Annotated in this window: 189 protein-coding genes, 1 tRNA gene and 1 riboswitch (2 of these 191 running past the window's edge); of the genes, 105 read left to right on the top strand and 85 right to left on the bottom strand. The window is 43.5% G+C overall.

All coding sequences use genetic code 11. The features are described from left to right. Nucleotides 1-511, bottom strand: the 5' portion of a protein-coding gene (locus HUW51_RS15290) for a DUF6503 family protein (RefSeq protein ID WP_185270501.1). The gene continues 266 nt to the left of window position 1, outside the view; the window shows 511 of its 777 coding nt (coding positions 1-511); the start codon lies at nucleotides 509-511; its stop codon lies off the left edge, out of view. A gap of 185 nt (nucleotides 512-696) precedes the next feature. After that, a complete protein-coding gene (locus HUW51_RS15285) occupies nucleotides 697-2,010 on the bottom strand; it encodes a voltage-gated chloride channel family protein (protein WP_185270500.1) in 1,314 nt (437 codons plus the stop codon). A gap of 24 nt (nucleotides 2,011-2,034) precedes the next feature. Then, nucleotides 2,035-2,102, bottom strand: a riboswitch (Fluoride riboswitch). A gap of 195 nt (nucleotides 2,103-2,297) precedes the next feature. Between HUW51_RS15285 and HUW51_RS15280 the strand changes: the two genes are divergently transcribed. The 5 genes from HUW51_RS15280 to HUW51_RS15260 all read left to right on the top strand — a co-directional run bounded on the left by HUW51_RS15280 (nucleotide 2,298) and on the right by HUW51_RS15260 (nucleotide 8,754). Then, nucleotides 2,298-2,993, top strand: coding sequence for a uracil-DNA glycosylase family protein (locus HUW51_RS15280; RefSeq protein ID WP_185270499.1), 696 nt, complete (start codon nucleotides 2,298-2,300; stop codon nucleotides 2,991-2,993). A 200-nt stretch (nucleotides 2,994-3,193) separates the two neighbouring features. Then, nucleotides 3,194-3,646, top strand: coding sequence for a (2Fe-2S)-binding protein (locus tag HUW51_RS15275; RefSeq protein ID WP_185270498.1), 453 nt, complete (start codon nucleotides 3,194-3,196; stop codon nucleotides 3,644-3,646). Between the two features lie 11 nt (nucleotides 3,647-3,657). After that, complete coding sequence (locus HUW51_RS15270) at nucleotides 3,658-5,817, top strand: xanthine dehydrogenase family protein molybdopterin-binding subunit (RefSeq protein ID WP_228466667.1); 2,160 nt, start codon at nucleotides 3,658-3,660, stop codon at nucleotides 5,815-5,817. A gap of 288 nt (nucleotides 5,818-6,105) precedes the next feature. Beyond that, nucleotides 6,106-6,471: a BlaI/MecI/CopY family transcriptional regulator gene (locus tag HUW51_RS15265; protein WP_185270497.1), complete on the top strand. Its 366-nt coding sequence runs from the start codon at nucleotides 6,106-6,108 to the stop codon at nucleotides 6,469-6,471. 12 nt (nucleotides 6,472-6,483) lie between these two features. Next, nucleotides 6,484-8,754, top strand: a complete 2,271-nt coding sequence (locus tag HUW51_RS15260; RefSeq protein WP_185270496.1) for a M56 family metallopeptidase — start codon at nucleotides 6,484-6,486, stop codon at nucleotides 8,752-8,754. A gap of 829 nt (nucleotides 8,755-9,583) precedes the next feature. Here HUW51_RS15260 and HUW51_RS15255 read toward each other — a convergent pair. Next, the gene (locus HUW51_RS15255; RefSeq protein ID WP_185270495.1) at nucleotides 9,584-10,663 is read right to left on the bottom strand and encodes an alpha/beta hydrolase; all 1,080 of its coding nucleotides are present in this window, start codon (nucleotides 10,661-10,663) and stop codon (nucleotides 9,584-9,586) included. Between the two features lie 390 nt (nucleotides 10,664-11,053). Between HUW51_RS15255 and HUW51_RS15250 the strand changes: the two genes are divergently transcribed. The 3 genes from HUW51_RS15250 to HUW51_RS15240 all read left to right on the top strand — a co-directional run bounded on the left by HUW51_RS15250 (nucleotide 11,054) and on the right by HUW51_RS15240 (nucleotide 17,078). Then, nucleotides 11,054-12,304, top strand: coding sequence for a DUF5009 domain-containing protein (locus HUW51_RS15250; RefSeq protein ID WP_185270494.1), 1,251 nt, complete (start codon nucleotides 11,054-11,056; stop codon nucleotides 12,302-12,304). Between the two features lie 195 nt (nucleotides 12,305-12,499). After that, the gene (locus HUW51_RS15245; RefSeq protein WP_185270493.1) at nucleotides 12,500-14,011 is read left to right on the top strand and encodes an outer membrane protein assembly factor BamB family protein; all 1,512 of its coding nucleotides are present in this window, start codon (nucleotides 12,500-12,502) and stop codon (nucleotides 14,009-14,011) included. Nucleotides 14,012-14,459: 448 nt separating this feature from the next. Next, on the top strand, nucleotides 14,460-17,078 hold the full coding sequence (locus HUW51_RS15240; RefSeq protein ID WP_185270492.1) for a PQQ-dependent sugar dehydrogenase: 2,619 nt from the start codon (nucleotides 14,460-14,462) through the stop codon (nucleotides 17,076-17,078). A gap of 82 nt (nucleotides 17,079-17,160) precedes the next feature. Here the strand turns inward: HUW51_RS15240 and HUW51_RS15235 are convergent, their stop codons facing one another. Continuing rightward, nucleotides 17,161-18,540, bottom strand: coding sequence for a porin (locus HUW51_RS15235; protein WP_185270491.1), 1,380 nt, complete (start codon nucleotides 18,538-18,540; stop codon nucleotides 17,161-17,163). 198 nt (nucleotides 18,541-18,738) lie between these two features. Further along, on the bottom strand, nucleotides 18,739-19,083 hold the full coding sequence (locus HUW51_RS15230) for a hypothetical protein (protein WP_394353936.1): 345 nt from the start codon (nucleotides 19,081-19,083) through the stop codon (nucleotides 18,739-18,741). A gap of 364 nt (nucleotides 19,084-19,447) precedes the next feature. Between HUW51_RS15230 and HUW51_RS15225 the strand changes: the two genes are divergently transcribed. Continuing rightward, entirely contained in the window at nucleotides 19,448-23,002 is a 3,555-nt protein-coding gene (locus HUW51_RS15225; RefSeq protein WP_185270490.1) for an SIR2 family protein, read from the top strand. 370 nt (nucleotides 23,003-23,372) lie between these two features. Here the strand turns inward: HUW51_RS15225 and HUW51_RS15220 are convergent, their stop codons facing one another. After that, nucleotides 23,373-24,401, bottom strand: a complete 1,029-nt coding sequence (locus HUW51_RS15220; protein WP_185270489.1) for an aldose epimerase family protein — start codon at nucleotides 24,399-24,401, stop codon at nucleotides 23,373-23,375. A gap of 498 nt (nucleotides 24,402-24,899) precedes the next feature. Between HUW51_RS15220 and HUW51_RS15215 the strand changes: the two genes are divergently transcribed. Together HUW51_RS15215 and HUW51_RS15210 are read left to right on the top strand one after the other, a co-directional pair. After that, the gene (locus HUW51_RS15215; protein WP_185270488.1) at nucleotides 24,900-25,295 is read left to right on the top strand and encodes a Dabb family protein; all 396 of its coding nucleotides are present in this window, start codon (nucleotides 24,900-24,902) and stop codon (nucleotides 25,293-25,295) included. 163 nt (nucleotides 25,296-25,458) lie between these two features. Continuing rightward, on the top strand, nucleotides 25,459-26,007 hold the full coding sequence (locus HUW51_RS15210) for a VanZ family protein (RefSeq protein ID WP_185270487.1): 549 nt from the start codon (nucleotides 25,459-25,461) through the stop codon (nucleotides 26,005-26,007). A 706-nt stretch (nucleotides 26,008-26,713) separates the two neighbouring features. Here the strand turns inward: HUW51_RS15210 and HUW51_RS15205 are convergent. Both HUW51_RS15205 and HUW51_RS15200 read right to left on the bottom strand, forming a co-directional pair. Then, nucleotides 26,714-27,226, bottom strand: a complete 513-nt coding sequence (locus tag HUW51_RS15205) for a cupin domain-containing protein (RefSeq protein ID WP_317175605.1) — start codon at nucleotides 27,224-27,226, stop codon at nucleotides 26,714-26,716. A gap of 174 nt (nucleotides 27,227-27,400) precedes the next feature. Next, nucleotides 27,401-28,534, bottom strand: coding sequence for a sensor histidine kinase (locus HUW51_RS15200; RefSeq protein ID WP_185270486.1), 1,134 nt, complete (start codon nucleotides 28,532-28,534; stop codon nucleotides 27,401-27,403). A gap of 384 nt (nucleotides 28,535-28,918) precedes the next feature. Here HUW51_RS15200 and HUW51_RS15195 point away from each other — a divergent pair, with 384 nt between their 5' ends. Then, the gene (locus tag HUW51_RS15195; protein ID WP_185270485.1) at nucleotides 28,919-30,568 is read left to right on the top strand and encodes a DUF4980 domain-containing protein; all 1,650 of its coding nucleotides are present in this window, start codon (nucleotides 28,919-28,921) and stop codon (nucleotides 30,566-30,568) included. 271 nt (nucleotides 30,569-30,839) lie between these two features. Here HUW51_RS15195 and HUW51_RS15190 read toward each other — a convergent pair whose 3' ends face one another. Next, complete coding sequence (locus HUW51_RS15190) at nucleotides 30,840-32,648, bottom strand: chloride channel protein (RefSeq protein WP_185270484.1); 1,809 nt, start codon at nucleotides 32,646-32,648, stop codon at nucleotides 30,840-30,842. 744 nt (nucleotides 32,649-33,392) lie between these two features. Here HUW51_RS15190 and HUW51_RS15185 point away from each other — a divergent pair. After that, on the top strand, nucleotides 33,393-35,183 hold the full coding sequence (locus HUW51_RS15185) for a mechanosensitive ion channel family protein (RefSeq protein ID WP_185270483.1): 1,791 nt from the start codon (nucleotides 33,393-33,395) through the stop codon (nucleotides 35,181-35,183). A 503-nt stretch (nucleotides 35,184-35,686) separates the two neighbouring features. On the opposite strand, the gene HUW51_RS15180 is transcribed toward HUW51_RS15185, so the two are convergent. After that, complete coding sequence (locus HUW51_RS15180; protein WP_185270482.1) at nucleotides 35,687-36,448, bottom strand: ThuA domain-containing protein; 762 nt, start codon at nucleotides 36,446-36,448, stop codon at nucleotides 35,687-35,689. Between the two features lie 355 nt (nucleotides 36,449-36,803). Between HUW51_RS15180 and HUW51_RS15175 the strand changes: the two genes are divergently transcribed. The 4 genes from HUW51_RS15175 to HUW51_RS15160 all read left to right on the top strand — a co-directional run bounded on the left by HUW51_RS15175 (nucleotide 36,804) and on the right by HUW51_RS15160 (nucleotide 41,475). Further along, complete coding sequence (locus HUW51_RS15175; RefSeq protein ID WP_185270481.1) at nucleotides 36,804-37,661, top strand: DUF6515 family protein; 858 nt, start codon at nucleotides 36,804-36,806, stop codon at nucleotides 37,659-37,661. Nucleotides 37,662-38,134: 473 nt separating this feature from the next. Next, nucleotides 38,135-39,055: a DUF808 domain-containing protein gene (locus HUW51_RS15170; protein WP_185270480.1), complete on the top strand. Its 921-nt coding sequence runs from the start codon at nucleotides 38,135-38,137 to the stop codon at nucleotides 39,053-39,055. Nucleotides 39,056-39,359: 304 nt separating this feature from the next. Further along, on the top strand, nucleotides 39,360-40,304 hold the full coding sequence (locus HUW51_RS15165; RefSeq protein ID WP_185270479.1) for an N-acetylmuramoyl-L-alanine amidase: 945 nt from the start codon (nucleotides 39,360-39,362) through the stop codon (nucleotides 40,302-40,304). 187 nt (nucleotides 40,305-40,491) lie between these two features. Beyond that, nucleotides 40,492-41,475, top strand: coding sequence for a TIM barrel protein (locus HUW51_RS15160; RefSeq protein ID WP_185270478.1), 984 nt, complete (start codon nucleotides 40,492-40,494; stop codon nucleotides 41,473-41,475). A gap of 119 nt (nucleotides 41,476-41,594) precedes the next feature. Here the strand turns inward: HUW51_RS15160 and HUW51_RS15155 are convergent, their stop codons facing one another. Both HUW51_RS15155 and HUW51_RS15150 read right to left on the bottom strand, forming a co-directional pair. Beyond that, complete coding sequence (locus tag HUW51_RS15155; protein WP_185270477.1) at nucleotides 41,595-42,479, bottom strand: 3-keto-disaccharide hydrolase; 885 nt, start codon at nucleotides 42,477-42,479, stop codon at nucleotides 41,595-41,597. Nucleotides 42,480-42,733: 254 nt separating this feature from the next. Next, nucleotides 42,734-43,093: a winged helix-turn-helix transcriptional regulator gene (locus HUW51_RS15150; RefSeq protein WP_185270476.1), complete on the bottom strand. Its 360-nt coding sequence runs from the start codon at nucleotides 43,091-43,093 to the stop codon at nucleotides 42,734-42,736. Nucleotides 43,094-43,185: 92 nt separating this feature from the next. Here HUW51_RS15150 and HUW51_RS15145 point away from each other — a divergent pair, with 92 nt between their 5' ends. After that, entirely contained in the window at nucleotides 43,186-44,076 is an 891-nt protein-coding gene (locus HUW51_RS15145; RefSeq protein WP_185270475.1) for an NmrA family NAD(P)-binding protein, read from the top strand. A gap of 306 nt (nucleotides 44,077-44,382) precedes the next feature. On the opposite strand, the gene HUW51_RS15140 is transcribed toward HUW51_RS15145, so the two are convergent. Next, nucleotides 44,383-45,558 (bottom strand): glycoside hydrolase family 5 protein, encoded by a 1,176-nt coding sequence (locus HUW51_RS15140; RefSeq protein ID WP_185270474.1) that lies wholly within the window; start codon nucleotides 45,556-45,558, stop codon nucleotides 44,383-44,385. Nucleotides 45,559-45,951: 393 nt separating this feature from the next. On the opposite strand from HUW51_RS15140, the gene HUW51_RS15135 reads away from it, so the two are divergent. Together HUW51_RS15135 and HUW51_RS15130 are read left to right on the top strand one after the other, a co-directional pair. Then, on the top strand, nucleotides 45,952-46,443 hold the full coding sequence (locus tag HUW51_RS15135) for a VOC family protein (RefSeq protein ID WP_185270473.1): 492 nt from the start codon (nucleotides 45,952-45,954) through the stop codon (nucleotides 46,441-46,443). A gap of 41 nt (nucleotides 46,444-46,484) precedes the next feature. Beyond that, nucleotides 46,485-46,907 (top strand): iron chaperone, encoded by a 423-nt coding sequence (locus HUW51_RS15130; protein WP_185270472.1) that lies wholly within the window; start codon nucleotides 46,485-46,487, stop codon nucleotides 46,905-46,907. A gap of 131 nt (nucleotides 46,908-47,038) precedes the next feature. On the opposite strand, the gene HUW51_RS15125 is transcribed toward HUW51_RS15130, so the two are convergent. Next, complete coding sequence (locus tag HUW51_RS15125) at nucleotides 47,039-47,647, bottom strand: hypothetical protein (RefSeq protein WP_185270471.1); 609 nt, start codon at nucleotides 47,645-47,647, stop codon at nucleotides 47,039-47,041. A gap of 248 nt (nucleotides 47,648-47,895) precedes the next feature. Between HUW51_RS15125 and HUW51_RS15120 the strand changes: the two genes are divergently transcribed. Further along, nucleotides 47,896-48,771, top strand: coding sequence for an alpha/beta hydrolase (locus HUW51_RS15120; RefSeq protein WP_185270470.1), 876 nt, complete (start codon nucleotides 47,896-47,898; stop codon nucleotides 48,769-48,771). 134 nt (nucleotides 48,772-48,905) lie between these two features. On the opposite strand, the gene HUW51_RS15115 is transcribed toward HUW51_RS15120, so the two are convergent. The 4 genes from HUW51_RS15115 to HUW51_RS15100 form a co-directional block, all read right to left on the bottom strand. Next, nucleotides 48,906-49,466, bottom strand: a complete 561-nt coding sequence (locus HUW51_RS15115; protein WP_228466665.1) for a hypothetical protein — start codon at nucleotides 49,464-49,466, stop codon at nucleotides 48,906-48,908. Nucleotides 49,467-49,477: 11 nt separating this feature from the next. Beyond that, entirely contained in the window at nucleotides 49,478-50,632 is a 1,155-nt protein-coding gene (locus tag HUW51_RS15110; RefSeq protein ID WP_185270469.1) for a zinc-dependent alcohol dehydrogenase, read from the bottom strand. Nucleotides 50,633-51,373: 741 nt separating this feature from the next. Further along, on the bottom strand, nucleotides 51,374-52,456 hold the full coding sequence (locus tag HUW51_RS15105) for a Gfo/Idh/MocA family protein (RefSeq protein WP_185270468.1): 1,083 nt from the start codon (nucleotides 52,454-52,456) through the stop codon (nucleotides 51,374-51,376). A 139-nt stretch (nucleotides 52,457-52,595) separates the two neighbouring features. Continuing rightward, nucleotides 52,596-53,576, bottom strand: a complete 981-nt coding sequence (locus tag HUW51_RS15100; RefSeq protein WP_185270467.1) for a GlxA family transcriptional regulator — start codon at nucleotides 53,574-53,576, stop codon at nucleotides 52,596-52,598. A gap of 274 nt (nucleotides 53,577-53,850) precedes the next feature. Here HUW51_RS15100 and HUW51_RS15095 point away from each other — a divergent pair, with 274 nt between their 5' ends. From HUW51_RS15095 to HUW51_RS15065, 7 genes are all read left to right on the top strand, one after another. Then, nucleotides 53,851-54,294, top strand: coding sequence for an SRPBCC family protein (locus HUW51_RS15095; protein WP_185270466.1), 444 nt, complete (start codon nucleotides 53,851-53,853; stop codon nucleotides 54,292-54,294). A 166-nt stretch (nucleotides 54,295-54,460) separates the two neighbouring features. Further along, the gene (locus HUW51_RS15090) at nucleotides 54,461-55,003 is read left to right on the top strand and encodes an SRPBCC family protein (protein WP_228466663.1); all 543 of its coding nucleotides are present in this window, start codon (nucleotides 54,461-54,463) and stop codon (nucleotides 55,001-55,003) included. A gap of 241 nt (nucleotides 55,004-55,244) precedes the next feature. Further along, nucleotides 55,245-55,676 carry a VOC family protein gene (locus HUW51_RS15085; protein WP_185270465.1) on the top strand — a complete coding sequence of 144 codons (432 nt, stop codon included), beginning with the start codon at nucleotides 55,245-55,247 and terminating at the stop codon, nucleotides 55,674-55,676. A 405-nt stretch (nucleotides 55,677-56,081) separates the two neighbouring features. Further along, nucleotides 56,082-56,489 (top strand): DoxX family protein, encoded by a 408-nt coding sequence (locus tag HUW51_RS15080; protein ID WP_185270464.1) that lies wholly within the window; start codon nucleotides 56,082-56,084, stop codon nucleotides 56,487-56,489. A gap of 68 nt (nucleotides 56,490-56,557) precedes the next feature. Continuing rightward, a complete protein-coding gene (locus HUW51_RS15075; RefSeq protein ID WP_185270463.1) occupies nucleotides 56,558-56,782 on the top strand; it encodes a hypothetical protein in 225 nt (74 codons plus the stop codon). A gap of 34 nt (nucleotides 56,783-56,816) precedes the next feature. Next, the gene (locus HUW51_RS15070; protein ID WP_228466661.1) at nucleotides 56,817-57,224 is read left to right on the top strand and encodes a VOC family protein; all 408 of its coding nucleotides are present in this window, start codon (nucleotides 56,817-56,819) and stop codon (nucleotides 57,222-57,224) included. Nucleotides 57,225-57,263: 39 nt separating this feature from the next. Continuing rightward, nucleotides 57,264-58,208: a DinB family protein gene (locus tag HUW51_RS15065; RefSeq protein ID WP_185270461.1), complete on the top strand. Its 945-nt coding sequence runs from the start codon at nucleotides 57,264-57,266 to the stop codon at nucleotides 58,206-58,208. 210 nt (nucleotides 58,209-58,418) lie between these two features. Here the strand turns inward: HUW51_RS15065 and HUW51_RS15060 are convergent, their stop codons facing one another. After that, nucleotides 58,419-61,046 carry an MGH1-like glycoside hydrolase domain-containing protein gene (locus tag HUW51_RS15060; RefSeq protein WP_185270460.1) on the bottom strand — a complete coding sequence of 876 codons (2,628 nt, stop codon included), beginning with the start codon at nucleotides 61,044-61,046 and terminating at the stop codon, nucleotides 58,419-58,421. Between the two features lie 472 nt (nucleotides 61,047-61,518). On the opposite strand from HUW51_RS15060, the gene HUW51_RS15055 reads away from it, so the two are divergent. The 4 genes from HUW51_RS15055 (at nucleotide 61,519) to HUW51_RS15040 (ending at nucleotide 70,774) form a co-directional block, all read left to right on the top strand. Further along, complete coding sequence (locus HUW51_RS15055; RefSeq protein WP_185270459.1) at nucleotides 61,519-64,650, top strand: PKD domain-containing protein; 3,132 nt, start codon at nucleotides 61,519-61,521, stop codon at nucleotides 64,648-64,650. 281 nt (nucleotides 64,651-64,931) lie between these two features. Continuing rightward, the gene (locus tag HUW51_RS15050; RefSeq protein WP_185270458.1) at nucleotides 64,932-66,218 is read left to right on the top strand and encodes an MFS transporter; all 1,287 of its coding nucleotides are present in this window, start codon (nucleotides 64,932-64,934) and stop codon (nucleotides 66,216-66,218) included. A 151-nt stretch (nucleotides 66,219-66,369) separates the two neighbouring features. Then, the gene (locus HUW51_RS15045) at nucleotides 66,370-68,685 is read left to right on the top strand and encodes a DUF7133 domain-containing protein (RefSeq protein ID WP_185270457.1); all 2,316 of its coding nucleotides are present in this window, start codon (nucleotides 66,370-66,372) and stop codon (nucleotides 68,683-68,685) included. Nucleotides 68,686-69,220: 535 nt separating this feature from the next. Continuing rightward, on the top strand, nucleotides 69,221-70,774 hold the full coding sequence (locus tag HUW51_RS15040) for a CotH kinase family protein (RefSeq protein WP_185270456.1): 1,554 nt from the start codon (nucleotides 69,221-69,223) through the stop codon (nucleotides 70,772-70,774). Nucleotides 70,775-70,992: 218 nt separating this feature from the next. On the opposite strand, the gene HUW51_RS15035 is transcribed toward HUW51_RS15040, so the two are convergent. Then, on the bottom strand, nucleotides 70,993-71,931 hold the full coding sequence (locus HUW51_RS15035) for a dienelactone hydrolase family protein (RefSeq protein ID WP_185270455.1): 939 nt from the start codon (nucleotides 71,929-71,931) through the stop codon (nucleotides 70,993-70,995). Between the two features lie 330 nt (nucleotides 71,932-72,261). Between HUW51_RS15035 and HUW51_RS15030 the strand changes: the two genes are divergently transcribed. Both HUW51_RS15030 and HUW51_RS15025 read left to right on the top strand, forming a co-directional pair. Then, nucleotides 72,262-73,146, top strand: a complete 885-nt coding sequence (locus HUW51_RS15030; RefSeq protein WP_185270454.1) for a PIG-L deacetylase family protein — start codon at nucleotides 72,262-72,264, stop codon at nucleotides 73,144-73,146. A 168-nt stretch (nucleotides 73,147-73,314) separates the two neighbouring features. Beyond that, a complete protein-coding gene (locus HUW51_RS15025; protein WP_228466659.1) occupies nucleotides 73,315-74,556 on the top strand; it encodes a serine hydrolase in 1,242 nt (413 codons plus the stop codon). Between the two features lie 427 nt (nucleotides 74,557-74,983). Here HUW51_RS15025 and HUW51_RS24765 read toward each other — a convergent pair whose 3' ends face one another. Beyond that, nucleotides 74,984-75,115 carry a hypothetical protein gene (locus HUW51_RS24765; RefSeq protein ID WP_262891282.1) on the bottom strand — a complete coding sequence of 44 codons (132 nt, stop codon included), beginning with the start codon at nucleotides 75,113-75,115 and terminating at the stop codon, nucleotides 74,984-74,986. 202 nt (nucleotides 75,116-75,317) lie between these two features. Then, entirely contained in the window at nucleotides 75,318-77,198 is a 1,881-nt protein-coding gene (locus HUW51_RS15020) for a gamma-glutamyltransferase family protein (protein WP_185270452.1), read from the bottom strand. A 655-nt stretch (nucleotides 77,199-77,853) separates the two neighbouring features. Here HUW51_RS15020 and HUW51_RS15015 point away from each other — a divergent pair. After that, complete coding sequence (locus HUW51_RS15015) at nucleotides 77,854-78,534, top strand: hypothetical protein (RefSeq protein ID WP_185270451.1); 681 nt, start codon at nucleotides 77,854-77,856, stop codon at nucleotides 78,532-78,534. Between the two features lie 95 nt (nucleotides 78,535-78,629). Here HUW51_RS15015 and HUW51_RS15010 read toward each other — a convergent pair whose 3' ends face one another. Both HUW51_RS15010 and HUW51_RS15005 read right to left on the bottom strand, forming a co-directional pair. Then, nucleotides 78,630-78,911, bottom strand: coding sequence for a hypothetical protein (locus HUW51_RS15010; protein WP_185270450.1), 282 nt, complete (start codon nucleotides 78,909-78,911; stop codon nucleotides 78,630-78,632). A gap of 128 nt (nucleotides 78,912-79,039) precedes the next feature. Beyond that, nucleotides 79,040-79,402, bottom strand: coding sequence for a winged helix-turn-helix transcriptional regulator (locus HUW51_RS15005; protein WP_185270449.1), 363 nt, complete (start codon nucleotides 79,400-79,402; stop codon nucleotides 79,040-79,042). Between the two features lie 95 nt (nucleotides 79,403-79,497). Here HUW51_RS15005 and HUW51_RS15000 point away from each other — a divergent pair, with 95 nt between their 5' ends. After that, nucleotides 79,498-79,914 (top strand): DoxX family protein, encoded by a 417-nt coding sequence (locus tag HUW51_RS15000; protein WP_185270448.1) that lies wholly within the window; start codon nucleotides 79,498-79,500, stop codon nucleotides 79,912-79,914. A 108-nt stretch (nucleotides 79,915-80,022) separates the two neighbouring features. On the opposite strand, the gene HUW51_RS14995 is transcribed toward HUW51_RS15000, so the two are convergent. Then, nucleotides 80,023-80,361 carry a hypothetical protein gene (locus tag HUW51_RS14995; RefSeq protein ID WP_185270447.1) on the bottom strand — a complete coding sequence of 113 codons (339 nt, stop codon included), beginning with the start codon at nucleotides 80,359-80,361 and terminating at the stop codon, nucleotides 80,023-80,025. 72 nt (nucleotides 80,362-80,433) lie between these two features. Next, a complete protein-coding gene (locus HUW51_RS14990) occupies nucleotides 80,434-80,577 on the bottom strand; it encodes a hypothetical protein (RefSeq protein WP_185270446.1) in 144 nt (47 codons plus the stop codon). Nucleotides 80,578-80,969: 392 nt separating this feature from the next. Here HUW51_RS14990 and HUW51_RS14985 point away from each other — a divergent pair, with 392 nt between their 5' ends. Further along, the gene (locus tag HUW51_RS14985) at nucleotides 80,970-81,356 is read left to right on the top strand and encodes an ester cyclase (protein ID WP_185270445.1); all 387 of its coding nucleotides are present in this window, start codon (nucleotides 80,970-80,972) and stop codon (nucleotides 81,354-81,356) included. Between the two features lie 111 nt (nucleotides 81,357-81,467). Here the strand turns inward: HUW51_RS14985 and HUW51_RS14980 are convergent, their stop codons facing one another. Next, nucleotides 81,468-82,769, bottom strand: coding sequence for a DEAD/DEAH box helicase (locus tag HUW51_RS14980; RefSeq protein WP_185270444.1), 1,302 nt, complete (start codon nucleotides 82,767-82,769; stop codon nucleotides 81,468-81,470). A gap of 387 nt (nucleotides 82,770-83,156) precedes the next feature. Between HUW51_RS14980 and HUW51_RS14975 the strand changes: the two genes are divergently transcribed. Then, nucleotides 83,157-84,182: a ScyD/ScyE family protein gene (locus HUW51_RS14975; RefSeq protein ID WP_185270443.1), complete on the top strand. Its 1,026-nt coding sequence runs from the start codon at nucleotides 83,157-83,159 to the stop codon at nucleotides 84,180-84,182. Between the two features lie 269 nt (nucleotides 84,183-84,451). On the opposite strand, the gene HUW51_RS14970 is transcribed toward HUW51_RS14975, so the two are convergent. Together HUW51_RS14970 and HUW51_RS14965 are read right to left on the bottom strand one after the other, a co-directional pair. Further along, nucleotides 84,452-85,087, bottom strand: a complete 636-nt coding sequence (locus HUW51_RS14970; RefSeq protein ID WP_185270442.1) for a TVP38/TMEM64 family protein — start codon at nucleotides 85,085-85,087, stop codon at nucleotides 84,452-84,454. Nucleotides 85,088-85,444: 357 nt separating this feature from the next. After that, nucleotides 85,445-86,293 carry an SGNH/GDSL hydrolase family protein gene (locus tag HUW51_RS14965; RefSeq protein ID WP_185270441.1) on the bottom strand — a complete coding sequence of 283 codons (849 nt, stop codon included), beginning with the start codon at nucleotides 86,291-86,293 and terminating at the stop codon, nucleotides 85,445-85,447. 185 nt (nucleotides 86,294-86,478) lie between these two features. Between HUW51_RS14965 and HUW51_RS14960 the strand changes: the two genes are divergently transcribed. The 4 genes from HUW51_RS14960 (at nucleotide 86,479) to HUW51_RS14945 (ending at nucleotide 91,594) form a co-directional block, all read left to right on the top strand. Further along, entirely contained in the window at nucleotides 86,479-87,030 is a 552-nt protein-coding gene (locus tag HUW51_RS14960; RefSeq protein WP_317175604.1) for a pyridoxamine 5'-phosphate oxidase family protein, read from the top strand. A 188-nt stretch (nucleotides 87,031-87,218) separates the two neighbouring features. Beyond that, nucleotides 87,219-87,974, top strand: a complete 756-nt coding sequence (locus tag HUW51_RS14955) for a pseudouridine synthase (protein ID WP_185270440.1) — start codon at nucleotides 87,219-87,221, stop codon at nucleotides 87,972-87,974. Nucleotides 87,975-88,815: 841 nt separating this feature from the next. Then, complete coding sequence (locus tag HUW51_RS14950) at nucleotides 88,816-90,990, top strand: penicillin acylase family protein (protein WP_185270439.1); 2,175 nt, start codon at nucleotides 88,816-88,818, stop codon at nucleotides 90,988-90,990. Nucleotides 90,991-91,132: 142 nt separating this feature from the next. Further along, complete coding sequence (locus tag HUW51_RS14945; RefSeq protein WP_185270438.1) at nucleotides 91,133-91,594, top strand: pyridoxamine 5'-phosphate oxidase family protein; 462 nt, start codon at nucleotides 91,133-91,135, stop codon at nucleotides 91,592-91,594. Nucleotides 91,595-91,928: 334 nt separating this feature from the next. On the opposite strand, the gene HUW51_RS14940 is transcribed toward HUW51_RS14945, so the two are convergent. Both HUW51_RS14940 and HUW51_RS14935 read right to left on the bottom strand, forming a co-directional pair. After that, complete coding sequence (locus HUW51_RS14940; RefSeq protein WP_185270437.1) at nucleotides 91,929-93,140, bottom strand: glycosyltransferase; 1,212 nt, start codon at nucleotides 93,138-93,140, stop codon at nucleotides 91,929-91,931. Nucleotides 93,141-93,628: 488 nt separating this feature from the next. Further along, on the bottom strand, nucleotides 93,629-97,018 hold the full coding sequence (locus HUW51_RS14935) for a DEAD/DEAH box helicase (RefSeq protein ID WP_185270436.1): 3,390 nt from the start codon (nucleotides 97,016-97,018) through the stop codon (nucleotides 93,629-93,631). 686 nt (nucleotides 97,019-97,704) lie between these two features. Between HUW51_RS14935 and HUW51_RS14930 the strand changes: the two genes are divergently transcribed. Further along, nucleotides 97,705-98,160 (top strand): cold-shock protein, encoded by a 456-nt coding sequence (locus tag HUW51_RS14930; protein WP_185270435.1) that lies wholly within the window; start codon nucleotides 97,705-97,707, stop codon nucleotides 98,158-98,160. 338 nt (nucleotides 98,161-98,498) lie between these two features. Further along, nucleotides 98,499-99,050, top strand: coding sequence for an HNH endonuclease (locus HUW51_RS24600; protein WP_228466657.1), 552 nt, complete (start codon nucleotides 98,499-98,501; stop codon nucleotides 99,048-99,050). A gap of 35 nt (nucleotides 99,051-99,085) precedes the next feature. Here HUW51_RS24600 and HUW51_RS14920 read toward each other — a convergent pair whose 3' ends face one another. From HUW51_RS14920 to msrB, 3 genes are all read right to left on the bottom strand, one after another. Beyond that, nucleotides 99,086-99,844, bottom strand: coding sequence for an alpha/beta hydrolase (locus HUW51_RS14920; RefSeq protein WP_185270434.1), 759 nt, complete (start codon nucleotides 99,842-99,844; stop codon nucleotides 99,086-99,088). Between the two features lie 359 nt (nucleotides 99,845-100,203). Beyond that, a complete protein-coding gene (locus HUW51_RS14915) occupies nucleotides 100,204-101,715 on the bottom strand; it encodes a trypsin-like peptidase domain-containing protein (protein WP_185270433.1) in 1,512 nt (503 codons plus the stop codon). 626 nt (nucleotides 101,716-102,341) lie between these two features. Then, a complete protein-coding gene (gene msrB, locus HUW51_RS14910) occupies nucleotides 102,342-102,800 on the bottom strand; it encodes a peptide-methionine (R)-S-oxide reductase MsrB (RefSeq protein WP_185270432.1) in 459 nt (152 codons plus the stop codon). A 274-nt stretch (nucleotides 102,801-103,074) separates the two neighbouring features. On the opposite strand from msrB, the gene HUW51_RS14905 reads away from it, so the two are divergent. The 4 genes from HUW51_RS14905 to HUW51_RS14890 all read left to right on the top strand — a co-directional run bounded on the left by HUW51_RS14905 (nucleotide 103,075) and on the right by HUW51_RS14890 (nucleotide 107,192). Next, nucleotides 103,075-104,133, top strand: coding sequence for an AI-2E family transporter (locus tag HUW51_RS14905; protein WP_185270431.1), 1,059 nt, complete (start codon nucleotides 103,075-103,077; stop codon nucleotides 104,131-104,133). Further along, complete coding sequence (locus HUW51_RS14900; RefSeq protein ID WP_185270430.1) at nucleotides 104,130-104,828, top strand: hypothetical protein; 699 nt, start codon at nucleotides 104,130-104,132, stop codon at nucleotides 104,826-104,828. The genes HUW51_RS14905 and HUW51_RS14900 overlap by 4 nt, the downstream gene beginning before the upstream one ends. Nucleotides 104,829-104,936: 108 nt before the next feature. Continuing rightward, nucleotides 104,937-105,323 (top strand): DUF5655 domain-containing protein, encoded by a 387-nt coding sequence (locus HUW51_RS14895; protein ID WP_185270429.1) that lies wholly within the window; start codon nucleotides 104,937-104,939, stop codon nucleotides 105,321-105,323. Nucleotides 105,324-105,539: 216 nt separating this feature from the next. Then, the gene (locus HUW51_RS14890) at nucleotides 105,540-107,192 is read left to right on the top strand and encodes a carboxylesterase/lipase family protein (RefSeq protein ID WP_228466655.1); all 1,653 of its coding nucleotides are present in this window, start codon (nucleotides 105,540-105,542) and stop codon (nucleotides 107,190-107,192) included. Between the two features lie 209 nt (nucleotides 107,193-107,401). Here HUW51_RS14890 and HUW51_RS14885 read toward each other — a convergent pair whose 3' ends face one another. From HUW51_RS14885 to atpD, 3 genes are all read right to left on the bottom strand, one after another. Beyond that, on the bottom strand, nucleotides 107,402-108,016 hold the full coding sequence (locus HUW51_RS14885) for an START domain-containing protein (protein ID WP_185270428.1): 615 nt from the start codon (nucleotides 108,014-108,016) through the stop codon (nucleotides 107,402-107,404). Nucleotides 108,017-108,186: 170 nt separating this feature from the next. Beyond that, complete coding sequence (gene atpC, locus HUW51_RS14880; protein WP_185270427.1) at nucleotides 108,187-108,432, bottom strand: ATP synthase F1 subunit epsilon; 246 nt, start codon at nucleotides 108,430-108,432, stop codon at nucleotides 108,187-108,189. Between the two features lie 89 nt (nucleotides 108,433-108,521). Continuing rightward, complete coding sequence (atpD, locus tag HUW51_RS14875) at nucleotides 108,522-110,027, bottom strand: F0F1 ATP synthase subunit beta (RefSeq protein WP_185270426.1); 1,506 nt, start codon at nucleotides 110,025-110,027, stop codon at nucleotides 108,522-108,524. A 409-nt stretch (nucleotides 110,028-110,436) separates the two neighbouring features. On the opposite strand from atpD, the gene HUW51_RS14870 reads away from it, so the two are divergent. From HUW51_RS14870 to pth, 6 genes are all read left to right on the top strand, one after another. Beyond that, the gene (locus HUW51_RS14870) at nucleotides 110,437-111,018 is read left to right on the top strand and encodes a porin family protein (RefSeq protein WP_185270425.1); all 582 of its coding nucleotides are present in this window, start codon (nucleotides 110,437-110,439) and stop codon (nucleotides 111,016-111,018) included. Between the two features lie 147 nt (nucleotides 111,019-111,165). Then, nucleotides 111,166-113,391 carry a phosphoribosylformylglycinamidine synthase subunit PurL gene (gene purL / locus HUW51_RS14865; protein ID WP_185270424.1) on the top strand — a complete coding sequence of 742 codons (2,226 nt, stop codon included), beginning with the start codon at nucleotides 111,166-111,168 and terminating at the stop codon, nucleotides 113,389-113,391. Between the two features lie 84 nt (nucleotides 113,392-113,475). Beyond that, a tRNA-Gln gene (locus HUW51_RS14860) sits at nucleotides 113,476-113,548 on the top strand. Between the two features lie 173 nt (nucleotides 113,549-113,721). Further along, nucleotides 113,722-114,648: a ribose-phosphate pyrophosphokinase gene (locus tag HUW51_RS14855; protein WP_185270423.1), complete on the top strand. Its 927-nt coding sequence runs from the start codon at nucleotides 113,722-113,724 to the stop codon at nucleotides 114,646-114,648. Nucleotides 114,649-114,822: 174 nt separating this feature from the next. Continuing rightward, entirely contained in the window at nucleotides 114,823-115,392 is a 570-nt protein-coding gene (locus tag HUW51_RS14850; RefSeq protein ID WP_185270422.1) for a 50S ribosomal protein L25/general stress protein Ctc, read from the top strand. 211 nt (nucleotides 115,393-115,603) lie between these two features. Next, nucleotides 115,604-116,167, top strand: coding sequence for an aminoacyl-tRNA hydrolase (gene pth / locus HUW51_RS14845; protein ID WP_185270421.1), 564 nt, complete (start codon nucleotides 115,604-115,606; stop codon nucleotides 116,165-116,167). Between the two features lie 65 nt (nucleotides 116,168-116,232). Here pth and HUW51_RS14840 read toward each other — a convergent pair whose 3' ends face one another. Then, on the bottom strand, nucleotides 116,233-116,733 hold the full coding sequence (locus HUW51_RS14840) for a nuclear transport factor 2 family protein (RefSeq protein ID WP_228466652.1): 501 nt from the start codon (nucleotides 116,731-116,733) through the stop codon (nucleotides 116,233-116,235). Between the two features lie 301 nt (nucleotides 116,734-117,034). On the opposite strand from HUW51_RS14840, the gene HUW51_RS14835 reads away from it, so the two are divergent. Continuing rightward, nucleotides 117,035-117,481 carry a hypothetical protein gene (locus tag HUW51_RS14835; protein ID WP_185270419.1) on the top strand — a complete coding sequence of 149 codons (447 nt, stop codon included), beginning with the start codon at nucleotides 117,035-117,037 and terminating at the stop codon, nucleotides 117,479-117,481. A gap of 149 nt (nucleotides 117,482-117,630) precedes the next feature. Here HUW51_RS14835 and HUW51_RS14830 read toward each other — a convergent pair whose 3' ends face one another. From HUW51_RS14830 to pxpB, 4 genes are all read right to left on the bottom strand, one after another. After that, entirely contained in the window at nucleotides 117,631-118,827 is a 1,197-nt protein-coding gene (locus tag HUW51_RS14830; RefSeq protein ID WP_228466650.1) for an NRAMP family divalent metal transporter, read from the bottom strand. A 2-nt stretch (nucleotides 118,828-118,829) separates the two neighbouring features. Beyond that, nucleotides 118,830-119,600: a LamB/YcsF family protein gene (locus tag HUW51_RS14825; protein ID WP_185270418.1), complete on the bottom strand. Its 771-nt coding sequence runs from the start codon at nucleotides 119,598-119,600 to the stop codon at nucleotides 118,830-118,832. 161 nt (nucleotides 119,601-119,761) lie between these two features. Beyond that, nucleotides 119,762-120,769, bottom strand: coding sequence for a 5-oxoprolinase subunit C family protein (locus HUW51_RS14820; RefSeq protein ID WP_185270417.1), 1,008 nt, complete (start codon nucleotides 120,767-120,769; stop codon nucleotides 119,762-119,764). Further along, nucleotides 120,759-121,505, bottom strand: coding sequence for a 5-oxoprolinase subunit PxpB (pxpB, locus tag HUW51_RS14815; protein WP_185270416.1), 747 nt, complete (start codon nucleotides 121,503-121,505; stop codon nucleotides 120,759-120,761). The genes HUW51_RS14820 and pxpB overlap by 11 nt, the downstream gene beginning before the upstream one ends. A 186-nt stretch (nucleotides 121,506-121,691) precedes the next feature. Between pxpB and HUW51_RS14810 the strand changes: the two genes are divergently transcribed. Further along, a complete protein-coding gene (locus HUW51_RS14810; protein WP_185270415.1) occupies nucleotides 121,692-124,280 on the top strand; it encodes a M1 family aminopeptidase in 2,589 nt (862 codons plus the stop codon). Between the two features lie 702 nt (nucleotides 124,281-124,982). Here HUW51_RS14810 and HUW51_RS14805 read toward each other — a convergent pair. Further along, nucleotides 124,983-125,846, bottom strand: coding sequence for an aldo/keto reductase (locus HUW51_RS14805; protein ID WP_394353935.1), 864 nt, complete (start codon nucleotides 125,844-125,846; stop codon nucleotides 124,983-124,985). A gap of 246 nt (nucleotides 125,847-126,092) precedes the next feature. On the opposite strand from HUW51_RS14805, the gene HUW51_RS14800 reads away from it, so the two are divergent. The 5 genes from HUW51_RS14800 (at nucleotide 126,093) to HUW51_RS14780 (ending at nucleotide 131,312) form a co-directional block, all read left to right on the top strand. Beyond that, nucleotides 126,093-127,079 carry an aldo/keto reductase gene (locus HUW51_RS14800; RefSeq protein WP_185270413.1) on the top strand — a complete coding sequence of 329 codons (987 nt, stop codon included), beginning with the start codon at nucleotides 126,093-126,095 and terminating at the stop codon, nucleotides 127,077-127,079. A 144-nt stretch (nucleotides 127,080-127,223) separates the two neighbouring features. Continuing rightward, the gene (locus HUW51_RS14795) at nucleotides 127,224-128,063 is read left to right on the top strand and encodes a HamA C-terminal domain-containing protein (protein WP_185270412.1); all 840 of its coding nucleotides are present in this window, start codon (nucleotides 127,224-127,226) and stop codon (nucleotides 128,061-128,063) included. Next, the gene (locus HUW51_RS14790; protein ID WP_185270411.1) at nucleotides 128,060-129,346 is read left to right on the top strand and encodes a DEAD/DEAH box helicase; all 1,287 of its coding nucleotides are present in this window, start codon (nucleotides 128,060-128,062) and stop codon (nucleotides 129,344-129,346) included. Before HUW51_RS14795 ends, HUW51_RS14790 begins: the two co-directional genes overlap by 4 nt. Further along, on the top strand, nucleotides 129,327-130,286 hold the full coding sequence (locus HUW51_RS14785) for a hypothetical protein (protein WP_185270410.1): 960 nt from the start codon (nucleotides 129,327-129,329) through the stop codon (nucleotides 130,284-130,286). The genes HUW51_RS14790 and HUW51_RS14785 overlap by 20 nt, the downstream gene beginning before the upstream one ends. A gap of 105 nt (nucleotides 130,287-130,391) precedes the next feature. Further along, nucleotides 130,392-131,312, top strand: a complete 921-nt coding sequence (locus HUW51_RS14780) for a bestrophin family protein (protein ID WP_185270409.1) — start codon at nucleotides 130,392-130,394, stop codon at nucleotides 131,310-131,312. A gap of 94 nt (nucleotides 131,313-131,406) precedes the next feature. Here the strand turns inward: HUW51_RS14780 and HUW51_RS14775 are convergent, their stop codons facing one another. Then, nucleotides 131,407-132,288 carry a LytR/AlgR family response regulator transcription factor gene (locus tag HUW51_RS14775; protein WP_185270408.1) on the bottom strand — a complete coding sequence of 294 codons (882 nt, stop codon included), beginning with the start codon at nucleotides 132,286-132,288 and terminating at the stop codon, nucleotides 131,407-131,409. A gap of 281 nt (nucleotides 132,289-132,569) precedes the next feature. On the opposite strand from HUW51_RS14775, the gene HUW51_RS14770 reads away from it, so the two are divergent. Further along, on the top strand, nucleotides 132,570-133,379 hold the full coding sequence (locus HUW51_RS14770) for a hypothetical protein (RefSeq protein ID WP_185270407.1): 810 nt from the start codon (nucleotides 132,570-132,572) through the stop codon (nucleotides 133,377-133,379). Between the two features lie 56 nt (nucleotides 133,380-133,435). Continuing rightward, nucleotides 133,436-134,452: a S41 family peptidase gene (locus HUW51_RS14765; protein WP_185270406.1), complete on the top strand. Its 1,017-nt coding sequence runs from the start codon at nucleotides 133,436-133,438 to the stop codon at nucleotides 134,450-134,452. Nucleotides 134,453-134,966: 514 nt separating this feature from the next. On the opposite strand, the gene HUW51_RS14760 is transcribed toward HUW51_RS14765, so the two are convergent. After that, nucleotides 134,967-139,157, bottom strand: a complete 4,191-nt coding sequence (locus HUW51_RS14760) for a hybrid sensor histidine kinase/response regulator (protein ID WP_185270405.1) — start codon at nucleotides 139,155-139,157, stop codon at nucleotides 134,967-134,969. A 712-nt stretch (nucleotides 139,158-139,869) separates the two neighbouring features. Beyond that, nucleotides 139,870-142,098 carry a response regulator gene (locus tag HUW51_RS14755; RefSeq protein WP_185270404.1) on the bottom strand — a complete coding sequence of 743 codons (2,229 nt, stop codon included), beginning with the start codon at nucleotides 142,096-142,098 and terminating at the stop codon, nucleotides 139,870-139,872. A 676-nt stretch (nucleotides 142,099-142,774) separates the two neighbouring features. On the opposite strand from HUW51_RS14755, the gene HUW51_RS14750 reads away from it, so the two are divergent. Beyond that, entirely contained in the window at nucleotides 142,775-143,752 is a 978-nt protein-coding gene (locus tag HUW51_RS14750) for an NAD(P)H-quinone oxidoreductase (protein ID WP_185270403.1), read from the top strand. An 843-nt stretch (nucleotides 143,753-144,595) separates the two neighbouring features. Then, nucleotides 144,596-145,789, top strand: a complete 1,194-nt coding sequence (locus HUW51_RS14745) for a lactonase family protein (RefSeq protein ID WP_185270402.1) — start codon at nucleotides 144,596-144,598, stop codon at nucleotides 145,787-145,789. A gap of 186 nt (nucleotides 145,790-145,975) precedes the next feature. Here HUW51_RS14745 and HUW51_RS14740 read toward each other — a convergent pair whose 3' ends face one another. Beyond that, entirely contained in the window at nucleotides 145,976-146,848 is an 873-nt protein-coding gene (locus HUW51_RS14740; RefSeq protein WP_185270401.1) for an SDR family oxidoreductase, read from the bottom strand. 200 nt (nucleotides 146,849-147,048) lie between these two features. Here HUW51_RS14740 and HUW51_RS14735 point away from each other — a divergent pair, with 200 nt between their 5' ends. The 4 genes from HUW51_RS14735 (at nucleotide 147,049) to HUW51_RS14720 (ending at nucleotide 151,210) form a co-directional block, all read left to right on the top strand. Next, entirely contained in the window at nucleotides 147,049-147,708 is a 660-nt protein-coding gene (locus tag HUW51_RS14735) for a YdcF family protein (RefSeq protein ID WP_185270400.1), read from the top strand. A 273-nt stretch (nucleotides 147,709-147,981) separates the two neighbouring features. Beyond that, nucleotides 147,982-148,773, top strand: coding sequence for a glycoside hydrolase family 16 protein (locus HUW51_RS14730; protein WP_185270399.1), 792 nt, complete (start codon nucleotides 147,982-147,984; stop codon nucleotides 148,771-148,773). Nucleotides 148,774-148,972: 199 nt separating this feature from the next. Continuing rightward, the gene (locus tag HUW51_RS14725; RefSeq protein ID WP_185270398.1) at nucleotides 148,973-150,202 is read left to right on the top strand and encodes an MFS transporter; all 1,230 of its coding nucleotides are present in this window, start codon (nucleotides 148,973-148,975) and stop codon (nucleotides 150,200-150,202) included. Between the two features lie 300 nt (nucleotides 150,203-150,502). Beyond that, nucleotides 150,503-151,210, top strand: coding sequence for an SGNH/GDSL hydrolase family protein (locus HUW51_RS14720; RefSeq protein ID WP_185270397.1), 708 nt, complete (start codon nucleotides 150,503-150,505; stop codon nucleotides 151,208-151,210). Between the two features lie 38 nt (nucleotides 151,211-151,248). Here HUW51_RS14720 and HUW51_RS14715 read toward each other — a convergent pair whose 3' ends face one another. Further along, nucleotides 151,249-151,818, bottom strand: coding sequence for a glycosyl-4,4'-diaponeurosporenoate acyltransferase CrtO family protein (locus HUW51_RS14715; protein ID WP_185270396.1), 570 nt, complete (start codon nucleotides 151,816-151,818; stop codon nucleotides 151,249-151,251). A gap of 110 nt (nucleotides 151,819-151,928) precedes the next feature. Next, nucleotides 151,929-154,472, bottom strand: coding sequence for a M14 family metallopeptidase (locus HUW51_RS14710; RefSeq protein ID WP_185270395.1), 2,544 nt, complete (start codon nucleotides 154,470-154,472; stop codon nucleotides 151,929-151,931). Between the two features lie 324 nt (nucleotides 154,473-154,796). Between HUW51_RS14710 and HUW51_RS14705 the strand changes: the two genes are divergently transcribed. The 3 genes from HUW51_RS14705 (at nucleotide 154,797) to HUW51_RS14695 (ending at nucleotide 156,610) form a co-directional block, all read left to right on the top strand. Then, nucleotides 154,797-155,288 carry a hypothetical protein gene (locus HUW51_RS14705; RefSeq protein WP_185270394.1) on the top strand — a complete coding sequence of 164 codons (492 nt, stop codon included), beginning with the start codon at nucleotides 154,797-154,799 and terminating at the stop codon, nucleotides 155,286-155,288. A 111-nt stretch (nucleotides 155,289-155,399) separates the two neighbouring features. Further along, the gene (locus HUW51_RS14700; RefSeq protein WP_185270393.1) at nucleotides 155,400-155,852 is read left to right on the top strand and encodes a DoxX family protein; all 453 of its coding nucleotides are present in this window, start codon (nucleotides 155,400-155,402) and stop codon (nucleotides 155,850-155,852) included. Nucleotides 155,853-156,175: 323 nt separating this feature from the next. Then, a complete protein-coding gene (locus HUW51_RS14695; RefSeq protein WP_185270392.1) occupies nucleotides 156,176-156,610 on the top strand; it encodes a DUF5675 family protein in 435 nt (144 codons plus the stop codon). Between the two features lie 414 nt (nucleotides 156,611-157,024). On the opposite strand, the gene HUW51_RS14690 is transcribed toward HUW51_RS14695, so the two are convergent. Beyond that, on the bottom strand, nucleotides 157,025-159,967 hold the full coding sequence (locus HUW51_RS14690; protein ID WP_185270391.1) for an FAD-binding and (Fe-S)-binding domain-containing protein: 2,943 nt from the start codon (nucleotides 159,965-159,967) through the stop codon (nucleotides 157,025-157,027). Nucleotides 159,968-160,257: 290 nt separating this feature from the next. Between HUW51_RS14690 and HUW51_RS14685 the strand changes: the two genes are divergently transcribed. The 4 genes from HUW51_RS14685 (at nucleotide 160,258) to HUW51_RS14670 (ending at nucleotide 163,225) form a co-directional block, all read left to right on the top strand. Beyond that, entirely contained in the window at nucleotides 160,258-161,112 is an 855-nt protein-coding gene (locus HUW51_RS14685; protein WP_185270390.1) for an ABC transporter ATP-binding protein, read from the top strand. Next, nucleotides 161,096-161,872 carry a hypothetical protein gene (locus tag HUW51_RS14680; RefSeq protein WP_185270389.1) on the top strand — a complete coding sequence of 259 codons (777 nt, stop codon included), beginning with the start codon at nucleotides 161,096-161,098 and terminating at the stop codon, nucleotides 161,870-161,872. The genes HUW51_RS14685 and HUW51_RS14680 overlap by 17 nt, the downstream gene beginning before the upstream one ends. 14 nt (nucleotides 161,873-161,886) lie before the next feature. Further along, a complete protein-coding gene (locus HUW51_RS14675) occupies nucleotides 161,887-162,288 on the top strand; it encodes a GntR family transcriptional regulator (RefSeq protein WP_185270388.1) in 402 nt (133 codons plus the stop codon). Between the two features lie 199 nt (nucleotides 162,289-162,487). Then, nucleotides 162,488-163,225, top strand: a complete 738-nt coding sequence (locus HUW51_RS14670) for a hypothetical protein (RefSeq protein ID WP_185270387.1) — start codon at nucleotides 162,488-162,490, stop codon at nucleotides 163,223-163,225. A 6-nt stretch (nucleotides 163,226-163,231) separates the two neighbouring features. Here HUW51_RS14670 and HUW51_RS14665 read toward each other — a convergent pair whose 3' ends face one another. Next, on the bottom strand, nucleotides 163,232-163,636 hold the full coding sequence (locus HUW51_RS14665; RefSeq protein WP_228466648.1) for a cupin domain-containing protein: 405 nt from the start codon (nucleotides 163,634-163,636) through the stop codon (nucleotides 163,232-163,234). Nucleotides 163,637-164,076: 440 nt separating this feature from the next. Between HUW51_RS14665 and HUW51_RS14660 the strand changes: the two genes are divergently transcribed. Further along, a complete protein-coding gene (locus HUW51_RS14660; RefSeq protein WP_185270386.1) occupies nucleotides 164,077-164,292 on the top strand; it encodes a hypothetical protein in 216 nt (71 codons plus the stop codon). 129 nt (nucleotides 164,293-164,421) lie between these two features. Here HUW51_RS14660 and HUW51_RS14655 read toward each other — a convergent pair whose 3' ends face one another. From HUW51_RS14655 to HUW51_RS14645, 3 genes are all read right to left on the bottom strand, one after another. After that, nucleotides 164,422-164,817: a hypothetical protein gene (locus tag HUW51_RS14655; protein ID WP_185270385.1), complete on the bottom strand. Its 396-nt coding sequence runs from the start codon at nucleotides 164,815-164,817 to the stop codon at nucleotides 164,422-164,424. Nucleotides 164,818-165,088: 271 nt separating this feature from the next. Further along, on the bottom strand, nucleotides 165,089-165,283 hold the full coding sequence (locus HUW51_RS14650; RefSeq protein WP_185270384.1) for a hypothetical protein: 195 nt from the start codon (nucleotides 165,281-165,283) through the stop codon (nucleotides 165,089-165,091). Nucleotides 165,284-165,532: 249 nt separating this feature from the next. Continuing rightward, nucleotides 165,533-168,541 carry a glycoside hydrolase family 3 N-terminal domain-containing protein gene (locus HUW51_RS14645; RefSeq protein ID WP_185270383.1) on the bottom strand — a complete coding sequence of 1,003 codons (3,009 nt, stop codon included), beginning with the start codon at nucleotides 168,539-168,541 and terminating at the stop codon, nucleotides 165,533-165,535. A 502-nt stretch (nucleotides 168,542-169,043) separates the two neighbouring features. Here HUW51_RS14645 and guaB point away from each other — a divergent pair. The 9 genes from guaB to HUW51_RS14600 all read left to right on the top strand — a co-directional run bounded on the left by guaB (nucleotide 169,044) and on the right by HUW51_RS14600 (nucleotide 180,389). After that, nucleotides 169,044-170,513 (top strand): IMP dehydrogenase, encoded by a 1,470-nt coding sequence (gene guaB, locus HUW51_RS14640; RefSeq protein WP_185270382.1) that lies wholly within the window; start codon nucleotides 169,044-169,046, stop codon nucleotides 170,511-170,513. A 284-nt stretch (nucleotides 170,514-170,797) separates the two neighbouring features. Continuing rightward, nucleotides 170,798-172,855, top strand: a complete 2,058-nt coding sequence (locus HUW51_RS14635) for a SpoIIE family protein phosphatase (RefSeq protein ID WP_185270381.1) — start codon at nucleotides 170,798-170,800, stop codon at nucleotides 172,853-172,855. A gap of 14 nt (nucleotides 172,856-172,869) precedes the next feature. After that, nucleotides 172,870-173,208, top strand: coding sequence for an STAS domain-containing protein (locus HUW51_RS14630; RefSeq protein ID WP_185270380.1), 339 nt, complete (start codon nucleotides 172,870-172,872; stop codon nucleotides 173,206-173,208). Beyond that, nucleotides 173,201-173,611: an ATP-binding protein gene (locus HUW51_RS14625; protein WP_185270379.1), complete on the top strand. Its 411-nt coding sequence runs from the start codon at nucleotides 173,201-173,203 to the stop codon at nucleotides 173,609-173,611. The genes HUW51_RS14630 and HUW51_RS14625 overlap by 8 nt, the downstream gene beginning before the upstream one ends. A gap of 438 nt (nucleotides 173,612-174,049) precedes the next feature. Continuing rightward, nucleotides 174,050-176,335: a peptidylprolyl isomerase gene (locus HUW51_RS14620; protein WP_185270378.1), complete on the top strand. Its 2,286-nt coding sequence runs from the start codon at nucleotides 174,050-174,052 to the stop codon at nucleotides 176,333-176,335. Nucleotides 176,336-176,505: 170 nt separating this feature from the next. Beyond that, nucleotides 176,506-177,879: a peptidylprolyl isomerase gene (locus tag HUW51_RS14615; RefSeq protein WP_185270377.1), complete on the top strand. Its 1,374-nt coding sequence runs from the start codon at nucleotides 176,506-176,508 to the stop codon at nucleotides 177,877-177,879. An 8-nt stretch (nucleotides 177,880-177,887) separates the two neighbouring features. After that, the gene (locus HUW51_RS14610) at nucleotides 177,888-178,853 is read left to right on the top strand and encodes an AAA family ATPase (RefSeq protein ID WP_185270376.1); all 966 of its coding nucleotides are present in this window, start codon (nucleotides 177,888-177,890) and stop codon (nucleotides 178,851-178,853) included. 364 nt (nucleotides 178,854-179,217) lie between these two features. Next, nucleotides 179,218-179,649 carry a hypothetical protein gene (locus HUW51_RS14605; protein WP_185270375.1) on the top strand — a complete coding sequence of 144 codons (432 nt, stop codon included), beginning with the start codon at nucleotides 179,218-179,220 and terminating at the stop codon, nucleotides 179,647-179,649. A 140-nt stretch (nucleotides 179,650-179,789) separates the two neighbouring features. Beyond that, the gene (locus tag HUW51_RS14600) at nucleotides 179,790-180,389 is read left to right on the top strand and encodes a GNAT family N-acetyltransferase (RefSeq protein WP_185270374.1); all 600 of its coding nucleotides are present in this window, start codon (nucleotides 179,790-179,792) and stop codon (nucleotides 180,387-180,389) included. A 98-nt stretch (nucleotides 180,390-180,487) separates the two neighbouring features. Here the strand turns inward: HUW51_RS14600 and tsf are convergent, their stop codons facing one another. The 8 genes from tsf to HUW51_RS14560 form a co-directional block, all read right to left on the bottom strand. Continuing rightward, nucleotides 180,488-181,324: a translation elongation factor Ts gene (tsf, locus tag HUW51_RS14595; protein ID WP_185270373.1), complete on the bottom strand. Its 837-nt coding sequence runs from the start codon at nucleotides 181,322-181,324 to the stop codon at nucleotides 180,488-180,490. 170 nt (nucleotides 181,325-181,494) lie between these two features. Next, nucleotides 181,495-182,256: a 30S ribosomal protein S2 gene (gene rpsB, locus HUW51_RS14590; protein ID WP_185270372.1), complete on the bottom strand. Its 762-nt coding sequence runs from the start codon at nucleotides 182,254-182,256 to the stop codon at nucleotides 181,495-181,497. Between the two features lie 18 nt (nucleotides 182,257-182,274). Further along, nucleotides 182,275-182,661: a 30S ribosomal protein S9 gene (rpsI, locus tag HUW51_RS14585; protein ID WP_185270371.1), complete on the bottom strand. Its 387-nt coding sequence runs from the start codon at nucleotides 182,659-182,661 to the stop codon at nucleotides 182,275-182,277. A 14-nt stretch (nucleotides 182,662-182,675) separates the two neighbouring features. Next, entirely contained in the window at nucleotides 182,676-183,122 is a 447-nt protein-coding gene (gene rplM / locus HUW51_RS14580) for a 50S ribosomal protein L13 (RefSeq protein ID WP_185270370.1), read from the bottom strand. Between the two features lie 380 nt (nucleotides 183,123-183,502). Then, entirely contained in the window at nucleotides 183,503-184,183 is a 681-nt protein-coding gene (locus HUW51_RS14575) for an N-acetyltransferase (RefSeq protein WP_185270369.1), read from the bottom strand. 380 nt (nucleotides 184,184-184,563) lie between these two features. Then, nucleotides 184,564-185,337 (bottom strand): TIGR03915 family putative DNA repair protein, encoded by a 774-nt coding sequence (locus HUW51_RS14570; RefSeq protein WP_185270368.1) that lies wholly within the window; start codon nucleotides 185,335-185,337, stop codon nucleotides 184,564-184,566. Nucleotides 185,338-185,388: 51 nt separating this feature from the next. Next, a complete protein-coding gene (locus HUW51_RS14565) occupies nucleotides 185,389-185,577 on the bottom strand; it encodes a hypothetical protein (RefSeq protein ID WP_185270367.1) in 189 nt (62 codons plus the stop codon). A 60-nt stretch (nucleotides 185,578-185,637) separates the two neighbouring features. Then, a complete protein-coding gene (locus HUW51_RS14560; RefSeq protein ID WP_185270366.1) occupies nucleotides 185,638-186,903 on the bottom strand; it encodes a putative DNA modification/repair radical SAM protein in 1,266 nt (421 codons plus the stop codon). A gap of 301 nt (nucleotides 186,904-187,204) precedes the next feature. Here HUW51_RS14560 and HUW51_RS14555 point away from each other — a divergent pair, with 301 nt between their 5' ends. The 7 genes from HUW51_RS14555 to HUW51_RS14525 all read left to right on the top strand — a co-directional run bounded on the left by HUW51_RS14555 (nucleotide 187,205) and on the right by HUW51_RS14525 (nucleotide 196,418). After that, the gene (locus tag HUW51_RS14555) at nucleotides 187,205-189,034 is read left to right on the top strand and encodes a POTRA domain-containing protein (RefSeq protein WP_185270365.1); all 1,830 of its coding nucleotides are present in this window, start codon (nucleotides 187,205-187,207) and stop codon (nucleotides 189,032-189,034) included. 246 nt (nucleotides 189,035-189,280) lie between these two features. Then, on the top strand, nucleotides 189,281-189,793 hold the full coding sequence (locus tag HUW51_RS14550) for an RNA polymerase sigma factor (protein ID WP_185270364.1): 513 nt from the start codon (nucleotides 189,281-189,283) through the stop codon (nucleotides 189,791-189,793). Continuing rightward, the gene (locus tag HUW51_RS14545; RefSeq protein ID WP_185270363.1) at nucleotides 189,780-190,550 is read left to right on the top strand and encodes a HEAT repeat domain-containing protein; all 771 of its coding nucleotides are present in this window, start codon (nucleotides 189,780-189,782) and stop codon (nucleotides 190,548-190,550) included. Before HUW51_RS14550 ends, HUW51_RS14545 begins: the two co-directional genes overlap by 14 nt. 121 nt (nucleotides 190,551-190,671) lie before the next feature. Next, nucleotides 190,672-191,586: a DUF4097 family beta strand repeat-containing protein gene (locus HUW51_RS14540; protein WP_228466646.1), complete on the top strand. Its 915-nt coding sequence runs from the start codon at nucleotides 190,672-190,674 to the stop codon at nucleotides 191,584-191,586. A 32-nt stretch (nucleotides 191,587-191,618) separates the two neighbouring features. Beyond that, complete coding sequence (locus tag HUW51_RS14535; RefSeq protein WP_185270362.1) at nucleotides 191,619-192,323, top strand: DUF4097 family beta strand repeat-containing protein; 705 nt, start codon at nucleotides 191,619-191,621, stop codon at nucleotides 192,321-192,323. A 557-nt stretch (nucleotides 192,324-192,880) separates the two neighbouring features. After that, nucleotides 192,881-195,172, top strand: coding sequence for a TonB-dependent receptor (locus HUW51_RS14530; RefSeq protein ID WP_185270361.1), 2,292 nt, complete (start codon nucleotides 192,881-192,883; stop codon nucleotides 195,170-195,172). 403 nt (nucleotides 195,173-195,575) lie between these two features. Then, the gene (locus tag HUW51_RS14525; protein ID WP_185270360.1) at nucleotides 195,576-196,418 is read left to right on the top strand and encodes a CvfB family protein; all 843 of its coding nucleotides are present in this window, start codon (nucleotides 195,576-195,578) and stop codon (nucleotides 196,416-196,418) included. Nucleotides 196,419-196,662: 244 nt separating this feature from the next. Here HUW51_RS14525 and HUW51_RS14520 read toward each other — a convergent pair whose 3' ends face one another. The 6 genes from HUW51_RS14520 to HUW51_RS14495 all read right to left on the bottom strand — a co-directional run bounded on the left by HUW51_RS14520 (nucleotide 196,663) and on the right by HUW51_RS14495 (nucleotide 203,365). Further along, on the bottom strand, nucleotides 196,663-199,698 hold the full coding sequence (locus HUW51_RS14520) for a hybrid sensor histidine kinase/response regulator transcription factor (protein WP_185270359.1): 3,036 nt from the start codon (nucleotides 199,696-199,698) through the stop codon (nucleotides 196,663-196,665). A gap of 267 nt (nucleotides 199,699-199,965) precedes the next feature. Further along, entirely contained in the window at nucleotides 199,966-200,325 is a 360-nt protein-coding gene (locus HUW51_RS14515; protein ID WP_185270358.1) for a DUF4180 domain-containing protein, read from the bottom strand. Nucleotides 200,326-200,516: 191 nt separating this feature from the next. Continuing rightward, the gene (locus HUW51_RS14510; protein WP_185270357.1) at nucleotides 200,517-200,669 is read right to left on the bottom strand and encodes a hypothetical protein; all 153 of its coding nucleotides are present in this window, start codon (nucleotides 200,667-200,669) and stop codon (nucleotides 200,517-200,519) included. A gap of 195 nt (nucleotides 200,670-200,864) precedes the next feature. After that, complete coding sequence (locus tag HUW51_RS14505) at nucleotides 200,865-201,539, bottom strand: T9SS type A sorting domain-containing protein (protein WP_185270356.1); 675 nt, start codon at nucleotides 201,537-201,539, stop codon at nucleotides 200,865-200,867. 27 nt (nucleotides 201,540-201,566) lie between these two features. After that, the gene (locus HUW51_RS14500) at nucleotides 201,567-202,775 is read right to left on the bottom strand and encodes a hypothetical protein (RefSeq protein WP_185270355.1); all 1,209 of its coding nucleotides are present in this window, start codon (nucleotides 202,773-202,775) and stop codon (nucleotides 201,567-201,569) included. Nucleotides 202,776-202,948: 173 nt separating this feature from the next. Next, nucleotides 202,949-203,365, bottom strand: a complete 417-nt coding sequence (locus HUW51_RS14495; protein WP_185270354.1) for a hypothetical protein — start codon at nucleotides 203,363-203,365, stop codon at nucleotides 202,949-202,951. A 733-nt stretch (nucleotides 203,366-204,098) separates the two neighbouring features. On the opposite strand from HUW51_RS14495, the gene HUW51_RS14490 reads away from it, so the two are divergent. From HUW51_RS14490 to HUW51_RS14475, 4 genes are all read left to right on the top strand, one after another. Further along, nucleotides 204,099-204,788 carry an oxidoreductase gene (locus tag HUW51_RS14490; RefSeq protein ID WP_185270353.1) on the top strand — a complete coding sequence of 230 codons (690 nt, stop codon included), beginning with the start codon at nucleotides 204,099-204,101 and terminating at the stop codon, nucleotides 204,786-204,788. Nucleotides 204,789-204,951: 163 nt separating this feature from the next. Further along, entirely contained in the window at nucleotides 204,952-205,743 is a 792-nt protein-coding gene (locus tag HUW51_RS14485) for an SAM-dependent methyltransferase (protein WP_185270352.1), read from the top strand. Nucleotides 205,744-205,966: 223 nt separating this feature from the next. Continuing rightward, nucleotides 205,967-206,641 (top strand): response regulator transcription factor, encoded by a 675-nt coding sequence (locus HUW51_RS14480; protein ID WP_185270351.1) that lies wholly within the window; start codon nucleotides 205,967-205,969, stop codon nucleotides 206,639-206,641. A gap of 813 nt (nucleotides 206,642-207,454) precedes the next feature. Continuing rightward, a complete protein-coding gene (locus tag HUW51_RS14475) occupies nucleotides 207,455-208,246 on the top strand; it encodes a sensor histidine kinase (RefSeq protein WP_185270350.1) in 792 nt (263 codons plus the stop codon). A 26-nt stretch (nucleotides 208,247-208,272) separates the two neighbouring features. Here the strand turns inward: HUW51_RS14475 and HUW51_RS14470 are convergent, their stop codons facing one another. The 3 genes from HUW51_RS14470 to HUW51_RS14460 are packed head-to-tail and all read right to left on the bottom strand — an operon-like array spanning nucleotide 208,273 to nucleotide 210,619. Beyond that, nucleotides 208,273-209,235, bottom strand: a complete 963-nt coding sequence (locus HUW51_RS14470; protein ID WP_185270349.1) for a succinylglutamate desuccinylase/aspartoacylase family protein — start codon at nucleotides 209,233-209,235, stop codon at nucleotides 208,273-208,275. Continuing rightward, nucleotides 209,235-210,149: a 30S ribosomal protein S6--L-glutamate ligase gene (rimK, locus tag HUW51_RS14465; protein ID WP_185270348.1), complete on the bottom strand. Its 915-nt coding sequence runs from the start codon at nucleotides 210,147-210,149 to the stop codon at nucleotides 209,235-209,237. Before rimK ends, HUW51_RS14470 begins: the two co-directional genes overlap by 1 nt. After that, nucleotides 210,146-210,619 (bottom strand): ATP-dependent zinc protease family protein, encoded by a 474-nt coding sequence (locus tag HUW51_RS14460; RefSeq protein WP_185270347.1) that lies wholly within the window; start codon nucleotides 210,617-210,619, stop codon nucleotides 210,146-210,148. Before HUW51_RS14460 ends, rimK begins: the two co-directional genes overlap by 4 nt. A gap of 193 nt (nucleotides 210,620-210,812) precedes the next feature. Here HUW51_RS14460 and HUW51_RS14455 point away from each other — a divergent pair, with 193 nt between their 5' ends. Then, on the top strand, nucleotides 210,813-211,328 hold the full coding sequence (locus HUW51_RS14455; protein WP_185270346.1) for a hypothetical protein: 516 nt from the start codon (nucleotides 210,813-210,815) through the stop codon (nucleotides 211,326-211,328). Nucleotides 211,329-211,897: 569 nt separating this feature from the next. Continuing rightward, nucleotides 211,898-212,629 (top strand): DUF4184 family protein, encoded by a 732-nt coding sequence (locus HUW51_RS14450; RefSeq protein WP_185270345.1) that lies wholly within the window; start codon nucleotides 211,898-211,900, stop codon nucleotides 212,627-212,629. Nucleotides 212,630-212,655: 26 nt separating this feature from the next. On the opposite strand, the gene HUW51_RS14445 is transcribed toward HUW51_RS14450, so the two are convergent. The 4 genes from HUW51_RS14445 to cmk form a co-directional block, all read right to left on the bottom strand. Beyond that, complete coding sequence (locus tag HUW51_RS14445; protein ID WP_185270344.1) at nucleotides 212,656-213,456, bottom strand: alpha/beta fold hydrolase; 801 nt, start codon at nucleotides 213,454-213,456, stop codon at nucleotides 212,656-212,658. An 82-nt stretch (nucleotides 213,457-213,538) separates the two neighbouring features. Beyond that, nucleotides 213,539-214,081, bottom strand: a complete 543-nt coding sequence (locus HUW51_RS14440; RefSeq protein ID WP_185270343.1) for a DUF502 domain-containing protein — start codon at nucleotides 214,079-214,081, stop codon at nucleotides 213,539-213,541. An 86-nt stretch (nucleotides 214,082-214,167) separates the two neighbouring features. Continuing rightward, a complete protein-coding gene (locus HUW51_RS14435; protein WP_185270342.1) occupies nucleotides 214,168-215,040 on the bottom strand; it encodes a 4-hydroxy-3-methylbut-2-enyl diphosphate reductase in 873 nt (290 codons plus the stop codon). Nucleotides 215,041-215,239: 199 nt separating this feature from the next. Continuing rightward, nucleotides 215,240-215,947: a (d)CMP kinase gene (cmk, locus tag HUW51_RS14430; protein WP_185270341.1), complete on the bottom strand. Its 708-nt coding sequence runs from the start codon at nucleotides 215,945-215,947 to the stop codon at nucleotides 215,240-215,242. 259 nt (nucleotides 215,948-216,206) lie between these two features. Here cmk and ade point away from each other — a divergent pair, with 259 nt between their 5' ends. Both ade and HUW51_RS14420 read left to right on the top strand, forming a co-directional pair. Next, nucleotides 216,207-217,856, top strand: coding sequence for an adenine deaminase (gene ade, locus HUW51_RS14425; RefSeq protein WP_185270340.1), 1,650 nt, complete (start codon nucleotides 216,207-216,209; stop codon nucleotides 217,854-217,856). A gap of 176 nt (nucleotides 217,857-218,032) precedes the next feature. Continuing rightward, nucleotides 218,033-218,899 (top strand): sulfite exporter TauE/SafE family protein, encoded by an 867-nt coding sequence (locus HUW51_RS14420; RefSeq protein ID WP_228466644.1) that lies wholly within the window; start codon nucleotides 218,033-218,035, stop codon nucleotides 218,897-218,899. A gap of 59 nt (nucleotides 218,900-218,958) precedes the next feature. Here the strand turns inward: HUW51_RS14420 and HUW51_RS14415 are convergent, their stop codons facing one another. The 8 genes from HUW51_RS14415 to HUW51_RS14380 form a co-directional block, all read right to left on the bottom strand. Further along, the gene (locus tag HUW51_RS14415; protein WP_185270339.1) at nucleotides 218,959-219,192 is read right to left on the bottom strand and encodes a hypothetical protein; all 234 of its coding nucleotides are present in this window, start codon (nucleotides 219,190-219,192) and stop codon (nucleotides 218,959-218,961) included. Between the two features lie 280 nt (nucleotides 219,193-219,472). Continuing rightward, nucleotides 219,473-220,441 carry an EamA family transporter gene (locus tag HUW51_RS14410; RefSeq protein WP_185270338.1) on the bottom strand — a complete coding sequence of 323 codons (969 nt, stop codon included), beginning with the start codon at nucleotides 220,439-220,441 and terminating at the stop codon, nucleotides 219,473-219,475. 311 nt (nucleotides 220,442-220,752) lie between these two features. Further along, complete coding sequence (locus tag HUW51_RS14405) at nucleotides 220,753-221,691, bottom strand: NAD-dependent epimerase/dehydratase family protein (RefSeq protein ID WP_185270337.1); 939 nt, start codon at nucleotides 221,689-221,691, stop codon at nucleotides 220,753-220,755. Between the two features lie 3 nt (nucleotides 221,692-221,694). Beyond that, nucleotides 221,695-222,372 (bottom strand): phosphoadenylyl-sulfate reductase, encoded by a 678-nt coding sequence (locus tag HUW51_RS14400; RefSeq protein WP_185270336.1) that lies wholly within the window; start codon nucleotides 222,370-222,372, stop codon nucleotides 221,695-221,697. 224 nt (nucleotides 222,373-222,596) lie between these two features. Then, nucleotides 222,597-223,739, bottom strand: a complete 1,143-nt coding sequence (gene moeB / locus HUW51_RS14395) for a molybdopterin-synthase adenylyltransferase MoeB (RefSeq protein ID WP_185270335.1) — start codon at nucleotides 223,737-223,739, stop codon at nucleotides 222,597-222,599. A 94-nt stretch (nucleotides 223,740-223,833) separates the two neighbouring features. Continuing rightward, nucleotides 223,834-224,112, bottom strand: a complete 279-nt coding sequence (locus HUW51_RS14390) for a MoaD/ThiS family protein (protein ID WP_185270334.1) — start codon at nucleotides 224,110-224,112, stop codon at nucleotides 223,834-223,836. A 1-nt stretch (nucleotide 224,113) separates the two neighbouring features. Continuing rightward, a complete protein-coding gene (locus HUW51_RS14385) occupies nucleotides 224,114-224,551 on the bottom strand; it encodes a Mov34/MPN/PAD-1 family protein (protein ID WP_185270333.1) in 438 nt (145 codons plus the stop codon). Between the two features lie 167 nt (nucleotides 224,552-224,718). Further along, a complete protein-coding gene (locus tag HUW51_RS14380) occupies nucleotides 224,719-225,651 on the bottom strand; it encodes a PLP-dependent cysteine synthase family protein (RefSeq protein ID WP_185270332.1) in 933 nt (310 codons plus the stop codon). A gap of 32 nt (nucleotides 225,652-225,683) precedes the next feature. Here HUW51_RS14380 and HUW51_RS14375 point away from each other — a divergent pair, with 32 nt between their 5' ends. Further along, on the top strand, nucleotides 225,684-225,854 hold the full coding sequence (locus HUW51_RS14375) for a hypothetical protein (protein ID WP_185270331.1): 171 nt from the start codon (nucleotides 225,684-225,686) through the stop codon (nucleotides 225,852-225,854). Nucleotides 225,855-226,104: 250 nt separating this feature from the next. Here the strand turns inward: HUW51_RS14375 and cysQ are convergent, their stop codons facing one another. Continuing rightward, entirely contained in the window at nucleotides 226,105-226,884 is a 780-nt protein-coding gene (cysQ, locus tag HUW51_RS14370) for a 3'(2'),5'-bisphosphate nucleotidase CysQ (protein WP_185270330.1), read from the bottom strand. Between the two features lie 239 nt (nucleotides 226,885-227,123). Between cysQ and cysC the strand changes: the two genes are divergently transcribed. The 3 genes from cysC (at nucleotide 227,124) to cysN (ending at nucleotide 230,257) form a co-directional block, all read left to right on the top strand. Next, nucleotides 227,124-227,732 carry an adenylyl-sulfate kinase gene (gene cysC / locus HUW51_RS14365; protein WP_185270329.1) on the top strand — a complete coding sequence of 203 codons (609 nt, stop codon included), beginning with the start codon at nucleotides 227,124-227,126 and terminating at the stop codon, nucleotides 227,730-227,732. A 158-nt stretch (nucleotides 227,733-227,890) separates the two neighbouring features. Further along, entirely contained in the window at nucleotides 227,891-228,796 is a 906-nt protein-coding gene (cysD, locus tag HUW51_RS14360; protein ID WP_185270328.1) for a sulfate adenylyltransferase subunit CysD, read from the top strand. A gap of 198 nt (nucleotides 228,797-228,994) precedes the next feature. Continuing rightward, complete coding sequence (gene cysN / locus HUW51_RS14355; RefSeq protein WP_185270327.1) at nucleotides 228,995-230,257, top strand: sulfate adenylyltransferase subunit CysN; 1,263 nt, start codon at nucleotides 228,995-228,997, stop codon at nucleotides 230,255-230,257. 88 nt (nucleotides 230,258-230,345) lie between these two features. Here the strand turns inward: cysN and HUW51_RS14350 are convergent, their stop codons facing one another. Then, on the bottom strand, nucleotides 230,346-230,686 hold the 3' portion of the coding sequence (locus HUW51_RS14350) for a hypothetical protein (protein ID WP_185270326.1). It continues 49 nt past the right edge of the window; only the last 341 of its 390 coding nucleotides appear in the window; the start codon falls outside the window, past its right edge; the stop codon is at nucleotides 230,346-230,348.

Below are 230,686 nucleotides of genomic sequence, written 5' to 3'. Positions count from 1 at the left end.
AATCAGTACCGCCGCCTTCCTGCGTAAAGGTTATTTTTATTTTAGCGTAAGGCGTATTTTTAATGGTAGTGGTGCCGATTAGTTCTTTTTTAACGGCCGGATCATTTAACCCAAACGGTAGCAAGGCAAAATAAATAACCGAATTTACCGAAGCCGTAAAAGCTTTCACCCGCTCGTCGGGTAGTTTTTGCACTTGTCCGTTAATGGTGCGGGTAAACGAATCGTTGGTTAAAACATCCTTCACCTGGCCCGTAGAATCGGTAAAAGATCGGGTATACGTATAAATGCCGCCTTGGCGGGATGCTTCGTAATGGCGATCCCGAAAATCAAAAGCTATTTGTAAATTTTCAAATCTTTTACCACCATGGCGGGCAATGGCTTTGTCTACAATCTGCTGGGCTTCTTTATCTGCGGGTTCAGTTGGAGCAGCTTCTTGTTTGGTCTGGCGCGATTGGCAGCCACTGCCCAAACAGATTAAAACAAACAAAGCTAATAGCTGGATGGATCGCATACGTTACCTTTTAAACCAATAGATACTGTAAAAAACTTAGATTCAAAAAATCCCGGTACCATTTACCTAAATTCTGGGCAGATTCAAGAAAGTCTTAAAACCCGGAAAGCTCCGCTTTATAACGCAAAGCACCAGGTTATCTGCTATTACAAATGATATTTTTAAAAATTTAAAATTTAAGTAAGCTATTCATCCGGTGTATTTTTGTTTTCTCTGGAATGCCATACCTTATTAATTGCGACTCGTTGCGCCGCGTAAATACCCTGGTGGCCGCTAAAATAATACGCCGTAAAACACGCAACGGCAAAATACAAAACGGGTTCACCGCCAAACAACTCCACTCCCATTAACGTGCAAGCCAGGGGCGTATTGGTAGCGCCGGCAAATACCGCGATAAAACCTAAAGCGGCCATTAAATCCACGGGTGCGCCGGTAAGCACCGCCAACGTATTGCCCAAGGTAGCCCCAATAAAAAATAGCGGTGTTACTTCGCCGCCTTTAAAACCCATGCCCAAAGTAATAGCGGTAAACAGTAACTTCCAGAACCAGCTAAAATAAGTGGCTCCGCCAACCGTAAAAGCGGTGGTAATGCTCACCTGTCCACCCGGCGGGGGCACTACGCCCAAGCCTAAATAATCCGGGGTTTGTAGCAGAAAGGTAAGGCTAATGATCAATAAACCACCTACTACCGGAATCAACCATTTTATCGAAATATCTTGATTGGCCAGATTTTTAAATATATGCGTAGTGCGGGCAAAAAGCTGGGAAACTAAACCAAAAGCGATACTGGCGCCAATCACTTTTAACAACAATAAATAATCGGTTTGCAGAAACGTAGTTAAGTTAAATGGCATTTTCTGAAAAGTAATTCGGTACTGCGTATGGTGAATGCCCCAAGCCGAACACACCAAATCGGCCAGAACGGCCGCGATTAAACACGGGAGCAGCGCCTTGTACCGGATAACGCCGATGGCCAGTACCTCCAGGGCAAATACCGCCCCCGTAACCGGCGTACCAAACACGGCCCCAAAACCAGCGGCCATCCCGCAGAGCAACATAATTGAAATATCTGCAGAGCTTAGTTTTAACTTTTGGCCCAGGTAGTAAGAAATGCTGCCGCCAATCTGCACGGCCGTACCTTCACGACCCGCCGAGCCGCCAAATAAATGTGTAATAATGGTAGTAACTAAAACCAGGGGCGCCATGCGCAACGGAATACCGGCGCCCGGCTCGTGAATATGGTCCAGAATCAAATTATTACCCGCCTCGGCATTTTTGCCCAGGTACTTGTAAAGCGCGTAAATAAAAACACCAGCTACAGGCAGTAAATACAATAAATTAGGATGCTGGAAACGGTATTGCGTGGCAACATCTAACAACCATAAAAACAATGCTACCAACGAACCTACTCCAGCCGCAATGGGCAAGGCCAGCAAAGTCCATTTCAGGAGATGTTTAAAAATCGAGGCTTGTTGCAGGTTAGAGAAAAAGCGCGGCATAGCTACAAATAATTTTAAATTATTTTATCTGTAGGCGCCATCAGCTCCAGAGGGAGCGGTTTCCGCAGGAAGACACCATTTCCTGTACCGGCGCAAATATAACAATCTGGTTTAAATTTAAAATGAGTTCTTGTTTTTAATGAAACCAGCGAAATAAATTTGGTTGGTTAACCCGAACAGGTAAACAGATTTAATGCATAATAACGTTTATTTACCAGATACCTGCTTAATCGCACCGAAGCTGTCTGGGAAATTAAAAAATTTAAAAAATCGCTTTAAAATAGCACATGTACACCTTTGCCGAAAAAGTTATTCAATTTAATACTCATCTGCAGTTTACCGGTCAGTTGCCGGCAGGCGTTAATATCTTAAATCCGTTTCGGGAGAATAAAGAAATTCTGCCAGTATCGTCTGTGTTTTACCGCAAGTACTACGCCGATTACAACCCGCGGCACATGATTCTGGGCATTAACCCGGGCCGGTTTGGCGGCGGATTAACGGGCGTGCCTTTTACCGACCCCAAGCGTTTGCAAAAAGAATGCGGCATTGCGTACTCGGGCAAAGAAACCCACGAACCTTCGTCGGTATTTGTGTATGAGGTGGTAAATGCTTTTGGCGGCCCCGAAGCTTTTTACCAAAAATTTTACATTAATTCTGTTTGTCCACTGGGTTTTACGGCGCAAGGCAAAAACGGCAACGAGGTAAACTACAATTACTACGACCAACCCGACTTAACCCGAGCCGTGTACCCGTTTATCGTGGAAAGCATACAAAAGCAAATTAATTTTGGCATTAACACCGACGTTTGTTTTTGTTTTGGCACCGGCAAAAACGAGAAATTTTTAAAAAAACTCAACGACGAGCAACAATTCTTTAAATCGATTGTGGCCCTGGAGCACCCGCGCTTCGTGATGCAATACAAAACGAAATCCAAGCAATTTTACATTGATAAATACCTGCGGGCATTTCAGGAAGTTTTATAATTCTCAGACCTAAACAGCATCAAATAAAAAACAAGTAAATTATTTTGGGTAAATCTTTATAACCCAAGATAAGATCGCCATTCCAAATCGGGTTGACTTATCCGGGAGTGCTCACCTGGCTTTAATTGATCCGGTAAAATTCTTGCCTTTGTCCTTAAAAATAAATAGCTTTCAAGTATTTAGCTAACTACAGGCAAAACATGGAGCTACAAATTAACGAAAAAAAGCGTACCAGCCAGGCCCTACCGGAAACCCGCTTGTTGTGGGTGCTGCGCGACGAATTTGATTTAACCGGCACCAAGTACGGCTGCGGCGAAGGCCAGTGCGGTGCCTGTACGGTTTTAGTCGATGGCAAAGCCACTCGTTCTTGCCAAACGCCAATCAGCAGCCTGGCCGGCAAGGAAATTACCACCATTGAAGGCCTAAACAAAACCGGAAAATTACACCCCGTGCAGGAAGCTTATTTAAAAGTAGATGTTTTCCAGTGCGGCTACTGTGCTTCGGGCATGGTAATGTCCACGGTAGCGCTGCTCAAAAGTAATCCGCAACCTTCCGAAGAACAGATCATTGATTTTATGAACGGCAATGTGTGCCGCTGTGGCACCTATCCCCGCATCGTAAAAGCCATTCAGGAAGCCGCCTCGCAAGCTTAAAATTTTAAAAAATGGAGCTATTCAATCCTAACTCACAAGATCGGCCAGAACAAACCAATTTAATTGGCCAGGAGATGAACCGGCGTACTTTTTTTAAATGGCTGGGCAAGGGCTTGGCGGTGGCAGTTGTATTTCCGCCGACAGTGCTTAACGGTGAATCCGAAGCAGTAAATGTTTTAACCGGAAAATTACCCGAAGACCAGATTGGCGCCTGGTTGCACATCAGCCCGAAAAACGTAATTACCGTGTTTACCGGGAAAGTAGAGGTTGGCCAAAACATTCGCACGTCATTGGCCCAAGTGGTAGCCGAGGAATTACGCGTTCCCATCGAACATATTAGAATAATAATGGGCGACACGGATCGGGTGCCTTACGATGCCGGTACCTTTGGCAGTCGCAGCACGCCAGCCATGGGGCCGCAACTCCGCAAAGCCGCCATTAGTGCCCGCGAAACCTTATTGACCATGGCAGCTGAAAAATGGAAAGCAGATAAAAACAGCCTTCAAGCTATTGATGGCGCCATTACGCATCCGGCCAGTCGTAAAACCATCATTTACGCCGATTTGGTAAAAGGCCAGCAACTCACGCAAACCATTCCGGGCGACTTATCTTTTACTCCCGTTAGCGACTGGAAAATTGCCGGCACTTCAATACCTAAAGTAAACGGCCGCAACTTTATAACGGGCAAGCACCAGTACGTTTCCGATATGAAATTGCCCGGCATGTTGTACGGTAAAATTTTGCGGCCACCCAGCTTCGGCGCTACTCTTACTTCCTTGGATTTATCCGGAGCCAAAGCCATGAGCGGGGTTACGGTGGTGCACGAAGGCGATTTTGTGGGCGTAGCAGCCCCCGATGTGGTTACCGCGACTAAAGCCATTACCGCCATAAAAGCCCAATGGCAAGAAAAACCGCAACCTGCGCGGTCCGAAATTTTTAATTTTTTAAAAAAGAACGCTGAGGCCGGTCAGCAAGGCGGCCGAAACGGGGGCAGCAGCAAAGGCAATATTACCACAGGGCTAACCGTAGCCGATAAAAAGTTAACGGCCACGTATACCGTGGAGTACATTGCCCATGCGCCCATGGAACCCCGGGCCGCTTTGGCCCAGTGGGAAAACGATAAACTTACCGTCTGGACGGGTACCCAACGCCCTTTTGGCGTGCGCAGCGACTTAGCCGAGGAATTTAAATTAAAAGAAGAACAAGTGCGGGTAATCATGCCCGACACCGGCTCGGCTTACGGCGGTAAACACTCCGGCGAAGCGGCCCTGGAAGCCGCGAAGCTAGCCCAAGTTTCCCGTAAACCCGTAAAACTTACCTGGACCCGTACCGAAGAGTTTACCTGGGCTTATTTCCGGCCAGCCGGGGTCATAGAAATAAACAGCGGCTTGAAAAACGATGGTACGCTTACCGCCTGGGAATTTCATAACTACAACTCCGGCGGCGCGGGCATTCATACCCCCTACGAAGTAGAAAACCAGCAAATCCAGTATCATCCCGTGGATTCGCCCTTAAAGCAAGGTTCTTACCGCGGCCTGGCCTCTACCGCCAATATATTTGCCCTGGAATCGCACATGAACGATCTGGCGCAACTGGTAAACCAAGACCCACTGGAGTTCCGGCTTAAAAACTTAAAAAATCCGCGCTTAGAGGCGGTGCTAAATGCAGCGGCGCAAAATTTTGGTTGGGGTAAATCCAAACCCGCTCCGGATCACGGCTTTGGCATTGCGGGCGGCACCGAAAAAGGCGGCTTCACGGCTTCCTGCGCCGAAGTAGCGGTTAACCGGCAAACCGGCGAGGTAAAAGTTATCCGGATGGTGACGGCTTTTGAGTGCGGCGCCATTATTAACCCCGAACACCTCGATAACCAGATTTTAGGCGCCATTGTGCAAGGCTTAGGCGGCGCATTGTTCGAGGCCATCGACTTTCAGGATGGGAAAATCTTAAACCCTACTTTTGCCCAGTACCGGGTACCCCGGTTTAAAGATGTGCCGGCCATCCAAATAGTGCAGTTAAACCGTCCGGATTTGCCTTCGGCGGGCGCTGGCGAAGCACCGATTGTGGGCATTGCTCCCGCTATCCGCAACGGTATTGCGGATGCTACCGGAATAAAATTAACGACACTTCCTTTAGCACCGCAAGGCTTGGCCGCTCATTTTAAAAAGAGTTAGAAGAATCAAAAATTTAAAAAAGGGTGAGTACTTTTAGTTTGCAGCTCTCCCTTTTTCATCTCCTGGTTGATAGTTAGTATCACCAAACAAGAAAATTTAAAATCTTTTTTAATTATTACTCTTCGGTACAGCATTACTATCTTTTCTCCATTGGTAACTCCCTAATAAACAATCCCGGTTGTTCTTTAAGGCTGATTTTTCCTGAAAACTCCTAATTCATTAGTTTTTCTACTAATTTATTAGGATTACTCCTAATCTATTAGTAGTATTGAAAAAACAACGGAAAACATGCAAAAATTAGGAAAACGCGAAGAACAAATCATGCAGGTAGTCTGGCAACTCCAGCACGCTTTCGTGAAGGATATTATTGATGCCCTACCGGAACCCAAACCGCACTACAATACCATTGCCACCATGGTTAAAATTCTGACGGACAAAGGTTTTTTAAACGCTGAAAAAATAGGCAATACTTACCGGTATTCTCCTTTAATTACATTGGCCGAGTACCGGCAGCAAGACGTAGCCCATATTAAGAGCAAGTATTTCGGCAATTCCTTTTCCAAAATGATCACCCATTTTGCTAAGGAAGAAAACCTCTCCAACGAAGAACTGGACGAACTGATCCGCATCATTAATTCCCAAAAAAGCAACTAATCTTTACAAGCCATGATCGAGTTTTTACTAAAAGCCTCTTTCGCTCTCACGGTGGTTTTCCTGTTTTATAAATTAATATTGCAGCAGGAAAGCTTTTTTGCCCTCAACCGGTTTTATTTACTTGCGGGATTAGGCTTAGCTTTTGTTTTGCCCTTTGTAGCATTGCCAGCTTTAATCAACCACCAGGGGTATTTAACAACGGCCTTCCAATCACCGGGTCAGTCGGCACCACCAACCTGGCAAGTTACTGAAGTACCGGAAAAAACGGCTGTTTCCCCGGAAGTAAGCACTTCCGTTACCATCAAGACGTCGGTCGGGCCCGAGGCAAAATCAAGCGCTAATGCTACCAGTAATGACTCCAAAAATAACTTTAGTGGTTGGTTTTGGTTGGGGCTGCTTTATTTGTTTGGCGTAGGAATTTTTGCGCTTAACTTGGTTTTTCAGGTAGGCAGTTTGTTTTACCAGGCTTTAAAATCCGAAGATAAGGTAAATGACGGGGAAGCGGTGATTGTAAATACCAGTCGGCCCCAGGCACCCTGCTCTTTTTTTAAATTTATTTTTATCTACCCCAACAACTACGATTTTGCTACCTACGAGCAAATCTTGGCGCACGAGAAAATTCACGTGCGGCTCAAACACAGCCTGGATTTGCTATTGGCCGAAGTGGCCGTAATCGTGCTTTGGTTTAACCCGGTAGCCTGGTGGTTTAAGCGCGAAATCGAGAAAAACAATGAGTACCAAACAGACGCTGCGCTGCTGCAAACCGAACCCATTAATCCGCAAGAGTACCAATTTAATTTGTTGCAAATCGCCGTGCCGAATAAACCCCTCAGCATAACTACCAATTACAATCAGTCCTTACTAAAACAAAGAATCAAGATGATGAACGCGAAAAAATCTACCGCCAGCGCTTACTGGAAGTACAGTTTTCTGGTACCCTTGTTTTTCGGCACGGTGCTAATCATGAACGAACCGGCCACCAGCCAGGAATTGCCCTTCAACGACATTTTATTGGCCGCTCGCACCGTAAACCCCGATGATGCCGACCTGGGAAATAAAGCAAAACCCACCCGGGATAAAGAACCTGCTTCCGAGCCCGACCAACCCAAAAACAAACAAAACAGCTCTATTCGCTACCAGCAAGGCGATGTAGATATGGCCAAAGGCTATTGGTACAGCCACCAGGATGGTACTGATTATTGCCTGGAGTTAAAAGGCGGCCAACGTGCCTCAAGCTGGAACATGTCGGAGTGCTTCTCGAAGAAGCTTTTTCAAAAAACGGGCAACGCGGTTTATTCCATGACCAACGAGGTAGGCACTTTACAGTTAAATGGCAACCTGGAGGCTGAGGTAAGTCAGGGCAAATACACTTTCACCGAAAATAGCAATTTTAAAAAGTATTTAGCTGCCAACAACTTAGTAGCCGATGACCGCAACCTGTTGTTTCATTTGTTTTTTGCCAATGTGAACCGTGCCTACGTTGATTTTTTAAAAAATAACTACGCCGAGGTAACCGGCGAACGATTATTAGAATCCGCTATTCACAACATCTCAATGTCGGATCATCAAAGCTATTTGGGTATGTTTCAGCAACACAGCCACAAAAAACCAACTTTAGGAGAAGTAATAGAAGCAAAAATCCACGGCATTGATCAAAAGTACGTGCAGGAAATCGAGAAAATGGGCTTTAAAGATTTGAGCATGAAAAAAATGATGGAAGCCAAAATCCACGGGGTAAACGCAGCTTATGTGGCGGATTTAAAGAAAACGGGCATTACTAATTTACCCATGAATAAAGTGATCGAAGCTAAAATTCATAACATCAACCCGGAATCGGTTAAAGCATTGCGCGCGTTAGGCTTTGGCGAGCTTAGCCTGGATAACATGATGCAGCTAAATATTCACGGCGTAGACGCGGATTATATTAAAGAACTGCAAGCGGCCGGCCTGAAAAATTTGACCCTGGATCAAACCTTGCAGGCCCGCATTCACAATTTAGGCGCTTCAACGGTTAAAGCCATCCGAGATTTAGGCTCTAAAGACTTAGATTTCGAGCAAATGGTAAACGCGCAAATTCACGGGGTAAATGCCGCGTATATTGCCGATTTAAAAAAAGCCGGTTTCCAGAATGTAGATCTGGACAAAATGGTAGAAGCAAAAATCCACGACATCGACGGTAACTTTATTGCCCAAGCCCGGAAAAAAGGTTATAACTTCAACAGCCTGGATAAGTACATTACTCTTAAAATTCATGATGGTGCCATTAAGGCGCTTAAGGATTGATTTTTAAAATTTGTGCTAAAAGAAAAGGAGCGGTTAAATCATAACCGCTCGTTCTCTTTGTAATGATTATGCAGTTTTTGTAGCAGATATTTACGTTATTCTTTGTAGACTTTTCAAGTCTACATGCTTTGGTGCTATCTAACTTGAAAAGTAACCAGTTTGCCTCATGGCCGGCGGGCCTCGTTTGGCTCTTTCGGGCGGTTTAGCGAATCTTTCCTCGCTCCGCTGCGGAATGTGGCTCCGCCACACCGAATCGCTAAAAGGCCCTCAACAGCCAAACTGGTATCTTTGCACTTAGCTTTAGTTTGCTGAACCAGAATATTTTTTAAATAATCAGTGAAATTTATTATTAAAGAAATACAGATGGTCATTCTGAGCCTGTGGAAGAAACTAAATAATACCGTTACTGGCGGTACCCTTTAGATCCCTCGACAGGCTCGGGATGACGTTCTTCTTTTTAGTTAAAGAGAGATCAGTGGCCTTTCTTCTAAACTTAACCAGATGGTTTACCTAAAATTTAAAAATTTCGCCAAGTTAATTTAATCCTAGCTAAGCAGAAGCTAAGTGCAACTGACATCAGTTTGGCTGTGGAGCACCTGCTAGGGTTCCGTTTTTGCGGAGCAAAATTCCGCAGACGGAGTCGAGGAAAGGAAGGCTAGCGAGTGCGGAAGAGCCAAACGGGGCCTGCCGGCCATGAGGCAAACTGGTTACTTTTCAAGTTAGATAGCACCAAAGCATGTAGACTTGAAAAGTCTACAAAGAATTACCTTTAAAAGTAATCTATTGTAGTCTTTAATACGATTATGATCTAGTACTACTACTCAGCCACCTACTTCTTAACCTGCTCCGTAACTAAGTTCTCCGAAAAGAATTTTAACAGGTTATTGCCAATCCGGTCGGCAACGCGGTTAACGTGGTCGCCGTCGTATTCTTCGTAGAAATGTTTAATGCCGTAGGCGTTCAGTATTTTATCCAGTTCTTTAATACTGGCAGCAATGCTTTTATCCTGGTCGCCGGCGTCGAAGGCAATGCCGCGTAATTTCCGGATGGCAAAAATATGCTGGTCGATGCTGGCAAGTGGGCGGTTGGCCGTCCATTTAGCGATAACCTGGGTTTGTAACTGGCCATTTTCCAAGGGCAAATCCAGGTAAAAAGGAGCTTTGGCCGGGTTCGGCGACCAGGCGGCGGCGGAGGCAAACATGGCTTTGGTAAAGAAATCCGCTTTTTCAAAATCGGCCTGGGTTTTTATACCCGCTAGCTTGGCTTGAGCGGCTTCATCCTGGGGTACGTTGCTGTTGGTTTCTAAACAACACGGGCTTAATAAGTACAAACTCGAAAAAATCTCGGGGTATTTTTGCCCGATGCGCATGGCCCCGTAACCACCCATGGAGTGCCCGGCTAAGCCGCGGCTGGCCGCTGCCGGAATGGTGCGGTAATTTTTATCGATATAAGCCACTAATTCTTTCGCCACAAAATCTTCCCAGTTGCCCGTAGTGGCCGAGTTGGAATACATGCTGCCCTGAAAGCGGGTATAAGCGTTAGGCGTCACAAAAATAAATTCTTTTTTACTGCCGCCAGCGTAAGCCTTATTTAAAACTTCGGGCAAGCTCATCCAGTGTTTTTCGAAACCATACAGCTTAGCATCGCTGTCGGTGTAGCCGTGCAGCAGGTAAATTACCGGGTAGCGTTTTTTAGTATTGGTTTGATAACTGGGCGGCAAATACACCGATACTTCCCGGTCGGGCGAGTCGCCGGACAAATTATTTTCCAGGCCTTTGCCGTGGACTTTAATTCTTTCGACTTTGCCCGCCTTAGCCGCATTAGTTTGGCTAAACCCATTGCGGCTAGCGCTTAAAGTAAAAACTGCGAGTAAACATACCAGGCGATAAAAAAGTAAACAGCGCTTCATGCGGGAATTAAGTTTAGTACGGAAGGAAAATTAAACAATATTCCGGATTTAAGAAATTTGCTGTTAGATAAGAACCCGGTTAGGAAGGACCTAAACTTTAAATTTTTAAATTTTTCATTTTATGGAAGATATTTTACCATTTTAAAACTTCTGCTTCAGGCTTTTAAAGTTGTTTGTGAAGACACAAACAACGGCACCGCCCTTTCCTATATTTTCATTACTAATGGCTTAGGAAAATATATCGGTTCAAAGCAAAATTTATTCTGGTCACGTTTTCTCTGATTTCATTAGACTTCATTTCTTTTGCACTCATCAATTTAAAAGCTGCTCTTTAGAATTGGATAAGTACGGTAAATCTTTTATATTTCTACGCTACCAAAACCAAACAAAATGGCTCTGACCCAAGCTTCTACCTTAACTACTGCCCCGGAGTTAAAACCTATTTCTACCACCCAGGCCACAGCTGCACGGCTGGCGTCCATTGATATTTTGCGGGCCATTACCATGGTGTTAATGATTTTTGTGAACGACCTGTGGTCGCTGCGGGATATCCCGGCCTGGCTGGAGCACGTTCCGCGCGGCGTGGATGGCTTGGGCCTGGCCGATACGGTTTTTCCTGCTTTTCTGTTTATCGTGGGTATGTCTATTCCGCTGGCGATTGCAGCCCGTAAAAAGAAAGGCGATAATACAACTACTTTGTTAGGCCACATTGGCGCCCGCACGCTGGCTTTGCTGGTAATGGGTTTGTTTTTGGTAAACGGCGAATACCTTCACACTGACGCCACCGGTATGTCGCGCACTGCCTGGTATTCCTTATCTTGTTTATCTTTTATCCTGATCTGGAATTTATACCCCGTTAAAGTAAAGCCGGTGGTAGCGCGTGTATTACAAGGGCTGGGGGTAGTTATCCTGCTCGCTTTAGCTTTTGTTTACCGGGGCGGCGAAGGCGAAGAACTAAGCCGGTTCTCTACGTATTGGTGGGGAATATTGGGGTTAATTGGTTGGTCTTACCTGGCCAGCGCTTTAATTACACTTTTTGCCGGCCGAAACTATCTGGTGATTGTAGCGGCCTGGGTTTTGTTCTGCGGTTTAAGCATGGTAGCCAGCGCGAAACTAATCCCGCTGGATAGTTTTTTAAATTTTATCCCTAACCCGATTCTAGGGGGTACGCTGGTAGCGATTACCTTGGGCGGCGTAATTACCACTTTACTGGTGCAGCATTACCGGCAGCAACATAAATCTGCTACGTTATTACTGGTGTTGGCGGGTATTTCGGTAGGCTTATTAGGGTTGGCTTTCGTCACTAGGCCGTACTGGGGCATTGCGAAGCTCGGCGCTACGCCGGCCTGGTTGTTTTTATGCAGCGCTTTAACCATTCTCACGTTTATGGCAATTTACTGGCTCACTGACATGCGGAGGAAAGCCCAGTGGTTTAGTTTTATAAAACCGGCCGGCACCGATACCTTATTGTGTTACCTGCTCCCCTACTTTGCCTACGCTATAGTGGACGGGTTACAAATAGACTTGCCGGCCTGGATGCTGACGGGCGGCGTGGGTTTACTTAAATCGTTTGTGTTTGCGCTAGGTTGCGTGGGTGTAGCCGGTTTGCTCAGCCGGAACGGCGTTCGTCTGAAATTATAATGGAGCAAGAGTAAAGGTTTATAGACTATCGGGCTACCCGAATAAGCCGTTATTTCTTAAATTTTTCTCATTCTCAAGCCTAAATACCCGTTTTACTAAGCGCAGTTGAATCTTGCTGGATTGTCTTTTAAAATAAATCCATTACTCCTTTTAACCCGCTCGGTTTCGCTCTGCTTTTACTATTCTATCCGTTCCATGTGGCGCTTTTTAATTCTTGCTTCTTTTGTTTTTTTAAATTTTTTAATGCTACTGGGCGGCTGTTCGCCTAAAAAAACGCAAAGCAGTTTGGTCTGGGACCAGAGCTTGTATACCATTGGCTCGCAATCGTCGCCGCGTACGGCGGATTTAAACCAGGATGGCACGTTGGATATTGTAATGGGTGCCGGTAAAAACGAATTTCAGGTGAGCGAACAAGGCATTATCGCCCTGGATGGAAAAACCGGCAAAGTAATCTGGCAGCAAGAAGCTCCCGACCAGGTTTACGGCTCGGCTACTTTGTACGATATTACGGGCGATAGCATCAAAGATGTGTTTATTGGTGGTCGTACGCCCCACCTGAAAGCGCTTGATGGCAAAACCGGTAAGGTAATCTGGGAATATAAGTACCAGTACGAAACAGACCCGGTGCTGCGCTATGCCCGTTTTAACTTTTACAATCTGGCCCTGATCCCGGATCAAAATAACGATGGCTTAAAAGAACTGCTCACCATCAACGGCGGCAATGCCAAAGCCGAACCTAACTCTACCCAGGATCGCTTCCCGGGAGTTTTAATGGTAATTGATCCGAAAACCGGCCACGTACTGGCCGCCGATACCATGCCGGACGGCCGGGAATCGTACATGTCGCCGGTGTGTTTTAAACAACCCAACGAAACAGAATGGCAGATTTTATTTGGCACCGGCGGCGAAACCATTTCGGGCAATTTATACCAGGTCAAACTTTCGGATCTGATGCAGCGCAAACTTAACCGGGCCAAAGTAATTGCTTCGGAAAAAGGACACGGCTTTATTGCCCCGCCGGTAGTAGTGGATATTACGGATGATGGCCAGCAGGATATTATTGCTATTTCGCACGGCAGTACCGTTTTTTCTTTAAACGGAAAAAATCAAAAACAGCTTTGGCAACAACAAATTCCCGGCACTGAATCGAGTAACAGCTTTGCTGTGGGTTATTTTACCGACGACGACACGCCCGATTTTTTTACCTTCGTGAGCAAAGGCGCCTGGCCCAACAATACAGGTACCCGCCAGATTATGCTCGACGGTAAAAACGGCGCCATTGCCTACAAAAATGCTTTGGGCTGTTCCGGGTTCTCATCGCCGGTAGTTTACGATTTAAACCACGACGGGCAAGACGAAGTGATTATCAGCATTAACGAATACGATTGCAACCGCAGCCTTTTAAATCAAACTTCTTTTCCGATTGAAAACAAGTTACTCGCCCTCAATTTTAAAGATAAATCCATCAACACCATCGATCAAACCAAAGGATTTAAAAATATCTTTTCTACCCCTTGGATCGGCGACCTCGATCAGGATGGTTACCTGGATATTGTGCATTGCCAGTATTATAGCCACTCCGATTTACTTTCGTTTTTGGGCATGCGGGTAAAGCGTATCGACACGCCCATTAAAATAAAAGACAAACCCGTATGGGGTTCTTACATGGGCTCTAATGGCTCGGGGGTATTTACTGCTTATCGTTAAAATTTTAAAAATTATCTATTTCGACCGGCTCACTTTCAATTAGAAGCTGTTTCGAATTTATAAAACTAGAGGCAAGATTCGCCATTGCGGCATCTCCACCACCATAACAGGATCGCTTCACAAAATACTACTCGCTTCAAGTTGGCACCTCTAATTATTAAATTTTAGAATGCTAAACAGCTTCAGTATTTAATTCGTAGTATAGCTCAACGATTTTCTTTTTTTACTGCGCGTTTACAGTACATCAGATTACATCACCCGAAATTTTAGAATTAGCTAAAAATCAAGTTTTAGCAGCAGCCTATTTGCTATTTTTTAAAATTTCTGAATGCTAGCACTTCCCGGCGCCCTAATTTTAAATTTTTATAGTAGGGCTCATTGCTGATGACTTATCCGGTACATACCACCGGATGTTAAATGTATTTCTTACTAATCGCTTAAGCTGTTTATGGTAATTACTTTACTCCAAGCCTTGGTTTATGGCAAAAAACGTGGATTCTTTTCAGGATTATTATTTTACCTATTACTTTCCTGCTTCAGCAGCCAGGCGCAAACTTTACCGGCCGGCTTTAGCCGGGTGCAAGTGGCCAGCGGCATTGCTAAACCCACGGCTTTGGCTTTTGCCCCGGATGGCCGCTTGTTTGTTGCCCAGCAGGATGGCACTTTACGCGTTATTAAAAATAACAAGCTGCTAACCACTCCGTTCCTAAAATTAAAAGTAGATTCGAACGGGGAAAGAGGTTTAATCGGTTTAGTTTTCGACCCGAATTTCGCCAGCAATAAATACCTGTACGTTTACTATACCTTAGCCAATTCTACCCGCAACCGCATTAGCCGGTTTACCGCCAACGGCGATGTAGTAGTAGCTGGCAGTGAGGTGGTTGTTTTGGATTTAGACCCGCTTAGTTCGGCGAGCAACCACAACGGCGGCGCCATGCATTTTGGGAAAGACGGGAAATTATACGTAGCCATTGGCGAAAATGCGAACCCGGCCCAATCGCAGGATTTAAATACCTACCACGGTAAACTATTGCGCATTAACCCGAATGGTTCGGTACCGGCGGGCAATCCGTATACAACCGGCTCGGAGCAGCGCAAACGAATCTGGGCTTCCGGGTTGCGCAACCCTTACACTTTTGCGGTACAGCCCGGCACCGGCCGCATATTCGTGAACGATGTGGGCCAGTATGCCTGGGAAGAAATTAACGATGCTACCACTGGGGGTAAAAACTTTGGCTGGCCGGCCGCCGAAGGAGTTAGTACCGATCCGCAGTACGATAACCCGTTTTACACGTACAAACACGCCTACGGCACCGTAGATGGTACGGGCTGCGCCATAACCGGCGGCGTATTTTTTAACCCCACTACCACCAACTACCCGGCTGCCTACCAGGGCCGCTATTTTTACCAGGATTTATGCAGCAAATGGATTAACGTGTTAGACCTAAGCGGCGCTACCCCCAAGCGGGAATCTTTTGCCACTAACCTGGGCTATTACGCCTTGGGTTTAACAGTAGGTACAGATGGTAATTTGTATTACCTGGAACGCAGCGCCAACGCCATTTTTAAAATTATTTATACCACCAACTCGGCTCCCAAAATTGTGCAGCAACCCGTTTCGCTTACTGTTACCGCGGGGCAATCCGCTACTTTTAGCGTGGCCGTTTCGGGTAAAACCCCATTTACCTACCAATGGCAAAAAAATAACGCAAACATTAGCGGCGCTACCCAAGCCACTTACACCATTGCCAGCACCAAAGCCGCCGATGCCGGCAATTACCGGGTGGTGGTAAAAAATTCAGCGGGTAGCGCTACCAGCAACAGCGTGGCCTTAATAGTTACCGGTTTTAACAATCCACCGGTAGCCCAAATTATTACGCCAGCCGAAAAATCTTTTTACCGGGCCGGCGATGCTATTTCTTTTTCGGGGGAAGGTACGGACGTTGAAGATGGTACTTTGCCCGCGAGCGCTTTTTCCTGGTCCGTGGATTTTCACCACGACACCCACCACCACGATGGTCCGCCCGTAGCTGCCGGGGTAAAAAGTGGTTCTTTTACCATTCCTACCAGCGGCGAAGTATCTCCTAACGTTTGGTACCGGCTATTGTTAACCGTGAAAGATTCTAAAGGATTAACCCATACTACTTACCGCGATATTTACCCGTACTTAGCTACTATTTCGTTGGTTACTCAACCCGCTGGCCTTAAAGTTACCCTGGATGGCCAACCAATAAACGCGCCTTTTTCGGTAAACAGCGTAGTAGGCCTGGAAAGAAGTATTGGCCCGGTGGCTAACCAAACGCTAAACGGGAAAACCTACGTGTTTGAAAAATGGCTGCACGGGGGCACCGCAACCCAGACCATTTCTACTCCCAAGGAAAACACTACCTATACCGCCGTTTACCGCGAATCGAACACTACTACTATGCGTTTAGAGGCCGAAAATGCCTATTTACAAGGAGTAATAGTCGCGACAGGTCATGGTGGATACAGTGGCACAGGCTATGCCGATTACAATAAACTATCGGGCGAATACATCGAATGGACCATTCAGGCTCCAACAGCCGGAATTTATAATTTAAGTTTCCGGTACGCCTTGCTTAGCGGTACCCGAACCTTACGTTTAGCAGCCAACGGAACGCTAATTTCTTCCGCTTTTCCGTTTACCGCCACCGGACAATGGACCAACTGGGCGAGTAAAAGTGTAAGCATAGATTTAAAAGCTGGAATTAACAAAGTGCGGCTAACCTCTACCGGCACTATGGGCCCCGACCTGGATTACCTGGAAGTTACCCCGAGCAGCAATGTTTCTGTAGTGGACTTACGGATATACCCTAACCCGGCCAAATCTTATTTACAGGTGGAGCTGCCAGCTACCCCGAGCGCGAATTGTACCCTGACCCTATACAATAATCAAGGGACACCGGTGTTTTCTACTACCCGTGATAACCAAAATCCAAAGAATCAATCTTTCCGAATTCCGGTAGCAAACTTTCCGAAAGGGCTATATATTTTAAAAATGCAGCAAGGAAAACAAGAAATTTCGGAGCGCATAATCTTGGAGTAATCAGTAGCAAGTATCAGGTAGTAAGTATCAGGTAGCAAGAATAAAGAATCCTGATACCTGATACCTGATACCTGATACCTGCTTAAAACCTATACATTACCCGGATGGTTAAGATATTGTCTTTGTAATCGCTGGCATATTTGGGGAGTTGCGTGGAACGGTTTTTAACCCAATCGTACCACACCGTAAAGCGCACGTTGTTGGTAAAATTATGAATGTACCCCCCACCCAAAGTGCTGAATTTAATATCAGCTTCGGTGGTGTTGGAACCCGGGCGGCCAATTTCATGGTTTTTTACTTCCTGGTTGGGGTCGTACCAATCATACTTTACTACAATTTGGTCGCGGTTGGTTTTAATATCCTGAACCAGATAAAAGTAAGCGCCATTAAATTTACGATGGTAAACCGGCAAAGCCACTTTACGCGAAAAGGGCAAATTATTTACCAGCATCACCTGGTCGGTGGTAGGCTCGGTGAGCGGCACTTCGGAGGTAGTGGCCAGGCCGGGCTGCCGGCCCGTAATAAATTCGCCGCGCAACTCGGTGGTACCCCATTTATTTAAAATCTTTAATTGCGCATCGGCCCCGTAGTACCGGCGGGTAGCTATTTTACCAATGTTACTTTCCGAAGAATCTACCTGAAAAGCAGGCCCCCCGGAAGTTTGGGTTAAGCGGTAAATTTGTTTCCCGAACTGGCGCATGCCGCCGTTGTAGTGCGAAACACTGCCGGATAAAGTTAACTTTTTGGCTATACTGGTGGGTTTAAGGGATACGCGGCCGATAAAATCTTTATGGCTGTCGTAGTCGGTTGGAGCGGCTACCCCGGTACCATTAAACAACCCGGCCTCAATTTTCAAATTTTTTAAAGCATCCTCTTTACGCTGGGGTTCAAAACTGAGCATCACCCCCAAATCCCGTTCGGTGCGAAACAAAATTTGCGACATGCGGCCCCGTTCCGGCGCTTCCCGGATGGCCGAGGGGTAGTTTACTTCAAAACCAAAAGGCCGGGGATACATACCGGTGGTTAAATGAAATTTGCTAAACTTGTTTTCGTAGATTTTGCCGAAGAAGTCGCGGATTTGCACGCCGCGTTCGGTTACATCAAACTGAAAAACAAAAGATACCGAAGGCAGTTCGTCTTTAAAATAGCGGGTATAGCCCAATAAAATCCGGCCCCGCCGCAACATAAACCGGTTATTTGAATTTTCGGCGAAGTTACCTCCGGCAAAATTAGGGGCACCCGCACTTTGCGCCAGTTGAAACTGGGGTTGTATGTAGCCGCTAAATTTTAAATTTTCGAATTTTTTAAGTACAGAATAGATTCCTTCGCCGCGCGAAATAGTAGAATCGGGGGTACTTTGCTGGGCCAGGGCCTGAAAGCCAAAGGCGTTTGCCAATAAAAAAGTAAATACATAGCCCCACTGGCCCCTATGGCGTAGGGGTCGGCAAAAATTTAGTCTCATATTTTAGTCTCTTTAGTTTTAAAGTTTGCGCGGGTGGAGGTTGGAGAGAACGCTAAAACTTTAAAATTTCACAAAAGTAGAGAATCCCCATCAGTTTACCGGAATTACAGAACCTCCCGGCCTGTTAAGAAATTGTTAAATTTTTGTTATTAAACTACGAAGCGATTTCTTATTGATCCTAGAAGCTCCTCAACCAGATTACTGCAGCAAAATACCGGTAGTTGTTATTCTCAGGCTGGGTTTATCGAGAGTGCCATTTTCGAAGCATGGGTAATAGACAACAAATTGCCCCACTTCTTCGCCCAGCAAAAAAGCCAAGCGTTCGGCAATGGTGCGGGCGGCTAAGCGCCGGGGCTCCAGCATAATTATTTTCTGATTGGCTAGCCAAGGCTCGTCTAACAAAGCCAGAGGCAACAAGGTACTTTTACCGGCGCCCGGTGGGGCTTGTACGATTAGTGTGTTCTGGGCAGCGAGTTGGGTTTGTAAGTCCGGGATTATTTCGCGAACGGGTAAGTCTATGGTGAAGGGATTGAAAGAGTACAAATAAATATTTAAACTTTGAAATGTTATTTTGAAAGTTCGGTAAATAAATTTAAATTATAACTTAGAAATATACTAAAGGATCAATATACATAATAATAGGTAATTAAATTTAGGTTGTGGTTTAAAATGTATGATGGATAAATACTTTAAAAGCAGCATTAAATTCTTGCAGGACTGCTTTCTAATAAAGTATGCTTAAATGAGCATTAAAGTGTCTTAAATTATTGTGATTATGAAAATCTTTTAAATAGAATGTTGATCAAAACTTTTTATAAATCAATGTTTTAGCACCATCATACATTTTAAACCACAGCCAAAATTTAAATTACTAATTAAACTCACTATTTACTTCTTTTAATTCAAAATGGAAATACAAGAACCTAAAAATATAACCATTGAAGCTAATATTACAAGTGCAATAAAAAATGATAAATTAATAATTTTTGTAGGGTCTGGATTATCAAAAATATTTAATTTACCTGACTGGAATAACTTAGTTATTGATGTTATAAAAGAAATAAATGATGAAAAGTTAAAGCTTTTTATTCCCATTCTTGAACAAAAATTATTAGACCCAATTGAGGTACTTGAAAAATTAAAAAATGAAAAAGATATTATACACAAATACTTAAAAGAGAATTTTGTTTTAAAATCCGAAAACGATTTTTCATTGCACAAAAAGATATTGGCTCTGACAAGTAAGATAATAACTACAAATTATGATAATGCTTTTGAGAAAACAGATAATACAATTTCAACTGTTTTATACAATTCACCATTTAATATAAATGAAATTAAAAATGAAAAAAAATTCATTTTTAAACTTCATGGATGTGCCAAATCTGATGCATCAAAATGTATATTATTTCATTCTGATTATTTGAATCTTTATTCTAGTGAAAATGCTGCTATTTTAAAATTAAAAGATTTATTTATAAATAACACAATTTTATTTATTGGATTTGGATTTAATGACCCTTATGTAAATTTAGTTTTTAATAATCTAAATAAAATTTTTGAAGGTTATAATAAACATTATCTTCTCACAACAACTCCTAAAAATTTCGATTCTCTTCCCTATATTAAACCCATCCATATTTCTGATTATAAAGAAATAAATTCCTTTATAGAAAAGATGTTGGTAATAAAAAATGAAAGGTTTAAAAACATCCATCAACTTGAAGGCTTAACGACTAAGTATCCAGTAAATAGAACCCCAAAAATTGCCTTCTTATATCCTGAACCAGTTGATCTTCCATTAAACCAAAATTTTTCAAAGTCAGCTACTTATTTTGATAATTTAGAAGTTGAAATTTATAAAGGTTATTTAAATCTAAAAAGTCTACAATTACTAGATGACTTTGAATTGGTTTTTATTATAACAAGTTCCTATAAAAATAAAATATATATAGAAGGAGAAGATTTAAAAAGTGAATTAATAACTATTGAAGAGTTAGACAGAAATATTCCAAATGAAAAAACAATTAGAGTAATTGTCACTGATGAAGATATTAACATTAATCAAGATTTTTCAATCATTCATTTACTTGGATATAAAGCTTCAAATATTAATAAGCTAATATTTAAAGCTTTAAGAAATAACGATTTATGTTTTAAAGAAAAAGAAATTAACATTTATAATATTGATTCCTTACCTTTTAAAATTGAAAAAGGGAGACCTAAATTTTTATCTTTGTATGATATCAAACGCCCCCTAGAATTTTTACCAAAAGCATCTATTTCAATTATTGGTAGAGTTGAAGAGCAAAGTATAATTGCAAATAGGATTTTAAAAATCATTGAATCAAATAAACTTTTAAATATAAAAGGCTCTGGAGGTTTAGGCAAAACTACTTTAATAAAAAAAATAGGTTATGAATTATATAATAGGGGATATTTTGACTTTGGAGTTAGTTTTATTTCTTGTGAAAACATTAACAGTTATGCCGATTTTGAAGAAGAACTTACTAAAGGTTTCAAATTAAAAAATATTATAAATTTTAGAGAATACTTATTTGAAAACTCTAAAAAAATTAACCTCTTAATAATTCTTGACAATTTTGAAACTGTGTCAAATCTGAGTAATAAGGAAGATTATAGAAAAGTAATTTCTTTATTGGAATTTGCAACTGATTATGCAAACATAGTTATTACTTCTAGAGAAAGTCTTTTAGTTGATTTTGAGGATATTTTTACCTTAGGAACGTTAATTACCGATGATGCCCTAAATCTTTTTAAAAATAATTACCAAGGGAATGTAAAAGAATCTGAAGAAAAGATTTTAAGAAGTGATATTTTAGAAAATCTTCTTAATAATAACCCATTGGCAATTAAATTAGTTACTAAGACCAATTCCCAACACAAAAACATTTCTGAATTAAGGGATCAATTAAAAGAACATTTCTTTGAAGCTACAAGTGAAGAATTTGAGTCTATATTTAAAAAGAATGTTGACTTAAATATAGAAAGAACTCGTTCCATCTTTCAATCAATCAATTATTCTTATCATAAACTTACTACCAAACAAAAATTAGCTTTTGAATTACTCCACCTATTTCCAGATGGTATAAGTTTAACTAATTTTAAAAAATGGTTTAACAAACAAAAGTCTTCATCTAATAATATAAGTGATTTAGAATTGAAGCAACTACAAGACAAATCATTAGTTGAGAATTATGATGGAACTTTACAACTACAACCAATCATCAGAAGATTTGCAGAATTTCATTTTATAAAAAGGACTAAGGATATCAAGGCAAAGTACTATATTGATGCTTATGATTTTAACACTTTCCAATTGGAATACATCGATTTTGTTGACTTTCGAAAGTCTACATCATTTGCATTATTCTTAAACGATTCTATTAAAAATAATTTACTTCTTGTTTTAGACTACCTACCACACATTGAGATTTCTGAAAAGTCAATAGTTTCAAATAAAATTCATTTATTAAATTTTATTGATGGTATAATGAGCTATATCGTGAATGAAAGCCAGATTAATGCATTTCGGAGAAAGCTTAATGATATTAAGAATCTATTTACTGATATACCTAATGCGGATATTTATTTAAATGTAATAAGCACTTGGTTCACATATTATTTTAAAGATTTTAATAGTTCATATGAAGAATTAAGGAATATTTTTCCTCCAGAGGAAATCGAAAAACGAATTTTTGAAAATGAGGATCATTGCCAAAGAGAATATAGAAATATCATATCATACATCCATAGTATGGAAGGTTATACTATTAATTATATTCAGTCCTTTGTAACTAATAGAGCAGTAGAGTTTTTATTAGATACTCATTTTTATTATTTAGGTGTCTTTACCCCTTCAATAAGGGCAAAAAAAGGTTTTTATAATTTTGAAATTGAATTTATTTTAAAAACCTTGAATTTGAGCGAATTAGAAAATTATATTAATCTTTTATTTCCTGAACAACACCTAGAAAGAATGCAGTGCACTTACATTCTTTCTAAAGTAAAATTCCTTGAAAAGGAAGATATTAAAAAGCTTGTTATAACAAATCCTTATACAAAAGGATTAAAAGAATTGATGTATGCTTTTATTTCTGAAGATCACATTATAAAGATTCAACATTTTGAAAAAGCACTAAAAAATCTTTATCACATAAAATATTATTATTTAGAAGCTTTATACTTTTTCTGTGAATACCTAACAAAAATTAATGACCCATTATTTGAGTATCACTACAGAATTGGTTTAGAGCTAAGTGCAAAATATTATTATCAACATTTAGAATTTAAATTTAAAAATATTCTTGATCCTGATAAGTTTACTTATATATGCAATTTTGAGTATTATCCTATTGAAGGTTTAGAACAATTTTTTAATGATCATAAAAAATTATGGGAATCAGAATTTAAGAAAAAAGTAGAATTTAAAAATAATTAAGACGAAAGTTTCAAATCATTTTAAAAATTCTTCTTCCGTGTTAGGTGTAACCACCTGACAATTCTATGATTTTACAACTTTAAATACTTATATTTTACTTCTTACCTAATATAAAATTTAAACTTCTATAAAATATTTCCAACATTTTCCCGGTAGTCTGGCAGGCGATAACACCTGCCAGGGCCGTAAAGGCCTGTATTAGCATTTAAATTTTATCCTTTCCTTTTATTGCTACTTATAACTACCCAGGTCCATACAGGAAGAGGTGGTCCAGAAACCGCTTTTTATTCTTACGCTGCAGCTAAACCTGGAGGCTTTTGCGTTTTTGAACGGGTTGAGGCAACAGCATTTCCCGTTACATTTTTAAATGTTACCGAACAGTAAATCTGTAAACGGTGACTTCCTGAAATGTCTCTCCTGGTCGTAAAATAGTGTTAGGAAAAGTTGGCTGGTTTGGGGCGTCGGGAAAACGGTTCGTTTCCAGGGTAAAGCCCTGATACTGTTGGTAGGGTTGGCCGTGTTTTCCCATAAAGCTGCCATCGAGGTGGTTGGCGGTATAAAAATGAATACCGGGTTGGGTAGTATACACCTCCACCTGCCGCCCACTGGCGAGGTCTAGCGCCCAGGCAGCCAGCGATAAGTTGTTTTCGGTTTTATTCAAAACAAAAGTATTATCATACCCTTTGGTTTTCGCTATACTACTGCCCAACACTAGGGGTTGGGTAAAGTCCATGGGCGTATGATGCACGGTCGGCGTTTCGCCGGTGGGTATTACGGTTTCGTCAACCGCAATGTAGGCATCGGCATTCAGGTATAATTGGTGGTTCAGGATGGTACTGGTGCCGCCGGTTAAATTAAAATAGCTGTGGCTCGTCAGGTTCACCGGCGTGGGCTTATCGGTTTCGGCACTAATCTCAATTCGGAGTTCATTGTTATCCAAGATAGAGTAAATAACCCGGGCCGTTAAGTTACCCGGATAACCTTCTTCCCCATCCGGGCTCCGGTAGGTTAACTCTAATGTATTTTGGCTGGTTACCTTGGCCTGCCAGATTACTTTAGCAAAACCTTTTAGCCCGCCGTGTAAATGATTAGGGCCATTGTTTATTGCCAGATTATAGGTTTGCCCATCGAGGGTAAATTGGCCTTTGGCAATGCGGTTAGATACCCGGCCTATAATAGCGCCAAAGTTAGATTCATCGGCTAAGTAGCCGGCCAGGTCACTGTAACCCAGTACCACATCAACGAGTTGGCCTTTATTATCCGGCACCAGGATAGAAGTAATGCGGCCACCGTAAGGGGTTATCTTTACCTGCAAGCCATTCTGGTTAGTTAAGGTAAATAAACGAACTTCCTGCCCGTCCGGCATATGTCCGAAAGCTTCTTCTGTTATGTTACCCATGCCCGTAGTTGTGGTCTGATTTAAGTTTAAATGTAAGCAAGAAAACCAGCATTTTACCTTATTCCTGAATTTACTTCTATCAGCTTTTAAATAGGGTAAAATTTTTACGTCTTTTAGAAGTAAAATTTTGCTTTTAGTACCTGCCAGTGGCTAATTCGTTGGAACTCCTTATTAGTTGAAAAACTAAATAGAAGGCAGTCCAGCAACAGGTTATATACTATTCTCCCCCACATTCTCCATAAGGGGACTTTATCGGCTATACTTTTAAAATTTAGATTTTAAAAAAAACAATTATACAATGAATAACGACTAAGAATAAAAGATACTAACTCCTATGCTTCCCTTTACAAGAGCTTAGGTAAAGTATTTAACAAAAACTGTATTCTTAATGAAAAAACGTTATTAGGTTTACAGAGTTCAGTAGTCGCTATTGAAAAAGTAAAATAGAAAACATGCAGACGAAGTTTACTCTTAAATACTAATTTTTAAAATCTCTATATGATAAGGACCAATTTAAAAATCATCATTACAAGTATATTACTATTTATAATTGGGTCCAGCTTCTACCTAAAAACAGCTACTCCACCAGAGAAAAAACTCCGCCACGTAGTAGCCTTCAAGTTCAAACCCGGTACTACATCGGAGCAAATGCAAAAAGCTACCTCGGATTTCCTGAACCTTAAATCGCAGGTGCCGCAGATTTTGGAAATAGAAGGAGGCCCGGATGTGGCGCTGGCGCAGAAGCAAGGCAAGTACACGCATTGTTTTGTGGTAACGGTAAAAAACCAGCCCGATTTAGATGCCTATGGCTCCCACCCCAAGCATAAAGCTTTCAGCCAATCCGTAGATCCGCTGCTGGCTGAGGTAATGGTAGTGGATTATTGGGCTGAGTAAGTTTATTTCTTTCGGGGTTATAATTTATTGGCGGTGTGGCAAAACAAGTCTGGCTTTTTTAAGGTAAATGCCCCTAATTTTAAAATTGCGGTTAATCTTGTTTTTAGGGTACGCTCGGGTAAAAAGTAACAGACAGCCGGTTATCCCATCATCTATCCACAACATGAATTTGCAAAAAGATTTAGCGAACAGTTATCAAGCGGCCAACAAGTTAACCCGGGTATTATTTGGTATTTACCTGGTGGCTTTATTTTGGATTTTGGTGTTAAAGCTGGGCGTGCGGTTTTCGTATATGGGTAACCGCGAGGTAAACTTTATTCCGTTTGGGCACCAGATCTTTTACCATGGCCGGATGGACTCCGGGGAAATTATTTTGAATGTGCTGGTTTTTGTACCATTGGGCATCTACACGGGCGTTTTATTTGCCCCCTGGTCATTTTGGAAAAAACTTTTCTTCTTTTTCGGGATAAGTTTAACAGTGGAAGTGATTCAATTCGTGATGGCCGTCGGGGCTTTTGATACCACCGATATGATGACGAATACATTTGGCGGGCTGCTAGGTTTGTTATTGTTTCGTTCGATGGAAAAAGTATTTAAAAGCCGCACCAAGGCGCAAAAATACATCAACCTTATAGCCGCCACTGGTACGGGCTTCATGATTTTATTACTGATATTATTAAAGCTGGATATGCTCCCCATCCGGTACCGGTAGCGCGTGGTTAGTTGTTGGTTGCTCAGTAAATGTAGCCCTGGCAACTGAGGTAATATAAATTTTTAGTCGAAGCTGATTTCATTAAATTACTACCTTTTGGGTCAACCTATTACCATTGGTAAACCTTCACTCCATCACCCTGATCATGCATACTTTTCCGGTATAACTGGTTAAAACACCGACAATCTTACAGAGAACCGGTTTATAAAAGTTATATTTAAAAACTAACTCTCGTTTCTTCTCTTGTTTCAGTACCTATTCAAACTTTGTAACTAGCCGCAAATTGAAATTTTTTAATGCTCCAAATTGGAATTTTCTAATTACCTAGTTCCCCTTTTTGTTTAACCTGAACTAACGGTAGAATCAGACGTACCCGATCAAATTACGTCTATGAAAAAATCTAACAGTTCCACTTATCCCGCATTTTATGAAGAAATTCATTTCTATTAGCTTATCTTTTACCATGCTGTTTCTTAGTTCTTGTAAAGACGAACTTTGTTACGAATGTATAAAAGATGCCAGCAATCATTCCAGATTTTGTCTGCCCCGAAAAGAAGCAAAAGACAGAAAAGGTCAATTTGAAAGTCAAGGATATAACTGCAAAAAATTTTCTCAATAACTTAGCAGAAGGCAGATGTCTTAATGGTAAATTTCACCTAACCATTAAAATATCTACTCATTTGTGCGACAGGTTTGTGATTTAAAATCATTGCCGGCACAAGCGGGTAATTAATTCGCTTTGCTCGGGGCAAAACGGTAATAGCGTTGGGGCACTGGCCATTTCAAAATCCCGGAAATCAAAGCCGGGCGCCACGGTGCAACCCACCAGGGCAAATTCGGTTCCGGGAGCGGGTTCGGAGGCAAACCAGGCGCCCGCCGGTACTACCGCCTGAAACGTTTCGCCCTGGCTTATAGCTGCGCCCAGGAGCAAACAGACATACTGGCCGTCCGGATGAATAACGTGAATGTAGAGCGGCCCGCCAGCGTAAAAGTGCCAGCCTTCGTCGCTTTTAATCCGGTGAAACGCCGAAAACTCGCCGGCCGGCAGCAAGAAATAAATAGTAGTGGCCAGGCTGCGTTCGCCGGTTTCGGCAAAACGCGCAGGCAAACCCCGGTTCGGGATGCTTTCGGCGGCGCGATAGGTTTCTTTGTAATAGCCGCCTTCGGGGTGTGGTTCTAAGCTTAAATATTTAATGTAGTCGGGAGCAGTCATAGGCATAGCACAAGAGCTAAATTATTCCTAAAGAAAGTGTTTTTTAAATTTTTTCTGCGCCAGAACTTACCACCTGAAGTTTTACGAAGAGTTTAAATTATAACCCGCTTACCCGTATGCGGATAAATACGAATAGCCAATTTAAAATAAGCGGCTGTTAAATACAGACACAAAAGCCTGCTACAAACCGGCTTTAAAGTACACGTTAAATGCGGTACCCACCCCTTCCTCCGATTCTACTTCTATCTTACCGCCGGCATTATCAACAATCCGTTTTACCATGTACAGCCCGATTCCCGCACCCTCTACGTGCCCGTGAAACCGTTTAAACATGGAATACAACTGGCCTTGGTGGTGCCGGCTAATGCCCAACCCATTGTCCTGGATATGGAGTACCACATACGGCTCCTCCAGGCGGGTACTAATTTTAATGACGCAACTCCGCTCCTCGGCCTGGAATTTAATGGCGTTGCTCAGCAGGTTATAAAAGATGCTTCTAAAATTTTTACGCGAGAACTTGAGTTGATGCACCTGAAAATCGGTTTGTATAAAACAGACTTTATTTTTCACCGGATCTTCCAAGTCCACCATAATCTCGTCGTACACGTCTTGGATATTCAGCACTTCTTCGGGTGGGTTTTCGCTGAAATCTTTTTGTAAGCGCGTTATTTCGGTAAGGTTCAGGATAATGTGCTTAAACTGGTCTACCGAAGCTGTTACCCGGTTTACGATTTCGTTGATTTGGGAATTTAAACAATGATTTTCCTCTAAAACGTCGCGGAGCAAAACCATTAAACCTTCAATATTTGAAATAGGCGAGCGTAAATCGTGCGAAGCGGTATACACAAAATTATCCAGGTCAAAATTTACTTTCTTCAGTTCGGTGGTTTTGTGATCCAGGGCAGATTGTTGCCGCTCGGCTAACTGGTCTTGCAGCTCTTTTTGTTTGGTAATGTCGCCAGTTATTTTGGTAAAGCCCACGTGTTGTCCGGCTTCATCAAAAATAGGGGTAAGCATAATAGTGGCCCAGAAAAATGAGCCATCTTTGCGTTTGCGCCAGTCTTCGGCTTCGTACACCCCTCCTTCCAGAGCCAATCGTAATTCCCGCTCCGGTAAGCCCGCTTCCTGGTACTCATCCGGCGACAGAACACCGTAAAATTGCCCCACTATTTCGGCTTCGGTGTAGCCTTTTAACCGCTCGGCTCCTTTGTTCCAGGTGGTAACAATGCCATCCGGGTCGGTGGCAAATATGGCGTAGTTTTTAATTTGGTTAATAAATAAAGTATTTAGGCTTTCTTGCGATTGCAGCGTCATAAACCAGTTTTTTTCTGTTGTACTTTATAGTTCCAGGAGCAATTACTACGGCTATTTCTATACGATAAAATTTTTAAAAATTTTCAATTACCTGATCTTAAAAGTCTTTCATATTCTTGTTTTAGCTACCTCAACCCGCCTTACTTTTGGCTAAAAGCTTACATCTTAATAAGTAATCCCCCAACCTTCATACCGGCGGAGCTATTTAAAATAATAATATTTTTCGGAGGTGCCTCTTTCCTCAGTGTATTTGCGGCAGGTAATTCTATCTTATTCCCGGATCGTTTTTTAAATTTCTTTGGTGGTAACAATACTACACGGTAAATTTTTAAATTTCGGAATTCTGGTACTGTACGCAACCTTACCTCTTTTAATTGTGGCCCCATGAAAATGTACCCTAACGTTTTACTTACCACACTGCTGTTTTTTATTAGCCATGCTGGTTTATTTGCCGCCGAAATTACCTTAAAAGTTACCAAACGGTATTTAAACCTGCCGGTATCGCAGCAAGCTGAGCGGGGCACCATGCAGTTTACCGTAAACAAAACTACCGAGCGCACATTTAAAATACGGCTGGCAACCGATAAACCCGAGTACTGGGTATTCTGCGATTTAAGCGCCCTAAAAGGCAAAACCATAACCTTGCAGTACAGTGGCGATGCCGCCGGGCTCCGCCAGATTTACCAGGACGATAAAATTACCGGTCAAGATTCGTTGTACCGGGAGAAAAACCGGCCGCAGTTTCATTTTACTTCCCGCCGGGGCTGGATTAATGACCCCAACGGCCTTGTTTTTTACGAAGGCGAATACCATCTGTTTTACCAGCACAACCCCTACGAACGCGAATGGGAAAACATGCACTGGGGCCACGCCGTGAGTAAAGATCTGGTACACTGGCAAGAACTGCCCATTGCCTTATACCCCGACCAGCTCGGCACCATGTTTTCGGGCTCCGCCATTATAGATTACCAAAATACCGCCGGTTTTAATAAAGGCAACACCCCGGCCATGGTAGCCCTCTACACCGCCGATAACCCCGACAAGGAAGTGCAGTGCGTCGCCTACAGCCTCGATAAAGGACGTACCTGGATGAAATACGCCAAAAACCCGGTAATTGACACTAAAGCTAAATGGAACAGCAAAGACACCCGAGACCCGCGCGTTTTCTGGTACCAACCCGGCAAGCACTGGGTAATGGCCCTGAACGAGCGCGACGGTCACTCGATTTACACCAGCCCCAACTTAAAAGATTGGCAATACCAAAGCCACATCACCGGTTTCTGGGAATGCCCCGATTTATTTGAACTGCCCGTTGACGGCGACAAAAACAAAACCAAGTGGGTAATGCTGGGTGCATCTAATACCTACATGCTGGGTTCTTTTGATGGCAAAACGTTCACGCCCGAAAGCGGCAAGCATTATTTTAGCACTGGTTCTATTTACGCTGCTCAAACTTACGCCAACATTCCGGTACCAGATGGTCGGCGCATTCAGGTGGGCTGGGGCCGCATTCCGCAGCCCAACATGCCTTTTAACAACCAAATGCTGCTGCCCACCGAATTAACTTTGCGCACCACCAAAGACGGCGTGCGTTTGTTTAGCGTACCGGTAAAAGAAACCGGGCAAATTTTTAAAAAAATGCAATCTTGGCAAAACCTAAGCGCCCCCGAAGCCAGCCAGAAATTGCAGGAATTTAATAACCGCGATGGTTTGCGCCTGAAAACTACTTTTAAACTAAGCCACGCCACCAGCGCCGGCTTAAATTTGTTCGGCCAAAAGCTGGTAGATTATGACATGAATTCGAACCTCGTTAACGGTGTATTTTACTCTCCCGAAGATATGACCAGCATGGAAATTACCGCTGATATATACATCGATCGCACCTCCGTGGAAGTATTCATCGACAATGGCGCCTACTCCTATTCCTTTGCCCGTAATCCCGACGCCAAGAATCAGGAAGGTTTCCTTATCCAGGGTAACAACATCGAAGTTAAAAACCTGGAAGTTTACTCCGCCGAATCCATCTGGAAATAGCCTTAATTTAACGCCGCCCTAGTTTTGTAAATTGAGCAAGTAAAAATCCGCCTCCCAAGGGGGACTTTTTTGCTAAATGCAAGCTGGGGCGAGGTTCCCGCCTCGTGTCTAACCATCGGGTAGGCCTCTGGCCGGGCAAGCCGATAAACCTTAATTTAAAAGTTAATCAGCAACAAGTTCCAGCCGGCCATAGCCCGGACAATAAGCCTTACGCGCGTGGACGCTCGCGATATGATTAACAGAAGGATTGATAGGTAGTTTTTTTAAAAATCTACTTTTCCGAGAGCATAATCAGGAAGCTGCGGTAGGCGGTAAAAATATTAGATTTAGAGATAAAGCCTAAAAAGCGCCCGTTTTCTACCACCGGCAAAGTCCAGGTTTTGGTGCGGTCGAAGTGGTGCATAATCCGGGGTATTTCTTCGTTGCTCTGGATAATGGCCGGGGGCGGCTGCACCAGTTGGCTGGCCCGCAAACTATCGTATAATTCAGGCCGGAACAAAACATCTTTTAGTTTATCTACCATTAATACGCCCATAAATTGTTGATTGCCGGGATTTATTACGGGAAATAGATTACGATTGCTACTGGCTATAGTGGTTACAATGTCGCGCAACGTAGCCTCCGGGGGAATAACCTCATAATTGGTTTCGAGCAGCTCGCGGAGTTGCAAAGTTTGCAAGATATTCTGGTCGCGATTATGGGTGGGTATTTCGCCTTTGCGGGCCAGCTCCCGGGTATCCATCGGGAACTGCTCAAACCGGCGCACCAAAGCGTAACTCGTAACCGATACCACCATCAGCGGAATAATTAAATCGTAGCCCTGGGTAATTTCGGCAATTAAAAACACGGCCGTTAAGGGCGCGTACATAACCCCGGACAAAATACCCGCCATGCCCACCACCGTAAAATTATCCTCGGGCACCCGGTACGGCGAAACTAAATTAATCAAGCGCGAAAAGAAAAAACCCACGTAAGCCCCCACAAACAAGGATGGCGCAAAGTTGCCCCCGTTGCCGCCGCTGGCCAAAGTTACCGAGGTAGCCACTACTTTTACCAGGGCAATGGCCCCGATAAATACCAGAATAAAAACTTCCTGGTCCTGCAATTGTTCGTACAAGGTATGCTGAAACAAAGCCGCCATGTTGCCGCTGGATAAATCTTTAATGCTCTCGTAACCTTCGCCGAACAAAGGCGGGAAAATAAAAATGAGGGCACCTAAAATTAAGCCACCCGTAAATATTTTAACTAACTGCCGCGAAGGGCCAAACCGGTGAAAAAGTTTTTCGATTTTTAAAGTAACAAAGGCGTAATACAAACTAATTAAACCTGATAAGCCGCCTAAGCCCAGGTAAAACAGCAAATTATAGTAGTTAAAAGGTTGAAGTTGCCGAAAACTAAACAAAATCGCTTCGCTGAGAATAATTTTAGAACAAAGCACCCCCGTTACCGAAGCCAGAATCAAAGGAATAAAGGCCGAAATGGTAATATCGGTAAGCAACACTTCTACGGCAAATAACAAACCCGCAATGGGTGCGTTAAACACGGCAGCAATACCGGCCGCCGCTCCGCAGCCCAGCAGCACCAGGCGTTCTTTGTAATTAAAATAAGGCAATTGCCCGTAGTTAGAACCTATCGCCGAACCCGTTACCACAATCGGTGACTCCAGACCAGCCGAACCGCCAAAGCCTACCGTAATGGCGCTGGTAATTACGTGCGTAAACATTTTATGCCGCTCCAGCCGCGCCGCTTTTTGCGAGATTGCTTTTAATACGCTGGCCACACCGCGCTCAAACTTGCCTTTAAAAAATACCCGGATAAACAGCGCCGTTAACAGAATACCAATCAGGGGAAAGTTAATGTAAATCTGGTATTGCTTCAGGATGGAATAATTATTGGTTACCAACAAACCACGAATGCTATGCACCAAAGTTTTTAAAATTACAGCCGCTATACCCGCCGTCAGCCCCACCAAAATACTAAACAAATACAGTCGGCGGGTGCGCGTTTGGCCCCGCAAAAACCAGGTAGTACCGTAATTTTTAAATTTCTGCCAGGTAGTGGGTAAAGCGTGTTCTGCCATGTAAGTGCCTTCGGTATAAGGCTAGTTTTACGCAAAAATAAATCCAGACGCTATTATTTTTAAAAATCAGTTTTTTGCGAGGCTATTTTATTTAGCGCAACAAGCTTTTAAACCGTCCTAGAACTAGCAGTTTTTGCCTCATTAATGTGAGTTTAAGATAAAAATAGGAAATATTCCCAGATAAGCTATTCTTCTTTAGCATGGTCATCCCGGAGGGATCTAATCCATCACTTACTGGTCAGATTCCTATTGGCTGACTAAAATACAACAAGATACCTTTCTTTTAATATAATCCTTTTCTAAGCTCAAACGCAAGTTCAATTAGAAGCTGTTTCGCATTCTAAAATCGAATAAAGGCACTAACCAGAAGCAAGCAGCATTTTGTGGTGCTATCCCGTTTTGGCGGTGGAGACACCCCCAAAGGCGAAGGTTGCCTCTGGTTTTATATAGGCTAAGCAGCTATTTATTTTAAAACTCCATTTACGTTACTCAACAACCAGGATAATTTTTAAAATTCTGGCAGAAACGACAGCAAAACAGGTTTTTGTTACGAAGGAATGCCTTTGTTTTTCAAATGTTACCCAGTGCATTTTAACTTATTGCCAAACACCAACTGCCCCGACAAAAGCTAATTTTTAACACCGCTCCCCCTCCTTACGTAAATGGTACGGGCACTATGCATTATTTCGTCCAATAGTGCTTCTATTGTTATTTTTTAAATTTTTACCATTTACCTAAGTTCGAATGCCGCAATCTTATAAATCAATCAGCCCACGCAAATATTTTTCTGGTTTAATAATACTGGTGGTGCTAAATTTTGGGTTATCCGGCTGGTTGCCCACGCCAGCTTTGGCGCAGTTGTCCTTACCCACATCCGAAGCTAGTTCCGACACGGTGGCCGTACCCGATTGGCCCGTCGATACTTTAGGCCGCCGCACGCCCCGCTACGCGGTGCAAGGTTTTATTGAAGCCATTGCCGACGAAGACTACGCCAAAGCGGCTTTATATTTAAACCTCGACCGCAAACAACGCAAAAAAGGGGAGCAACTGGCGCATACCCTGCAACGCCTCCTCGACCACGGCGGTAAAATTTCGCCATATTCTTTAATCAGCGATTCATACAACGGCAACACCGACGATAACCTGGGACCAGACCTGGAACGGGTAGGTTCGGTTTCAGCCAACGGCGAATCTTTTGACTTGTTTCTCGAGAAAACCACCGATAAAGCCGGCGGACCGATTTGGTTGTTTTCGTCGCAAACCGTAAAACGCCTCCCTGCCGAAATTGAGCAAACCGATCCGCCCTTCGTGGATAAGGTAATGCCCGCTATGGTGGTTAAAAATAAATGGGGCGGAGTACCTGTTGGGCATTGGCTGGCCATGGTGCTTATGGCTTTGTTGAGTTACGCTATTTCCTGGGGCCTGGTCCGGACTTTGGAACTATTGCTGCGCGTTACCTGGCGCCGGGCCAAAGAAGAACCCGTGGCAGGCATTATTCAGGCTTTTACCTTACCACTCCAGTTATATACCGCCTTGTGGTTGTTTTTCCAGTTCAGCCAGCGGGCGGGTATTTCCATTATCGTGCGCCAGAAGTTCAGCATTATTACAGTTATTGCGGGCTTGCTGGTATTTTTGCTGTTGTTGTGGCGCTTAATTGATGTGCTCGGCCGGTTTTTAGAACGTCGCATGATTAGGTACCAACACCAGGCGGGTTTATCGGCAGTGTTGTTTTTACGTCGCGGCGCCAAACTGGCCGTGATGGTTTTTGGGGTAATTGGCGTATTAAGTACTTTGGGCTTTGATGTAACTACGGGTTTGGCGGCCCTGGGAGTAGGTGGTTTGGCCCTGGCTTTGGGTGCCCAGAAAACCGTTGAGAACTTTGTGGGAAGCGTTACCTTAATTGCCGACCAGCCCATTCGGGTAGGCGATTTTTGTAAAGTAGGTGATACCGTGGGCACCGTCGAAACCATTGGCATGCGCTCTACCCGCATCCGCACCAACGACCGCACGGTAGTTACCATCCCCAACGGCGATTTTTCGTCGCAGCGCATCGAAAATTTTGCTCACCGCGACCGGGTTTGGTTTCATCCTACGTTTACGGTTCGCTGCGATACCAGCACCGAACAGTTACGGTACTTGCTGGTAGAATTGCGGGCCATCTTGTATTCGCATCCCAAAATAGATCCGGCCTCGGCGCGGGTGCGGTTTGTGGGCATTGGCGATTTTTCGTATAATTTGGAAGTTTTCTCGTACGTGCTCACCAGCGATTTTAACGAGTTCTTAGAAATTCAGGAAGATTTGCTGCTCCGGATGATGGAAGTAGTGGAAGCCAGCGGCACAGGTTTTGCCTACCCGTCGCAAACCGTTTACCTGGGCCGCGACACCGGCATATCCGAAGAAAAAGCCCAGGCCGCCGAGCAAAAAGTAAAAGAATGGCGCAACGCCAACGATTTGCCCCTGCCCAAATTTAGTCCGGAACGCATCCAAAGCCTGCGCAACAAAATCCCCTACCCCACCGAGAATGGCAACAGTTAAATAGGAATGGAAAATAGATTATAAAACCTAAGAACGAAAAAGGTGCCGTTTTAACGGCACCTTTTTCGTTCTTAGAAATCTAATTTTTTAAAATTTTTAGTAAAAAGCCATACCAACATATTAGCTTTTACTAAAAGCAAAGACCCCAGTTTGGCTGTTGAGGGCCTTCTAAGGTTCCGGTTTTGCGAAGCAAAATTCCGCAGCGGAGTGAGGAAAGGAAGCTTAGAAGGCCCTCAACAGCCAAACGAGGCCCGCCGGCCACGAGGCAAAACTTGAAGCCAGCAAGCTAGATAGCACCTACGCCTGGAGACTTGCAAAGTCTCCAAGTAATCAAGGTAGAATCAGCTATCTTCATTTTAAAAATTTCTCAAAAACAGCTTTTTAACAGCTTGTCAAAGCAGTTCAGAGTTCCGGCTAAAGCCGGAGTAAAGGCACAGACTTTACCTGGTACGAAGGCCCGAGTTTGAAAACTTGCGCCAGATAAAAAAATTTAAAAAATTGCTTTATTTCTTACCCGTAGCCGCCCAAAAAATACCCGCTAGTAAATGGTTTAAGAAAGCCGGTTCGCTGAAGTTAGTAGGCAAGTGCCCCAAAGCCGTATAAAAAGCCCGGCCACCGTCGTAATTGTGGTACCAGGCTAGCGGGTGCACTTTACCCATGCCTTCGCCTTTGCGCGGGCCCCACTCCACTTTAGGATTATACGAGGTTTCGTCAACGCTTAAGATGTAATTCAAGCCAGTAGTTTTTTCCGGGCCAAATTCATAGTATTCTTCCGTCCAGAGTTTATCATCGGCAAAGCCCTGCAAACCCGGGAATTTAGGATCGAGGATTTTTAATTTAGCCGTTTGAATGGTGGGGTGAATATGAAACATGCGGCCTACCATTTTGGTGTACCAAGGCCACTCGTACTCCGTGTCTGAAGCACTGTGAATGCCCACAAAGCCTTTACCGGATTGCACAAAACGCTCGAGTACTTTTTGTTGCTTTTCGTCGAAAATATCGCCGGTGGTATTTAAAAACACCACGGCCTTAAATTGCTCCAGGTACTTATCCGTAAATCCGTTCGGGTCTTCCCACAAAACCACATCAAAAAAGTTACGCGCACCCAGTTGCTGCAAAGCCAATACGCCCGCGTGCACCGACTCGTGGTGCCAGCCTTTGGTAGTGGTTACCAGTAATACCTTAAATTGTTTTTGCGCCTGGCTGTTAAAAGCAATGCCTAACTGAAGCACTACGAAAAAGAGTAGAAGTTTTAATTTGTTCATGAGGGATTTAAATTATTTAAAAGCGGAAGATAATCATTTTTTGTTTGCTGCCTTAATCTCCCCGGCGGCTTTTGTTCTGTAGTAATTTTCTTGGATAGATGGCAAGAGTCTTAATTAGTTAAACGCACCAATAAGCCAGGAACCGCTGGCTTTTGGTAAAGTTTAAAAAGAAAGCTTTAATCCCGCCAATTTCTACTAACCTACAACAAAGCTTAAAGCAACAAATAATTGTATTTCAGAGAGGTAATAGACTGTTTAGGTACCATAAAAAATTTACAAATATGTAATAATTTTTAAATTTTCCGTTAAACCTTTAGTGGGCAGCATAGTCTAATGGTTATATATTATTTAAAGCATGAAAGAGGTATTTCATTCAGGTATTTCCTGGAACAATTTTTTTAAAGACAGCTCCGGTTTTATGCTGGGTTTGGCTTTGCTGGGCAGCGTGGCCTGGCCGCAATCGGGTTTAGCGCAACGCCCCGACCGGCAAAATCACCCGAATACCTACCGCCCGGATCGGGAAGCTAACCGAAACAATAACTCGAACCGGGATAGAGATTATAGTCCTAACCGGAATAATCAAAATAACCGAAATAATAACCCGTCGCGGAATAACAATCGCGACCGGAATGACCACCCAACCTACGTTCGGCCGGATAGAAACCGCAATTCTGCTTATAACCCGGACTACTACCGGAACCGGGATTTAGCTTACAATAATCACCGAAGCTCCCGGCCATACCCGCCGGTATATTACCCCGCACCTAATCGCTACCGCAGCCCAAATTGGTATTACCGCAACTTACCCCGCTACGGCTACGTGGTACCGGTAGTACCCAGAACCGGCGTTACCATTGCGTTTGGCGGCGTCTATTTTCATTACGATAACGGGGTTTATTACCGCCCGGATCGGGGCCGGTATGTGGTGGTGCCTGCCCCCATTGGCTTGCGCACCCGGTTTATTCCCGACGGGCACTCCCGGTTCTTTATCAACTACGAACCGTATTATTATTACTACGGCACGTATTACCGGCTGTATAACGGCTACTACGAAGTGGTAAAACCGCCCGTGGGCGCCTTAGTCGAAAGCATACCCGATGGCTACGAGCAAGTAGTAATCGATGGCGAAACGTATTACCTGGTGGATGGTGTGCAGTACAAACCGGTTTTGCACAACAACGAAATCTGGTACGAAGTGCTTAAAGTAGACTAAGCTAAAAATTTGGCTCAACAGAAAATAAAAATTTTTAAAAATTTAAGATTCTGGCGGGAGCTATAACCGAAGAATAAGCGATATTGTGCTATACAAGTTTTACAAAAAGGGGGAATATCTATTCCCCCTTTTTTATATCTTTCATTCTAAAGCACTTACGTCATCAGGTCGAGCCGTGCAGGGTTAAGAATTTAAGCGAAAAAAGTCTTATTTGGGAATGCTGCCGCGGCTCTTTATATTGGTAACCGACCAGTTCCTGTTAATTCCAGTTAATAATGAGGCAACCCGGTTCAGGAGAAACAGTACACCGGATAGTAAAACGAATGCGATCTAAATTTGGGTTGAAAATTTAAAAATCCAGACTAATCATTCTTATTGCGTTAGCCAGGCAGGTAAATTAAAATTAGCGGAAATACGCTACTAAATAGCCAGGCAATTACCTTTGAAGTACACAATTAAAACATAATTAAAAAATGCCTTCTGGACTACTTGCTTTATTAGATGATATTGGTGCCCTGGTAAAAGTTAGCGCCGCCAGCCTCGACGATGTTCCGACACAGGTAGCAAAAACCACCGGTAAGGTTTCCGGCATCGTGATTGATGATACGGCCGTTACGCCCAAGTACGTAGTGGGCCTCGATCCCGCCCGGGAAATCGCTATTATCTGGCAAATCGCTAAAAAATCGGTTATTAACAAAGTGGTATTCCTGGCGCCGGCAGCCTTATTGCTGGGTTTTTTCGCGCCCTGGGCTATTCAACCTATTTTAATGCTGGGGGGCGCTTACCTGTGTTTCGAAGGCTACGAGAAAGTGCATTCGATATTTAGCCCCCACGAAGAGGCGCACGCCACCGAAGCTGAATCAGCCAAGGTAATTACCCCCGAAGAACTGGAAAAAGAAAGGGTTACCAGCGCCGTACGCACCGACATTATTTTGTCTTCCGAAATTATGGCTATTGCCTACAGCCAGGTAGCCGACCAGCCTTTAGCCACCCAAATAATCGTGTTGTTAGCCGTAGCCGTTTTTATTACCGCTGCCGTGTATGGGTTTGTGGGTGTTATAGTAAAAGCCGATGATTTTGGGGTGCACTTGGCCAAAGAAAACCACTCTCCTGGGGTACGCAATTTGGGGCGCGGTATTGTTAAGTTTATGCCCCATTTTTTAAAAATTTTAGGTTATGTGGGCACCGCCGCCATGTTGTGGGTAGGCTTTGAAATTATTACGCACGGGGTACCGTTCCTGCACCACCTGGTAGAAAATATCGAACATGCGCTGGCAAGTGTTCCGCCTATTGCCTGGTTAGTAAAAGCCCTTGCCTGCGCCATTGGCGGTATTATCCTGGGCTTTATCATTGAAAAATTTGTGAGCCTGGTACGCAAAATTTTTAAAAAATAAGCTCCGTTCAGGGTTAGACAGCAGGTTAAAATTTTTAGATGTAGTTTGGCCTATTCTGGTTGGGTTATTAAAAGCACGAGCCAGGTGTATTTACCAGCAGTATTTCGGGGAAAGCGCCGGTATTAATGAAGATGCTACATTTATCGGCGATATTCTTCAGACTATTTGAAATACCTGATCAACTTGCGTAAAGAAAGAATAAACCGCTCCCGGAGTAACTTTGCCGGTCTAAATCTAATTTCTGGCTAATTCCCGTTTTGTAACTTCAACCGAATGGTTAGCTTTAAGCCAATATTTTGGTTTTATGAAGAAACAATTAATCCGGGCAGGGTTTTTACTCTTGGCTGCTGGTTTTGGTGCTTGTGCCTCCAACCCTTACGCTACCACTAATAAGTCTTATAAAAAGCAAGTAAAAGCATTCGCCCGCAGTTTGCGTCAGGTGCCGGTAAATACCCCGGGTGCCGATAGCTTACTAATGGGCGATTTGTGGGTCGGAACCACTAACTTTAACATCCGTAAGCCCAACTACGTGGTTATTCACCATACGGCCCAGAGTTCTGCGGCTCAAACGCTGCAAACCTTTACCCAGCCCCGAACCCAGGTAAGCGCGCACTATGTCATTGATCGCAACGGCAAGATATACCACATGCTCAACGATTATTTACGGGCCTGGCACGCCGGCGCCGGCAAATGGGGCAATAACACCGATATTAACTCTTCGTCGGTGGGTATTGAACTGGATAACAACGGCGCCGAACCTTTTGCCGAACCGCAAATTACCAGTCTTATAAAATTATTAGCTACCCTGAAGAAAACCCACAACATTCCGACGGCTAATTTCATTGGCCACTCGGATATTGCGCCCACCCGCAAAAACGACCCGAACGCAACTTTTCCCTGGCAATTATTGGCGCAACATGGTTTTGGTTTATGGTACGATGCCTTACTCCCATTGCCAGTTTCCGACTCCACGGCCCTGCTGCTTGCCCCCGTTTTACCCGACTCAGCGGCTAGTGCTACTGCGGTAACTACTATCCCGGTTTTGCCGGCCGATAGTTTGCTAAATGCTCCCGGGGTTCCGGCTAATTTTAATGCCTTGGAGGCGTTACGGATTATCGGGTACGATATCACAGACCCGGCGTCAGCCATCAAAGCTTTTAAGCTGCATTTTATCCAGACCGAGGTAAACGCTATTTTAACCCCCTTCGATCAACAAGTGCTGTATAACCTCTACCGGAAGTACTTATAGCCCTACGCTCCTACCTAAATTCAAAAAATAATCCGGAAAAATAGTACTCAGGATTTATTAAATGGCTAACCCGGAAATTTCTTAAAATTTAAAAATAATCGCTTAACTTACTTATCCGACGCCGGTTTACTCCCGGTGCCTTGTTTACTTTTAACCTAATCGCTCGATTTACTCTAACCTAAAATGCATGTATAACAGACGTACTTTTTTAAAAACGACCGGTGCTTTGGCCGTTGCCGGCCTGCTACCTGGCCTGGGCAAAGCCAATGCTTTGCTGGCTAACCTGGCAGCTAAATACCCGCCCATTGGTATACAAACCTATACCTTAAACTTTTTGTGGAACAGCCCCGATGTAGATACCAAAGCGGTATTAAAGCAAATTGCCGACATGGGGATTAAAGAACTGGAAACGGCCACCGGTACCGCTAGCGGCCTGTACTACGGGCACAAAGCCAAGGAATTTGGTACGATGGTAAAAGACAACGGCATGACCTGGATCGCCAACCACTACGGCGGCTTGCCCCGCAACCGGACCGCTGCCCCACCTACAGCGGCTAATGGTGCCGTAGGAGCTATTGCTACGCCACCCACGAACGCCAACCGTCCAACGCCTCCCGGTGGTCCGCGCACCAACCTGGCCGATAATCTGCAGCAAATTGTAGACGAAGCTGCCGAAGGAGGTTGCTCCTGGGTTGTTTGTTCCAGCTCCGCCGAATCTACCATGGACGAGATTAAACGAACCACCGAAATATTTGCCAAAGCCGGCGAAGCGGCTCGCAAAAACAAAATGCGGTTTGCCTACCACAATCACCAATCGGAGTTCGACAAAGTAGATGGCATAAGTGCGTATGATTATATTTTAACGCAAACCAACAAGAACGAGGTATTTATGGAACTGGACCTGGCCTGGGCTTTTATGGCCAAAATGGACCCGGTAGCCATGTTTAAACAATACCCTAACCGTTTTCCCTTGTGGCACGTGAAAGACATTGACCCGAATACCAAACGACCCTGCCCGCTCGGGGCCGGCCAGTTTGATTTTAAACGGGTGTATGAAAATTCGAAATTATCCGGTGTGCAACACACCTTTATTGAACAAGATGGCGCTAAAACCATAGACGACCCCGCCAGCAGCGTAAAGTGGCTGAAAAGCAGTATTTATAAGGCTTAACTAAGCTATCAATTTGGGCTTTCTGATGATAGTTTAAATTGTTTCAATCAAAAATTTTAAAAATAAACCCGATTCGTAAACTTTAGCAGGTTTATGAATCGGGTTTATTTTTAAAATTTTTACTTAGCAAAATACGCCGCGTACTTTTTAGGCAATTCCGGCAGTTTTTTAATTTTTACGTCTTTGTAGAATACTTCGGCGGCTTCGCTTTGCAGTTGCAGTTTGCCTTTGGTTAACGGAATTTGTTTCCCATCCTCCACGTACCGCGAATTTTGCAGCACCATTACCACGTGGCCGTTTACAATGTGCAAACTTTTATCCTGGTAGCAAATTAATTCAATATCGGTCCACTCGCCGTTAGGGCTTTCGTGATCTTCGCTGCGCAGGCAAAAACCGCTTAGGTTAGTGCCCCGGCCCAAAGGTAAAAAAGGCTGCTTGGCGCTTGCCACCGTGTTCATGTCGCCTTCCGGAATAAAGGCCCGAATATCAATGGCGGAATTAGCAATCGTCCAGTAATCGCCCATGTGGCCTTCCATAATCTGGAATTCCTGCCCCAGCATCCAGGAGCGCCAATAATCTTTGCCGCTTTCACCAATAGAATGATACAATACCCCGGAGTCTTTGAGTAATTGGGTGCGGGGCTCCCACTTTTTATCTCCCCATTTTACTTTTAGTTTTAAATGGTAGTTTTCGTACTCTTGCTTGGTAAACACGCAGCCATAAATTTCGCCACTGATCCGCAAAACCGGCTTGCCTTTTTCTTCGGTCATGGTAAATACATTGCTGGTGTTTTTGTTGTAGCCAATTGGCTCAATAGCTACGCCATCGGCATCTTTGGGCTGTTCGCCTTTATAACCCGGTTTGTGACGGTAACTCAAATACATTTCCCACTTACTTAAATCTTTGTCGAGTAAGTTTTCCCAATCTTCTTTGGGCTGAAAAGAACTTAAACCTACCACGAGACAAAGCCAAAAAGCAGATAGAAGCGCGGCTATTTTTTTCATGTGCCTTAAAATTTTTAGATAATTTCGGAACCCAACCCAATACAACAGCAGCCCTTGATAACTAAAAAATCAAGAGTTATTTACCTCGTAATGAATGAGTTAATTATTATCAAAAGTAAGCACATCAACCAGCCGGTTTATGGTATAAATTTATTTTTATATGGTAAAATTGTGCGCCGTGCCACCTACTTGCAGCTTATTGCCGGTAGAAGCCAAAAAGCAAACTGAAATTTTAAATTTTTTAAATTTTAAAATTATAAACCGGGCTCGCGGTATTTAAAACCCCAGTTAGCCATTTCGTTCATGGCCGGTCCCAGTTCCTGCCCCGCGGGAGTTAAGCGGTATTCGACGTGCGGCGGCACCACTGCCAAAGCATGCCGGCTGATGAGTTGATCTGCCTCTAATTCTTTTAAATGCTGAATCAACATTTTCTCGGTAATAGCGGGTATCTGTTTTCGTAATTCGCTGTAGCGCTTCGGGCCATCGAGTAAGTTATAAATAATTAATGGTTTCCAGCGCCCACCTATTTTAGTAAGCGTAAAAGTTACCGGACAGGCAAACAAGGCCGTGTTTTTATTACTCTGGTTTGTGGAAGCTTCTTTGATTTTCGTCATGTGCGGAGTCACCTACTTTGGGGTAAGTACTTGTAAAAAAGTAAGTACAAATATACCTTTGGCTCATCATAAAATCAAAAAAATATAAAAATATGAAATACGTTGTAACCGGTTCTTTAGGACACATCAGCAAACCATTGGCTCAGCAATTAATTCAGGCCGGCCACCAGGTAACCATTATCAGCAGCAATGCCGACAAAACCGCTGACATCGAAAAATTAGGCGCTACCGCCGCTATCGGCTCCGTAGATGACACTGCTTTTTTAACTAAAACCTTTACCAACGCCGATGCGGTTTATACCATGGTGCCCCCGTTTTTTAGCAACGGTGGCTGGTTGGAACACATTGTTCAGGTAGGTAAAAATTATGCCGAAGCCATCCGGGAAGCGGAAGTAAAATACGTGGTAAACCTGAGCAGCATTGGTGCGCACATGCCCGAAGGTTGTGGCCCGGTAAGTGGCATCTATTACGTAGAGCAAGCTTTAAATGAGCTGGAAAACGTGAACGTAATACATTTGCGCCCCGGTTATTTTTACTACAACTTTTTAAACAATGCCGGCATGGTAAAGCACCTGGGCATTATTGGCGGTAACTTTGGTGCCGATACACAATTGGCTTTGGCAGATACCAGCGATATTGCCGAAGCTGCTGCCGAAGAACTGTTAAATTTAAAATTTACCGGCAAAAGCATCCGCTACGTGGTGTCCGACGAACGCACTACGCACGAAATTGCCGCTGTTCTGGGAAATGCGGTAGGTAAACCCGACTTGCACTGGGTCGATTTTTCGGATGAAGACACCAAAGCCGCCATGATCCAAAACGGCTTACCCGAAGAAATGGCTAAACATTACACCGATATGGGCGCCGCCTTGCGCAGCGGCGAAATGGCGGCGGAATACCAACAACAAAAACCCATTACTTTAAGCAAAACCAAACTTGAATCTTTTGCTCCCGCATTTGCCCAGGCTTATAACAATGCTTAATGTGTAAGGCAGAGCTGTTAAGTTGGTCGGTATTATGATTTAAAATTGTTTTTTAAAAATTTACTGCTGGCGCGAGCGTCCCGCTCGTGTCTACTATCTGGTAGGCCTCCGGCCGGGCGAATAGATTAGCCTTTTTAAATTTACAACAATTTCCAACCGTCCAGAGGCCGGACGATGATCATCACGAGCGTGGACGCTCGCCATATAATTAGAATAAGAATTAAGAAAGGGGCATAAGCTCCTTTTTTTTAAATTTTTGATTTTCCGGACGTAACAAAACTTGTTTTTCTTCCGGATGGGATTAATTTATTTTGCTGTTACGTCTTTACCCGTTAAAATCTTAATCATTTCGGGTTGGTGGTTTTCTCCTTGCGCATTCGTGAAGCCGAAGCCGCCGCCTTTGTAATCCCAGTTAGCCCAGGCAATATTATTTTTTTCCAGCACCGTTACCATGTCCTGGTACCAGCGCAACCGGTCGGCTTTGGGAGCGGTATTTAACGCGCCCCATTCACCACAGTACAACTTTAAACCGTGCTTACGGGCAAAATCCAGGGGCTTTTGAAAATCTTCCTGAAATTTAGCGGCGTTATATACCGTTTTAATCCGGCTCTTTTCGTTATCTGTAATCAGGCTAACCATGTCGGCGGGTAGCGCGGCCAGTTCTTCGTCGGTAACCGTGCGGCCCGGATAATGCACCGGTCCTTTGTAGGCAGCAATTTTAGTCCAACTGGCCTGGTAGTGGGTAAGCAAAAAAGGCAGGTAATAATGAAAGCTTAATAACAGATTTTTATCGTTGGCGGGTATACGTAATTTATCAAATTCTTCGTGCGATTGCCAGCGGTTAGAGCCTACCACAATAATCCGGCGGGGTTCTTTCGCCCGGATAACCGCAATGGCTTTATCCACAATTTTGTTCCAATCTTCCGGATCATCGGCTACAGGTTCGTTCATGAGCTCGTAAGCAACCTGGGTAATCGGATATTTTATTAACTCTCCTGATAAATCGCGCCAACACTGGTAAAAACGTTCCTGGGCCGCTACCTGCGTGAAAAGAGGTTTTTCGGTGGCGTTAAAGTAATGCGACCGCAGAATGTGCAAATCCACTACGGTTTTAAGTTTGTATTTCTGGCACCACTTTAAGGCATCGTGCAACAAAGCAAAAGCTTCGGGCTCTTTTTGGCCGGCTTCGTTCCACATTTGCATTTCGTCGATAGGTAACCGGATATGATCAAAGCCCAGAGCCGCAATATTGGCCACGTCTTTTTCCGTGAAAAAAGCTTTTCGTTCGGCCCCTACCCGCGTACTTTGCGACAGCCAATGGCTGATATTGGTACCCCGTTTAATAACAAAGGGCGTAGTACTTCCCGTTTTGGTCTTTGCTTGAACCAGACCGCAAAAGAAAAACAAACCTATGCCGTAGCATAACCAAATTACTAGTGGCAGCTTAGCCCAATACCCGTTTAAAGTTACAGATAGTCGCATGATTTTGAACCGTTTAATCTGATAATTAACTAAATAAATCAGAGGAAAGCAAAAAATTTAAAAATCAGAAAACAGTATATGGTTAAGCCCCCACTCACCTTAACTTTCCGGAATTACCAGGCCCCAGATGCAAGCTTTTAAACCAAAACTTTATAAATTACACCTAGCGTATTTTAAAACTCGACAACTTTAATTAAATATGATGGACACCAAATTTAAACCTTACATACGGCCGTTTGTAAATCTAATATCTAGTGTCTAGTGTCTAATATCCAACATCCAATATCCCTTTACTCATTCTGCCGCAATTACCCCATTCTTTGTCGTTTTTGTACCCCTAAAATCAGTTGTTGTTTGCTCATATTTGTACAAACAAATAAAAGAAACTTAATCATGGAACAAGCCACAAACAGCCCACAGAAAATTACCCCTTTTTTATGGTTCGATAACCAGGCCGAAGAGGCCATGCATTTTTATACTTCTATTTTTAAAAATTCGAAAATAAACAGTGTGGTGCGCAATGGTGCGGGAGGTGTATTAACAGCGTCTTTTACTTTAAACGGCCAGGACTTTGTGGCTTTAAACGGCGGCCCCCTATACAAATTTACGGAAGCCATATCGTTTGTGGTGAACTGCGAAACCCAGGACGAAATTGATAGCATGTGGGAGCAACTCTCGGCTGGGGGCGAACCCGGCAGATGCGGCTGGCTGAAAGATAAATACGGTTTATCGTGGCAAGTAGTGCCACCGGTGTTACCCAAACTGCTGCAGCACCCCGACCCGGAAAAATCGATCCGCGTGATGCAAGCCATGATGCAAATGAGTAAAATTGATATACCCGCTTTAATCCGGGCCGCCGAAGCAGAACCGGCTAAAACAACATAAATTTTCCGGTAAAAAATGCCAATTGTTCATTAAATTACCGGATGAAAGCAACTGCTACTTCCCCCATTGCCCCCGATGTAGACGCGTATTTACAGGCTTTTCCGGAAGCGGTAAAATTAACACTAGAAAACGTGAGGCAAGTTATTCGGGCAACGGCTCCGCTGGCCCAAGAAGTAATCAGCTACCAGGTTCCTGGTTATAAGTACCTGGGGCCAGTCGTTTACTTTGCCGGTTATAAAAATCATTGCTCATTGTTCGTGATAAATAAAGAAATTTTAAAAATTTTTGCTTCGGAGTTACGGGGCTTTAAAACAGCGGGTGCTACCATTCATTTTACTTTTCAAAAACCTTTACCCAACGATCTGATCCGGCGAATTGTGCAATTACGCTTGCAGGAAAACGAAGAACTGGATGCTTTAAAAAAGCTAACAGCAAAGAATAAAATCAGGAAAGCTTCGATTTAGGCTGAGGCTGAAGTTATAGAATGACGATGGTTAGTTATAAAACAAAAAAGCAGCAGCTATTTACAGCCGCTGCTTTTTGTTTTACGTTATCCAGCTACAACTAGTACTAGCTCCCCTAGCTGGCGAAATACTTATTTTACGTCGTAGTTCAGCAAAGCCGATTGCCCGTAAGTACCTAAATCAGATAAAATAAGCCCAACCCCTTTAGCAAAATACAACTCCGAAGCTAAGTTAGAACCTAAATCTACTCCCATAAAGGTGTAATTCACGGTCATTTTCACGTGGATTACTTTCTGGTAGGTTTTACCTTCTACTACTTTACTTACATCTTTCTCCAGAATGGTAAAAGTTAATTTAGTATCAACGCCGTTAAAATTGGTAGTTTGCTCCCAGGGTTTGCCAACGGGTGTTTCTTCTTTTAACAACATTACTTCTACGTCGCCCAGGTTAGGTACCAGGCCCACGGCCGTATACACGCTTTTTTCATGGTTAATGTACGACTTACTAATATTAGTGCCTTGTTTGGTTTCCAGCTCGAAATAAGTTTTACCATTAATTTCTTTGGTTTGGCCGGTAGCCGATAAGATGTACGGCATACTGCCTCCGTACGACCACGTAGAGCCGGCTGTGGTAGGAATGTAATCCTGGTTAGCGGTGGGTGACGCATTTTCTTTTTTATCACAAGCTATAAAAGCGGCCGCCAGGCAGCACCAGATAAAGTAAATTTTCAGTCGATGCATGTATTTTTTAAATTTGACTCAAATTAAGCGGTAGTTTTCTCTTATCCAAGCTCTTCTAGCCTGGCTTTTAAGCACTTTCATATTCTTTTATATTTCTTGGTTAAAGTATATTCCGCTATTAAATAGAGCCTATAAAATCTTTATTTTTCAATTACGTTTTATTTATTAATCCCGGAAAACTAAGATTCGTATGAATCATTTAATTTTAAAATTTTCCAAATTGAACCGAAGGTTAAAAGCTCCGAAATTTGAATAGAATAGAAACGCCCGTGGTAGAACAAGAACGCTCCAGAGAATTGCTGATTCAGAATAAGGATACTACTTTATTTACTCGTTTTTACCCGAATAAAGACAAAGAAACCATTATTTTATTGCACGGGGGCCCCGGCGTGCCCGAAGGCTTAAGCTTTATCACGAAATATTTACAAGCGCATTACCAAATCATCGACTTTCACCAGCGGGGCACACGCCAATCACCCACCAAATCAAACGATTTTTCGCTGGAAAGTTACGTGTCGGATGTTAATTGTTTGGCCGATTATTTTAAACTAGAGCAATTTCATTTATTTGGGCATTCGTGGGGCGGCTTGTACGCCCAGGTTTATGCCCAACAGCACCCGGAACGGTTGTTAAGTATGTTTTTATGCAGTCCCGCTACCGGTACCGGCAAACAGTGGAAAGACACCATGCTGGAAATTGCCGATTACAACAAAAATAAAAGCAGCTATACCGAATGGGTAGCCATGCAAGCAGAGTCGGGGCTGGGCTTGTTGGGTAGCGATAAAGCGTACCAGAAGTTTTACAGCCAGGCGCTGCGTAATTTTAGCCGGGGCTTTACCGAAGCCTACACCGAAAAGTTTGCCTTGGATTGCATTAAAGCCAAAGCCATTAACCAAACTGTTAAAGCTATTTTAAAATATCCTTTGCTGCCCGAAAAAATTATTCCGGAATATAAGTTAACCATTGCCTACGGCGCCCGCGATATTTATGGCAAAAGTAAAAGATGCGTAATGCGGCGTTATCCCACCATTCCCATTATTTTTATTCCGGGTAGCGGGCATATTCCGTGGTCGCATAACATGGAAGTTTTTGTTAATATTCTGCGGGAGCACTACGGGGTTTAATTTGAATTTTTAAAATTTCGGGTTGATTGCAGAATAATGTTTTTTTTTTAAATAAATTAATTACCAGCTATAAACTAAAAAACCGACGGATTAAGCTCCGTCGGTTTTTTTAGTTTATACCTCTATGTTATTATTTACGAATCGTAGGTATCATAATCATCGCGATCATTATACGGCGTTAATTGATCGTAATCATCGTAGTCATGGTCGTCGTCTTTGCCTCTGAGTAAAACTACTACGCCCGCTACTACGGCGGCGGCTACGGCAAATTTAGTGATCAAGCCAACTTTATCGTGTTTCCATTCGGCTTTGTAGCCTTTTTCGACGAAAATATTGGGTACGTGGCCATTTTTAAAATCATCAATTACGCCTTCTACTACGTTTACCCGATCGGCCAAGATAAGCGGCAACCAATGCAGGTAGCTGTTTTCGCTGTAACGAAAGGCAAATCGACGAATCATACCGCTTAAACCCGAAGGTGGCGAAGCAGTACCAAATACCGCTGATACGTTCGGGCGTTCAATGGAATGCAGCACTTCTACGTCTACGGGTTGTTGGGTGGGGCGTTCCCAGCTATAGCCCGCTTGTTCTGCATCGGTGCGGTGCGGTTTCATGGGGTAAGTGGGGTCGTTTTGCGGATCGGCATCAATGCCCCAACCTTTTATATGCGAGTAATCTTTTTTTAAATTTTCCATAATTTTAAAATTTACATACGGGCAGATGGGGGAATAAGAACCGGTTTAATGCAATTATCCAGTTTAGCCGAGAATAAACGGTAGCCATCGGCCACTTCTTCCAGCGGAATGCGGTGCGTAATTAAAGCTTTCGGGTTGATAATGCCGTTTTGCACGTGCTCGATTAAGCGCGGTAGCAACCGTTTTACCGAAGCCTGGTTCGCCCGGATGGTTAGCCCTTTATTCAGCACGTTACCAATCGGCACCAGGTTATCGGTAGGTCCGTAAACTCCCACAATCGAAACAATACCGCCTTTTTTAACTGAGTTAATAGCCCAGTGTAAAGCTGTAGCCGAACCGGCCTGCAATAAGGTTTTACGCCCCGTAATGGTTTGCATGGTATTACCGGCAGCTTCGGCCCCTACGGCATCAATTACCACGTCGGCTCCCATCCAATCGGTGGTTTTTTTAATAAATACCACGGGGTCTTCCATTTCCCGGAAATTATAAGCTTCGCACTGCGCGTAATTGCGGGCAAACTCCAGCCGGTATTCTACGTGGTCGATGATAATAACACGACCCGCCCCAAACAGCCAGGAACATTTTGCCGCCATAATGCCCACCGGTCCGGCCCCGAACACCACTACCGTATCGCCCGGCTGAATACCGCCCATTTCGGCGGCCTGGTAACCAGTGGGTACTACGTCGGTAAGCATCACAGCATCTTCAATATGCATGCCTTCGGGTATAACCGTAGGACTCACGTTGGCGTAAGGAACGCGCACGTATTCGGCCTGGCCCCCGTTGAAACCACCGGCCGTATGCGAATAACCAAAAATACCGCCAACGGCTGTAGCCATGGGGTTAGACTCGTGGCAATTACCAAATAAACCTTGCTTACAGAAATGACAACGACCGCAGGCAATGTTAAACGGCACCAGCACGTGGTCCCCTACTTTTAACTTAGTTACTTCCGACCCAATTTCTTCTACTATTCCCACAAATTCGTGGCCGAAGGTAGTGCCTACGCGGGTATCCGGCACGTTGCCGTTATATAAATGCAAATCCGACCCGCAAATACAAGAACGGGTAACCCGAATAATGGCATCTTCGGGATGCTTTATTTCGGGCATGGGCTTTTGAGTGACACGAACCCTTTTGGGTCCGCGATAATCCATTGCTAGCATAAAACTTCGTTTTTCTGGTTAACTAATACTTATCGTACAACTTCAAACATTCAGATAAACTCTGAAATTGTTCCTGGTTGCGGAACAGTTTTATACAGTACTAGTCTTGGTTTTTAAAGTTTCAGCCGGTGCTTCAATCCTTCCGAAATACGTATTTATACCTATTGTTTTTAAAATTTCTTATTTTGAATACCTAATATTCTGAAAATATGAGTTCCGTGGGAGTTATTTTAACTGCAAAATCTTTTGTAAAACTATTTGCCGAACTCAATGCATATAGCATTTTTAAAAACAATGGGTTACCGGAAAAATTACATTGGTTCTTTTTCCTGGAGATTTGATAAGAAGAGGCATTTCTGGAATGTAGAAATTCCGGGAAATACTTTTGGCTAAGTTTAACGGGAGTTTACGCTAAGGAATAACGCAAAGAAGAAAGCTATCTATTTCCATTTTTGTCATTCCGAAGGAATCTAATCAATTACCTACTGGTTAGATCCCTCCGGGATGACAAGAATAGAATGGGGAATTGACGTAAAACGAGGTTTTCAGGCTATTATAAGTACTTGTATTGGCTGTTTGAATTAGTAAATACTTATCTCGAACTTTTATTAATTTTCAATGCCAGCTTACACCAATATAGAAACAGGAATTTTTAAAATTTTACGATTTCTGATACTCGTTGCGAGCAAAACCACATTCCCATCTCGCCATTTTTTAAATTTTTGCCCGGTTTAATTTGCCTTATTGTAAAGACACTACCTGGCCCGTCCGCACCGACTCGTCGCAGGCAAAGGCAATGCGCAGGCTGTTTACCGCGTCAGCCACGTGGTCGGTTAAATCCAGGTTTTCGCGGATGGCTTTTAGAAAATACAATTGCTCACGGTTACACAATTCCTGGTGGTCGGGTTCGTCTTCCATGCTAATCCATTCGTCTTCCCGCGCCAGTTCTTCGTTCGCGTTTAACTCGGCGCGGTGAAACCGCAGCCATTCGGTTTTGGTGTGCGCCTCCACCGAGTCGGACTTGCCAGTACTGCCGGCATCTTTGGCTACAATGGATACAGCCCCTTTGGGCCCAATTACGTCTTTCACAAAAAATGCCGTTTCGCTGATCATAGGTCCCCAACCGGCTTCGTACCAACCTACCGAACCATCTTCAAAACGAATCTGTAACTGGCCGTAATTGTAATTTCCTACGGGTATATCCTCGGTTAAGCGGGCGCCAATGGCGCTTACTTGCACCGGTTTCGAACGGGTCATCTGGCACATCACGTCAATGTAATGCACGCCGCAATCCACGATAGGGCTTAAGCTTTTCATTAAGTTACGGTGAACGGCCCAGGCGGCACCGTGGCTTTGCTGATTTAAATTCATGCGCATTACCAAAGGTTTTCCTAACTGCCCCGCTAGCGCTACAAACTGAATCCAGGACGGATGGTGCCGCAGAATATAACCTACCACTACTTTTTTACCGGCTTTTTCGGCGGCGGCCGCTACGCGTTCCGCTCCCGCTACCGAATCGGCAATGGGTTTCTCCAGGAACACGTGGCAGCCTTGTTCCAATGCCTGAATAGCAAATTGTTCGTGGGTATCGGGGTAAGTAGAAATGCAAACTGCGTCCGGTTGGGTAGCGGCTAAGGCTTGGGGGTAATCCGAGAATAAAGGATAACCGCCTCCTAGTTTTTGATTTAAAACTTCTTTGCTCTTGCCCGTAGAAACAATGCCGCAAATTTCGAAACCATCCAGCATGTGGTAAGCAAAAGCGTGCGAGGTGCCCATGTTGCCGCAACCCACAACTAAAACCTGTAAAGCTTTATGTTCAGTCATTTTTTAAATTTTTCTCTTATAACGTCAAGGTACTAAAAACAAATGAGCCATAATTTTAAAAATCCGGCCATTTGCTTTTCAGTGTTTTACATTTCCGGCTTCTATTATTTAACTTATTAAACAAGAAACCTGATTAACCTTAAGCCGCCACCAACTCCCGGTTGTATTTGCTGCGGTATTGTACCGGTGAGAGGCCGGTGATTTTTTTAAAAGTATCCCGGAAAGCTTTGGGGTCGGAGTAGCCTACGTTGTACATTACTTCGTTTACGTTTTCGCGCGAGGTTTCTAAGCTCATTTTGGCGGCTTCCATTTTTACCCGCTGGATGTATTCTACTACGGTGTTGGCAGTCGCTTTTTTAAACCGGCGTTCCAGGTTGCGGCGGCTCAGGGCCAGGGTATCGGCGAGCTGGTCTACGGTAATTTTTTCGGTTACGCTGTTTTCGATAATTTCCTGAGCTTTTTTAATTACCTCGTCTTCGTGGTCTTTTTGGCCGTTAAAAATCACAAACGGCGATTGGCTTTTCCGTTCAATATCAATCTGGAAGGCTTTGGACATAAATACGGCAATGTCGCGGCCCACGTATTTTTCGATAAGGTATAAAATTAGATTCAGGTAAGAAAAAGCGCCGCCGCTAGAGTAAATGCCTTGCTCGTCGGTAATAATTTTATCTTCTACCAGGTTTACTTCCGGAAACATTTTCCGGAAATCTTTGGCCGCCATCCAGTGCGTGGCGCATTTCCGGCCGTTTACCAAACCCGTAGAAGCCAGCAAAAACGCGCCCACGCATAAACTACCTACTTCGGCCCCATTTTGGTATTGCTGCACCACCCAAGGTATAAATTCCCGGTTAGTTTCCAGTGTTTTTACCATATCGCCATCCAGCGCCGGAATAATTATTAAATCAGTCTTTTTAACATCGGGAGCCAATACATCGGTATAAACCGTGTAGATGCCGCCGGCCGCCGGAACTTCCTTTACCAAACCCACTAATTGCACCTGAAATAAGGCCGGTTTGCCCATACTCTTTAATAGCTTATTTACTTCGGTAAATACTTGGCGCGGGCCTTCGATGCTGCCCAGAATAGCGCCTTTGGGAACCAGGATAGATATGTGTTTCATAGTGGTAAACAGGTAATTAGGTGCAGCCCGAATTTACTAAAGAAATTAGTAAAGCAAAAGAAAATTGTCGCAATTTACCCTGTTTTATGTCGGAAATGTACCCCCTATTTGGCAAAACTTCGCTGTAAGTTTGTAATAACAAGAAAGCAGTAAAAATTTAAAATTTTTAAATTTTAGTCTTAGTGATGCCGATAGTTTATTTTACATCTACCAATATAACTACCTGATTTTTAAATTTATTCCTAATCTATTTATAAACTAAAAACTAAAAACGATGGAAACGCAAGTATTAAAAGATGTTATTGAATTAAACGCCCCTACCGAAAAAGTATGGCAAGTATTAACCCAGGACGAATATAACCGCCAGTGGTACGCCGAATTTATGGAAGGCACTTACGCCGAAACCGATTGGCAGGAAGGAAGCAAAGCCTTATTTAAAGATAAAACGGAGTGCGGCATTGTCGCCAAAATAATTGCCAACCAACCCCATCAACTGCTCTCGCTGGTGTACCAGGGCATTGTAAACAACGGCCAGGAAGATTATTCTAGTCCGGAAGCTGAAGCGGTAAAAGGTGGCCGCGAAATATACCGTCTCGTGGATTTGAATGGCCGCACCCGCTTAGAGGTAGAAGCCGATATGGGCGCAGAATATTTAGAAATGATGCAGGCCTCCTGGAACCGGGCTTTTCAAAAAATTAAAGAATTAGCTGAAAACTAAACCTACGGATCTGGTATATTCTACCAGTTTATTTAAAGTGTTTTTTTCATTAAACCGGTAGTAAAAACAACTGCCTTGCGGCTGGCGCTTACTTCCTGAATTTTAGAAAAGTAAATGCAGAAATTTTTAAATTTAACCGATTTATCTATCCCAAACTAAAATAAAAATGCTGGTAAATATCTTAACCGGAATAGTAGCGGTGGTTGTGTTTTTGTTAATAGCGGCTTTGTTTGTGCGAAAGCAATATTTTATTAAACGCGAAATAACCATTAACAAACCCAAAGCAGAAGTATTCGGGTACATTAAACATTTAAAAAATCAGGAAAACTACAGTAAATGGGTACGGGCTGACCCCAACATGCAAAAAGACTACCGCGGTACCGATGGCACCGTAGGCTTTGTTTACGCCTGGAACGGCAACGACAAAGCCGGTGAAGGCGAGCAGGAAATTAAAGCCATTACCGAAGGCGAAAAGTTGGAAGTAGAAGTGCGCTTTATCCGGCCGTTTGCAAGCGTGGCGCAAGCCCCCTTTACCACCGAAGCGCTCTCGCCAAACCAAACCAAAGTTACCTGGGGCATGGCCGGCGGCAATCCGTACCCGTTTAATTTAATGCATTTATTTATGGATGGCCTGCTGGGTAAAGATTTAGAAGTTAGTTTAAACGCCCTGAAAAGCGTACTGGAACAAACTCCCGTTTCTAAAAACTAAAGATTGCGTATTTACCTGGCTTTTAAAGCAAAAGCTTAACTAAATTTATATCCTCAGAAACTTTACAGTTTTTAATACAAGCAACAATACCCGTAGCCGGTTACCGATAATTACAAAGTTTGCGCGTATCTTCCGGTAACATAAGGCCATTCAAAAACCCAAATCGGCGTTGGCAGCCATTCTACACCTTCGGTTTAAACTATTTAACTGACTATTTTTTAAAATTTTTAATTTTTGGTTTATGGTAAAACTAAATCCGTATCTCAACTTTAACGGTACCGCCGAAGCGGCTTTTAACTTTTACAAATCGGTATTTGGTGGCGAGTTTGCTAACTTAATCCGGTTTAAAGACACCGGTCAGGGCACCCACCTTTCAGCCGAAGACCAGGAAAAAATCATGCACATTGCTTTGCCCATCGGGCCAAATAATATTTTAATGGCGACCGATGCCCTGGAAGCTATGGGCCACTCATTTAAACCCGGCACTAATTTTCAGTTATCGCTTAGTCCGGACAGCGAAGCCGAAGCCGATCGCTTGTTTCAAGCCCTTTCGGCGGGCGGACAAGCAACCATGCCGATGCACAAAGAGTTTTGGGGCGCCTATTTTGGCATGCTCACCGATCCGTATGGCGTACAATGGATGATTAGCTACGACCCTAACATTCCGGCTTAAGGCAGCCATTTTTTAATTTTAAAATTCCTGAGTTGCCGCCGCTAATTAAAATTGCCGCCACGCAGCTTATCCTTTAAGAATTATTTTATTTCTCAGGCAAAACAAAGCCCGACTGACCCCACCAAATGACTTATACTTGGTTGTAGAGCCAGGCTAATGATTGTCGTAAAATCCCCTTTTTCTGTCGTAATTTACCCCCGTTCCAGCACCAGGTTTGGCCTATCTTTACCTTAGGTTTTCAGCAAATACAAGCAGCAATAAACCTTATTTATCAAACGCTTAGGGCCAAAATAAACCAGTTAAAATTTAAAAATTTAAAAAATAACCATTCCGGCTGCACTCATTCGGGGGGTATTTCCCGCTATTAACTTATTAAACATAAATCATCCAAAAATTTTAAAACTCATGAAAAAGACTAAAATAATTTACTGGATTTTTACCGGTTTGGTAGCCGCCCTGTTGGGCTTTGGTTCTATTTTCGATGCCATCTCGGCGCAGGAAGCCGTTGATTACGTTACCCGTTTGGGTTATCCGGCTTACTTGGTTCCTTTTTTGGGCGTAGCGAAGTTGCTGGGCATTTTTGCGATTCTTATTCCGGGCTACCCGCGCCTGAAAGAATGGGCCTACGCCGGCTTAATATTCGATTTAGTGGGAGCCATGTATTCGCATTTCAGCCGCGGCGACGCCCCCGCCAACTGGTTACCCATTCTGCTTCCTATTTTGTTGGTAGCCGGCTCCTATGGGTATTACCACAAGCTGCAAAAAGCCCGCGATTCCGAAAACCTTCCGCAAATGAGTTTATCTGGCAACTAATTTATCTTTTTGCTTTTATTTCTATTTCGCTACTAAACTAATTAATCAACAGCAGCAAAGCATTGTGTATGGTAGAAGTGTTTAAAACCAACGTGCAAGACCGGGATCATGCGGTTATTCTGGTTGATCACATTCACCAGGCTTTCCAAGGCTACCGGGCTAACTTCGACCTGGAAGATTGCGACAAAATTTTGCGGGTAGCCAGCACCCACGAGTTTATCCGGGCTAGCTGCCTGATAAAACTTTTAGGCGAATTTGGCTACGAAGCCGAGGTGTTGCCCGACGATTTTTAAAAATTTCGATGACTTACATCCTATTATAACCTTTGTGATTAAAGCAATTTCTATGTTTAAAAACACGCCAGCATTCAGCAGTTTTTCCGTGGACGATCTGGAAAAAGCCAAACAGTTTTACAGCCAGGTTTTACAATTAGAAGTTACCGAAGATAAGGTTATGGGCTTGTTACACCTGCACCTCGCCGAAAGCACCTCGGTTTTAATTTACCCGAAGCCTAACCACGAACCCGCCACTTTTACCATTCTTAACTTTCGGGTAAATAACATCGATGAAGCTGTGCGGGAGCTAAAAAGCCGGAACGTAATTTTTGAAAACTACCAGAATCCCGCCTATGGTACAGATGAAAACCACATCTCACGCAACCCTCAGGTAGATGTGGCCTGGTTTAAAGATCCGGCGAGCAATATATTGTCGGTATTACAAGAGAAGCAAGCTTAACTATAGCTAAAGCTATTTGATAGACAAAAAATTTAAAAAATGGAAATTTATAAATTAGACCAGAACTTAACATTGTACGGCTTTCCGGTAGAAACTTTTCCGAACCACATCGAAGCCGCTTTCGATAAATTAATCAGTATGTTACCCGTTGATCCTAGCAGGCCATATTACGGCATCAGCCAATGCACGCCGGCGGGTATGGTATACGTGGCAGCCGCCCCCCTGCAACCCCAAGATAATCCGGAACCATATGGCTTAAACAAATACCTGATGGAGCAAGGCGATTACCTGGCCATAAGGGTATCAGAGTGGCGCACCAAAACCCACACCATAAAAAGTATTTTTGAAAATTTGGTAGCCGACCCGCGGTGCGATACAAACAAACCCTGCGTAGAAATTTACTTGAACGACGATGAAATGCTTTGCCTGGTAAAAACCAAGTTTAATCCCGAAAGCTCTGCCCATGCCGTTGCTCAGGAAGCTATCAGTACTTTTAACGAAACGGCTTTAACGCTACAGCAGCAATTCGCCGCTTTTGAAGATGATGTAATAAACCAGGTGCCTTTTACCAGTAGCTGGACTGCCGGCCAGGTAGCTGAGCATTTAATTATCTCGAACATGGGTTTTGTAGAAATACTTACCGGCCCCGCAACCGAAACCAACCGCCCACCCGATGAACTTATTAACCGAATGAAAGCTGATTTTTTAAATGTTAACCTAAAAATAGAAGCGGCTGATTCGGTGTGGCCCCAAAACCGCGTTTTCCAGAAAGAAGAATTGCTCCAGTCATTTCAGGAAGTTCAGCAATTAATCAGCAAAGCCATTGTATCCTTAGATTTAAGTAAAACTTGTCTGGCCTTTAAAATACCGGTTTACGGCTATTTAACCCGCCTCGAAGCAGTTTACTTTGTTATTTACCATACCCAGCGGCACATTAACCAACTGAAAAAAATCCACTGGGCTTTGGCCAAAGAACCTGTTTAACCAGCCCGTTACATCCCCATAAGTTATTGCCCACTATTAACCTTACCGAAGCATAAACAACTGCCATTTGGGTATTTAATTTATTAATGATTTAAAATAAACCCCCATTTTATAAGATTCGCTTTTAGCAAGCCCAGCTACTTTACGCAGATAACAAAAAGCCGGCTGCACGTAATCTACTCGCAGCCGGCTTTTTAAAATTTTTGTAATTTAATCTTCCTCATCTTCGGCCATTTCCAGGAGCAGGTTGGCTATGGCCGCAGTCCAGCCGGTTTGGTGCGAGGCGCCTAAGCCTTGCCCGGTATCGCCGTTGAAAAACTCATAAAAAAAGTGGTGATCTTTAAAATGAGGGTCGCTGGTGTACACTTCGTGGTTAGAGTGGTAATGCACCTTGCCGTTCGCATCTTTCTCGAAAAGGTGCAGCAAGCGATTAGTTAATTCGCGGGCAATTTGCTGTAAATTTAATTTGTTGCCGGAACCTGTCGGGAATTCATAAATATATTCTTTGCCGTAGTATTTATAATACTTTCGCAAACTCTGAATAATCAAATAATTTAAAGGAAACCAGATAGGGCCCCGCCAGTTAGAATTACCCCCGAACATGGAACTGGTACTTTCGCCGGGCTCGTACTGAATGGAATGCTGGCGCCCTTGCGAATTAAACATATACGGATTTTGCTCGTGGTATTTTGATAAAGAGCGGATACCGTAGTTCGACAAAAACTCGGCCTCGTCCAACAGCCGTTTTAAAACGTTTTCTAACCGGAAGCCCCGCATGATCGAGAACAAATGATACCCATTGCCATTTTGCACTTCGATGTGCGAAATCAGTTGCGCCAGGTCCGGGCGGGTTCGGATAATGCCTACCGCCCGGCGCTTAAACTCGGTCATTTGGTTAAAGATTTTGCTGTTAATAACCTCCACGGCCAGCAACGGAATTACCCCCACCAAAGAACGGATTTTTAAACGCTCGCTTTTGCCGTTATCTAACTGCACGGCATCGTAGTAAAAATTATCTTCGTCGTCCCAGAGCGAAATATTGCGTTCGCCAATATTATCCATGGCCCAACCAATACTTAAAAAATGCCGGAAAAACTTGGCCGCCGATTCTTCATAGGCCGGGTTGCGTTTGGCCAACTCCAGCGACATGCGCAACATATTCAGCGAAAACATGGCCATCCAACTGGTAGCATCGGCTTGTTCTAAACTTTTAATGCCCGGGGGCAAACTGTTACGGTCAAACACTCCAATATTATCCAGGCCCAGGAAACCACCTTCAAAAACATCGTTGCCGTTCACGTCTTTGCGGTTTACCCACCACGTAAAGTTCATCAGCAATTTTTGAAAAGCCCGTTCCAGGAAATCTAAATCCGGCACCCCCGTTTTTTTCTGATCGATATCGTACACCTGCCACACGCCCCAGGCATGCACCGGCGGATTTACATCGCTAAAATTCCATTCGTAAGATGGAATCTGGCCATTGGGGTGCATATAATATTCCCGGAGCATCAGCAGTAACTGGTGCTTGGCAAAGTTAGGATCGATGTGCGCAAACGTAGTAGCATGAAATGCTAAATCCCAGGCGGCGTACCACGGGTATTCCCATTTATCGGGCATCGAAATAATGTTGCGGTTGGTTAAATGTTGCCAACCGGAATTTCTTTTATCGGTGCGGAAGGGGGCTTTATCTTTTAACTCGCCATTGAGCCAGCGGTAAACATCAAAATAATAAAACTGCTTGGTCCAGAGTAAGCCGCCAAAAGCCTTCCGGACGATATTCTGCTGTTCGGTCGGCATTTTTTCGGGCAATATAAATTCGCGGTAAAACGTATCCGTTTCGGCGCGCCGGCGCTCAAACAAGCGGTTAAAGTTGGTCCAGGGGTCAATTACCCGATTTCGAACCAGCCTGATTTTAAAAATTTTAAAAGATTCGCCCGGGATTACAGCCTGCAGCCAAATGGCGGCCTTGGTACCTTGCTTTTCGGGGTTTACGCTCGCTTTTTGTTTAACGATGTAATCGTTGATGCCATCTTTTACGAATGGCGTAGGGTTGCCCGACCGGTAAATGCGCTCGTTGTTGGTTTCGTTTTCACAGAAAAGTTGTTCGCTTTCCAGCTCGTGGTATAAAAAATAAGCGCCGTTGCGGCTGGAAGTAGCTTTTAAACAATCCGGCGATAAGGCTGTGATTGTTGGCCGGGGATATTCGGGGCTGTGTTTCCAGTAATTCCGGAACCACAGATGCGGCAACACGTGAATGGGAGCGGCTTCTTTGCTCCGGTTGTGCACCGTTATCTGCATTAAAATATCGTGCGTATCGGCTTTGGCGTATTCAATTACAATATCAAAATACCGGTTATCTTTAAAAGCATCAGTGTCCAGTAGTTCAAATTCGGGTTGCCAGCGGTCGCGTTTATTTTTTTCAACTAAATCGTCGTAAGGAAAAGCGGTTTGCGGGTATTTATATAAATACTTGCAGTACGAATGCGTCGGCGACGAATCCAGGTGGAAGTAAATTTCTTTTACGTCTTCGCCGTGGTTGCCCTGGCCGTTAGTCAGACCAAACAGGCGTTCTTTTAAAATCGGGTCTTGCCCGTTCCAGAAGGCTGGGGCTAAACATAAAATCTGCTTATGGTCGCAAAAACCGGCAATTCCTTCTTCGCCCCAGCGGTAGGCATTGCTGCGGGCTAAATCATGCGACACAAAATTCCAGGCATCGCCGTTAGGGCTATAATCTTCGCGAACAGTGCCCCATTGCCGCTCGGATAGGTACGGTCCCCAGCTTTTCCAGTTTCTATTATTCGACGATTGTTCTAACCGTTCGTATTCGTTAGTTTCCATGCATTTTTGCTAGCGTCGGCCCAAAGTAAAGAAATAATCTAATTTATTGTTGGCTATAAGACGTGATTTACGCGAAAAATTATATTCTGGATTATAGTGCCACGATTATTCCGGAAAATGAAAATTTTAAAAAATTAACTTCCCGCAACAGAAAAGCCTTATAAACCGACCGGATTTTTTATCCGGAATTAGTAAACCTGGTAGGACAATTAAGGAGCAGGCTCAAAGAAATTTAGCAACCTAAGCACCTTACTCATTAGATTATATACTTTTAAATTAATCAAAACATTGTTGTTACATACAGGATATTATCCTTATATTTATTATACGCAAGCGGAGTTTCACATTAGCGAGTGAAGTTTAGAGATAGGGGGGTTAAAAAGTGCGATAAAAATCTTAATTCTTTACTCTATAGCTGAATGTAGAATTAAAAGATCACCTATTGGCCTTTTTAAGTTTAAAATTTCTCTGCATGAAACAAACTATTCACTATTCTTTATTCCAATCCTTTATTTCTAAATGGTTGTTTTTACTTTTCTGCTTCGGAATATCTTCCCCTAAAAGCTTGGCTAACAACTTTCCACGAAAAAACACTGAGCTAACTCATCATAATACAGTTACTAAATCAGCAGTTTTTGCTAGTCAGCAGGTAGTTAGTTTTACTTTAATAAATGCCGATAACGAGCAACCTATTCAAACCCTTACCGGAGGAACTACCCTTAACTTAGCAACTTTACCTACTAAAAATTTGAATATTCGGGCGAACACCTCGCCCGGCATTATAGGAAGCATTAAGTTTGCTTTAAGCGGTAAACAAACCACAAACAAAACCGAATCAGAGTTGCCTTATGCCTTGTTCGGTGATACAAAAGGTAACTACAATGCCTGGGTGCCTGCTCTGGGTAATTATACCTTAAAAGCTATTCCTTATTCCGGACCAGGTGGTACTGGTGTAGCAGGTATTGCACTTACTGTTTCTTTTACGGTTATTTCTAACCAGCTACCCAAAGCCAATGCTGGCGCCGATAAAACAATAACTTTACCCACAACTACTATTGTTCTAAACGGTTCGGGCACCGACGCTGATGGTACTATAAGCGGCTTTAGCTGGAGCCAGGTTAGCGGCCCTAATACCGCCACTTTCAGTAGTAAAACCATTGCTACTCCCACCATCAGTAATTTAATTCAGGGCAGCTACATCTTTAACCTTCAGGTAAAGGATAATTTGAATATGTGGAGCGTGGCCGATAATGTTACCATTACCGTTCAAAAAACAACCAGCAATTCGCCGCCCGTAGTCGTTCAAAAGCCTACAGACCAAACCTTAATAACAGAAAAACCTTATTTCTTCTCGGCGGGACAATACTCCGACCCAAATGCGGGAGATGTGCTAACCTATAAAGCAACGCTGGCAAATAACAGTAATTTACCAACTTGGCTACAATTTAATGCCAGTACTCTTTCTTTTAGCGGTACCGCACCTGCCTCAGAAACCACTTTAGATGTGCAAGTAACGGTTACCGATCAAGCACAAGCTTCGGTAACTACCAGTTTTAAGATTTCAGTTCAGAAACCGGTACCGGTTGATATTTCGGGAGAATTAAAAAAATGGCACAAAGTTACCCTCACCTTTACCGGCCCATTTACCAGTGAAACAGATGCTAATAATCCTTTTTTAAATTATCGTTTAAATGTTGTATTTAGTAAAGGCAGCCGCCAACTAATCGTTCCGGGGTATTACGCGGCCGACGGAAATGCCGGCGAAAGCGATGCCACAACTGGCACAAAATGGCGGGTGCATTTTTCTCCGGATGAAGCCGGGGAATGGTCGTACCGGGCTTCATTCCGGACAGGAACGGATGTGGCCGTTAGCAATTTAGAAAATACGGGCAGTCCAGCTGTTTTTGATGGAATGTCGGGCACCTTTTCTGTTGCTGCTACTGATAAAACTGGGTCTGATTTTCGGGCGCAAGGGCGATTGCGTTACGTTGGACAGCACTACTTACAATTTACAGAAACCGGAAAATACTTTTTAAAAGGTGGGGCAGATAGCCCGGAGAACTTTTTAGCTTACAAAGAATTTGATGGTACGTACAGTCAAAATCCGCAGGCCGATTATACAAAAACCTATGCTCCGCATTTAGGCGATTGGCAACCCGGGGATCCGGTCTGGAAAGGCGGAAAAGGAAAAGGGATAATTGGCGCACTTAATTATCTGGCGCAAAAAGGCATGAATGCGGTTTACTTTTTAACCTTAAATGTAAATGGCGATGGGAAAGATGTATGGCCCTGGATCTCACCTACTGACAAGATCCGGTATGATGTTTCTAAGCTGGATCAATGGGAAATTGTTTTCTCACACATGGATAAGCTTGGTGTAATGCTTCATGTGGTTACTCAAGAACAGGAGAACGACCAATTATTAGATAACGGTGATTTGGGTACTCAACGCAAATTATACTACCGCGAATTAATTGCCCGCTTTGGTCATCATCTAGCTATTAACTGGAACTTGGGGGAAGAAAGCACCAATACCGATGCCCAGCGCAAAGCTTTCTGCAATTACATCCGGCAATTAGATCCCTATAAAAGCCCCATAGATGTACACACATATCCTACCCAGCGAGCAACCATTTATAATCCACTTTTAGGTTATAGCACTTTTGAAGGACCTTCTTTGCAGGTAGATAACCCGGCGGATACGCACTCAGAAACGCTTTATTGGCTCAATCAATCGGCAGCGAGCGGACGCAAATGGGTCGTTAATTTAGATGAAATTGGGCCTTCTAATACCGGAGTAAAGCCGGATGCCGATGATTATGCACATGATTTGCCGAGAAAGTTAGCTTTATGGGGGAATTTAATGGCCGGTGGCGGCGGCGTGGAGTGGTACTTTGGTTATCAATTTCTAAATTCCGATTTAACTGCCCAAGACTGGCGTTCCCGCGACCACATGTGGGATTTAACCAATTATGCGCTCCAATTTTTTAATCAATATCTTCCGTTTTGGCAAATGCTGAATGCCGACAACCTTACGGCCGTAACCAATGATTATTGCCTGGCTTTACCTGGCAAAATTTATGCAATTTACCTGCCTCAAGGAGGCACTACTACTTTAGATTTAGGTACTAATTCTGGTAATTATTTGGTGCAATGGTACAACCCCCAAACTGGTGGAGCCTTACAAAATGGTACTGTTCCGCAAATAACCGGATCTGGGATAAATTCCATAGGCTTCCCTCCTAAAAACGATACGCAAGATTGGGTGTGTTTAGTAAACCAGATACCCGTAAATTTTACCCGAACCCGCACACCTACCTACCACAACGGGGCTCAATTGCAAAAACCGGAAAACGCAAGTGCTATAACCGCGTATCCTAATCCCATGCAGGATTTTGTTACCATTGCCCCGAATAATAAATCCGGGTTACCTTTAGAGATAACTGTACGGGATGTTACCGGAAAACAGGTACTACAAACCACTGCCTCTCCTAATTCCGACCAAACTTTTCAATTGAAAACAGATTTTTTAACCCCTGGAATTTATTTACTACAAATTAAACAAGGCTCTACTTACCTGGAGCAAAAAGTGCTGAAATACTAAAATTTTTAACTTTTATAAACCGTCATAATTTTAGTTTACTTACCTGCCCTGCATTGCCGCCAGCTTAAACTGGCGAGCATTATTAAAATTAATTTACTATATACCAAGCAGCAACTACCATTTTATAACATTGTCTTTCAACTACATACTTACACAAAAGTCTACTATCTGATATCTAACATCAAACATCTAAATCTAAAATTTAGGGAAGAATGAATCTTTCTTACTAATTTATAGCCCGCTTCAAACGCCAGAAGCTATTCCGTGATTAAAAGCTTACCATGACGAACGCTAAAACTGGAAATTACCGCTGGGTAGTCTGCGCCCTTTTATTCTTTGCCACTACCATTAATTACATCGACCGGCAAGTTATTGGTTTATTAAAACCCACCCTGGAAAAAGAATTTAGCTGGACCGAATCCGACTACGGTAATATTGTAATGGTGTTTGCGTCGTGTTATGCCTTGGGGTATATTATCTTCGGCAATTTTATCGATAAAATAGGCACGAAGCTGGGTTATACCATTTCTATTGTAGTTTGGAGTATTGCGGCCATGTTGCACGCTTTGGTAAAAAGCACTTTTGGCTTTAGCGTAGTGCGCGGATTATTGGGTTTAGGGGAGGCCGGCAACTTTCCGGCGGCGGTTAAAGCCGTGGCCGAGTGGTTCCCGAAAAAAGAACGCGCCCTAGCCACCGGTATTTTTAATTCCGGCACCAGCATTGGTGCGGTGGTGGCCCCGATTCTGGTCCCCTGGATTTTGGGCGTTTACGGCTGGCAGGAAGCTTTTTTAATTACAGGCGCCATTGGTTTTATCTGGCTTATTTTCTGGTGGTTTTTTTACGAAATTCCCTCGCGGCACAAAAAAATCACCCCCGCGGAGTTCGACTACATTCACAGCGATAACGAACCGGCTCCGGCCGAAAATTCAAAGCAAATTAAATGGAGCCGTTTGCTGGGCATTAAACAAACCTGGGTATTTATTCTGGGCAAAGTGCTCACTGACCCGGTGTGGTGGTTTTTCTTATTCTGGCTTCCCTCCTACTTTGCCACCACCTTTAACCTCGATTTAAAAAAACCGAGCCTGCATTTAGCCATTGTGTATACCGCTACCACTTTTGGCAGTATCGGGGGCGGTTATTTGTCATCTTACTTAATTAAACGCGGGTGGCCCGTTTTGAAAGCCCGTAAAGCTACTTTACTGGTGGTAGCATTTACCGTATTGCCCATTATTGGCGCCCGTTATGCACCCAATATTTGGGCGGCGGTAGGTATTATAAGTTTAGCAGCCGCCGCGCACCAGGCCTGGAGCGCCAACATTTTTACCATTGTTTCGGATATTGTACCTAAAAAAGCGGTAAGCTCGGTGGTGGGTATTGGCGGCATGGCCGGCTCTATTGCTTCGGCGTTGTTTCCTTTGTTAGTGGGCACATTGCTGGATTCGTACAAAGCCGCCGGCAACATTAGTGCCGGGTATAATATTTTGTTTATAATCTGCGGGCTGGCCTACTTTGTAGCCTGGTTTATCGTTCATTTTCTGACTTCGCGCCTAAAACCCGTAGATTTGTAATCTTCTGGTCACGAACCCTTGCCCGGAACTAACCGTCTGCAGCAGGAGTTAAAATATTGTATTCTAATTTATTAAAGAGAATTAATCATTTTTTAAATTTTATTTGGTTTAACGGGGTACTGCACTTTTAAACCGGAAGTCTAAAATTAGTATGTTTAAATTCAAGCCGTTTTTTTTAGTTTTTCTTACTTGTTTTTTAGTTTACTGCCACACTAATAAACCGCTTCAGGTAACCGGTACAGCTACGCCGGCGGCCACTCCCCAGACCGAAACCGAAAAAGTAGATTTTAGTACTTCTCCCGTTATACCGGCCCAGGAAGCAATTGCCAAAATGCAGCTAGAGTCCGGGTTTGAGGTAAAATTAGTGGCTTCGGAGCCTTTAGTAAGTACACCGGTGGCTGTTACTTTTGATAACAAAGCGCGGATGTGGGTAGTGGAAATGGAAAACTATATGCCCGATACCGTGGGTACCGGCGAAGATATTCCGACTGGTAAAATTGTAATTCTGGAAGATACCGATAACGATGGGGCGGCAAACACCCGCCAGGTTTTCCTGGATTCGCTGGTATTGCCCCGGGCCATTTGCCTGATTGAAAATGGCATTCTGGTGGCCGAACCGCCTAGTCTTTACTATTATGAAATTAAAAACGCTAAGCCCGGCAAGAAAATTTTAGTAGATGCCGCTTACGCTGAAGGCGGGAACGTAGAGCACCAGCCCAACGGTTTATATCGGGCCCTGGATAATTGGATTTACAATGCCAAATCGAGTAAACGTTACCGCAAAAAAGGCGATACCTGGCTGATTGAGCGCACGCACTTCCGCGGTCAGTGGGGTATTAGCCAGGATAATTACGGCCGTTTGTATTACAACACCAATTCCGAAAACTTGCTGGGCGATTACTTTTCGCCGGGTTTAGGCGCTACCAATAAAAACCAACGGCGCGTGGCGGGTTACGTGCAAAAAGTAGTGGCCGATAATAAAGTATATCCCAGCCACCCCACTCCCGGCGTAAACCGGGGCTACATGAAAGGCATTTTAACCACCGATAAGCGTTTAGTAGATTTTACTGCGGCGTGCGGCCCATTGGTTTACCGCGGCGATTTGTTTGATGCCTCGTATACTTCCAACGTTTTTGTAGCTGAACCATCGGCTAACCTGATTAAGCGGAACATTATTAAAGACCAGGAACTTGTTAGCAACGGTAAGCAAGCCTACCAGGGACGGGAATTCTTGAGCAGCACCGACGAGCGTTTCCGGCCGGTAAACTTGCACGATGGTCCGGATGGTGCCCTATACGTGGTAGATATGTACCGTGGCATTATTCAGCACAAAACCTACCTGACTACTTACCTGAAAAAAGAAATCGGGAAACGCGAGTTAACCCAACCTTTAAACTGCGGCCGGATTTATAAAATTGTACCTACGGGCAAAAATGCCAAAGCCGTAACCTTACCCGAAGATCCGGCCCAACTCGTAACCTTGCTCGGCCACACCAATGGCTGGGTGCGCGACAAAGCCCAACAAATGCTGATTGACGGCAAATACATGGCAGCCGTACCTGCTTTGCGCCAGGCCGTGAAAGATAAAAATAACCCTTTGTTGGTAATGCACGCTCTCTGGACCTTGGAAGGTTTAGGCCAATTGCAAACTGCGGAAGTAATAGCTTTGTTAAAAGAGCCCACCTGGCAACTGCGCACCCAGGCCTTAAGTGTATTGCCTTCGGTATTAACTAAAACCACCTACAAAAGCTACTTGCCCGTATTGCAGCAACTGGTTGCCGGTAAAGATTCTATAGCGGCTCCTTACGTTGCCTTTTTGCTGCCCACCTTGCAACCCCTGGACCAGAAAGCTACCAACCAATTACGGCAACAATTAGTTAAAAACTACCCCAACAACCCCTACGTAACCGATGCCATTATCAGTTCTTTGCAAGACCACGAAGAAACATTTCAAAAAGAACTACGCGCTTTAGCCCCCGATAGCAGTTTGGCCATTAATAAAAAGCTGCAAGGCGTTATTGCCAATATCAGAAGCACTCATGCCAACAAAGACCCCAAGGTATTGTTAAAAGAATTCCCGAAAGGAGCCGCCCTATTTGCCACCAGTTGCCAAACCTGCCATGGCCCGGATGGCAACGGCGTAGCGGGCCTAGCGCCCCCGTTAAATGGCTCGGAATGGGTAACCGGCGATAAAAACAAGCTAATTTCGATTGTACTATTTGGCTTAACTGGTCCGGTAAAAGTAAAAGGCCACTTATACAAAGCCCCCGAAATTAATGGCGACATGCCCGGCATTGGCTACGACAAAGATTTACCCAATGAAGACGTAGCCCAGGTTCTCAGTTTTATCCGGCGGTCGTGGCAAAACAACGCCGAAAAAGTAAGCGCCGAGGAAGTAGGTAAAGTACGCCAGGAATTGAAAACCCGGCAAAAGGCCTTTACCGTAGAAGAATTAAGCAAAATATAATACCAGAAAAGTAAAATCCCCTTCTGAAAATACGCTACCAATTCAGGTATATTTTCGGAAGGGGATTTTTTGATTTTTAGCAGTTTAGAAACTCAAAAAGCTTAGTTAGGTGGTTAACCAGGTTAATTTAAGCCCAAACTTCGGCTGGGAAAAGTAAAATTTTTAAATTTTTGGCTAATCTGCCCCAAAGTTTTTATCAGATAAGAAAAGGTAACCAAAGTTGTCTTATGACTAGTAATACTTTCACTTTCATTAAAGCCTAGTTTTGCTATCCCACCTGCCGAATGGTTTAGTATCCTCATTATTAAACCAATAAAGGTTTTAAGCCATTTACCACAATACTTATAAAACTATATTGGTAGTAAAATTAATTTTCCTGCCCGTAAGAGTTACCTGCTTAGCTTTGTTATGCAATTTTTAATCATAGTAATATATTATAGTATTATTATAATACAATTTAACATTTAACGGATTAAGCTATCTCTTTTTTAAAAGTATTCTTTAATTTGGGCAGTTTACAAGCTTAAGAGGATTAATGGAAAAACAGTTTCGAGCATTTATTTGGGTATTACTTATTTTAATTGGTTGTCAGAAAGAAGAAGAATCGCCTTCAGATCAAAATCCGCAGAGTAAGGCGTCGAAGGATATAATTTCGTTTAAGTTTGAAGAAAAAAATAATCCTTCCCAGCTCCTGGAAGATGTTGTTTGCCAGGTTTATGAAGATAAAATTATAGCTACCATTCCGTATACTAGTAGCCAGAAAAATCTGATTGCCACCTTTACTATCTCCGGCAAAACCGTAAAGGTAGCAGATGTAGTACAGGAAAGCGGCGTAACCGCTAACGATTTCAGTACCGCTCTAAAATACGTGGTAGAGGCACAAGATGGCTCACAGAAAGAATATACCGTTGAGGTTCATTCTTTTACTGGCTTACCTGTAATATACATTAACACCGAAAACAAAGCCGGTATTGTTTCGAAAGACGATTACATTAATGCGCACATGCGGCTGGAAGGCGATCTTGCCAATAACGCCGGCGTATTCCAGAGTGCCATTGAAATCAGGGGCCGGGGCAACTCTACCTGGCAAATGCCAAAAAAACCGTATAAGATAAAACTAGCCCAAAAAGCTTCTTTACTAGGAATGCCAGCCGATAAAGAATGGTCTTTGTTAGCTAATTTCACCGACAAAACCCTGATGCGCAATGCCGTAGCTTTTGAATTTAGCAAGCGCTTTGGTTTATCCTATACGCCACGCTCCCGTTTTGTAGAAGTATTTATTAATGGCGAGTACCGGGGCAATTACTTACTTACCGAGCACCTGAAAGTAGCCCAGGACCGGGTAAATATCCAGGAGTTAAAACCCGAAGATAATGGCGAAGATGTAATTACGGGCGGATATTTCCTGGAAGTAGATATCCGCTTAGATGAAGATTATTGGTTTCATACAAAAAACAAAATACCCGTAACAATTAAATCGCCCGGTAATATTTCGCCGCAACAATTAAGTTACATTAAGAATTACGTGCAGGAGGCAGAAAACGCCATTTACTCCATTGTTAGCGGCGAGGGCTCAAAAGACTACGAGCAATACATAAACGTTGAAAGCTTTATAAACTGGTATTTAGTGAATGAGCTTCTGAAAAACAATGATGCCGTTTTCCATTCCAGCGTTTACATGTACAAAGACCGCGGCGGAAAACTGACTTTGGGTCCGGTTTGGGATTTTGATATTGCGCTGGGCAATGTAAACTACAACGGTAATGACAATCCTGAGGGATGGTGGGTAGGAAACTCGCCCTGGATGCATCAATTATTGCAAGACCCAGCTTTCCGCAATAAAGTTAGAGAACGGTGGAACGCGTTAAAACAAACAGAAATAAACTCGATTTTTACTTACATTAATAGCACGGCCGTTCAGCTTAAATATTCTCAAAAAGAGAATTTTGAAAAATGGAACATCCTGGATAATTACACCTGGCCCAATAGTGTGGTAATGGGCTCTTACGAAAATGAGGTGCAATACTTAAAAGACTGGCTGCAAAACCGAATTAATTGGATGGATACGGAAATGAATACCTGGCAATAGAAGCCAACTTATTTCCTCCTTGCTGCGGGTATTGGAGTAAGGCATCTGTCAGAGATTCATTGGTTTTTAAACTGCATTATATAAGCAACAGTAAAGAGGCTTTGCTACACAAAAGGTGGCGTAAAAATGGGGGTAGCCCCATTTTTACGCCACCTTTTTGTTTTATATCAATATTGGTTTTCTTAAATCATAAAACCAGAATAACTGAGTAGTTTTAATTAAAGCCATTTTTTTAAAAAAGCCAGAATATCTTGGCGCATTTCGGCCGTTTCTAGGTGGCCGACGGGGTAAATCTTTAATTGCCAGGCTTGCGGTGCGCCTTCGCTCGCATACACTTTTTTTAAATTTTCGTCAATTTTATGCAGCCCTTTCAAGGGCGTTAGCGGGTCGAGGCTGCCGGCTAAGCCCAAGTGCGGCCGGGGAGCAATAAGCGCGTTTATTTGCGAGGTAGTAAAATGGTTGAGTAAATCGGGTACGTAGTAGTAAATGCCGTGGCGGTCCAGGCCCTTATCTTCCAGCAAAGCCTGAAAATCGGTGAGGCAGTTTAAATCCACGGTAACTTTAATGCGTTCGTCCAGGGCGGCCAGCCACCAGGCCATGGTGCTGCCCATCGACATGCCCATGGTAGCTATTCGTTTGTTATCTATTTCGGGGCGGGTTTCGAGGTAGTCCAGGGCGCGTAAATTATCGTACACCATCATGCCCCACATTACCTGGCCTTTCCAGAGCATTTCTTTAAAAATTTCCAGTTCCGGGCGGCCGCTGCGTTCGCCAAAACCCCAGCTATCGAGGCACAAACCCGCGTAACCCGCCCGGGCCAAAGCCAAAGCATACGGCGGATTTTGCATTTCGGGTCGCCCTTTTATAAACTCGTTTTTACCCACGGCATACTGCCCAAAGTGCGAATGGTTAAATAACACCACCGGCACTTTGCCTTTGGCTTTTTTAGGTAAAGTAAAATACGCCGGCACCAACTCCTGGCCATTAATATCCAGCAATAACTTTTCAATAATCAATTCGTCGGTTTCTTCCCGGGATATTTGCTTCACCGTAATGGGCCGTTGCCGGTCGGGTAAGCGGCCCAGCAATTGGTACAAGACTTTCCGTTGTTCGGCTTTACTTGGGGGCGTTTGGTTAGAAACAACGTTTTGGGACATAAAAACAGGCGCTAAGGCAAATACAGAGTTTACCGAAATGGCATTAAAAATACAAATTGCCCAAAGAACAAGCGGCTTTAGCATACAGCAGTTTAGATAAGCTTTTCTGATAAAAGAAATGTAATAAATCTCCGGCTAACCCAAGCTATATGGTGGTAGAAATTGAAAAAATTAAAAAATCAACAGTATAATAATTCACATTTACAGCCCAACGAATAAAGCGAACAAGTTATCAAAAGAACTTACTTTTTCTTACTTTTCGGGAGACTTGTTGTTTGATTTGATTAAAACACGATTAAGAACTATCCTTATTTTTTAAATGCTGCTGCTATGATAAAATATTTACTGGGAATTCTGCTTTTTTTAAATTTTACGTTGCCAGGAACGGCGCAAAACGCTAAAATCCGGGTGTTGGTATTTGGCGCGCACCCCGACGATTGTGATATTTCGAGTGGAGGTTTGGCGGCTTTGTACGTGGCCGGCGGGCACGCGGTAAAGTTTGTTTCGCTCACCAACGGCGATAAAGGCCACCAGCAAATGGGCGGCGGCGAGCTGGCCAAAAGGCGCTACCAGGAAACCCAGGAAGTAGCGCGGCGCTTAGGCGTAGAATACGAAGTGCTAGAAAACCACGACGGAGAATTGCTGCCCACCCTGGAAAACCGCCTGGAAGTAATCCGGCGCATCCGGGAGTGGAAAGCCGACGTAGTGATTGCACCGCGCCCCAATGATTACCACCCCGACCACCGCTATACCGGTGTTTTGGTACAAGATGCCTCTTTTCTGGTAATTGTACCCAACATTCTGAGCGGCGTACCGGCATTGCCCAACAACCCAGTATTTTTGTATACCCGCGATAATTTTCAAAGACCCAATCCTTTCCGACCTGACATTGCCGTGGATATTTCCAGCGTTTTCCCGAAAAAGTTAGATGCCCTGGATGCGCACGTGTCGCAGGTATACGAGTGGCTACCCTGGATTGACCACGACACCTCGGTGCCCACCAACACCGCCGACCGCAAAAAATGGCTGGCTAACCGCTGGTTAACCCGCTCGCAACCCAACTCCGACATAAGACAAACTTTAGAAAAATGGTACGGTAAAGAACGAGCTGCCCAAGTAAAGCAAGCCGAAGCTTTTGAGATTTGCGAGTACGGCAAAAAACCTACCGAAGCCGATATCCGGCGTTTGTTTCCAATGTTACCGGCCAAGCCATAACCGTGATTTTTCGGGTAAAAACGGTTAGCTGCTTACAGTAGTAAATACTTTTCGGGTATAAACCTGATTTTAATTCAGATTTTAAAAATTTTTAAAAATTTCTTTTTACCGCGTATGATTTGCCGTTTGTTTTTATTCTTACTGGTGCTTTTTTCGGGGAAGACCGCCATGGCACAACCGAAAACCGATGAATTTTTAAAAAATATTCTCACCCGAGCCAGCAACGACAGTTTACAAAAGATTTTAAGCAACCCCGACGCGTACCGCCTACAGATTATTTATACCCAAATCAACCGCGATAAAAAGAACCATCCCTCCTTTCAAAACTACTATTATAACTACGATCCGCAGTTGTATTACAATCCGGCCTCCATGGTGAAAATGCCCTTGGCTTTTCTGGCACTAGAAAAATTAAATACCCTTCAAAGCAAAAAAATTGATAAAAACACACCTCTGGTTTTCGATAGCAGTTACTTGGGGCAGAAGCCGCTTTCGCAGGATCTTACTTCAGAAACCGGCTTGCCCAGTATCGCGCATTTTATCAAAAGAGCTTTCTTAATCAGCGAGAACGACCCGTATAACCGCTTGTACCAGTTTGTGGGGCAGCAAACCATTAATCAGCAACTGCACGCTAAAGGCTACCCTAATTCCCGTATTACGCGGCAGTTTATGGGTTTTACCGCCGAGAAAAACCGGCATACCAACGGTATTCGCTTTTTAAACCCCGATGGCAGCACCCGCTATTACCAACCACCCGCCTACAATCCCGATCCGTTTGATTTTAGCCGTAAGATTCTGGTAGGCACCGCACACCACAACCGTCAGGATAGCCTCATACAAGCCCCATTTGATTTTACCGAGCACAACAACCTGCCCTTGCAGGATTTTCAAAAAATGCTGCAATCGGTGATGTTCCCGGAATCGGTTCCCAAAAAACAACGGTTTGGTTTAACCCCGCAGGATTACGCATTTTTGTACCGTTATTTATCGCAGTATCCTTCCGAAACCCCCTACCCCAAATACGACACCGCCGCTTTTTACGACAGCTACGTGAAATTCTTTTTTCACGGTTCGAAGCATTCCATGCCGCAGCACGTGCGGGTTTTTAATAAAGTGGGTTGGGCCTACGGCTTTATGACGGACGTATCGTATGTGGTAGATTTTAAAAATAAAGTAGAATACATGCTGGCCGCTACCTTATATGTTAACCAGGATGGCGTGGTAAACGATAATCAATACGAGTACGAAACGGTGGGTTATCCGTTTATGTACCACCTGGGTCAGGCTATCTACCAATATGAATTGAAACGGAAGCGCCCGAACGTACCTGATTTAACAAAATTTAAAATTTCTTACGAGAAGCGTGATCCGCATGATACGCGCCCGGTTGTGCGGGAAGTAGATAATTAAATGGATTGGTATTTTAACTTAATTTTCTTCCAATAATGTCTTTTATTGAAGCATTGGTTATGGAATAGCAGATTTTTTTAAGAGGCATCCATAAAACTCACCGGTTATTCTGTGGAGTCTTTGCAAGACTCCAAACTTTGGTGCTATCTAGTTTGAGATTTCAAGTTTTGCCTCATGGCCGGCGGGCCTCGTTTGGCTCTTTCGGGCGGGTCTAAGCTTCCTTTCCTCGCTCCGCTCCGGAATTTTGCTGTGCAAAACCAGAACCTTAGAAGGCCCTCAATAGCCAAACTGGTGTCGGTTGCTTTTAGTTACTGTTTTATCAGGAAGAGAGTAAAGAATCAGGAGATTTCATCTGGTAGTAGCTCACAAGTAGTAAGTTTTTATTATTCACACCTTTCCTAAAGCCGAAAAATTCTTAAAGCCTTAGCTAAGCGCAAAGATACCAGTTTGGCTGTTGCGGGCCTTTTAGCGATTCGGTGTGGCGGAGCCACATTCCGCAGCGGAGCGAGGAAAGATTCGCTAAACCGCCCAAAACAGCTAAACGAGGCCCGTCGGCCATGAGGCAAAACTTGAAATCTCAAATTAGATAGCACCTGTACCTGGAGGCTGGAACAGACTCCAAAGTACAAACGTTAAGACTAAGGTTCAATCGTTTCCCGAAATTTATAGTTAATGAATCTAAAGTAACATGTTATAGTAGGATCGTAATAAACGAGAAAAAGTCCATTATCTAATATTTTTAAATCTATGTCTCTCCTCTCCTACCATCCAATGCCATAATCTTCGCCGTGGTTGCTGGAGCCACCCCAGAAACTGCCGTGTTTCCAGTCGAAGTAAATAGCGTTAATAGGGCCGCTGGTTCGGGCGTCGAAGCTCAGGTTATAACCCATTTTTTTCAGTTCCTGGCGTACAGAATCCGGAGTACTTTCGGAGAGGAGCAACTGACCCGGTTTAGGTTCCCGGTCGGCGGTTTTGGTGCCTCCCAACGACAGCCATAACTGGTTGGAATTGATGTTCGCGGCTTCGGCGGCTTGCTGCACGTTCATGTTAAATTCTACTACGTTTAAAAAGAACTGCAATAGATTTTGGTCTTGCGTGTCGCCGCCCTGCACCGCAAAAGACAAAAACGGCTTGCCATCTTTTAAGGCCATGGAGGGCGTAAGCGTTACCCGAGGACGCTTGCCGGGCTCCACTACGTTAAAAGGATTTAAGACCGGATCCAACACGAAACTTTGCATGCGCTGGCTCATACCTACACCAGTATTACCTGCAATACAGGCCGGTAACCAGCCCCCACTGGGCGTAATCGACACTACCCAACCTTCCTTATCCGCAGCTTCTACGCTGGTAGTACCTTTCCAAAGCCAATCCTGATAATCGGCCGTGGAGGAGCTGTTTTGCACATCGTGTTTGGGAGCAAAATTGCGTTTAGAGGTATCCAGCTCGAAACCCCGGTTTTTTAAAATTTTTAAATATGGGTGCTTTTTCCCTTCGAATGGATACGGATCGCCGGGACCGATATAAGGGTTGTTTTTATTTGGTTGAATTAAAGCGGCCCGTTGCTTGGCATAAGCCTTACTGAGTAAGCCCTGCATGGGCTCTTGCGGTGGAAAATACGAATCGCCGTAATAAAAATCGCGATCGGCAAAAGCCAGGTTCATGCTCTGGTACAAGGTATGGATATACTGCGGGCTGTTATAGCCCATCTTTTTCAAATCGAAGTTTTCCAGAATGTTTAAGGCTTGCAGCAACACCGGGCCTTGGGTCCACTGCTTTAACTTGTACACGTCGATGCCTTTGTAATTTACCTGTAAAGGTTCTTCTTCCAGGGGCTTCCAACGGGCTAAATCCTGCAGGGTAATTAAGCCGCCTTGCTCCTGGCTGCCGCGCACAAACTCTTTGGCAATATCGCCGGTGTAGAAGCGGTCGTAAGCCGCCATAATGGCGTCTTTGCGGTTTTTGCCTTGCTGCAAAGCCGTTTTTTCAGCTTCTACCAGTTTGGTAAGCGTAGCCAATAAATCTTTTTGCACGAAAATTTCACCAGCTTCGGGGGCTTCTCTTTTTTCGCCGGGATGCGTGAGAAACACTTTTTTGCTGTAAGGCCATTGCTTAATGTGGTCTTTACCGCGTTCGATGCTGTTTGCCGTTTGCCCATCGATGGGATAACCCGCGGCCATTTGCATGGCCGGTGCTAAAACTTGTTCCAGACTTAAGGTGCCGTAATTTGCCAGCATGTACAGCAAACCACCGGGCGTACCGGGCGTAGTAGCCGCTAAGGGGCCATATTCCGGCGGAAAGTTGTAGCCTTTCTTTTTAAAAAAACTGGCTGTAGCGCCGGTAGGAGCCACGCCCATGGCATTAATGGCGAGTACTTTTTTAGTTTTCGGGTTATAAATTAGCGCCTGGGTTTCGCCGCCCCAACTTAAGACATCCCACATCGTGCAGGTAGCCGCCAGCATGGCGCAAGCCGCATCTACAGCGTTACCTCCTCTTTGGAAAGTCATGGCGCCCGCCGTAGCGGCTAGCGGTTTACCCGTAATGGCCATCCAGTTTTTACCGTGGAGTACCGGCTTTTGAATTCTTTGGGCTTGCGTGGGCAACACACTACCCACGAGCAGCAACAACAACACTATGTTTTTCATAAGCTAATAACTACAAATACCTACTCCAAATAAAGCTACTGATTAACTCTTAGCAGAACTAAAATCATAGCCCGGCTAATAACTTATTTTAAACCACCGACTACAATTAAGTTGCTAAACACTGCCCTTAATTTTGCTTTTTTCTCTCCTTTTAAATCTTTGTGCTGGTGCTTAAAGTGGTAAATCAAAGTAAAACATTTTCATAGAAAATCTATGCAGATAACATGAGTTTAAATCTGGTTTTTAGAAAAACAGGTTAAAAGTTAAACGTGAGTTCTTTAAAAACAATAAAATTTTAAAAAAATGCTTCGATAAACAAAGCTCAACTAAGTCCAATATTAAACAAATAATACAATTACACCTCAAATTATAACCTTAACTCAAAGTTGATTTTATAGGGTTTAATCCAATTAAAATTTTTAAAAATTTTCTAAATAAAATAGACTATCCAGTTTAAACAACTGCCTTAATCTTTGAAAAACAATGTTTTGCAAGCCATTTTATTGGATAATTTTAAATTAACCTTCTAACCCCCTTAAGCACTATTTAAATTTATGCAGAAAAAATACTAATTTGCATGTATAAGATAATTTATATTCCTAAAGCAGTTACCTAAGTTTAGATAGTCTTATTTCTACCTTTTACTTCTTGAGCCATGTATCGGCATATATTTTTTCGGATTGTTCTTTTAGTTGTATTTAGCTTTACCTTAAGCTCCCGGGTTATCGGGCAAAATTTAACCAAGCAGGATTGGCCTTCGGGCGAAGTAGTTTTAGTTAATGGCGATACTTTAACCGGCGCAGTAAGTTATTATTTATCTAAAGAACTGATTCAGGTAACCGGCCGCGATGGTTTAATAAAAACATTCTCGCCGGTAAACGTGGTCTACTTCCGGGTTTTAAACGAACAGCGACAAGAATTTCAAACGTTCCGGCCTTTTCAATACGCCCCCAATCCGGAGGAACCTTATTTTAAAACACCCACTTTTTTTGAAGTAGTAACAGAAGGCAAGTATACTTTAGTAAAGCGTAGTAACTTCGTAGTCCGGAACCTGGACCCGATTGCTACTTACACGTCGCGGGGTAGATTTTACGAGCCTTGCCCGGTATTGCCCCAAAAAGCTGGCTTAAACAATTACCAGTTAGCCCAACTAAACGTTTTTTATTTACTTACCCCCGACGAACAGCTCATTCCGTTGCGCCACCCCAAGAAAAACCTCGAAAATTTGTACCAGGATAAATCGGCTTCCATGAAAGCATTTATCCGTCGACGTAATTTATCTTACAAAAACCCGGTAGCGCTTACGCACGTGGTGCAATACTTTAACCATTTATAGGCTGGCGAAGGCGTTTGTAAAAAAGCTAAAATTTAAAAATTCGGCGGTACTGGCTGGTTTATATAGAGCCAGGCAGGCAAATTTTTAAATTTTTCTTATTCCCATTCTTTCCAGATTTCGTGAAAAGCATCTAAGCATTCTTGTTTCAGGCTGGCCGGTAAGTCGGAGCCTTCGTTAAACCGGAACGATACCTGACCGGAAGCGGTGCTCAGCGCATAATGATTGTGCAACCGGTCGTGCGGTTCGGTTTCGTTTTGGGCTGGCCGGCTTTGGAAATAATCCTGGTGCTTTTCTTCAATTGCCGCCATAGCTGCTTCAAAAGCTTTGTTTTTTTGGGTGTATTCGTCGCCGTAAATAAATTCTGAGATATCCCGCATAAAATATCAAACTAGTTCCTGGAATACTCTAATACGGAAACGCCATTTAAAATATACACTTTCGCTTTATTTTATTCTTTACAGAAACCTACTTTCCTTTTCTACGATTTACCCGGAACAGGTAAAGTTTACTTTTTCATGATGCGTTCGCGGTGCTGCAAGCCCCAATTGCGTAATTCATCAAGTACTTTATCAAGGGAGCGGCTGTAAGGCGTAAGCTCATAAGTGACTGTAACAGGCGTAGTGGGATAAACCCGGCGGGTTACAAACTCATTCATTTCTAGTTCCCGTAGCTCTTTCGATAAAATCTTAGGGGTAATATCGCCCAGAGTCCGTTGAATTTCATTAAACCGTTGCGGCCCTTCCGATAACGTTAAGATTAAAGGCAGTTTCCATTTGCCCGATAAAACGTACAGGGCATCTTTTACGGCCATTACGCTTATTTTACAAGCGTGGCTACTTTGGACAATGGGTTGCTTTTCTGGTTCCATAATTAACGAGAAACTATCCTGAAGGATACTGGTATCCTTCAGGATAGTAGTATCTTTTACATAGTAAAGGTAAGTAGTTTTGTAAAAAAAAGATCATGAAAACACAAAAAATTACTTACTGGGCTACTACCGGGCTGGTGGCCTTGATGATGACCTTCTCGGCTTACGCGTATTTAACCGATGCTACCGTAAAACAAGGCTTTGTGCATTTAGGCTTTCCGGATTACTTCCGGGTGGAGTTAGCGATAGCCAAATTGATTGGGGCCATAACCCTACTGGCACCGGTACCCGCCCGCCTGAAAGAATGGGCTTACGCCGGATTTGTAATAAACTTTATTTCGGCGTTTATCGCGCACGTGGCTTCCGGCGACCCGTTAGCAAACTGCGTAGCTCCTTTATTATTTCTGGGCTTGTTATTGGTTTCTTATTTTATGTATCACCGTTTGTTAAAAATTGGCCAAACTCCATTCGCTGCCAACAAAACAACTTCCGGTTCGCGCTTTGCTTTATAATAATTGGCTACCATTCACTGCGCTTACTTACCCCAAAGCCCTTTGGTACCAAAGGGCTTTTGTTTTTTAGAAATTTGTTCTTCTGTAATAAAAAAAATGGGCCCGCCTTTACCCGGCTTTGCTGCTGATTCTTATAAAACCCCAATCATAAATTCTTTTTTGGGTATAATCATCTGTTTCGTACCAGATATCCAGCACGTAGGATGGCGTATAGTAAGACGTAGCAAATTCTTCCTGGTCGTTAATTAATTTATAATCTGTCACCATTTCGTAACCGGCGCTTAAGGTTTGCTCGTGAGCTTCTTCCTCATCGTCTAACTCTTCCAGAAACTGATTATAAACCTGGTGGTATTTCGTTGTAACCATTTCGTAGTAACGCTCCAGGGTAGATTCGCTAAAAGTTAAATAGCCATCTTCGTCTTTAATCCAGGTACCTTGTAATTCCATTTAATGGGTATGCTTTAAGCCAACAAATTTTAATAGCTTTCTACTTTTTTACTAATCCGGAAAACTAAATTTTTAAATTATTTCCTCGGTTTTAAGTTCTTTCGTTAGTTCGGCTTCAAATTCCGCTGCAATTAAATCATCTTTGCTTAACCAATAATCCGAAGTTAATAATGTATAGTGGTGGTTTCTGGTAGCTTTACAGATCAAATATTTCATAAACCAGTTATTTTAATTTTTGCTCCCGCTCAAATAAAAGTTATTGCTGGGATAGATTTAGTAAAAGACAAAATTGCTAATCTATGCTATTAAGTATAATGTAAAAATAAACACAGCTCAGCAAGCAATTTATTTATATTTTATTTATATTTATTTTAACATTCTATATATCTCAAAGACATATACCAACAAGGCCTGAGAAGCAATTATAGCTTAGTGAGCTTTGCAGTTGAATGTTTACTTTGCTGCATTTAGACCCCTCGTTCATAGAATTGCCCGGCACAACTTTTTAGGTAAGCTTTTATTTTTAACTGGTTGCCTGCTGCATTCTTTTACCCGATTTCTGGGAATATCTTCTATAATCCTGTTTAACTTAAATCAAAAAAACTACTATGATGACAACCGAACAAAGCCGCCAATTTATTTTAGAATACATTGGTGCCATCAGTAAAGATAAATCCGAAGCTGTACTGGATAAGTATATAGCTGACCCAGAATTAAAAGGCCATGTATTATTCTTTGAATCTGGTTTGCCGAACTATCAGCTTATTCCACAAGATATTATTGCGGATGGCAATAAAGTAACGATCCGGTTTTTATTAGAAGGCGAACACAAAGGCGATCTTTTTGGAATTGCTGCGACTGGCCGTAAAGTAAACATAGAGGGGATTATCATTTACGAAGTTGAAAATAACCAAATCATCAACCATTGGATGCACGCCGATGCCAATTCGCTGATGCAGCAGATTAGTAACGTGGAAGCAAACAGCCATTCCTGATTTTTTAAAATTTTATCTTTGGAACAACAGTTTTTAACACTTTTGTATTTCGCCAACAGCCAACCGAATTTAACTAAACAGCAAAAGCGTTCTGAGCCAGCAAATAAGAATTTACTTGGCTATCCCGAGTTTTACCTTCTTATTTTTAATTTTTTCGTTTTGCAGTTTTATAATCAGATCAGCAGCTTTCTTGCGGCTTACGGCGGCGAAGGTTACGTAATCTTGCAGGTAAATTAAACCTAGTTCGTCTTTTTGCAGATAACCTTTTTGCAACAGAAAACCCGCTACATCGCCTTTGCTGATTTTATCTTTTTTGCCGGCATTTAAATACAAGGTTTCCCAGGGGCTGGGTGGCGGTAACACCAACTTTACAGGCAACGATTCAGCGGGTAAGTTAGCGGGCAGATAAGACGGTTTCTCGTGGGGTTGCAACAATAAATAAGCCACGCCTTTGGCCTGCATGCGGGCCGTGCGGCCATTGCGGTGCAAATACGTTTCGGCGTTGGTTAACTCGTAATGGATTACGTTTTCTATTTCGGGAATATCTAGTCCGCGGGCGGCTAAATCGGTGCTGAGCAATAAATGGTACGTGCCGTTCCTAAATTTAAGTAAAGCGCGTTCCCGGTCGGGTTGCTCCAGGCCGCCGTGAAATATACCGTGGGCTAATTGCTTTTGAGTTAAAAATTGACTCAGTTCCTCAACGGCATCGCGCTGGTTACAAAAAACAATGGTTGGTTTATTGCTAATTTTGCAGAGCAACCGAAGTAAAGTACCGGGTTTATCGCTATCCGTAACCAGCACTGCTTTTACTTCTAAATCCGGTGCACTGGGGGTATCCTGCAGAAAGTTTATGGTTTGGGCATTTTGCATACCGGTAAACCGCGGTATCTGGGCCATAGCTGTGGCAGAAGTCAATAGCCTTCTAGTAATGTTGGGCAATTGACTAATAATAAACTGCATATCGACTTCAAACCCGTATTCCAAAGATTTATCGAATTCGTCGAGCACCAATGTATGCACCGTAGAGCTTGTTATGTTTTTTTCCCGCAGATGAAAAGCAATGCGGCCCGGAGTACCGATTAGTAAAGTGGGCGGGTGCGTTAAACTGCTGCGTTCGGAACGTGTGGCATGGCCGCCATAAAAGCATTTCACGCTAAAGCCGGTACCCATTTGCCGGAAAACCTGCTCTATTTGCAAGGCCAGTTCGCGGGTAGGCACCAGCACCAAAGCCTGGATACCCAGGGTATTGGGTTGCAACCGCTTTAACACGGGCAATAAAAACCCTAAAGTTTTACCCGAACCCGTTGGCGCCAGCAACACCATATCCTGTTGTTCCGAGGTAGCTAAAGCCGCTTCCTGCATGGGGTTTAAAGCCGTAATATTTAATTTTTCCAGTACAGGTTCGAGCATCATCTTGCGTTTATTCTGGCTAAAGATACGGGAAATAATGCTTTTTATAGGGAAGCGGTTAGTGAATTAGATGGAATGGCTGTTTTTTAAAAAAATTTAATTTAACGAAATAAAAACCAGCCCTGGCGTGCATAGCGCTTATTGCAAAAAATACCTAAAGGCACGTACTCAAATTTTCCCGGTTTAAATTCCCGTAACCCGGCTCAGGATCAAAACCAGACACCAAGTTAGCAGCTATCCAATATCTATATAAATCAATATTTAAAATTTAAGCTATAACAGTGATAATAAACGCATAAAGTAAAATTATTTTTTATTTATATTATAATAGTACAAAAATTTCTATACATTGTTAATGAAAATTATCTTCTAACCAAAACCACTATCACCATGAAATTTAAAGTAACAACATTGCTTTTCAGCCTTGGTTTACTAGTACTAACCGGCTGCCGCGAATTTTATGATTACCTGAATGCAGTGGACCCCAAACCCGTAACTACCAAAGAGTACGCCTCTAAGCTAAATGGCCCTATCGGCTTGGCGCTGGATGCAAACCAACAGCTATGGGTAACAGAAATTGGAACCGGGAAAGACGACGGGAAAGTATCGGTCTTTGATTCTTATGGAAAAAAACACGTGGTTATTGAGAAGTTTCCTTCATTTTTTGGCCCGGGTGGCCCCGAAGAGATTGTTGGCCTGAACCATTTGTTAGTAAAAGATGGAAAAGCTTATATTTTACACACCAATGGCATGCTCTACATTGCCGACATAAGCTCTTATAAAATGGGCGCCAAACCGGTAGCAGCGAGCACCCTCAAAAAAGAAGATATCGGTACTTTTGTAATGACTTATCCCTTTAAAGAAAAGCCCGAAGAATCTAATCCGTATAACTTAACAGTAGGCCCGGAAGATAACATTTACATTACCGATGCGGGTGCCAATGCGGTTATCCGCCGCACTCCGGCCGGCAAATTACACGTATTTACCACCTTTGCCGATATTAAAAACCCGACCTCAGTTGGCCCGCCCACTATTGATGCCGTACCTACCGGTATAGCCTTTAACCAACAACGCTTTTATGTTTCTACTTTAACCGGCTTTCCTTTCCCGACCGGAAAAGCCCGTATTTTTTCCGTCGACCGCTCAGGCAAAGTTTCGGTTTACCAGGATGGATTTACTACCATTACCGACATGACCTTAGACCCTACTTATAACCCAGTAGTAGTGGAACATGCCCAGTTTGGCGCACAAGGATTTACGCCTAATACCGGCAAAATAGTAGTAGCGGCAGATAACGGAAAAGCAAATTTTGGCTCGGCCTTAAACCAACCCACCGCCATTGTGCGCAGCGGCCCTTTAACTTATTACGTAAATAGCTTACCCGACGGCAAAATCTTTAAAGTAACCAACGAATAGCAGAAGTATTAACCATTAAAATGGATAGCACATTAGCTTAACTCCAAAATTGGAATTCGGCGGCTAGCATTTTTTAAATAAAACTAATTTTACTTATGCTCTACGTTTTACCCCCGCAATTTAATTTGTGAAAACAGCTAGTTTGGCGCTTACCAGTAGGAGGCGCCAAACATTTTACCAGTACAGTAGCCAATACCAAGCAGCTTTTATTTGCGTTTTACTTCTTTCAAAAAAATACATTTACAGTGTTTTCAATAGGCTTCTTATGGCTATTTATTTTCCGATTCTTGCTTATTTTTTAAAAAATACTGCACCAGCCAGCCCAAAAACACGGTGCTTAATATTATAATTACGGTTATTAAACCCGAATGCAGCGAATTAGAAAAGCTGCCCAGATAGCCATAGACCAAGGAAATAATTAAATGCCCAAGGGCCGAATACAGCAAAAAAGTTTTAAAAGACATGGCCGTAGTACCGGCCACAAACGATACCGCTTCAGATAAAATAGGCAAGGCTTTGGAAACCAGCAGGGCCATATTCCCATACTTCCGAAAAAAATTATTGCTGAAGGTTTTGTCCTGGGCCGAGAAAAACTTATCGAATAACGGATTAGCGCTCCGGCCCAAATAAAACCCCAACACCGATGAAACCAATGAACCCGCCCAGGAAACCAAGCTACCTCCCAGAAAACCTAATACTTTGCCATTTAAAATCATAAGCAGACTGGAGGGCACCGGCAACAACGTATCGAAAGCTAAAAAGCCTAAACTTAAAAAAGTAAAAGTAACCACCGATTGCTCCGAATGAACGTAGGTGGTTATCCTGTTTTCCAGGTCTCCGAACAACAGAAAGGTTATTATTATAAGGATACAGCAGCATAAGAATATATAAAGCAGTCGTTTCATTTAATTTCTTTAACAATGCAGCTTTCTCGCATAGCCACTTTATAGCTGTGATTTCATATTGAAGTTGTTTCATTGCTCAGGTTCTGTTCTTTTTGTCTTGATACAAAAAGAACCAAAAAAATCAAGACGCTAAAAACTCGCTGAACGCTCGAACAGTTTAGCGTCAATTTTTGCACCTGGAACGGCTACTTTTTGCATTGTTGGTTAGCAGAATTTTAAAATTTATAATTTTAAAAGGTGTTCGCAGTGAATAAGTCTTGTCATTCAGCAGGAATCTTTTTAGCTACGCAGCAATGGCGTTTCATTTAGTAATTGTTTTTTTCTGTTGTGGTTTTAAGCGAAATTTTTTAAAATTTACTACTTGCTGGTTTTGGTAAGTTTCAGCTCTTTTTTCATGGCCTCGGCTACCATGGGCGCTATTACTTGGTAGCCTTTATCCGAAGGGTGCAAGCCGTCGTAGGTCATGTCAATCGCTTCCGGTGGGTAAGGATATTCATCGGTTTCGGGATTGAAAGGCACGTCGATGAAACTGGGGTACGGGTAATTTTTGTATTGGCCGGTAGTGGGGTCTTTCAGGCGTTTAAACTTTACGAGGTTATCCAGCGTCATGCCGCTATCGTTGTATAAATCTACCACGGGTAATTTTTCGTGATTGCCAATTACGTGAATCGCTTCGGCAAAAGCAGCTAAAGATTGGCCGTTTTTGTCTTTATAAGAACCGTAAGCGTTATTTTGCAGGTTGCCGATGTACACAAAATCTACGCGCTGCATGGGCGTAATTAAAATAATGGGTGCTTTTTTGTTTAAGCTGCGTAGCTTATCAATAATGATGCGGTAAGAGCCGAAAAATGTGTTGTTGCCGGTGTTATTTTTATAATCCAGAAAAGTACCAATCGGCCGGCCCTGCCACCAATCATTCGTTCCCAGAAAAACAGAATAAACCTGGGCTTCCGTTAAATTTAAATTCTCGATTTCTTTGGCGATACCGGCGGCCGTCCAGCCATTATAGCCTTTGTTAATGTACTCCAAACCCGGAATTTGCTCTTTTACCAGGGTTAGGTAACCTTTAGTAATGCGGTTACCCGTTTCATTAGGATGGTCGTTCAGGTAGGTAATAGAATCGCCAATAGCTACCCAGGTAAGAGGTTTTGCAGCAAAAGCGCTTACTAATAAAAGTACAACAACAAGCAGGGATAATTTTTTCATAGGGTTTTGAAGAAAGCAGGTGGTTAAAGATACACGATAAGCTGAGCAATCACAAGACCGGGAGTGAACCACCAATTGACTCAATTTTTAAATATTTTATTATCTGGCCCGAAGCAAATCCAGGAATATTTAAAAATTTATTAATAACCTTTTAGCGCAGGCACGGGTTAGAAACAAGATAAACTATGAAAATCAACGAAATGGATAGCATCAACCAACAACAACCCGAAAAAAACCACCAGAATTTGCACGGCAGCCAGGCCGGTTTAAAGATTAAAGAATTAGCCGAGAAAGCGGATACTTGCTTTTTCTGTACCAAAATAACCACGGACCAACCACTCAAAGTACGCCCGATGTCTGTAAGAAAAGTAGACGAAGACGGTACTTTATACTTTTTAAGCGCTTCGGACAGCCACAAAAACGCCGACATTCAGGCTGACCCGAACGTACATTTATTGTTCCAAGGTTCAGAGCACAGCGATTTCCTGAGTGTTTTTGGCACCGCAACCATTGGCCGCGACCCGGAACAAATTAAAGAATTGTGGAACCCCATTGCAAAAACCTGGTTTACCGAAGGCGTAGACGATCCCAGAATTACGGTATTGCGCATTACGCCCACCGAGGGCTATTACTGGGACAACAAACACGGCAATACCGTAGCCTTTGCCAAAATCCTGGTAGGTTCCATCATCGGCCAAACCCTCGACGACTCCATTGAAGGCAAACTGAGCGTGTAAGAATTTTAAAAATTTAAATGATTCCGCCATGGCCAAGGTCTGTGTCTGCACAGGCCTTTTTTATTTCCTTGATTTTTGCCGGTGTCTGAGGTGTTGCGCTAAACCAGAAAACTCTCCGGATAATTTATCAACTTCTCCGTTTTATTGCCTTATTTTTGCCCCAAATTATATTCCCTCGCCTTAACCGCATGAAAGTTTTAACGGCTTCGCTGCAGCATTTTATCGTACAGAAATTACAAATTTCGAATCAGCAAGCTGTAGCCTTTATTCTGGATGGGCAGGTGCGGGTTAACGGCCAAAAAGGCCAACTCCGGCAAGCCATTCAGCCCGAAGATGAAGTAAGTTTTAAAGCCCAAATATTACAAACCCCAAAAATCTGGACCTACCTGGCCTATTATAAACCCCGGGGCATAGAAACCACCCTGAACCAGAATATAACCGATAACCTGGCGGCTATTTTAACCGTTGACCAAAAGGTTTTCCCGGTAGGGCGCTTAGATAAAGACTCTGAAGGTTTACTGCTGCTCACCGACCACGGTACGGTTTACGATAAAATTATTCACGCCGATAGCCACCAGGAAAAAGAATACCAGGTAACCGTAGATAAACCCTTAACCCCGGAAGCCTTGCAGCAGTTAGCCAGCGGCATTACAATTATGGGCAAAAAAACGCGTCCGGCCCGGGTGCAGCCGATAAACTTGCATACGTTTTCTATCACGCTAACGCAGGGTTTAAACCGCCAGATCCGGCGCATGTGTTATAAGTTGGGCTACCAGGTGCAGCAACTTATCCGCACCCGAATTATTAACATTCAACTGGGCAGATTACAACCAGGTGAATGGCGGCCTTTAACGCACCCAGAAATTCAGGAACTGCTGCAAACCGTAGCGCCGTTAGAGCGCAAAAAACACCTGTCAGCTACAAACCCGAAAAGCCCGGAATAGCATTTTTTAAAATTTTTACTTTTGGAGCAGGCACCTATCAGGCGTTTGTAAAAGCCAGATTTACCGCGTAAATACCAGCCCAACGATGTCCTTATTATAAAATTTAAACTTCCCTCCATCATACAAAAAGCCACAAAGAAGTTATTACGGCAATGGCTATGGGCAGCAGAAAACCCTTCAGGCAGGCGGCATTTCTTAATCAAAGCAATTCCCAGGTTTAAGGAATAACGTTTTCACGGGCAATTTGCCTGGCAGATTACGATTACGAAATAATATTAAGAAGCTGTTTAGTATTCTAAAAATTTAATAACGAAAAGTACTAATCAGAAGCATTTAGGAGAAGTATTTTGTGGAGCTATCCCGTTTTGGTGGTGGAGACACCCCCAAAGGCGAATGTTGTTTCTATTTTTATAAATACAGAACAGCTTACAAATAAAAAAGGCTGTGTAGCATTTTAAATAACATCGAAAACCGTCGCCATTGGTGGTGTCTTCACCACCAATTACCGAATATCGCACCAAAATACAGGTGGTAAGAACCTTTTGGGCTATTTTAATTGATAAACTTTAAAATACGAAACAGCTTCTAAATGGATGGATTGCTTACCTGTAGCTTTTATTAAAAAAATAACGAATGTTGCTTATCCTATCCCCCATGCGACTTACCAATTTTTAAAAATTCTCTTTTTTATTCCGGTACGAGGCAGTAAATTCTGAAATTAAACTAAATTTTAAGCAGGCGCTGTAAACCCGTAGGTTTCTTAAAGCCGATGTTTTAATATGCAGGGCAGCCTGAGCCCTGGTTGCATACCCGTTTGTTTACCCCAAAGCCGCGATTGTTTATGAAAAAAGTAATTTTGCTTTTACTTCTCCCGCTGCAACTACTGGCGCAAAAATTTACTCCTTCCGAAGTGAGCCGCTGGCAACAGCAGGCCAAACAAGTTACCATTATTCGCGATCATTTTGGCATTCCGCACATCTACGGCAACACAGATGCTGATGCCGTATTCGGGTTAATGTATGCGCAGTGCGAAGACGATTTTAAGCGGGTAGAGATGAATTACATCGAAAAACTGGGTCGTTTAGCCGAAGTAAAAGGCGAAGCTGAATTGTACAACGATTTACTCATCCGTTTACTTATCGATTCTACTGATGCCATTAACGATTATAACAAAGCCGAACCCTGGCTGAAGAAATTAATGAATGCTTACGCCGATGGCATTAATTATTACTTGCACCAAAATCCGCAGGTAAAACCTACTTTGCTGCACCGTTTTAAACCCTGGTACCCCCTGCTCTGGACCGACGGCAGCATTGGGGCCATAAATACCGCCGATGTTACTGTAACCGAACTAAAAAACTTTTACACCGGCTCCCAGGATTTTTCGAGCGCTACTTTAAAAAAACCGGAATTACCCAGTGGCTCCAACGGGTTTGCCTTTGCCCCCACCAAAACCGAATCGGGCAATGCTATTTTGTACATTAACCCGCACGTTACCTTCTACTTCCGGCCTGAAGTGCAGGTGCAAAGTAAAGAAGGTTTAAACGCGTATGGGGCCGTTACCTGGGGTCAGTTTTTTGTGTACCAGGGCTTTAACGACAACTGCGGCTGGATGCACACTTCCGGTAATACCGACGTGGCTGATTTGTACGAAGAAAAAATTGTAAAGAAAAATAATGGCTTATTTTATCAATACAATAACACCTTAAAGCCAGTTACCCAGAAAAAAATTACTTTGCGTTACCGCGACGGCGATGCGCTGAAAACCAAAATAATTAATGCGTATTACACCCACCACGGTCCAATAATGGCGCAACGCAACGGCAAATGGCTCAGTTTAAAATCCTATAATCGATCCATGACGAGTTTAATTCAAAGCTGGCAACGCACCAAAGCTAAAAGTTTTGCCGACTACAAAAAAGCCATGGATTTAAAAGCCAATACCTCCAACAACACCGTGTACGCCGACGCCGAAGGCAACATTGCGTACTGGCACGGCAACTACATTCCAGTCCGGGATACTAAGCTCGATTGGTCGAAACCTGTGGATGGCAGTATCGCCGCTACCGAATACAAAGGATTACATAAAGTAGATGAAACGGTACACCTCTATAACCCAACTAGCGGCTGGATTCAGAATTGCAACTCCACGCCTTTTACAGCCGCTGGTTCCAGCAGCCCCAAAAAAGAAAACTACCCGGCCTACATGGCTCCGGATGGCGAAAACTTCCGGGGCATTAACGCGGTAAATATTTTTAAAAATAGTGGCAAATACACCCTGGATAAAGTCATTGTCGACGCATATAACACCCACCTCTCCGCTTTTGATGTGCTGCTACCCGCTTTGCTGAAGGCCTACGAAGCCAATAAAGCTAATGCCACTTACCAACCTTTGGCGGAACCCATGAAACTCCTCGCTGCCTGGGACCGCAATTCTTCGGAAACTTCGGTGGCGACTACGCTGGCTATTGAATGGGCTCAGAAACTGAGTCCGGCCATCCGGCAGGTGTACATCGATCAGGGCGAAGCCGACCAGGTGCAGAAAACCCAAGGCTTTGCCCAAACCGCTACGGCCGAACAATTACTAACGCCCTTGTTAGAGGTAAAACAAGAACTGCAAACAAAATTCGGGAAGTGGGAAGTACCCTGGGGCGACATTAACCGCTACCAACGCCTTTCCGGCGATCTGGACCTGCAATACAGTGACACGGAGCCTAGCTTACCGAGTGGCTTTGCGCATTCTGCCTGGGGCTGCTTGCCCTCGTTTGTGAGCCGCACTTACCCGGGAACTAATAAACGGTACGGTTACAACGGCAACAGTTTTGTGTGTGCCGTAGAATTTGGCCAAAGAATAAAAGCCAAATCTTTACTGGCTGGTGGCAACAGCGGCGACCCTGCTTCCAAACACTTTAACGATCAGGCGGAAATGTACACCAAAGGTCAATTTAAAGAGGTGCTATTTTACCGGGAAGACGTAGAAAAACACGCCGAGAAAACGTACCACCCCGGCGAGTAAGCATCCAAATTTTAAATTTTTAAAAAATTGCTTTACTTAGAAACACCTCCAGGGCCGTAACTTACTGATTTTAAATCCTCCTTAACTTGTTTTGTTGCGTATAAGAAGTTTTCATTGGATTAACTAACCAAATAAATATCCTATGCTGCGAGAACTAGACGAAAAAGAAAACATTGAATTTCTTAGAAAAAAATCGTTTGGCCGGATTGGTTGTACCGATGGCGATAATGTTTACATCGTGCCCCTGAATTATCAGTACGAAGACAACAGTATTGTGTGCTATTCGCTGGAGGGCTTAAAAATAGACATTATGCGCAAACACCCTACGGTATGTTTTGAGGTAGATGAAGTTATTGATTCTAACAACTGGAAAAGTGTGGTTATTAACGGCCGCTTTGAAGAAATTACCGATAAAGCCGAATTGGATTTATTGCGACCCCGCTACAACGAATATTTTCTCCGGAAAAGAACTTCTCTTGCTTCATCCGGCCAGGCACAAGACGCAAACAACCTTCAGGATATAAAGTTAGTCCAATCCGACCAGGTATTTTACCGCATCCGGTTTACCAAAATTACCGGTCGCCTCGAAACTGATTTTATTTAATTGCCTGTAAAGCTAAGTCCCGATTGTTGCATGGGAATAGTAAAATAGGGCTGCTTCATCAAAAATTAATTAATGACCATCACAAAGCTGGCGCGAGTGTCCACGTTCGTGCCTACTATCTGGTAGCCCTCTGGCCGGGCGAGCGGATATACTTTCATTAGAAGCCAATCAGCAACAAGGCACTACCGGCCAGAGGCCGGACGATGGGCATCACGAGCGAAGACGTTCGCGATAGATAATTTGCCAGCCCAACTACTTTATTCGAAAATAGACATAAAAAAAGTGGTGCCAGAAAAAAACCAACACCACTTCTAAATTTTTAAAAATTTATATTTTACAGCGACTGCATTTTCTTTACCAACTGGGTATAATTAGAAGCCGCATTAAATTTCTCGGACCAGGTATTTAAAGCTTCGTTGCGTTTGCGCAAATAATCCGGATCGGGTTTGGCCAGTAAATCCGCAATAATCTGGGTGTCGAAATCTTTCGGAATTAAATGGCCGTTGGTGGCATTTACAATTTCGTAAGTTGCTCCCCCATCGGTAGCAATAGCCGGTATGCCAAACGAAAACGCTTCCATGATACTTACCGGAATACCTTCGCCGGTACTTACGTTAATAAACCAATCTACGTAATTATCCTGGTAAAACTGGTATAACTGCGCTTGCGATACCGGTCCGTGCAGGTTTACCGTCACGTTTTTGCCTACTTTTTTTACAATATCCTGAATTTTACCCATTTCGGTACCGCCCCCAAAGTGGTGCCATTCTATCGCTTTAGTGCCCTGGTATTTAGTAAGCGCTTCGGCAATTAAATGCACGCGTTTGCGCGGCTCTAAATGGCTACAGGAAACAATGCGCACCACCTCGCTATCTTTAACCGTGCAGTATTCCGCGGTGTTATCAATACCTAAGTGGTTAACAAATATTTTGCTTTTGTCTATTTTGTAAAAATCCTGCAAAATAGAAGAGATGTTGTTGGAAATAGGCAGCAACAAATCAGCGGAACTGTAGATGTTAGACCGCACCGGCATGTAGCCGTTAAACCGGTCCAGGTAAAAATCGCCGAAGTGCATGCGCACAATTTTTTTGTAGGGCTTTAATAAATTGCTAGCAAATACCGGGGCATTAGCCCAGTAGGTATACAGCAAAGCGTCTTTGTCTAAACCTTTAAGCAATTTTTCAATTTTAGGATACGAAATCCGGTGAATGAGCAAGGTGTTTACCCACTGGCTAATTGCCGCTTTAGAGCTATATGCTTTGTTCTTGAGTAAATCCTTGATAAACATGCCCATGGAGGTGCCGTTAAAAATACCTTCGGTAAACCGGGCTTGCTTGCCCGAAGGCACCAAAGGATCTTTTATCACCACCACATTGGCCGGAATATTTCTTTTGGCGTGGGTTTTATAAGGATTATAAGTAGGCTGAATGTAAACGGTTTTAAACTCCTTGGCTAAGTATTGCAGTTCGTTCTCGAAGTAAGTTTCGCGGGTTCCGTAGGGATACGAACTGGTAAAGCAAACTAAGGTTTGGTGTTTATGTTCCATAAAGGCGATTTCTGAGTAGAATAGTTACTGTATTTAAACTTATGTTTGTTAGTTAACTGATTTAGAATTTAGCTGAAGCAACATGATTGCTCCTCCAGATTAATCTTTAAAAGTGCACTAGCAAATACAGTACTTAAAATTTTAAAAATTAACATTTTGCGCAAAGGTATAAATATTTTTTGAATACTATATACCTAAAATTATGTAATTTCCAGATTTATTACAGTTCTTTTGAATAGCAATTAACATTTCTGGTAAATTTTAAAAATCTTTTCAACTGGCTGGCTGGTTAACTAAAATCCAGATGAAACTTACCCATAGCCATTTCAGCAATACCCAACTTACTACTGCCCATGCCCGGATTAACTTTACTCTGATTTTATATTTTAACATAACAAGCCTTATTGCGGTTTTACACTAAATAGTGGCAGTGCAATCACCAATCTTAAGGCTGTATTTAGACCTTGCTTAAAATGCGAAAATACTTCTTAGTTAAATAAGCCCAGCAAGTCTTGCTTCGACAGATTTTTTAAAAAAGTATTCTCCTTACTAATTACGTCTTTCACCAGTTCTTTTTTGGCTTCCTGCAATTTTAAAATTTTCTCTTCCACGGTGTCCGGGCAAATGAGCCGCACGGCTACTACTTTTTTGGTTTGCCCAATACGGTAAGTGCGGTCGATGGCCTGATTTTCTACGGCGGGGTTCCACCAGGGGTCTACGAGGTACACGTAATCGGCGCGGGTTAAATTAAGCCCGGTGCCGCCGGCTTTTAAGCTGATTAAAAACACACGAATGTTTTCATCATCCTGAAAAGCATTAACGGCCCCGGCCCGGTCGGTGGTTTGGCCCGTAAGCAGGGCATACGGTATTTGGCGGCGGCTCAGCTCTTTCTGAATAAACTCCAGCATGGTAACAAACTGCGAAAACACCAGAATTTTATGGTAAGGCGCTTTGTTTTCGATTTGTTCCAACAAGGTTTCCATTTTAGCCGAAGCTTGTACGTTATAATCGCCGTCGGGCAATAAAGCCGGGGAATCGCAGATTTGCCGCAGTTTGGTAAGGCCCCGCAACACATGCATGGGGTTCTTTTTAATTTCATCTTCTTCCTGCGCCGAAATATACTCGCGGATTTCTCTTTCGGAGGCTTCGTACACGCGTCGTTGTTCCAGGCCCATCTGACAGTAAATGACCATTTCGGTTTTGTCGGGCAGTTCCGGGGCTACCTGTTCTTTGGTGCGCCGCAAAATAAACGGACTTACTTTGCGTTGCAGTTCGGCGGCACGCTTGCTGTCTTTAAACTTATCGATGGGCGTAGAATAATGGTCGCGGAAATAACGTTGGTTACCTAATAAACCCGGGCAGGCAAAGGATAATTGCCCGTACAAATCAAAGGTATTGTTTTCGACGGGTGTACCGGTTAGTACCAGCTTATTTCGCGATTGCAGCAAACGCACCGCGCGGTACCGCTCCGTTTCCGGGTTTTTAATATTCTGCGACTCATCCAGAATAATGTAATTGAAAACATATTCTTTGAATACCTGAATATCGGATACCAAGGTGCCGTACGAAGTCAGGACAATTTCAGAATTTTTAAAATTTTCTGGTTTTTTAATCCTAGTAGCGCCGTAGCTGGTTGTTACTTTTAAATCGGGGGCAAAGCGGGCGATTTCTTCCTGCCAGTTAAACAGCAACGAGGTGGGCACCACCACCAGGTTGGTATTATTTTTTGTTTTGCCGCGTTGCGTTAAGATAAAAGCAATTACTTGTACCGTTTTACCCAAACCCATGTCGTCGGCCAAACAGCCGCCAAAGTTAAACTGATCCAGGAAAGTAAGCCAGTTCAGGCCTTGCTTCTGGTAATCGCGTAAAGTGGCGTGTAAACCAGCGGGTACCGGGGTTTCCGGCAGACCAGTAAAATCAGCTAGTTTTTCCTGGTACAAGGCCAGTTCGCTCCTAACTTCCCGCGAAAGCACTTCGGTGGCATATAGCTCGGCAATGGCGGTAAAGTTTGTTTTGGGCGTACGCAGGGTTTCGCCCGAAACTTCGCCAGCTTCAAAATAAGGGGTCAGTTTTGTCAGCCATTCTTCGGGCAACAGGCCCTGGGTACCATCGTCCAGGGTAACAAAACGATTTTTGTTCCGGATGGATTTGTGCAGGTATTTCAGCGGCACTTTGTTTTTGCCGAAGCGCACATCCACGGTAGTATCGAACCAATTAATGCCGCTGGTTACCAGAATATTTAACCTGGCTTTATGCGGATTTAAATTGTTATTTTTTAATTCTTTAAAACCCAGAATGGTAATACCAGCTTGCTGCCAGACATCAAAAGCCTCCAGAAACCAGCCATCCAGCAAAAAGCGGTCGCGGTGCAGGTAAAAGCAATCCAGGTGCAGTTGCTCGTAAAAATACGGATGTTGTTTTAAAATGGCTGCTGTCAGGTTATCTTCTGCTTCTTCGTCGCGGGATAAAGTAAAAGCATTACCGCGGGCATCGGTGGCGTAAATTTGCTGCCGCGATTTTACCGGAATCTCTAACGGCCCGTAGCGCATCACCGGCGTAATTAAAATAAAATCTTCGGAGTCGGATAAATAAATAATGGGTTCGCGGGTTTCGTCGAAACCGTAATCCACAATTTGCTTTTCGGTGGCCGGTTTTACGTACGAGTAATTTACCCGGATTTTACTTTCCAGGTTAGCCAGCACGGTTTCCCGGAATTCGGCGAATTTTGATTCATGCACAATAATCTTGTGGTCCCGTTTTTTAAAAAACTGAATAATCCGCAACACATCCGGGTTCTGAAAAAAATACAAAGTGTGCTTTATCTGAATAAAATACTCGTGCCGGATTTCCAGCTTAGGCAGCATAAATTTCTGTTCTTCCAGAATCAGGCTGCCGGTTATCTGGTAAAAATGATCTTGCAAGTGCACGTCCAGCTCCAGGTTTGCCGGTAAATTTTGCACCCGCAAAGGCACCAAGGCACCCGCGGTAATAGTATCGGTTTGTTTTTTTAAATTTTGGCCATAGAAACTCAGCTTTAGTGGGTTGCGAACCAAAGCTTTCAGGGCTTCCCAATCAGATTCGGCGGGAGTAGTGTGGTAATTATTTTGAAATTTAGAAATGGCCGAGTAAAATTTAATTTCTTCGGGATTATCCGTCAGCCAGATTAAATCGGCGGGCGAGATAACCTGCAAAGGGTTTTTAATTTTACCTTCCTGGCTCACGGTGGCCTGGTATAGCTCCAGGTACAAATGCCGGTACTGTTTATGCGCCGAAAGTACCACAATCAATCTAGTACTTTCTTTCGGGGTTTGCCCTGAAACTACCGGTAATTTTGGTTTGAGTAAAAGTGCTTCGGATAAGTAAGCCTGGGTTTCGGCGTTAAGTGGCAGTAATTCTTTCTGACGCGGCTTTACCACAATGCTTTTATTAACATACTCCAGAGTAAAATACGCATCCAGGTTTTTTGCTTCGGCGAGGCCGTAATCTTTGGCCACCGGTAAAATTTTATCGCGTCGCAATTTTTCATCAAAAAACACCCGGAACTCGGGCCGCAACATTACGGCCTGTAAAACCTGCGCTTGGTGCGGACAAAGCTGCGTTTTTACTGCCCCACACGGGCACGATAACCATATAGCGTGCTCTAGCTGCACCACATTTACTTCCGGCCCAGGATTAAAGCCGGTGCCAATAGTAAATAAACCTTGGTTTAAGTCGAGAAAGCTAGGATACACCTGGTACGAAGACCCCATTACCGTTAGGGTTTCGGCGGAAGTGTGTTTTACCAGATCGTGGTAAGCAATAGTTGTAATGCGTTGGCCATCTACCAGATACTCGTGTTTTGCGTTTCTGTTCCCCGCTATAATCCCGCTCGCTGCCATTGTTTGTAGTTTCCTCCCCGAAAGTTAAGGAGAAAGTTTTTATTTTTAAGAAAGTGGGTAGCAGGCAGTTTTACTTTCAATTTTTAATTTCTCCAGTTTAAAGTAGCATTGGCCTACGAAGAACTTTTTGCGCTTAATAAAAGCTATTGATTTTTGTTGGTGCGTTTGGAGGGGCACTTGGTGCAACACTAGAATAAAGAAAATTTAGAAATTAACATTATTTCTCATAAATCAACCACCCCTATCCCTCCAAAGGGGAACTTGTACGTTTTCCATTTTTTTAAACGAGCGCGAGCCAGCTAAGGGGGCACCAAAGTGGAGCAGCTTCGCAAAATTTTAAAAATTTCAAACTCTGCCAAGTTCCAAACAAACAACTGTTGCTAAGTGCAACTAAGGCCCTGAACAATCTATGAATCAAAATAGAATTAAGCATCCACCTATTCTTATATTCCCGGAATAATTACATCTATTTCTCTACTTTTAAGAAGGAGCCGCAGAAAGCAAGGAAATCACCGCAGTAATTACCGCTGCTCTACCAACAAGAACTTTTACCATGCTTTCCGTAATCATAATTAGAATTAAGGCGAGAAATGCTTTAATTATTTCGTACCTTTACTTATTATCCCACCACTAGCGGGCCGTATGACGCACATATTGTCTAAGCGAAACAACTAAAAAGAGAATATATGGGCAGATCACAGGAGACTTTCAATAAAAAAGAAAATGAAAAGAAAAAACTTAAAAAGCGGCAGGACAAAGAAGAAAAAAGAGAAGAACGGAAAGCCAACGCCAACAAAGGCCAGGGTTTAGATGCCATGCTGGCTTACGTAGATGAATTTGGTAATTTTTCTTCTACCCCGCCCGATCCGAAACAAAAAGTAGAAATTCCGTTAGAAGAAATCCGGATTGGTACCCCTAAACAAGAGGATATTCCGGTAGATACTACCCACACCGGCGTTGTTACTAATTTTAATCAATCAAAAGGATACGGGTTTATTAAAGACCAGCAAACGCAGGAAAGTGTTTTCGTGCACGTGAACAGCCTGTTAGAACCCGTAAAAGAAAATGCCTTGGTAACTTTTGAAGTAGAAAAAACGCCAAAAGGATTAACCGCCGTAAACGTAAAATTAGCAAAAAAATAACCAGGTAAATGGCAGTAAAACTTTCTGCGCGAAAGTTTTACCACCCCCATTCCCCTAAATTAAGCTTTATTCCGGATTAAACGCGTCAGGCGAATTCCCAGTACTACTACAGCCGCCGGAATAGCTAAGGCCGACATTATTTTTATTGGATCCATGATGTTTCGGTTTTTTCTATTCTCCTACGCGAAAGCTTTTGGTTTAGGTTCGGTTTACTTTGCAATTAGCCTTAAATGGCCCGTATGTAATTTTTAATTTTTTAAAAATCTGGCTTGTAATTACCGGATAATGGCATTATCGGGGTAAGTTTTTTATGTTTGCGCTTTTTAAAATTTAATTGATTGGCCGCACTTCCCGTAATTTCCCCCGCAATTCAGCCCAAGCTTCAAACTCTTATTGCTGCTCCTTTGCCTTTTAAAAAGTTACAGGTAAAGTACAATTGGCAAAGCCGGGTAGTATTTTTTGATCCGGGTTCTATTTATGCTCGTTTAGCAATCAATCCTTACCAGCGCATACAAACGCATCTGGCTTTTAAAAACATGTTCCCCAATTACCAGAATGGGCAATGTTCGTGCGGTTGCGGTGCAGCGCTGCTCGGCCGCCGAAAACGCTGGGCCACCGACGATTGTTCTCAATTTGCGTTGGCTGTATGGGCGATTATTGACGGGCAGGTAGGCAAGTTTGAGTATTTTGTAGCCAAATACAACGGCCGCAAATGCGCGGTTTGCCGGTCGCGCCGCGATTTAAAAGTAGATCATATTGTACCGGTAAAACACGGGGGCGGGGGTTGCTGGCTCTCAAACTACCAGTTGCTATGCCATAGTTGCCACGTGCAAAAAACCAACAAAGACTTTGGCTGGAAGCAAAAAGATTCTGAAGCACTTTCGGGTTAAAACCTCCGGAGCCAAGCCAAAATTTTTAAAAACATCTAGCGTTTACTTAAACTAGAGTCTAAGAACCACTTTATGCTGGCCGCTACCACAGAGTCGGGTATTTCGTGGCCGCCTTCAAACTCCCGATAATTTACTATTAACCCCTGGCTCTGCAACTGCGGCACAATGCGGCGGCTGCACGAATCTATAAGTAAAATCTGGTCCTGGATGCCGTGGGAAATATACACGGCTGGTTTTCCATTTTGTTCGGGGGCATGGACAAACCCTGGCGAAAAAGCCAGAATATGCGTAAAAAGATCGCCGTTGGCCAAACCCAGAGAAAGGGCGTACGAAGCGCCATCAGAAAAACCGCCTATAGCCACATGCGTTGTATCAATATTGTACCGTTCAAAAGCTAAGGTTAATGCTTCATCAAGAAAAATGGCATCCGCCCCAAAGCGGTTCTGTTGAACTATATCCCAGGTTGCTGCCCGCGCAGCCGGGGCAATTAAAATCATATTATTTTCTTCGGCGTACTTCCGCAGCAGCGACAAACCTTGTGCTGCGTCCCCATCGGCGCCGTGTAATATTACCGCCACGGCAGCCGGGCGGTCCGGTTTATACGATTTCGGGACAAGAACAAAGCCATCTTTCTGGCTATCTAATTGCAGGGGCCTTACTCCGGTAATAAAAAAATCTTTGTTTAAAGTATTATTGGGGCGGGCAGTTAAACGGCCGGTATTGTATTGATGGTGGTAAGATACTGTATTGGTGCCCTCTTTTCTATTCGCGTTTTTAACCGTACAGGCTACCATTAACAATAGTCCGCACCAAGGGATACAAGTCCCGAAAACCAACTTTAGTAAATGTAACAAGTGCTATTAAGGTGTAATTATTTATTTCATAAACTGTTATATACTTACATTCTGAACGTTAAAATTGCCTTTTCGTGTTTTATCCCCCCATAAATGAGCCGGTAGTTCTAAACGGCTTAATGGTAAATAGCTTCTACGAACGCTTTAAATCGGCAAACTTTAAAATGCGTAACAGTTGCTTTTATCTTTGACAGCTTTAGCTTGATTTGGTTTAAACAAATTAGTTAAAAATTTAAAAAAATACCGGTAAGTAGCCTAACCAAGGCTACATACCGGTATTTTTTTTAAATTTTTAGCTTTTAAGCACCTAGCGGGAAGTTAAATACAAAGCCGGTACCGTCGGGGGTAATGCCATCTATCCGCACGTTATTGCTTCGGGAAGCCCGTAAAGCTTCGTCGATGTCGGTTACTTTGTTAACTGGCCGGCCATTTACGTTGGTGATAATGGTGCCTTGCGGAATACCTGCACTTTCAAAAAATCCGCCTTCTTGCAACTCTGTAATAACTACCCCGGAACGCAAGCGGTATTGTTGTTTAATGTTATCCGGAACCGGCGCAAAAGTGGCGCCTAATTTCGTGTTCAGCCCACGGCCCGCATTGGTGCTGGCTACCGCATTTCCTGACTCGGCGCCTTTTAGAGTTACGCTTGCATTATTGGTTTTATTCCCACGCAGGTATACCAGTTCTACTTTATCGCCGGGCCGGTGGCGGGCAATTCTTTCGGAGAACTCAGCCGATGATCCTACTTTCACCCCGTCGATACTCTGAATAATATCCCCTTCTTTTAATCCAGCCGCTGCCGCTCCACTACCCGCTTGTACCCCGGTAATATATACGCCTTTGACCGAAGCCGGATTTATTCCTTTATCGCGGAGCATTTGGTCTTCTACGGCTGGTGCCGGGAAAGATACGCCCAGGTAGCCACGTTTTACTTCGCCGTATTTTCGGAAGTCGCTCACCACTTTCTTTACTAAGTTTACCGGAATGGCAAAACCGTACCCCGCGTAACTGCCCGTTTGCGAAGCAATAGCCGCGTTTATTCCGATTAACTGGCCGGAGGCATTTACCAGCGCTCCCCCGCTGTTACCGGGGTTAATGGCCGCATCCGTTTGAATAAACGACTCAATGGCCGTGCCAGCCGCTTGCCGCGACCGGTCACTGTAATTGTCCCGGCTGGGTTGATCCAAAATGCCAATGCTGCGGCCTTTGGCGCTCACAATACCGGCGGTAACCGTAGAATTTAACGAAAGCGGATACCCAACGGCCAAAACCCACTCGCCTACCTGCACATTATCCGAGTTGCCCAGCTCCACAATAGGTAAATTTGTACCTTCTACTTTAACCAAAGCCAAGTCGGTGCTGGGGTCGCGGCCAATTAATTTGCCTTTAAACGAGCGTTTATCGGGTAAAATTACTTCTATTTGCGACGCATTTTCGATAACGTGGTTGTTGGTAACAATATACCCATCGGGGGTAATTAACACCCCGGAACCGGAAGCCATCGCCTGCCGCCCGGATTGCGGCATCCCGAATAACTCTTCCAAGGGGCTGGTAGACTGGCTACCCGCGTACGTAGTTTTAATATGTACCACCGCGGGAGTTACCGTACTGGAAGCGGCTACAAAATCCGGGTTATTGGCCGAAGAATTAAGAACCGCCCGCTCGCTCACCAAATTAATAGGAGCCGGATCGGCCTGGTAGTAATAGTTACTTTGTTGATTATCGAATCGTTTATCAATAAACCGATAACCAGCTATTGCCATAACTGCTGAAATCAGGGCAATTAGTACAACAGAGAATCCTTTTTTCATAGCGGTTTTATGTATTTAAATAGTAGTTGCTCCCTGGTTTTACTCTTGGAAACGTGTTTTTTTAACGCTGCAAAAATAATAACTGGAGCTAAATTTTTTATTATTAAACCTTATTTACCGAAATCTTGACCGGTAAGCTGATTTTTTTACAACTTTCAATATTTAACTGGGCCGTAGCAGATACCGTAAAACCAAAATGGGTAAAGCAGTAAGACGGGGCATTTATTTAAAAATTCATAATCTGGTAGCCAGCATAACAACCAATATGCCTGGCATTACCAGCACCCGGAACATTCTTTTTTAAATATTTTTATTTTCTAATTCTATTTTGCTGCTACTTGCTTTGCTGCTTACTATTTGGATAAATGGGTTACTTACCTCTTTAGGGTACTGCGCTACTAAAAAAAAGTTTATCTATTTCGCTTAATTTTATGGCAGCCAGGCACTCTTCTGTAATTTAAAACAAGCGGCACCCCCCGTAGCTTTTATGGAGATATTACCGAGTTCCGCCTGTCCTAAACAAAAAAGGAATTTGTACCTCAAATTAGTAAATATTATTTAGCCTTTATTTACAAAAGGGTTATAAACTAGAAGGTTACTGATTTGGCACAGAATCAGGACAAATCTCATAAACCTGCGGGTAGTTCTTGCCGGATTAAACTTTCAGAATTAATGCAGTACCGGAGTCCGGTGGGTTCCGGGCCATCCGGAAAAACATGCCCTAAATGACCACCGCACACATTACAACGCACTTCTATGCGGTGCATATTGTAACTATCGTCGAACAAATAACGCAAAGCGCTTTTGCTTACCGGTTGCTTAAAACTGGGCCATCCCGAAATGGCGTGGTATTTATCGGTAGAGTTAAATAAAATGCTGTGGCAACCCGCACAAGCGTATACGCCGGGGGCATAGGTGCGGCAATACGCATTGCGGTAAGGTGGCTCGGTGGCTTGCTCTCTTAAAACTCGGAATTGCGCCGGAGTTAGTTGTTGCCGCCATTCCTCCTCGGTTTTTTCTACGCGTTGCGGCGGTTCCGGATTACTGTATTTGGCATATTTCAGCACGTCTATCCAGCGGAGCATGGTCAAAATTTAAAAATTTTAAAAAATACAAAATACGGGTTACTGTACAGGTCCGTACCCGTTATGGTTAAAGCAGCTCTGCACGCAGGTGGATTTAATTTAAAAACGCGCATCAATAAAATTTTTAAAATTCTTCTGTTTTAGATGGCATCAACTTTTAAACTGCTTATTGCTTGGTCCTGTTGGATTTAGTCCAACGCCATGCATTAGGAGTATTCTGCTACCGGTACCAACCCAACCTGCTACCAGAATTTTCGTTTAGCATTTTTTACAGATGAATGCAAAACACATTAATTTAAACCGGATAAATAAAATTTTATTGTCGGTGTTTCTGGTAGGGTTGCTGCTTTACCTGGCAAAAACGTTTCTTATTCCTTTGGCTATTGCCACTTTCTTTGCCATGTTGTTGTACCCGGTGGCGCAAAAACTACAGCACCATGGTTTAAAAAAGCCCTTGGCGGCTACCCTGGCTATTTTATTATTATTGGCCAGCATTACCTTGGTAAGCATCATTATTTACTACACCTTAGCGGACTTGCAAAAAGATTTACCCGCAATAGAAGAAAAAGTAAAAGAAAAGACTGAGCATTTGCAGTGGCTGCTTTCCCGTACCACCGATATTTCTAAATACGAACAGGAAGTTATTATTAAACAGGAAAAACCCAGTATTTTAAAAGCCATTTACAAAACAATTAAAAATTTTCTGGTAGATAGCCTGTACCTGTTTCTGGCAATATTTATTGTTTTAACTTATACTTTCTTTTTGCTGGTGTACCGCCACAGAATTCATGATTTTTTTATTAAAATCAACTGGTTTCATAACCGGGATGAGTCGCGGGAAGTACTTTACCGGATTACCCACGTAGTGCACGATTACCTGAAAGGCACCCTTACCGTTATTTCTATTCTGGCGGTAGTATATGCGTTAGGCTTTTGGACTATTGGGCTGGACCACGCTCTTTTATTTGCTTTAGTTACGGCTTTGCTGCGCCTGGTGCCTTATTTTGGTTCTTTCTTAGGCATTGCATTCCCGATTGGTTTTGCTTTTCTCACCCAGGAATCTGTTTTAACTCCCGTGCTGGTTCTATTATATTTTATGATTACCCAACTGCTGGAGGCTAATTTATTAACGCCCTACATTACCGGGTCGCGGGTAAAACTAAATCCGTTGGCTACTATTCTGGCTATTTTGCTGGGTAATTTAATCTGGGGCGTACCCGGCATGATTTTGTTCGTGCCTTTTTTTGCCATTCTTAAAGTAATTTGCGACGAAATACCTGCATTGCACCCCTACGGGTATTTATTAGGCACGGAAGAGGAGAAAATAACATGAACCGGTTTTTATCGCGACAAACCACCTTGGAAGTTATTCAACAGATTCGGGAAGGTTCTTTTGCTTCCCGTTACGACTACGAAAAACATCGGCTCGCCCTTCTGGATTCGCAGCAAAACGAGCTGGTTTATTTGCGGTTGCCTGTAACAATACCGCCCCTGAGCCAGAATTTGCACGTACCGGAAAAGCCGGTGCATTACATTATGTTGCTCATTCAATCGGGTAATTGCGCCATGGGGTATTTCGAGAACGGCATAAATTTAAACCACAAAGTATTTCGGGCTTATATGGTCCGGCAAAAGCAAGGCACCAGCCAGGTAAAATATTTAAAAACCAAAGGAAAGTCCCGGGCTGGCTCTCGGGTGCGGCTCGCCGAAACCAACGAATTCTTCGAAAACATTAACGAACGCCTGCAGGAATACTTTGCCCAACACGAAGTACACCGCATTGCCCTGAGCTGCTCTAAAATTTTAATTCCGTATTTATTTAATTCTAAAGTAGCCACGCCCTTTGATAAACGAGACGAGCGCATTTTTAAAATTCCGAAACACGTACCCACGCCCATTTACGAAGTAATGCAGGATACGCATCAGTTTTTGTTGAAAGGCGAATTAATTTACGAAGCAACCCAGCAACCTTTAATAAATCAATTACTAGGAACAACACCCCTCGCTTTCGATGAATCATCTGCTTAATGAGCAAATTCCGGAAGTTGTAGAAATAAAAATTTTTAAAATTTCCCGGCAAACTACTTTGGTTTCTTGTATTTTAGGTGGCTCAACTTGTTGCTTTTCCTTTTACACATGAACCAAAACTTGCCGCGTAACGCCAGCTACAAAACCGTTGAAGAATTTTTAGCTAATAAATCGGCGCACACCAAAGAGCTGTATTATCATTTTATTCAAGAGTATTTATTTTTAGCCGACATACAGGTACGCCCGGCTAAAACCATGATTGGTATTGCCACGCCCCGAAAACGCATTGCCTATATTACGCAACTAGGCCGCAATTTTATTCACGTGTATTTTCCTTTCGAAAAGCCCTACCCCGATAACTTGTGTTTCCAGAAAATTGCCCAGGTACCCGGCAACCAAAAACAGTTTAATCATCATTTGCGCTTGTACGCTACCGAAGATTTAAACGAGGAAGTAAAACACTATATGTTGCTGGCTTACCAGTTGGGAATTTAAAATTTAGCCTTACTTTGCCTTTATATCGGGGTGGGCATTATTGGGTAATTTTACTTTGGAGCAGCCTGTATACTTACTTGAGCCAGCGTTTATTTTCATTTATTTTTCCTTCAGAAATAATCTTAACTTTTTTACAATTACCTTGATAAATATATTTATAATTATCCTGGAATAACGTTCCTGATTTTCTTACTCCTTCAAATTCATACTTCTATCATGATGCATTATCTAAACAAATTATGGTGCGCTGGCCTCTTAACTGTAACCCTGCTGTCGACGGGTTTGGCGCAAACCAAAACAACGGGGAAGGCGGCTTTAAACCAGGTTAAAACGGCTAATGGTGTACTCGAAGGCACCACCGAAAAAAGCGGGATTTTGGCTTTTAAAGGCATCCCGTTTGCGGCACCGCCGGTTGGTGAATTCCGTTGGCGCGAACCACAACCCGTGAAAAACTGGTCGGGCGTGCGGCCGTCCAAGCAATTTGGCCCACGGGCCATGCAATTGCCCATTTTCGGCGATATGAATTTCCGCTCGAACGGCGTAAGCGAAGATTGTTTGTACTTAAACGTTTGGACTCCGGCTAAAACGGGTAAAGAGCGCCTGCCGGTGCTGGTGTATTTCTACGGCGGTGGCTTTGTAGCCGGTGACGGCTCCGAACCGCGTTACGACGGTGAAAGCATGGCCCAGCGGGGTATTGTAGCCATTACGGTTAATTACCGCCTCGGCGTGTTTGGCTTTATGGCTCACCCGGAATTAACCAAAGAATCGCCGAACAAAGCATCGGGCAACTACGGCCTCCTGGACCAAAGTGCGGCTTTGCAGTGGGTTAAGAAAAACATTGCGGCCTTTGGCGGCGACCCCAATAAAATTACCATTGCCGGCGAATCGGCGGGTTCATATTCGGTAAGCGCCCAAATGGCCTCCCCTTTATCTAAAAACTTAATTGCCGGCGCTATTGGAGAAAGCGGTTCTTTACTATCCTTGCGGCCACCTACTACCTTAGCCGAAGCCGAAAAAACCGGCGAAACCTTCGGCAGTAGCGTTGGCGCTACCTCTTTGGCCGCTTTACGCGCCATGCCGGCACAGCAACTTTTAGAAGCCACCGGCAAACCCGGCGTGCCGCGCTTTCCGGTGGTAGTAGATGGTTATTTCTTCCCGAAATCTCCAACTCAAATTTTTATGGCCGGTGAACAAGCTAAAGTTCCTTTACTAGCCGGCTGGAACTCCGAAGAATCAGGTTACCGGGGCATCTTGGGTCAGGAAGCACCTACTCCGGAGAATTACGCGAAAGGTGTACAAAAACTGTACGGCGACCAGGCCAACGAAATTTTAAAAGTTTACCCGGCCACCACCGAAGAAGAAGTTATTCAAGCTGCAACGGCCTTAGCCAGCGACCGGTTTATTGGGTACGGCACCTGGAAGTGGATTGACGTGCACGCGCAAACCGGCAACAAACCAGTATATCGTTATTTTTACCTACGTCCGCGTCCCGAAATGACTCCCGAAATGGGTAATGCCGTAGCCGGACTCGCCGGAGGAGTTATTAAAAACCCGGATGCTGCCGCTAAAAAAGCAGCCCCTGCCCGGGGTGCCTCCCACTCCGCCGAAATTGAATACGCTATGGGTAATTTAGCCACAAACAAAGTGTACGCCTGGCAACCCGAAGATTATAAAGTATCAGAAACCTTACAAAGCTATTTTGCTGACTTTATAAAAACCGGCAACCCCAACGGCAACGGTTTACCCAAATGGCCAGCGCTCACCTCGGGCAAACCTGCCCCGGTAATGTATATTGATGTAAATACCCGCCTCGAAACCGACAAAACCCGGGAACGCTACCTGATTCTGGAAAAAGTACCGGCTAAATAAATTCGAATTTTAATAAAGAATCTGTTTAGCATTTTAAAATGTAATAATTAAAGGTACCAGCTAGAAGCATTTAGAAGTAGTATTTTGTAGAGCTATCCCGTTTTGGTGGTGCAGACACCCCCAAAGGCGAAGGTTGCCTCTGACTTTTATAAATACGAAACAGCTTCAAATAAAAAAGGTAGCTCCTGATAATTCGGGAGCTACCTTTTTTATTTGTACTTGCCACTTTCTAGTATCTCGCGCAGTTTCATAAAGCTATTATATGGCCCCGCCGCAATAGTGGCATTTACCAACCAGGCCGGAATTGCTCCCCCGGGGTTAACCCGAAAAATGTAGGTTACTTTAATTTTATTCTCCGGCAAAGGTAAAATATCCCAACTGGCGGCGGAGTAAGGTACCCGCACAAAGCCTTTAGTTTCCGGCAAATAATCTTTTAAACTATGGATCTCTATCGTAACCCGGCCGTTTTTATCCATTGGATGAATGGTATTTTCGGCCACTAAATCCCGGTCGGTAACTGGCCAGGGCATATCCGATTCGGTGTGGTAAATAAAGTTATAGTCCGATTTCTTTTTTAAAATACTAGCCTTTTTAACACCATACACCCAGTCCGAGTGATGAGGCACATCTTTTATTATCCGGATAAGCTGTGCTGGGGTACCGGGCAACGCACATTCTACCTTAATTTCTTTAAACGACGCATCCGCCACTTTCCGGCTATATACTGCTATTCCGTTTTCATTTCGGCGCAGTTCCCACGCATCCTGGCCTAAACAAAAACTTAATTTAAATAGACAAACCCATATAAAAACCAGAAGCCGCATGCCGTAATCTTACTTAAATTTTAAAAATTATTAATTATAAGCTTGTACAAGATAACTATAAAATACAAGCACGGCCTTTCTCCTCATAAGCTTTACAAAAAAATTAAAATAAAAGCGCCTCCCTCTGATCAGAAGGAGGCGCTTTTACAAAAACTTATACTTATAATAGCTTAAGCAGAAATAGATTCGGCCAGTACAATAATGCGGTTGTTCAATACCTCTACTACACCACCATCAACCTGAAAAAACTGGGGACCGGCTGCGGTTGTTATTCGAATCTCGCCATTTTCCAAGGTGCTGATAATGGGCGCATGATTATTAAGTACCTCAAAAGAGCCCAGAGTACCCGGGAATTTGGCACCAGCCACTTCACCTTCAAATACCTTCTGGTCAGGGGTAATAATTTCTAGATACATGTTTGTGAGTTATGAGTTTAAAGTTATGAGTTATGAGTTTTAAAGATATTGCACTCTGAACCCTTCACTCATAACTTTTAACTAAATAATTATTTTGCTTCTGCTATTAATTTTTCACCTTTAGCAATGGCATCCTCAATGGTACCAACCAGGTTGAAAGCCACTTCTGGTAAATGATCCAGCTCGCCGTCCATGATCATATTAAAGCCTCGGATGGTATCTTTAATATCAACCAATACTCCTTTTAAACCGGTAAACTGCTCAGCTACGAAGAATGGCTGCGACAAGAAACGCTGTACGCGGCGAGCCCGGTGTACTACCAGTTTATCTTCTTCTGATAATTCATCGATACCCAAGATGGCAATAATATCTTGCAACTCATTATAGCGCTGTAAAATTTCTTTTACGCGTTGAGCAGTGTTATAGTGTTCGTCGCCAATAATTTCAGCCGACAAAATCCGGGAAACAGAATCCAGCGGGTCTACGGCCGGATAAATACCCAAAGAAGCGATTTTACGGGAAAGCGTGGTAGTAGCATCCAAGTGGGCAAAAGTAGTTGCCGGAGCCGGGTCAGTTAAGTCGTCGGCAGGTACATAAACCGCCTGTACAGAAGTAATAGATCCCCGTTTGGTAGAGGTAATCCGTTCCTGCATGGCCCCCATTTCGGTTGCTAAAGTAGGCTGGTAACCTACCGCCGAAGGCATCCGGCCTAAAAGCGCCGATACTTCGGCACCCGCTTGGGTAAACCGGAAAATGTTATCAATAAAGAAAAGAATATCGCGGCCTGCTCCGGAACCATCGCCATCGCGGAAACTTTCGGCAACCGTTAAACCCGATAAAGCTACGCGGGCGCGGGCTCCTGGCGGTTCGTTCATCTGACCGAAAATTAAGGTTGCTTTCGAATCTTTTAAGGCTTCCTGATCTACTTTCGATAAATCCCAGCCACCTTCTTCCATGGAGTGCTTAAATTCTTTACCGTAAGAAATTACGTCTGATTCTAAGAACTCGCGTAATAAGTCGTTTCCTTCGCGGGTACGCTCACCTACTCCGGCAAACACCGATAAACCGTTATAAGCTTTGGCAATGTTGTTTACCAGCTCCATAATTAATACGGTTTTACCTACCCCGGCACCACCAAATAAACCAATCTTACCCCCTTTTACGTAAGGCGCGATCAAGTCAATAACTTTAATACCGGTATATAATACTTCCGAAGAAGTAGCTAATTCTTCAAAGCGGGGAGCGCTCCGGTGAATAGATAAACCCCCATCGTTGTCTGGCTGGGCAATACCGTCGATTGCTTCGCCTACCACGTTAAATAAGCGGCCTTTAATTCCGTCGCCGGTCGGCATTTTAATAGGAGAACCCATGTCAATTACTTCGGCTCCGCGGGTTAAACCTTCGGTAGAGTCCATAGCAATGGTCCGGATCCGGTCTTCGCCCAAGTGCTGTTGCACTTCGAGCACAATTTTCTGGCCGTTGGCTTTCGTTACCTCCAGCGCGTCCAGGATATTTGGTAATTTAGAGTTTTCACCCGAAAAGCTAACGTCCACTACCGGACCAATAACCTGGGTAATTCTGCCAATATTTGCCATTTAGTTTATATTAAGATAGATAGAATCAGATGAATCTGTTTTCAAGCCGCAAAACTAACGCTTATTTCTCTTAATTCAAATTACTATATTCTAAAAGTTTTGCGGTAAAATTCAGTTTTTTCTAACTGCGCTGCCGGCATAGCCCCTAAAGTATCTGGTTGGCTTACACTTTTTTAAAATTTTAAGCTTTCCGGCAGGTTAAGTTACTGCATTTTGTTTAGCCACTACGCTGTTTTAATTAGTCAGGTAATTTAGCCTGAATCTTTTGCTGTAGCATCTATTTTATAAATTGCTTTAATATAAAAAGATCTAACCGGCATTTTCCGGAATTCAGAATAAATTAAACCGTTTGGATAGTTATTTTTTTAATTTTGCCCGGTATCAAAATTTCTCTTTTTTAAAATTTTTTATGAAAAAGTATCTTATTCTGGTTGTCACGTTTTTATCAGTAGCCAGCGTTCAGGCGCAAAACATTAGAACCGGTTTTAAAATCGGGGGCAATTTAGCTTCGCTCCGGAACACCGGTACCAATAACGATTTTTCTTATAAATTAAAGTTTCACGGTGGTCTGGTTTTTAACTGGGGCTTTTCCGATTTACTTTCTATTCAGCCCGAAGTGGTTTATTCGCAAAAAGGTTTTGAATACAAAAATGCCAGCGTGAGTTCCGAAGGCAAAGTAAACTACATTGATGTACCCTTATTATTAAAGGTAGACACCGGCACCTTGTTTTTTGAAGGCGGGCCGCAACTTTCTTTTTTAACGGCATCTAAACTTAAAAGTGGCGGCACCGAAACCGATACAAAGAACTGGACCAAAAGCACCGCATTTGGCGTAGCCGCCGGAGTTGGGGCGCACGTAGGCACCGGCACGTTTGTAAGCTTGCGTTACCTAACCGATTTATCGGAGCCCTATGCCCGCGTATTAAACAAGCCTACCGAAGCCCGCAACGTAGTTTTCCAACTTTCTTTGGGCTACTTGTTAAGCCGGTAATTACCTGCCTGTTGCTTATCGTTTCTTTATAAATACTTAATCCTGCTTTTTTTAGTAGTAACAAAGCAAGGATTTTTAAAATATCACATTTTTTGAAGTCCGTAAAATAGAAATTTCTAATTTTGCGGCAAATCAAAACCGCAACCCGTGGAACAATCGCTCCCAACTTTCGAGACAGCCAAAAAGCTTGGCTTGCTGGAAGAAGAATTTGAAAAAATTAAATCTATTTTAGGACGGACGCCCAACTTTACCGAGTTAAGTATTTTTTCGGTAATGTGGTCGGAGCACTGTTCTTATAAAAACTCTATTGTTTGGCTTAAAACTTTGCCTAAAACCTCGCCCCGCATGCTGGCCGAAGCCGGCGAAGAAAACGCGGGACTGGTAGATATTGGTAACGGTCTGGCCTGTTCTTTTAAAATTGAATCGCATAATCACCCATCGGCCATTGAACCGTACCAAGGGGCGGCTACCGGCGTAGGTGGCATTAACCGCGATATTTTTACCATGGGAGCCCGGCCTATTGCGCAGCTTAATTCGTTGCGTTTTGGTAACCTGGCCAGTGATAAAACCAAACGGTTGCTGCGCGGCGTAGTAAAAGGCATCGGCGATTACGGCAATGCTTTTGGTATACCAACGGTAGGCGGCGAGTTGTTTTTTGATGATTGCTATAATGTAAACCCATTGGTAAATGCGTTTTCGGCAGGCATCGTGGAAGTTGGCAAAACGGCATCGGCTACCGCGCACGGCGTAGGTAACCCGGTATTTATTATTGGGTCTGCTACCGGTAAAGATGGTATTCATGGGGCTACATTTGCTTCCGAAGACATCAGCGAAGCTTCCGCCGAAAAATTACCTTCGGTACAGGTAGGCGACCCTTTTCAGGAAAAATTATTACTGGAAGCTACACTAGAAGTTTTGGCTACCGGTAAAGTAGTGGGCATGCAGGATATGGGCGCCGCCGGTATTACCTGCTCTACTTCCGAAATGAGCGCCAAAGGCGAAAGCGGCATGGATGTATGGCTCGATAAAGTGCCTACCCGCCAGGCCAACATGCAGCCTTTTGAAATTTTACTTTCCGAGAGCCAGGAACGCATGCTGGTAGTAATGGAAAAAGGCTCCGAAGATTTAATTTACCAGATTTGCGATAAATGGGATTTGTACTGCGAGCAAATAGCTTTAGTTACGGATACCAAACGTTTACGCTATTACCAAAACGGCGAATTAGTAGCCGATGTACCGGCGGAAGATTTAGTACTGGGTGGTGGCGCTCCGGTGTATCACCGCGAGTACCGCGAGCCCGCTTACTTTCAGGAAACTTTTAAATTTAACATTAACCAGGTAACCGAGCCAACCTCGCTGGAGGAGCTTAAACAAATTGCGGAACACCTGGTACAACACCCCAATATCTGTTCGCGCCGCTGGGTATCGCAGCAGTACGACTCCATGGTAGGCACTGCCACCATGACCACCAATGCGCCCAGCGATGCGGCCATTGTAAAAGTAAAAGGCTCGGATAAGGCGATTGCTATTACCGTAGATTGCAACAGCCGTTACGTAAACGCCAACCCCGAAGAAGGCTGCGCCATTGCTGTGGCCGAAGCGGCCCGGAATATTGTGTGCTCCGGCGGCGAACCCTTAGCCATTACCAACTGCTTAAATTTTGGTAATCCCTACGTGCCCGAAGTTTACTGGCAGTTTGTGGGCGCCATTAAAGGTATGAAAAAAGCCTGCGAAAAATTTGGCACTCCGGTTACGGGTGGTAACGTAAGCTTTTACAACCAGTCTTCCGACGAAGGCCCGGTATTCCCGACGCCTACCATTGGTATGTTGGGTTTAGTAGAACAAAAAGAAAACGCTACTACCCTGGCGTTCCAAAAAGCGGGCGATTTAATTTACTTGGTTGGCGAATCCAAAAACGATATTAATTCTTCGGAGTATTTGTATTCGTACCAGAACGTAAAATTATCGCCTGCCCCGGCTTTTGACCTGGACGAAGAATTAAAAGTACAAACCACCGTAAAAGCGCTTATCCAACAAAATTTAGGTCAGTCGGTGCACGACTTATCGGATGGTGGGTTGTATATTGCCTTAGTGGAATCGGCAATGCCAAACGAGCTGGGTTTTGAGGTGCACACCAACGGTGAATTCCGGAAGGATGCATATTTGTTTGGCGAGAGTCAAAGCCGCGTGTTGGTGTCGGTTAGTCCGGAGCAAAAAGAGGCATTTGAAACTTTACTGGCGGAGCAAAATACCGCTTTTGAACACCTGGGTACTGTTCATGCGCAGCTTTGCCGCATTGATGGCGAAACTTTTCATGACATTGCAGAAATTAAAAACCTGTACGACACGGCCTTAGAAAAAATCATGCAATAAGGCTTAATTTTTTTGTTGCAGAAATTTTGAATCTTAATTCTTCCCCGTATATTTGTGCTCCCAATCAGTAATAGAGCGGGAAATTGTCCGATGGTGTAACTGGCAACACGTCTGATTTTGGTTCAGAAGAGTCCAGGTTCGAAACCTGGTCGGACAACAAAAAAAGAAATTAACAATGTGCCACTTTGGATTTTCCGAACGAAGCGCATTGTTAATTTTGTTAATAGCCGGGTTGGAATTAAATAAAAAATAGTGCGTGCACGATTGCGGTTTATCCTGTACTTTTGCCCCTCTTTAACAGACTTTACATTCAACTCATAGTTTTTTAAAATGGCGCAGGTCAAAATCTTTTCGGGTTCGCAATCGGTCCAACTGGCCGAGAAAATTGCCGCCGCCTACGGCACTACGCTGGGGGATATCAGCTTACAAAAGTTTAGCGATGGCGAAATTTCTGCGAGCTTCAACGAATCAGTACGCGGTTGTCACGTTTTCCTGATTCAGTCTACCTTCCCTCCTTCTGATAATTTAATGGAATTAATGCTGATGGTAGATGCCGCTAAGCGGGCATCGGCCACGCAGGTAGCCGTAGTAGTTCCTTATTACGGGTACGCCCGCCAAGACCGGAAAGATAAGCCCCGGGTAGCCATAGGCGCTAAAGTAGTAGCCGATGCCATTCAAGCAGCCGGCGCCGACCGGTTAATGACCTGCGATTTACACGCCGGTCAGATTCAAGGCTTCTTCGATATTCCGGTAGATCATCTGGATGGTTCCGCTATTTTTGTGCCCTACATCAAAAATTTAAATTTAGATAATTTAATTTTTGCTTCGCCGGACGTGGGCGGTTTAGTACGTGCCCGTACTTTTGCGAAGCGTTTCGGCGCGGAATTAGTAGTGTGCGATAAACACCGCGCCCGAGCCAACGAAGTAGCCAGCATGCAAGTTATCGGTAACGTAGAAGGCATGGACGTAATTCTGGTGGATGATATGGTAGATACGGCCGGAACCATTACTTTGGCCGCAAACTTGTTAAAAGAAAAAGGTGCCAATAGCGTGCGAGCCATTGCGACCCACGCGGTTTTATCGGGCCCGGCTTACGAGCGTATTGAAAATTCGGTACTCGAAGAATTAGTTGTTTCCAACACCATACCGTTGCGGCAGGAATCTTCTAAAATTAAAGTTTTATCTTTTGCCGATTTATTTGCCCGGGCCATTAGCAACGTGGTAACCCACGAATCTATCAGCTCGCTGTTTTTGTAGTTGGTTGGAAGGTTAGAAAGTTGAAAGGTTAGAAAGTTAATTTTTTAAATTTTTAACCTTTAACAATAAGTAATTTAAATCTGGGGTCTATCAACAGTAGACTGCGGGCTAAAAATAAACATGGAAAGCCGACCATGATTTTTCGGCTAAAAACAATTATTAAAAATTTTATTAATGAAAACTTTAGAGATTATAGGGTTTAAAAGAGCAAATCTCGGTAAAAAAGATTCAAAGGATCTGCGCGCCGAAGCTAATGTACCGTGTGTATTATACGGTGGCTCGGAGCAAGTAGCTTTTTATTCACCAGCCATTTTATTTCGTGATTTAGTGTACTCTCCCGAAGTACATATCGTGGATTTAAATATTGAAGGTACACACTACCGGGCTGTAATGCAGGACATTCAGTTTCACCCGGTAAACGATATGTTGCTGCATGTTGACTTCCTGGAATTAAGCGAAGACAAAGAAGTTAAAATTGAAGTTCCGGTTCGTTTTGTAGGTGTATCGCCAGGAGTATTAGCCGGGGGTAAACTGGTTTCTAAATTAAGAAAACTTAAAATTAAAGCTTTACCAGCTAACCTGCCTGATTACATTGATGTAGATATCTCCGACTTAGAATTAGGTCGTTCGGTAAAAGTTAATAAAATTCAGGCAGCTAACTATACTATTTTATCTAACCCTGCTTCGCCGGTAGCTACCGTAACTATTCCGCGGGCGCTTAAGCAACAGCAAAACGAGAAATAATTTATTTTATTTTTTTGTACAAAATCCCATCTGTTTTCTACCGGTGGGATTTTTGCTTTTAATAAAGCCCGTAAGCTTTTCCCGAACAAATTACGATACAGGCTTGCTACTTTTTTAAAAATACTCGTTGTTAAAGATTTTTCAAAAATTTAAAAATTACTTGGCCGCTGACTCCCAAAAGGCAGCAGCAGCTACAGACGTACCACGCGAGATGAAATATTTATTAGTTGGTTTAGGAAACATTGGCCCGGAATACGCCAACACCCGGCATAACATTGGTTTTATGGTTCTGGATTACCTGGCTAAAAAACATGGAGCCACTTTTGACACCGGCCGGCATAGCTTTGTAACCGAAATAAAAACCAAAGGCCGGTCTTTTACTTTAGTAAAACCAACTACCTACATGAACTTAAGCGGGAAAGCGGTAAGTCATTGGTTAAATAGTTTAAAAATTCCGGCCAGCCAAATGCTGGTAATCACCGACGATTTAGCTTTACCGTATGGCAAATTGCGCATGCGGGCCAAAGGCTCGGCGGGTGGGCACAATGGCCTCAAGCACATCGAAGAAACCCTGGGTTCGCAGGATTATCCCCGGTTGCGTTTTGGCGTAGATGCCCAATTTGCCAAAGGCCGCCAGGTAGATTACGTACTCAGCCCTTTTACGCCGGATGAGCAAGTGGAACTGCCTGGTTTAATTGAAAAAGCCGCCGAAATGAGCATTTCGTTCGGTACTATTGGCCTGGAACGTACCATGAATTTCTTCAACACCAAATAAATTACGCTAAAATCAGCATAGTTTGAAAGCAAGTGATATGGCTGATTTTTTAAATTCTTAAAAATTTACCGGGGCGGAATGGCTTGCATGTCGCAATTATCGCGGCGCATGTTGTAGGCCAGGTTCACGATTTTCCAGCCTTGCGGGGAGCGGTATAATTGAAACACATCGACCCCGCAGTGGCTAAACTTACCCGCATTAAAGAAAGCATACTCGCACCAATACGAAGCTAAATCGCCATCTACCTGCAACTGGCCGTTCCAGGATCGTTCGTCGAGGGTTTTGGCGGGCTGCGAGGCCAGCATTTTTAAAAACTGCTTACCCGAAGTTTCACGGGTTACCATTTCTCCTTCCGGATTTTTTGCAATTATAATCAGGCGCAGATTAGGCGCCATAACCGACCGGGCTTTTGTACTATCGCCAGCCCACATGCTATCAAATAAGGTTTGCACCACAGCTCCTATTGCCTTTTTATCGGACGCTCCATCTGATTTGAGTTTAGATTGGGCCCGCAGCGGAATAACGGTAAAAAATAGAAACACCAACGTGTACCAATATTTCAACATGCGTACATAAGGCTTAGGAGTGACCATGGCTTTTTGGGGAATGCGGAATTAAATATAAAAAATTGCCCGAAATAATCCGGCTTTACTCTATTGGAATTAAAATCAAACATCAGCCTTTATTGCGGAGTTATTTTTTTCAAATTTTTCTTTTCCAGCACTGCTCTTTGCTTCTTTTTACCTGATAATTATCGGTTTATCGGGCAACTTATTTGCTACAAAAACGAAAAATAAAGAGAGCCGTGCGCCCTGACCTGGATCCGGATTGTATAAGATTTTTGCTTACCTAAAGAATAGATGCAATATGAAAAACAAGGAGCTTTTTGACAATACCGTGAAAATACTGGTAAACGCTTATCTGAATAACTCATTGGTGCAGGGCAACTGCCATGCCTGTGCGGTAGGTAATATCATTGCGGCCAAAATGAATATTAAATACACTAATGATTTTAAGTGGGTTGGCCGCCAGGTAGCCTGGCCACTGGTTTTTGTAACGGTTAGCTTTGAAATTGCCCAGGTAAGACGCCCCTGGAACTTTACTGGTCAGGCCAAAGAACAAATTACTGCTACCGGTTACTCCTGGCAGGAACTAGCCCAGATAGAGTATGCTTTTGAACGGGCACCCTGGGCCAAAACCCCGGAAGAACGCATGTTTAATGGTTTAATGGCTGTAATAGAAGTACTGGGCCAAATTCATGAAATGGACGAAAACACCAAATCAGCGACCAAAGGGTTATTTCTAAAAGACTAAGGAAAAAGACACAAGGATCAGGATATTGAATACTATACTCTCGTTAAATAGAAAATTAACTTCAATACATTCTATTATTTTGCGGGTATCGGCCGGCTTGTTTTAAAATCAGTATTTCAGATTTTTTAAATTTTTTGTTTTTACAAGAGTTAATCGGCCAATAAAATTTGTACCTGGTCCCAAAACACCTGCAGGCTCATACCGGCCATTACCAGAACAACCAGTACGCCAAACAAGGTGAGCCAAACCGGATGCTGGTACGTGCCCACTACCTTTTTCCGGTAGGCAGCAATTAATAAGGTACTTAAGGTTATTGGTAAAATAAACCCATTGAAAGCGCCGGCTACAATAAGCAGCGTTATTGGTTTACCTAGGGTGATAAAAATAAGGGTAGAAGCTACAATAAAGCCTATAATGATCTGTTTTTCGCGGTTCCGGACAGTAGCACTTAAAGATTTTAAAAATGATACGGACGTATAAGCCGAACCAACAATAGAGGTAATGGCGGCCGCAAACATAACCATTCCAAAAAATTTATAACCTACATTCCCAGCGGCTAAAGCAAAAACCGAAGCCGGCGGATTAGTGGCCTCGATGGGCAAACCTTGCGCCACAACTCCCAGCGAAGCTAAAAACAACAAAATCCGGATAACAGAAGCTACCAGAATACCCGAAACGGCACTGGTTTTTACCTGGGGTAAAGCGCTCTCGCCTTTTAACCCGGCATCTAATAACCGATGTCCGCCAGCAAAGGTAATATAACCACCTACGGTACCACCCACTAACGTAATTATGGCCGTTACATCTAATTTATTTGGTGCTACGGTTTTCACCACGGCTTCTTCTAAAGGAGGATGCGCCGTAACAACCACGTACAGGATTAACAAAATCATGAGCAAACCCAAAATCTGGGCAAATAAATCCATGGCTTTGCCCGCTTCTTTCACCAGGAAAATACCAATAGCCATACCCGCAGCTAAAACGGCACCCAACACCGGCGAAATACCCAGCAGCACCTGCAAGCCCAAACCAGCCCCGGCCACGTTGCCAATATTAAAGGCCAGACCGCCCAGCACAATTAAAATGGAAATAAAAGTACCTAAGCCTGGCCACACCGCATTGGCAATATCCTGCGCCCGCTTTCCCGAAACAATAATAATTCGCCAGATATTTAGCTGCACACCAATATCAATAACAATGGAGGCCAGAATTACAAACCCAAAACTCGCCCCTAAGGATTGGGTAAATACAGTGGTTTGCGTTAAAAAGCCAGGTCCTACGGCCGAAGTTGCCATTAGAAAAGCTGCCCCTATCAGCACACTCCATTTTTTATCCGGATTCATCATTTTTAACTTGTAGCCGCCCGAATAGTAATCTTTTCTTCCCGCAGCTTTTGAGTTATTTTCCGGGCAAAAGCTACCGCTTGGGCACCATCACCGTGAATGCAAATGGTATCGGCATGGATGGCTACCTGCGTACCGTCTAGTGCGATAACAGTATTGGTTTTTATCATTTGCACTACCTGGTTCAGCGCTTGCTGTTCATCGGTAATCAGGGCATTGGGCTGGCGGCGCGGGGTTAAGGTACCATTGGGTTGGTAGGTCCGGTCGGCGAAAACTTCGTTAGCCGCTGGTAAGCCTCTTTTTTGCGCTGCCTGCGTTAAATAACTACCGGCTAAGCCGTATAAAAAAGCCTTGGGTTCGAGCTGGTGCACGGCTTCCACAATGGCCTCGGCTAAGGGCAGGTTTACGGCGGCCATGTTGTAGAGCGCGCCGTGGGGTTTAACGTGGTGCAAAACCCCGCCCGCGGCTTTCACAAACCCGGCTAAAGCGCCTACCTGGTATACAGTTAAATCATAAGCTTCCTCGGGCGAAATAGCTAGTTCCCGCCGGCCAAAACCAACTAAGTCGGGCAAACCCGGGTGCGCGCCAATGGCTACTCCTTGCTGCAAAGCTAAATGCACCGTTTTCTTCATTACAGCCGGGTCGCCGGCATGAAAGCCGCAGGCGATATTTACCGAACTCACGTAGGGTAAAATGGCTTCGTCGTTGCCGATTTGGTAAGCGCCAAAGCTTTCGCCGGCATCACAGTTTAAATCAACCAGTAACGGTTTGCTCATGTAGTATAAAGTTTGGCGACAAGTTAGATGGTTGCGTTTACAAATAGCGTTGAATTTTTAAAATTTTTCTGTTCCAAGTTTTTTTGCTCGCTTGTGGGATGCGGTATTCCCCGCTGTATTCTACAGTTAAATTTAATGGCAGAGAAAAAGCACGAATATCTTTAGAACTTTACTTTATACCCGATAGCCCTTTTAATTTCCTGAATAGTTTTTTCCTGCTGAATAAAAAGCTGCTGAGCTTCCGGTAATGAAATTTCCTGAAAGCGGATTTTCTGCCCCAAGGGCACCTGCGCCAATTTTGAAAAATCGGCTGTAATTACCTGGCCAATGCGCGGGTAACCGCCGGTAGTTTGGTGGTCGGCGAGTAAGGCAATGGGATGCCCCTCGGGGGGCACCTGAATGGTACCAAACGTAACCGCACTGGATATCATTTCCTTGGGTTCCTCCAATAGCAAAGGCGCGCCTTGTAACCGGTAGCCCATGCGGTCCGAATCGGTAGTTACTGTAAATTCCTGCTCCCAAAAAGCTTGTTGGCTGGCTGGCGTGAATAAAGCATATTCCGGGCCTTTTATTACCCGCAAAGTGGGGCTGCGTTCCAAACGCGGAAAAAGGGGAAACATAGGTGTCCAGGAAGCCTGCGCCCAATTGGATCGGGTAGTTTTTTTTAATAAATTAGTTAACAGCATCTCACCGATTACCGTTGGATCGGCCGTTGGTAAAAAGTCGCCGGCTTGGAGGGCCCTACCTTTAAAACCACCTACTTCGGCCCTTAAAAAAGTAGCATAGCTCCCCAGTACTTTCGGCAAAGTAAAACTGCCCGATACCGCCAGGTACGCCCGACTGCCCAGGCCGGGTGCCCCAAATTGTAGCAAGCTGCCTTGCGGCACAAACACCGGTCGATCCATTTTTACTTTTTCGCCGTTTATAGTGGGCGATAAATCGCCGCCGGTAATCGCAATCAAATGGTCGGAATCAAATAAGATTTTGGGCCCCAGAAAAGTAATTTCAATGGCCGCAGCTCCTTCTTCGTTCCCAACCAGCAAATTAGCTACCCGCAGGGCAAAAGCATCCATGGGCCCGCTGACAATAATGCCTTCTTTTTGGTAGCCATACCGGCCTATATCCTGAATGGTAGTGAGTAACCCCGAACTAATAATTTTAATGCCCATTCGCTGCTCCTCTTTTTTTCTCGAACTGTTTTTCGGTAATCGCAACAAACCGGATCATGTCACCGGCTTGCAGCAAACTGGGCTGGTCGCGGTGGGGGTTAAACAACTGTAAAGGCGTGCGCCCAATAAGCTGCCACCCTCCCGGACTCTGGATGGGATACACTCCGGTTTGCTTACCCGCAATCCCCACCGAACCGGCCGGTACCTTAGCTCGTGGTTTATCTTTGCGAGGAGCAGCAATGTCGGGGGACATACCGCCGAGGTACGGGAACCCCGGGGCAAAACCAATCATGTACACCAGGTAAGTAGTTTGGGTGTGCAATTCTATTACTTCTTTGGGCTTTATGCCGTGCAAGTTAGCCACATATTCCAGGTCCGGGCCGTATTTACCGCCGTAACACACCGGAATTTCTACCGTTTTGGTTCCGGGTTTTTCCGGACTATCTTTTACGTGCAACCGCATCTCTGTTAAGTAAGTCACTACGGTATGGTACGGGCTTTGGGTTCCTTGCTGGCTTACGACCCACGGATCGTAATACACGGTTAGTGTGGTAAACGCCGGTACGTACTCCACAAAACCCGGAAAAGGATGCTGATCCAGGTAAGCCGTATAGTCCTGAATGTGGCGTTGCGTTAAGCGGTTTATATGATCACCAAATTCCAGCACCACAGCGGCATCCCCCAAAGGATATACGTTTAGTTCCGTCAATGCTTCGGGTGCCAATGGATGTTCCATGCGGAAAGTTTAAATTTTTGTTACTACGGTTAATTTTAAAAAACTTTCACGAATTTTTTATAAATTTTTAAAGGGGGCGAGTAGATGAGTTGTTCTTTGGTAGATGTAATCTTGCCAAAGAACAACCGCAGAGAGACTAAAATTTGGATTTAAATATTTCCTTCGCCTTTGTATTTTAGAGCCAACATGAAAAACAAGCCCATTCGATATACAATTTTCGGTTTAACCTGCTTAATTTTAGCTACTGTAGCTTGCAGCAAAAAAACTATAACCACGCAAGAAATACCTTTAGAGAATGGCGTCAGCAAAGCCTTAGCCGATTACCGCAAATCCGTAATCAGCCGCTTGGGTTATACCTTGCACTTTACCATACCTGCTACCAAATCCGCGCCTATTCAGGGGCAGGAAATCATCAGCTTTTACCTGAAAAATAACCAGGTGCCGCTGCAACTGGACTTCAAAGAAAAAACCGACCACGTACAAACCGTAAAAGCCAATGGCGAGGCCGTTTTGGTACAGCACCAAAACGAACATCTTCTCATTCCGGCCGAAAATTTAAAAATCGGGCTCAACACCATCGACATTACCTTTACCGCCGGCGATTTATCTTTGAACCGCAACGAAGAATATCTCTACACTCTGCTGGTGCCCGACCGCGCCCGCACTGTTTTCCCGGTTTTTGACCAACCCAACCTCAAAGCTAGTTTTACCTTAACCTTAACGGTACCGCAGGATTGGCAAGCCCTAGCCAACGCGCCCTTGCAGGATTCTACGGCCGGGGAACAAGGCAAAACGCTGCGCTTCGCTCCTTCCGATACCATTAGCACGTATTTATTTTCGTTTGTGGCGGGTAAGTTTAAACGGGTGAACCGTAAAATAAACGGGCGCCTCATGCACTTGCTGCACCGCGAAACGGATTTGGATAAGATTAAGCTAAGCCTCGACCCTATTTTTCAGGTGCACGGCGATGCGCTGCGGTTTATGCAGGACTATACCCAGATCCCTTATCCCTTTCAAAAGTTTGATTTTGTAGCCATCCCGGATTTTCAGTACGGCGGCATGGAACACGTGGGCGCCATAGATTATAAATTGTCGGCTTTGTTTCTGGACGAAGGCGCTACCCAGGACCAGAAATTGGCGCGTTCCAGCGTAATGGCGCACGAAACCGCGCACATGTGGTTCGGCGATTTGGTAACCATGCAGTGGTTTAACGATGTGTGGATGAAAGAAGTGTTCGCCAACTTTATGGCCGATAAAATTACCCAGGTAGCCGAAGCCAACACCAACTACGACTTAAAATTTCTGATAGACCATTTCCCGGCGGCCTACGCCGTCGACCGGACTACTGGCGCCAACCCCATCCGGCAGCAACTAGATAACTTGCAGGATGCCGGCTCGATGTATGGCAGTATTATTTACCACAAAGCCCCCGTGATGATGCGCCAACTGGAACGGCTCATGGGGGCAGAAGCTTTCCGGGACGGTTTGCGGGAATATTTAAAAAAATACGCTTTCGGCAATGCCACCTGGCCCGACTTAATTCAGATTCTGGATGCCCGCACCCCCACGGATCTGCAAGCCTGGAACCAGGTTTGGGTAAACGAACCCGGAAGGCCCATATTTGATTACGATCTGCAAACAGAAGACGGAAAAATAAAAAATTTAAAAATTACGCAAAAAGCCGAAGATAACTCGGAGCGCATCTGGCCCCAACTCTTTGAAATGACCTTGGTGTACCCCGACCGACAGCAGGAACTTACGGTAAACATGAATGCCCGCACCGTAAACGTACCCGAAGCCGTGGGTGCCGCTGCGCCCGATTATATTTTATTTAACAGCTCCGGCCAGGGATACGGTGTTTTTCCGGCGGATAACCGCATGGCACACCGCCTGGTTCACCTGAAAAATCCGGTAGCCCGGGCCTCGGGGTACATTAGTTTGTACGAAAACATGCTGAATGGTCGCAATATTAACCCCAAAGACTTGCTGCAAATTTACCGCGCTGCCCTTATCCGGGAACCCGAAGAACTTAACCTGAAACTTATTACCGGTAACCTGAGCGATATTTACTGGAAATTCCTGAAGCCCGTTGATCGCACAGCGCTAGCCGCCGAGCTGGAAAAAGAAGTTTGGGAGGCTATGCAAAAAGCCGCCGCGCCAAATAACAAAAAGCTGCTTTTTAAAACCTACCAAAGCATCGCCTTAACGCTTGCGGCGCAAAAGCAACTTTACCAAATCTGGGAAAAAGAGCAAGCACCCCAGGGCGTAAAACTTACCGAAGACGATTATACTTCACTGGCGCAGGCCCTGGCCTTGCGGGATTACCCCAACAGCCCCGAAATTTTAAAAAAACAGCTATCTCGCATTAAAAACCCGGATCGCCAGCAACGCCTGCAATTCTTAATGCCGGCTTTATCATCGGAAGTTAATACGCGCGACGTTTTTTTTGCTTCGTTGCAACAAGAACCAAACCGCGAAAAAGAAGCCTGGGTAGTTATGGCCTTGGGTTATCTACATCACCCACTGCGTCAGCAAACTTCCGCCAAATACTTACCCGCCAGTTTAGATTTATTGGCAGAAATTCAAAAAACGGGCGATATTTTCTTTCCGTATTCCTGGCTGCAAAGCACCTTCGGATCGTACCAAACACCCGCTGCCGCCAACACTGTCCGGACTTTCCTGAAACAACACCCCAACTATAATCCGAAGCTCAAAGCCAAAATTTTGCAAGCCGCTGATGATTTGTTCCGCGCGGAGCGCTTGCTGAATCCATAGCTCAGATTTTTACAAAGCTGGTGCCTGTTATGTGGCCTTCTATCTTCTGGCAGTTTTCCGTTTCCTGTCGCGAGTTTTCCGTTTGCTGGCGCAAGTTTTCAAACTTGGGCCTTCGTACAAGGTAAAGTCTCTGACTTTACTCCGGCTTTAGCCGGAACCCTGAACTGCTTGAGTAAACTGCTAAAAGAGAGTTTTAGTAGTTTCATTCTTTACTGTTCTTCTTTGGAGCCTTTTCAAGTCTCTATGCCCTGGTGCTATCTAGCTTGAGAAGTAACCAGTTTGCCTCATGGCCGGCGGGCCTCGTTTGGCTCTTTCGGGCGGTCTAAGCTTCCTTTCCTCGACTCCGTCTGCGGAATGCTGCGCACCGGAACCTTAGAAGGCCCTCTAGAGCCAAACTGGTGTCGGTTGCTAGTAGCTACAGCTTTTCGGAAGTTATCTGTATTTGAGTTAAACTTTACTGTTTACTTCAATGGGGCTGCTTATAAGAGATCCTTATCCGTTCCTAATTTTAACACTGGGTTTTATCAAAAATTAAAAAATTACCCCGGAAGCTTTTACCGCTTTCGTGGTAAAAACTTCCGGGGTAATTTGGGGTGGCAGAAAATGGGTTGTTAGAGCGATAATACTTCTAGCTTGTAGAAACTTTGGTAAGATCGCTTTGGGTAACCTATCCGCTTATATTATAATTTTATCATTTCCCCATTACAAATTATTCAAAACATCGAGGTCTTCGGGGTTGAGTTGGATGGTGGCGGCCCGGTAATTTTCTTCGAGGTGTTTTACCTTGGAGGTACCTGGTATCAGTAAAATATTGGGTGAGTGGTGCAGTAGCCAGCTCAGGGCAATCTGGTTCGGAGAGGCCTCGTACTTTTGGGCTACTTTACCAATAATTTCGGTGGCTTTTAAGTTACCGGCACTCAAGGGGTACCACGGAATAAAGGCCATATTTTGTTCCTGGCAATATTCTAATTCGGCTTCCCACTTGCGGTTATCTACGCTGTACATGTTTTGCACCGACACCACGGTCACGTATTCCTGGGCTTTCTTAATTTGCTCCACGGTTACTTCCGAAAGGCCAATGTGTTTTACCAGACCTTCTTCCTGTATTTGCTGCAAAAATTCTAAAGTTTGCTCGTAAGGTACTTCCGGATCTACACGGTGCAGTTGGTATAAATCAATCTGGTCTAGTTTCAGTCGTTGCAAGCTACCTTCCAGGGCTTCGCGTAAATGGTCGGGGTGCGCGTTAATGGGCCACTGGTTAGGGCTGGTGCGCAGTAAACCACCCTTGGTGGCAATTACCAGGCCGGCTGGATACGGATGCAAAGCTTCGGCAATGAGTTCTTCCGACACGTGCGGACCGTAGCTATCGGCAGTATCAATAAAATTAATGCCTAGTTCCACGGCTTTTTGCAATACCCGGATACTTTCGTCGTGGTCTTTTGGTGGGCCCCAAATGCCGTCGCCGGTTATGCGCATGGCGCCATAACCCATGCGGTTAATAGTTAAATCGCCACCAATGGTAAAGGTGGGCGAAAACGAGGCTGATGTTTCGTTGGCCATAATCATTCAAATTTAAAAAATGTAATAAATTGCCTTGGTAATACTACTCTATAGGCCGGATTGTTTGCGATTGCCCCGATTTTTTAAATTTTTAACTTTCGCTGGAGTCTACTAACCGATCCGGGTAGCTTAGAAAAAAGACGCACAAACTTATCCGCAGCATTTACTTTTAGCGCTTCTGTTTTAGCAGATTCTTAAACTTTGTGGGTGGCTAATGGGTAAAGGCTAATGGATAAATAGTAATAAAAAAGCATGCAATACAGAAAACTAGGAAAAACCGGCATTGAAGTATCCGAAATAAGTTTAGGCACCTGGCAGGTAGGTGGCAAATGGGGCGAGCCCTTCAGCCACGAAAATGCCGACCACATTTTAAATGCCGCGATAGATGCCGGCGTTAACTTTATTGATACCGCCGATGTGTACGGCGACGGCGAAAGCGAAAAGGCCGTAGGCCGGGTGGTAAAATCCCGCTCCGAATGGATACACGTGGCTACCAAATGCGGCCGCCGCCTGAACCCGCACGTGAACCAATCCTATACCCCCGCGGCCTTGCGCGCTTTCGTGGAAGACAGCCTGCGCAACACCGGCCTCGACACCCTGGACCTGATTCAACTGCACTGCCCACCCACCGAGGTATATTACCGGCTCGAAATATTTGAGCTGTTCGACCGGCTGAAAGAAGAAGGCAAAATTCAAAACATGGGCGTGAGCGTGGAAAAAGTAGAAGAAGCCCTTAAAGCCATTGAATTCCCGAATGTAACCACCGTGCAGATTATTTTTAATATGTTCCGGCAACGGCCCGCCGAGTTATTTTTCCGGGAAGCCCAGCGTCGCGACATTGGCGTAATTGTGCGGGTGCCCCTGGCCAGCGGACTGCTCACTGGCAAGTTCCGCCCCGAAACCCACTTTGCCCCCGACGATCACCGCAACTTTAACCGCAACGGCGAGGCCTTCGACAAAGGCGAAACGTTCTCGGGCCTCGATTATAATACCGGCCTGGAAGCGGTAGAAGAAATTAAAAAACTGTTCCCGGACCAGGAAAATTTAGCTCCCGTAGCCCTGCGCTGGATATTGCAATTTGAGGCCGTAAGCTGCATTATTCCAGGAGCTTCCAAACCCAACCAGCTCACCTCTAACCTGCAAGCCCTGGAAGTACCCGACCTCACGCCAGAGCAATGGGAAGGCGTAAAAGCCATTTACGAGGCGAAGATTAAGCCCTTGGTGCATGATCGGTGGTAGGAACGATATAAGTCTATCTTATATTTACGCTTAATATATAATTAACTAACTAAAATATTTGCACATGCAAAAAAAAATATATAATTATAAAACTTTATAATATCTTTTATAAGTTTCGATTTTTAAATAACCTATATTTTATTAATGCCAAGGCCCTTTAAGTCTGATCTTGTAATTAATGAACAGATCAATGATGCAACTTTAAAGGCGTATCATGTTGGATTTGACCAGAATAAATTTAGGCTTCAACCTTTAGTTGATGTTATACGAAATGTAATTCCAGAATTTTCTCTTGGTTTCCATTGTGGAAATATCCCCCAAAATGAAATAATAACAAGGCTAAAAGAAGCGGCTGAGACCGTATATCTAACTGACAAGTATAAGAGTCGTGGTGAATTTGGAGAACTAATTTTACATCTCTTATTAAGAGATTTTCACAATACTATTCCTCTATTATCTAAAATTTGGTTTAAAGATACATATAATGTACCTGTTCACGGTTTTGATGGAATCCATATCACAATTGAGAACAATGTAAAAAAACTGTGGCTTGGCGAATCAAAATTATTTAAAACAGGTAAAGACGGAATTAAGGATTTAGCTAAAGACATTGTAAACCATGTTAACGGAGATTATTTAAGAAAAGAGTTCAATTTAATTTCTAGAAAGATTCCAGCAGATATACCTGAAAGAGAACATTGGATTCAATTAATGGATAGGCATCAAAAACTAGATATCGTTTTTTCAAGTATAGTTATACCAATGGTATGCACTTATTCAAGCGATTTATTTAAAAAACATGATTGTGAAGATCAATTGTATTTAAATGCATTTATAAATGAATGCAATTCTCTTCATGGAGAATTCACAAAATTAAATACAGCAACTAATGTGGAGATTATTTTAATGTTGCTTCCAGTTCCAGACAAAAATGAGCTTAATACAGAATTAGATAAACGATTGAAAGCAATGCAGAGTATATGACATTTAATGATAGTATATCAGCAATTAGTTTTCTAAATAATACAGACTTAATTGGATTTGAAAACAGTTTTTATTTATCCAAGTTATGTTCAAGTTTACTCAAATCTAAAGACCACGAAAAAATTGCAAGAGATATCATAATCAGGGTTTTAGATGTTTGGGATAAAGTTGACGATAGTACAAAACCAATTTGGAATGATTTAATAGAGGCTGCAGGACTTTATCCATATGTTGACTCTGAATTTCTATCTAGAAGTGCTCAGATTCGCTATGAGTATCATAAATCTCCATTTATTCAAGATATATACTTACATTCTGAACAACAAGAATTATCTATTGCTCTTCAAAACAAAAACTCTATTGTAGTAAGTGCACCCACAAGTTTTGGGAAAAGTTTACTTATTGAGGAATTAATAGCTAGTTGTTTATATAAACAAATTGTTATAATTCAGCCTACTTTAGCATTACTGGATGAAACGAGAAAAAAGCTTTTAAGATATAGAGAGGATTACAAAATTATTGTATCAACAAACCAAGAGCCTGATTTAATAAAGTGTAATATATTTTTATTTACAGGAGAAAGGGTTGTTGAATACCAACATTTTCCTAATGTTGATTTTTTCATTATTGATGAGTTTTATAAATTAAGTTTAGATCGCGATGATGACAGAGCCATTGCATTAAATCAGGCTTTATATAGACTTTTAAAACTTACTCAAAGATTTTACTTACTCGGACCAATGATTCAAAATATTCCTAATTCATTTAAGGAAAAATTTAATCTTAAATGGTTCTCTACCGAATTTGCTACAGTGGCAGTTGATGAAATAAATCTTGAATTAACTGAAAAATTAAAGTCAACTGAAAAAGAAGAAAAGAAGAAACATCGTTTATTTGAATTATTAATATCAGATAGAGCTCAAACTTTAATTTATTGTTCTTCACCTTCTAGAGCTACATATTTAGCGCTTGAATTTATTTCGCACCTTAAAAACACTTCACAAACAAAAGCCAACCCTTTTAATTCGGATCAAGAAGTTGAAAACAATGAAATTATAATAGAGTGGATTCGACAAAATGTAAATTCTTCATGGTCACTAAGCGAAGCTTTAAAATATGGCATTGCTTTTCATCATGGTGCAATTCCGCGACATTTAGGTAGTTCAATTATTGATGCATTTAATAACGGATCAATTAGATGGCTATTTTGCACTTCAACTTTAATTGAAGGAGTAAATACATCTGCTAAAAACGTGATTTTGTTTGATAAAAAAAGGAACTAAACCAATAGACTTTTTTGATTACAAGAATATTGCTGGTCGTTCAGGTAGAATGAAACGCCATTATAAAGGAATAGTAGTGAGATTTGAACCCGAGCCAGATCAGATGGAATTGTTTGTTGATATCCCATTATTTAATCATGAAAAATGCCCCTTGGAAATTTTAGTTTCTTTAGATGCAAATGAAATTGAGGAAAAGTCAAAGACGCGATTAGATGAATTTAGAAGCTACCCACAGGATCTACAGGAGTTACTTAAAACTAATTCTGGAGTTTCAATTAAAGGACAACTAGATATTATTAAAAAAATAGAATCGAATCTAGATTATTATCATAATTTATTATCTTGGAGAACCTATCCTCCGGATTTTGACAGTTTAAGCATTATCATAGAATTATGTTGGAATACACTTGCAACTCAATCTGATAGAGCTTTATACATCGAGAAAATTGGAAGGATATCAGCAAGATGGTTAGCATCTTTTACTCGTTCCTACACAAGGTTAAGATCAATTCCTTCAGTTATCTCACATTATATAAATCAGGAATTTTGGATTAATAAAATTCCTGATTTACAGGAGCGTACTGATATTGCATCATATTCTATACTATACATTTCTAGGCATTGGTTTGATTATAAACTACCCAAATGGATAACTACAATTTCTAATATCCAGGAACATGTATTTACAAAACACAATTTACAACCTGGTAGTTTTACTTACTTTGCGAGCAATCTTGAAAATGGTTTTTTGCACTCTAATTCAGCAACATTATTAGAATACGACATTCCTGCTTCTGCGATAAACAAATTAAGAAGAGTTATTCCAATAGATCAATCTGCAGAAACAATTATAAAGTCATTGAATGAACTTACAGATGAGGAGCTTAATACTTTTAGTCTTATTCAGTACGAAATCAACAAAATAAGAAGTGCATTATAAAGCAAAAGAGTTACAGTTAATCCTCAACTTCTGACTTCTTCGGCCTGCATTGTTTTGTAGGTTTTCCAAGAATCCCTCTCTAAATTTGCCGGCCAAATTCTTACCATGATTATAAAAGAAAAAAGTAACTGGTTCCGGATGCTGTTTGTGTGGCACGGGTCGGTGCTGCCGGATATTTTCCCGCGTTTGGTGGCTTTGTTGCTGCTTTCCTCCTTGATTGTGTATTTCCGGGGGCAGTTTTTTGAGTATAAAATTCCGCTCAACCCAACGCCTTTTACTTTAATTGGGATTGCCATGGCTATTTTTCTGGGTTTCCGGAACAACGCCAGCTACGACCGTTTCTGGGAAGGCCGCAAACTCTGGGGCGCCTTACTCATCGATTCCCGGTCGCTCACCCGCCAGGCGCTTACCCTTACTCAGTTGCCCGCCCAGTCCGGGAAAGTAGTGGCATTTACCCGTTTGGTTATCGCCTTTGCCTACGCCCTCAAACACCAGCTGCGCCGCACCGATGCTACGCCGGATTTGCAACGGCTGCTCCCGCCCGATTTGGCCCAAACCGTGCAAAAAGTAAAATTTAAACCCATCCGGTTGCTCCAGGAAATAGGGCTGTGGGTACAGCAACTCAAAACCGAAGGCCAGATCGATACCATTGCCCAGGCCGCTTTCGACCATAACCTGAACCAACTTTCCGGTATTGTGGGCGGCTGCGAACGGATTGCCGGCACCCCCATTCCCTACACTTACAGCGTGCTGCTGCACCGCACCGTGTACATTTACTGCTTTTTGCTGCCCTTTGGCCTGGTAGATAGCATTGGCTGGATGACCCCCATCATGACGGTTTTTGTGGGCTACACCTTTATCGCCCTCGATGCCATTGTTACCGAAATCGAAGAACCCTTCGGCCTGGAGCCCAACGATTTGCCCCTTAATTCCATTTGCCAAACCATTGAAACCTCGCTGCTGGAAATGATCGACCAGGAAGCCCCCGCTTTCCCGCCCCGCCGGAAACCTTACTGGGCAGATTAGGTGGCGCTTCGCTGAATTAGAAATTAGAAATTGGGTTCAGGGTTCTTTCCCCTCATATTTCAACCAGTATATTTAGCTAGTGCCTGGGGTGGGGCTACACTTTTTTGCCGAGCCATTCTTTAAATTCCGGCGCGCGTTTTTTGCTTACGAATACTTCTTCGGTTAGGGCGGGCTCCAGCTCTACCAGCAGTTTGCCGGAGGTATGGGGTTTAAACTGTTTAATGGCCTGCACGTTGGCTAATACCTGCCGGTTTAATCTAAAAAAGTTGTCCTGGCTCAAAATCGCTTCCAGGTTTTCTAAGGACGAAGCCGAGGTAAATTCTTTGTTATCGAAGGTTTTAATTAAACACAGCTCGTTGGCTTTGTAAATATGCCCGATGCGGTCGGTGGTGATGGGGATAGAAGAATTCCCGAAATTAACGATGAGTTGCTTGTGCGGCGCTTCGGCGGGTCGGTTTTCGGTTTTTTGGGCATGCAAAGCGCTGATTTGCTCGTAGGCGTCTTCCAACTGGTCCTGGAGTTCGGTTACGGTTACCTGGTGGTAATGGATCAGGTACATGCCGGTGTACATCAGGTTAATAATCAGGGTAAACACCATTACCATGGGAATATCCATTACCATTAACCAGCCAATATCAAAATACCCTTTTCGCTGAATCAATACTTCGTTGAGTAGATACACCAGGCCGATTACCTCCACGCAGGAAATAGTAAAAATTAAAAAAACCTGCAGAAACAAGCGCTCCATGCGACGGGTAATCCAGGAATACCGCTGGTCGAGGTACATAATAATGCGTCGGTTGGTTTCCCACACCACCCACACAATAAAAATATCGTAGGCCAGGTCCAGGTAATACTGCCGGGTTTTCAGGGCCTCGTACAGGGGCTCGTACATACCGAAGTTCAGCACCACAAAACCCAGCAAGGGAATACCGATTAACCGGAACCACTTATCCGGATACCGAAATTGGTTCATTTTTTAAAATTTAAAAAGATTTCTGCTTGTTGCTGCAAATTAAGCAGCAAAACCGAGACTTCCTTATTTGTTTTCCCAGCTTGGCCCGGTTATCCTCTACATTTTACCTGAAATTTCACCCCCTATTTTGGTCCCTTCAGCCGGAAATACGGCTTTTTAAAGCTCCTGAGCGCTGCTTTCGGCTTTTTCCGGTTTTACAAGCTCCGTTGGCCCCTCTACTTTTGCGGCACTTTCACCGGTGATCAAAACTCCAATCCAAACTAAAAAACCGAATCAATCCTATGAAAAAAAATGCTTTATTCTTCTGGCTGGCCTTCTTGTTTGCGGCTAGCCTACAGGCCCAGGATGGGCCGCTTAGTCCGGCGAGCCGCCATTCTTTGAGCCTGGGTCTGGGCTTATCCCAGGTATCCGTCCGGGACCAGAATGCCAGTCCGCTGCTGTACCAAAACAACCTGCCGCAGGTAACCCTCCGGTACCAGCATTCTTTTAAGCGTGGCGAATTACAGGTGGGTTTGCAGGCGCGTTACGGCAATTATACCCCCAAAGCTTACCGGGGTCGGGCCGTAAATTTAGGCGAAGTAGTGGTACCGCTCACCAGCAAACTGGCCGCCGGCCATTTCTCCCTGAACTACCTGCACCGGGTAAATGCAGCGGCTAAAAGCGCCTGGTACCTGGGTACCGGTTTGCAGCAGTTATTGCAGTACCCCACCGAAGCTCCTTACGCGGGTTTAGTGAGTGTAACCGCTTTGCCCCTGATTTTAAAAGTTCAGCACCAGTTTAATGCAAAAAACCTCCTGGAAAGCCAGGTGCAATATACCTTAGCCGGCCTGTTGAGCCGCTTTCCGTGGCACGCTACCCTTTCTTTACCCGATGTTACCAGCAATTTAAAAGCTTTGTACCAGAACAACACGCGGGTGGTGGCCGGTTACCAGTTAAACCAGGTTGCCTGGCAGACCCAATTTCAGCACCAGGTAAGCCCGCACCTGCGGGTAGGTTTGAGTTATCAGTTCGAACGCCTGGTAGATGCCAAGCCCCGCCGCTTGCATACCTGGAGCAATAGTTTGAGCGCCCAATCTGCATTTACCTTTTAAGCAATACCAGCCCATCATCCATTTTTTAAATTTTTAAATTTCCAGATCAATCCAAAATGAAAAAGATATTCTCGGTACTGGCTATGTTGCTGGTACTCGCCACCACGGCCTGCGAAAAAGAAAACTACGCCCCCACTTCCGATGCCCTCATTAACTTTGATTATTTGTGGCAAGAATTTGACCAGCGCTACGGTAATTTTGAGGTAAAGAACATTAACTGGCCGGCCCTCCGCGACAAATACCGGCCCCAGCTAAACACCACCTCCACCAACGCCGATTTGCACCGGGTACTGGAGCAACTCATTAACGAGCTCGACGACAACCACGTTACCATTGCTCCCACCGACGGCAAATTAAAATACCTGGTTTCGGACGCTACCCACCAGCTCAACCATATTCCTACCCTGGAACTGATTAAAAGCAAGTACCTGACGGAAGCCAAAATTGCCACGCCCGAAATCACCTACGGCCTTTTGCCCGGCAACATCGGGTACATAGATATTACGCTGTTTGATGATAAATTTAAAAATTACGAGCCTAACCTGGATCAGATTATCGATTACCTGCGGGATACCAAAGGTTTGGTTTTGGATATCCGCAACCACCAGGGCGGTCGCGATGAAGTAGCTCAGTACGTGGCCGGCCGGTTTGCCAGCAGCCCGGCGCTGTATATGAAAGCCCGCAAACGGAACGGTCCGCAACACACTGAATTTACGGATTGGTACGAGTGGCAGGTAAAACCCACCGGCAAATCGCAATATCGGAAGCCCATTGTAATTTTAACTTCTGATTTTACCATTAGTGCCGCCGAAACTTTTCTGCTGGCCATGAAACGCCTGCCCCAGGTAAAACAAGTTGGCACCACCACTTCCGGCGACTTCTCCGACCGCGCCACCCTGGAAATGCCCAATGGCTGGCAGTTTACCTTATCCATCGGCGATTACCGCGACCACAATGGCGTAAGCTGGGAAGGCAAAGGCTTAAAACCCGACGTAGAAATCCAAAACACCCCGCAAGATATTGAAGCCAATAAAGATTTGATGCTGGAAAAAGCTATAGACCTGCTGCAATAATCAAATTTTAAAGATTCTGATTTTCTGACTTTTCATCTAATAATATCAGAAAAGTAAAAACAATAGCTATTCGCATATGACACCAGTTTGGCTGTTGAGGGCCTTCTGGATTCTGCGAATCTTTGGTTCTGGTTTGCGCAGCAAAATTCCGCAGACGAAGTCGAGGAAAGGAAGCTTAGACAGCCCTCAACAGCCAAACGAAGCCCACCGGCCACGAGGCAAAACTTGTAGTTAGCAAGTTAGATAGCACCGCAGCCTGGAGACGGGAACCGGCTCCAAAGAACAACAGCAAAGTTTGTAATAGCAAAACTGCTTGCTATTGGGTATCAGTACAAGAGAACCTTTTTAATTATAAGAAATATAAGTTCGGTGTAGCGCCATATTCCGCCGTATACTCATTTAAAGAACGGCAATAAAAATTAACCGCCACAACTCCTCCTCAGGTTTTAGCTTGCCTTTAGGCGGAGGTTTAAACCTCAAAACTGGAATACTTGCAAATGCCTGAAGACTAAGCTTACTTCTCCAGTTCGGCCATTTCCTGAATAAACGCAAAAGCTTTTTGCAAAGCCAGCATCAGTTCGTCCAGGTTAATGGGTTTGCTGATGTACGCATTCATGCCGGCCTGCATACAGGCTTGTTCGTCTTCGGAAAGGGCACTGGCCGTGGTGGCAATAATGTAAGGCTGCTGGCTGTTCTCCTGCGACCGGAGCACCCGGGTCGCTTCCAATCCATCCATTTCGGGCATTTGCACGTCCATTAAAATTACATCGTAAGGGGAGTTGGCGCAAGCCGCTACCGCCTGAACTCCGTTTTCGGCCATTACTACCGGGTAACCTAAACGTTCCAAAGCCATTTGCGCAAATAACTGGTTTATCGGATAATCTTCGGCAACCAGAATACGCAAGGGGTATTGGTCGGCAAAAGTACGGGATAATTTTTGTTCAACTGGGGCTGCGTGCTGCTCCGGAGACCGGTGCAACAAGCTATCAATTAACGTTTTTTGCAGTAAGCTGTATTTGATTGGTTTATTGATGACGGCGCTAAAATAAGTCCTGGATTTAACATCCAGGTCGCTACCCAAACCGCACAGTAAAACAAGGGGTACCCGCGGTAATTGTTCCCGTAAAACTTCGGCCAGCGAGATGCCATCCATACCGGGCAAAACCCGGTCCGTAAGAATTAAATCAAAAACCTGCTCTTTTACGGCAGTTAACGCTTCGCGGGCCGAGGGTACCGCTACCGCTTGATATTGCCAATGCTTAAGTTGTTTTTGCAACAGTTCCCGCTGCGAGGTATTAGCCGCTACAATTAAAACCTTTTTATTAATTAAGTTATCCGGCAATTTATGGGCTTTATCCGGGCTTTGCTCCACGAGTGGTTCGGCCAGAATAGTAAAGCGAAAGGCAGCACCCTGGCCGGGCTCGCTGGTAGCAGCAATATCGCCTCCCATTAAATTAACCAATCGTTTGCAAATGGCCAATCCTAAGCCGGTACCGCCGTATTTGCGGGTAGTAGAAGAATCGAGTTGCGAAAAAGCCTGAAAAAGATGGGCTCCTTTTTCCGGCGAAAAACCAATGCCCGTATCGCGTACCGTAAAACAAAGCGCTATTTGATTATTTTCATCTGTTTGTTTTAATTCTGCTTTTACCACCACCTCGCCCTGCGAAGTAAATTTCAGGGCATTACTCACCAGGTTTATTAAAATTTGCTGCAAGCGGTCGCTGTCGCCGATTACCTGACGGGGCAGGTTTTCGTCCAGGTCGTACATCAATTCTAATTGCTGCTGGGCCGCACGACCGGCAAAAAGCTCCAATACATCTTCTAAACAATCCCGCAAAGTAAAAGGCTGGTAATTGAGCTCCATTTTACCGGATTCAATTTTTGAAAAATCAAGCACATCGTTGATTACCGTTAATAAGCTTTGCCCGGAACGGCTGATAATTTCGGTAAAATTTCGTTGTTCGGCATTCAACTCGGTTTCAGCTAATAAAGCCGTCATGCCAATTACCCCATTCAAAGGCGTGCGGATTTCGTGGCTCATGGTGGCCAGAAATATACTTTTGGCCTGGTTGGCTTTTTCTGCTTCCAGGCGGGCTTGCTCGGCTTCTTCTTTGGCCTGCTTTTCGTGCTCCTGCTGCTTTTGCAGTTGTTTGTTCAGCAGCAATAAATCGGCCGCCTGGGCCTGGAGTTCTTCTTTTTGGCGACTTACTTCAGCGGTACGCTCTTGTACCTGCAACGCCAGCAAGGCCTGTTGCTCCCGGATACTTTGCGTGCGCCAACGGTAATACGCCGTAATACCGCCAATAAAAATACCCGCTACCAAAAACCGGAACCACCAGGTCATGTAATAAGGCGGGGTAATTATAATTTTCAGGATAGTGCCTTGTTCATTCCATACCCCATCGTTATTGGCCGCTTTTACCCTAAAAGTATATTCCCCGGGGTTGAGGTTGGTATAGGTCGCTTTGCGTTCCGTGCCCACGTAATTCCATTGCTTATCAAAGCCTTCGAGCAGGTAAGCATATTGGTTTTGCACCGGGCTGGTATAATCCAGAGCGGCGTACTCCAGTGCAAAAACCGCCTGGTCGTAGGGTAAGGTAATGCTTTTGGTCTGGCTTATGTGTTTTTGCAAAGGCGAACCGCCACCTATCCGGGCCGATTTATTAAACAAGTAAAAGTCGGTAAATACCACCAGGGGCACATTTTTGTTTTCGGCTATGTGGTCCGGATCAATAATGTTAAAGCCGTTACTGCCCCCAAAGTAAATATCCCCGTTGCTGGTAACTAATCCGGAACCATCGGTAAACTCATAACTTTGAAGGCCGTTGTGCGGATCGAAATTTTTAAATTTTTTATTTTTAGGATCAAACCGGCTAATGCCATTATTCGTGCTCAGCCACAAGTAACCGGCCGCATCTTCCTGAATGCTGTTAATAACGTTGTTTGGCAACCCATGCTCCTCGGTGAAAGAGATAAATTTATTGCTTTGGCGGTTTAACAAATTTAACCCGCCCCCCATGGTGCCTACCCACAAGTTGCCCTGCCGGTCTTCGGTGATGGATATAACCACGTTGTGGCTCAGGTTACTGTTTTCTTTGTTGAAACGGGTAAAGGTTTCGGTATCCGGATTGAATTTATTTAAACTACCGGAATAAGTACCCACCCAAATATTACCGGCTTTATCTTCGTACAAAGCCCGGATATAATCATCACTGAGGCTATAGGGGTCATTGGGATTGTGCAGGTATTTGCTTATTTTCTGGGATTTAGCATCGAGCCGGTTTACCCCTCCCCCGCCGGTTCCGATCCAGGTGTTGCCGTTCCGGTCTTCGAGTAGCCGGAAAACAGCATTACTGCTTAAGTGAAAAGCAGAGTTTCCTTGTTGGTAATGCGTAAAAGTTTTGGTTTTAGCATCGTAGCGATCCAGGCCGCCGTCGAACATGCCAATCCATAAATACCTGGACTTTTTACCTTGTGCCAGCGCCAGAACAGAAGCCCTGGTTAAGGAATTTTTGTTTTTTGCCTCTGGCAAAAACCGGGTAAAAGTTTGCGTTTCGCGGTTAAACAAGTTCAGGCCGCCACCGTCGGTGCCCACCCATACGTGCGTGCTGTCTTTTTCGGCAAAGGACGATACAATATCAAAACTTAAGCTTTCGAGATCGGTGGGATTGCTTTGGTATAAGGCAAAAGACGCTAAGTTAGGGTCATATTTATTAATGCCGGTAGAGTTGGTTCCTACCCACAATACGCCTTGTTTATCCTGGAGCAAGGAAATGACCGAGTTGTGGCTCAGGCTGCTTTCATCAAAAGGCTTTTTGGTATAATGCTGAAATTGCCCGGTATGGGTATCATACAAATCTAAAGCTTGTTCGGTACCCACCCATATTTTACCCGGGCCAGCTTTTGCCAGCGCATACACGGTGTTGCTGCTCAAACTATTTGCGTTTTGATTATCTTGCCGGAAGTGCGTAAAACTTTGCGTAGCAGCGTTATAATAGTCCAGGCCACCGTAGGTTCCTACCCACAGGTTGCCCTCCCTATCGGGCAATAAAGCCGTAACATTGTTATAAGTTAAACTATTTGCGTTGGCGCTGTGGTGCAGAAAACGTTTTATTTCCTGTGTTTGCAGGTTAAACCGGATGAGCCCGCCGGATGTAGCAATCCACAGGTTGTCTTTGGTATCTTCGGTAATGGCCGTAATGCTTAAGTTTCTTAAAGCATTTGCTTGCTGATCATCGGCATTAAAAAGGGTTGCTTTTTTGGTTTTGCGGTTAAATATGCTGAGACCCATGGTAGTGCCCACCCAAAAGTTTTCTTTGCTATCTTCAAAAATGGCGGTCACCGCTTTTTCGGCAATTGTTTTTCCGTTGGCCGGACTAGCCGGATACGTAATAAAAGCATCCTTATCGCGGTCATAACGGCTAATAGTTCCGCCATTATTGCCTACCCACAAATCACCGGCTTTGTCTTGATAGAGGGCCATTACATCGTTGGCGGGCAAGCTGCCGGCTTTTTTAGGATGATGGCGATACACGGTAAATTTATAACCATCGTATTTATTTAACCCATCCATGGTGCCGAACCACATAAATCCTTCTTTATCTTTCAGGATGCAGGTAACCGTACCTTGAGATAAGCCCTGGGCATTAGTTAAATGCGTGAACCGCAGCCCCGGCGCTTGCGCAAAGGCCGATAATAGACTCAAACAAAAGAGGGTACACAAAAGGAATTGTTTCATCGTAAACCAGGTCGGCCGCTACCTACATAAGCAAAGTACGTACTTACAAGTTGTGCTGGATAAGAAAAAAAAGTTACCGGGGCAACCCAAACTAAAAACAAGCTTTCCGGAAATAGAACTACCCTGTACATGCATTGTGCCCCTTTACTTAAAACTAAAAAATTTAAAAAACTTATTCTGGGTCTGCTTTTAATCAACCTAAATGCAACTAAAATAAATATAATTATTTTATTATAAAATTAAACCAATCCATCTTACACTATACCAGCAAAGTACAAGTTACTTAAGAACTCTAAAATAAGGAAAGTCCGTGAATTTTAATGCATTAGCCAGCAAAAATTTACTACTTAAATTCTGATTTTTTAAAAATTTCTTATTCCGGAAGCTCAACCGGAAACAGAACCAGGAAATAGAAAGTGGAGCAGCATAGAATAAGCATTTACTACCCGGTTATATTATTGCGGCTATTTTTAGTTTTAAGCTTTTAATCTAACCACCCAAACAGCTAGAATTTTAATTTTTAAAAATCAATATTGCGGCCTACCAACCAGTGCAAAAGCATTAAATAAATACAAACTTTAATATACGCTTTACCACCAACAGCGCCGCTCTTATTTTGTACTTTACAGATTTAAGTAGCCTTAAGAAATTTAAATAGAAATTATTTTACTCTTTTGTATTACGCTATAGAACGTTGCTCTTCTTTATTCATTTCGCGTACTGCTTTTTCTTCTACTACACCGGCTGCTTGCCGCAAAGCCAGCATAAGTTCGTCTAAATCTATTGGTTTGCTGATATATCCGTTCATGCCCGCTTGTAAACAAGCTTGCTCGTCTTCTTTAATGGCATTAGCCGTAGTGGCAATAATATAAGGCTGTTCAAAATCACGCTCCTTGTTTGACCTGATCATCCGGGTAGCTTCCAGGCCATCCATTTCGGGCATTTGCACATCCATCAAAATAACGTCGTACGTAGTTCTTTGCAAAGCTTCTAACACGAAGCGGCCGTTCTCAGCCAAATCGGTTTGGTAACCTAAACGTTCTAAAGCCATTTGGGCAAACATTTGGTTAATGGGGTTATCTTCGGCCACCAGAATACGTAGCGGATACTGGTTGGCAAAGCGGAGGGATAGTTTGTTTTCGGTTATCGCTGGCTTTTCTTCTGGTTGCTCTTGTTGCAGGCAACGGATAATTTCTTGCTGTAATTGCCGCTGCCGCACGGGTTTGGTTAATACGCTCCGGAAAAAACCGCTGGATTTTGCCTCGCCATCGTTACCGACAGAACTTAACAACATGAATGGTAAAGCAGGCTGCTCCTGTTTTATTAATTTTGCCAGCTCTAATCCATTTATACCGGACAGGTGCATATCCGTAATTACCAAATCAAACGCTTGCGTCCGGATTTGCGCCAGCGCTTCCTCGCCCGATTGAGTGAGCACGGATGTAAATTGCCAGCAATCTAACTGTTTTTGCAGAATACTGCGGTTGGTTGCATTAGCATTTACTACCAGAATGCGCCGGCCGCTTAGCTCCGCCACATTAGCAGTACAAGGCGCTGGTAAAACCGGGTTGCTCTCTTGAGTTAAAATAGTAAAACAGAAAGTTGCCCCTTGCCCCGGCTGGCTCATTGCCGACATAGTGCCTCCCATAAGTTCGATCAAACGGGTACAAATGGCCAAGCCCAAACCGGTGCCCCCGTATTTGCGCGTAGTAGACGAGTCGAGTTGCGTAAATGCTTTAAATAATTTAGCGGCCTGCTCTGGCGAAAAACCAATACCGGTATCGCGTACTTCAAAAGCCAGTTCTGTCTGTCCGTTTTCCCGCTTACCTAAATATTGTAACCCAACCACTATTTCGCCTTGCGTAGTAAATTTAAAGGCGTTCCCGATCAGGTTAATTAATATTTGTTTTAAACGGGTACTGTCGCCACTTATTCGCAAAGGAATCTGGGGATCAAACTCGTACATTAATTCGAGGTTTTGCTGCGCCGCCTTGCTGGCAAACACATCCAATACATCTTCTATGCAGTCGCGCAAATCAAAAGGTTCGTCTTCGAGCACCATATTCCCCGATTCAATTTTTGAAAAATCGAGAATATCGTTGATTACCGAAAGCAACGCATTACCTGAATTACAAATAATTTCGGTAAAGTTCCGCTGTTCAGCATCCAGTTTGGTTTCGGCCAGTAAGGAAGTCATGCCAAGTACTCCGTTTAAAGGCGTGCGGATTTCGTGGCTCATGGTGGCCAGAAATATACTTTTGGCCTGGTTGGCTTTTTCAGCTTCCAGGCGGGCCTGCTCGGCTTGCTGCAAAGCTTGTTCGGCTTTGTTTTTTTCGTTTAACAAGGCCGCATAATATTTATTTTCGTTGTAAAGCAACAGTAAACACGAAGCAATACACATCAGAATTACCAGCGTATTATTTACCCGCGAAATTACCTGGTAAGTAGCATCACTAATTTGTTGCACACTACTTTCATCTTCTATAAAGTAAATGCACACACAAAAACAGATCACAAATAAAAGGAAGTACATAAAGTTCTCCCGGTTGTAAAAGTTATTGTTTTCTCCCAGCAGGGGCATCGTAAACAGCAACGTTAAAATATACCAATGCGCTGAAGCCCGCAACCCCTCGGCGTAGACAATAAACACCAGAAAAATACTGATTGTAAGGTTACTGCCCGCCCGCACCAGGGTTATATGCCCCTTATTACTCAACACCAGCAAACCCAGGAAAATAACCACCATGATACCAACCAGAAAGGCCGAAACAGGTAGATTAAAAGCTATTTTAATCCCACAATTTACAATCAGGATAATTAAAAGCGAAATAACAATTTGCCGGCTGCGGGTTAGTGTTTTTTTAAAATCGCGGCTAGGATTGTTTGTTAAAGTAAAGGAGTGGGTCATACTAAGAGCAATATCCTTCTAAATTCTAGGGCCGAAGGGTATAAAACAGATTTTAAAAATAACAATGATTAGATTATTCTAATAACTTATTAACCGCAATAAGTGTTTATGTATAAAAAAATTACAAGTTTATAATACACAATTATTAAATAATAACCACTATTAAATAATAATTCAGAAAATTAAATTTTTATAATCCGAGCTTATCAACTTAAAAGCTCTGTTCCGCTGCAACTCTATTATTTTGTTGAAGCTCGCTTATTTGAAGACCAACAAACCCATTTATAATACTTTTGAAGAAATATTGGTTCCTTTTACCCGACTTTACTTTATAATTTTGATTTTTTTTAAAGCTATGCAATTATCACCTGTAATTTTCAAGATCACGATACATATCAAAAAAGTAAGATATTAAAATAACTCACAGGTACATTATTTATTAAATATTATAAACAAGGCACGCCAACAACCCGTAAAAATTTAATCTTTAATACTTACGCAATAATACAACTATTTTAATAAAAGCAATTTTTTAAATTTCTTTTATTAAAGTTTTCTCAAAGCGATCAAAAGTTTTAGGTTAATCTGCTGGAACAAATAAGCTCACATTTTAAAATAAGATTAGCCAGGAGGTAGCGATTTAAGTATAAGGATTAATTATTAAAAAATCATCTTAATGAAAGCCATTGTAATTATCCAACCCGGATTGCCCGAAGTTTTGCAAATACAAGAACGGCCAACCCCGGTTCCGGAAGCCAACGAAGTCCTGATCCAGGTAAAAGCCGCCGGCGTGAACCGGCCAGATGTTTTTCAACGTAAAGGCAATTACCCGCCCCCTCTGGGCGCCCCCGTCGATATTCCCGGCTTGGAAGTAGCCGGCATTATTGCAGCTTGCGGGTCGGCGGTAACGCAATGGCAACCCGGGCAGGCGGTATGCGCGTTGCTTAGCGGCGGCGGTTACGCCGAATATGCTGTAGTGGACGCCAGACATTGTTTACCCGTACCCGAAAATTTTTCGTTCGTAGAAGCAGCTTCTTTACCCGAAACGGTGTTTACGGTGTGGCACAATGTTTTTGAAAGAGGGCAACTGCAAGCACACGACACTTTTTTGGTACACGGCGGAAGCAGCGGCATTGGCATTACGGCTATTCAATTAGCCAAAGCCCTAGGGGCGCGGGTATTTACCACCGCCGGGAGCCCCGATAAATGCGCAGCCTGCGAAAAGCTGGGAGCCGAAAAAGCCATTAATTACAAAACCGAAGATTTTGCCGAAGTTTTAGCGCCAATAGGTATAGATGTAATATTAGACATGATTGGCGGTTCGTACACGCCTAAAAATTTAAAAATTTTAAATCCGGATGGGCGTTTAGTTTTTATTAATGCCATGCAAGGAGCGGCGGGCGAGTTTAATATTGCCGATGTTATGCGCCGGCGGTTAACTATTACGGGCAGTACCTTGCGCCCCCGCGATGCCAATTTTAAAGCTAACCTAACCGCCGCGATTTTAAAGAATGTGTGGCCTTTGTTGGAGCAAGGCAAATTTAAACCTATTATTCACCAGGTTTTTCCGCTGGCACAGGCAAGCCAGGCCCACACTCTTCTGGAAAGCAGCACGCACATTGGTAAGCTGGTCTTGGCAGTAAATGAATTCTGATGAGCTCAAGTACTAACACCGGCAACTTTCATCCGGTATAAACTACTTATACCAAATTGTATTAAAGATTTTGCTAGATTTTGCGTGATAGTAAGTCTTTGGAGTCTGTTCCATCCTCCAGGCTGCGGTGCTATCTAACTGGCTGCCTACAAGTTTTGCCTCATGGCCGGCGGGCCTCGTTTGGCTCTCTCGCACTCGCTAGCCTTCCTTTCCTCGACTCTGTCTGCGGAATTTTGCTCCGCAAAACCGGAACCCTAGCAGGTGCTCAACAGCCAAACTGGTGTCAGTGGCACTTAGCTAAGGCTTTTACTTTTTACAATTATTGTTAGATTGTATGAAGCGGAATTCTTTAGGTTCTGCTCTGAGGAGAAGCGGAACCAGGAATTTTTATTTTGTTAATTTCTGTAATTAGTAGCAGCTAATTAAAGCCATTTTTCTTCTCCTTAATTATCTAATATATTGGAAGAAAAGCGGTAGTTACAAGCAAAAACACCAGTTTGACTCAAGAGCCCCTCTATGGTTCCGGTGTGCACAGCCACATTCTACAGCTAAGCTATAAAAGAAGAAAGTAGTAGTAGTAGTAGCATCTCCTCCCCTGTTTTTAGGGGAGGTACCCGCAGGGGGGAGGGGTGAACGAGGCAAACCAGCCCACCAGCATGCGGGTACTTTTTAAATCACCTCGAAAGCTGTTAATACTAATTATCAATCAATTAGCTTTAACTCGAACTTTTTGGTTTGTTCCGGCAGGAGGTGTTTTACTAGCATGCCATGGATTTGCTTTTTTAAAATTTGGTGATAAACGTAATTTTAAGTAATTACACGGACTAAATCAGGCATCTACCCATGAGTTTATTATCTACTTCGCGTCGTCAATTTATGAAAACTACCGGCCTGGGACTGGCTGGGCTTCCGTGGTTGTTGCAGGCTTGCGCCGGCGGCAAAGCTGGCCAAAAATCGGCTGCTTCGTATTTTGTGTACGTGGGCACCTACGCCAAACCCGACCAGGACAGCATTTTTGGTTTCCAGTTAAACCCGGCTACCGGGGAGCTTACCCGGCAATTAGCTTTTAAAGGCGGCGAAAACCCTTCTTTCTTAACTTTAAACAGTAAAAAAACCTTACTATACGCCGTAAACGAAATTGGCAATTTTAATAATGCGAAAAGTGGGGCCATCAGCTCCTTTGCCGTCGATAAAAAAACTGGTCAGCTTACGTTGCTGAACCAACAAGCTACTGAAGGATCTTCCCCTTGCTATGTGTCGTTGGATAAAACCGAAAAAGTAGCGTTAGCGGCTAATTACGGGGGTGGCAATGTGGTGAGTTACCCGGTTCAGGAAAATGGCAGCTTACGCAAAGCCGTGGGCAACGAGCAACACCAGGGTAACAGCATTTCTAACCGGCAAAGCGGACCGCACGCCCATTGCATTATCCCGGATCCGAAAAACAATTTTATTCTGGCGGTAGATCTGGGCCTGGACCAAGTATTAGGTTACCGGCTCGATCCAAATAACGGAAAACTTACCCGCGCAGCTCAACCGGCTTTCCAGACCAAACCTGGGGCCGGACCACGGCATTTAACTTTTCACCCGAACGGCAAAATAGCGTTCCTGATTTGTGAGCTAGACTCTACCATGATCGCTTTGGCTTACAACGAAACTCAGGGCACTTTTACCGAAATTCAAACGCTTTCTACTTTACCGGCCGATTTTACCGGCGAAAGTTACTGCGCCGATGTGCACGTATCGCCGGATGGTAAGTTTTTGTACGGCTCTAACCGGGGCCATAACAGCATGGTGGTGTACGCCATTAACCCCGATACCGGGCAGCTTACTTTGGTGCAGCACGTAAGTACCCAGGGTAATTGGCCCCGTAATTTTGCCATTGATCCTTCGGGCCGGATTCTGTTAGTGGCTAACGAGCGTTCCGATGATATTTACACCTACCGCATCGATCAAAGTACCGGACAGCTAACCCCTACGGGTTTCTCAGTTAAAGTACCCAAGCCGGTTTGTTTGCAAGTAGTTTCGGATTTTAGTTAGGCTTTTTGCATCAGGTTAAACCCTAAATTTTTAAAATTTCGCCAGCAAAGCTATAAAAACTAAATAAAACTGGTTTTAACCCTTACAAGACCCATCTGCTCCCATTACTAATGGTATAACAATTAGTAATGGGAGCAAAATTTCAGCAACGAATAACTAGTTACTGGCTCTTTGCTGCTTCCTTACTTATTCTTTCTTTTCGCGGCGTTGGTGTTCCAGGCTATCCCATATGGAGCTAGGCACCTCGTCGAAATGATTGAATTCGCCGGCACCGTAAAGCCACTCGCCGCCATCCATCGTTATTACTTCGCCGTTTATAAAAGCCGCATAATCCGAAATAAGATAAGCAGCCAGGTTCGCTAATTCGGCGGGGTTGCCCAGGCGTTTTAACGGAATTCGCTTTACCGGATCGAGCGTATCGGCGAGCGGTGCTGGAAAGAGGCGGCTCATGGCTCCTTCGGTAGGAAATGGACCCGGCGCAATGGCGTTGGAACGAATGTCGTACTTAGCCCACTCGGCGGCCAAAGAACGGGTAAGCGCCAGCACCCCCGCCTTGGCGCAAGCCGAAGGTACCACGTAACCCGAACCCGTCCAGGCGTAGGTTGTAACAATATTTAAAAAACAGCCGGGTTGTTGCGCCGCAATCCAGTGTTTGCCCAGCGCTAAAGTTGTATGATAACTGCCTTTTAAAACAATATCCGTTACCACCTCAAAAGCTTTCGGGCTTAATCGCTCTGTGGGGCTCACAAAATTGCCTGCGGCATTGTTAACTAAGCCGTCAATTTTACCGCAATGTGCTACGGCGCGCTCCAGCATGGTTTCTACGGCGTTGTAATCGCGTACATCGCAGGCTAAAGGTAAAATACTACCGCCGGTAAGTTGTTGCAATTCCGTAGCGGTTTGCTCCAGCACGGGCAATTTGCGGCTGGTAATTACCACCTGCGCTCCCAGCCGCAGAAACATTTCGGCCATGGCCTTACCCAATCCGGTTCCGCCCCCGGTTATTACTAAAACTTTATTTTGTAAAGCATTTTCCTGTAACATGGGGCTGGTTAGCATAGGGCTGATAGTTGGCAGGTTATAGAGTTTAATTTAGATCAATAGTACAGATTACAAGTGCTTAAATCAGAGTATCCAGAAATAAAATTCGTTATTTTTAAATTTAGCTATTACAACAGGTTCTAAGCAGGACAAACTGGCTATTTTGGTTTGAAATTTTAAAATAAATTTAAAAATTTACCCGAGCAATTAACCACCGCATGGCCTTTTCCGAAGAAACCATCCGATTAGCCCAGCAAATCTGGGATTACCACCACGTGAATCATACGCTACAACCCGCCGACTGCATTATGGTACTGGGTAGCCACGACTTGCGCGTAGCCGAAAGAGGCGCCGAACTCTGGTTGCAAGGTTATGCTCCCTGGCTGCTTTTTGCCGGCGGTTTGGGCCGCTTAACCTTGGGGTTGTGGCAAGAAACCGAAGCCGATAAATTTGCGGCGGTAGCGCAACAAATGGGCGTGCCCGCCGAAAATATCTTGATCGAAAACCGCTCGACCAACACCGGCGAAAACGTGGCTTTATCGTACCAATTGTTACAAGCGCGCCAGATTAAAGTAAAGCGTTTTATTTTGGTGCAGAAACCTTATATGGAGCGGCGTACTTTGGCTACTTTCGAGAAACAATGGCCCGGCGAACAAACCGAAATTCTGGTTACCTCGCCCCAGATCGCCTTTAAAGATTATCCCAATCAGGATGTTACCCTGGAAGAAGTTATTTCGATTATGCTGGGCGATTTGCAAAGAATTAAGGTTTATCCCGAAAAAGGGTTTCAAACGTATCAACCCATTCCGGCGGAGGTTTGGGCAGCTTACGAGCAATTAGTGGCCCAGGGATTTACGAGCCATTTAATTGCGGAGTAAACTGTTTTAAATGTACTTATTCAACCCAATACCCGTAATTGGTATGGCGGAAATTAAAAATTTTTAAAAATTTAGCTTTTGCTCCCATAAACTTCGCTCATAAACCAGAGGCTTTCTTCGGCAATTTTTAAATATATCTGCTTCTTACTTTTTTAACGAGGGTAAATTATCTGTTTAACTCCAATTGAATTTTACTTTAAATCGCATCTGGTTTTCCGGATTTCTAATTACCTTGAAACAATGCATCTAATTGATTTTTAATCCGAAGCACCTATGTTGTACCTGCATGTATTTCTGGCATTGTGGTTAACGGTTATTTCTTGGCTTAGTCCCGCGCTAGTGAAAAAACGCAAATTAGTATGGCGCGAAGAGTTTAATACTACCGGTCAGCCTAACGCGCAGGATTGGGTTTACGAAACGGGCTACATCCGCAATAACGAAATGCAGTATTATACCAATCGTCCGGAAAATGCGCACCTGGAAAATGGTAATCTGGTAATTGAAGCCCGCTTGGATTCTTTGCCAGTCAACGGCCAGGTGGCACCGGTAACCTCAGCGAGTTTAACCACCCAAGGCAAACACGAATGGCAATACGGGCGCATCGAAGTACGGACCAAAATACCATCGGCGCGGGGAACCTGGCCGGCCATTTGGTTTTTGGGCAAAAACCACCCGCAAGTAGGCTGGCCCGCCTGCGGCGAACTGGACTTAATGGAACACGTGGGCTTCGACCCGGATACGCTGCATTTTAACATTCACACCAAAGCTTATAACCACAGCCAGCATACCAACAAGGGCCAAAAAGTAGGATTAAACAACCCTGCCGCCGATTACCACATTTACACCCTAGACTGGACTAAAGAAAAAGTAGATTTTATTCTGGATGGCAAAACTGTTTTTACTTTCCGTAACGAAGGTACCGGACCGGATGCCTGGCCCTACGATCAGCCTTTTTACTTAATCTTAAACCTGGCGATTGGAGGAGCTTGGGGCGGACAAAAAGGCGTGGATGTGCAAGCCTTACCACAAAAGTTTTATATCGACTACGTGCGGGTTTATCAGTAAAATTTTAAATTTTTGCTTTTTCACCCGGATAAAAATTTAAAAACCTTTTGGCTTATATATTAAAAGATCACTACTTGATTTTCTGTGCCCTTCTTACTGGCTTGTAATTAAAATTTTTAAAATTTAAGTTTTCCAGCGACGTACGCCATATCATTTTTATTCCCTTTCCAACATTATTTGATAAATAGGCTGGCTTACCATGAACCCGATTTTTTCTATTTACCGGAATGCCTTTAGTGGCTTATCCACGCCGGCCTGGATGTTGGCTTTGGTGATGCTGATTAACCGCACCGGAGCCATGGTTTTGCCTTTCTTAAGCATTTATTTAACCGAAGTTTTACATTTTACGGTGCAGCAAGTAGGGTTTACGCTGAGTTTGTTTGGCTTAGGTTCCATGTGCGGTTCTTTCTTGGGTGGCTGGCTCACCGATAAGCTAGGGCATTTCCGGGTGCAGGTAATGAGCTTGCTGGGCAGCGGGGTTTGTTTCTTTTTGTTGTTGCCTTTAAAAACCTTTGTGGCGTTTGCGCCCGGCATGTTTTTCCTGAGTTTAATTGCCGAATGTCTGCGGCCGGCCAATGCGGCTTCGGTGAGCTTTTATACCAGCGGCGCCAATATTACCCGGGCTTTTTCCCTGAACCGGATGGCCGTAAATCTGGGTTTTTCTATTGGTCCGGTACTGGGTGGTTTGCTGGCTACTTTTTCGTACCAATGGCTGTTTCTGGCCGATGGTTTTAGCAGTTTGGCGGCCGGTTTGTTTTTCTATTTTTACTTCCGGCACCGGCAAGGTCACGCACCCACCACCAAAACAACAACCGATACCGCCCCCATCCGCAACTCACCTTACCGCGACCAGAAATACGTATTATATGCCGTACTCAGTGGCTGCTTCGGAATCATATTTTTTCAATTTTTCTCGAATTTACCCTTGTACTACCGGCAAGTCTACGAGCTGCCCCGCACCAATATTGGTTTGCTGTTCGCCCTGAACGGATTCGTGGTGTTCTCGCTCGAAATGATTTTGGTTTATTTACTGGGGCCTCGGTTTAAACTAGCCCATTTAATTAGTATCGGCACTTTACTGGTTGGGTTTTCCTTTATTATCCTCAACTGGTTTCAAGGGGTTTGGATGCTGTACCTATCCATGTTTTTGCTGAGTGTAGCCGAAATTCTGGCTATGCCTTTTATGGCTACCGTACCCGTGCAACGTTCCGATACCAGCAACCGCGGCGCTTACATGGGTTTGTTTAATTTATCGTATTCCGTGGCTTTTGTGGTGGGGCCTTACCTGGGTTCCAGTATAATTACGCATTTCGGGTTTCCGGTGCTATGGGGTTTTACAGCTACTTTAGCTACCATCACGTCTTTAGGTTTCTGGATGCTGGTACCCAAAATGGAAAAAGCCCAGGAACCCGAACGCGTAACCGGGTAAAGCTGGCTTGCGGGCTTCTTCATGTTACTCACGATGTAACCATTTTTAATTTTAGCGAATACATAAAATTTTTAAAATTTTACTTTTTGATATCGGGCGATACATACATAATACTTTCTGATACATTTCGAATTTAAATTGCCTCAATGAAACGATTTCAGCTAAATTGTTCCGATTATCCAAACCATGGTTTACTCTAGTAAAAAAACATTTCAGGAATACTTCGCAGCATGAATCAGGAACACGATCGTCGACAATTTCTAAAAAAAAATAACTACTCTGGGCGCGGTGGCCTCGGTAATGCCCCACCTGACTGAAGCGCTTCCGCGGCAAAATTTTCCGGCGGGTAAAGCGGGAGATGGGTTTACTTTTTTGTTTCAGGGCGATTCCATTACCGACGGCAACCGTACCCGCAACAACGATTGGAATCACGTAATGGGCCACGGCTACGCCTATATTATCGCTAGCAAGTTGTGGTACGAATACCCGGCGAAGCAATTTCATTTTTTTAACCGGGGCATCAGCGGCAACAAAATCACGGATTTGGCTGCTCGTTGGCAAACCGACACGCTGGAGTTAAAACCCGATGTTTTAAGCATTTTGGTAGGCATCAACGATGTATCGGCCTTACTGAACGGCAACCAGGATTTTACAGCCGAGCAGTACGAAAAAAATTACCGGGCTTTGTTGCAGCAAACCAAACAACAACTACCCCAGGTACAATTGGTGCTGGGCGAACCGTTTATTTTGCCAGTAGGCCGGGTAAAAGAAAAATGGGACGATTACAACCGCGAAGTAAAGCTCAGGCAGCAAATTGTAAAACGCCTTTGCACCGATTTTAATGCTATTTTGGTTGAGTATCAGCAAGCTTTTAATAAGGCCCTATCCAAAGCTCCCGCCGATTACTGGATCTGGGACGGCATCCACCCCATGCCTGCCGGTCACGAGTTAATGGCCCGCGAGTGGCTGGCCCAGATCAGTAAAAAATTAAAATTTATCAAAGCCTGATATAGAAAAAAGTACTTAGGTATCAATTATAAAGGAATTTAAATTGGTGGATTCCGGGTAGCGGCATTTTGCAGTTTGAGCCGGATGTATTGCTGCAAAAAGCATGGGTAAACATTGTATAAAATGTTAGTGAGTAAGATGATGCTCGCCCAACCCCAAAGACTTTTATTAATGGCGGATAAGCAGATCAAATTAAAAAACACGAACAAGCTCAAATGAAATTTCTCGAAAACGTAAGTTTGTTGCAACATGGCCTGCATTGAACGTTTTCGCGCCGAAACCACCCGGTACTGCGGATATTTCTTTTGAATAAGGTTATTAATGATTTGTCCGTTTTGAGTAAACTTATTAATAAACCGAATACCAATTTTGTGATAAATTGCTGGGGTATGGCCTAATTGCAGTTTACTAAAAAAGGTTTTTGGCAAAAATAAACTAAGCAGGCTTACTCCCAAGAAAACAAACAATACCGGAAGAGCCAGGTATCTATAACAGAAAATGTAAATGGGTACCAGGTTGATAACAGACCAAAACAGGTTAGGAACAGCGTTATACCAAAACACCGTGCGTTTTAATTTGGTGGCACTTTTTTGTTCCCCGGCATTCATGCGTATACCCGTTTTATACTTAACCCCACCAAAATATACCGGATCTACCGCACAACAAAAAAGCAGGCTCTGGAAAACCTGCTTTTCTGGTATTAGTAATTTTTAAAATTTTACTGGCCCACCATAAACAAAGCATTCCCGAATAATAATTTGCCGCTGTGCCAAAACGCCCGGAACAAAGGGTTGTTGGTTAAATAAACCACCTGCCCGCGCCCCAGTTCCTGCGTACCAAACACTAGTGAATCTTGCAAGCGCTTTTTTACTTTACTGCCGGCAAAACCGCTGGCGTAAATATCTTTCTTCAATACACCTACGTTCCAACCTTGCTGCATAAACTGGTAATCGTTTACTTCCTGAATTAAAGCAAAATGGGTGGTGCCGTAGCCAAAAGCCAGCGGGTGCGTGTTATCCATGGTAACGCGGTAAATGCCCCCTTGAATTAACCCCGACAAAGCACTGCGTTCGGCATCGCCGTACAAGCGTAATGCGCGGTAAGGGTCTTTTTTTAAATCTACGCTATCCTGTACTTTCTTTTTAATTAAATTAAAATCGCGCTTGCCGGCCAGGTGCGCGGCGGCTCCTTCCAGGGCAATAAGTTTACCACCCGCTCTTATCCAGTCTTTTAGTTGGGTTAAGCCTTTTTCATCCAGTAAATCGTTGTACCGGCCGTCGGGTAATACCAAAACATCCAATTGCTGCCAGGCTACCCGGCTAAAATCCCGGGTATCAATCACCGTAACCGGATACTGAATTTGTTGTTCAAAGAAATGCCACACTTCGCCAAAGGCACTCGACGACACCTCGTCGCCGGCCAGCAAGCCAATTTTTGGTTTGCGCACCGACCGAACACTGGAAGAACCAAAATCAACGCCGCTGGTCACAAAGCCGGTTTGAGTGGGCACTAAACTAACCCCGAACGAATCGGCCTGGGCTTTTACCAAAGCATCAAATTTAGTTTTTAAGTTTTCGTTACCAGCCCTAGTTATAATTAAGGTACCAGGGGCGTATTTTTGGTCATCGGCTTCAAAAGCTTTTTCCGAAAAACGCACTTTAATGTTTTTGTTTACTAATGATGCCATAAACTGCAAATCGGGAACACTATTGTACCGCGCCAAATAGGCATAAGGCTGCTCCACCATTTTGCTGGTTGGTTTATTAGCTAGAGCCAAGGGCTTATCAGCTACATCCCCTACCCTGGCTTTTAAACCATAAGCCGGTAAACCGTAGGCGTACGGAATGGCCCAGGACGTAATATCGTAGGTTAAGGAATCTTCCAGTTTGGCGTTCGGATCGAATAAAACCTTAATCAGCGTGGATTTAGGCTGGTACATACTTATTACTAAATCATTCGGCTGGACGCGCACCTGTTCGGCTTTACCCGTAGTATAGTTAAAACCAAAGCCCGCACTTTTTTTTGTAGCGTACCCGTATTTAATCTGCTGCCGATCGAGGTAAGTGGTTAATTGGTTTAGTTTGCCCGGTTGGTTGTTAGCTTTTAAAACGTAAGCTTTATAAGCACCGGAAGGATTGGTGCGGGCTTGCTGGTAGTATTTCTGATATTCCCGGATTACCTGGTCCTTACGGTCGGAAGTAGCCTCGATGGTAGCCAAACTGGCGGCGTAATGGTGCGAAATACGCTGCGTTAAAGTTAACGTATCGCCGTCGGATTTGGTAATAGCCCGGCCGGCCCGGGGGCCGCCACCCTGCTCGTAGGTCATGGCAATAGCGCCATTAAAGGTAGGCCAGGTATCACCGTAACTCGGGTAAAACAAATCAAAAACTTCGCGGGTAAAATACAGCCAGTTATTTTTATCGAAGTACTTCCGGTTATTCTGCCCGATAATCTGTTGAAATTCCCGTTGCCAGGGCGTTATGGCTTCGTGGTAGGGTTTGGCGGCCGGCGAAAAGTAATATGGCGATTCCACGCCCATTTCGTGAAAATCGGCATGTACCTGCGGCATCCATTGGTTGTAAATTTTAATGCGCTGCTGCGATTCTAATTGTGTTTGCCAGGCCCAATCGCGGTTTAAATCAAACAAATAATGGTTTACCCGTCCGCCGGGCCAGGGCTCCTGGTGCTCGCGTGCCATTGGGCTTGGGTTGGGTAAACGGTTAGCTACCTGGTTGTACCAGTTGGCGTAGCGGTCACGACCATCAGGATTCACGCACGGGTCTACTAATACTACGGTATTTTGCAGCCAATTGACAATGTCGGGATTTTGTGCCGTTACCAGGTTATACAGCACCAGCATCACCGCTTCCGACGATACCGCCTCGTTGCCGTGCACATTGTAACTAAGCCACACAATAGCAGGCTGGTTACCGCTAACTTCCCCGGCTTGTAAACCAATATTTTTTAAATTATCGGTCCGGATTTTTTCCAGGTTATTTATATTGGCTTCCGCCGAAAGCGTAGCCAGCAACAGCGGCCGGCCTTCGTAGGTGCGGCCGTAGGTTTGCAACTGCATGCGCTTGGGTGCCTGCGCGGCCAGGTATTCTACGTAGCGCACAATCTGGGCGTGGGGCGTAAAGCGTTCGCCGAGGTTATAGCCCAAAAACTTAGCAGGCGTTTGAATGGTTTGCGCCGATAAAGAAGTTAGGCCGGCAGTGAAAAGAAAAACGAAAAATAAAAATCGGAGTACAAGAAGCCGCATAGAATCAATTAATTTTAAAGCCAAGTTCGCTAAATAAAAATAGGCCTCAAAGATTTTTAGATTGAGTAAATTTAAAAATCAGCCAAATTTACGTTAATCTGACTGCTAATATTAAAAACAAATTCTTTTTACAGGCGCTATTTTTCTACTTGTAAGGCTTTTTCAATCGCATTCATTAAAATGGATTTGCTATTATTTTCGCCAATATTTTTAAACATTGACTATTAATTACTTAATCAATAAAAATCTGGTATCTAATGTCTAGCGTCTAGTATTACATACTTGATTCTGTTTACTTCTTACCATTAATCTTAAACTTATACCATGCTGGCTTCCGATTTTGAATTATTACTGCAGCGCGCATTGCATACCGCCCAACCCGACCTGTTTGATAAACCCATTGAGGTAATTTTTAAAAATTTTGATGTAGCCGAAAGCCGGGTTCGCAAAGGAGGGCCGGTAAACAACGACGTACATTTTGCTTTTGAGAAAATTAGGTTGGGCGTGGCTACGGCTTTAATGCAGATTTTCACGGATTTAGGCGGCGGCGAAGTAAGCGAAAAAGTGCTGGCCGTTTTAAAAAAAGCCGCTAAAGCCACCAACATCAATCAGATAGATGCCATAATTCAAAAAGAAAATAAAGTATTTGATAAGCTTTTTCAGGATTTATACACCAACACCGAAGGCGAGCTTATCCTGGATTTATTTGCCCGCACCCTAGAAGCCGATAGCCGTCGGGAAATGAACCAAATTGTAAAAGAAACGTTGCAAGCCCTGGAAAATTTAGAATTTCCGGAAGAAGAGAACGAAGATTAAACGCGCTCATCCTGAGCATTTTGGCAAAAACCGCTTTACAAACTTTAACCGGCTGGCTTTTACCCTGGCGATTTACTTTTAATTTTACCACCGGATTAAATTTTGAAAGCAATGAAATACTTCCGCAATTATTACCCTACCTGCCATTTTGGTTTGCTATTACTTCGGGTAGGTATTGGCTGGGCTTTTATGCTGCACGGTTTTCCGAAGTTAAAAGGGGGACCGGAGTTCTGGGAACAAGTGGGGGGATCTATGGCGAACCTGGGTATTACCTTTGCTCCTCTTTTCTGGGGATTTATGGGCGGTTTTGCTGAGTTTGTAGGCGGCTTTTTACTGTTACTGGGTTTATTTTTCCGGCCGGTTACGCTTTTGCTTTTTATAACCATGTGCGTGGCTACGGTTTCGCACATTAGTAACGGCGACGATTTTAATGGTTATTCGCACGCTTTAGAGTCTGCTATTTTATTTATCAGTTTATATTTTATTGGTCCCGGCAAAATCAGTATCGATAATAAAATTTTTAGCAGTTCTGAATTTGGCCGCCGCGATAGTTCCAGATTTTAGAATTTGCCACAATGCTAAACTGTAGTTTTTAATTTTAGCCCCTGGCAGCCGCTAAAGGTAAGAAGCAAATAGCAGATAATTGCTGGCACCAAGAGCTAATCTTCAGCTACTTTCCTTACTTGTTCCGGAGGTTTTCGGAATTTAAAATTTTCAAAAAATCAGTTTTCCAATCAGGATAAAACTTGGTTTTACAGGAATTTACATCAAAATACTCAAAAATCAGTATTGAAATTCTTTTTACCGGATAAGAAATTTACCGCAACCCTCGGGTCTATTTCTTACCCGGTAAAAAGGTAATTTGTTAAACATAAAACTGATTTTTTATGCGCATTCAAGTTGTACGTTCGGTTTACACGCCTACCGCCACCCTGGGCAAAATGTTTATTGATAAAAATTTCTTTGCCTATACTTTAGAAGATACCGACCGGAATTTAAACGGTAATTGCCAGCGCAAGCAGCGAAGCCAGACGGCCATTGATAGCGGTACGTATCCGGTAGTGCTGAGCTATAGCAATAACTTTCAAAAATATTTACCGCTACTGCTCAACGTGCCGTGCTTCGAAGGTATTCGCATTCACGGGGGTAACACTTGCCACGATTCGTTGGGTTGCATTTTAATTGGCGAACACAGCAACATGCAGGACAGAATCTGGAACTGCGCCAGCAAAGTAAACAACCTGGTAGCCCTGCTAAAATCCGTGGAGAAAAAAGAAAAAATCTGGATTGAAATTGTGAAAGATACCGCCGCTGTAGCCTAAAGGCTTTTAGCTAATTATTGGTTAGCATCATAGGCCAGATCAACAATTTGATTTTTTAAAATTTTACTTTTTTCGGTTCCAGAACAATTAGGCTAAAATTAACCGATATACCTGCTTCCAGTTTCACGCAGTGTAAAGGGAGCGGTCTATAGTGGCCAGTTTTCAACTGGCCAGAAGTTGAAAACTTCCCTTTATAAATACCCACCAGCTACAAGCTGGCGGGAGATTGGAGATTTGCAAAATAAGGAATCAAATCCACTACATCGGGTGTACCAACTGGCACAAGTTGCGGGATAGTACTTACTCTACAATATTTCGGCACAGAGCGGCATTCAGGTTTTCGCGGAGAAGTAGGCAATGAGGCGATTGCTCCGGATAACCAGCTTTGTTTTTAACTTCAATACGAAATAGCTTCTACTTTAACAAAGCATCCCATAATATTTCTACGGGGTGTAAAGCGTGCCGGGCGGTGCCATCTTTGATCTGGTGCCGACACGACGTACCGGGCGCCGCTATCAACTCTTCGGCACCAGCCGCTCTAACCGCGGGGAATAAAACCAGTTCGCCAATTTGCATGGAAACATCGTAATGCTCAGCTTCATAACCAAACGAACCGGCCATACCGCAACAGCCCGATGGAATAATGCTTACTTCGTAGTTCTGGGGTAAACTGAGTAAAGCGGCCGTGGTTACTTGAGTAGATAAAGCTTTTTGGTGGCAATGGCCGTGTAGCTTAATCTGGCGGGCTTGCGTGGTAAATTGCTCCGGCCGGATATGTCCTTTAGTAACTTCCGCAGCCAGAAAGTCATCCAGGTAATAACTGTTCCGGGCCAAAATAGTAGCTTGCGTTAACAAAGCATCCGTCACCAAATCCAGGTATTCGTCTTTTAAGGTCAGAATGGCCGAGGGCTCCAGTCCCACAATCGGGATTTCTTTGCTTACTACTTTACCCAAAAGTTCTACGTTACGTATGGCAATTTTTTGGGCATCGCGCACCAAACCTTTCGATAAATACGTGCGGCCGCTTTCTACGTGTTCCGGAATTATTACCTCATAACCCAGGGCGGTGAGCAGTTGCACAGCTTTTACGCCCATTTCTACATCGTTGTAGTTCGTAAACTCATCGGCAAACAAAAACAATTTCCGGCTGCCCGCTACGGCCGGTGTATTTTTGCGCCATTGCCGGTACCAGCTTCGCAAAGTGGTTTTGGCGAGAGGCGGCAACGACCGTTGCGGCGCAAAACCAACCATTTGTTTGGCCCACTTTCCGGTTAAGCCGTTGTTCATTACCCGGTTGTACGCCCAAGGCATTTTGGCAGCCAAAGCGTTCAGGCGGGTGAAATTACCAATCAGGCGGGTGCGTATGGGTGTGCCGTTGGCATCGTAGTAATGTTGTAAAAATTCGGCCTTCATTTTGGCAATATCTACTCCTGAGGGGCACTCGGATTTGCAGCCTTTGCAGCTAATGCATAAATCCATTACGTCTTTTATCTCGTGGTGGTTAAAGCCATTTACGTTGCCATCCTGGGTTAAAAACTGGCGCAGAATATTAGCGCGGGCGCGGGTGGTGTCTTTTTCCTGGCGGGTGGCCATGTAGCTGGGGCACATCACTCCGCCGGTAAGTTGGGTTTTGCGGCAATCCCCGGAACCCGAACATTTTTCGGCTAAACGCAAAATACTACCTTGGCCGGCAAAACTAAATACGGTGTTAATCTTAGGGTCTGCCTGATTGGGCTGGTAGCGTAGAAATTCATCCATGGGCGGCGTATCCACGATTTTACCCGCGTTAAAAATAAACTGCGGATCAAATATTTGTTTTACTTGCCGGAACAACGCATATACTTCCGGCCCCATAATTTGCGGAATAAATTCGCCGCGTAAGCGGCCATCGCCGTGTTCCCCGCTGAGCGAACCGTTGTATTTTTTAACTAAATCCACGGTTTCGGCCAGTACTTGCCGGAAGAGCGTTTTACCCGCTGCTGTTTTTAAATTTAGCATTGGTTCAACGTGTAGCTCCCCGGCGCCGGCGTGGGCGTAGTACGAAGCTACTAATCCGTGGCGGTGCAGCAATTGATCTAAATCGGCGACGTACTGGGGCAAATCTTCTATAGCTACGGCGCAATCTTCAATTAAATTAACAGGTTGCTCGTCGCCGGGCATGTTGCGCAATAAACCCAAACCGCCTTTACGCACGTCCCAAGCTTTAGCCGCATCAGTCCCAAATAATACCGGGTAGGCGTAACCCAAACCGGCTTGCTGTAATTCTTGAATCAAGACTTCGGCCATAATTAAGCATTGCTCGCGGGTATCGGCAAAAAACTCGACCATTAAAATTGCCTGCGGATCGCCTTGAATGAAAAACCGGTTGGGCTGCTGGCTCAGATTATCCCGGGTAAAATCCAGAATGCGTTTATCTACCAGCTCGGAGGCGTATACGTCGTGGCGCATGGCTACCAGGTTAGCTTCTAACGATTCGCCCACACTGTTGCAATGGATGCACAGCAAAGCGTTTTCAGGTGGGGGCAGCTCCATTAGCTGCAATTTTAATTCGGTTAAAAAACACAGCGTACCTTCGGAGCCGGCAATGAGCTGGCACAAATTAAAAGGTCGTTGATTTGGGGAAAACGGTGCCGTATCGAGTAAAGCATCTAGGGCGTAACCGGAATTCCGGCGGGTTATATTTTTATGCGGAAAATTCTGTTGAATAAAAGTTTGATTTTCGGGATTGTGCAGCAACCCTAATAAATTTTTAAAAATTTTACCTTCCAGATTGTCTTGCTGCTGCACCTGGGCGATCTCTGGTTCGCTGAGCGCTTTAAAACCTGCTTCTTCGCCGTTACTTAATACTACTTTGGCTTCCAGTAAGTGGTCGCGGGTGGAGCCCCAGCGGATGCTGTGCAAACCGCAGGAATTATTGCCCACCATACCGCCCACCATGGCCCGGCTCGCCGTAGACGTTTCCGGTCCGAACATCAGCCCAAAAGGTTTTAGCTTTTTATTTAAATCGTCGCGGATAACGCCGGGCTGCACCCGCACCCATTTTTCGGTGGAGTTAATTTCCAGAATCTGATCAAAATACTTTGAGATATCTACCACAATTCCCTTACCCACCACCTGACCAGCCAGCGAGGTACCGGCGGCTCTGGGGATTAACGTAACTTGGTGGGTGGCAGCAAATTCAATTAAAGTTTTAATGTCGGCTACGTCTTTGGGTAGAGCCACGGCTAAAGGCTTTTCCTGGTAGATAGAAGCATCGGAAGCGTAAACCAAGCGCATGGCATTATCGAGGCCGGTTTCGCGGTAATAAAATTCTCCCGTTAAAGCATTTTGTAATTCCGAAAGGTTGGTAACCGCCATAAGTAAAAGTGTATTCTGATTTGTTTGCCTGTATTTTAAACCGGCATCTTACAAAAATACACATTATCTGATTGCCGCAGCAATGCTCCCACAGAATTAAAAGGTACTTCGCCTAACGTTGATTTTCTACTTCTGAATGCCTTCTATTGCTACTCTATCCTGCTAAATTCTGGTTCCCGTTATCTGCACCTTGTAAATGGAAAATAAAAATTTTAAAAAATTTGGAAGTCTGATTTCTTTATCTACTTTTGTAGTGTACTATTTAACTAATACACTAAAACGCAAACACAATGATCCAGATTAACGGTTTAAGTTTTGGCTACTCGCGCCACTCGCTGCTTTTTCAGAATCTACATTTAACCTTGCGGGAAGGCCACATTTATGGTTTGCTCGGGAAAAACGGCGCCGGCAAATCTACGCTGCTGAAGAACATGGTTGGGCTGGCTTATCCTAAATCTGGCAGTTGCTTTATAAACGGCCAATCTGCCGCTAAACGTTTACCACAAGTGTTGCAGGAACTGTATTTTATTCCGGAAGAAATTTACGTACCACCTTTAACCGCCGAACAATTTCTGGCGCGTACCGCTGGCTTTTACCCGCAATTTAACGCTACGGCCTTTTTTAAATACCTGCAGGAATTTGATGTACCCACCGGCATAATCCTGGATAAGCTATCGTTTGGGCAGCAAAAAAAATTTATGATTGCTTTTGGGCTGGCCTCCAACACCCGCTACCTGATCATGGACGAACCTACCAACGGTCTGGACATACCTTCCAAAGTACAATTCCGGAAAATAATGGCCTCGGCATTAACCGAAGACCGGTGCATGGTAATATCTACCCACCAAGTGCGCGACCTGGACAGCTTGATTGATACTATCTTGATTTTACATAACCAGGAAATTGTGGTGAACCAGGAACTGGATCGCATTGCCGAGCAGCTTACTTTTACCACCTTAACCGGTTCCGTATCCCAATCTGTTATTTACGCCGAAGACTCGGTGCGGGGCAAGCAAGCTATTTTGCCCAATACCACCGGTAGCTACAGCAAAGTAGACCTGGAATTATTATTCAACGCTATTATTAGCGGCAATCAAAATATCACGCAACTATTAAATAAACCGGTATATGAACAATCATTTTAGTTTTACCCGCTTTAGCCGCTTATTTGCTAAGCATACCGCCGAACACATTAGATGGTATTTAATGGCTACCGCCGTACTCATCGGCGGGATGACCTTGATTCTTGGTTTTTTAGCTTACCTGCAATCTTACCCCATCAACCAGGAGGAACAAACTTTGCTGTTTGTATTTGGCTTATTAGGGGCTGGCAGCATCTTCACCAGTACGGTTTTAGCGCATCTGGGCGATAAGAAAAAAGCCATGGCAGCGCTTACCTTACCTGCCAGTCACTTAGAAAAATACCTGGTAGCCTGGCTCTATTCTTTGCCGCTATTTTTAGTGGTTTTTACTGCCAGCTTTTACTTGGTTGCCTTTTTAGTAATGACACTAGACAATCCAGGGAACGTACCGGTTAAATTAATTTCTTTATTTTCTTCGGATAATATGGTGTACTTATCTTTTATAGCGTTCGCCTTTATTCATGGCTTTGCGCTCTGGGGTTCGGTGTTTTTTCAAAAATTACAATTTATTAAAAGTGCTTTTACTTTTTTCGTGGTAATGGCCCTGCTGCTTTTATTGAATTACCACGGTCTGGAGCTGTTATTTAATCGTGATTTAGCAGTAGCCATACCCTTCGATAATATAGGCTTTCACGATAAAAATCAATATTACTATGTAGAACTCCCCGAAAGCAATAAGCTGCTTACCCGGCTACTACCCCTAGTGCTGGCCGTAATTTTTTGGGTGACTGCCTATTTTGGGCTAAAAGAAAAGCAAGTTTAAGAGAGGAGAAGATTATGGAATTTAAAGATAACGAAGCGATTTACCTGCAAATAGCCACTTACGTGAGCGAAAACATACTCTTGGGCAAGTGGCTTTCGGAAGATAAAATCCCTTCGGTAAGAGATTTAGCCGGCGAATTACAAGTAAACCCCAATACTGTGATGCGTACCTACGAGTTTTTGCAAAACCAGGAAATTATTTATAACAAAAGAGGTATTGGCTTTTTTGTGGCCCCGGCCAGCGATAAAAAAATTAAAAATTACCGCAAAGAGCGTTTTCTGCAACAAGAATTACCGGAGTTTTTCCGGACCATATACTTGCTGGACATTAGCCTGGAAGAAGTGCAACTACGATACGAAAGCTTTAAGGCGAATCAATTTAAAGCCGTGAACGGCAATGGTAAAAGTGCCGAGTAACCGCACAATTTTGCGTAAAAGCTGCGACTTTATGCTGGGCTATGGCTCTTCTGTTTACAAGTAGTTTTAAAGATTAAAATTAAGCTGCTTCAAAAACTAAAATTTTAAAATTTTGCCTGATGGTACGATACATACGCACGCTGGCAATATAAAAGCAAGTACTTAAACTTATTTACTTAAACTAGAAATTGTTATAATCATGTTACAGCATTTTAAAACAAGCACCATATTGCTGCTTACTGCCGGTTTAATTTTACTGGGTTCTTTGGTAGCCTATAACATGGCTTTAAAAACAGAATACAACAAAGGCACTTATAAAGACCCCTACCGCAACTTTGTTACCCTCAATTACCGGAATTTTGACCAGATAGCGATAAATCCGGCCAGCGAACTGAACGTAAAAATTAAGGCGGGCGACTACAAAGTACAAGTACATAAGTACACCAAGGAGTACCTCTCTTTTACTCAAAACGGCAAGCTTTTACAGGTAGATTTAGCTTACCCCAAAGAGCCGCAAATGCAGCCTTACGGCGATTTAATTGTAATTACTTGCCCGAATTTAGCTAATCTTAAAACCAACGCTTTTTTTATGCAAAACGGCAAAAAGGTAATTTCTACTAAATCCTGGAACAACAGCACCGTAACCGTAGAAGGTTTTGAGCAACCTAGCTTAAATTTACAGCAAGATAAAGGCACTACCGTAAAACTTTCTGGCAATAAGCTAAACCGTTTAGAGGCGGTGGTGGGTTTAAGTACCGGGAGTACAGCCTACTTAAACCTGGATAAAACCAATCAAATTCAAGAAGCCAACCTGGACATACGAAACAAAAGCGAATTAATTGTAGAAAACCTAAACATCCCGAAACGGCAATACCACTTTTCGGATAGCGCCCGGGCTACTTTCTCCGGATCGGCGCTGGGTATTTTGGCTCAATAAAATCTATTAGGCTAAGGGCGCCTGATCAGCAGAATGAACCTGCGGAATTTGCAGATGTTGCACCGTTTCTCCTTGAAAATCAAATTCAATAAGCACGGCTGGTTCCTCACCTACCACCCACCCATCGTGGCCTGGTTCAATACTTACAATTTGCGGGGCAATAAAATCTTCCACAAACCCATCGGCGTACTGGATACGCAATTGCCCTTTGGCTAAAAAGCCGGCGTGCGCGTGCATGCACAACTCGGTACCAATAATCGGCTTTAAATCCACGGACCACTTAAAGCCTGGCGGGTAAATTACCCGTTTTACCCGGGCGGCGCCGGTTTGCATGTAATCGAGTTGTACGCCGCCAACCAGGCGGTGCTCCGCGCCAACCATGGGCGCCAAAAGCGGATCGCTGCTATTCATGAGTTTATGCGTTAATTTTTCTTACAAATAAATACCATTTAAATTGAGCAACCGGGCTAAGCACGGGCTTTTAATTGGTGCTTTTTATTTAAATTATTCTATAATAAAGCTCCGGGAAATATACTTACTTCTCAGGTAAAAGCAAGTTTAAAGCAAATTTAAGTGCGGGCTGATCCATTTAATTTATCTTTTAGCTTAAACCAAAGGTTATTCGCTTATTTTATAGCTATAAGGCCGTGAAATAAGGCTGAATGAATAAATAAAATTTTTAAAATTCCGGCTGTTTTGTTTAACACATTTATAACTTAAATCATATTACTTGCACAAAACACCGTAATTATCAATTGTTTCCAAAGTAATTTATATAACTTTTAACCCCAAAAAGAGTATACTTATTTGTAGAATTACAAGAAGTTGGTAAGCTTTGGTGGTTAATAAAAATGAAACGATTAAATTATTTAAAACTCGAATTGTATGGTTTATTTCGGGAAGCTCACAAAATTTTCAGTAGAGTTTACGAAGAAATTACCATGTTTATTTTTTATGATGCCCAGGAACGATACAGCCTGGTAATAGCTGATAATAACGAAAATATTATTTTTGAACGCGAAATTACCCGGGCCGAAGCCTTCCGGATCATAAATACCCGACCTTAAAGAAGCAAGCGGCCAAAATTTTAAAATTTTGAGCAGTAAGTTACCCAAACCAATGTAGCTTAGTTTATTTACACAATTTACAATCTTAAAAACAGGCACACCTACCAAGTAGATGTGCCTGTTTTCTTTTTAGATGTACCGGATTTTAGGGGTTTGATCCTGCAGCCACTCGCTTTTATGTTTCAGAATAAAATCGTCGGTAAGATAATACTCGGCTAAATGGTAGATATGCTCCGGATTTACAAAGTGAATGTAGTCTTTTAAAAAGTTGTTAAACAGCTCTTCCACGAACGGCGAATTGGGTACGGTTTGCAACAGACACATCACAATCTGTAATAAATATTCGGTTTGTTCGTCTTTAGAATTGCCCTGGCCAATTACCAGTTGGCAGTTCTGATTACAAGCTGCAATTTCGGGGATATAATCGTATTTTTTAAAAGTGGCTTGTAGCTTTTCCACGATATCCCGGTACACCTTATCGGAACCGGAGAGTTTATTTGCCTTAGATTTTTCCAACTCGCTCATACTGGCTTCTACGAAAAAATCAGCAACAATGATGTACCTTTTAGGCTAAGTTCTGCTATTAAGGGGTAACGTTATTATAAAAATTCAACTTATATGATAATCTTTTTAGTGGAAATATACTATTCTATTAAACGGGTTTTATCCTGTAGCCCAGCAACTTATCGCAGCAGAATTAACTATTAGCTTAGCTTCCTGAAAAGAGACAAAAAAGCAGGCACTTACTCAAACGGTTTGCCCCGAGGTAAGTGCCTGCTTCTTTTATTTTAAAAAATTACCTTCCTCTGGTAGGATCGGCACCGGCGCCTCTTACTTCCGGATCGTTGGCGCGCGCATTATATCCCGGAGGGGCATCTGGGCGCGCTGAATTGGCAGAAGAATTGGGATCGCTTTTGGCTTTACTTCTCACAGTAAATACACCAATAATAACAGCGATGATAACGGCTATAATAACAACGGTAGTTAGCATATGGAGTTAAGTTAATGTAAATGAACAAACTTAGTATACCTACTACCTACGTACTATTTTACAGATGGATACCTCCGGAAGATAATTCTGCGGAACAAACCAGTAAAGTTTTTAAAATGTGAAACGGTTTCGGGTTAAATCCGGTCGGAAAATCAGATTGTATTCTTCATTAAAATACTGGGTCGGTTAAAATTTTAAAAATTTCTTTTTTTAAAATTTTAACCGACCCAGCTAACTTATTTATCCGGTTTATTTACTACCCAAAGCTTTTGGTTTGTTTTTTTCGGCGGCTTCTATGGCATCGTAAATTACCTGTTGTATTTGGGTGCGGGTGTTTAAGTCGTAGAGCTTGCTGTTATTCCGCGTCGGATTTACTCTGTTCGACAAGAACACGTACACCAGTTCATATTTCGGATCAATCCAGGTGAAAGTACCGGTAAAGCCACTGTGGCCAAAACTTTCGGGGCTGGCGCTTCGGGCGGCATTGCCGTTTTCAATGTACGGCGAGTTAATCCGGTCGAAGCCCAAAGCCCGGCGGTTGGTGGGGCAAAACTGGCAACTGGTATAGGTGTTCATGGTGGCTTCGGAAATATACCGCCGGTTACCCGACTGGCCTTTTTGCAGATACATTTGCATTAACTTAGCTAAATCGTTGGCGTTGCCAAATAAGCCCGCATGCCCCGATACACCGCCCAGCATAGCCGCGCCTTCGTCGTGCACGGTGCCGTGCAGCAATTGTTTTCGGAACAGCGAATCGTATTCGGTAGGTACAATCTGGCTCTTAGGAAAATGTTTTTCCGGATTAAAAGTTAAAGACGTAGCTCCGAGCGGCCGGTAAAAATTTTCTTTTAAATATTCTTCAAACTTCATCCCGGTCAGCCGTTCCACAATTACGGGGTACAGAATAAAAGATAAATCAGAATACACGTAACCGGGCTTTTCGTTTAAAGGAGAGTTCCGGATTTTTTTGTACATTTTTTTATGGTAATTGCGGTGCATGTACAAATTTTGGGCAACTTTATCCGGGAAACGGGCCGATGAATCGGCTTTAAAAGTACCCCACTTAAATTTGCCGTTCTTTTTCATGGTTTCTTTCCAGAACTGAATAAAAGGCGTTAAGCGGGCCTGGTGCGTGAGAATATCTTTAAAATTTAAATTTTCTTTGTTCGAGCCTTTAAACTCCGGCAAGTAATCGCCTACTTTTTTGTTAAAATCAAATTTACCTTCGTCCTGCAGTTTCATTAAAGCCGCCAAAGAAGTAGATATTTTAGTCAGCGAAGCCAGGTCGTACAGGTCGGTGTTGGTTACCGGGGTTTTGTTGTCGTAGGTGTGATAGCCAAAAGCTTTCTGGTAAATAACGTTGCCGCCTTTAGCTACCAGCACCTGGGCGCCCGGAATAGCTTTGGCCTGAATGGCCACATTTACCAGCGAATCGATGCGGCTGAATATGCTGGAACTTAAACCTACGTCTTCCGGCGACGAGTATTTAAAGCGCAGCCCACCGTGCGTGGGCAAACCATAAGTAGCTTTGTAAGTACGGGTAACGGTTACGGGCAATTTGCCGCTGGCGCTGGCTCCTCCAAAAATTACTTCGGCGGCTACTTCCTGGGCATTCACCGACTCCTGGTAGCTCATTATCACCGCGTTTAGTTTTTCTAAATCCTGAAATTTAGCCAGGGAATACGCATTGCCAAACACACTTAAAATTGTTTTTTTGCCCTTAGCCAATTCTTTTATAAATACAATGGTTTCCGGAGATACCCCGTAATTATTGGCTGGCCGCACACCTAAGTCGTGGGCGCCCGCAATGATTAAATCATAGCCTTGCAGCTTATTTTTTAAATTTTGTAAATAATCGATGCTGGCATTGGCGGGTAAATAAAACTTTTGCACCGGGGCATAACGCGCCAACATGCGCTGAAAAGCAGTTTCAGTATCAACGCCAATGGCTAAGGCAGCAATTTTTAAAGTATCCAGGCTCCGGATAGGCAAAGTATTATTCACATTGCGCACCACCGTAACCGATAGCTCCGATAACTTGCGGTTAATGTACTCGGCATTACCGTTATTTAAATCCTGGTACAGGTTTTTTAAATTTACGGGTTGGTAGTGGTTTAAACCGGCCCAGTATTTAGCCGCCAGAATTTTCCGGACCCGGGCATCAATATCGGATTGCGAAATTTGCTTCTGTACAATAGCTTCTTTTACCAACTTAATGGCTAACCCAATATTCTCGGAAAACTCAATAACATCGTTGCCGGCCAATACAGCTCGTAAATCAGCTTGCCCGTCCGGGAAAAACTTCGTTACGCCCTTCATGTTCATAGCGTCGGTAAAAACCAAACCTTTAAAATTTAACTCTTCCTTTAATAAACCGGTTACAATAGGTTTCGATAAGGTAGATGGCAGATTACTGGTAGTATCCAGGGCCGGAATATTTAGGTGAGCCACCATTACCGAGCCTAAACCTTCTTTCATCAGCTCCCGGAACGGGTACAATTCCAAGGAATCTAAGCGGCGGCGGTTGTAGTAAATCTGTGGTAGAGCTAAGTGCGAATCTACGTCGGTATCGCCGTGGCCTGGGAAATGCTTGGCGCAAGCCATAATTCCGTGGTCCTGCATGCCTTTCATGTAGGCAATGCCTTTGCGAGTTACGTTTTTCTTGTTCTCGCCAAACGACCGGAAGTTAATTACCGGGTTGTCGGCGTTGTTATTTACGTCTATTACAGGGGCAAAATTTACGTGCATTCCCAAGCGTTTAAATTGAGTAGCCACTTCTTTCCCCATTTCGTAGATGAGCTTTTCATCTTCCAGGCCCCCACTGCTCATTTGGTACGGGAACCGGGTGGTACTATCCAGGCGCATGCCAATGCCGTATTCCGCGTCCATGGCAATAAGCAAAGGCACTTTAGCTAAGCTCTGGTAACGATTAGTGAGTTTAGCCTGGCGCACCGGTCCACCCTGAAAAAAGATTAATCCGCCTACTTTATACTGCGAAATAACATTAGCGATAGAATCTTCGAAAGCCCGGCTCCGGTTCGAGTAAGCCGCAATCATGAACATCTGGGCTATGCGTTCGTCTGGGCTTAGAGTGGCAAACACCGAATCGACCCAACGCTGATTGGTTTGCAAAAAGGCAGGGGGCACCACTATTTCGGGTTTAACCGGCGCAGGAATTTTACTTTTTTTAGCTTTTTGCGCGAAGGCAGTAAACGTAGCAAACAGAATAAAAACCAGGGTGATTTTACAAACTTTCAAGTTGGGTACCAATTAAGTCTACTTACAGGATTTTTAAAAAAATAAGCTAGGCGGTTATCATGCACCGCCCGAAACCTTTATTCCAAAAGTAATAGATAAAAATGGTACCTGAAATCGCAAATTTAAAATGAGCCGAAGTAAGAACCAGATTTTTTAAAAATAGATAGTAAAAACAAAACCAGCGAACCGGATTTTTAAAATTTTCAAAAGTTGAAATGCGCATCCTGAAATTAACCGCCGGTTTTTTAAAAATTTAAATTTTTACTTTTTTACATTGAGCCGGATACCAGCAGTAAACAAGCTATAATTTGCCAGGAACCAGCTTTACTATTTTAGTATAATTTATTGGTTGGATGCCTTGCCCGGGCAAATGCATGGCCGGCAACTTCCGTTTATATCTTAGCGTTTTGATAAATAAAATTAAATATTTTTACTTTATAAGGATAATTAATAAGATTACCGTAACTTTGCGCTGCAAATAGGAACCCTAACCGTATTTGCAATGCTTACCTACCAATCCAAAGTACTTTTTGAAGCCCTCACCTACGACGATGTGCTTCTGCTCCCTGATTATTCAGAAGTTTTACCTAAAAATTGCAATACTACTACGCCATTAACCCGCAACATCCGGTTAAACATACCGTTTGTATCGGCCGCTATGGACACCGTAACCGAAGCCGATTTAGCAATTGCCATGGCTCAGGAAGGTGGTATCGGTATTATTCACAAGAATATGACGATAAAGCAACAAGCCGAGCAGGTGCGCAAAGTAAAGCGTTCGGAAAGCGGCATGATCATGGACCCCGTTACCCTGGACGATAACTCTACCCTGGCTGACGCGTTCCGGATTATGAAAGAATATAAAATTGGCGGTATTCCGGTAACGAACAGCGAAGGCAAACTAACCGGCATTATTACCAACCGCGATCTGCGCTTCCAGAAAGATACCACGCTAAAAGTATCGGAAGTAATGACCAAAGAAAATTTAATTACCGCCGAAAAAGGAATAGACTTAGCTAAAGCCGAAGATATACTGCAACAATACCGCATCGAAAAATTACCGGTAATTGATGGCAACGGCAAATTAATTGGTTTAATTACCTACAAAGATATCCTGAAAAAGAAAAACCGGCCCAACGCCTGCAAAGACGAATTTGGCCGCTTACGGGTAGGCGCCGCCGTAGGGGTAACCCCCGACGTACTTACCCGCGTAGCCGCTTTAGCCGAAGCCGGCGTGGATGTTATTAGCGTAGATACCGCCCATGGCCACTCTAAAGGCGTACTGGATGCCGTACGCGAAATTAAACAACACTTCCCGAACCTGGATTTAATTGCCGGTAACGTAGCCACCGCCGAAGGTGCCAAAGCCTTAGCCGATGCTGGTGCCGACGCCGTAAAAGTGGGCGTAGGCCCAGGCAGTATTTGCACCACCCGGATTATTGCGGGAATTGGAGTACCGCAACTTTCGGCCGTTATGGAAGCGGTGCGCGGTTTGGAAGGCACCGATGTACCCGTAATTGCCGATGGGGGTATTAAATTTTCCGGCGATGTAGTAAAAGCTATTGCGGGCGGAGCCAGTACCGTAATGATTGGTTCTTTACTGGCCGGCACCGACGAAGCTCCCGGCGAAATGGTGATTTACGAAGGCCGTAAATTTAAAACTTACCGCGGCATGGGCTCTATTGAAGCCATGGAAGAAGGGTCTAAAGACCGGTATTTCCAAGATGCCGAAGACGATATTAAAAAACTGGTACCAGAAGGTATTGTGGGCCGGGTACCTTTTAAAGGCCTGGTAGCCGAGGTTATTTACCAAATGGTGGGTGGTTTACGGGCCGGTATGGGTTACTGCGGTGCCCCGGATATCGAACGTTTAAAAGAAGCCCGGATGGTAAAAATATCAGCGGCCGGTTTACGCGAAAGCCACCCGCACGACGTACAAATTACGAAAGAAGCCCCTAACTATACCCGGTAAGCCACTCCGGGTTTTATTTAATTTTATCAGTTTGCCCGATTTAAGATAAATTTTAAATTTCTTTGTTCATGCTGCGCCAAAGCAGTCCGGATTTTAAAAAAACTCTTCACATCCGGACCGCTTTGGCGCTTTATTTTTAACTTCTGCCTAACTTAATTCATTAGTATAGCCAGCTTTTTTTTGCTAAGAATTCCAGAAGTTTGAAACTTGTTTTAGTAAAACTTATATTTGGGCCATTAGTCTAACTTTTAACACGGGTTGGGCCATACTCAGCAACTTACCATATGCCCTATAACATAAATTACAAAAGGTTATACACTTTTGCCGCAACGGTAAGCTGGATTTTGTTAGTTGGTAATTCTTTGCTTGTTAATCAAGAATCTTACCCCGGTACTTTTCAAGAAAATTCCGATTTTTTAGGCCGCCTGTTTAAAGTAAGTTTTATTGCCTTGGTATTTCTTACCCAAAGAGCCTCCGTAGAAGCTTACAAAGGCACCGACTTTATTGGCTATCTGTGGAAATTGTTTATCAGAGCGGGCAGTACCGCCTATATCTGCGGGCTTTTTTTTCTGGGAATCACAAACTTTGATTTCTTCACCAACCCTAAATTCCGCCTGCTCGAAATCCTTTATTTTATCAGTTTCGCCTTTATTACTTATTTCCTGGGTAAAGCTTTTTACATCTGGCGCAATATGATTTTGTTTCAGAAAACCCGGGCCCTGCAATACGAATGGGATTGGTTTGAGCTGCTGATTTACTCTTCTTTATTGGGGAGTTTGCTGCCGTTGGAGTTACTCAAGCATGTGCCATTAATTAGCTTAATGGTTTTGTACATGCTTTTTTTAAGTATTCATTTACGTTGGGTTGCTTATTTAACGGCCACCAAAAAATGGCGGTCTATTTTTCTGCTCATCGGTATTTTAGTTAGTTTATTTATTTTTTACGAGTATTTCGACTACATGCTGGAAAAGCACCAGCTAATTAGCGACTTTTACTACGATCCTTTTCTGGTGCTAACCTCGCTTTTTGTGGGTATTTACACCTTGGTTTCGTTGTTAGTGGCTATTTTTAACTTGCCCACTTCGTCGGTGTTCGAGCAAAAACGCGAAGACCTGCTCAACTTCCAGCGTCTGAGTCAATCGATTCAGCAAGGCGAAGATGAGCAGCAGGTATATAACCTGATGTTTAACAGCGCCATGAACGCCTCGGGAGCCGTAGCCGGTTGGCTGGAAATTATCGACGACGCGGGGCAAACCGCCATCATCGAGGCAGAAAATGTAGATGAAACCATCGTACAACAAATCCGGCAGGTGCTGGAAAAATACCAGGTTACCACCGTGGAGTACGTAAACAACAACCTGGATCACAACGCCGGTTTTAAAGCCCTCGACTTACCCTTTCGGTCGTTAAACGTAGTACCTTTAAAATCGCAGAAACGTACCTACGGCACCTTGTATTTGCTCAAAGACATTGAGCAAGGTTTCGACCGGGAGAGCATCAATGTTATCCGTACATTTACCAGCCAAACTATTTTAACCATCGAAAACCTGCGGTTAATGGCGGCATCGCTCCAGAACGAGCGGTATAAAGAAGAGCTTAAAATTGCTTCTTCGGTGCAGGAAAGCTTAATTCCTAAAACGTTTCCGAGCGATAGCTGGTTTGAGATTAGCTGCTTTAGCCAGGCCGCTAAAGAAGTAGGCGGCGACTTTTATGATTTCCTGCAACTAAACGAAGACCGCATTGCCATAATTATCGGCGATGTTTCGGGGAAAGGAATTTCGGCCGCTTTTCACATGGCCCAGATGAAAGGCATTTTTCATGGCTTGATGCAAGACGATTTGCAGCCCGTAGAGTTTATGGTAAAAGCCAATAATGCTTTAACCCATTGCCTGGAACGCACCTCGTTTATTACCGCTGCATTATACATTATCGATTATAAGTTAAAAGGCTTTTTCTTTGCACGCGCCGGTCATTGCCATACCCTGTACTATAACTCCATGACCGAGGAAACATTCTACTTTAATACCGAAGGTTTGGGCTTAGGCATTATCCGCGATAAGTCGTATGGCAAGCGCATTCATAACATGCACTATGATTATAATCCGGGCGATGTAATGATTATTTATACTGATGGCATTGTAGAAGCGCGTAGTGCCAACCAAGACGAATACGGCGAAGAACGCTTGCGGGACATGCTTAGCCGGCACTACCATCTGGAAGCAGATGACATTAAAGCGGCCATTATAAACGATTTAAACCAATTTAGCGGCGAACTGATCCACGACGACCAAACGCTAATCGTGATAAAATTCAGAAATGATCAACCAATTTTAGCCTTGTGACGTAATAAATGGCAATGAAAATAACACACGAAATCAAAGACCAAGCTATCACCATCCGCCTGAATGGTGAACTGGATGCCAGCTCCTCTGTCCTGCTGGATGAAGAATTGTCTAAACCAGAAATTATGTTATTTAAAAAAATTCTGGTTGATTGCGATCGGCTTAACTATATCTCATCCGCAGGTTTAGGTGTATTTATTTCACACCTTCAACGTTTTGAAGACGCCCAGATCAAATTAATCTTTTTTAACATGCAGGATAAAGTTAAAAACGTTTTTGAAATTTTAGGTCTGGACTTGCTCATGACGATAGTCTCTTCCTACGACGAAGCTATGACGATTGCTAATGAATAACTCCATTCGGATTAGCTGCGACTTAACTAATTTAGCCGAAGTAAGAGATTTCGTCCGGGAATTTCTAAAACCTTATGCCCTTACCGAAAGTGAGGTTAACCTGATTGTGTTAGCGGTGGATGAATTAAGTGCCAACTTAATTATTCACGCTAACCAGAAGGATAACAGCAAGTACGTAAAACTAACCACTAGCAAAAAGAAAGATAGTTTTATATTTGAGCTCTCCGATCAGGGCGCTTTTTTTGACGGCAATAAATTAGGGGACCCCGATATTGATGAAATTATCCGGCGTCGGGGAAAAGGGGGAATTGGGTTAGCCATGGTAAAACGCATTGTGGATAAACTGGAATATACCACCAAGGGTAACGGCACCAATGTTTGCCGGATTCAAATTACAGTTTAAGCCACAGCTCTACCCTCCTGCCGTATTTTATTGTACTGGTTTTGGTACCACCACGCCAACAGGCAGTAATTTGCTATTGTTTTTAGGGCAATTAAAAAATCAGCTACCCTATAAAGTAGCAGCAATTTGGCTACCCATTGTAGTTCGTTTACCTTATCTGGAGACGATTCTTAATTAATGTATTTGTTCTTGGCTAACGTAGCTGGAAATCTAAATTTTAAAAAATTTTATTTTTGAATTTACGCTTCTGGTAATAACCAATCCGGTTAATACTAATTTTCTGTATTCTTTATACCAAAATTTAATGCGGCCTCGTTTTTGCTAAAAAACCAGGAAATTAGAAAAATGCATTTAAATCTGGATGCAAAATTTTGTAAATTGCCTGACGAAAACGCTACTATTTTAGCATCGTTGCCCTAGCCGTTTGTTTAAAACTTTATGCACAAAAGCCATTTTCTTATTGGTAGTACTATTTTATTACTTACCGGATGCAACGCTTCCAAAACCCCGGAAAAAAAAGAACCCGTACTTTTTACCGTAGCCGGTAAGCCCGTTACTACTTCTGAATTTAACTACGTTTACAATAAAAACAACAGCCAGCAAGATAACGCCGCAAAAGGCAGTGTACAAGAATACCTGGAATTGTATACTAATTTTAAACTTAAAGTTACCGAGGCAGAAAAACGCGGTTTAGATACCACTACCGCTTTCCGGAAAGAACTGGAAGGCTATAAAGAACAGCTTGCCCAGCCTTATCTTACCGAAAAGAATGTAACAGACCAATTGGTAAAAGAAGCTTACGAGCGCCTGAAACAAGAGGTAAATGCCTCTCATATTCTGGTAAACGTAGAGCCTGATGCGGAACCCAAAGATACTCTGGCCGCTTACAACAAAATAATGGATTTACGGCGCCGGGTACAAGCCGGCGAAGATTTTAATGCCTTGGCCCGGGCCGAGTCAGATGATCCATCGGCAAAAGAAAACAGCGGTAATTTAGGATATTTCACGGCGCTTCAGATGCTTTATCCTTTTGAAAAAGCCGCCTACAGTACTCCTGTCGGTCAGCTTTCGAATCCGGTCCGGACCCGTTTTGGTTTCCATCTCATTCGCGTTAATAATGTGCGGCCAGCGCAAGGCGAAATTAAAGTGGCTCATATCATGGTACGCGCCACACCCGGCATTCCAAAAGCAGATTCGGTGGTAGCCAAGAAAAAGATTGATGCCATCTACAGCCGGCTTACCCGTAAAGAAAACTGGGATAAACTTACAGCGCAATTCTCAGAAGATGCCAGTTCGTCTACCAAAGGCGGGGAGTTACCTTGGTTTGGTACCGGGCGTATGCTACCTTCTTTTGAAGAAGCAGCCTTTAAATTAACTACCATAGGAGAAATTTCGCAACCGGTACAAACGCCCTATGGCTGGCACATTATTAAATTAATTGAACGTCGCGGCCTACCGGCCTACGAAGAAATGGAGCCTTATTTACGGAGTAAAGTAGCCAAAGACTCTCGCTCTGAATTAAATAAATCAGCTTTTCTTAAAAGAATTAAACAGGAAAATAACTTTCAGGAGACAAAAACAGCCAAAGATTTTGCTTTAAGCAAAGCAAACGATGCCCTAAAAGAAGGAAACTGGCAATACACCGGCACCGAAAAAGAAGTAAACCAAACGTTATTTACCCTGCAGGGCCGGGCATTTACCGTGAAAGACTTTTTTAATTACGTGCAAACCAACCAGAAAGGCACTACCAATGCTACCTCGCCGGCTCATATTATGAACGTGTTGTATGATAATTTTGTGAGCAACAGCCTTTTGAGCTTTGAGCGGGAGCACTTGGAATCAAAGTATGTGGATTATCGCATGCTAGTGAACGAATACCGCGATGGCATTTTACTTTTTCAATTAATGGACGAAAAAGTATGGTCGAAAGCCATTCAAGATACGGTTGGTCTGCAAGCATTTTTTGAAAAGAACAAGGAAAATTACAAATGGGATACCCGCGCCGACGCTATTATTATTAGTGCGGCTAATAAAGAAATTTTAGCCCAGGCGCAGCAAATGCTTACAGCCGGCAAGTTCGAGTTAAAGAAAATGCGTCCGGAACCTATTTTGTTTCCAGCGGGTAAAGATGCCATTACGCCGGCTATTGCCAATCAGTTAAACGAAATTTTTGACCGTTTATCCAACGATCCGGCCCTTACGCTGCAGCTAACCGGTAATGCCGATGTTAAAGAAAGCACCGGTAAAATTCCCGGACTGGCTAACAAAAGGGCCGAAAATGTGGCCGCCTTTCTTACCAACAAAGGAATTGCAGCTAATCGCCTGACACTAACCGCCAACAAACCAAAACCCGCCACGGCCGCGAACCGGAATGTTACGTTCGCCTTATTTACCAGCGACCTGAAAGGAATTGAAGAAGCCCTTAATACAACTAACCCGCTGGCAGTACAAGTGCACAGCAAACGTTTTCAAAAAGGCGAGAACAAATTACTCGATGAAGTTACCTGGCATGAAGGTACTTATAACTTAGAGAAAGACGGCCGGGCTGTTTTTATAAAAATAAATCAGGTTTTGCCTCCTGGTTATAAAACCTTAAACGAAGTACGCGGCCTGGCCACCTCCGATTACCAAACCTACCTGGAGAAAGAATGGCTGAAAGAGTTGCGACAAAAGTATCCGGTGCAGGTAAATGAAGCTGAAGTACAGAAACTTACTCAGAAATAAATTTAACTTTATCTATAGCAGTTAAGAGCACGCCGGGTTGGTCGTGCTTTTATTTTGTGCAATTAAACTGTACCTTTGTAGTAAGCAATTTACAAGATAAAATTTATTTATAACTTGTACGTTAGCGTTTTGCAGGCAACCCTTGCATAAGATTTAACATCTTTTAATTCATGAAATATTTTTTAAAAAATTGCTTTTTAGCTAAACTGTTACCGGTTTTAAGTTTATGTCTGGTTTTAGCTATTACCACGCAGGCCCAGCAACGTACCTTTAAACCCGTTGATGGAATAATTATAAAAGTAGATAATCAAATTATTTTACGCTCTGAACTGGAAACCACCCTGGCCCAGGTAGCCAGCGAAGGGCAACCTGTAACTCCCGAGTTGCGTTGTAACGTATTACGTTCGTTGTTGATGAACAGCTTAATGCTGGCCCGCGCCGAAATAGACTCGGTAGTAGTAGAAGACGCCCAGGTTAACAGCGAACTCGACCGGCGTATGGCTTATTTTGTGCAACAAATCGGCAGCGAAGAAAAGCTGGAAGAATATTATAATAAAAGCCTGCGCCAACTAAAAGACGACTTGCGCAGCCAGGTTAAAAATCAATTGGTTTTACAAAAGATGCAGGCTGAGCTAACCGAAAAAGTTACTATTACACCCAACGAGGTTAAAAAATATTTTAATCAAATTCCGAAAGACAGCTTACCTTATTTTTCTACGGAAGTAGAAATTGGGCAAATTGTAAAACTGGCGCAAATAGATAAAAAAGAAAAGGACAAAGCACGGGCCAGATTGGAAGAAATAAAAAAACGGATTCAAAACGGCGAAGACTTTGCTGCCTTAGCGCGGGAATTTTCCGAAGATCCTGTTTCGGCTAAAGATGGCGGAAACTTAGGATTTTTTAAGAAAAAAGAATTAGTACCGGAATACGAAGCAGCAGCCCTTAAGTTAGAGCCCGGTCAATTATCAGAAGTTATAGAATCGCAGTTTGGTTTTCACTTAATTCAATTGATTGAACGCCGGGGCGAGCAATATAACACGCGTCATATTCTTTTAAAGCCAGCATCTACCGATCTGGATATGGAACAAACCGCACAGGAACTCGATAAAATCCGGAACCGTATAGTAGCTGATAGTATTACTTTTGCTAAAGCGGCCAAAGATTTATCTGATGATGCGGCTACCAAAGATAATGGCGGTTTATTAGCTAACCCGCAGGATGGCAGCACCTATATTCCGTTAGATAAAGTAGATCCGGGAATTTTCTTTACTATTGATACCATGAAGGTAGGCAGCATTACCAAACCATTGCCTTACCGGACCGAAGATGGAAAACAAGCCATGCGGATTTTATACCTGAAGTCAAACATGCCGCCGCACCAGGCCAACTTAAAAGACGATTATCAGAAAATATCAGCCGCTGCTTTAAACGAAAAACGCCAAAAAGCAATGAATACTTGGTTTAACAAAAACAAAAGTACCGTATTTATCGATATAGATCCGGAGTTTGATGCCTGTAATATTCTGCAATCGATAAACAACTGACGTTCTTCATGAAGCAATTCTCTTCCGATAAAGAAGCCGCCGACGCGTTGGCCCAAGCTTACAAGAATTTAACCAGCGAAATTTCAAAAGTAATTATTGGTCAGGATGAGGTAGTCCGTTTGGTATTAACCGCGGTATTTAGCCAAGGGCATTGTTTGCTCGTTGGGGTACCGGGTTTAGCCAAAACCCTGCTGATTCAAACGATTGCTTCATCCCTGGATTTATCGTTTAACCGCATCCAGTTTACCCCCGACTTAATGCCGTCGGATATTGTGGGTTCCGAAACCATGGACCAGAGCCGGAACTTTCAGTTTGTAAAAGGCCCTATTTTCGCCAACATTATTCTGGCCGACGAGATTAACCGGACACCACCCAAAACCCAGGCGGCCTTACTGGAGTCGATGCAAGAATATTCGGTAACTGTAGCGGGGCAAAAGTATGAGCTTAACCGGCCGTTTTTCGTATTAGCCACCCAAAACCCCATTGAGCAAGAAGGTACTTATCCTTTACCGGAAGCGCAGCTCGATCGATTTATGTTTAACATTTTGCTGGACTATCCGAGTTTTGCTTCGGAGCTGCAGATCGTAAAAAATACCACTTCCGATGCGAGTTACCGTTTACCTACGGTTTTGCACGCCGACGAAATTACCGCCTTTCAGCACCTGGTGCGCCGGGTACCGGTAGTAGATAATGTAATAGAATACGCGGTAAAACTGGTGCACAAAACCCGGCCTAATACGGCCATGGGCGCTGCGCAGGCTTCGCAGTATTTAGAATGGGGCGCTGGGCCGCGGGCTTCGCAGCATTTAATTGTGGGAGCCAAATGCAATGCCTTGCTTAATGGCAAATATTCGCCGGATATTGAAGATGTACAAGCCGTAGCTTTACCGATTTTGCGTCACCGCATTGTTCGAAACTTTAAAGCCGAAGCCGAAGGAATAACTGTAGAAAAAATAATTCAGGATTTGTTATAACCTGAACAAAAATTTTAAATTTTTAAAAAGCCTGGTCTGTAGCCGGGCTTTTTAGTTTACTTGATACGTGGTTAAGCATCTTAAAATTCAAACTATTATTTCGGTTAACACAAATAACCCGATTAACGCTTTACTGGCTTGTTTGCAACTCTACAGGAACTAAATCCTGCCCTAACTACTACTTTCCTTATTTTTCATCGTTTAGAAAGAATAAAGAAATAACACAATCAGAATTGGTGATTAAGAAATTGGCAATCTTGCTTTTTACACTAAAAAAGATAGAAATAAAAAAAGATTACTTCGGCCTTAATTCTTAATTTTACTTTCCTGATTATAAATTAGTCAAGAACTCAGCAATAACATTATGGAAGCTCCTGCTCTTTTTGCCCGTTTTGAAGAAAATTTAAATTCAATTATTTCCATACTGGAATCTAACCAGGTAGATATCAGCCGTACGCCTTTCGAGACGGTTATTCCCTTAGAAGTAACTCGCCTCTGCGAAATACTAAATACGGCCGGCGAATATTTTTCCGTAAACGGCGACGGGGTACAAACCTTATTTAACTTTCGGCAGCAATACATGCAACATAACCAAAGTGCCGCCGAGGCGATGGCTAAAATTTTAAATGATAAACGCTCGTACATGAAAACTCCCGAAGGCACCATTTTAACAAAAGAACTTTTGATTCGCCGGTTGGAGTATTTTAACGAAATGGCCCGAACCCTTACTATCATGATTACGCAGCAGCAATTGGGAAGTCCTTTGCAGTACAATTATCCGCTGCTTCAGAAATAAAATTATTTTTTAAAATTTTACCAGCCTGGCTTTTCTAGAGCAAGGCTTTTTTATTACTAGCTACGGCTATCAGGATCGGCTTTGTATCGTAAGTAAAACGGAGAACCCACCTGCAAAACTTACGTGAAGTATAAGTAATAATGAATGCTAACATTCCAACCAAATTACAAACGGCAAGGCTGCTTCTGCGCCAGTATCAGGTAACCGATGCGCCAGACTTTTTACAACTTATTCAAAAAAATCAATTGCGTTTATCCCCTGCTTTTCCCGGTAGAGTAGCCATGACGCAAAATTTAGCAACCGCGAAACACTTTATCCGACAAATGCGCACCGACTGGCAACTAAAAAGAGTGTATGAACTAGGTATTTGGCTTTCGGAAGCAAAAAAATACATTGGCGATATTACCTTAAAAAACATTGAAAAACGAGTACCCAAAGGTGAAATCGGGTATTATCTGGATGCCGCTGCCGAAGGACAAGGCTTAGCTTATGAAGCGTTAAGTGCCGTAGTCAGGTTTGGCTTCGATCAGCTCGGATTAAATAAACTGTTTATAAAAATGCCCGTTCAAAATCAGCGAAGTTATCGTTTAGCGGAGCGGTGCGGTTTTACCCGCGAAGGGTTACTGCGCCAAGATTTTCGTTCGGATGATAAAACCGGTTTGGTAGATGTATTCTACTATGGCCTGACGCGGGTAGATTATCAAAAACTATGTGGTCCCATTCATGTACCAGAACAATAACCGTAAACAAGCTTTAAAATTATTGTTACGGATTGCGTAAAAAACAAAAAGCCTGCAGTAAATACCGCAGGCTTTTTGTTTTTTTAAATTTTTAAAATTTAAGCGCCAATAGCTACCCGCTTAAATTCACTTACGATTAAACCTTTGCTGGTTTTATCTAAAAGTTGCGCAATTGTTAAAGAAGCATCTTTTACAAACTCTTGGTTTAACAAAGTGCTGTCTTTGTAGAATTTGTTCAGTTTACCTTGAGCAATTTTTTCCAGCATCGCTTCGGGCTTACCTTCGGCACGGGCTTGTTCTTTACCAATTTCAATTTCGCGGGCTACGGTAGCAGCATCAACGCCATCTTTATCTAAAGCAATAGGTTTCATAGCGGCAATTTGCATGGCCACATCTTTACCTACTTCGCTTACATCGGTACCGTTAGTATTTTTTAAGCCAACCAATACGCCCAATTTACCATTAGAGTGATTATAGGCTACTACTTTATCAGCAGTAACGGTTTCGTAAGTAACTACATCTAATTTTTCACCAATTTTACCCATTAAATCGGTAATATGATCTTGTAACGAACGGCCATCAGCTTGTGGAGTAGCTAATAATTCTTCTTTAGAAGCAGCATTGGTAGAAACCGCCGCTTCCAAAATAGATTTAGCTAAGCTCTGGAAATCTGCCACTTTAGATACCGGCTCGGTTTCGCAAGCTAATGCAATTACTTTACCAGTGGTGCCATCGGCACTTACTTGAGTTAAAACAACGCCTTCGGAGGTAACATTGTCGGCACGTTTGCTGGCAATCTTCTGGCCGGCTTTGCGTAGAATATCTTTAGCCGCTTCAAAATCGCCGTTAGCTTCGGTAAGTGCTTTTTTGCAATCCATCATACCGGCGCCGGTTTCCTGGCGAAGTCTGTTAACATCTTGTGCTGTAATAGCCATCTTATTTAGTTATGAGTTAAGAGTTGTAAGTTAAAAGTTAGTTATTGGTGTGCAATAGATATAAAATCTACTGTCCATTATCTAACATCTAAGTAATATTTTAAAAAAAACTGAACATCAGAATTTTAAATCTAATGTTCAGTTATGGTAAGGCATTTTAAAAGCCAGAATTACTCAGCAGCAATTTTTTCAGCTACTCCTTCTTCTTCCGAACGTTTTCTTTCGGTTTCTTCTTTATCTACTTTTCTTTCGGATAAACCTTCTTCAATAGCTTTGCCAATAACGCTAACAATTAAAGAAATAGATTTAGAAGCATCGTCGTTAGCTGGGATTGGGAAATCAACTAATTCCGGGTTGGAGTTGGTATCCACAATAGCAAATACCGGTAAATTTAATTTTTGCGCTTCTTTAATGGCAATATGCTCGCGTTTTACGTCCACTACAAACAAAGCAGCCGGTAAACGAGAAAGGTCAGCAATACCACCTAATACCCGTCCTAATTTTTCGCGCTCGCGCGATACCATTAAACGCTCGCGTTTTGCTAAGTTAGCGTAAGAAACATTGTCTTTAATCATTTTATCAATGGTAGACATTTTCTTTAGCGACTTGCGCACAGTAGCAAAGTTTGTTAACATACCACCTAACCAACGGTCGGTTACGTAAGGCATTTTCAGGCGTTTTGCTTCGTCCGAAACAATATCCTGGGCCTGCTTTTTGGTAGCCACAAACATAATTTTACGGCCAGATTTGGCAATCTGCCGGATTGCAGCCGCAGCTTCGTCAAGCGCCGCTACGGTTTTATTTAAGTCAATAATATGGATGCCGTTCTTTTCCATGAAAATATACGGCGCCATTTTTGGATCCCATTTCCGGGTAAGGTGTCCAAAGTGTACACCAGCATCCAATAAATCTTTATAATTAACACTTGCCATTTTGATACATCTTTAGGATTAACGTTTAGAGAACTGGAACGAACGTCTCGCTTTTCTTTTACCAAATTTCTTGCGTTCCACCATCCGTGGGTCGCGGGTAAGAAAACCTTCTTTCTTCAGCCCTGGACGGTTATCTGCTGTTTCAGCCACTAAAGCTTTAGCAATAGCTAAACGAATTGCTTCGGCCTGGCCACTTACACCACCGCCTTTTACATTAGCTTTGACGTCGTACTTACCAACCTGATTCAAAGTTTGAAAAGGCTGGTTCACAATTGTCTGCAGTACTTCACTTGGAAAGTATGCTTTGATATCTCTATCGTTAATAGTGATATTCCCTTGCCCGGCCGTGATATAAACACGTGCCACCGAGGTTTTTCTTCTACCAGATGTATTGAGAACTTCCATTAATTAGTATATAGTTAAGAAATTTTTACTTGTTTTGGCTGTTGTGCTTCGTGCGGATGCTCCGCTCCGTCGTAAACAAACAGGTTACGGAATTGCTCCCGGCCTAAGCGGGTGCGCGGCAGCATACCACGTACAGCTCTTTCTACTACTTTAGAAGGAGATTTCGCTTTTAACTCACGAACGGTAGTTTGTTTTTGACCACCTGGGTAGCCAGAGTGCGTTACATACACTTTGTTGTTTAACTTTTTACCGGTTACCCGCAGTTTCTCGGCGTTGATAACAATTACGTTATCGCCGCAGTCGGCATTAGGAGTAAACGAAGGCTTATTTTTGCCTCTTAAAATATTAGCAATCTGGCTGCATACGCGGCCCAGGGTGGCGTCTCCGGCGTCTATCACTACCCAACCTTTATTAGCGGTCGCCTTATTAACTGATAGCGTCTTATAACTTAAATGATCCATTTTTGTGCTTTAAAGCGATTAGTTAAATATTTGTTTTTCTTTCTGTTTCCAGAAAATGAGCACAAAGATAGATGCATTAATCGGCAATTGCAAACTAAATTATTAATCTCTGTAAGTAAAACTTCGGGCGCTATAATAATAACGTGTGTAGGTGTAGTACAACGTGTTTTTAAGCAAAATCCTGGCTACTATACAAACCCTAAACTTTACGGCGGTTTTATAAATAAATCAATTTTTAAAAATTATGTTTTTGAGCTGCATAAATAGAGCAATGGGAAGCTCCGGTAACATCTTTATAAGAAGGTCTGCAACAAAGATAAGCTCCCCGGCGAAACAAAGTCAGGATGGGCAATTCTAATTTATACAAAAAGCGAATTCTATTACGATGAAATTTCTTCCAGCAGTTCTTCTATTAACTCCGGATTAATGTAGTTAATGGCGGCATATTTTTCGTAATACATGGCTTGGATGAGCGCAGCCGGATTAGTAGCCTCAAAAGTTACGCCTTCATCGCCGGGCCGGAACATGACCTGCATGGGTACGGCGGTATCGCCATTAATAGGTGGCTGAAAATAACGATAGGGCAAAACGGTTCCGCCGTTTTGCTGAAAGAAGTTTATTTTACGGGAGTATGTTTGATTCTCAGTTAAACTCGCGCTAGGATTTGCGCTTACCTCCCAAACAAAACCTACCGACAGATAACCCCTTTCTTTTAGTTTAGCCGCACCGGTTTGATAGATATAATCAAAAAAAAGTGAACCTATTTGTTTATTGCGCGCGGCCGGTTCTATGGCTAAGTAAACCAGAAAAACGGCAGAGGGGTTAGTAAGCAAATGAACCGTAGCCATCCCGATTGTTTTTTCGCGGGTAGTTACCCGAAATGCCAGACCTACTCCTTGATCCAGGCTATCCAAAATTGCTTGCGGGGGCTCTTGTTCTTCGGTTGCAAAAGTTTTAGAGTAAAGATTCCACCAATCTGTATCTGCAGTAAGTAATTTAGAATCCTGGATACACTCAAAGCAAACGGGGCGCTCCTGCTCCCTATTAAAATTTAACGACATACATTAGTGGTTGGTAAGTAGGCTTAAAACTCGGATCGGGGACTTATATTTATTAAACTTTAAAATGCGTTGTTTCTTGTAACTACCAGCTACTTTTTAATAGACACAAACTGCACCTTAACAGTATTAGCCGATAATAGGCTTAAAAACATACATCACACAACAACCAACAGAACAGAGAAGAGAGTAAAATTTTGGCAGCAAATATAGCCTAGTAACACCAGCAAGTAAATACCTAATTTTAGGTATTTTTATTGATTTTTTAAAAATTAAGCAAAATCAAGTTTTGTACGAATGATAGATTTTTAAGGTTTACTAAAATTAAAATCTGTTTAAAAGTAAAAATTCCAGCGATAATCCTCGTGCTAAAATCTAAAATTTTAAAAAACCGGTCTTTTTTCGGCTAAATACTTCCAGTAACGAGCCGGAATATGCCGCAGGTGCAGCTTCTTATTTTTTCTTTCGGGTATGTTTACGCTATGAAAATACGTCTGCCACAAATCCTGAAAGCTGGTTTCGTACTGGTCTAACAGGTTGGTGGGCAATTGCCCGCTCTTATTGATGGGCACTTGTTCTAATTGCACGTAAACGGCCGTTAATAAGTTATAATAAATGCCGTACCGGCGTTTTATGTCGTAAATAATCCAGCGCTGGTCGGCGTACCTTTGGGTAAAATGTTTAATTATTAAAGGCAGAACGTTATAATCGGGTTCAATGGCCGCGTAAAACAAATCGTCCTGGGTTTTCTGGAACCGCACAAACGCTTCCATCCGGTGCGATTCCCGGAAAACCTGCCGGGTAATCTGGGCAATTTGGCGCACACAATCAGCGGCAAAATTTTCTTCTATATTTATCGGGCTAGCTAAAGCCAGTTTAATATAGTTAAAAATTACCATTTCCACCTCGGGCAATTCCGATAAAAAAGCTTTAAACAATTGCACTCCCGCCGTTGCCGAAACTTTGCGCAAGACGCCTTGCCAGACCCGGTCGGCCTTTTCTGTGTTAGTTACAACAGCAATAGAAGCAGCAAATAAACTGGCTTGCTGCAGGTGTTGTTCTTTTATGATTTTATCGGGCCAGCCTTTACGCTCATAAATTTCAAAAATCACGGTTAATAATCCTTCAAAGGACCCATCGTACGTGTAATGAAACATTCTTTCTATGTTTTAACCGTTGTAAAATTTTATTTTTTAAATTTTACCGATTTAGATATACTGATAAAACAAAGCATTTGCCTCGGTTAGTAGTACCGGATTTAAATTAGCCCGACGCGCATTGCGTTTTTCAGTTAAGTACTGCAGGTGCACTACTAATAAACTAAGTTTGCAATGGCACGATAAAGGAGCAACTTTAGTAGTTGTTTTCTGGCCGGAGTTTTTAGTTACGTTTTGCATAGAAGTATTTTTTTGGCTGATTAAATAGTTAAGTGCTGGAGATAGTAGGTTATGAAAATGCTAGCTGGCCGTTTGAAATAAACTTAGCTGTTGCTTAATTAAGCTATTGCGCACCGAGCCTTCGCCGAGTAAGATGCGCCGCCGTATTACGTCTTCGGTAAAAGTTTTTGCATCAGGGCTCTTACCGTTGCAGGTAATAAAGTACCGGGCCCGCTTTAGTACCACGCCAATTTTAGTTAAATGCTCGGGGGTAAGCGCGGCAAAGCGCCGGGCCATTACAATTTTCTTCGCCGATTTTACCCCAATGCCCGGCACTCGTAAAATCATTTCGTAATCGGCCGTATTTATTTCTACCGGGAAAAAGTGCATATTCCGTAAAGCCCACGATAGCTTGGGATCTATTTCTAAATCCAGGTTAGGGTAAAAATCCGACACAATCTCATTTACCTTAAACCCATAAAAGCGCATCAGCCAATCGGCCTGGTAAATGCGGTTTTCGCGCATTAAAGGTGGCACCTCAATACCGGCTAAGCGGCTATCCTGGCTTACCGGCACGTAACCCGAGTAATACACCCGTTTTAACTGAAACTTACCGTACAACCGATCAGAAAGCTGAAGAATTTGCTTATCGCTTTCGGCCGAAGCACCTACAATTAATTGCGTGCTTTGACCGGCCGGGGCAAAAGCCGGCGCGTTTTTAAAAATTTTAATTTCTTCTTTACTGGCCATTAACTCCTGACTAATAGCCGACATGGGTTTAATAACCTGGGCGTAGTTTTTTTCGGGAGCTAGTTTTTGTAAGCTAAGTTCGGTTGGTAATTCAATGTTCACGCTTAAGCGGTCGGCGTATAAACCCGCCTCCCGGATTAAATCATCGTTAGCCCCCGGAATGGTTTTTAAGTGAATGTAGCCGTTAAACTTATGCTCCTGGCGCAATTTTTTCGCAATCCGGATTAAACGCTCCATGGTATAATCCGAATTTTTAAAAATTCCGGAACTTAAAAACAAACCCTCAATGTAATTGCGCCGGTAAAAATTAATGGTCAGGTTTACAACTTCGTCGATGGTAAAAGCGGCCCGCTGCACATCGTTGCTACGCCGGGTAACGCAATAAGCACAATCGAAAATACAATAGTTGGTAAGCAATATTTTAAGCAAAGAAACGCAACGGCCATCTTCGGTATACGAATGACAAATACCCATCCCCTCGGCGTTTCCCAAACCTTTATTATGGTTTTTGCGCTTTGCACCGCTCGAAGAGCAAGACACATCGTATTTGGCCGCGTCTGCTAATATTTTTAGCTTATCTTTAATTTTATCGTTCATCCCGGTGTTTATAGGGTAGCAAAATAAACTGCTTTTCCGACATAAACTAATATATTTAGTAAAAAGTTTTAATTTTTAGCAAAAACTTTCCGCTAACTATTTTTATAAGCTGCATTTCTGCCCGATGCAATATTTTAAACCTAGATAGGTTTAAATAGTAGATATCAATTATTTTGTAGTAAATTGAAAACGGCCGTATACCTGTAGCAGAGGCCCTATTATTAAGCTGTGATTTTATACCTTTATGGTATTACTTAATTTTTTTTGGAAATGGATTTTGTTACTACTGCTGGTACTTCTCTTGCTTACAGTACCAAGTTACGCTCAAAAAAACCAAGCCAACCCCGATACTTTAAAAAACACTGAAGCCGATACAACCCGTAAAAAGCTGGATTCCGATAAAATATTAGCGGATATAAAAGCTTATTCGAAACGCAAAACAATAATGGGCCGCCTGATGAAAGCCGTTTTCCGGTTCGATCGGAAGCCGGAACCCATTGGGGTAAACGCCGAAGTGCTAAACAATCAATATAAAAAGCACGGGTATAAGATTGTAAGGAATATTTATATTAAAAATTTAGATGCTTTTGGCTACTCCATTACCGATACTTTACGGGAGCCCGTTAACTTTTTAGAAAAAGCCGGCAACTCCCTGCACATTAAAACCCACCAGGGCCGCATCCGCAACAAATTACTTTTTAAACCAGGCCAACCCCTCGACCCGCTGGATTTAAGCGAATCGGAGCGTTTGTTGCGCCAGACGGATTATATTTTAGATGCCCGGGTAACGGTAAACGAAAAAACCTCTACCCGTGACAGCGTAGATATTGTGGTTATTACCAAGGATATTTTTTCGATTAGCGCGGGCGGCTCGTATAATGCCGGGAACGGTTCTGGGCGGATAGTATTGCGCGATATTAACTTTATTGGCAGTGGCCATCAGATTCGTAACACGTACCGGTTTGGGCTCGACTCGGTGCAGCAATCGTACGAGTACACGGGCAGCTACCGGGTAGAAAATATTTATAAAACTTTTATCAGTAGCGAGTTAATTTATCGCGACGAAGTGAACTACAAACAAAAAGGAGCCAGCTTGCAGCGCGACTTTTTCTCGATTAATACCAAGTACGCCGGTGCGATTGCGCTTAACTGGTACAACATTCCTACGTACGTTCGCTTATCCGACTCTACGGGCCGCCGGCAGAATATTGCATTTTCTACGCAGGATTTTTGGTTGGGCAAATCGTTCCGGTTTAAATCATATAACCTGGGTTTTGATAACCGCGCCCGGATTATTACTTCGGCCCGCATGATTGCTACCCGCTACCCCTCCCCTCCTACCGACGAGTACCAGAGTAATACTTTTTTTCTGGCCGGTGTGGGGTACACGTATCGTAAATATTATAAAGACAAATACTTATTTGGCTTTGGCCGTACTGAAGATATTCCGGCGGGTAATTTACTGGCTTTTACTTACGGTTTCGAGAACGGGAACAAATACAACCGGCGCTACATGAATATTAAAGGCGGCTTTGGCAAATACAACCGGGAATTTGGCTATTTAAACGTAACTGCCGAGTTCGATACCTACATCAGGGATAAAAAGTGGGAACAAGGCGAAATTGCGGCAGATATCCTGTATTTTACTAAACTATACCACTGGGACAACTGGCAGGTACGTCATTTTTTCTGGGGTCGCACTTCTTTTGGGCTAAATCGCAAGTACGGCGAAAACGTATTAAACGTCAATAAATTACAGGGTATCCGGGGGTTTAGCTCCGACGAACGGGGTACCCGCAAATTTGTGCTTAATTACGAAAACAACCTGTATACTCCTTTTTCTTTTATCGGTTTTAGGTTTGCCATTGTGGCTTTTGCTGATTTTGCCTGGCTTTCTACGGGCAACAGCAGCAACCCTTTTTTAACCAGACCTTTGCAGGGCTACGGCATCGGGTTCCGGTTTCATAACGAGTACACTACTTTTAACACCATCCAAATATCAGTGGGCTTTTATCCGCAGGGCCCCACTACCATTAAAACGTACCCTTCTACCCGGCCTTATTACGAATTCAACGATTTTATTTATTCCCGTCCCATTACTTCGGTTTTTGGCGATGGTATTTACCGGTAGCTGTTTTATTCTTTCCGGCGCTTTCTTTATAAATCCTGCTTCTAATTTTAATCCTTCAATTAGCTGTTAAGCGGAAATCTTAATTTTTAAGTAAATTGGTTTACAGTCATTTACAACTAAATATTAAATGTAATTTGTTGGACTGTTTGTTAAAGCTGCTTTGATAAACTACCTACCACCTCTGCTTTTTTAAAAATTTTAAAATCTGCTGTAATGTTTTTGGGCTGGTGTCGTCTTTGTTTTTGAATGGACTTACAAACGTTTAAACAGAAAGTTTTACCCACCCGGGACAAGCTTTTCCGGCTGGCCAAAACCATGCTGCGCCACCACGAAGAAGCCGAAGATGCCCTACAGGAAGTCTTTCTGAAACTTTGGTCCAATCAGCAAAAACTGGAAGCTTGCCAAAGTGTAGAAGCCTTTGCCATGACGGTAACCAAAAATTTGTGCCTGGATAAGTTAAAGGTAAAAGCGCCCAAACACCTGGCCGATGTAGCCGAACTGGAAATTGACTCGGGGGCCCAATCGCCGCACGTGAGTTATGAGTTAAGCAACAGTGCCGAGGTAATGCGCCAGTTAGTAGACCAATTGCCGGAGCAGCAAAAATTGATTCTGCACTTACGCGACGTGGAAGGATACTCTTTTGAAGAAATAGAACAAATTACGCAGTTACCCATCAATACCATCCGGGTTAATTTATCCAGAGCCCGCAAATGGGTGCGCGAACGTTATTTAAAAATTGAAAAATATGAAGTGGGATAATATAGAAGAGCTGCTGGAACGCTACTACGAAGCGGAAACTACCCTGGAGGAAGAAAATTACCTACGCCAGTACTTTACCCAAACCGAAGTACCACCCAGTTTAAAAGCAGCGCAAGCACATTTTAAGTTTATGGAAGCGCAACAGAACGAAAAACTTACCGGCTACACCCACGATGATTGGTTGTTCGCCAAAATAGAAGAACCCAAAGGCCGCGGCTTTTTCCTGAAACCCGATTCTTTTAACTGGTTGTGGCAGGTAGCCGCCAGCGTAGCCTTACTCGTTATTGGCTTTTGGTTTGGTTCGCGGCAGATAACGAACAATACTATCCAGCCCGAGGTAGCCGCTTTGCGCCAGGAAGTACAAAATTTTAAAAAAATCCTTTCGCCCAAAGCCACTGAGAGTACTACCGCTTCGGAGCGATTACTAGTAGTGCAACGAAAAATTAAAAAAGCCCCGGCCGATAAAGAAATTATTCAGATTTTAATTAATGCTATGAACTTCGACCCGAACGTGAACGTGCGATTGGCGGCTTGCGAATCTTTGTTTCAGTACCGGCAACAACCCATGGTGCGCGAAGCTTACATTCAATCCTTACAAATTCAAACCGACCCGAATGTGCAGGCCATGCTGATTGATATTCTGGTGGCCTTAAAAGAAAAACAAGCCGTGGATCAGGTTAAAAAATTAACCCAAAAGCCCAATCTGCAGCCAACTATTAAACTAAAAGCGCAGCAAGCCATTGGCATTCTGATTTAGAAAATCTAAAAATCAAAAAATTTAAAAAATTAACAGTTATGGTGGCAGCAGAAGGCCTAGTCTGCTATTCTTAATCTGTATTTCCTGCTTTAATTAAACTCATTTTTTACAGCTAATTCTTATGAAAAAGTTACTACTATATACGGCTTTTAGCGCTCTGTTTATTCCCGCTGGTCAGGCTCAGGCAACTGAAAAACAGGCAGATACCCATGAATTTAACTTTAACCTGGTACTGGATACTTCTATTACCCACGCCTACGCGGCTGTAGAAAATCCCATTCAAGAAGCAGATTACCAGGATGCCCAGCCAAGTGAGCGCCGGGAATACAAAATAAAAATCGGCAATAATGCAGGCAACCAGGTGCGGATTGTAATGGCCAGCAGCGAAGTAAAAATTATGGGCCACAACTCGGATGAAGTAATAATCGAAACCAACGATTATCAGGCTCCCCCGGCCCGGGCCAAAGGTTTAAAAGCGCTGTATAATTCCGGCGAAGATAATACCGGCATGGGCTTATCGGTAACCCGCGAAGGCAATGTTTTGCAGATTATAAAAGCCCAGAAAACCGACGGAAAATACACCATCCGGGTGCCTAAAAAAGTAGCGGTAAGTTACACCGAAGCCAACTGGAACGGCGGCGATTTTGAGCTAAACGATGTAGACGGCGAAATAGAGTTAAAACTCAACAACTCCCAAGCGCAACTCAACAACGTATCGGGCCCCATAATAGCCAACAGCACCAACGGCGGCATTCAAGTAAAATTTAAAAATGTTAACCAGCAAAAGCCTTCGTCTATTTCGGTAGTTGACGGGGAAATTGATCTTACCTTGCCTGCCAATACCAAAGCCAACTGGAAGCTGCGTTCGATTAGCGGCGAAGTTTATACCGATTTTGACATGGCTTTGCCCAAAGAAAAAACCGATTTGCAGAAAATAGCTGGCAGCAGTACCGTAGAGGGCAAAACTAACGGCGGCGGCGTAGAAATGAACATCTACACCATTAACAGTGATATTTTTATCCGCAAAAGCAAGTAAACTTCTAGCGCTCACCTTTAAATTTAAAAATCATGAAAAAGTTATTGCTTTTTATGCTGGCTAACTGGGGGGTACTGTCCATTGCTTTGGCGCAACAAGTAGTAGAAAAAACCTTACCCGTAGCCGCTAATCAAAAAATAGATTTACAATTAAAATTTGGTGATGCCATTAAAATTACCGCCTGGGATAAAAAAGAAGTATACGTAAAAGTTACTTACAACATTAATTCCGGTAAGCTGAATAATGCTTTAAAGTTAAATTTTAGTTCGGAGAGCAGTGGCCCCCAGGTAACCGTTGACCTGGATCACGAAATTTTAAAAAAAGGCAAAGCTGAGGATTGTCCGGACAACAAAAATAAAGGCAATCGCAACTCCCATAATGGCCAGCAGTATTTTACCTGTACGCAAATTGATTACGAAATTAAAGTACCCCGCGAGGGCAATCTGGTAGTAAATACCATTAACGGCAACATAGAACTAAACGGATTAACCGGCTCCGTAAACGCTAAATCTATTAGTGGGTTTGTAGACATGAACTGGCCCGGCAAAAAAGGCGCAACCGTAGCATTAAAAACCATTACCGGCGAAGTATACTCCGATTTAAACATTGCCTTTACCAACAAGCAAAAAGAAATTCCGCTGGTGGGCTATCAGTTAAAAGGCAATCTCAACGGCGGCGGCCCACAAGTAAACCTGGAAACCATTAGCAACAACGTTTACTTCCGGAAGAAAGAATAAGTGCTCTCCTATGCTGGCTAAAATTATCGAATCCACTTTTCAGCTAAACTATTTTTAGAAAGCAACTCCTACCGGAGTTGCTTTTTTATTTATCCAGAAGCATCAACTTCTTCATCAACTTCTTACTTTCAAAGCCTTACAAAGAGTAACCGTTATAACCACATTTCCTTACGCATAGCCAGCGTTAAGTCAATTCGGCTTGCGGCTTATTAAGCTTTCTGATTAAACCAATAGCTTAGCTTTAATTACATGCTTGTAACGCTTTTTTTAAATATTATCTTTTTTGAATGGTTCGGGATATAATGCGCACATCAACATCAGTTACTAATAAGTAATGGGCCAGGTTAATTCCATAGGTTAGAGGTTAAAGTTACTTATTCAAAGTATTGAAAAACAACAATTTAAATTAACAACAACCAACTACCGCGTATTTTAATCTTAATATCTCCTGAATTATTTACTTATTTTTACCTCGAAATTGGTAAGCTTTCTGTTTGTGCCTGCCTAAGTAAACCATTTAAATGAGTTATAATTTTAAAGTTATAAGCCACCTGTATATGGCTGCAGAAAATAAAAAATTTAAAAATTTCCTGGCAGTAAGTATTTTCTTTTGGTTTCTATGTCTCACTTTTTCAGCATCGGCGCATAAAATTTCTATCCGGGGTGTAGTATACGGCAAAAACACCAACACTCCCTTACCCGGGGCTACCGTACAGCTACTAAACACCCCTAAAATATCTACCACCGATAATTTTGGCGTATACATTTTCACCGACTTAGCCGATGGCGCCTATGAATTGCAGATTTCTTACCTGGGCTACGTGCAAAGCCGGACTACCGTAGAAGTAAGCAGTATAACTCCAACCAAAGTAGTTACGCACCTGGAACCCGGCAATTTACAACTATCCGAAGTAGCCGTTTCGGCAACGCAGGATAAGCCCCTGAATATTATCAGCGCGGTAGATTTACAAATGCGGCCTCTCCAGAACTCCCAGGAAATTTTGCGTTTTATACCGGGTTTAGTTATAGCGCAGCACGCGGGCGGTGGTAAAGCCGAACAGATTTTTCTGCGGGGTTTTGATATTGACCACGGCACCGATATGAACTTAACTGCTGATGGCATGCCGGTTAATATGGTGTCGCACGCGCACGGACAAGGTTATTCCGATCTGCATTTTTTAATTCCCGAAACCATTCAGGCCGTGGATTTTGGCAAAGGACCGTACCAGGCCAATAAAGGCAATTTTGCCACTGCCGGTTACGCCGACTTTCGCACCCGCACCGCTCTGGATAAAAACAGTTTAAAACTAGAAGCTGGCCGTTTTGATAATTACCGGGCCTTGGGTATGTTTAATGTACTAGGGCCAGCAGCCCGGCAGAATCATCAGAACGCTTACGTAGCCGCCGAGTATTTATTCAGCAACGGGTATTTTGATTTGCCCCAGGATTTAAATCGCTTCAACGTATTAGGCCGTTACCAAGTTATTATCAACGATAAAACCATTATCAACGCCTCACTTTCGGCTTTCCGGAGTAACTGGGGCGCTTCGGGCCAGATTCCGGAACGAGCGGTAAAACAAGGCCTTATCAGCCGGTTCGGCGCCATCGATAGCAGCGAAGGCGGCAGCACGGCGCGTTACAACGCTACCGTTTCTTTAGAAAGAATGCTGGCGCACGATGCCGTCCTTAAAAATCAATTATACCTGATAAAGTACGATTTTGATTTGTACTCTAACTTTACTTTGTTTCTGAACGATCCGGTAAACGGCGACGAAATCCGGCAACGCGAGAAACGCACCATTTACGGGTATCAGGGCAATTTAGAGAAAGAGTTTAGTTTACTGGGCAAACCGCTGCGGAGCGATATCGGGCTTGGCTTGCGTTACGACGATGTGAACGGCTCGGAGTTATCGCGCAACCGTAACCAAACTTTTTTAGCGCCAGTACAAAAAGGCAATATAAACGAAGCTAATGCTTTTGCCTACGTAAGCGAAACCTGGGAACTATCGCCGCGCTTGTCGGTAAATGCCGCTTTACGCTTCGATCAGTTTTATTTTAAATACCAGAACCTACTCCCGAACGACACGTTGGCTACGGTACTAAAAGCGAACCGCCACCGGCTTAGCCCCAAGTTAAATATTTCGTACGCCCTCTCCCCTGCCGTACAAGTTTATTTAAATACTGGTCAGGGCTTTCACTCCAACGATGCCCGGGTTTCGGTGCAGCCTAATGCCCGCGGAATTTTACCGAAAGCTACTGGCACCGATTTAGGCTTTACCTTTAAACCGTTTGATCGTTTGTTTATGAACGCGGCGTTGTGGTTCCTGGATTTAGAGCAAGAATTAGTGTACGTGGGCGACGAAGGTATTGTGGAACCATCGGGCAAAACCCGGCGCTATGGCCTGAATTTTTCGGCGCGTTACCAGCTCACCAATAATCTTTTTGCCGACGCCGACGTGAACCTGGCTAAACCCCGCGCCCGCCATACCGATGCCGGCGCTTATTACATTCCGCTTGCCCCTACTGCTACGAGCGTGGGTGGTTTTACTTACCAAACCCCGAATAAATTCCGGGGCAGTTTGCGGTACCGCTACGTAGCCGACCGCCCCGCTAACGAAGATTACAGCTTAACCGCCGACGGTTATTTTTTACTCGATGCCGTAGCTGCTTACACCGTTAAAAAACTGGAATTTAAAATTAGCGCCGAAAACCTGCTGAACCAGGAATGGAAAGAAGCCCAGTTCGAAACCGAATCGCGGCTCCGGCACGAAACCGAACCCGTAACGGAAATTAACTTTACGCCGGGTTCGCCATTTTTTATAAAAGCGGGCATCACGTATTCTTTCTAAGTTTTACAAACTATTTATTAAATTACTCAACTTACTTCGTGCGGGATTTTTAAATTCTACAGTTTAGGGTTAAGAGATTATACGTTTAAATCTAAGTAAATCTACCGGAAACGCAGAGCCTTATTTGCCAGATTAACCACCTGGTTTTGTTCAAACCCATTACTCTATGCTACTCTTTCATAATTAGCTATTATCTTTGGGGCGGGTAGTACAAGCCGGCTATTAGATATACATTTTTTCTCAACAACCGCTTGGTAAGGTAGCAAATACAGCAGAATATAAAGCAACAGTTACATTCCTGGCTTTGAGCGATATACCAAAAACTAACGCGTAACAAGATTTTGTTCCTGACACTAAGTTGTTTCTTCTTACGTAATCATCATTTAACATTTAATTAAACAGCATGGTAGCCATTGGCGATTACAACGAACTGGAAATTGCAAAAGAAGTAGATTTTGGCGTTTACCTGGATTCGGAAGACGGGGAAATTTTACTGCCCACGAAATACGTACCCGACGATGCCCGCGTAGGCGACCTGTTACGCGTTTTTATTTACCGCGATTCCGAGGACCGGATGATTGCCACTACGCTGGAACCAAAAGCCAAAGTAGGCGATTTTGCTGCGCTCCGGGTAAAAGATACCAACCAATACGGCGCTTTCCTGGACTGGGGGCTGGAGAAAGACTTATTTGTGCCCTTTAATAACCAGCGCGACAAAATGCAGGCCGGCCGCAGCTACGTGGTTTACGTTTACCTCGACGATAGCTCCGACCGCATTGTGGGCACCGCCAAATACGAGAAATTTTTAAAAAAAGAAGTAGATAACTTAACCGAAGGGCAGGAAGTAAACTTAATCATAGCCGGTTACACCGATTTAGGTTTTAAAGTAATCATTAATAACCAGTACCTGGGTATGCTGTATAAAAACGAAGTGTTCCGGGAGTTAAGTATTGGGGAACAAACCAAGGGCTACGTTAAAAAAATCCGGGAAGACCAGAAAATAGACGTTACCTTGCAGCGCACCGGTTTCGGGGAAGTAAAAGATGCCGCCCAAATAATTCTGGACAAACTGCGCGCCACCAACGGCCAACTGCCCTTATCTGACCATTCCCATCCGGACGAAATTTATCAAACGCTGGGCATGAGCAAAAAAACGTTTAAAAAAGCCATTGGCACCTTGTACCGCCAGGGCCAGATTGTTTTGCAAGAGCAAGGCATTGCGTTGAGCAGCCAGCTAGAAGAGTAATCAACAATTCAATTAAAATATTTTTAAAAATTTCAATTTCTGGAATTCAGAATTTTAAGAAGGCTCCTTTTTTTGGTCCTTTTCTTAGCTCGAACTCAGGTTAGTGTAGCAATTTGCCTCAGGCGCGGCAAACGCGTTAAGATAAATTCAAAAAACTAAAATTTTAAAAAATCACTTTTCAAGAATTTAAATAACACTACCCCAAATATTTAGCAACCTACATTAGCCGGAAGCTTGACTTAATTTAAGCCAAGGCACTTTTTTCTTGTTGGGCCAGGTATTCGTTGGGTTGCACCTGAAATTGTTCTTTAAAGCATTTAGAGAAGTACGATAAGCTGTTAAAGCCTACTTCAAAAGCTACTTCTGATACGTTGCCGGCGCGGGCTTGCAGCAACTGGGCGGCTCTTTTCAGGCGCATGCTCCGCAAAAAATCACTGGTACTTTGGCCGGTAAGGGCGGTTAACTTGCGGTGCAGTTGCATGCGGCTCATGCCTATTTCGCGGCTAAATTCCTCGGCTCCAAAATCGGAATCGCTCAGATTTTCTTCAACTACTTTTATTGCTTTCTCTAAAAATTTCTCATCTACCGACGATACGGTAATTTCCTGCGGCTTTACCCAAATTTCTTTCCCGAAGCGCTCGCGTAATTTCCGCCGGCTTTCTACCAGGTTGCGCACTCTTATTTGCAACTCCTGGGGGTTAAAAGGTTTGGTCAGGTAATCATCGGCGCCGGTTTCCAGGCCTTGTAATTTGCTCTCGGGAGTAGCCAGAGCCGTTAGTAAAATAACCGGAATGTGGCTGGTACGCTCGTCGGTTTTTACGTGGTGGCAAAGCGCCATACCGTCCATTTCGGGCATCATTAAATCGCTGATAATTAAATCCGGCACCTGGCTTACGGCTTTCTGCAGACCTAAACTGCCGTTTTCACTTTCCAGAACAGTATAAGCGTTTTCTAAGTGCTTCCGGATATAACTCCGCAAATCCAGGTTATCTTCTACAATTAACAATACCGGTTTTTCTGGTTGCGTTACCGCTGCCGCCGCCAACTCCGGAGCAATATCTATTTCTATTTTAGCAGAAGCGGCAGCAAGGTTTAACTCCGGGGCTAGATTTAATGAAAAGGGCGCTAGCTCCTGCACCGGGGCTTCCAGCAAGGGCAATTGCACGATAAAGCGGGCACCGGCGGCAGGGCTGTTTTCGGCCCAGACTTTTCCGCCGTGTAAAGCCACCAGTTCTTTTACCAGAGCCAGGCCAATTCCGGTTCCTTGCTGGTCGCTGGTGTATTTTTGGGAGCCCTGGTAAAACCGTTCGAATACTTTATCGAGTTGCTCCGGGGCAATGCCGGGTCCGGTATCCTGTACCAGCCCCCGAATGAGCCATTCACCGCCGGGTACCACCGCAAACAATTCTACTTTTAGCTGAATTTCACCTCCGTCCGGCGAAAACTTAAAGGCATTGGAAAGTAAGTTCGAGAAAATCTTTTCGAGTTTATCGGCATCGAACCGGAAAAAAGCCGGCGTTTCCGGAAGAATAAAATCAAACTTAATCCGCCGGAACTCGGCCAACGACGAAAACGAACCTGCCAGCATCCGGAAAAACTGCATTAAATCGCCGGCCTGGGGTTGCAGCGTTAATTGCCCGGATTCCAGCTTCGATAAATCCAGCAGTTGATTAATTAACTCGAGCAAACGCTGGGCATTGCGGTGTATGGCCCGTACTTCTTTTTCTTCCAGGGTAAGGTTCACGGGTGGCGGTTGATGGCGGAGTTGCACTATTTTATCCGACAAACTGCCCAAAATAATAGTAAGCGGCGTCCGGAATTCGTGCGAAATATTGGCGAAAAAAGTAGATTTTACCTGGTCGAGTTCCTGCAATTTTAAAGTTTGCTGTTCCAGTTCCTGCGCTTGTAGTTCTAGTACCTGGGCCAAAGCTTCTAGTTGTGCGTTTTTACCGGCTAATTCTTTGTTTTTGCTGGCCAGTTCTTTGCTTTTGGCCACCAGTAACTTATCCTGTTTAATTTTTAAACGCTGGCGGCTGTATAATAAAGCCCCGAACAAGAGCGCAGCTAATAACCCAGCCAGCGATATATTCCGGATTAAATCTTCGCGTTGCTGGTCTTTTTTTAATAATTCAATTTCGGCCTGTTTTTTCTCGACCTGGTAATTGGCTTGTAGCTGGGCTATTTCGTGGGTATTCTGGTCGTTAAAGATAGAATCTTTTAAAGCGCTGGCTTTGGTTTGCATGGCAAAAGCCGCGGCATAATTCTGGTTCTGCGCGTATGCTTCCGTTAAGCCCTTATAAGCATCCAGTTTATCCAGTACCAAGTGGTGTTCGGAGGCAATTTTTAAAGATTTTTGATACAGCGGAATAGCCGCATTGGCTTGTTTTTTCTGCAGCAATACCGCCCCCATGCCATGCAACGCCACTATCGTGGAATTGTTAAACTGATTAGGTTCGCTAATAGCTAAAGCTTTTTGGTGGTAGGCATACGCTTGATCGTATTGTTTTAAACTATAATTAACCAGGCCCAGATTATTGTAACTACCTACCTGCCCGCGCGCAATTTTAAAAGTATCAAATATTTCCTGGGCTTGTTGCAGGTAATTTACCGCTTGCTGGTATTGGTGCCATTCGCGGTAAGTATTACCGATGCAATTTAAAGCATAAGCTTTACTGGGTAAGTTATTTACCGCACCTAAAAGTTTAATGGCTTTAAAATTATAACCCAGCGATTGTTTGTATTTTTTTTGGTTTTGCAGCATTACGCCCAGGTAACTATAAATAAGGCCCTGGGCTTCCGGGTCGTTTCTTGCTTCGGCGATTTTTAAACTTTTTAAATAAAATTCGAGGGCTTGGGTATAGTTGCCGGTATCTTCGTAAATCATGGCCAGGTTGGAGTAGCTTACCCCTATGCCTTTTTCGTCGTGGGCTTGGTTATAGTAGTGCAGCGCTTTCCGGAAGTTGTTTAGGGCTGGCTGGGTCTGGTTTAATTTATAGTAATAATTGCCTAAACAGGTGTAGCTCGTACCAATGCCTTGCAAAAAATTTATTTTTTTAGCTAGCTGCAACCCCTCTAAGGCCAAGGCTTTGCTTTGGTCTAAATTGCTGGTCCAGGAGCGGTACTGGCCCGATAATTTATTTAAAATAATTACCCGGTTAGTGTCGGGGCGCGTTGTGGCCAATACTTTTTCGAGGCTATCTATTTTACCGGGCTGGGCGAAAACCGGCAAACATACCACCAACCAACAGCAGATCAGGCAGGATAAAATAACAGCTTTCACGGGTATTAGATAAGTAATAGTAAATCTTTGTAAAAGGTATACCATTATTTAACTATTCCCAAAGAAATAAGCTAAGTATTTCGGGATTTTAGAAAAACAAAGCACTTGTAAAGGTAAAACAATCAGGTAAATACAAATTATGCTTATATAAAACAACCATTAAACGCACCTTAAGCAAATTCGTATTGCCGGCCTTTAACGCGAATGCTTTTATCTTTAATCGCAAAGCAAATTATTGGGGCTGGTCTTCAATTTATCGCCTTTCGTTTAGTTCGCTAATTTGGCTTTGGCCTCTTCCAGGGAACCCACAAAATTAATCCGGCCTATTTTGTTGCTCTCGTACATAAAGTCTTTTAAGCTTTTGCTGCTGAACTTAGAAAAATCGCCCACGATGGCCAGCCTCATGTTATACGTAGAAAACTTCTGCAGAATTTCGCCGGCGATTCCGGTTTTTAAATCAAAAAAATCGGGAGTTATATTTTCGGCACGCAAAATAATACCGTCGGCGCCCTGGTAACCGCAATTAGCCATTAAATCTAAAGCATCCTGGTTGTTTTTAATTTCTACACCGTTGCCGGTAACTTCCGCCATATTTACTCCCTGGGCTTGTATTAAATTAATCTCCATAACAAGTTTGATCAGACTGAAAATTTTAAAAATTTAAAATTTTAAAAATATAAAATCCATGGAAAGGTAAGTACTTTATTAAAACAGGAAAGAGGTAACAAGTAAAATACCTGTACCTCATCCGGATAAAACAACTAATCCTGGTTGTTACTTTTTATCTAAACCAGCGGCTCCGTCCTGATTTTTTAAAATTAGCAAGATAAAGGAATAGGCAAATTATTGCGCCACCCCAGTTTTGGGGAGTTGTTGTTTTCGGGTGCTAAGCTTGTGGGTGCGCAGGCCGTTAAATAAAGAATAATGGCTAACGCAAACGCGGCAAATACCAACCGGGTAAATTTTTCCATAGTCATCATAGGAATAATTGAATGGCAGCTCGAATTTTTAAATTTAAAAAATTTACTTCCAGCGGTTCAGGGCATAGCCAAAGCTATACCCTGAAGACGGAATAATCAATAAGTCGAAAATTTTAAATTTTTAAATTTTGGTTGCCGCTACCGCAAATAATTAGAATACAAAAATTACAAATAACAAATAACGATTTAGCGAATAACCACGCGTTGGCTAATGGTTTTACTGTCTATTTTTAAAGCCACCACGTACACGCCGCTGGCTATCTGGGTTACCGGCAAAGCCAACTTATAACTACCCGGTTCTTGTTGTTGCGCCGTTACAAATTGCTGCACCGGAGTCCCCTCCAGGGTATACAGCGCCACGCTTACCACCGCCGTTTTATTTACTTCGTACTGAATATGAAACTGCTCGCTGGCCGGATTCGGGAATAAGGTAAAAGCTTGCAGATTTCCCGTATTATCTGCTGCAGCATTTAAAGCATTAGAAGGCGTAGCAGCCAGTTCCGGGGCAGGAGCGGTTTCGGCGGGTAAAGCGTATATTTGGGCGGTAAACTCTGTAGTAGAATCTACCTCAAAGCCCGGACCAAGTACGATGGAGTCGCCGGCAGTAAAAGTAAAAGCTTCTCCGGGGGTTAAATAAACCGGCCCCAGCGTTTGAATCACTCTCTGGGCCCGGAAATATTGGCCAGAACCATCGGCCTCGCCAGCCCTTTTTTTACGGGCCGGACTGCTTTTTTTCTTCGCAGCAATTTCCGTGGCAGTGATAATTCGTTTTTCGGCGGTTGCTGCTTTCGGGGCGCGCATTTGGGCACATATTGGCAAGGCGCCGGCAAGTAGTAAAACAAAGAGAAATAGTATTTTCATGATGCCATTCTTTAATAAAGCCCGAACCTAGTTTTTACTTGCTTTCAGGGTTTCTACTTCGTGGCGCAATTGCTTGGTTTCTTCGTGGGCTTGCAGCAAATACAAAGTGAGTTCTTCTATTTTTTGCAGTAAAGTGGCCTGCATCGGGCCTAAGTCTACGCCTTCTTGGGCTACCTGGGCTTCCGAAGGCACGTCGGGTAAATGTTTGTTCTCCTTAATATAAGCCGCAACTTCCTCCAGCGAACGCAACTTATAATTATCGGCAAAAACAAAATCCGCCCAGTCTGTTTCTACTTTCAGGCCTTTCGCCCGGATTTTACCATTTACCGAAAGCTTATAATCGCCGGAAGAATTGTTGGTACCAATGCCCATCCAACCATTTACCACTAACTTATTGTTGTTAAACTCGCCGTAAATTAAAGGCGTAGTGGTGCTGGTATTGGCAATGTATAGTTTACTGGAGCCTTTTTCGTTGTAACCGGCATCATTCCCGATAAACACGTTGCTACTGCCCGTTTCATTCATTTTGCCGGCGTTACGGCCCACAAAAACGTTAAAACTACCATTGGTGTTTTTCCAGCCGGCTTCCCGGCCCAGGAATACGTTGTTTAAACCGTAGGTATTATTGGGCCCGGCATCGCGGCCTAAAAACACGTTAGAATTTCCCGAGGTGTTGGCCTGGCCTGCCCGGTAACCAAAGAAAACGTTATCGCCCCCGGTAGTATTGGCTTTACCCGCTTCGTAACCAAAAAAGCTGTTGTTAGAGCCGGAGGTATTACTGTAGCCAGAATAAGCGCCGAAAAAGCTGTTTCTTAAACCGGTATAATTGTTCATGCCGGCCTGATAACCAAAATAACTTTGGCCATCGGCCTGGTTAAGGCTGCCGGCTTCTTTGCCAAAGAAACTGTTGTGGCTCCCCCGGCTTATGTAGCCCGCATTCATCCCGAAAAAGCTATTTCCCTCGCCGGTTTCGTTTTTGGCCCCGGCCTGACTGCCCACAAAGGTATTGTAGCGGCCTGTCTTGTTTAAATAACCGCTTAATGCTCCGAAAAAAGTATTATGAAATCCGGAGGTGTTAACCTGGCCCGAGTAATAGCCCACAAAGGAGTTATAACTGCCGGTATTAACCGCACCCGCATTTTTACCGGCAAAATAAACATTATACTGGCCAAAAGAAGTATGATTGCTTAACAGGATGGTTAGCATAGCGCTAACTAAAATTTTAATAGTTTTCATGGAGTAAAAGGATTGATAGTGAAAGATGATTGAAGTATAGAATTTGATATTTTTAAAAATTTAAAAAATAAGGTACTTGTTCTTTCCGGCCGGATTACGCTTACCCAGGAAAATCTAAAGTAAGCGCAACCTTTAACGCAGGCAGGGTAATCAGCTAAAAGTATGCTGCGTAGCTATTTCCGGACGGCCCAGATATCTTCTTCGTAATTGGTAGAGCCCGAAGCTTCGTAATGAATCTGTAAGTTGTCGCCGGCTAAATTGCCGGTGCCTTTTAAGGTTAATTCAAAATGGCTTTCTTTAAAGGTTTGCTTCGGAATAGTAAGGTTGTTACCGGAGGCGGTAGCCTGAATGGGCACGTACATAAAGCCGCCAAAATTGTGGATGATCAGCTTGTTGCCTTCTTTCTTCTCGATGGTCATGATATAGGTGTCGCTGCTACTGTCTTCGGCGGTGTATTTACCCGCGAAAGCTCCGGCGGGCGCTACCTCGTCTTTGTCGTTTTTACAGGCGCTCAACAGTCCGCCCACTATTATAATGTAAAAGGCTACGGATGTAATTAATTGATTTTTTAAAAATGTTGCTTTTTTCATGATGGATTAGCGTTTTAAATTTGGATTGATTAATGGTTTTGTAAAGCGTTAAGGATTGATTTGTTGGAGCGTCTTACTTGCAAGTATTTTGAAGACGACACAAAGGTATAGCACGGGTACAGGCAGGTGTTAGCACCATTGTAACCGTTTGTGTTAGTATTGTAACATCCGGTTTTAAACCCGAAAAAATCTAAAAAAAGCAGCCAAAAAGGGCGGGTAATAACCGCGAAAAACTTAAATCTTTAAAGCAGAAACCGGGAGGATTATATCAGAATAAAAAAGGGAATTTACTAATATAACTTACTAATAATAAAGTGATTAAAATAAAAAATATTTAAAAAATAATCTCTAGACACTTGGCGCTAAACCGTTAAAAAAAGACTAAGAATTAAAAAACGGGTGGATAGGTTTATTAATAATTAAAACCCGAAAAAAATCAGGCAGATTATTTTAATTGAGAAACCGATGTTACAATAGTGTTACAAAATGTTACACCCGTTGCAATGGGTAAAACAGGTTATTATAGGCTGGCCGCTTCTATTTCTCAGTTGATTATTTGGGGTAACAACTCCCCACCTAAGTTTAGGAGGGGCAGGAGTGGTTGTTTTCAGGTAGGCGGAGTAATTTTTTAAAAAATGAACCTAAACGGAACAGGTACAAATCCGGAAAATACCTTTACTTTGGTAACATTTACCCGCTCCTTCCCGAATACGCATTCATACTGATATAACGCATGATTTCTTCTGCTCCTAAAACCGCTATTATTGCCGGGGCGTCGGGCCTGGTAGGCAGCCATTGCCTGGATTTGCTCCTGAAAAGTAACCGCTACCGGAAAGTAATTTCCATCGGCCGCAAACTTTTGCCCCTGGAACACCCAAAGCTAGAGCAGAAACAAGTAGATTTTGATATTCTGGAAAGTTACGCCCCGGGTTTAATCGCCGACGATGTATACTGCTGTTTGGGTACTACCATCAATAAAGCCGGCTCTAAAGACAACTTTTATAAAGTAGATTATACTTACGTGCTGAAGCTAGCCCGTATTACCTCGGCTAACTTTGCCTCGCAGTTTCTGGTCGTGTCGGCTTTGGGCGCCGATGCCAAATCCCGGATTTTTTATAACCAGGTAAAAGGCAAAATGGAAACCGACATTAAGCCCTTATCTTTTTTGGGAGTTCATATTTTTCAGCCGTCGTTGCTGCTGGGGCAACGCTCCGAAAAACGTTTGGGAGAACAGGTAGCCCAAGTAGTTGCCAAAGTGCTGCCGTTTATTTTTGTGGGCCCCTTGCGCCCGTATAAGCCTATTCAAGCCCGCGATGTAGCTAAAGCCATGTTATACGCTGCCTCGCAAGATGGCGCCGGCATTAGCATTTACCCCAACGCCCGCATTGCCACAACGGCCAAACTGCAAGCCGAGCCCTTGTAGAAAAGTAAAAATTCAAAAAATTAACTTTGTAGCATTTTAAATTACGTTTTGCCAAGCATACAGTAAATTTTTACGGGCGCTGATTCTTTTTTGTGCCCAGGAATACTGCTCATCCGTTAACCAATCTTAAATTCTCTACGTACCTCGGGCATAAACAACTGTTATGTCTGCTGCTAAAAAAAGATTATACGCTACTTTCCCCCGTTCTGCCCACTACGATCCGCAATGGGTACGGGAGCATTCGATGGGCGAAAATGTTTTATTTAACTTAGAAAGTCTTACTTCGGAGCTGCATTTAAAACCTGGCATGCGGGTTTTGGATTTGGGCTGCGGCAAAGCTATCAGTTCTATCTTTCTGGCAAAAGAATACGGCGTGCAGGTGTGGGCCGTAGACGAAGCTATATCGCCTACCGAAAACCTGGAACGGGTGCAGGAGGCCGGTCTGGCCGATAAGGTATTTCCGCTGCAAGGCAATGCCCGCGAACTGCCTTTTCCGGAAGAATATTTTGATGCCGTAATTGTGGTGGATTCATATACGTACTTTGGCACCGACGAAAAATATTTGCCTTACATCTGTAAGTTTATTAAACCCAGTGGTTATTTAGCCATTGCCGATGTTTGCTTTACCCGCGAAATAACTACGCTGCAGGAAGTGCCCGGCTTTTTACGGAAAGATTTTCAGAACTACTGGTATTTTATTCATGCCATAACCTGGTGGCAACAACTCTGGGAAAAAACCGGCCTGGTAGAGATAAAAACTGCTGAAACATTGCCGGCCGCCGATTTAATCCGGCAAGAGTACATCCGCGACTTTGAAGATAAAAAATTTAAAGACCCGTTTGCCCGCGCCCTGGCCGATGATAAACAAGGATTAATTTCTTTTTTCCGGCTTATTGCCCGTCGCACCCAAAAAAATGCCTATCTCCAATCGTATAAACCAAAACATAAGAGTTAAATACCATATAATTATTTACAAAATACCATTCTGGTATAATTTGTGTTGCAAATCCATCTGGGTATTACTATTCTAACACTATTTAAGGTAAACTCGGGCCAGCAAATTTATTTTTTGCAATGTATAAGGTATGCGAGCGGGCAAAAAAAGCCTCTTTTGGCAACCGTTTATTTTAATGAAAATCTAAAATTTTTAAATTTTTACTCGTTCAGAAGCAAACCTTATGGTTAAGATTGCCATTGTAGATGATAACCTGACATTGCGCAAAAATTTAGAACTGCGTTTACAATCTTACCCCGGTTTAACCGTACAAACCTTTGCGAGTGGTTTAAAATTTTTAGAAGAAATTCAAAAAACGACTCCTGTTGATCTGCCGGAAGTAGTGTTGATGGACATTCAAATGCAGGCGCTCGACGGCATTGCTACTACTTACCACGTCAAAGCCCAATTTCCCCGCATGGAGGTTATCATGCTTTCCGTATCCGACGATGACGATACTATTTTCCGGGCAATACAAGCGGGCGCCAGTGGGTATTTATTAAAAGAGGAACCGGCCGCGGTAATTGTGCAGGCTATCCGGGGCACCCTGGCCGGCGAAGCTTACATGTCGCCGGTAGTAGCTAAAAAAGCCTTAACGCTCTTACGAACGCATACCACCAAAGCCTCTTTGGGTAAACCTACGCTCCCTGAGCCTATTCCAGGAAATTTATCAAAACGCGAAATTGAAATTCTGGAGTTACTTACGGCGGGCAACAGTTCCCACAACATCTCCGAAAAGTTGTTTATCAGTACTTATACCGTACAAACGCACATCAAAAATATATACCAGAAATTACACGTAAACAATAAAATGGCCGCCGCTAAAATGGCCGTCGATCGTAAATGGTTTAGCCGGTAATAAAATTTAAAAAATTTAAAAATCTGCTAAAAGGCGGCTTCCTAGATTTTATACCGGAAAAATTAAAATATCTTTTATAACCTGTCCGGCGTTAGCTATCCAATTTCTACAATCAGAATCTTTATCTAAACGGGTAACAGCCTTCATTTTTAAAGATTTCTCCGTATAAAGGTAACAATTACCCGGTTACCGGTATATAGCTATACCTATGGGTTAAAATGAGGCAGCGGTATAATAACTGTTTCTTAAAAAATTAAAAAAAAAATGTAAAAACCTGTAAATCAATTATCATGAAATCGGGTTAAGAAAATAACACATGCCAAAATGAGCTATTCTGCTAGAATGCCGTTGATAAGCTTGCTTAAAAAATTATTGTATTAAAAAATTTACGCTCCACCTAATTGGTAAAACTTTTACCTGTGCATGCATCTACTCCTTCGAATTTGGTTAATTAGTAGCTTTTGTTTTCAGGCAGGATGCGGCTGGGCGCAGCCTGAAAAAAAACTTTCTAATGCTGCCGCATACTTTGTTTCCCGCAATTTTAAAGATTTTAGCTGGTTAAATACCGGGCTTAGTGTCATCCGCACCCAAGGCCACTCATATTTAGACCAAGCCTTCAAAGAGTCCCTCCCGGAAACTTACATCTTAAAAAATCAGCTTATTACCAGTCTTCGTAATCAACCAATAAAAAATATAGCCTTTAATTCCGGGCAAAAAACTTATTTTATCCATCCAAAAGCAGCTTTTAACCAGCCTATTCGGTTTGTTTTTACAATTAATTCTCCTGCCTGGAAAGTTTGGTGGTTTTTTATAATGGTTATTTTACTGTTCTTAGGTACCGTATTTGTAATCAATTGGTATTTTCTGCAGCAGAAATTAAAATTAAAAATCAAACAGCTCGAAACCGATCATAAAATTCAGTTAGAGCGGGAACGGATTGCTCGCGACTTACACGATAATGTGGGCTCGCACCTAACCTATATTGTAAACCGGTTGGAAGATTCGCCAAACATGTGGCAGGGCTCTGAGCAACAACACCAAATAGAGCAACTCCGGGAATATACCCGGCAAACCATTACCCAATTGCGCGAAACGATCTGGGCCATCCGCAAAGAGCATATTCGCGTGGGGGAGCTAAACGAGAAACTGCAGAAATTACTTTGGCAACTAATTCCACCGCAAGGCAATTTGCGTTATCAGTTTAAATCGCAGACCAACGAGGCCATTTTACTTACCCCGGTACAAACCCTTAACATTTTCCGGATTGCGCAGGAAGCTATAACCAATGTTATAAAGTACAGTCAGGCTAATTTTTTTACAGTGCAATTAATTACCGTGGCAGATAAACATTTACAATTATTAATACAGGATAACGGCATAGGTTTTGAGCCCGCTCAGGTAGATGTAAACGAAAATTACGGGTTAACCAACATGCACCAAAGAGCCGCCGAATTAAATACCAATTTAAAAATTGAATCGGATAAAGGGCATGGCACGCAAATAACCTTGCTGGTAGATTTAACGGAAAGCTTAGAACCTGTGCCGGAAACAAAAAGCACTAATAACCCGGTTTATAAAAAAAGTTCGGCTAAAACCAATTTGTAGCCGGTAGTAAGTAGATAAAATATAAGTTATGACGCGGGAGTAGCCGGTATACCAATGTGCAACAAAGCATCGCCTTGGTTTACTACGGTCATGTTATTGAGGCCGATAATATAACCCGTATACGGGCTTTTTAAAGAAATTTGCATGTCACCGTACGGGTCGGCCAGGCTTCCATACACTTCTTCTTTATTAATGAATTGCCCAATGGCAACTTTCGTCCGGAAAATACCCGAAACTTTAGCCCGGATCCAATTCGATTTTTCGCAAATAATAGGTTTTACCGGCAGCCTTGCCAAGTGATCTTCCTTCATTTGCAGTTCCTGCATTACCTGCAAGCTACCTTTAATAGCAATTCTGATCCCGATTTCATCTAAGCGCAACGACTCGCCCGACTCGTACACGATAATGTATTTACCTTGCTTAAAAGCTTCGTTGCGCAGCGATTTGGCCCGGAGTTTAGCGTTTAAAATAAAAGGTGCCCCGAAAGCTTGTGCTAATCGTTCATTCTCGGAGTACTCCATTAAACAGCGGATTTGCGGGTAATTGGTGCGGCTGGCGCCACCCGTATGGAAATCAATGCCGTAATCAATATACGGTAAAATTTCCTGAGTAAAACGGTGAGCTACGCGACTAGCCAAAGAACCAGATTTACTCCCCGGGAAACTACGGTTTACATCTTTGCCATCGGGCACTTCACGCGAAAAATTTAAAAATCCGTAGATATTTAAAATTGGGATGGCAATTATAGTTCCGCGCTGCGGGTACAGCATTTTGCCCCGGATCATCCGCCGGATCGTTTCTATGCCGTTTACCTCGTCGCCGTGCATACCCGCCATTAACAGCAACACGGGCCCGTCTTCTATAGCCCGGTACACGTACACCGGAATATCAATTACCGTACCGCTGGGTAAACTCGATACCAGCAAGCGAGTCTGTACGTTTTCGCCGGGCGCAATCACTTGGCCGTTAATACAAATTTGTTTGGGCATTATTCTTTGCTAATTTTTGGGGCCCGCTTTTCTTTTTTCTTTTCGACTAAACTTTCGGTATACTCAATAATTTTTTGGGCGATATCGGTTTTGGTAGCTTTTTCAATTCCTTCTAAACCCGGCGAAGAGTTCACTTCCAGAATAAGCGGCCCTCTTTTGGATTGTAGCATATCTACCCCCGCAATGGCTAAATCTAGGGTTTTGGCCGCGAGCAGGGCCGCAGTTTTCTCGGCGCGGCTCAGTTTAATTAAGCGACCGGTGCCGCCCCGGTGCAGGTTCGACCGGAATTCGCCTTCTTTGCCTTGCCGCAACATGGCCCCTACTACTTCGCCGTTAACCACAAATGCCCGGATATCGGCCCCTTTGGATTCCGAGATAAATTCCTGCACGATAATACGGGCTTTTAAATTATGAAAAGCTTCAATTACCGATTCGGCGGCTTTATCGGTTTCGGCCAGTACCACACCTAAACCTTGCGTACCCTCCAACAATTTAATTACTAAAGGCGCACCGCCTACCTGGGCAATCAATTGCGTTACATCTTTCGAGTAATTGGTGAAAGCTGTTTTGGGCATTCCTAAACCCGCCCGCGATAAAATCTGCATACACCGCAACTTATCCCGCGACCGCACAATGGCCTGGGAGTTTACGGCGCTTTTTACCTTCATCATCTCGAACTGCCGAACCGCGGCCGTGCCGTAAAAAGTAACCGAAGCCCCGATCCGGGGAATAATGGCGTCGATATCGGTTAGTTTTACACCTTTATATATAATGGCCGGTTGGCCGGCTTCAATTACCAAATCACATTTTAAATGATCCAATACTACTACTTCGTGCCCTCGCTGCTGCGCTGCTTCTACTAACCGTCGGGTAGAGTAAAGTTTTGCGTTCCGCGATAGAATGGCTATTTTCATATATTTTTTTTGTTCTGCTTTTTAAATTTTGCTTTGGCCGATAGGTTTTTGTGCGCTACATCCACCACAAATTCTTTCCGGATAGCCGACCGGCCAATTAAAACCGGATATTTCATGTCGCTACGGTCCGAAAGCGAAAATTCGGTTTCTATAACTTTATCGAACAATTGAAATTTCGTCCGGATGATGTAACGTTCCTGTACTTCGCCAAAGGAGCTTTTAATATCGCGTTGGGTAAACTGTTTAAATTCAAAAATTTTATGGTGATACTGCGGATGCCCGGGATCTAATAAACTAAAACGGATAATTGTACTGCCATCGGGCAACGTTATTTCGTGAATGGCGGTGCAATGAATGGCGGAGGTAAAAGCCCCGGTATCTATTTTAGCTTCTATTCCGTAAAGCTCCAGCGCCGGAAAATCAATTAATTCGCGTCGGCCAATTGTTCTTTTCTCCTTTTTAACGGGCATATTCCTTTAGGTTAAACAGTTAATGGCGCTTGGCTCTGATGTAATTACTCCTATCGTTTTAAATTCTTGCTCATATTACGGTAAAAGTAAATAGAACGGCCTTTTTCTCGTATAAATATTTATGCGGATTATTAACATGCCGCCGGGACTTAGCCGTATATACTGGTACTGAGAACGCTATTAACAGAGCCTTATGAAAAAATTATTTTTTATAGTTGCCTTATTCCTTCCAACACTACCCGTTATTTCTCATTCAGTTTCTTTACCGGTGCAGCAGGCCGCCGCTCGTGGCACCGCCACGGTAAGTGAACTGGCCAACGTGGTTTTCGCTGCACTGCAAAACAACGACTTTGAGCAATTGCCTTTATATGTACCCACCGATACGGAACTGAGTAGTCTGCAGAAAAAATCATCGGAAGATATGCAAGCCGTACTGCAGGATTTAACCGCCGATGATGTAACTGCCAGTTTGCGCGAATCTTTTGACGCCGTTATTCAAGCCGGGGTTGACAAAACGTTAAATTTAGCCGAACTTACCTTAGGCGATGTACGGGCAGGAAATGCTAGTTCAAAAAATAAAGCTTTAATTCCCGTAACGGCTACCCTTACCACCCGCGACAACCAACCCTTAGCTTTACGCTTTGAAGCTTTAAAAATCAATGGCCGGTATTTTTTATTTCAACGCATGGAATGGCAGGCCAGTAAATAAATGAACACCAATAGTTCAGATAAAAGTTATCAGCTAGGAAGGCTGAGTAAATAGTTGATTTTTAAAATTACTTTCTGACTAATTTCACAATGGTGTAAGGTTTCCAACTTGTGCCTACCGATAAGGTAAAGTCTCTGGCTTAACAAGCTGCTAAAATGTAAATTTTTAAAAATTTAGTTTGTCTTGGTACTTATTTGAAGCCGGTTCCCATCTCTAGACTCAGGTGTTATTGTAATTGAACCAGCTGAGTTTGCCTCATGGCCGGCGGGCCTCGTCAGGGCACTCGGGCGGGCTACTTTTTCCTTTTCTCGTACCTCGGAATGTGGCTTAGCGCCACACCGGAACCAAAGATTCGCGGAATCCAGAAGGCCCTCAATAGCCAAACTGGGGTAAGTTGCGAGTAGTTACCTGACTACAGGTATTAGGGATTGTTGCAGTCCAGAATTTCTTTGCACTGACCAATACAACTACCAAAATTAGAGTCCAAATTTTAATCAGCATTTAGCGGGCATTTAGACGCAATTTTAGAACAACAAAACGTTATAAAACTGCTAACAAAACAAACCAGAATGCCTTTTACGTTTGCTCATCCGGCTATTGTACTGGCTGGTGCTTATTTACCTAAATATCGCGTATCGTTAACCGGATTAGTAGCCGGAAGCTTAGCACCCGATTTCGAATATTTTTTCCGGGCGCAAGTATTAAGTGTGTACAGCCACACGTTGCCAGGCATTTTCTGGTTTAATCTGCCGGTAGCTTTGGCTTTGAGTTTAGCGTATCACGTGATTATTAAAAAAGCTATGTTAGAAAATTTACCCGGCTATTTTAAAGCACGCTTGCTAAAATTTAAAAATTTGGATTGGCTTAACTATTTCCAAAAGCGCTACGGCGTAGTGCTTTTTTCTATTTTAATAGGAACGGCTAGTCATATTTTATGGGATAGCTTTACCCACCACCATGGCTTTTTTGTAGAAAATTTTAAAATTTTATCGCAGGCAGTATCTATAAATAAAAGTAATATACCAGTTTATAAGCTTTTACAACACGGAAGTTCGTTATTGGGTCTGTTGCTTATTCTGGCCGTTATTAGCAATCTTTCTGCTGAAAAAGTATCCAAAAACAAGAATTTTCTAATATATTGGCTGGTAGTAGTAGCTTTTACGGTTTTGCTGGTTAGCCTACAATTTATCATGGGCTTAGAATTAAATCAGTACGGGAACGTGGTGGTAACCTTCATTTCGGCCGCCATGCTCAGTATAATTCTAGCCTCGTTAGTTTCCAATCAAACTTCTAATAAATAGCTTTAGAATCTTACGAAAGGATTTTATTAAAAAACACCCGGATGGCGGCGCAGGTAGGTAGCTACTTCGTGCAGCAGAAACGTATGGCCGGTTTTTAAAATAATTAACTCGCAGTTTTTAACGGCGCGGGCAAAAACCTGTAATCGTTTGCCCGAAATAACCTGATCGTACTCGCCCAGAAATAAGGTAAACTTAATATTTTGATTGTTCAGGAGGTTTACAATTTTGCGGATATCAAAGGTGAGCGTCCGGAAACCGACCCAACTTTTGTACACCCGCAGGCGTTTTTGAGTACTGTTCATTTGCCAGGCCGCAAACTTAATCAATCCCGGATCTATTAACCGTTTATTATCCAGCCAGTTAATAAATTTAAAAAATCGGGCGGGCCGCACCACCGTACGTTTAAACAAACCTTGCAACCAACCCGGATAAGTAGCCACGCTGTACCAAAAGCTGGTACTAATGCCATCCGGAGCCACCAATAAAACCTGGTTTATTTTTTCCGGAAAAGCCTCTAACAGCGTTAGGGCAAACTTACCACCCATACTAAAAGCCATCAAAGAAAAACGCTTAATTTGATGTTCGTCCAGGAATTTTTGAATGAGTTTAGCCAGAAACTCTTTTTGCAAAGACATGTCTTTTTTGTGCAGCACACTTTGCCCATGAAAAAACAAATCAAAAGCTATAATTTTAACGTGCGGCAAAACGCCGGCGAGGTTGTAAAAATGCGAATGATCTTGCCCGTACCCGTGAAAAGCCAGCACTACCTGCTCTCCCCTGCCATATATTTTGTAATGCAAACGCGACCGACCTTCCTGAACAAACACGGGGTGAGAGTTATGAGTTAAAAGTTATGAGTTATGAGTTGTCCGTAGTCTTTGGTCCGTGGACTATGGACCATCGACTAAACTACAATTTGGCTACCCCTCCGGAAACAATAAACTTCATAACCTCCGAACTCGGTAGATCTAAGTAAGTCAGATTGTCGCGGTGCACGAACCACAATTCGCCCGAAAAATTATACGAGTCCGGGAAGTAAACAGCTACTTTATCTTCGTGATTAATGTTGGCCAAGTTATCGTGGGTTACAAAACCCATCCGGAAAGTTTCGGGAAGGTGGGTCATTTTCACCAGCACCGGTTTGTTAAACTTTTGATTATCGCCCACAAAAGCGTTAAACAAATCTTTGATGGAAGTATAAATAATATTGACGAGGGGAACCCGGGTAAGCAAGCGCTCAGAAACCACCAAAAAAGGCCGCACTAAAAAAGAAGAGCCAATAAAACCCACCAGGGTTACCAGCACCACCATTACCAGAATACCCAAACCCGGCACACCTAAATCAAAAAAATGATCCAGCCAATAAATAAATGCCAGGATAATGTAAATAGTAATGCTAATGGGCGCCAGAAGTAAAAACCCATTCAGGAAATAACGTAATAAGCGTTTCATGGAGCAAACAGATCAGGTAAGTTAAGTAAGCAGGAAGTTACCAATAAACGTACCAGCCAACCAACTCTACTAAAATGCGGCCAGGTTTACGTTAAATTTTTAATGGCATCGGCTACCTGCTGCATCAGCCACATGGGCGTAGAAGTAGCGCCGCAAATACCCACCGAGTTTACGCCATCAAACCAACTTACCTCCAGTTCATCAGCATTCTCCACAAAATAACTACGTGGGTTATTGGCCTGGCAAACCGCGTACAGCGCTTTACCATTAGAGCTTTTTTTGCCGCTCACAAAAATAATAACGTCGTGCTCGGCAGCGAATTTGGTGAGTTGCGGTTCCCGGTTAGAAACCTGCCGGCAAATGCTATCGTTGGCGTCAAAGTTTTCGAGGCTGCCACCGGCTTGCGCAATTTGCTGTTCGATGCTGGCTTTAATGTGGTAAAATCCTTTGGTACTTTTGGTAGTTTGGCTAAACAAAGTTACCGGCCGGGTAAAATCAATTTTTACTAAATCGGCTTCGGAAGTTACCACAATAGCTTCGTTTTGCGTTTGGCCGGCAATACCTATAACCTCGGCGTGGCCCTGCTGGCCGTAAATTACAATTTGGCCGTTGTTGCTTTTGGTACTATCAAAAGCGTGTTTCACCCGGTTTTGCAATTTTAAAACTACCGGGCAAGAAGCATCTATTAATTCCAGGTTGTTTTCTAAAGCAATTTTATAGGTTTCGGGTGGTTCGCCGTGGGCCCGGATTAAAACTTTGCTGTCTTGCAGTTCTTTTAATTGTTCCCGATCAATAATGCGCAAACCTTTGGCGTAAAGCCGCTGCACTTCCATGCTGTTATGCACGATATCGCCCAAACAATACAATTCAGCGGATTCTTCCATTTCGTCTTCGGCCATTTGAATAGCGAATTCTACTCCAAAACAATATCCTGAATTTTTGTCGATGGCTATAGTCATTGTGCTTTCGTTAAATAGTTGTTCTGCCAAATTTGCGTATTGTAAGTTGCGTTCTTCAGCATACAACAATTAATCCATTTTAATTCCAATATTTAATCGTGCAATCTTGCAATGTTAACTGTGAGATGAGCTAGAATTTTAAATTTTTAAAAATTCAATTTTTTAATCTCACCAAAATAAAGGTTGACTTCTTCAGTAGCTACTTATCTTTTGAAAGCAAAAACTCTTCGCTGCACAGTTTCTCAGCTACTTTGCGCAGCACAAAATCTACCTGTTCGTCAATGGTAATGTACGAGGTATCGAGCAAGGCCGCATCGGGCGCTTGTATTAACGGACTTTCCTTGCGGGTAGAATCGATCAAATCGCGTTTTTTTAAATTTTCCACGATGGCGTCCAGCGGTACCATTTCGTTTTTCTCCAGTAACTCTTGCTGGCGGCGTTTGGCGCGGGTTTCCACGTCGGCGGTCATAAAAATTTTCACCTCGGCATCCGGAAACACGGCCGTACCTATGTCGCGACCATCCATAACTACGCCGCGGCGCTTGCCCATTTTTTGCTGCTGGTGCACCAAAGCATGACGCACTTCCGGAATCACGCTTACTTCACTTACCTTATCCGAAATGTACATTTTCCGGATTTCGTCTTCCACGTTTAAGCCGTTTAAAAAAGCTTCGTTGCGCTGGGTTTTCGCGTTGCGTTCAAACGTAATATGTATGTTATCGAGAGCCTGCTGAATTTTCTTGGGGTTGGTAAAATCAACGTAGTTTTCCAGGAAATACAAGGTTACGGCCCGGTACATAGCGCCTGTATCAATGTAAGCGTAGCCCATTTCTTTGGCTACTAATTTGGCCGTGGTACTTTTTCCGCAGGAAGAATGCCCATCAATGGCAATTACAATTTTTTTCATAAAGACCTGGTTGTGTGCCTAACAATCTTTCTTCGGACAAGGAAGCGATTTACCAGGCTTATGGCTGCGTTTAAAGGCTTTGGTTTTTTTCTGCTGAGGGGTCTGGCGCGTACAAGCCGTTTGGGTACCAGCCAGTAAGCAACCAACAATCGCGAAACTTAAAATTATCTTTCTCAAAGCTGCAAAATTTCGTGCAAATATAACGTTAATTGTACTTACGATTCGTAGTATACGTAAATTTATCGGAACCAGCTTAACTATGTCATACCGGGAATTTAAAGTCAGCGGCCAGATTGTAGACGTTATTCATAAACAAATTTTCAGCGGCTCTATTGTGGTAATCAATGGTAAAATCGCGCATATTATCCGGGAACCAGTCGAAAGTCAGCAATACCTGGTGCCGGGTTTTATTGATGCCCACGTGCACATCGAAAGCTCCATGCTGGTACCCAGTGAGTTTGCCCGCTTAGCGGTGCCGCACGGCACCGTAGCCACCGTATCGGACCCCCACGAAATTGCGAATGTTTTGGGTTTGCCAGGCGTAGAATACATGATTGAAAACGGGCAGAAAGTACCGTTTAAATTTTATTTTGGGGCGCCTTCCTGCGTACCCGCTACGCCCTTTGAAACGGCCGGAGCCGAAGTAACACCCGAAGATATTGAAGATTTATTTCTGCGACCAGAAGTTAAATACCTCGCCGAAATGATGAACTGGCCTGGTGTCCTTAATCAGGATCCGTTGGTAATGCAGAAAATTACCTTGGCTCAAAAATTCGGAAAGCAGGTCGATGGGCACGCGCCGGGCTTGCGCGGGGAGCAAGCCCAACAATACGCGGCCGCCGGCATCAGCACCGACCACGAATGTTTTACCGCCGAAGAAGCGCGTGATAAATTAGCCGTTGGTATGAAAATCTTAATCCGGGAAGGCAGCGCCGCCAAAAACTTCGAAGCATTGATTGATTTATTGCCCAAGTTCCCCACCGAAATCATGTTCTGCTCCGACGATAAGCATCCGAATGATTTGGTGGAAGGACATATTAATCAGTTAGTAAAAAAAGCATTAGCCCGGGGCTTCGATGTATTTGATGTTTTACAAGCAGCTTGCGTTAATCCGGTTCGTCATTATGGTTTAGAAGTAGGTTTACTGCGCGAAAACGATCCGGCCGATTTTATTATTCTGGATACACTCACTCCGGATTTTAAAGTTCTGGAAACTTTTATTGCGGGTAAACAAGTGGCCGAACATGGCGTTACCTTACTGGAATACAGTGCCAGCCCAACGCCTAACAACTTTAATACGCACGCTAAATCACCCGTTGATTTTCACTTTCCCATGACTGGTCCGGGTTTGCTAAACGTGATGGAAGCACGAGATGGGCAACTAATAACCAAACGCCTAATCGCCCCAGCTTTGCTGACCCAAGAGAAGAACGCCATTGCCGATATAGAAAACGACATTTTAAAAATTGCGGTAGTAAACCGGTACCACAACGAGCCCCCGGCCATTGGTTTTATAAAAAATTTTAATTTAAAAAGCGGCGCTATCGCCTCTTCGGTGGCGCACGATTCGCATAATATTATTGTGGTGGGCACCGACGACGTGAGTATTTGCAAGGCCGTAAATTTACTCATTGAAGTGCAAGGCGGCGTTGTGGCGGTAAATGGCGGCGATATAAAATTGCTGCCCTTACCAGTAGCCGGCATTATGTCTGCCGATAACGGGTACGAAGTGGCCCAGGCTTACTCCGAAATTGATGCCATGAGCAAAGCAATGGGCAGCACTTTACAATCGCCTTTTATGACTTTATCGTTTATGGCCCTGCTGGTTATCCCGGAATTAAAGTTAAGCGATAAAGGCTTGTTCGACGGGAATATTTTCAGTTTTGCGCCGGTAGTTGTACCGCAGTAAACACCCGGGAACTACCGGAAAAATCATCGGGCTTATTCACCGGCGAAAACTTATTTATTGGCAGTAATTTTGTAAATTCTATTTCTGTCCAGGATTTATAAAATTATTACGATTCATTTTCCCGGCCCGAATAAAGCACCAACGGAGCTTACTGATGCCGGCAAATAGTTGCGCCAATGGATTTTTTGATTACCCCGTTACTACTGGTTTTAGTAGGTTTATTGGTTAGTGCTTTTGGTACCCTGGTTGGCTTTGGCGGTGGGGTATTTATGGTCCCGATTTTAATTATTTTTTTTAATTATCCTATTGAGCAGGCCATTGGCAGTTGCATGTCGGCGATGGTGCCGGCGGCCTTAATTGCGTCTTTTTTTAACTACCGCGAAAAAAATATTGATTACCTGGTAGCTTCGCTCATTCAGTTTCCGGCGATGGGCGGCACCGTGTTGGGCGCTTTTCTGGTTACTTTTCTACCGGTTCTGGAACTACAGTTTACTTTTGCGTTTTTTGTAATTATAGTGGGCTTTTATTTGCTGGGCACGCCCAAAAATTCGCCCAAAGCTTTGCGCCACACCGGTATGATGTACCGGATGAGCCACATGCCTACCTCTTTTATCCGGAAAAACCATCAGAAACATCTGGCTTACCGCTTAAACGGCAGCTTAGTGGTTTTCTTTGGTTTTTTAACCGGCACCATTGCGGGTTTATTCGGTATTGGCGGGGGCTTTCTGCAAACACCCGCCATGATCAAAATCTTCCGGATGCCGGTTAAAATTGCAACTTCTACTTCGTTGTTTATTTTATTAATTACCAGCATTACCGGCTTTACGACGCATTATTGGTTGGGACACGTAGTTTGGGAAAAAAGCTTACCGCTGATGTTGGGATTTGCGCTGGGCGCTACAGTTGGGCAAAATTTAAAAAAAATCGAGTCGCGCTTGCCCCGCATGGATTATTTAATTGGCATGGGCTTGTTTCTGGCCGGTATAACCTTAATCGTTAATATTATTCTTAAAGCGGGCGTACTTTTTAAAATTTCTTTTTAAGATCAAACCCACTAATAAGTACTAATTATCATAAATACAAATAATTAAACCCGCGGCTTTTATTTCTTCTTTTTGTAAGAAATAAACTCGTGATTAAAAATATTTTGGCAAATGTCGAGCTGTATGAGCCGCTGTTGCAGCCGTACCCGCACCAACAAAAATTTAACTTTTTTATCCAGCGGTAAGTTTTGATTGTTAATTTCTTTCAGATAAGTAGCATATTCATCCACTTTCCCCCTATCTAAGTTTTGAATATCGATATTATCAAAAATATGATCTAATAACCCCACCATAATCCTTAAATATGTGGTAAAATAAAACCGTTCTATTTAATTCAAAATTACGCAGGTATCCAGTTAATCGCTTGGGTTAGAATACAGAAATCCCCTTCAGTAAATACTTAATTTATCTACCGTTTTTATAACAAAATTTCAAAAAATCATCCGTAAGCATTAAATAAGATTGCTATTTCCCGGCAATCTTATTAATGCTTAAATCTGCATCCGGCTTAAGCAAACAAATTCAACTTCATCTACGGAATACCAGATTTTTTAAAAATTACTAATTACCGGTTTATACCTTCTGCGATTTTTGCAGTACCGGCGTTGGCAATGGCTCCGCAATTTTGGTAATTTCTTTTTTAGCGTTGGCTTGCAGAATTAAAATAACCGCCGGTAAAATTAACAGTCCGGCTAGCAGCATTTGCGTAGTAACGGCTTCGTTAGCAAAAAACCAACCCAGAACTACTGCCACCAAGGGGTTTACGAAAGCATAAGTAGCTACCCGGCTCGGCGGCGCTACCCGAATAAGCCAGCTATACGACGAAAAGCCGATTAACGAACCAAATAACACCAGGTACCAAAAAGCCAGGATGGATTTAGTAGAAAAAGCAGCCAAATTTAACTGGGTGTATTCGCCTATCATAAAAGCTACCAGTATTTGCAACATCCCGCCGGTAATCATTTGCATAGCCGACGACATAATAGGTGCCGCCGCATTTTTACCGCGGGCCGCGTACAAAGAACCAAAAGCCCACGTCACGGTACCCAAAATAATTACGATCATGCCCCACGCATCCATATTGCCCTGACCAATTAAATTATCCGGCCCAATTAAAACCAACACGCCGGCTAGTCCCAATATTAACCCCAATATGGTTTTACCATCGGGTCTGGGTTTGCCGAAAAATAAAAAACCCAGTAAGGTAATCCATAAGGGCACCGTGGCAATTAATAAAGCCGCCATGCTGGAGGGCACGGTTTGTTCGGCCCAGGCCACTCCCCCATTACCTACCAGCACCAGCAATATGCCAATAATGGCGCTGGTTTTAAATTGGGGCCAAGTGGGAAGAGCTACCTTCTGAAGCCGGGCAAATAAAAACAAAATTAAACCCGCCAGTAAAAACCGGGAACCCGACATAAAGAAAGGCGGCATGGTTTCGATGGTAAACCGGATTCCCAGAAAAGTAGAACCCCAGATAAGGTATATTGCGGCAAAAGCCAGGTAAATTTTTAATCGCGAAGGAGGTATTGGTGAGGTCATAATTGAAGTACTTATACAGAAGCGCGGATGAATACAGATTATTAATCGTAAAGGCAGGTAATTACTTTTAACCAAGCCCTTAATTTTAAGCAAAGAAAGCTAATTTAAGCCACGTTATTACTGCGCCATAACCAGGTTTTTTACTGTAGAGGGTGGTATTCCGGAAAATTTAAACTTTTAAGAAAACTCGGTAAAACCAATTCGGCAACTCATTTTTTAAATTTTCTTGTTTTGGACTAACGTATAAGGCTTATAAATTAAAAATGCCACCCGGAAGAGGTGGCATTTTTAAAACGCACTTTTCGGGGTATTTATTTATAAAAGCCGCTAGGCACAAAAGCAAAATGCTGGCTAAATTCAATCAGCTCTTCCGCAATGGTTTTGGGCCGGTACGTAGAAATTGCTTCCAGGCGGCTATCCGGATTTAAGAACAAAGTCCTTGATTTACGGTCCTGCAGAATAAACAGCATTTCCAGGTCCGGGTAAATTTCCTTCATGGTATTGGCCAGTTCATTCACGCTTAAATTTTTATCTACCAGGTTATAAGTACCCGACGGTAAATCGTGCGTTAAAATATTGGCTAAGTCCTGGCTTACTTTATGAATGTGCACAAAGGCCCGCTGTTGTTTACCACTGCCTTGCACCGTAATGCGGTTGGTATAATGCGCATCAAACATAAATTTGTTGATTACCGAATCAAAGCGCAAACTACGGCTGTAGCCATACACATTGCCGCACCGGATAATGTAAGTTTGCATGCGACCATTTAAACGGGAAATCATTTTTTCGCCGTTGTGCTTCGATAAGCCATAGTAGGTGCGCGGTTGCGGCTCGGTGTTTTCATCCATGGGCACGCTGGCGTCGCCGTACACCGAAGCCGAACTTAGGTAAATTACCTTTTTCACCTGGCTTTGCTCTAGCGCATAACTTAGTTCGGCGGTGCCCCAGTGGTTTACCTGTTCAAACAAATGCGGATCGTCGTTGGAGAAAGTCGTAAGTACTTTGGCCGCTAAATGGTAAACTACATCTACCTCGTTAATTACTTTGCGCAGTTTGTACGAATCCAGAATGTCGCCCATAATAAAGCGCACCCGGTGGTCGGGTAAATGGTTGCGGCCAATAAATAAATTAAAATTTTTACGGCTTAAATTATCATAAATGATAACCTCTTGTACTTCCGGATTTTTCAGAAGTTCATGCGTGAGTTCGGTGCCGATGTAGCCGGCCCCGCCAGTAAGGAGTATTTTCATGTTTTATTTGGCGATTAATTGGGTATGTAAACCGCATTCGGTTTTGTTCATGCCAAACCAGCGACCGTTGCGGTCGTCTAGTAAAGCATCTACGTCTATTTTGCGGGTGCAAGGCTCGCAACCAATACTCACGTATCCTTCCCCTTCGAGCGGATGCTTGGGTAATTTATGTAACCGGATGTAATCGTACACCATTTTGCTGGTCCAGCCCAGCATCGGGTGGTAACGCAATACCCCATTCGGGGCTTTTTCTTCGCGCTTCATCTGGGCGCGCACCTTGCTTTGGTCGCCTCGTACGCCGCTGATCCAAACATCGTGGCTGGCCAATATGGGCTCTAAAGGCTGAATTTTGTTTAAATAGCAGCAATAATCCGGATCAGAGGTAAAGAGCAAGCGACCAGAAGCGTCGCGTTGCTGGTACTTGGGCACCGCCGAAAACAAATCGGTAATGTTTAAGCCCAGTAAATCTTTTACCTGCTGCCGGAACTCCAGGGTTTCCGGAAAATGGTAGCCCGTATTTAAAAAGTAAATAGGGGTTTCGGGTGCTACCTGGCTGATAATGTGCAGCAAAGGCATGCTATTCGTCTGTAACGACGACGACGCAAATATTTTTAAACCGCGCGTTTTGTACGCATCTAAATCCTGGCGGATGTCTTCGGTTAATTGTTCAAACTCGGTCATTGTTTTTAGTCCATAGTCCATGGTCCATAGACCACGGTTTAGAATTTAGTCCATAGACGCCAGTCCACAGACTATAATATTATTTTCTGGTATAATGGTCAGAAAGCTGAAGTAAAAGGTTAATTTCTAAAATTTTGAATGATGAATTACCTATTCATCATTCAAAATTTTCCAACCTTTTAACCTTTCAACCTTCTAACTAAAATTCAACCTGTAACCTGTAACTAATATTTCGCCATAGTAGGGTCAATTTCGTTGGCCCAGGCCAGGATGCCGCCTTTTAAGTTATACAGGTTTTTAAAACCGTATTTTTTCTCTAGGGCCGCAATAGCTTTAGCGCTCCGAACACCGGAACGGCAGTGTACTACCACGTTTTTATCGGAAGCAATTTTATCAATGGCGGCTTCTACTTCAGCCAATGGAATTAATTCGCCGTGCAAGTTAGCAATTTCGTATTCGTAAGGCTCGCGCACATCAATTAATTGGAAGTCGGTGTGGTTTTCCTGCCACGCGTGTAAGTCGCTTACCGAAATTTCTTTTACTTTATCTTTTTCGTCTTCATCATCGCCACCAATACCGCAGAAGAATTCGTAGTCGATTAGTTCGGTTACTGGTTGGTTATCCGGATCTTTGTGCACTTTTAATACCCGGGTTTCGAACACCGCGGCATCAAACAAAAACAACCGACCGGATAATGGCTCGCCTACGCCAGTTAATACTTTGATCACTTCGTTAGCTTGCAAAGAACCAATAATACCGGGTAGTACGCCCAATACGCCGCCTTCAGCGCAGCTGGGCACTAAACCGGGCGGTGGTGGCGTTGGGAATAAATCGCGGTAATTAGGCCCTTTGTTTCCTTCGGCATCGGTGTAGTTAAATACCGAAACCTGCCCTTCGAAACGGAAAATAGAACCGTAAACATTGGGTTTATTTAAGATAACACAAGCATCGTTTACTAAATAACGGGTCGGAAAATTATCGGTACCATCGGCTACTAAGTCGTAGTCTTTTATAATATCCAGCGCATTTTCGGAAGTTAGGCGCTCGTTGTGCACGATAAAGTTTACGTACGGGTTTAAGGCAGCTAAACGGTCCCGGGCGGCTTCTACTTTTGGCCGGCCCACATCAGAAACGCTAAATAAAACCTGGCGCTGCAGGTTGCTGTCGTCTACCACATCAAAGTCCAGGATACCAATGGTACCTACGCCGGCGGCGGTTAAATACAACAACAAGGGGCTGCCTAAACCACCGGTACCAACTACCAAAACTTTGGCGGCTTTTAAGCGGCGCTGGCCTTCAATGTTAAATTCGGGTATAATTAAATGGCGGCTGTACCGCTCTAATTCTTCTTTATTAAAAGTTACCATTGTAGTAGGTATTAACTTTTCAGGTATAATTAACCAGATTACTCTGGCATTTTTTAAATTTTTATGTTTTCGAAAAGCTTGTAATCAGCAAAAACTAGTTAATACCACCGGCAATGGCCGGAATAATACTGATTACCGAATTGTCCTGCACGGCAGTTTGCTCGTTTTGCAAAGCTTTAATGTCTTCGTCGCCGAGGTATAAGCGCACAAACTTACGCACTTGTCCGGCATCATCGAAAATATGTTTTTTAATTTCCGGATGGGTTTCCGCTAAACTTTGTAGACTTTCCAGCACGTTGGAGCCATTGGTTTCGATGGTGGCCTGGTTACCGGTAAATTTTCGGAGGGGCGTAGGAATTATTATTTTTGCCATTTTAGGTATTCTGAATATGATTTTCGTTTTGTAAGATAGATTCTTGTTCGAACTGACCGGCTTCGTTTAATTGCCAGGAAGTAAGGTCCGCTACTTGGCCTTGCCGCACCGATACAATAATGTAAGAAAAGTACGGTACTGCCTGGTTTAAATCGTGCTCCGAAGGCCGGGCCGGATGATCGGGATGCGAGTGGTACACGCCTAGTAAATTAGTGTTATTTTCCAGGGCGTATTTTTCGGCTCGCATGTAATCTACCGGCGAAATCTCGAAGCGACGGCGTTTGTCGCCGTCTTTGCTGTTGGTTACCGGTACCGCTTCCTGCACTAGGCGCACGTCCGTTTCATTCCCGTACAAAAAGCCGCAGCATTCGTCTGGGTATATTTCCGTGGCATGTTCCTGAATCAGGCGGTGGGCAGTTTCGGTGAGTTGTAGTTTCATTTATTTTTAAATTTTACTCTTCCGCCAGTTACAAACTGGCTTTTTATTTAAAGACCCAAGTTACGCTGCGCTAAACCTGCGCCATGAAAAGTATTTGCGCTAAGGGAATACTTAAAAAATTAGGGCTTTAACCAAAAGTCTAATATCCAATATCTAACATCCAACATCTAGAACAACGATTTTAATACTTCGGCGTACTTCTCGGCATTGTCCGGGAAAACCGTTACGATTACGCCTTCGTCGATGCTCTCGGCTACTTTAATGGCACCAGCTAAATTGGCGGCGGCTGATGGGCTAACCAGTAAACCTTCTTTTTGCGCTACTTTCTGAATTAAATCAAAAGCTTCGTAGGTATCAATCGCCAAGTTTTGGTTGGCAATAGTAGCATCGTAAATTTTTGGTACCCGCGCGGTTTCCAGGTGCTTCCACCCTTCCAGGCCGTGCATGGCCGCATCGGGTTGCAACGATATTAATTCAATCTCCGGATTTAACTCTTTCAACTTGCGGCTGGTACCGGTAAATGTACCGGTGGTGCCTAAACCCGCCACAAAGTGGGTGATTTCGCCTTTGGTTTGCCGGAAGATTTCGTTAGCCGTAGTGTGGTAATGCGCTTGCCAGTTACTTTGATTACCGTATTGGTCCGCGTAAAAATACCGGTCGGGGTAATCCGAATTTAACTGCTTGGCAATTTCCTGAGCCTCATCCGTAGAACCAAAACGCGAGGTATAGATGATATTAGCGCCGAACGCTTTTAATAAAGTTTTCCGTTCTTCCGAGGCATTTTCGGGCAAGCAGATGGTAACAGGTATTTGCGTAGCGGCGCCAATGGCGGCGTAAGCAATAGCCGTGTTACCACTCGAAGCATCCAATAAAGACTGGCCGGGTTGCAATCTACCGCTTTTTACCGCATCCTGAATTATCCGGAAAGCAGGCCGGGCTTTTACGCTGCCGCCTAGTTGTTGCCACTCTAGTTTGGCGTAAATTTTAACGCCCGGCTTGCTGTAAGCCCGGGTAATCGGAAATAACGGCGTATTGCCAATAAAAGAACTTAAAGTAGTTAGTTGCTCTTGTAAATCTTGCGTTTCGGCGGTGAGTAACATATTTTTAAAATTTTAAGTCAGCAGAAAAATTTATGCAAAAAGAAATAAAAAAGCCTTTCCGGGTTTCCCAGGAAAGGCTTGATGAAAGTTGCATCCAAAAATTAACACGCAGCCGCATCAAGGCTTCCCCAGGGGCAAGCACAGCAACAGCAACACGCCGCATGGTTAATCTGGAATTGTTTATTCATTTTAATTTCTTTTAGTATATAAACAAAAAAAGCCTCTCCTGGTTTCGGAAAGGCTTATATATTCTTGTTTTTTTAAATTTTATATAACAGCAAACCTTTCCGGAAGCGTAAACGCCGCACAACAGCAACCTGCCAGCGCATTGTTAATACCAGAAAAGGTCATATTTGTTTTCATGTTCTAATTATACTTGCGGCAAAGGTAAAAAACAAAACCAAAGCACCAAATTATTTAAACAAAATTAATGCCGTAAACTTTATAAGTTTTTTACTGCCAGCCCGAACATAAAAAGCTGCCATTCAGTAACGAAGGCTTGTTGTACGTAAATGGCTCGCCGTCGGGATTAGTTAATTTGCCACCGGCTTGTGCCAAAATGGCGTGCCCGGCGGCGGTGTCCCATTCCATGGTAGGCCCATGCCGGAAATACAGTTGCGCTTTGCCTTCGGCGATTAAACAAAATTTTAAAGAAGACCCGATGCGTACTTCGTCGGTAACCGCAAACTGGCTTAAAAAAGCAATTTCTTCCGGCGCTCCGTGCGAGCGGCTTTTCACGGCTACTAATTTCTCTGTTTTTCCGGTTACTGCCAGTTTTTCTACTTCCTGGTCACCTTGTTTTTTATAGGCGCCATCCTGGCCGTTAGTGTAATAAAGCTCGTTGGTAACGGGGGCATAAATAACGCCGGCTACGGGCGTAGTGCCTGCTACTAAAGCAATGTTTACCGTAAACTCACCGTTGCGGCTGATAAACTCTTTGGTCCCATCCAGGGGGTCAACGCACCAATACAAGGGCCAGGTCTGGCGCACTTCGTAGGGCACCATTTTTCCTTCTTCGGATAAAACCGGGATATCGGGGGTTAACGCAGCTAATCCGGCGGCAATTACATCGTTGGCGGCCTGGTCGGCTTGGGTAAGCGGCGACTGGTCGCTTTTTAAAGTTATCTGCGTAAAGCTGGCCGGTTGATTATAAACCTCCATGATGGCATCGCCGGCTTTTTTAGCTATTTGTAACAAGTCGGGCATTATCGCGGAAACATTTATCGCGGCCATAAATCTGTTTTTTAAAATTTAGGCAAAAGTAACCGGATTTAAATGGCCGCCAAGCCTGGCTCATTAAAAAATAAACCCCGCAGCTTTTTACCTGTTTTATCAAACGTAAAATTTTAAAAATTTAATTTTTACTGAACTTGAACCGGTGTAAGGAGCGGCTAATTTTTAAGTTCTCAAATTAATTTTAAACATCTTACCAAAATACCGCTTAATTTAGCCGCGAATTTTTCAAGAAGAATATGGCAGAAAATATTCACCCGATTTTCGATCAAACGCTCACGCGGGCAAGTAAAGAAGAATTGCTACGACAACGGGCCATCGTTATCTGGATGGTAGGCTTATCCGGTTCGGGTAAAAGTACTTTGGCAAAAGGCCTGGAATTTGCCTTGCACGAGCGCGGCCACTTAACCCAGTTACTCGACGGCGATAATTTACGCAGCGGCATTAATAACAATTTAGGCTTTTCGGATGCGGACCGGCTGGAGAATATTCGCCGTTCGGCTGAAACAGCCAAGCTGTTTTTAAATGCAGGTTTAGTAACAATTTGTTCTTTCATTAGTCCAACGGCCGAAATCCGGAGCATGGCGAAAAACATTATCGGTGCAACTGATTTTTACGAAGTGTACATTAATGCGCCTTTTGAAGTATGCGCCCAGCGCGATGTAAAAGGCTTGTACAAAAAAGCCCTGAACGGCGAAATCAAGAACTTTACTGGCCTGGATGCGCCTTTTGAAGAGCCCCAAAATCCTGACCTTGAAATTCGTACCGGCCAGGAAGACTACGCCCTTAGCTTGCAAAAGCTTTTGGATGCTATCTTACCTCGCATTACCTTTGCCGCTTTAGGTTGAAAGGTTGCAGGTTGGAAAGTTAAAAATTTAAAAAATTTACAACTTGATGCTTCTAACCATTTGGCAAGGCAGCTATTCATTCATCAACGATTGATTAAAATAAAGATATAATTTTTTAAAACTATGGTCCCAAGACCATAAGCTGTGGACTAAAACACATGTATTCCTATAAACTTAGTTACCTAAAGCAACTCGAAGCCGAATCTATCTTTTTGATTCGCGAAGCGGTTGCGCAATTTGAAAACCCGGTACTGCTGTTTTCCGGCGGTAAAGATTCTATTGTGATGGCGCATTTGGCCCGCAAAGCTTTTTGGCCCAGCAAGTTACCTTTCCCGATGCTGCACGTGGATACCGGCCATAACTTCCCCGAAACCATTGAATTCCGGGATTATTTGGTAAATAAAATTGGCGCCCGCCTGATTGTGCGTACCGTGCAGGAATCTATTGATAAAGGTTTAGCGCAGGAAGAAAAAGGCCCGAATCCAAGCCGCAATGGTTTGCAAACCATTACCTTATTAAGCGCCATCGAAGAATTTAAATTTGATGCCGCTTTTGGCGGAGCCCGCCGCGACGAAGAAAAAGCCCGCGCCAAAGAACGCTTTTTCTCGCACCGCGATGAATTTGGCCAATGGGACCCGAAAAACCAGCGCCCCGAGTTGTGGCATTTGTATAACGGCCGTAAAAATGTGGGCGAGCATTTCCGGGTTTTCCCGCTCAGTAACTGGACCGAGCTGGACATCTGGCAGTACATTGCTTCCGAGAATTTAGAAATTCCGAGTATTTACTTCTCGCACCAGCGCGAAATTGTAAACCGCCAAGGCGTGCTGCTGGCTAAATCGGAATATATTTCTTTGCTTAAGAATGAACAGTACGAAGAGCAAACCGTGCGTTTCCGGACTGTGGGCGACATGACCTGTACCGGAGCGGTTTTCTCCCCGGCCAATACCATAGAAGACATTATTGCCGAAGTAGCGGCTGCCCGCGTTACCGAACGCGCCGCTCGCGCCGACGATCAACGCTCCGAAGCCGCTATGGAAGACCGAAAAAAACAAGGTTATTTTTAATAGTAGTCGATAGTCCACGGTCGATAGACCACAGAATTAGATTTTTTTAAAATAAAAAAAGTTTAACGGTAATTGCTGAATGGTTAATCAATTAGATTAGTGGAAGTTTTTTAACCTTTCAACTTTCCAACCTTAAAACTTTCTAACCCTTAAACCTGCAACTTGTAACCTGCAACTTGCAACTTGCAACCACTTAAAATGAAAGAACAAACACGCGAGGCCGATTTGCTGCGCTTTATTACTTGCGGCAGCGTAGATGATGGTAAAAGTACCCTCATTGGCCGTTTGCTGTACGATACCAAAACCATATTTGAAGACCAGTTACAAAACATTGAGCGCACCAGTCAGATGCGCGGCGAAGAGTACGTAAACCTGGCGCTCCTCACCGATGGCTTACGTGCTGAACGCGAGCAAGGTATAACCATTGATGTGGCCTACCGTTACTTTGCTACGCCCAAACGCAAGTTTATCATGGCCGATACGCCGGGCCATATTCAGTATACCCGCAACATGGTTACCGGCGCTTCTACCGCCAACTTAGCGGTAGTTCTGGTGGATGCCCGCAAAGGCGTAATTGAGCAAACCTGTCGCCATACGTTTATCACTTCGTTACTAAAAATCGATCATATTATTTTGTGCGTGAACAAAATGGATTTGGTGGATTACAGCCAGGAGGTTTACGAGAAAATTAAAACCGACTTCCAGAATTTTATCTCCCGCTTAGATATTGCCGATGTACGTTATGTGCCGGTAAGCGCTTTGCAGGGCGATAACATTGTAAATAAATCTGCAAATATGCCGTGGTACGAGGGCTCTACCTTGTTGTACATGCTTGAAAACGTGCACCTGGGCAGCGATTTAAACCACGTAGACGCCCGTTTTCCGGTGCAATACGTATTGCGCCCGCAAAGCACCGAGTACCACGATTTCCGGGGTTACGCGGGTCGTGTAGAAGGCGGCGTATTTAAACCCGGCGACGAAGTACTGGTGTTGCCCTCGGGCTTTAGCAGTACCGTAAAATCCATTGAAACTTTTGATGGTCCCGTGGCCGAAGCCTTTGCTCCCATGTCGGTAGTTATTACTTTAAACGACGAGATTGATATTAGCCGCGGCGACATGCTCGTGAAACCTAATAACCAGCCCGAGATTAGTCAGGATTTAGAAGTAATGGTTTGCTGGATGAGCGAAAAACCTTTAGTAAAAGGCAAAAAATACATTGTGCGCCACACTACCAAAGAAGCTAAGTGTCTGGTAAAAGATATTCGTTATAAAATGAATATTAACACGCTGCACAAAATTGAAGACGACCTGAACATTGGCTTAAACGATATTGGCCGGATAACCCTGCGTACCACCCTGCCCCTTTTCTACGACGATTACCGCAAGAATACCGGCACTGGTAGCTTGATTTTAGTAGATGAGTTTACCAACGAAACCGTAGCCGCTGCTATTATCCTCTAAGCTCATTTTAACTATAAACAAAAAGCGACTGTTCCGACGAAAGAACAGTCGCTTTTTATTTGCGGCACAAACGAAATTTAAAAAATTATCAATCCCGCACTTTTTCTTCCCGCTCAATTTTTACTTCTGTTTGATCACGGTATATTTTACCCGCTTTTAAATCTACCTGATATTTTACACCGGGTTCATACGCGATGGTATATCCCGTTCGAGGATCAAGGAGTTTACCGATCTGCGGGAAAACCCGTAATCCGGTTTCCGGATCTTCCATATACGCTTTAGATGTGTCAATGGCATTTGGCATGAAAGCCGCATTACTACCCGGATTTACTAACGGCATAAACGATTTAACTTTCGGCGCATGATTCATCGAAAACGCTTTAAATCTTACCAAAAACCTATTTAAATCATTGGTTTGCGCCTGGCTTT

The organism is Adhaeribacter swui (genome assembly GCF_014217805.1).
In the GTDB taxonomy this organism is placed as follows: Bacteria; Bacteroidota; Bacteroidia; order Cytophagales; family Hymenobacteraceae; genus Adhaeribacter; species Adhaeribacter swui.
This window is presented reverse-complemented; position numbering and strand designations above follow the sequence as displayed.

Bases quoted from the DNA above. Each gene is read 5' to 3' on its own strand.
- rpsI (WP_185270371.1), bottom strand. From the start codon at position 182,661: ATGGAAGTTCTCAATACATCTGGTAGAAGAAAAACCTCGGTGGCACGT.
- HUW51_RS14530 (WP_185270361.1), top strand. From the start codon at position 192,881: ATGGCTGCAGAAAATAAAAAATTTAAAAATTTCCTGGCAGTAAGTATT.
- HUW51_RS15115 (WP_228466665.1), bottom strand. From the start codon at position 49,466: ATGGAAAATTTAAAAAAAGATTACTCGCATATAAAAGGTTGGGGCATT.
- HUW51_RS14485 (WP_185270352.1), top strand. From the start codon at position 204,952: ATGTCTGCTGCTAAAAAAAGATTATACGCTACTTTCCCCCGTTCTGCC.
- HUW51_RS14650 (WP_185270384.1), bottom strand. From the start codon at position 165,283: ATGCTAACTACCGTTGTTATTATAGCCGTTATCATCGCTGTTATTATT.
- HUW51_RS14505 (WP_185270356.1), bottom strand. From the start codon at position 201,539: ATGAAAATACTATTTCTCTTTGTTTTACTACTTGCCGGCGCCTTGCCA.
- HUW51_RS14840 (WP_228466652.1), bottom strand. From the start codon at position 116,733: ATGTTGAAATATTGGTACACGTTGGTGTTTCTATTTTTTACCGTTATT.
- HUW51_RS15030 (WP_185270454.1), top strand. From the start codon at position 72,262: ATGATAAAATATTTACTGGGAATTCTGCTTTTTTTAAATTTTACGTTG.
- HUW51_RS14705 (WP_185270394.1), top strand. From the start codon at position 154,797: ATGCTGGCTTCCGATTTTGAATTATTACTGCAGCGCGCATTGCATACC.
- HUW51_RS14455 (WP_185270346.1), top strand. From the start codon at position 210,813: ATGAAAAAATTATTTTTTATAGTTGCCTTATTCCTTCCAACACTACCC.
- HUW51_RS14400 (WP_185270336.1), bottom strand. From the start codon at position 222,372: ATGACCGAGTTTGAACAATTAACCGAAGACATCCGCCAGGATTTAGAT.
- HUW51_RS14495 (WP_185270354.1), bottom strand. From the start codon at position 203,365: ATGAAAAAAGCAACATTTTTAAAAAATCAATTAATTACATCCGTAGCC.
- HUW51_RS14810 (WP_185270415.1), top strand. From the start codon at position 121,692: ATGAAAAACAAGCCCATTCGATATACAATTTTCGGTTTAACCTGCTTA.
- HUW51_RS14405 (WP_185270337.1), bottom strand. From the start codon at position 221,691: ATGAAAATACTCCTTACTGGCGGGGCCGGCTACATCGGCACCGAACTC.
- HUW51_RS14885 (WP_185270428.1), bottom strand. From the start codon at position 108,016: ATGCGGCTTCTGGTTTTTATATGGGTTTGTCTATTTAAATTAAGTTTT.
- HUW51_RS14745 (WP_185270402.1), top strand. From the start codon at position 144,596: ATGAGTTTATTATCTACTTCGCGTCGTCAATTTATGAAAACTACCGGC.
- HUW51_RS14540 (WP_228466646.1), top strand. From the start codon at position 190,672: ATGAAAAAGTTACTACTATATACGGCTTTTAGCGCTCTGTTTATTCCC.
- HUW51_RS14435 (WP_185270342.1), bottom strand. From the start codon at position 215,040: ATGACTATAGCCATCGACAAAAATTCAGGATATTGTTTTGGAGTAGAA.
- HUW51_RS15140 (WP_185270474.1), bottom strand. From the start codon at position 45,558: ATGCGACTATCTGTAACTTTAAACGGGTATTGGGCTAAGCTGCCACTA.
- HUW51_RS14515 (WP_185270358.1), bottom strand. From the start codon at position 200,325: ATGGAGATTAATTTAATACAAGCCCAGGGAGTAAATATGGCGGAAGTT.
- HUW51_RS15165 (WP_185270479.1), top strand. From the start codon at position 39,360: ATGAAGAAACAATTAATCCGGGCAGGGTTTTTACTCTTGGCTGCTGGT.
- cysQ (WP_185270330.1), bottom strand. From the start codon at position 226,884: ATGGCCGCGATAAATGTTTCCGCGATAATGCCCGACTTGTTACAAATA.
- HUW51_RS14900 (WP_185270430.1), top strand. From the start codon at position 104,130: ATGAACCGGTTTTTATCGCGACAAACCACCTTGGAAGTTATTCAACAG.
- HUW51_RS15215 (WP_185270488.1), top strand. From the start codon at position 24,900: ATGATAAGGACCAATTTAAAAATCATCATTACAAGTATATTACTATTT.
- HUW51_RS14380 (WP_185270332.1), bottom strand. From the start codon at position 225,651: ATGTTACTCACCGCCGAAACGCAAGATTTACAAGAGCAACTAACTACT.
- HUW51_RS14475 (WP_185270350.1), top strand. From the start codon at position 207,455: ATGGTTATTTTACTGTTCTTAGGTACCGTATTTGTAATCAATTGGTAT.
- HUW51_RS14960 (WP_317175604.1), top strand. From the start codon at position 86,479: ATGAAAATCAACGAAATGGATAGCATCAACCAACAACAACCCGAAAAA.
- HUW51_RS14945 (WP_185270438.1), top strand. From the start codon at position 91,133: ATGCTGCGAGAACTAGACGAAAAAGAAAACATTGAATTTCTTAGAAAA.
- HUW51_RS14385 (WP_185270333.1), bottom strand. From the start codon at position 224,551: ATGAAACTACAACTCACCGAAACTGCCCACCGCCTGATTCAGGAACAT.
- HUW51_RS15195 (WP_185270485.1), top strand. From the start codon at position 28,919: ATGAAAATGTACCCTAACGTTTTACTTACCACACTGCTGTTTTTTATT.
- HUW51_RS15080 (WP_185270464.1), top strand. From the start codon at position 56,082: ATGAAAAAGACTAAAATAATTTACTGGATTTTTACCGGTTTGGTAGCC.
- HUW51_RS14970 (WP_185270442.1), bottom strand. From the start codon at position 85,087: ATGAAACGACTGCTTTATATATTCTTATGCTGCTGTATCCTTATAATA.
- HUW51_RS15200 (WP_185270486.1), bottom strand. From the start codon at position 28,534: ATGACGCTGCAATCGCAAGAAAGCCTAAATACTTTATTTATTAACCAA.
- HUW51_RS14470 (WP_185270349.1), bottom strand. From the start codon at position 209,235: ATGCCCAAACAAATTTGTATTAACGGCCAAGTGATTGCGCCCGGCGAA.
- HUW51_RS15085 (WP_185270465.1), top strand. From the start codon at position 55,245: ATGGTAAAACTAAATCCGTATCTCAACTTTAACGGTACCGCCGAAGCG.
- HUW51_RS14770 (WP_185270407.1), top strand. From the start codon at position 132,570: ATGAAAAAAAATGCTTTATTCTTCTGGCTGGCCTTCTTGTTTGCGGCT.
- HUW51_RS14390 (WP_185270334.1), bottom strand. From the start codon at position 224,112: ATGGCAAAAATAATAATTCCTACGCCCCTCCGAAAATTTACCGGTAAC.
- HUW51_RS15060 (WP_185270460.1), bottom strand. From the start codon at position 61,046: ATGGAAACTAACGAATACGAACGGTTAGAACAATCGTCGAATAATAGA.
- HUW51_RS15240 (WP_185270492.1), top strand. From the start codon at position 14,460: ATGGTAATTACTTTACTCCAAGCCTTGGTTTATGGCAAAAAACGTGGA.
- HUW51_RS14765 (WP_185270406.1), top strand. From the start codon at position 133,436: ATGAAAAAGATATTCTCGGTACTGGCTATGTTGCTGGTACTCGCCACC.
- HUW51_RS14930 (WP_185270435.1), top strand. From the start codon at position 97,705: ATGGGCAGATCACAGGAGACTTTCAATAAAAAAGAAAATGAAAAGAAA.
- HUW51_RS14750 (WP_185270403.1), top strand. From the start codon at position 142,775: ATGAAAGCCATTGTAATTATCCAACCCGGATTGCCCGAAGTTTTGCAA.
- HUW51_RS14725 (WP_185270398.1), top strand. From the start codon at position 148,973: ATGAACCCGATTTTTTCTATTTACCGGAATGCCTTTAGTGGCTTATCC.
- HUW51_RS14570 (WP_185270368.1), bottom strand. From the start codon at position 185,337: ATGTTTCATTACACGTACGATGGGTCCTTTGAAGGATTATTAACCGTG.
- HUW51_RS15045 (WP_185270457.1), top strand. From the start codon at position 66,370: ATGTTTAAATTCAAGCCGTTTTTTTTAGTTTTTCTTACTTGTTTTTTA.
- HUW51_RS15225 (WP_185270490.1), top strand. From the start codon at position 19,448: ATGGAAATACAAGAACCTAAAAATATAACCATTGAAGCTAATATTACA.
- HUW51_RS15050 (WP_185270458.1), top strand. From the start codon at position 64,932: ATGACGAACGCTAAAACTGGAAATTACCGCTGGGTAGTCTGCGCCCTT.
- HUW51_RS24765 (WP_262891282.1), bottom strand. From the start codon at position 75,115: ATGGCCGACGGGCCTCGTTTAGCTGTTTTGGGCGGTTTAGCGAATCTT.
- HUW51_RS14740 (WP_185270401.1), bottom strand. From the start codon at position 146,848: ATGCTAACCAGCCCCATGTTACAGGAAAATGCTTTACAAAATAAAGTT.
- HUW51_RS14735 (WP_185270400.1), top strand. From the start codon at position 147,049: ATGGCCTTTTCCGAAGAAACCATCCGATTAGCCCAGCAAATCTGGGAT.
- HUW51_RS15095 (WP_185270466.1), top strand. From the start codon at position 53,851: ATGGAAACGCAAGTATTAAAAGATGTTATTGAATTAAACGCCCCTACC.
- HUW51_RS14415 (WP_185270339.1), bottom strand. From the start codon at position 219,192: ATGGTGGGGTTATTAGATCATATTTTTGATAATATCGATATTCAAAAC.
- HUW51_RS14940 (WP_185270437.1), bottom strand. From the start codon at position 93,140: ATGGAACATAAACACCAAACCTTAGTTTGCTTTACCAGTTCGTATCCC.
- HUW51_RS14730 (WP_185270399.1), top strand. From the start codon at position 147,982: ATGTTGTACCTGCATGTATTTCTGGCATTGTGGTTAACGGTTATTTCT.
- HUW51_RS14955 (WP_185270440.1), top strand. From the start codon at position 87,219: ATGAAAGTTTTAACGGCTTCGCTGCAGCATTTTATCGTACAGAAATTA.
- HUW51_RS14990 (WP_185270446.1), bottom strand. From the start codon at position 80,577: ATGAAATATTTGATCTGTAAAGCTACCAGAAACCACCACTATACATTA.
- HUW51_RS14965 (WP_185270441.1), bottom strand. From the start codon at position 86,293: ATGAAAAAATTATCCCTGCTTGTTGTTGTACTTTTATTAGTAAGCGCT.
- HUW51_RS15110 (WP_185270469.1), bottom strand. From the start codon at position 50,632: ATGCTAGCAATGGATTATCGCGGACCCAAAAGGGTTCGTGTCACTCAA.
- HUW51_RS14790 (WP_185270411.1), top strand. From the start codon at position 128,060: ATGACATTTAATGATAGTATATCAGCAATTAGTTTTCTAAATAATACA.
- HUW51_RS14890 (WP_228466655.1), top strand. From the start codon at position 105,540: ATGATGCATTATCTAAACAAATTATGGTGCGCTGGCCTCTTAACTGTA.
- HUW51_RS15145 (WP_185270475.1), top strand. From the start codon at position 43,186: ATGAAATACGTTGTAACCGGTTCTTTAGGACACATCAGCAAACCATTG.
- HUW51_RS14995 (WP_185270447.1), bottom strand. From the start codon at position 80,361: ATGGAATTACAAGGTACCTGGATTAAAGACGAAGATGGCTATTTAACT.
- HUW51_RS15040 (WP_185270456.1), top strand. From the start codon at position 69,221: ATGGAAAAACAGTTTCGAGCATTTATTTGGGTATTACTTATTTTAATT.
- HUW51_RS14660 (WP_185270386.1), top strand. From the start codon at position 164,077: ATGAAACGATTAAATTATTTAAAACTCGAATTGTATGGTTTATTTCGG.
- HUW51_RS14615 (WP_185270377.1), top strand. From the start codon at position 176,506: ATGAAATATTTTTTAAAAAATTGCTTTTTAGCTAAACTGTTACCGGTT.
- HUW51_RS15180 (WP_185270482.1), bottom strand. From the start codon at position 36,448: ATGAACAAATTAAAACTTCTACTCTTTTTCGTAGTGCTTCAGTTAGGC.
- HUW51_RS15185 (WP_185270483.1), top strand. From the start codon at position 33,393: ATGCCGCAATCTTATAAATCAATCAGCCCACGCAAATATTTTTCTGGT.
- HUW51_RS15270 (WP_228466667.1), top strand. From the start codon at position 3,658: ATGGAGCTATTCAATCCTAACTCACAAGATCGGCCAGAACAAACCAAT.
- HUW51_RS15010 (WP_185270450.1), bottom strand. From the start codon at position 78,911: ATGCGGGATATCTCAGAATTTATTTACGGCGACGAATACACCCAAAAA.
- HUW51_RS14805 (WP_394353935.1), bottom strand. From the start codon at position 125,846: ATGATTATGGCCAACGAAACATCAGCCTCGTTTTCGCCCACCTTTACC.
- HUW51_RS15065 (WP_185270461.1), top strand. From the start codon at position 57,264: ATGGAAATTTATAAATTAGACCAGAACTTAACATTGTACGGCTTTCCG.
- HUW51_RS14565 (WP_185270367.1), bottom strand. From the start codon at position 185,577: ATGCAAAACGTAACTAAAAACTCCGGCCAGAAAACAACTACTAAAGTT.
- HUW51_RS14480 (WP_185270351.1), top strand. From the start codon at position 205,967: ATGGTTAAGATTGCCATTGTAGATGATAACCTGACATTGCGCAAAAAT.
- HUW51_RS15130 (WP_185270472.1), top strand. From the start codon at position 46,485: ATGAAAGCAACTGCTACTTCCCCCATTGCCCCCGATGTAGACGCGTAT.
- rpsB (WP_185270372.1), bottom strand. From the start codon at position 182,256: ATGGCAAGTGTTAATTATAAAGATTTATTGGATGCTGGTGTACACTTT.
- HUW51_RS14915 (WP_185270433.1), bottom strand. From the start codon at position 101,715: ATGAAAAAAGGATTCTCTGTTGTACTAATTGCCCTGATTTCAGCAGTT.
- HUW51_RS15190 (WP_185270484.1), bottom strand. From the start codon at position 32,648: ATGGCAGAACACGCTTTACCCACTACCTGGCAGAAATTTAAAAATTAC.
- HUW51_RS14535 (WP_185270362.1), top strand. From the start codon at position 191,619: ATGAAAAAGTTATTGCTTTTTATGCTGGCTAACTGGGGGGTACTGTCC.
- HUW51_RS14695 (WP_185270392.1), top strand. From the start codon at position 156,176: ATGCGCATTCAAGTTGTACGTTCGGTTTACACGCCTACCGCCACCCTG.
- HUW51_RS14440 (WP_185270343.1), bottom strand. From the start codon at position 214,081: ATGAAACGCTTATTACGTTATTTCCTGAATGGGTTTTTACTTCTGGCG.
- HUW51_RS15245 (WP_185270493.1), top strand. From the start codon at position 12,500: ATGTGGCGCTTTTTAATTCTTGCTTCTTTTGTTTTTTTAAATTTTTTA.
- HUW51_RS15205 (WP_317175605.1), bottom strand. From the start codon at position 27,226: ATGCCTATGACTGCTCCCGACTACATTAAATATTTAAGCTTAGAACCA.
- HUW51_RS14895 (WP_185270429.1), top strand. From the start codon at position 104,937: ATGAACCAAAACTTGCCGCGTAACGCCAGCTACAAAACCGTTGAAGAA.
- pxpB (WP_185270416.1), bottom strand. From the start codon at position 121,505: ATGGAACATCCATTGGCACCCGAAGCATTGACGGAACTAAACGTATAT.
- guaB (WP_185270382.1), top strand. From the start codon at position 169,044: ATGCTTACCTACCAATCCAAAGTACTTTTTGAAGCCCTCACCTACGAC.
- HUW51_RS14655 (WP_185270385.1), bottom strand. From the start codon at position 164,817: ATGAGCGAGTTGGAAAAATCTAAGGCAAATAAACTCTCCGGTTCCGAT.
- HUW51_RS14690 (WP_185270391.1), bottom strand. From the start codon at position 159,967: ATGGCGGTTACCAACCTTTCGGAATTACAAAATGCTTTAACGGGAGAA.
- HUW51_RS14675 (WP_185270388.1), top strand. From the start codon at position 161,887: ATGGAATTTAAAGATAACGAAGCGATTTACCTGCAAATAGCCACTTAC.
- HUW51_RS14985 (WP_185270445.1), top strand. From the start codon at position 80,970: ATGATGACAACCGAACAAAGCCGCCAATTTATTTTAGAATACATTGGT.
- HUW51_RS14665 (WP_228466648.1), bottom strand. From the start codon at position 163,636: ATGAATAGCAGCGATCCGCTTTTGGCGCCCATGGTTGGCGCGGAGCAC.
- HUW51_RS15160 (WP_185270478.1), top strand. From the start codon at position 40,492: ATGTATAACAGACGTACTTTTTTAAAAACGACCGGTGCTTTGGCCGTT.
- cysN (WP_185270327.1), top strand. From the start codon at position 228,995: ATGAAAGAACAAACACGCGAGGCCGATTTGCTGCGCTTTATTACTTGC.
- HUW51_RS15135 (WP_185270473.1), top strand. From the start codon at position 45,952: ATGGAACAAGCCACAAACAGCCCACAGAAAATTACCCCTTTTTTATGG.
- HUW51_RS14605 (WP_185270375.1), top strand. From the start codon at position 179,218: ATGGAAGCTCCTGCTCTTTTTGCCCGTTTTGAAGAAAATTTAAATTCA.
- HUW51_RS15100 (WP_185270467.1), bottom strand. From the start codon at position 53,576: ATGAAACACATATCTATCCTGGTTCCCAAAGGCGCTATTCTGGGCAGC.
- HUW51_RS15280 (WP_185270499.1), top strand. From the start codon at position 2,298: ATGTACACCTTTGCCGAAAAAGTTATTCAATTTAATACTCATCTGCAG.
- HUW51_RS15250 (WP_185270494.1), top strand. From the start codon at position 11,054: ATGGCTCTGACCCAAGCTTCTACCTTAACTACTGCCCCGGAGTTAAAA.
- HUW51_RS14600 (WP_185270374.1), top strand. From the start codon at position 179,790: ATGAATGCTAACATTCCAACCAAATTACAAACGGCAAGGCTGCTTCTG.
- HUW51_RS14780 (WP_185270409.1), top strand. From the start codon at position 130,392: ATGATTATAAAAGAAAAAAGTAACTGGTTCCGGATGCTGTTTGTGTGG.
- moeB (WP_185270335.1), bottom strand. From the start codon at position 223,739: ATGGTAACTTTTAATAAAGAAGAATTAGAGCGGTACAGCCGCCATTTA.
- HUW51_RS14460 (WP_185270347.1), bottom strand. From the start codon at position 210,619: ATGCCCGTTAAAAAGGAGAAAAGAACAATTGGCCGACGCGAATTAATT.
- HUW51_RS14610 (WP_185270376.1), top strand. From the start codon at position 177,888: ATGAAGCAATTCTCTTCCGATAAAGAAGCCGCCGACGCGTTGGCCCAA.
- HUW51_RS15170 (WP_185270480.1), top strand. From the start codon at position 38,135: ATGCCTTCTGGACTACTTGCTTTATTAGATGATATTGGTGCCCTGGTA.
- HUW51_RS15055 (WP_185270459.1), top strand. From the start codon at position 61,519: ATGAAACAAACTATTCACTATTCTTTATTCCAATCCTTTATTTCTAAA.
- HUW51_RS14935 (WP_185270436.1), bottom strand. From the start codon at position 97,018: ATGGCAGCGAGCGGGATTATAGCGGGGAACAGAAACGCAAAACACGAG.
- HUW51_RS15075 (WP_185270463.1), top strand. From the start codon at position 56,558: ATGGTAGAAGTGTTTAAAACCAACGTGCAAGACCGGGATCATGCGGTT.
- HUW51_RS14800 (WP_185270413.1), top strand. From the start codon at position 126,093: ATGCAATACAGAAAACTAGGAAAAACCGGCATTGAAGTATCCGAAATA.
- cysD (WP_185270328.1), top strand. From the start codon at position 227,891: ATGTATTCCTATAAACTTAGTTACCTAAAGCAACTCGAAGCCGAATCT.
- HUW51_RS15155 (WP_185270477.1), bottom strand. From the start codon at position 42,479: ATGAAAAAAATAGCCGCGCTTCTATCTGCTTTTTGGCTTTGTCTCGTG.
- HUW51_RS14855 (WP_185270423.1), top strand. From the start codon at position 113,722: ATGGCGCAGGTCAAAATCTTTTCGGGTTCGCAATCGGTCCAACTGGCC.
- ade (WP_185270340.1), top strand. From the start codon at position 216,207: ATGTCATACCGGGAATTTAAAGTCAGCGGCCAGATTGTAGACGTTATT.
- HUW51_RS14700 (WP_185270393.1), top strand. From the start codon at position 155,400: ATGAAATACTTCCGCAATTATTACCCTACCTGCCATTTTGGTTTGCTA.
- HUW51_RS15035 (WP_185270455.1), bottom strand. From the start codon at position 71,931: ATGTCCCAAAACGTTGTTTCTAACCAAACGCCCCCAAGTAAAGCCGAA.
- HUW51_RS14575 (WP_185270369.1), bottom strand. From the start codon at position 184,183: ATGTCGTTAAATTTTAATAGGGAGCAGGAGCGCCCCGTTTGCTTTGAG.
- tsf (WP_185270373.1), bottom strand. From the start codon at position 181,324: ATGGCTATTACAGCACAAGATGTTAACAGACTTCGCCAGGAAACCGGC.
- rimK (WP_185270348.1), bottom strand. From the start codon at position 210,149: ATGAAAATAGCCATTCTATCGCGGAACGCAAAACTTTACTCTACCCGA.
- atpD (WP_185270426.1), bottom strand. From the start codon at position 110,027: ATGGCAAATATTGGCAGAATTACCCAGGTTATTGGTCCGGTAGTGGAC.
- atpC (WP_185270427.1), bottom strand. From the start codon at position 108,432: ATGTATCTAGAAATTATTACCCCTGACCAGAAGGTATTTGAAGGTGAA.
- HUW51_RS14850 (WP_185270422.1), top strand. From the start codon at position 114,823: ATGAAAACTTTAGAGATTATAGGGTTTAAAAGAGCAAATCTCGGTAAA.
- HUW51_RS14755 (WP_185270404.1), bottom strand. From the start codon at position 142,098: ATGACCCACTCCTTTACTTTAACAAACAATCCTAGCCGCGATTTTAAA.
- HUW51_RS15235 (WP_185270491.1), bottom strand. From the start codon at position 18,540: ATGAGACTAAATTTTTGCCGACCCCTACGCCATAGGGGCCAGTGGGGC.
- HUW51_RS14490 (WP_185270353.1), top strand. From the start codon at position 204,099: ATGATTTCTTCTGCTCCTAAAACCGCTATTATTGCCGGGGCGTCGGGC.
- HUW51_RS15105 (WP_185270468.1), bottom strand. From the start codon at position 52,456: ATGACTGAACATAAAGCTTTACAGGTTTTAGTTGTGGGTTGCGGCAAC.
- msrB (WP_185270432.1), bottom strand. From the start codon at position 102,800: ATGCTCCGCTGGATAGACGTGCTGAAATATGCCAAATACAGTAATCCG.
- HUW51_RS14560 (WP_185270366.1), bottom strand. From the start codon at position 186,903: ATGAACGATAAAATTAAAGATAAGCTAAAAATATTAGCAGACGCGGCC.
- HUW51_RS14710 (WP_185270395.1), bottom strand. From the start codon at position 154,472: ATGCGGCTTCTTGTACTCCGATTTTTATTTTTCGTTTTTCTTTTCACT.
- HUW51_RS15275 (WP_185270498.1), top strand. From the start codon at position 3,194: ATGGAGCTACAAATTAACGAAAAAAAGCGTACCAGCCAGGCCCTACCG.
- HUW51_RS15005 (WP_185270449.1), bottom strand. From the start codon at position 79,402: ATGGAACCAGAAAAGCAACCCATTGTCCAAAGTAGCCACGCTTGTAAA.
- HUW51_RS14920 (WP_185270434.1), bottom strand. From the start codon at position 99,844: ATGGTAGCCTGTACGGTTAAAAACGCGAATAGAAAAGAGGGCACCAAT.
- HUW51_RS14630 (WP_185270380.1), top strand. From the start codon at position 172,870: ATGAAAATAACACACGAAATCAAAGACCAAGCTATCACCATCCGCCTG.
- rplM (WP_185270370.1), bottom strand. From the start codon at position 183,122: ATGGATCATTTAAGTTATAAGACGCTATCAGTTAATAAGGCGACCGCT.
- HUW51_RS14950 (WP_185270439.1), top strand. From the start codon at position 88,816: ATGAAAAAAGTAATTTTGCTTTTACTTCTCCCGCTGCAACTACTGGCG.
- HUW51_RS14545 (WP_185270363.1), top strand. From the start codon at position 189,780: ATGAAGTGGGATAATATAGAAGAGCTGCTGGAACGCTACTACGAAGCG.
- HUW51_RS14525 (WP_185270360.1), top strand. From the start codon at position 195,576: ATGGTAGCCATTGGCGATTACAACGAACTGGAAATTGCAAAAGAAGTA.
- HUW51_RS14670 (WP_185270387.1), top strand. From the start codon at position 162,488: ATGTTACAGCATTTTAAAACAAGCACCATATTGCTGCTTACTGCCGGT.
- HUW51_RS14835 (WP_185270419.1), top strand. From the start codon at position 117,035: ATGAAAAACAAGGAGCTTTTTGACAATACCGTGAAAATACTGGTAAAC.
- HUW51_RS14450 (WP_185270345.1), top strand. From the start codon at position 211,898: ATGCCTTTTACGTTTGCTCATCCGGCTATTGTACTGGCTGGTGCTTAT.
- HUW51_RS14820 (WP_185270417.1), bottom strand. From the start codon at position 120,769: ATGGGCATTAAAATTATTAGTTCGGGGTTACTCACTACCATTCAGGAT.
- HUW51_RS14975 (WP_185270443.1), top strand. From the start codon at position 83,157: ATGAAATTTAAAGTAACAACATTGCTTTTCAGCCTTGGTTTACTAGTA.
- HUW51_RS14775 (WP_185270408.1), bottom strand. From the start codon at position 132,288: ATGAACCAATTTCGGTATCCGGATAAGTGGTTCCGGTTAATCGGTATT.
- HUW51_RS15015 (WP_185270451.1), top strand. From the start codon at position 77,854: ATGTATCGGCATATATTTTTTCGGATTGTTCTTTTAGTTGTATTTAGC.
- HUW51_RS15020 (WP_185270452.1), bottom strand. From the start codon at position 77,198: ATGAAAAACATAGTGTTGTTGTTGCTGCTCGTGGGTAGTGTGTTGCCC.
- HUW51_RS14625 (WP_185270379.1), top strand. From the start codon at position 173,201: ATGAATAACTCCATTCGGATTAGCTGCGACTTAACTAATTTAGCCGAA.
- cmk (WP_185270341.1), bottom strand. From the start codon at position 215,947: ATGAAAAAAATTGTAATTGCCATTGATGGGCATTCTTCCTGCGGAAAA.
- HUW51_RS14980 (WP_185270444.1), bottom strand. From the start codon at position 82,769: ATGATGCTCGAACCTGTACTGGAAAAATTAAATATTACGGCTTTAAAC.
- HUW51_RS14620 (WP_185270378.1), top strand. From the start codon at position 174,050: ATGCACAAAAGCCATTTTCTTATTGGTAGTACTATTTTATTACTTACC.
- HUW51_RS15175 (WP_185270481.1), top strand. From the start codon at position 36,804: ATGAAAGAGGTATTTCATTCAGGTATTTCCTGGAACAATTTTTTTAAA.
- HUW51_RS15265 (WP_185270497.1), top strand. From the start codon at position 6,106: ATGCAAAAATTAGGAAAACGCGAAGAACAAATCATGCAGGTAGTCTGG.
- cysC (WP_185270329.1), top strand. From the start codon at position 227,124: ATGGCAGAAAATATTCACCCGATTTTCGATCAAACGCTCACGCGGGCA.
- pth (WP_185270421.1), top strand. From the start codon at position 115,604: ATGAAATATTTATTAGTTGGTTTAGGAAACATTGGCCCGGAATACGCC.
- HUW51_RS14500 (WP_185270355.1), bottom strand. From the start codon at position 202,775: ATGAAAACTATTAAAATTTTAGTTAGCGCTATGCTAACCATCCTGTTA.
- HUW51_RS15150 (WP_185270476.1), bottom strand. From the start codon at position 43,093: ATGACGAAAATCAAAGAAGCTTCCACAAACCAGAGTAATAAAAACACG.
- HUW51_RS14680 (WP_185270389.1), top strand. From the start codon at position 161,096: ATGAACAATCATTTTAGTTTTACCCGCTTTAGCCGCTTATTTGCTAAG.
- HUW51_RS15260 (WP_185270496.1), top strand. From the start codon at position 6,484: ATGATCGAGTTTTTACTAAAAGCCTCTTTCGCTCTCACGGTGGTTTTC.
- HUW51_RS15090 (WP_228466663.1), top strand. From the start codon at position 54,461: ATGCTGGTAAATATCTTAACCGGAATAGTAGCGGTGGTTGTGTTTTTG.
- HUW51_RS15000 (WP_185270448.1), top strand. From the start codon at position 79,498: ATGAAAACACAAAAAATTACTTACTGGGCTACTACCGGGCTGGTGGCC.
- HUW51_RS15285 (WP_185270500.1), bottom strand. From the start codon at position 2,010: ATGCCGCGCTTTTTCTCTAACCTGCAACAAGCCTCGATTTTTAAACAT.
- HUW51_RS14830 (WP_228466650.1), bottom strand. From the start codon at position 118,827: ATGATGAATCCGGATAAAAAATGGAGTGTGCTGATAGGGGCAGCTTTT.
- HUW51_RS14420 (WP_228466644.1), top strand. From the start codon at position 218,033: ATGGATTTTTTGATTACCCCGTTACTACTGGTTTTAGTAGGTTTATTG.
- HUW51_RS14795 (WP_185270412.1), top strand. From the start codon at position 127,224: ATGCCAAGGCCCTTTAAGTCTGATCTTGTAATTAATGAACAGATCAAT.
- HUW51_RS15210 (WP_185270487.1), top strand. From the start codon at position 25,459: ATGAATTTGCAAAAAGATTTAGCGAACAGTTATCAAGCGGCCAACAAG.
- HUW51_RS14715 (WP_185270396.1), bottom strand. From the start codon at position 151,818: ATGAATGCCGGGGAACAAAAAAGTGCCACCAAATTAAAACGCACGGTG.
- HUW51_RS14375 (WP_185270331.1), top strand. From the start codon at position 225,684: ATGCAAAAAGAAATAAAAAAGCCTTTCCGGGTTTCCCAGGAAAGGCTT.
- HUW51_RS14825 (WP_185270418.1), bottom strand. From the start codon at position 119,600: ATGAGCAAACCGTTACTGGTTGATTTAAACTGTGATGCCGGCGAAAGC.
- HUW51_RS15220 (WP_185270489.1), bottom strand. From the start codon at position 24,401: ATGGGTAACATAACAGAAGAAGCTTTCGGACATATGCCGGACGGGCAG.
- HUW51_RS14410 (WP_185270338.1), bottom strand. From the start codon at position 220,441: ATGACCTCACCAATACCTCCTTCGCGATTAAAAATTTACCTGGCTTTT.
- HUW51_RS14550 (WP_185270364.1), top strand. From the start codon at position 189,281: ATGGACTTACAAACGTTTAAACAGAAAGTTTTACCCACCCGGGACAAG.
- HUW51_RS14510 (WP_185270357.1), bottom strand. From the start codon at position 200,669: ATGGAAAAATTTACCCGGTTGGTATTTGCCGCGTTTGCGTTAGCCATT.
- HUW51_RS14870 (WP_185270425.1), top strand. From the start codon at position 110,437: ATGAAAAAGTATCTTATTCTGGTTGTCACGTTTTTATCAGTAGCCAGC.
- HUW51_RS14720 (WP_185270397.1), top strand. From the start codon at position 150,503: ATGCCCCACCTGACTGAAGCGCTTCCGCGGCAAAATTTTCCGGCGGGT.
- HUW51_RS14905 (WP_185270431.1), top strand. From the start codon at position 103,075: ATGAATGCAAAACACATTAATTTAAACCGGATAAATAAAATTTTATTG.
- HUW51_RS14685 (WP_185270390.1), top strand. From the start codon at position 160,258: ATGATCCAGATTAACGGTTTAAGTTTTGGCTACTCGCGCCACTCGCTG.
- HUW51_RS15255 (WP_185270495.1), bottom strand. From the start codon at position 10,663: ATGAAGCGCTGTTTACTTTTTTATCGCCTGGTATGTTTACTCGCAGTT.
- HUW51_RS14635 (WP_185270381.1), top strand. From the start codon at position 170,798: ATGCCCTATAACATAAATTACAAAAGGTTATACACTTTTGCCGCAACG.
- HUW51_RS15025 (WP_228466659.1), top strand. From the start codon at position 73,315: ATGGCACAACCGAAAACCGATGAATTTTTAAAAAATATTCTCACCCGA.
- HUW51_RS15125 (WP_185270471.1), bottom strand. From the start codon at position 47,647: ATGCATCGACTGAAAATTTACTTTATCTGGTGCTGCCTGGCGGCCGCT.